The sequence below is a fragment of the Bifidobacterium sp. MSTE12 genome, assembly GCF_000513015.1.
Classification (GTDB): Bacteria; Actinomycetota; Actinomycetes; order Actinomycetales; family Bifidobacteriaceae; genus Bifidobacterium; species Bifidobacterium dentium.
In genome coordinates, this window is the sequence record NZ_AZYA01000007.1 from 170,974 (window position 1) to 401,659 (window position 230,686).

A 230,686-nucleotide genomic window follows, 5' to 3' on the forward strand; every position below is an offset into this window, starting at 1 on the left:
TCGCGCATGCATGGGAGAGCGGATACCATACCGTCACTTTGGAATATCGTGCCGCTCAGGGTGATGTGATGAGTCTTCGGATTAACGGGAACCTTGTGGGCGAGATCGTTGCCGAATCGAATGGATTGCAGAGTTCAAGCATCAACGTGGCAATGGCCGAGGGCATCAATGAAATCACTGTGTCCGGTGATTCGTCGATTCTGGTGTGCGATGTGATGGTCATCAGGGATCTGAGTGATGATGGCGCCGCGATATCCGTTGAGGCGGAGGATATGCAGCTTGGCGGTGGTGCGCAGATCGTGTCCGCTTCGGGAACCAATGCTTCTGGTGATGGATACGTTTCCGGACTTGGAAACCAATTTGTTACGCAGGAGAGTGGCGCCTCCGGCATGGGAGACCAGACTCGAGTCGTGACGGTGGACTCGAATAATACTCCTGACCTTATTGAGGGAAACAAGGGAACTCTTACGATTCCTGCAGGGACCGTTCCTGCAGGAAGATATTCGGCGGTGGTGAGTTTCTCCAACGACGCGTTCATCGGAAACCATGACTACAATCCTCAGATTGTGGATTTGGGATTGCAGATCCGCGCAGGTAACGACGAAGGCGAGGAGCTTTCGAGGGATGCATTCAGATACACGTATTCAGATACCAATTTTCTTGATAGAACTTTGAGTGTTACGACGGATGGCGGTGCTCTTGTGTTCGGCAATTGGGATTCCCCGGGATTGGGCCAGGGTGCGGTATCGTGGGGTGTCGCGCCAAATATCGACAAGATCGTGTTCTATCCCATTGTGGCTGGGGAGGTTGTCGGACGCTCTCTTGGATGATGGGCGATTTAAGAACGTCGTAGTTTTGTGAAAACGATACCAAGGCATTCCCGGTTCGGTCTAGAGGTCGGACTGGGAACGCCTTCTGTGGGAACTGCGTAAATCCAACGTTTGCGAAAGCGGGAAATATGTTGCTCTGATTTGATGTGAAAACGTTATCGAAGTACACTTAAGTCATCGAATAAAAAAGCTCGCATTTATTGCAAAGTTGTAGTGCGGGTGGGAATGTTGAATCAACTGTCTTGCTTGATAACGTTATCGGGTGAATATACAGAATGACCTTGCGAAGGAGCGGTCCCATGGAAAGGCAATATATGTGGGGAAACGATAGCGTGTCTCTTGCCTTCGAAGTGAATGCGGACGAGCATGTATCGCTTTCCCGCATCGTCTTTGGGATGGTGGAGAAGGTTTTTGCACAAAGGCTGCCGCTTGCGGAAATCATCCTCTCCGGTACGGGACATTGGATCGCATGTGATCGGCTGATACATACGACCATCGGCAGGGATTTGGTCCTTTTGTCGTTTGATGAGAGGACTAAGGGGGAGTCGCGATGTCTTGACGTCAAAATGAGGGATGAGCAACATGCTCTCGATGTGGTCGTGACATATGTGATTTCTCCGGGAACGTCCGTGGTCTGCACATATGCGACGGTTATCAACAGGGGGGCGGGGCATGTGTTTCTTGAGTCGGTGACCAGTGCCGTTCTTCCTATGGGGTCGATGTCTAATGATGAGACCTGGAAGAAGGAATGGATCCTGCTTGAAGGTCATTATGATTGGCTTGGCGAGGGGCGTTGGTCCTATACGAAATGCTCGGATCTGTTCCCAGTGCTTCGTCAGGAGCTTACGAATCATAATCCGCGCAGTGAGCATGCTGTCGTTTCCACGGGAACATGGTCTACGGGCGGATCGGTGCCGATGGCATTCTTGGAGAGCCGGGAGACGGGCAATGTGTGGGCTTTCCAGGTTGAGCATAATGGCGCATGGCGTTGGGAAATCGGCGACAACACAGTGGATGGATACTTCGCGTTGTCCGGCCCTACGAGCGTCAATCATTCATGGATGAAGGATTTGGGGGAAGGCGAGTCTTTCGCGACTGTGCCGGCGTCGTTCGTCATGGGTGGGGACATGCAGACCACCGTTGAGGAAATGACGAAATACCGGCGAATCGGAAGGTTGGTCGATGAGTCGTCCGCTGTTTCCCAAGTGATATTCAACGACTATATGAATACGATAAATGGCGACCCGACCACGGAAAAGCTGTTGCCGCTGATTTCAAGCGCGGCGCAGGTTGGTTGCGAGGTCTTCGTCATAGATTGCGGCTGGTATGACGATTCCGGCGATTGGTGGCCGAGCGTCGGAGAGTGGAAGCCGTCAAAAACCAGATTCCCGGGGCCTAGGGGAATCGGGGAAGTGATTGATGCGATTAAAGAGGCGGGAATGGTTCCCGGTCTCTGGCTGGAGCCCGAAGTCATTGGAATCAAATCACCTGTTGCGCAAGAGCTTCCTGACTCTGCGTTCTTCCAACGCAACGGGCAGCGTGTGGTTGAGCAGGAGCGGTATATCCTTGATCTGCGCGATGAGTCTGCCCGCCGATATTTGGATGGCGTTGTGGATCGACTGATCGGTGACTACGGCGTTCAGTACTTCAAAATGGATTACAACGTCTCTCCAGGGGCTGGAACCGACTACCACGCTGATTCGGTGGGGGATGGATTGCTTGGCCATAATCGAGCCTTCCTTGATTGGGTTGATGGTCTGCATCGTAGATATCCGAAATTGATTCTTGAAAATTGTTCTTCAGGTGGAATGCGTGAGGACTTTGCCCAGACGTCCAGATTCCAGGTGCAATCCACATCTGATCAGCAGGACTACCGCTTGTACCCGGTTATTGCGGCGACGGCTCCGTTGATGGTACTGCCGGAGCAGGCTGCCAGTTGGGCGTATCCGCAGGCCGAGATGGATGCGGAGCAGACGGCGTTCAATATCAATACCACGTTCTTGGGGCGTTTCTTCCTTTCCGGATACATCAATCAAATGGAAGAGTGGCAGAAGAACATTATCCAGCAAGGTATTCAGGCCTATCGAGAGCATGTGCAGCCGATGATTGGGGAGTCGGTGCCCCTCTGGCCGCTTGGGTTGCCATCGTGGGATTCTGCGGTGGTGGCGTTGGGTGTGAAGGCCTCTCAGCGGACGATAGTCACCGTGTGGGTGAGGAACGCTCCGGAAACGGTGAAGGAGGTTGCGCTCTTCTTGCCACACTTACACGGCGAGGGCGTTCAATGCCGAACGATTTTCCCGGTTGGTCCCGCTTTTGATGAATGGGATGCCAAATGGTCAGAAGCTGATTCGAGTCTTATCGTGTCCATTCCGCATGGAATGTATGCGTCAAGATCTTTCGAACTCGTTGAGAAAGGCGGTGAAACCCTTCTTTCGTAGTGAGTTCGTATGAGTGCGTTGCACGAACACAATGGATTGTAATAAAAGAGAAAAGAAAGGTGATATCAATGAAGATGTTCACAAAGGCCCACGTTGCGACGGCGGTCGCTATGGGAGCGGCCCTGTCGATGGTTCTTTCGGGATGTTCGAACCCTACGGCCGGAGATGGCAATGGTGATGTGGATACCTCCGCGAAGGATTACTGGCCGTCTGCCACACAAAAGCTTGACGGTGTGGAATTGACCATGTGGGTTGCACAGAATTCCAACAAGATTCCGGTCAAGGTCGTCAATGATTTCGAGAAGGCAACTGGGGCCAAAGTTAAGCTGGAAACGATTCCTGACCCATATGAGCAGAACATCCAGACCAAGATCACAACGGGTGACACTCCCGATCTTGCTTTCTGGCAACCCACTCAGTCCATGCTTGCTGGATTCATCGCCCAAGACAAACTACAGAAGCTGGATAACGCACCTTGGGTGGACGATTATACGGACGGCATAGCCGATGCCGGCGGCGTAGTCGATGGCACTCGTTATGCGGCACTGGTATCCACTCCGCCAGTGATGGGTGTTTTCTACAATAAGAAAGTCTTTGAGAAAGCCGGCATCACGGAGATTCCAAAAGGTTGGGATGAGTACGTGGCAGTAGCCAAAAAGATCAAGGACGCCAATATCGACGGAGTCGAATCTCCGCTGTTCGAGATGGGTGGATCTCAGTGGGGAACCCAGTACTCCGTTCAGATTCAGCTTGCCGAGGCTGCTCAGGACGGCTTGTGGGATCGTGTTAATTCCGGTAAGGAGAAGTTTACGGACAAGACGATTCAGACTGCCATCGACAACTACAAGCATCTCTTTGATGAGGGGTTGTATAACAAGAATGCCGGTTCGGCGAAGGACACCGATGAGGCTCAGGCCCTTTGGGAAGGCAAGGCAGGCATGATTGTCTGCGTGAACTCCTTGTTCAACCAGATTGCCGCGTTGGCGGACAATGACAAGGCGGCACTTGATGAGAACATAGGTTTCTTCCCGTTGTCTGCCAAGGGCAACATCGGAACGGTCATTCCGGAACAGAATAACTCGGTGGTCGCATTCAAGACGAGTGATTCCAAGAAGGAAGCCGCCGCACGACAGTTCATCAATTATTGGATGACTGAGGATTATGAAACGTTCGTCAAGGATCAGGGCATTGTCTCCGTTATTAAAAACGTGGACACGCCTGACAATGTGCCGCAGGCATTGCTTGACTCGGCAGATTCCATCAAGGATTCCGTCGGTTCCATGCAATCCTTGGCCGTGGCGAATCCGGATCTCTATATCAACTTGGCCGATATGATCAATGGCACCAAGTCCGCAACCGATGTAGCGAAAGCGACTCAGGATCAATTTGCTCAACTTGCAAAGGCGCAAGGGATCAAGGGGTTCTGAAAGAAATCCAAGTAATTACGGTGGGGCACCGCAAATCTGGTGCCCCACACCCATCAGCCACAATCGATAGGGGAAGAACAATGTCAGCACAAGCAGTGGCACGTGCGGTGCCCAGACCAGAGAAGAAGAAAAGAAACAAGAGTCAAAAGGTGCTTATGCGGCAGAACTATCCAGTTCGTTATCTCATTCCGGCTTATGTGATGCTACTCATCTTCTTCTTTGTTCCGACTATTCTCAACCTTATTTACGCCTTCACGAATTGGTCTGCTTATTCCAAGACGATATCGTTCGTAGGTCTTTCCAATTTCGTAGATCTCTTCAGGTCGGGAAATCTGCTGCGTGACCTCCGTATTACACTAATCTATGCTTTGCTGGTCGCGATCTTCCAAAACACATTCGGATTAATGCTTGCGGTTTTCCTTGAGGAGGACACTAGAATCAATCGCTTCGCTAGGACTATGTTCTTCATTCCCGTCATCATGTCCGCTTTGGCGGTTGGCTATATTTGGCAGGCGGTACTCAAGTCCGATGGGGCTTTGAACCAGATTCTATCCTTCCTGCTTGGTGCGAATATCGATGTGGCGTGGCTGGGATCTACGATATGGACGATTATCGTCGTAGCCGCAATCCATGGATGGAAGTGGATGGGACTGTCAATGCTCATCTTTCTGGCTGGGCTCAAAACCATCGATTCTGACGTAATAGAGGCGGCGGCCATTGATGGAGCGACCCGTAGGCAGACCTTCTGGCGTATCAAATTTCCGCTTCTTGCACCGGCTTTCACTTTTAATGTGGCGACGTCTTTACTTGGCTCCATGAACGGTTTCGACATCGTTCAGGCAACAACGCAGGGCGGTCCTGGAAGCACTACCGAAATCATCAATATCTTCATCTGGAGAACATTCGGTCAAGGACTGTATTCGCAGTCCACGACGATGAGTCTTGTTCTGTTCATTATGGTTATGATCATCGCAGTGCCGCTCATTTGGTATCTGCGCAGAAGGGAAGCGAAAATCCTATGACATCCGCAACGTATGGCGCAGCGCCCAAGACCAATGATTCCGTCACGGTCAATAGACCTTCCAAAGGGCATGCCATCTTCCACGCCATCATGGTTTTCGTGGTGATGATAGTACTTCTCGGCATTCCTTTCTGGCTGTTGGTGGTTACAGCAGGGAAAACTCAAGCGGAAGCTGTGGTCCCTAATATGAGTCTGCCAAGTCAGTGGCATCTTCTGGAGAACTTCAAAACGGTATTGGTGGACGGTAAAATGATTGCCGCGTTCTTCGGATCCATCGTTGTTACCGTTCCGTCGGTGTTCCTCGCACTGCTGTTCGGTTCGATGGCCTCGTGGATTCTCGCGAGACGGACGACCAAGCTGCTTGCCGTTGTGTATGCGTTGGGCATCTCCGGTCTGATTCTTCCTCCGGCCGTGGTCACTGTGATGATGCTGCTGAAGATCATCGGCCTGTCCGGCACCGCAGTGGGTATGGTCGGCGTATATGTGGGCATCTACATGTCGACGGTAATTTTCTTCGTCACTGGTTTCATCCGTACCATTCCGGTGTCGCTCGAGGAAGCGGCGCGTGTGGATGGTGCTAAGCCGATACGAATCTTTTTTACCATCATTCTGCCGTTGCTCGGTCCTACTCTCGCTACCGCGACGATTTTGGTAACCCTGTACATCTGGAATGATGTGTTTTATTCGCTGTTTATCCTGTCGGGCAAGATGGATCTCCTTCCTTTGAATCTGTATAACGTGGCTAGCGCCGGCTTGTATCTCAACAATTGGCATTTGATTTTCGCTTACATCATTTTGATGAGCCTCCCGCTCCTGATTATTTTCGCGCTGGCTCAGAAGAAGATCATTAGCGGCATTACAGGCGGAGCCGTGAAGTAGATTTGTGGGTGAGATATCGATACCCACCTACAAATCCGTCCAGTAGTATTTTCGGTGCTTTTCATCATTGAATTTGGAACTATATGATGAATAGGTACGGATTTTCTAGTGGGACGCGATGGCGAAAGGGGAAGTATGGCCCGGGGTGCAAGGCAGACGAAAGCAGCCTCAATCAAAGATGTTGCTGCCTTGGCGCAAGTATCGGTTCCTACGGTATCGCGCTACCTCAATGATCGGGAGCGCGTTAGCGACGAGAAATGTGAGAAAATCGCCAAAGCGATAGAAATGCTAGGGTATAGGCCGAATCCAATCGCTCGAGCCTTGGTGAAGGAGCGGACAAAATCGATTGCGGTTCTGTCTACGAATACGACGCTGTACGGCCAATCACACTGCATTGAAGGCATTGAAGAAAGTGCAAGAGCTGCCGGGTATTCGTTGGCCATCGAGATTTTGTCGGACACCAGCCGTAGCAAGCTTAGGGCAAGTGTGCAATCAAGCTTGGATCAAAATCCTGCGGGTGTGATCCTTCTCAACTTCGATCAGGTGGGCAACGATGCGTTCGCATATCTGCCATCCGACCTCCCCACGGTACTGATTGCCGGTGGGCGGGAGAAAGAGACGGCCCAGATTTCATTGTGTGAGAGGGAAAGCGGGTATGAGCTGACTAAGTATCTTCTTTCACTGGGCCACAGAACCGTATATCACGTGGCGATTCCCGGTGATGGCGGTGATTACACGCGTCTTAGCGGATGGCGCCGAGCGTGCGAGGAGGCCGGCGTGCCGACCACTGTTCCCATTGAAGCTGAATGGAATCCCGGGAGCGGTCGTGAGATCGGGCGAAAACTCGGTGCCGATCCGGAGGTAACCGCGATTTTTGCGGGCAATGATGAGTTGGCTATGGGCATTATCCGTGGTCTGAATGATGCCGGGCGCAAAGTGCCTGAAGATGTCAGCGTTGCTGGATTCGATGACCATCCGATTGGGAGTATCTGGAATCCGGAACTTACTACGATAAGGCAGGATTTCCGTTTGGTGGGCATGAAATCCTTTGAGCTTCTTGAAGCCAAGATCAATGACCTTGTGGAGGGGAACGGACATACGGAGAACTGGAATCGTTATGTGGAGATTCCAGGTGAGCTTATTGTTCGTGAATCCACGAGGAGTGTGCGTTAACGACAACGGTGACTGAGCATCTTGAGTGAGTTGAACTTTTCAGGGTGGCAAATGAGTGCCCCCTGTTTGTGCGTATTTGATGTTGTGAATCCTGGTTCGATTGGTGGGCGTCTTCTTGGTTTGCGGATGAAATTGTCGTCACATTGGAACCCCAACCGGAACGTACCGTAAATGAGACTGTGCTGCTGCGCCGCTGATGGAAGCGGTTATGGGGTAATGCGAACAACTCCTATACCGTCGGCGTGGCCAGCGTGGCGCTGTCGGTCACGCCGACGGGATTCATTACCCCTCCTTCTTTCGGTCTTCCGCCAAAGCTTGGGTATATCGGGTCCTGTTGTGGAATCGACGAGATTCCGGCGTTCGTCACAATCGCTGTATACAATGAATTCCGCAACTTTGCCTCCCCCTCGGAAGGATGACATGACAATGCTGAGTCTTGGCTACTGCATCTTGGGCGTCATGCTCTGCATTGCCACCTTTTTTCTGGCCAAAAAACACCCCAACCGCATTTCGAACGGATTTATTCTGGAGCTGGCCGTCATTCTTCTTCTCGAAAGCCTCCTTGGTCTGATGGCAGCTCACATGGGGGCATCTCCTTGGCTGATGGGCGTAGCTTACGTCCTCGCATACATTCGTCCGGTTCTCTTCGTAATTCTGGGATTCGCCCTGTTGGTCAACGGCATCATCGGGGTGCGGCGCGAAGGTTTCTCCCTTACCAGTGCGCTTCCCTTCGCTTGGGGTATCATGTTGCTCTTTTCCGGTTACTGGTTCCTTTGGGGGCCGGGGCAGGGCATGTCGGGCTCGGAGTTTTACGTCCGCGTTATGACCTTCGTGAGCATGATGGTGAACTACATTCCTATCGCGCTCTTTGGTGTCTGGTTCTCGAACGACATCTGCTATAAGTCCGGCAAGGCTCCTGAAACCGAATACATCATTGTGCTGGGTTGTAGCATTCTCGACGACGGCACGGTCACGCCGCTGCTGCGGGGGCGCCTGGATGCGGCGATCGCGGCTTGGGAGCAAGGCGGACGTCGCGCAACAATCATCACGTCCGGCGGTCAGGGCCATGACGAGGTGATTTCCGAAAGCCGTGCCATGGCCAACTACCTGCTTTCGCAGGGCGTACCGGAAAGCAGCATTCTCTTGGAAGACAAGTCCTCAACGACCGAAGAGAATCTGAAGTTCTCGCATGCCATCATGGATGCCCGCGGTGGAGCCGCACATTGCACCATTGCCACGAGCTCCTACCACTGCCTGCGCGCCGCGATGTTCGCACGACGTCTTGGCATCAACGCAAGCTGCGTAGGCGGACACACGGCGGCCTTTTTCTATCCGGCGGCGTTCTTCCGCGAATATATCGCCCTGATTATGCGTAACCGTCCTGCCGTCATCATCTTCTTCGGGCTCGTTGTCGTTCGCTTTGCGCTCATGCTGATGGATATCGTTCCGGAAGGCGTCTTCTTCTAACCGGAGGTGGACGCATACGGGAGGACCCGTATGGGTTGGTGAGCCTGCCAAGGCAAGTGTGTTTGGCCTGCAACGTCGTGGGGAAGAGCATTGGCCTGTCCATATGGAACATCAACGACGAATCCGACAAGACGATGCCAATGCATAAGTTTCATCATCCGGCGTAGGGGACGGAGCCTTCACCGGCAAGGCAAATAGTCAATCCACACCGTTAGTGACTCTCATCCATGTCGAGTCCCGTGGTAACGAGCCATTAATTTTCAGAGGGCTTTTCTTTACTGGCACGTAACAGTGCGGTGGTGAGTGTGACGGTCGATTCCGGCACAATCTTGGGTAATAACAACGTGAATCAAAGGTTTTTCGATAAGAGACCTTATCGTTGGTTGTTTTTCCGAAGCGTCATGAATCGAGGTCACTATGGCACAGCAGATTACCAGCCTGCTCGACGACCCGACACAGACCGTCAGCCTCGACACGTTCAGTGGGCTGACCAAAGGGTGTCCGGCACCATTCTGGTTGTTTCAGGGAGTATGCGGCGCATGGGGCATCGACCATTCCCGCGCCCAGCTCAATCTCATCACCGTCTCCGAAAACGCAACGTTCCTGCTGTTGCTTGACGGCGAGCCGCAAGGCGTGGTGCGCGTCTCACAGCCCGGCTACGTGGGCGGACCGGAGGCCGTCGCCTCGGAAATCAGTTGGCTCAACGCGTTGCATGACATCGATGGCATCAGCCTGATCAATCCGGTACCCACCGTACGCGGCACGTTCGTGACGAAAATCAACGACCTCAACGGAATCGGCTGGACGGTCATCTCGACCAAATACGTGGGAGGCACCGTGCTGGAGGATCTCGACAATCCCGCACCTTACTACGAGACCATCGGCCAGTGGGCGGCGAAGTTCCACGAACAATCCCGTAACTGGAATAAGCCATACGGCTTCACCCGTTTCAACTGGGACCTGTCGAACATGGTCGGTCCGGCCCCGCGTTGGGGACGCTGGGAAAGTGCGAATCTCACCGATGACGAGAGGGCATTGTGCGACACCGCCCTATGGAAGGCCATGGACGTGGTGATGAAAGTGCCGCGGACCAACGACACCTGGGGACTGATCCACGCCGACCTACGTCCCTCGAACGTAATCCGCGGCGACGATGGCAGACTGACGGTCATCGATTTCGACGACGCCGGCTACAGCTGGTACCTCTACGACTATGCATCCTCCTTGAGCTTCATCGAACATGAATCCTACGCGCCCGACCTCGCCAAGGCATGGGTGAAAGGCTATCAGGCGGTCGCCGGAACATTCACCGACGACGAACTGCACATCATGTCGGCACTGTCGATGATCCGCCGCCTGCAAATGCTCGGCTGGACCACCAACCATCGTGAGGACGCACTGCCTGACGGCCTGGCGGCTCAACAAGCCCCCGGCAGCGTGATGTGCGCCAAGCGGTACCTTGACGATCCGCTATGGCTGTTGCACTGAACGGCAACGCGTTCCAGGAATTTGATAACTGAATATCCAACCGAATCCAACAACCACAACTGAACGAGGAAATCAATGGCATAACTCGCCGAACAGTAAGAGAGGAAGGCGATTGCAATGACGGCATCAACCGTTTCGGGAAGCTCCATAGGCAGCGTGACCTATGTGGAAACCGACAAGGACTATTTCAAAAAACGTCAACTCAAGCGGACCGCGGGAGCATTCGGCCTATGGGCCATCGGCATCGCGGCAGTCGTTTCCGGCGACTTCTCCGGATGGAACGGCGGCATAGCGCAGGCCGGCTGGGGTGGCATGCTCGTGGCCGCCCTCGTGGTATACCTCATGTACGTACTCATGCTCAATTCCATCAGTGAAATGGCCTCCGCCATGCCACACACCGGCGGCGCATACTCATTCGCCCGAGCGGCCATGGGGCCATGGGGCGGCTTCTTCACCGGGCTTGCGGAAACCGTGGAATACGTGATGACCGCCGCCACCATCGTCTACTTCTCTTCGGCATACGCCGACGCGATCCTGTCCGACCTGACCGGCTACTCGCTTGACGACCACGGTTTGCGCTGGATCTGGTGGCTCGGCCTGTATGTCATCTTCGTGGTAGTCAACTGGCTCGGCGCCGAAACCTCATTCCGCTTCGCCGAAGTCGTGTCGATTGCGGCGCTCGCCATCGTAGCGCTGTTCGGCATCGGCGCGTTCGTAACGGGCAAGGCCGACTTCTCCACACTGCTCAACATCACGCCGACGGACGGCAACTCCGCATTCCTGCCGTTCGGACCGGGCGCCATCTTCTACGCCATGCCGTTCGCCATGTGGCTGTTCCTCGGCATCGAACAGCTCCCGTTGGCCGCCGAAGAGGTGCGCGAACCGGAAAGGAACATTCCGAAGTCCTCCCGCCTGTGCATCTTCACCCTAGGTCTGTCCGCACTGATCATCGTGTTCCTCAACCCGGCCGTGGTCGGATCCGAGGCGCTCGCCGGTTCCGATGAGCCGCTACTTGACGGGTATCGTGCGATTTTGCCCGGCAATCTTGCCGCGGTGCTCTCCGCCTTCGCGCTCATCGGCCTGCTCGCTTCCATCCAGGGCATCATGTTCGCTTACGGACGCAACCTGTATTCGCTGTCCCGCGCAGGCTACTATCCGGCGTTCCTGTCGCTGACCGGCAAGAAGAAAACGCCGTATTGGGGCCTGATCGTCGGCGCCATCATCGGCTTTGCCGCGCTGTTCATCATCGCCTACGGCGGTTCCGGCGCAGGTTCGGTGGTACTTAACATCGCCGTATGGGGTGCCGTGCTGGCTTACCTGCTGCAGATGGTCTCCTACGTGTTGCTCAAGAGGAACATGCCCGACATCAAGAGGCCGTTCACCAGCCGCTTCGGCGTACCGGGCGCGGTGATCGCGGGACTGCTGGCCTTCTGCATCTTCGTGGCGGTGCTGCTCAACCCTGACTACCGCCTAGCCGTCTACACCATGGTGGCCATCTACATTCTCGCCACCATCTTCTTCGCGGTCTACGGCCGCAAGCATCTGGTGCTCTCCCCGGAAGAGGAGTTCGCGGCATCCGGAGGCAAAGCCGAATACAAGACCGAGGACTGAACGGCAACACCTCATCGGATAACGGCATGCATCGCGTGGAATTCATCAATGCGGGCATGCCGTTTTCCATGGAGTCGAATCTCGGCAAAAGGTCAACCAAATACGCAAAAAATGGCGGAAATGGTTTGTTTCCGTACTGTATCAGTCCCTCAACAAAGCTGCGTTACCGTTTGGGTAATGCCAAGGAGAGCCAACGAAAGAAGGAATCATGGCCACTCGATCAACCATCATGGACACCAACAGCTTCCGTCCGGAGATGGCGGACGCACTCGATCCGGCAACGCGCAAGCTCACCGAGGAACGCGACGTACTCGGACCGGCTTACCGCCTGTTCTATCGCAATCCGGTGCATCTGGTGAAAGGCGTCGGGTCTCATCTGTGGGATGCCGACGGCGAGGAATACCTCGACGTGTACAACAATGTGGCATCCGTGGGCCACTGCCATCCGCGCGTGGTCGAGGCGCTGTCCAAGCAAGCCTCAATGCTCAACACCCACACCCGCTACCTGCACGAGAACATCCTGCATTATGCGGAAGATATCCTTTCCACCATGCCCGACGAGCTTGACCGCATCATGTTCCAGTGCACCGGCTCCGAAGCCAACGATCTGGCCATCCGAGTGGCCCAGACCTACACCGGCGGCGAAGGCGTGATCGTGACGCACGAGGCCTACCATGGCAACTCCGCCCTGACTTCCAAGCTGTCACCGGCACTCGGTACCGCACAGACCCTGGGCCTCACAATGCGCATGATTCCCACCCCCGACACCTACCGTCTCGAAATCGACGGGAAAGCGGCCTCCGAATGCACCGCCGAGGAATTCGGCAACTGGATGGCGGGTGAGGTACGCAAGGCCGTGGCCGATATGGAACGTCATGGCATCAAGTTCGCGGCACTGCTCGCGGACTCCATCTTCTCGTCCGACGGTGTGTATCCGGATCCGGTCGGTTACCTGAAGCCGGTCATCGATACCGTGCACGAGCTTGGCGGCGTGTGGATTGCCGACGAGGTGCAGCCCGGCTTCACCCGTACCGGCGACGCCTTCTGGGGCTTCGGGCGCCAGGGCATCGTGCCGGATCTGGTCACCTCCGGCAAGCCGATGGCCAACGGTCTGCCGACCTCGCTGATGGCGGCCCGGCACGAAGTGCTCGAACCGTTCGCCGGGTCCATCCCGTATTTCAACACCTTCGGTGGCAATCCGGTATGCATGGCCGCGGCCCAGGCCGTGCTTGACGTGATGCGTGACGAAGACACCATGGGCAATGCCAAGAAGGTGGGCAAGGTATTCAAGGATGCCGTCGCCTCGCTCATGCCGTCTCATCCGTGCATCGGCGACGTGCGCGGCGCCGGTCTGTACATCGGTTGCGAAATCGTCAAGCCGGGTACCAAGGAGCCAGATCAGAAAGCGGCGCTCGATATTCTTGAAACCCTACGTGACAATCACATCCTCACATCGGTGTGCGGCCGATATGGCAATATTCTCAAGCTGCGTCCGCCACTGGTGTTCAGCGAATCCGACGTGGACTGGTTCATGGATGGATTCACCAAGACACTCGAAACATTGAAACTGTAAAACGAAAGGAAATGCAGCAGGGAGGGCACGGATATGGAAGATCGCATCGACGCAGGCCAAGGAAGGCTGGCGACGAGTGAGCTGGTCTACCGTATCCGTGCCCTTATCCGTGACCGGGAACTGCAGCCGGGGGAGAGACTCGGTTCGGAACGGGCGCTCGCACAATCACTCGGCATCAGCCGTTCCGACCTGCGTATGGCTCTGGCGGTACTGGAAGCCTCCCATGAGGTCATCCGCAAGATCGGCCGTGCAGGTGGCATCGTCGTGTCCGACGGTCGGCTGGAACGTAACATCAATACCGTTGAATCGTTGCCGACCATTGCAAGACGGCAAGGCATGCGGGTCTCGTCGAAGGTGTTACAGGCCGTGATCGCCCCGGCTTCGCCTTCCGACATACGGTTGCTGAAACTGCCCGGCGAGCATCCGATGGTCTACGACATCACCCGTCTGCGCTATATCGAAGACCAGCCGCTGTCTTTGGAACGTTCGCACCTGCCCGCATATCTGTTTCCGATGTTCCTGACGCGCGATCTGACCACGCCGTTCTACACGATGTTCGAGCGTGACTACGACGTTCGCCCGTATAGCGTGGACGAGACGCTGGAATCGGTGGTCGGCGACGCTCAGGAGAACGAGTTGCTCGAAATCGAGCCGGAGACGCCGCTGATGCGCATCCATAGAATCGCGTTCACCGCCGAAGGAACGCCGTTCGAGCGGGCCATCGACGTATACGTCGCGGATCGTATGCGCTTTACCATGCATCATTCCGGTTACGTGCGGCTTTCCGCCACGCATGGGTCGGCAAAATGACTGAAATGGGTTGATTGCCCGGCTGGGTTCGATGCAATCCAACTGATTCCGGTTAAAATCAGCTGATTCCAACGGAAATGATCGATTCACAACGAATACTGCCGTATCTGCACCGGTAAGTGGTCCATTCCCGTAAAAACTGTCTTATCTATGATGTTTAGTGATGGATTTCGACCGGTTTCTGTGGGAATCAGGTGGTTTTTGCGGGAATGGACCACTCACCGGCGGGAATCAGGCGGGAATCAGGCAGGGCGTCGAAACGGGACGATCGGATCAGACGATGCGACGATCGGCGGCCCAACGGGTGAGCTCGGTACGATTCGACAGCTGCAGCTTGCGCAGCACGGAGCTGACATGCGTCTCCACGGTTTTGATGGAGATGAACAGCTCGGCCGCCACTTCCTTGTAGGTGTAGCCGCGTGCGATCAGGCGCATGACCTCCTGTTCGCGATTTGACAGACGGTCCAGCTCATCGTCGTGAATCGGGCCGTTCGCACCACCGGCCGCCATGCCGCCGGAAGGCGCACTCTGAAAGGCGGAAAGCACGAATCCCGCCAGCTTAGGCGAAAACACGGCATACCCTTCGTGCACCTGTTTGATGGATGAGATCAAGTCGTCGCCGGAAATCGTCTTGGTCACGTAACCTTGCGCTCCTGCGCGGATTACGGAACCGACGTCCTGCGGCGAATCCGATACCGACAGCGCCAGAAACACGGTATTGGGGGAGTAGGCCCGTGACCGGGTGAGAATTTCCGCGCCGCCACCGCCTTCGCCGCCCGGCACGTGCACGTCAAGCAGTACCACATCCGGCTTGGTCTGTGCGATCATCGCCACTGACCCCTCGACATCCGGCGCCTGCCCGACGATGTTGAAGTGCGGTTGTAATGTGGCGATCACGCCCGCGCGGAACATCTCATGATCGTCGACCACGGCGATGCGGATCGGATGCTCCTGCTGCTCGTTCATTGCTGCTCCTTGATTTGGCTTGCGTCGGGTTCACCGGCTTTGGATTGCCTGGCGACGATCGGCATATGCATGCGTACCTCCGTGCCCCATTTCGGTCGCGACACAATCTCCACTGTACCGCCACGCCGTTTGATACGTCCGATGATCGACTCGCGGATGCCCAGACGATTCGCGGGAATCGTAGCGATGTCAAAGCCTTCGCCGTGGTCACGTACGAACACTTCGACCATGTCATCACCCGCTTCGCAATACACGGAAATCGGTTCTCCGCCGTGGGTCACGGCGTTGATGAGCGCCTGCTGCGTGGCGTCGAGCAGCGCGTCGGTCTGCGCGCTCGGCTGTGCGTCGCCTACCGTCACCACCTCGATCGGCTTGCCATGCGTATCCTCCACTTGCGCCGCGATCTCCTTCAAGCCGGCGTTGACGGAACGATCTGACGTAGTGCGTTCCTGATACAGCCATTCACGCAGCTCACGCTCCTGCGAACGGGCCAACGAGAAGACGGTCTGCTGGTCGTCGGCATGCAGTTGGATCAACGCCAACGTCTGCAATACGCCATCATGCAGATGAGCCGTCATGTCGGCGCGTTCCTCCTCACGTTCCTTCAACGCGCGTTCGGTGCCGAGGTTGCGAATCAGCGCGACGATCCATGGTACGATCGCCAGCATCCCGCCGACCAGCAGTGCCAGACCCGCGATGATGAATGTCCATGTCGGATGGCTTGAACCGGGCAGGTAGCGCACCTGGCCGAAGATATAGACCACATAGCCGATGAAAATCAGTGCGATGCCGCCAAGCATCGTCCACAATTGACCTTCTTCCGCGTTGTAGCGCAGCCAGGATACGCCGATGCCGATGGCTCCGAACAGTAGCGGAAGAATGAGCATACGGTCGATGCCGCTGAGCAGCATTGCGCAACTGACGGCGAGCAGCATCAGGCCGGTCAATGCGATCAACGCGGGTTTCGGTGCGTTTTTCAGCAGATGTTCCAGGCTTTCCCCGGAGGATCGCGTGTGCTCGACATCGTCGACATCGTCGGTTTGCATGCCGTCGAATTGCGATTCGTCCGTCACCGTGCGCGTCGTATGCCGCGCGATGCCTGCGTATGGCGCGTTGCCATGGGAGAGGGGTGACCGGCTGATTGGCTGCTGTTCGGCCAGCCAGTATGCCTGCTGCACGGGGTCGCCCAATGGAACGGTCAGCCATAGGAAGACGTAGGCGATGACGCCTGAACCGAACGCAAACGTCGAGGCGATGGCGATCAGACGAATCAGCCCGACCGACACGCCGAGATGCATGCTGATGCCTTTGCAGACGCCCGCGAACCAGCGTCCATACTGCGGGCGCATCAATGGCATGCGGGCGGGTCTGATCGGCGCGGACTCGTGCGGATCGCGATTGGCTAGGCAGTAGCGGGCATACACCGAACTGGCGTAGTCATACTCATATTGCGTATATCGCGGTGCTCCATAGGACTTCATGGTTCCATTGTGCCGTGTGGGGGACGCCGAATCGGGGCTTTCATCTCGTGTTCAGGGCAGATTCAGGGTGTTCCCCGATAAGTATGGCAGTCGCGGGTTGGTGTAATGGAACCATGAGCAATGTACACCATGATCCGCGAAGCAACCAGTGGAACGCGCCGCAGCGGCCTGCAGGCCAGCCGCAACCCTCCTCGTCCAACCGGTTCTTCGCATGGATTCGAAAAAGTCAGCTGAAGCGAGGGCGCGACCGTTGGGTCGGCGGTGTCTGCGATGGGCTTGCCCGTCGTCTTGGTTGGAATGTGGCGTTGGTGCGTGCGCTGGTGATTCTCACCTCGCTGTTCTTCGGATGCGGCGCCGCCTTCTACGGCATGGCCTGGTTCCTGCTGCCGGACGAGACCGACGACCGTATCCTGTGCGAGGAACTGATCGCAGGCCACTGGGATTGGAGCTGTATCGGCGTGTTCGTGTGCATGGCGATCGCCATCTGCCTGCCCGGGGCGGGCTGGGTGGCCTTTGCGGTGGCGGCACTCATATTGTGGCTGATAGTAAATCGGCAGACCTATGCGCCGGCTTGGCAGCAGCAGGCGCAGTATGGTCCGGTACCGCACAATCCTTACGTTCTCGGCGCGCAGGGTGCCGCCGGGCCGATGCCACCGCAGGCCCCACCGTTCGTGGCGACAATGGACGGACCGAAGCCGGTTTCGCCGTGGTATCAACGTGGCATGCCGCAACAGCAGGGAGTCCCGCCGTACGATTCCGTCTATCGGCAGGGGCCTGCGGGCGGTACGGGTGACGTCCCGCCGCAAGCCCATGTGTCGCAGCAGCCGATGAACGGTCCGGCCGCGTTCGCCACGGCCAACGTGCCGCCGACTTTCACCGCGCCAGCCGCCCCGATCGAACCGCAGCCGCGATACGGGCGCAGGAAGCCGGCCGGGCCCTTCCTGGTGCTTATGACCTTCGGTCTCGCACTGCTCGCGGTCGCCGGACTGTACTGGTATGACACGTTCGACGGTTCCAAGACCAGTCAGAACATCATTGCGGACAAGCTGCAGGTGACGACGCTGGTTGCCGGTGGATTCTGCCTGCTGATGGGCGTGATCATCATCATCCTTGGAAGCATGGGCCGGCGTGCCGGCGGCCTGCATCCGCTGACGTGGCTCGCCGCGACCATGGCCGTCATCATGGTGATATGTACCGGAACCTATTCCATCTGCTGGTACAGGTTCAAGCAGAACGACACCTACCAGACCGTCGCGCTTGCAGGTACCAAGGTGATGGGCTCGTCCGCCGCGCAGATGAAGCGATACGGCAACGGCATCGCCGTCGTCGGCAACGACTATGACAGCGACATACTGCACATCGACCTGAGCCAGTATGGCAAGAACAATGGCTCGCACAAGGTCAGGCTCAACGACGGCACCATGGGCGACAGCACCTGCCCGACGGGAACGATCAATATGACCGTATCGAGCGCCCAAGTGGTGGTGACCATTCCCGATGGATGCTGGTGGACCCTCGGCGGGTACGAGGACGAGGATTACGACGAGTACTCCGTTCTGGATCACATCGGAGGACCGTCCGAAATCAACATGATGGATGCCGGCGGCGCCATCGACGGTACGCTCTCGTTCGGTTCGGACTATCGGTCCGACGCCATGGCGGGGCAGCGGGCCTTTGATACGACGGACCGCGACACAGGTTGCCGGTTCATGCATCCGGACGATTCCACGGATTCGGACGATTCGGATGATTCCGCCGATGCCACGAGCGGTCAACGGTTCGACTCCCCATTCAAGGACGCCGATACCGACAAAGCCCTGAACAAGGTCTACGCCCAGCATTGGTACTGGCCATGCCTGGCCGAGGAAAGCAAAGCCCCGAAACCGGATCTGACAATCAACCCGCATGTGACCATCGGCGGCAGCGTCACCGTACAGTACGCTTCGCAGAACACGCTGCCGACCTTCAATGGAAAAGAGACGAAATGACCGACGATGATACCCGTGTAATGCCGGTGAACGACACGGCACCGGAAGATGAGCCGACTACGGTATTGCCGACCGACGCGCAGACGACCACGATGCCGACCATGGAAGACACGCCGGATTCGGCGGCGACCGTGCCGACGTTCGAACAGCCGATGGAACCTGCCGGCCATCCCATGGGACAGACCGCAATGCCGGTGAGCATCACCAAATCGAACGGCGATCTGGTGATTCGCCCCTCAGGTCCGTCAGGCGCGACCATCGCCCTGGGCGTGTGCATCGCGCTGATCGGTGTGGTGACGGTGATATGGGGCTTGCAATCCCCGATGAATCTATGGGGAGTCGATCCGCAACTGTTCGTCGTCGGCACCATCGGCGGGCTGGGCCTGATACTGATCGCCGTCGCGTTCGCATGGGCGATCGTCAAACTGGTGCAGGAAGCCAAGGCCGAACGCAAGGCCTCCGAGTCCGCCGATGGCGCGGCCGACCCTCACGACAGTCGAGCATGATGCGGCAGTCAGCCGAATAATCCCCAGAATGCCAGCAGCGCCAACGACAGCGCGGCCGACAGCATCACACACGTGGCCACCGCGACATGGCCGAATCCGACACCTGCTTTTCCATGATCGTTTCGGATTCCCGCCATATTGCGGTGGCCATCATGCGTATCCTCATGCGTATCCGCGAGATGCGCGTGCAACGTCCAAGCCGATTCCTGACGGCGGCGCGCACGAACCGCGAACACGCATTCGACCAGCAGCCACGCGAAGGCAATCAGACTTACGATGGCGCCGATCACTATGTACTGCCAGTATCTGGCAAGCAACGTCGAATCATTGGTGAGCGTGATGGCATCCCGCACCACGGCAAACAGGTAGGCGAGGAATATGCCGGTCATGCCAGCGGCGAGTATGGTGTTGACGGCCAACGCCATGCGCAGCGGACCGGCGAAACGACGGGAATCCTGCGGGCTGCGGGACATGCCGACGATCAGCAGTATCAGCGCACCGACAATCGCAGCCAACGCGAGCAACAGGCATGATGCGATGCCGCCGACGAGCACGTCCAATGTCTTGATCAGTGCGGGCTTGGTGCTGAGCGGTGCGGCAATCCGCTGATTGGGCTGCGCGCCGGCGATCATCGGCGTGGCCCAGCCGTCGGCCGTCGTGCCGGCTGCGACGGCGTTGATCCAATCCTCCAGATCATGCGTGTAATGCTCCTCCAACGGCAGCCCCGGCACGGTTGCGTTCGAACCGGTGCGCATCTGATGATTCGCATCGAAATAACGCAGCGTCACGTTATCGTTGCCGGTTTCGTTCGCAGCCTGCATGAGCAATCTCGCACCTTGCTCGATTGGCATGGCACTGTCTCGCACGCCATAGTTGATGAGCAGTGGCATGGTCAGCGACGTGCGGTATTGAGCGGCATCGAAATCCGCGTATTCCAGGCCGATGGATTTGAGGCTCAGACTGGTGAGTCTTGGAATGATCCCCTTGACGGCATCCGGTGCGCCCGCGGTGGTCAGATAGCTGGTGGCGGCGAGCGTCATCTGCTGCCGGCCCGATACCACCGGGGAAGAGGTGAGAATCGCGAATGCGATGTCCTGATGTTCCTGGGTGAGCACGGTGGCGATCCATGTGCCTTCCGACTCCGCATACAGTCCGGTTTTCGCCGGATCGACGCCAGGCCATTGCCTGAGCGTCTCCAATGATCGCGCATAGTCGTGCGCACTGGACACATAGTCGCGATGCAACGCCGAATAGTTGTCAAGACGTTTGTCGGGCACCAGGGTGGTGATGCCGGCGGAAGCCATGGCGTTGGCGATATCGCCATATGCCTCGGCGGATTTGCCGGTGCCGGAACCATGCATGAGCAGGCATGCCGGATGGCCGTCGGGAGCGCCGATCGGCTCGCGGACGATGGCGTTTACCGTCACGTTGGCCGCAAGCGGCACCGTGATGTGCGTTTCCTTGGTCTGATAGGTGCCTTCCTGCGGGGTGTGCAGATCAGTCGCGCGTATCGCGGTATCGGCGGATTCGACCGCGATGTGGTCGGTGAACGGCCCGACCCGCCATTGCGGGGTCATATCCCTACCCAGAGCGCCCAACAGTACGAACAGTACGACGGATGCCATCGCGGTGGCCGCCACGGTAACGCCGATCCTTTTCAACAAAGCATGCACGTTAGGTCACTTTAGGTCATATTTCTTGATGAGGAAACCCTCGGTGCCGGGGCGGATGGGCCCGCCCTACAACGACCAGCTCTCGGCCCGGCGGCGAGCCTCGTAGAATTCGCGATACATGCCGGGCTCCGCAATCAGCTGGTCGTGGGTGCCACGCTGCAGCATGCCGCCGTCGCGTCCCATGACGATGATCGTGTCCGCATTGCGGATCGTCTCCAGCTTGTGCGCGATGACGATCACCGTCGACGTGGCACACAACTGCGCCATGCACTCGTTGATATGAGCCTCGTTTTCCACGTCCAACGCACTGGTCGCCTCGTCGAACAGTACGATCGGCGCCTGCTTGAGCACGGCGCGCGCAATGGATACGCGTTGGCGCTCGCCGCCGGACAAGGATTTGCCGCCTTCGCCGACGTTCGTCTGCCAGCCGTCGGGCAGACGTTGCGCGATTTCGCTGACGCCCGCCAACTCGGCCGCGCGCATGACCTCATCATCCGACGCTTCCGGCCTGCCAAAGCGGATATTGTCAATCAGCGTGCCATGGAACAGGTACACGTCCTGGAACACCATCGACAGCTGCGCCACGACATCCGACGCACGTTGATCGCGCACGTCGAGTCCGCCCACGCGCACCGTGCCGGCGTCCACGTCATAGAAACGGGCGATCAGCTTCGCCATGGTCGTCTTGCCGGAGCCGGACGGGCCGACGACGGCAAGCATGGAACCGGGCCGTGCGGTCCACGACACATCGTGCAGCACCGGTGCGGAAGCGGTGTAGCCGAAGCGAACACGATCGAACTCGACCGCGCCCGGTCTCGTCACCGGCTTGGGATCGGCAGGTTCGGGCAACGGTCGCTCACGCATGACGGACAGGTAGTAGTCCAAAGACTTGCGTGATTCCTCAATGCCGAGCAGCATGGCGAACATGTCGTTGACGGTGTTGGAGAACCGTAGCGAAACACCCATGCAGGCGATGCCGACGAGCGGGGAAAGCGTGCCCTGCAACGTCAATGCCGCGCATGCCATGATCATGGAGACCGGCAGCAACTGGCTGGCCATGCCGTTGAGCAGATTCGCGGCGACGCCCCAGCGCAGCGATCTGCGTTGACCCGCGGTGCGGGCATCCAACGCATCCGTCAACGGCTGGTATGGATGGCTTGCTCCGCATGAACGGAGCGCGCCTTGGCAGGTCGCGAATTCCACGAGTCTGCTTGAAGCTTCGAAATCCAGGGCAAGCATGGCGTCATCCCCGCGATGGAGCATCATCGAAGACAGTTTGCCGGCGCCCCACAGGAGCGGCAGCGGAATGATCAGCGTCAGTCCGATGCGCCAATCCCACAGCAGCATGGCCACGCACAGGGTAACGGTGCTTGCGGCGCCGGTTACCATCGGCGAGATCAGATGCGCGAATGATTGGCCGATGGACATCAGATCGTGTGTCGCGAAGCGGGAGAGTCGGCCGGCGGTGCCTTTGGCGAACCAGCCAAGCGGCAATGATGCGATTTTGTCGCCGATGCCATGCAGTGCGATGGCGAGGAAGTCAAGCGCGGAATTGTAGGAGATGACGGATTTGAAGTAGTCGATGACGCCGGACAGCACTGCGAGTATGGCCAGTACGGCCACCCACTGCCAGAAACCCAGTCCCATCACGGTGGATGCGCCGCCCAGCGTCTGCGCGGCGGGAATGATCGCGGCGAACGTCAGACCGGTGGCCACACCGGACATGACGGACAACAGCATCGCCTTGTCGAATCCGCCGACATGACCGGCCAAGGCCTCTCTCAGACATTGCAAAGTGCTGGTCTTACGCATGGTATGCGCCTTCCTGTGCTGCGATTCGATTGTGTCGTGCGACGGCATCCAACGCGCGTACGTGCGTTTCGTCGGCAAGTTGCTCGTGTGTGCCGCAGGCGACGATTTCGCCGCGATCCATGACGACCATCTGATCGGCGCCCACCACGGCGGATGGCTTATGTGCGATGACGATTACGGTCCGGCCCGCGACCAATGCGTTCAACGCCTGCTGAATCTGCGCTTCCGATTCCGGATCGACGCTGGCCGTGGCCTCGTCGAGAATCAGGATCGGCGTGTCCTTCAGCAGCGCACGGGCGATGGCGATACGTTGCTCCTGTCCACCGGACAGGCCGACCCGACCATCGATCACCGTGTCGTAACCGTGTTCGAGCGCCATGATCTCGTCGTCGATGAATGCGGCCTTGGCTGCGGTGCGGATTTGTTCCAGCGTTGCGTCGGGACGCCCCAATGCGATGTTGTCGCGAATCGATGCACGGATCAGCTGCGGATCCTGGAGTACGAAACCGACGGTGCGATACAGTTCCTCGGAGGTGATGTCGCGAAGATCGACGCCGCCGATGCTGATCGATCCTTCGGCGGGATCGTCAAAACGGGCAATCAGCGTGGCAAGCGTGGATTTGCCGGATCCGGATGGTCCGATGAGTGCGGTCATCGTGCCTGCGGCGACATTCAGACTGACGTTGTCAAGCGCCGTGGTGGGGCCGTAGGCGTAGGTCACATGGTCGATGGCCACGTCGTAGCCGTTCGGATGTTTCGGTTGCGTCGTCTCGGCGAGCGGCGTTACGCGCAGATTCCGTTCGATGCGCAATGCCGCAGCGCCGGCGAGTTGATAGCTCCACTGCATATTGCCGATCGTGGTGATGGTGGATGGCAGCATCATGGCGGTCAGCGTGGCGGCCAACACTTGCGGCGCGGTCACATAGCCGGCCTGTACCAGCAGCATGCCGACGGCGAGATTAATCGCGGTAAGCAGGGCGGGGGCGATGAATGCCTCGGCGATCGCACACCAACGAACGAGCGGCCCGCACCAATCGTTGTACTGTTTGATGAAGTCGTCGGCGGCGCGCTCGTATTGCCGCAGTGAATGACCGCTGCGGCCGAATGCCTTTACCACGGCGATGCCACTGGCGAATTCGACCATCGTACTCGACACGTTGCTGATCTTCGTGTCCATCAGCGCGGTCTTCTCGCTCATGCCGGCCATGCTGAACATCTGAATGCCAAAGTATAGGGGCAGCGTGGCGATGGAGAGCAGGGCCAGACGCCAGTCCAGCACTACGATGTAGGCGAACAATGCAAGCGGCGTCACCGTGGCCGCGGTGCCTTCCACCGGCCAGTGCGCGACCAGTGCATGCAGTGTCTCCACGTCGTCGTGAATTGATTTGCGGATCATGCCGGATGTCGATGCGTTGAATGTGGAAAGCGGTGCCCTTCCAAGGGAATCCGCCATGGCTCGGCGAATGCCGGCACCCAGCGTGCAGTCGGCGAAATGCGTGATGGACAATGCCGCGAAATAGAGGAAGCTGCGCAACATGTATGCGCCGACCAGGATGAACACATACCGCCATACGGTGTTCGCATCCGGCTGCGTATGCTGTTGCCAAGCGCGCAGCAGCACGTCTCCGATACTTACCAGCGCCGCGTAGGGCGCTACGCTCAGCAGACCTGAGATCGCGGCCAGCGCGCGCCCGCAATTCAACCTGCCTTGGATGGGCTTCATGGCTCTGTTCAAGGCGGCCTTGCCCTCCACTGCCTTTGCCTTGTCTCCGGTTTGCGCCGTGGACTCGTCGGCGACGTCATCTGCCACGGTTGGTTCCTTTCTATGCGCCCATCTCCTTGCGCGGGGATGTTCCGATGGTGATGTGCATCATAACGTAAAATGAGAATGATTCTCAATAATAATATAACATGATGCCTACCTCGAAACAATTTCAGGCAGTCTTGCAAAGCTGGATTTCAGGCATACTCCACCCTTGGAAAGACTGCCTGAAAATTGTCGTCACGGAAAAACCGTGACGATGTTCATCGTGGCAATGCTTGCGCAGAAAGTCAATACCTTGGTATTGAAAACCATGAAAAATTCCGAATGGTGATGTTCCGGCCCACGACTGCCGGAATCATCATCGGGGTCAGACGCGGACTTCGCGCATGCGCTCCATCGCCTGCGTATCCGTCTCATAGCGGCGCGTGTAGGTTATCAGGAACATGACCGCGATGATGGCGATCGGCATGCCGGAAAGTCCGGTGTAATGGTAATTCATGGCCGTGGCGGTCAGTGCGGCACCGCCGACGATCGAACCGACCGCGTTGCCGAAATTGAAGGCGATTTGCACGGCCGCGCCGGCGATGAGTTCGCCACCGCCTTGCCCGGCCTGCACCATCAGCAACTGTTGCGGAGCGGAATTGAAGAACAGGGCGAAGCCGAGCACGAACGTCAGCATCGCCGTGGACATCCGGTTTCCCGGAATCAGGAAGACCAGCAGCAGACCGACCACCGCAATCGACTGCGACAATGCCGCCGTCGCGGCCGGCTTCCACAGATCGGTCAGGCGTCCGCCGGCGATGCCGCCGAGCACCATGCCGAAACCGGCCAGCACCATAAGCAGGGGAACCGCGGAAGACGACCATCCACCGGTCTTCTGTAGCCAGGGGGAGATGTAGCTCCACCAGCAGAAGATGCCGGAATTGCCGCAGAACACGGCCAACAACACAAACCATGGGCCCGGGTGAGTGAGGAACCGGAACTGGCCCTTGATGCCGGCATCCTTGATCGGAGGCACGAACGGCACCCAGGCAAGCGTCAGCAGCATGGTCATCGCGGCCCAAGCGGCCAAAAGGCCGAATGCCACACGCCAAGACAGCATTTCGGCGAGCAGGGTGCCGGCCGGTACGCCCAACATGTTGGCTACCGTCTGACCGGTCACCATCATCGAGACGGACTGCGCCTCCTTGCCCTTATCGGCCAGGGTTTTGGCGATCAGCGTGGCCGTGCCGAAGAATGCGCCGTGCGGCAGTCCGGAAATGAAACGGGCTGTCAGCAGCATGGGGGAGTTCACGGCGACCGTGCTCAACGTGTTGCCGACCAGTGCGATGATCATGAACAGGATGATGAGGTTCTTCGGCGGCACCTTGCGTCCGAACACCAGGATCAGCGTGCCGAAGCATACGCCGATCGCATAGGCGGAAATATAGTGTCCGGCGGCTGGAATGCTCACATTCATAGCGGCGGCGGTCTGCGGCAGTATGCCCATCATCACGAATTCGGCGGCGCCCAGAATGAAGGCGCCCGAAGCCAGGGCCAGAATGCTTCTCTTCAAGGTCTCTCCTATAGGTACGGGCATACAGCGTGCGCGAGTATGTACAACGTTTGAACCAAATGTCATTTTAGGAATACCGTCGACCAGTGCGGCATGCGACGACACCGGTGTCGTGCGTATGATTTGACGATTTGTGCGCCTGTGGATTCGGGGGCCTCAGATTGCGTTTTTCCTATAATGGATCAGGTGATGCACATAGCCGTGGTCGAAGACGATGACGAATGCGCGCAGGCGGTGACGCAGTGCCTGGAGCGCTTCTCGAGCGAGCACGGCGAACCCATCGAAACCACGGTGTTCCGTGATGGCGCGGCAATCGTGGAAGACTATCGGCCGGTCTACGACATTGTGCTCATGGATATCGAAATGCCGGGCATGGATGGCATCTCGGCCGCGCGGGAAATCCGAAAAACCGACCGCGACGTGGTCATCATCTTCATCACCAACATGGCGCAGTATGCGCTCAAAGGCTACACGGTGCAGGCGCGCTCCTACATACTGAAGCCGGTCAACTACTACGGGCTTTCGATGGAACTGCAGGAGGCGATCGATTACATCAATCGCAACCGGCGCCAGAACGGACGCGCGTTGCTTCTGCCAAGTGGCGGAGGCATTGACAGGGTCAACCTGAGTGACATCACCTATATCGAAAGCCAACGGCACAACCTGTTCATACATACCACCGGCGGTGTGCTGCGCATACGTGAGTCGATGAACGCCATGGAGGCGAACATCGACGATCCGGCATTCGCCCGTTGCGGCGTGAGCTTTCTGATCAATCTGGCGTGGGTCAGCGGCATCACGGAAGGCAGGGAAGCACTGGTCGGCGGCGACCGGGTGCCGATCAGCCGGCAGAAATACAAGGATTTCATGGCGGCGCTGAGCGCATATCTGGGAGGCATCCATGATTGACGTGCTGAATCTGCCATCGTTGCTGCTGTGCGGCATCGCGGTGGAGATGGCGTTGACCCCCGCGGTGCTTCCAACGGTCGGGCCCCGCGACATGCGGCAGCGCAACGGCGTGCGCCCAGAACCGCCGGCCGGCTCGCGCATGGTCTGGTATATGGGCATCGTGATCGGATTGGCGTTGTCTATGGCAGTCGTGATCTGGGCCAAGGAGACGCTGGTCGACTTCGACACGAATTCCACCGCATTGGAGGCACCGATCTGCCTGGCCGTACTGGTGGCGTTCGCCGTGGTGCCGTTGCGCAGTGGCGTGGCGCAGGGCATCTATGAGGCGATATGGGCGCAGGTGATCGCCTCCTTGAGTTTCGAATGCATGGACTGCGCGACCATGTGGCTTCCCGATCCCATGCGCGTCATCGCACTCGGGCTGCTTACGCCGATCGTTGGCGTGGCGCTGTTCGCCGCGGTGCGGATGCGGCTGCTGCCGCAGTTAAGGGGCGGTCGCGGCGGTGTCGTAGGCAAACGCAAACTGCTGTTCGCGGTGACGCTGTGCATCATGTTCCTGCTGCTGTCGAACTATCAGATCATCTTCCTGTTGCTCGGTTCGCGTGAGCACACCTATATGATTCCCGCATTCCGCATCATGGTCGAACTGCTGAGCCTGATCACGCTGTACCTGCAGAACGACATCGAACAACGGCAGCATGCGCAGATGGAACTCAATCTGGTGCAACGATTATGGCAAAGCAAGCAACGGCAATATGAGATCTCCAAGGAGACGATCGACCTGATCAACCGCAAATGTCATGATCTCAAATACCAGCTGGCGGCATTCCGCACCATGCAGGACGACGCGGAGACCGACCGGCGGTTGGGCGAAGTGGAACGGTCGGTGATGATCTACGATTCCGCGATCCAGACCGGCAATCGTGTGCTCGACGTGGTGTTGACGGAAAAATCGCTGTACTGCGAAGCCGAGCACATCACCCTGACCTGCATGGTGGATGGCGCGAAACTCGGATTCATCGATCAGGCCGACCTGTATGCGCTGTTCGGCAATGCGCTCGACAACGCCATCGAAAGCGTGATGAAGCAACGGGATCCGGCCAAGCGTGTGATTCAGGTGTCGGTCTACCCCGACAACGGCTTTCTGATGATCCGCATACGCAACTACTGCGACGAGCCGATCACGCTGGTCGACGGCCTGCCGGCCACCAGCAAGAAAACCGACAAGGGCTATCATGGCTACGGATTGCGCGGCATCCGTTATACGGCGGAACAATATGGCGGCACGATGAGCGTGAAGATCGCTCCCGATTCCTTTACCCTGCAGGTGGTGTTGCCGCTGAATTGAAAAGGTGCGAACCCGGGGCAGCGGGCTCGCACCTGTGTTGGTTACGGGCTGTCGGAGGATTCCGTCAGCGCTTGATGGCCTTGAGCATCACGTTTTTCAGCATGCAGGCCACGAATATGACGAGGCAGACGATGAATGTCGTAAGGCATGGCCCCATGACCGTCTCGTTCGTTCCGGAGGTGAGAATGTATCCGATCGACCAGCTCAGAATCTGCACGTTCGCCACGGCGAGTACATAGACTACGCCGGCGAGAATGCCGATGGAACTGCTGGCCACGATCAGCAGCAGCCAGATGAGATTGAGGATCGGGGAATCTTTGAGATTATGCTGCGCATTCATTGCGGTTCCTTTCGAGGATGCATCCGTTACTTGCCGGAGGTGGTGACGATGGGCTGCCCGGGTGCGCACCAGGCGCGTACCGGCAGGCAGATGAACAGGGCGAGCGTCACTACCGCGAGCACCACGTCGCCGACAATCCACATCCATTCCCAGTTCACGTCATACTTGCCGGAGACCTCGGAGGCCTTGGAATTGGCGTATACGTAGAGGATGTTCTTGGCGGCGCGTTGCATGTTGCGGATGCCGGCGTCGCTTTTGAGAATGGCGTCGGTGTAGCCGCAGTCGCCGCTGGCGCGGGTGAGCATCATGTCGTTGCCGGCCATGATGGCATAGTCCGGAAGCATGTAGTAGCTGCCGCCGGGACCGACGCCGTCGGTGATGATCTTGCCTGTGAAGCCCCATTCGTCACGTGGCAGTTCGGTGCACAATGCCTTGGTGGCGGAGCTCCAGGAGGTGCCGATGCGGGAGAGTTCGGTCATCAGGCCCGTGCAGTCGGCGTTCTTGATGGCCAGTTCGAACGGACGGGCGTAGACCTCGCGCAGAGCCTGCTCGTTGCACCAGTTGGCGGCACCGTCTCGATTGGTGTCCTGCGTGTTGAGCATGTAGTGCTTGGCGTATACGTATGCGCCTTCGCCCTGCATGCCGCTGACTTCGGCCGCGCCCATCAGGCCGGAGAGGGTCGGATCTTCGGAGAAGTATTCGAAGTTGCGGCCGCCGAATGGGGAGCGGTGCGTGTTCATGGCCGGCGCGTACATGCCGACGATGCCCCAGGAGAGCGCCTCATCGGCGTAGGTGGAGCCCATCTGCTTGACCAGTTCCACGTTCCAGGTCATGCCCATGAGCACTTCGGAGGCATAGGCGTTCATCTTGGTGCCGGAGAAGTTGAAACCGTTGAGTCCTTGCGGGCCGTCGATGTCGGTGGTGGCTTTCTTGCCGACCGATTCGATGGCGGAGGTCTGCCAACCGGCGTTGCCGGTCAGTTCGACGAGTTCGTCGACGCTCATCTGCTGCACGAGCTTATCCCACTTCTCGTCGTTGTAATCCACGCCGGTCATGTCGTCGACCTTGAGGCCGTTGTCGGCACCGGTGGTCGGCGTCGCATTGTCGGAGGCATCGGCATTGTCGGAGGTCAGTACGGTGGAACCCGGCCCGTTGGCTTCGAGGCGTTCCTTGACCTTGGCCGGGATCGACGTCGGATTCAGGCGGCGTTCGACTTTCGGGAAGGTGCCCGCCAGATCCGCGCGCGACAGATAGGTCACGTTCGTTTCGAGCGAGCCGGCGTCCTGGAACTCCTGCTGGGAGGTGGCGGCCACCTTGTCGGTGGAACGCTTGCCATCATGGGCGTCGTCGTAGGTGATGGTGTTTTCCACCGTGTAGGTGAAGGTGGCGTCGTCGTTCTTCACGGTGTGACTGTCGGTGCGCAGGGTGAAGGTGTAGTCGCCTTTGTCCATCACGTAGGCTCCGGTACCCTTGTAGTCGAAGGAGGCCATGTCGTCGAAGGTCATGGTCAGTTTCACTTCGTCGGATTCGCCGGGCTTGAGTTCCTTGGTCTTGGCGAACGCGCCGAGGTCCACCGCGGACTTTTCGATGCCGCCCTTGGTGTATGGGGCGCTGTAATACAGCTGCACCACGTCCTTGCCGGCGACGTCGCCGGTGTTGGTCACCTTCACGGTGGCGGTCACTTCGCCGCCCTGACCGTCGACCTGGTAATCCTCGAGCTGCCAGTCGAAGGTGGTGTAGCTCAGGCCATAGCCGAACGGGTACTGCACGATGGAATCATAATCGCCGTAATCGTAGACGATGCCGTCCGAGGCGGTAATCACGGCCTTGTCGGCTGCGGCGGTCTCATACCAACGGTAGCCGGTGTAGATGTTCTCTTCGAAGTAGAAGTACTTGTCGCTCATCTGTTGCTGGTAATCGGTGTAATAGCAATCGCCCATGTTGTAGTAGGACGGGGCGCTCTTCACGTCGTAGGCGTAGGTGTCCACGAGATGACCGCTCGGATTGACCTTGCCGAGCAGCACGTCGGCCACGCCGCGCATGCCGGTGGCACCGGGGCCCGCGATCTGCAATGCGGCATCCACACCGGCATCTTCAAGGAAGCCGAGTTCCATGGCGTGCGACGAGTTCACGAGCACGATCACGTGTTCGAAATTCTTTTCCACGGCCTTGAGCAGGTCGGTTTCCGCGCTTTGCAGTTCCAGATAGCTTTTGCCGGCGTCCCCGCCGATCAGGCCTTCGCCGGATTCGCTGTCTGTGACGCCCATATCCATCGGCAGGTCGCCGCCTTCGCCACCCGCACGGGAGAACACGACTACGGCGGTGTCGCTGTACCGCTTGGCGCTGTCCATCATGTCGAGCACATCGGTGCATTTCGCGTCGTAGATGTTGTAGTCGCCGCCGTTGGGGGAGAACACGTTCCAGGAGCCTGCGCTCTGCGACTGCTTGGTGTAGTAGTTCCACAGATCCTCGTTGATGCTGAGGCCTTCGGCTTCGAACGACTGCTTCAACGTGTCGTTGTAGGAGGCGCCCGACGTGGAGCCGGAACCGGAGCCACCGTACACCAGGTTCACGCTACCGTAGCCGAACACGTTGATTTTCTTGGTGTCGAGCGGCAGTGCGCCGTTGGTGTTCTTGAGCAGGGTGGCGCCTTCTCCGGCGATTTCCTGTGTCAGATTGCGTGCCTTCTGATAGGTGGCCTCGTCGCCGCCTGCGCTGATCTGCTTGTTGAGATCCAGCGTGGACGAAATGGTGTTGGAATATCGGCCGAGCGCCACGTTGGCGACGATCATCACCATCGTGAGCAGTACCGTCAGTACCAGACCGAAGACACCGAATCGCTTCGATATGGGATGGAAGAACTTCCTCTTCATCATCACTCCCTCAATATGTCCGTTTGATTGGATTCAGCGGTCGGGCCGTTGCACTGCATCGTGCATGACGGTTGCCGCTGATGATTCCATTTCAGCTGAGAATGTGTGATTTCGTGTTCCGGCCGGCACCTTCGGTACGTTCCGCGGCACGTTTGGCAATCATGGGATGAGAGAAAAATGAAAAGGCGGAACCGAAGTTCCGCCTGTGTTGTGGTCGGGCTGGCGGGATTTGAACCCGCGGCCTCTTCGTCCCGAACGAAGCGCGCTACCAAGCTGCGCTACAGCCCGTTTTGCAACAGTTGGATATGTTACACGAATGAGCCATGCGCGCAAATCCGGCGTGTCGTGTGTTGTGTATTGCCATCTCGTTACACTGGGGGCTTATGACTGAGACCAACGAATCCCAAGAACATCAGAATGAAGAGGCCCCCGTTCCCGTTATGACCACGGTGGAACGCGCCGAAATGCTGCTGCGGCAGGATGCCGCGATTCGCGCCAAAATCAACGACGGCGCGACCTTGGATGAGGCTGTGGATCCGAGCAACAAGGAATTCGGCTCGCTGGCCCACCCGGAGCAGGTGCAGATGCGTGTGGCCAAGCGCGCCATGATGCTCAAGGAGGGTATCGCGCCGTATCCGGTGACCCTCGATGTGACCGACACCATCGAAGCGGTGCGTGCCAAGTACGATGGCAAGCTCGAAGCGGGCGACGAGACCGAAGACGTGGTCGGCATCGCCGGCCGCGTGCTGTTCCTGCGCAATGCGGGCGGCCTGTGCTTCGTGCAGCTGTCCGCCGGCGACGGTACCAAGATTCAGGGCATGATCTCCAAGAAGGAGATCGGCGCCGACTCCCTCAAGCAGTTCAAGCAGCTGGTCGACCTTGGTGACCATCTGTTCATCAAGGGCCGTGTGATCGCCTCCAAGACCGGTGAACTGTCCGTGTTCGCCACCGAATGGGCCATCGCAGCCAAGGCATTGCAACCGCTGCCGGCCCTGCACAAGGACCTGAACGAAGACACTCGCACCCGTAAGCCGTACATCGGCATGATCGCGGACGAGAAGATCCGCAACATGGTGCGCAACCGTTCCAAGGCCGTCGCCTCCCTGCGCAGGACCTTCGCCGACCATGACTTCATCGAGGTCGAGACTCCGATGTTGCAGACCGTGCACGGCGGTGCCGCCGCCCGTCCGTTCACCACGCACATGAACGCCTTCGACCTGGATCTTTACCTGCGCATCGCGCCGGAACTGTTCCTCAAGCGTTGCCTGGTAGGCGGCATTGACCGCGTGTTCGAAATCAACCGCGATTTCCGCAATGAAGGCGCCGACGCCACCCACGCCCCGGAATTCACCATGGTCGAGGCCTATCAGGCCTACGGCAATTACGACACCATCGGCGCACTCGTCAAGCAGCTCGTGCAGGACACTGCCATGGACGTGTTCGGCAGCCACAAAGTGACCTTGCTCGACGGCACCGAATACGATCTCGGCGGCGAATGGAAGACCATCAGCATGTACGATTCCCTATCCGAGGCGCTGGGCGAGGAAATCGTGCCGAACGGCGGCCCGGACAATCCGGGAACCTCCGTGGAACATTTGGGCGAGATCGCCGACAGGCTTGGCGTGGAACGCGACGACGTGGAAAACCACGGCAAGCTCGTCGAACACCTGTGGGAGCACTTCTACGAAGACAAGCTGTACGAGCCGACCTTCGTGCGCGACTTCCCGGTCGAAACCTCCCCGCTGGTCAAAGGCCACCGCTCCAAGGCAGGCGTAGTCGAGAAGTGGGATCTGTACGTGCGTGGCTTCGAGCTGGCCACCGGCTACTCCGAGCTCAACGATCCGGTCGTGCAGCGCGAACGCTTCGTGGCTCAGGCCAAGGCGGCGCTCGCCGGCGATGAAGAGGCCTGTGACATTGACGAGGACTTCCTCGAGGCCCTTGGCGTCGGCATGCCCCCGGCAGGCGGCATGGGTATGGGCATCGACCGACTGCTCATCGCACTGACCGGTGCCACCATCCGCGAGACCATCACCTTCCCGCTGGTGAAGCCGCTGAATTAATGCGAGGCATTAATAAGTAACGGGCTTCACGCGAGGCGAAACGGCTGACGGCCCACCGGGCCGTCAGCCCGCCAGAGCCATCCTTACAATCTGAAGCCGCTGAATTAATACGGAAATCGCGGTCGGCCTGTTCTCTCGCGACGGCAATTCCAAGGCATATCTTCGTCTCTGCGTTCTGCGAGGTGTAGCGGGCTCTTCGGGAGGGAACGGCTAAACTCCCGCATATGGGGATGTTCTTTCGCCGGGGGAGTGCGGTATGCTCAGCTTGGTACATCAGAGCCTGTGGGGGTAGACGGTATGTTTGGTTATAGAACAATAGAGGCTGCTGATGACGAAAGAATCGCTCAAATCATTCGTTCAAATTTGGAAAACCTCCATTTGAACATTCCGGGCACAGCATATTTCGATCCCGAATTAGATCATTTGAGTGATTACTATAATGGCCATTCGGATAAACGCATCTATTTTATCGCATTTGATTCTGAAGAGGATATTGAAAAACAGATTGTTGGCGGTGTTGGCGTAGCGGAATTCGATGGAATAGATGATTGCGCCGAGCTTCAAAAACTCTATTTGGATGATTCTGCCAAAGGAAAAGGCTATGGAAAAGAACTGATGCAGATAGCCGAAGATTGGGCAAGGTCTGCAGGTTACAGAAAACTGTATCTTGAAACCCATACGAATCTTTCGGTGGCTTTGAAATTGTATGAAAGAATGGGTTTTCATCGAGTTGAAAAGCCATGTTCGACACAGCACGGCGCAATGAATCGTTTCTATGTAAAAGAACTGTAAGATGTCGGCAAATTACGGCTTATCACGCTTGTGCATAGCAGGATCTGTATCTGGAAATTGGAATTATCGATAATAATCGGCATAACGCTTGATTGGCTTTTTTGTTCTGCTGCTGCCTATGCTCATCAAGCCGAAAATACTACGGAAGATAGAAAATATACTTTGGGTAAACAAAGATAAACCAAGCGACCCGTATCTTGCATGCATGTGAGGGCAGGGCATGTCCGGGAATGTGGTCAAGACCTACACCAAACATGCCGTGGCGAAATTCAACGCCAGAACGAGAGGTCGGGCGATTGACATGTGACTCACCGAAAAATGGGAATGCTTGAAAACTGAATCCCGCGCGTAACCCTAGAATGGCACTCATGAAAATGTCGACTTGGATTCGCGGCGCTCGTTTGAAGACCCTGCCATTGGCGATTGCCCCGGTGATCATCGGAACCGCGTTGTCATGGAAGGGCGTGTTCGTCTATTCGCAGGGTGGTGACATACTGCACGAGCCGTGTCCGTTCTTCGGAGGCCAACATGATCTGAGGGAGACGAAACTCGGTTCGATGGTCGGTACATGCCAGACTTCCCTGTCATGGTTCGTACTGGTGGCGGTGCTGTGTGGTTGCGTGGCGCTGTTCCTGCAAATCGCCGCGAACTTCGCGAATGACTACTCCGACGGTGTGCGCGGGATGGATGAAGGTCGAGGAGCCGATATGGAGCCGGGCCGCTCCTCCGCCGGAACACTGCCGACCCGTGACACGCCGCGTGGCCCGGCCCGATTGGTCGCTTCGGGCGTGAATCCCAGGGCGGTGTTGGCGGCGGCCGGAATCAATGCACTGATTGCCTGCCTGTGTGGCTTGGTGGTATGCGCGTTGACCGGATACTGGTGGTTCATCTTGGTCGGCTTCGCCTGTCTCGTGGCTGGCTGGTGCTATGTCGGTGGCAAACATCCTTATGGCTACCGTTGCCTGGGTGAGGTGTTCGTCTTCGTCTTCTTCGGCCTCGTCGCCACCTGCGGTACGATGTTCGCCCTGTCCGGAACGGTTTCGCTTTCCGGTGTCTGGGGTGGGTGCGCCGAGGGTTTCGTCGCGGTGACGGTCCTGTGCGTCAATAATCTGCGCGACATCGAATCAGACCACGACCATGGCAAGCATACCTGGATGACGGCTTTGGGGCGGTCGAAGGGAGCCGTCCTGACCATCTCATTGCTGACGATGGCCTCGGCCATGGCGATCCTGTTCCTTCTTGTGCTTTGGCGGTCCACGTTCGTCGCGAAAAGCGTTCCAGCAGTATCAATCGTGCCGATTGCGGCAACCCTCATCATGTGCGCGATCCATGCTGCGGCCATCGCGGCCATCGCGAAGGAGCGCTATAAGGCCGCGTTGCCGCTTTGCTCCCTGGGATCACTCGTGCTGGCCGTGACGTTCGCGGTGTCGTCGATGTTCATGTAGCCGGTCGATTTGCGGTGTATGGGCGGGTCTGCAAGTGACCATCGCGGTCAATCGGGCAGAGTGGAATCCTGCCAAAATCAGATTGTTGCACAAACGTAACCGGAATAATCGAGAAACCGTTCGTTTTTGGGCGGCAGGGGCGGTAGACTGGCAAGCATGACTTACAAACTAGTACTGCTCCGTCACGGACAGAGCGCATGGAATAAAACCAATCAGTTCACCGGCTGGGTCGACGTCCCGCTGACCGAGCAGGGTGTCGAGGAAGCCAAGAACGGCGGCCGTCTGCTTAAGGAGAAGAACGTCCTTCCGGATATCGTCTTCACCTCGATGTTGCGTCGCGCCATCAACACCGCCAACGTGGCTCTGGACGAGGCCGATCGCCTGTGGATCCCGGTTCAGCGCAGCTGGCGTCTGAACGAGCGCCACTACGGTGCTCTGCAGGGCAAGAACAAGACCCAGATTCGCGAAGAATACGGTGACGAGAAGTTCATGCTGTGGCGTCGTTCCTACGCCACCCCGCCGCCGGAGATCGATCCGAACGACGAGTACGCCCAGAACGGCGATCCGCGCTACACCGGCGATCCGGTTCCGGAAGCCGAGTGCCTGGCCGATGTGGTCAAGCGTGTCGAGCCGTACTTCAAGTCCGACATCGAGCCGCAGCTCAAGGCCGGCAAGACCGTCCTGATTGCCGCCCACGGCAACAGCCTGCGCGCCATCGTGAAGATGCTTGACAACCTCTCCGAAGAGGAGATCGCCAAGGTCAACATCCCGACCGCAATGCCGCTACTGTACGAGCTGGACGAGAACTTCAAGCCGATCAAGCCGCGTGGCGAGTATCTGGATCCGGAAGCTGCCGCTGCCGGTGCCGCTGCCGTCGCCGCCCAGGGCCAGAAGTGAGCCTGAGCCGCTAACCGCATTCGGCAAACGAAGGGCGGGAATCCACAGTGTGTGGGTTCCCGCCCTTCGCGTTCTCCTCAGCATTGGCGGAACACGAGCAAGTGAACGATTGCGGCTGCGCGGTCGTACAGGTGCGTATCGAAACCGCACAGCCCTATAATCGGCCTGCCTGCCTCCTGATCTGACCGGTTCGGATCAGACCACGCCATACTCTTTGAGTAGCATGGCGATGTCGGTATGCTCCAGTTTCTTCAGTATCTGCTTGAGCACGGTCTTCTCGATGACATTGAGATTCATGTCGGTGATCGGCTTGCCGTCGCGTAGCATCACCGTGGCGTTGAGCAGATTGCGCACGTCGTAGACCGAACCCCACACTTCCGGCACGCCTCGATCCACGTCGCACAGTGTGTACACCGCCTCCATGCCGGTGCGCATCGAATATTCCGTGGTGAAAATCGTGTCGCGTGGGGTCTCCGCGAACTGGCCGAGGAATGCGAAGTTCACCGCACCGTCCGGCACCACGTCGGGGCGGTCACCGGCGGAACGCGGCATGAAGAACGCGTCGATGTATGGCATCATCACCGGAACCGTGTTGGCATGGTTGTGCGCCAGGTCTTCGATCTTGTCGGTTGGCACGCCCATATGGTAGAGCCACTCCTCGCAGATCTCCTCGCCGGTGCAGTCCTGCATCGGCTTCTTCACATAATTGCCCGGCTTGTCGGGGAATAGTCCGTATACCCACACGCACAGCTGATCCTTCGGCTGGTCGCGGAACTGCTGCTGGCGGTTCAGGGTCCAGCTCATCAGCCAGTTGGAATCCTCCACGGTTACGATGCCGCCGGTCACCACATGGCCGGTGAACGGATCGCGCTTGCAGATCTTCTGGATGTATGGCGGGATCTCCATGTCGAGCGTGGTGACGGTGGCGCTCATCCACTTCGAATGCTCGGGATCGCCGCAGAATACGTCCGGATGGCCGAAGCTCGGATCCTGCTTGGCGATGCGGCGCCACATGTCCCAGCCACCACCGGGGCGGATCTGCGGATCCCACTTGGCCGGTTCGGTCTGTGAGCCCATTGAGGAGTTTTCCACGCAGCCGCCGTTGGTGATGAACACCAGATCGTTGTCGCTTAAAGCGATCGCGCGGGTCGCGCCGTCGGCTTCGGTCAGGTCGATGCGCGTGGCCATTTTTCTGGTCGGCGAGCTGTGCGGATTGCGTACGAACGTGCCGGATTCGGCCTGCTTCTTCAGAATCGTGTCCTGTCCGACGCCGGTGTGCGGGCGCGCAGGGCCCATGCCGCCGCCGATCTTGAACTCGACGTTGTCGACCTTGACGTTGTAGTGGAATTGCACGCCGAAGCCTTCAAGGTAGGTGATCATCGGGAGGATCATTGACTCGTACTGGTTGTAGCGGGTGAACCGCAGGGCGCTGAAGTCAGGCAGGCCGCCGATGTGGTGGATGTAACGCTTGATGTACAGCTTCATCTCCAGCGCACTGTGCCAGTTCTCGAAAGCGAACATGGTGCGCCAATACATCCAGAAGTTCGAGTCGAATACCTCGTCGTCGAAGAAGTCGGAGATCTTCTTGCCGTACAGTTCCTCGTTCGGGGTGAAGAACAGTTTCATGATCTCCATGGAGGCCTTATCGGTCAGGGCGAACTTGCCGTTCGTGCCGGCGTCGATGCCTCGAGCCCTGGTGGAACGGCATAGCGAATAGTTCGGATCCTCTTTGTTCAGCCAGTAGTACTCGTCCAGTACGGACACGCCTTCGGTTTCGATGGAGGGGATGGAGCGGAACAGGTCCCACATCACCTCGAAGTGGTTGTCCATCTCTCGGCCGCCGCGCATCACGTAGCCGACGCTTGGAATGTTTGCGCCGTCACAGGCACCGCCGGGCACCGCGTCTTTCTCGAACACATGAATATGATCGCCGGGCATCTGTGCGTCGCGCACCAGATAGCAGGCCGCACTCAGTGCCGCAAGCCCCGTGCCGATGATGTAGGCGTTCTTGGAGTCCACGCCCTCCGGCTTCTTCGGGCGGGCGAATGCTTCGTAATTGCCGTTGGAATAGTACATGACTGCCTCCTTTGGATGTCACTGCCTTTTATTGTGCCGCGGCATCGCGCAAAAGTATATAGGCAGAAAATAGACAGGATGTGTGGTTCTAGGCATGCATGTGCCATTTATAAGCGAAATAGGTGGCCTCCACGGGCGTGGAGGCCACCTATTTCGCTTATAAATGGCGGATCAGTCGATATCAGTACCTTCGTCGCGGCTCGGCTCCTTGGTCGGGTCGAAGCCGGAGACGATGAACACCACACGACGGGCCGCGGAGACGGCATGGTCGCCGAGACGCTCCATGAAGCGGCCGATGAGCACCACGTCGATGAGCTGCTGGTTGGTACCCTGCCAATCTTCGGACTGTGCCAGTTCGAAGGTCTTCTTGTGCAGGGCGTCGAGCTTGTCGTCGCTGAGGATGATCTGCTCGGCCACCTGGGTATCACGGTCGGAGAGCATGGAAACCACGCGATCGGCGGTCTCGTTCAGGAACGCCTGCATTTCGGCGAACAGCGGCTGAGCATTCTCCGGCAGCGGAGAAGCCGGATAGGTGCGGCGTGCGGCTTCGGCGATGTGGCGGGCCAGATCGCCCATGCGCTCAAAGGTGGCCGCCAGTCGCAGGGTGGAAACGACCACACGCAGATCGGTGGCGACCGGATTCTGCTTGGCCAGCAGCTTCACACACTGGTCGATGACGCTGGATTCCAAGGCGTCGATTTCGATGTCGCCGTCGATGACGGCCTGTGCGGCTTCAAGATTCTGATTCAGCAGCGCGTCGCCGGCACCGTTGATTGCCTTGCGAACGCTGTGTACCATGCGATCGAGGTCATCGGCAACAGCCTTGAGCTCTTCGTTGAAAATAACGCGCATATGACTTGCCTTTCATAACGATTTCACGAATATGGGTCTGATGCAACCTCTCCTAAGTCTATTAGCAAACCGTGGATTGCACAGGCGTTCCTCGTGTTGTTCCGACAAAGTTCACCGGCGCGTTCACCGTATGTTCACGCGGCAGGTCATGCACGGGCATGTCGGGTGACTTAAGGGGAGTGTGCGAGAATGAAAGCATGTTGGAATCCCTGAGCACGTGGTGGCGCTCACTGCCGCACCGCGATGATAATACGCGGAACACCGATGACGATACGTTGGATGACTCCACGAATGCATTGCTTTCCATGCTTCCGTTGGCTTCCATCGTGGTCGATGATGCCGACGAGGTGGTGCGTGCGCACCCTTCGGCCTACACGCTGGGCGTAGTGCGTGATGATGCCATCGTCGAGGAGTCCGTGCTCAGGGCTGTGCGCGAGGTGCGCAGGGAGGGTGGCAAGAAGCAGTTTGACCTGACCACCACCACTGCGCATGTGGCGCAATCGGCGCCGAGGGCCGGCAAGCCGACCACGCGCGAAGCCGCCAGGCAAGCGCTGATCGGGCAACGCAAGGATGAGCCGGCGGCCTCGGTGTCTCGTCCGAATTGGCTGAAGGTCATCGTCGGCAGACTCAATGAGAAGTTCGTGGTGGTGCTGATCTCCGATGTGAGCGAAACCATCCGCTTCTCCCAGGTGCGTGACTCCTTCATCACCAACGTATCCGAGCAGTTGCTGAAGCCAACGCAATCCCTGGAGCGGCTTGCCGACACGTTGGAACGTGACGGTGCCAGCCAAGACGGTGTTCGGGAGAATGCGGCGCAACTGCGCCGGTCATGCACGCATTTGGAGCACATGGTCTCCGATCTGCTGTTGCTCATCAAAGCGCAGGAGCCGATTCTGCCGACCTCTGATAATCGCATCAACGTCATGGCGCAGCTCGAAGCGGTGGCGGCCAGCCATAAGGAGGAGGCCGCACGGCGTGGCATCACCATCGATGTGAGCGGTGACGAATCGTTGGAGACCAATGGTGAGGCCGAGCAGATTCAGACCGCGCTCGCCAAGCTTGTGGAGAACGCCATCATATATTCGCCGGACGGTGCGAGCGTCAATATGACGGCCAAGCCCGACGAGGACGGCGAGCGGGTGGTGATCCGGGTGCTCGATCGAGGCATCGGCATCGCCGACAAGGAGCAGGAGCGCGTGTTCGAGCGCTTCTACCGTGGTGGCAATCAGAACGGGCACTCGCAAGACGGCATCGGTCTGGGCCTGGCCATCGTCAAACATATAGCGCTGACGCATCACGGTTCGGCGTCGGTGTGGAGCAGCCCGGGGCAGGGGAGTACGTTCACCTTGACGCTGCCATTGGCGCGGGCGGCGCGGAACGTGCGGAACTGACCGGCGCTACTCACCGAGCCTGCGGTAATCCCAGCGGTCGAAATGCTCCCATAGGAGCATGAGCACGCCGATGACCGTGCCCGCCGCACACATCGTCTGGCCGCGTTCGACATCGAAGCCGAGCGCCAGCAGAATCATGCAGATGACCAGTCCGACGGCCCACAGCGATGTGCCGACCATGAACACCTTGCGTAGGTCCACGCGTACCGGCTTCGGTGATGGCTTACGTACGCTGGGGTCGATGATCGGGGCTAATTTCATACGGTCACCATACAACGCGGGGTAACCTTGTAGGGTGGAATCGTGAAATAGGCGGAAGGAACGCGGTGTTTTCGATCAGCCCGGTACCGAAGCGCTATGCTTGGGGCTCGAAAACACGGTTGCAGGATCTGTTTTCGCTACCGGCGAACGGTGAGCCGCTGGCCGAGATGTGGTTCAGCGGTCATGAGGAATCCCCCTCCGAAGTGGCGTTGGGGCCGGGCGTGCATGTGCCGCTGCCGCAGGCGATCCGCAATGCGCCGGGCATGATGGTCGGCCCGACTTGTTCCGAGCGTTTCGGTCCGGTATTGCCGTACCTGTTCAAAGTGATTTCCGCGCGGATTCCGCTGTCGATGCAGGTGCATCCGGTCGGTTTCCAGGCTCGTGCCGGCTTCAATGCCGAGAACGTCGCGGGCATTCCGCTGAATTCGCTGTTGCGTTCGTTCAAGGACGTGAACGAGAAAAGCGAGATGGTCGTGGCGCTGACTTCGTTCCAGGCCTCGGTCGGGTTCGCGCCGCGTGCCTTTGCCCTGCGGAACCTGCATGCCGTCGATCATCCGCTGACCCGCCGCATGGAACATGCGTTGGGAGGCCACCCGCGGCATCATGAGCACTTGGAAGCGGCTGATTTTTCTGAGGCTGATTCCCGTATGCCGCTTGCGTCCGTGGTGTGGCCGACTTCCTATATGAGGACTTTTCGAGCCTTCCATGCCGCGATTACGGCGGATGGCGATCAGGCGGCGGGATTGTTGCAGGCGTTGGTGCATGCGCGAGGATCGGTGGCATCGACGAAGTCCAGGATGGCGTTCGATTATGCGATTGCTGCGGCGCGGGCTTTTCCCGATGACGCCAGTGTGCTGACGTTGCTGATGATGAACCCGATTTCGCTGGACGAGGGCGGTTCCGTGTTCATCCCGGCGGGTACTCCGCATGCATACATTCAGGGTACCGGCGCGGAGATCATGACGAATTCCGACAACGTGCTGCGCGCCGGCATGACGGTGAAGCACCGGGACATCGATAATCTGCTGCAGTGCTTGAACTGTGCGTCCGCCGGGCCGATCGACCCTTCCGACGCGCGGCTGGGTACGTTCGTCATGCGAGACATCGTGCTTTACCGTCCGCCGGTCGATGAGTTCATGCTCGCCTACGGTCATGTGGACGGTGCGAGACGGCCGTGGCCGATACTCGATCGTATGGTGCAGCGCTACGGCAGACTTGCCGATTACGTAAAGGCCACCCGCCAGCCATTGCCGCATCGTGGTCCGCGAGTGGTGCTGTGCACCGAGGGCAGGGTGCTGTGCGACAGTGAACGGGATTCGCGCGTGCTCGCCGCCGGTGAGGCGGTATTTGTGCCGGCGGGCGAAGGCAGGCTGTCCGTCGATGCGGTTCAGGCAACGAAAAAGCCGGAGGATTCCTCCGGCTCGTTCATCGTGGCTTCCACCCCGTTTTAGAGGTGTTCGACCACATAGTCGATGCAATGGATGAGTGCGGTCACGTCGGCCGGTTCCACAGAGGGGAATACGCCTACGCGCAGTTGGTTACGCCCCAGTTTGCGGTAGCCGTTCGTGTCGACGATGCCGTTTTCGCGCAATGCCGCCACCACTTGGGAGGCGTTGATGGACTCATCGAGGTCGATGGTGACCACGGCGTTCGAACGTGCGGCCTTGTCGGCAACGAATGGCGAGGCGTAATCGGAATGCTCCGCCCATGTGTACAGCAGCGAGGCGGACTTGGCGCAACGTGTCGAGGCCCATGCCAGGCCTCCGTTGTCGTTGAGCCAGCGTATCTGGTTCTCCATCATCACCAGCGTGGCCACGGCGGGAGTGTTCAGCGTCTGATCCTTGCGAGAGTTCTCGATGGCTGAAGTGAGCGACAGGAATGGTGGGATCCAACGGCGCACGCCCGGCAGGTCCACGCTTTTGGCGATGCCGTAGGCACGTTCGATCGCGGCGGGGGACAGCACGGCCACCCACAGCCCGCCATCCGACCCGAAGGCCTTCTGCGGGGAGAAGTAGTAGGCGTCGGTCTGCGAGATGTCGACCGGCAGGGCACCCGCGGCGCTGGTGGCGTCGATCAGCGTCAGTGCGCCCCGTTCCTTGGAGCCCGTGATGCGTCTGACCGGCGCGGACACGCCGGTGGAAGTCTCATTATGGGCCCAGCAGTAGGCGTCCACATATTCGGTGAGTTCCGGCAAACGATAGGTGCCCGGTTGCCCGGCGAAGATCTCCGGTTCTTCGAGGAACGGCGCCGACTGCGCGGATTTGGCGAACTTGGTGCTGAAGGAGCCGTAGGTGCCGAAGGCGGCCTTGCGGGTGATCAGCGAAGCGCAGGCGATGTCCCAGAAGGCGCTGGCCCCTCCATTGCCCAACACGATCTCATAGCCGTCGGGAACCTGAAAGAACTCCGACAGGCCTTCGCGTATGGAGGCCACGATCTGTTTGATGGGCGTCTGCCGGTGCGACGTGCCCAGCAAGTGGCGGGCGCCGTCGTCAAGGGCTTGGATCTGTTCGGGGCGGATCTTGCTCGGTCCCGAACCGAAACGTCCGTCTTCCGGCAGCAGTTTGGAAGGAATGGTCACGGTATTCGTCATGGTTCCTAGGGTAGCCAGATATAAGGATTGAGCGTTGCGATGACCGCTAGGCGGACTCAGGATGATCCGTTGGTAAGGGGGATTGATTCCGAGGTAAATCTTGGCCCCGGTGTAACGTGTCCTATCGTGACGGTTTTGTAGCTTCACGTGCTCGAGGGCGTGTGGGTTTAGGTACATCCGCGAGGAATCCGCAAGGAGTGATTGATTTATGAGGCATGCGGCGCATAAAGCTGCCCGGGTTTCGGATGAACGTTTCAGTGCTGCGAAGGCACTGTTCACGTCGAGCCGTGGTTCCCACACCGCCAAGGCCGTGCGTATGGTTCAGCTGGCTAATGGCGGGGGCGCCGTTGTCGGACTGGACCCGGCGGTTGCCGAAAAACTGAACGAAGTGGCTCCGATGACCCGTCGCGCCATGCGTGAGGCCGCTCGTGCGGCGGAACGCCGTTCCACGATTGTAACCTCCGCCTCGCTGGCCGCCTTAGTGGGCACCGCTGCCACGGCGGTGGCGCTTACCCAGCAGAATTCGATGAATCTGTTGGTGGCCGATGCGGCTACCACTACCACGCAGCTCAAGCGCGTATCCGACACTTCCGCAGCCTCCCGTTCCGAGGAACGTACCGCCCTTGACTCGCTGGTCGATTCCTCTGACGCCTCGCAGACTTCCAATAACGGTGAATGGCAGCTTGGTGACGCCAACACGATCGCCGACGTCAGCCAGCTTTCCAAGTCCAAGGCCAGCAATCCGAACGTTGCGGTGCTGATGGATCAGGATTCCGAGTCGTTGCCCGCCGGATTCGATTCCGAACACGCCACCGGCGATTCCGGCAATGCGTATGAATTCAGCCAGTGCACGTGGTGGGCGTATGTGCGTCGCCATCAGCTCGGCCTGCCTGCCGGTTCCCACTTCGGCAATGGATGCCAGTGGGCCGCTTCCGCGAAGGCCTTGGGCTATTGGGTCGACAATACCCCTCGCCATGTCGGTGACATCATCGTGTTCGCCGCAGGCCAGGAGGGTTCCGACTCCTATTACGGCCATGTCGCCATCGTCGAGAAGATCAATGACGACGGTTCCATCGTCACTTCTGAGTGCGGCTCCGTGATGAACGGTAAAACTTACTCCCGTACGCTCACAAATGTGAACGATTTCCAGTACATTCATTACTGATTCGGTTTTTGTAGTCAGCTTGTCGTACACTTGGTTGTTGATGAAGAATCTGACTAAACGTTGCTCAATGCTTACCGCTATCGTCGCCGCTACCGTGTTGTTCTCCGGTGTGGCGCCCGTGGCCCTTGCCGCTGATGATGCAGCAGGCCAAGGTTCTGTTGTCGCTACACGGTCGTTCCCCAAGGTGAGCGCCGTGAAGAAGAACATTCTGGCTGAATCCACCTCCACCGAAGTCGAACAGGATTCCGATTGGGGCGGCGTGGAAAGCCTGGACGTCCCGCAAACCAAGTCTCAGGCCGAAAAGGACGCCGAGGAGCGTGCCGCTGCCGAACAGCAGGCCCGCGAACAGGCTGCCGCGGCAGCCCAGCAGCAGGCTTCCCGTAGCTCGGACCGTAGTGATTTGACCACGGACAATTCCAGCAACAGCACTTCCACCGTCACCGTGACTCCACCGGACGGCACGAGCGTGTCCAGTCTGCTGTCGTTTGCCGGCCAATTCGTCGGCAAGGTGCCGTACGTGTCCGGCGGCAACACCCCGTCCGGCTGGGACTGCTCCGGTTTCGTGCAGTATGTGTATGGACAGATGGGCGTTTCCCTGCCGCATTACTCCGGTGCGCAGGCAACCGCGGGCCGCGCGGTCGGTAGCCTTGCCGAAGCGCAGCCGGGAGATATCATCGCCAACTCGCAGCATGCCGCCATCTATGTCGGCAATGGCATGGTCATCAACTCACAGCTGAACGGTACTCGCTACGATCCGATCGCTTGGGTCTTCCCGGGTAGCTACAGCATTCGTCGTATCTTCTGACGATTCTTGACTTTCGCTGAAGGCGTATCCCCATGACTGGGGATACGCCTTTGTGTTGCATGGACGGTTGCAATTCAGTCGCGTCGCTACTGTCGGACACGCATGTCGCGCGGTATTGTTGTGGCTAGAGGCAGTGCATAGCGGCGCTGTACTAGTTCAAGGAGGTCGTCCATGATTAACGACAAGGCAATTCTCGTTGGCGTTGATGGTTCCCACGCCAGCTACAAGGCCACATGGTGGGCAGCGAACTATGCGAAGCATGCTGGACTGACGCTGCAGATCGTTTGCGCGTACTCGCTGCCGAGCTACGCGGCGGTGTCGTTCGACGCCACGTATACGGCGATGGGCGATGACAACGCGGCACACAGCGATGCTCAGGAGATTCTGTCGAAGGCCAAGGCCATCGCCGATGAGCAGGGCGTCGAGGCCGCGACGTTGATCGTTACGGGAGATCCGGCATCGGTGTTCGTCGAACTGTCGCGCAACTACAATCTGATCGTCATCGGCAATCGTGGCAAGGGCGGCTTGGCGGAGCGTCTGCTGGGAACCACCAGCTCCAGCCTGCCGGCCTACGCCTATTGTCCGATCGTGGTCGTGCCGTACACCGACGACGATGGCAATCTGATGCATCTGAACAACACCATCACCAAAGTGGCCGTCGGCTCGGATGAATCCAAGTGGGGTCTGAAGGCGCTCGAGATCGCCGCCGACTTCGCCGATGCCTGGGGCGCCGAACTTGACGTGATCTCTGCGGTGCCGAATATGAAGGGCTCGGAGGATGAAGGCGTCATGGCTTCCTTCAAGGAGGATCTTGACGTGCGTATCAAGCCGCTGGAGGAGTCCCATCCGAATCTGACGATCAACAAGCAGATCGTGCCCGGTCCGGCGGTCGGCGCGCTGACCAAGGCCAGCTACGATCATGACGTTGTGGTGGTCGGTTCTCGTGGCCGCGGCGGTTTCACCGGCCTGCTGCTGGGCTCCACCAGCCAGGGCCTGCTGCAGCATGCCGTCGGACCGGTCTACGTGGTGCCGCGCAAGTATGTGGAGGCTGCGGAAAGCCGTCTTGACACGGTGCCGAGCTCCCCGGCCGATGTTGCACCGAAGTCGCTTGACGATATCAAGGGCGTCGAGGAGGTGCCGGTCACTAAGGCGGAGCCGGAGGTGGTCGAGGCCATTGAGACCAAGATCGACCCGGAGCGCCAGTAAGGCGCCGGTGAGGCGGTAGCGCCTCCGATCGGGGCACGACAAAGGGCTTGCGATTTCCGTTGTGATGGGAATCGCAAGCCCTTTGCTTTTGCCGTTGTATTGCGCTCTTGTCCGGAGACGTGGCTTAGTGCTTGACGGTCACGTTCATGCGCACCGGAGTCGGCTCGACGTACGTGTGCTTCACCGTGCATCCCTTGTCGATATGGCGGGTGACGCGCTCCTTGAGCTTGTCGGCGTCCTCGTCGCTCAGTCCCGCAGCGGTGGCGTCGATTTCGATCTGTTCGTCGAATCCGATGTAGGCGTCGTTGTCGGCGTCATAGGTGCCGTCGACAACGATTTTCGCGCCTTCGCCCTCGCCCAGCGTGTGTTCGATGGCGAACTGGCTTGACAGCGCCGCACAGCCGGCCAGAGCGATCTTCATCAGATCGCCGGGAGTGAACTGGCCACGGCCCTTGCCGAACTTGATATGGGCGCCGTCCTCGCTGAATGCATCCCAGGAACCGTCTTTGTTGCGCTCGACCCACAGTCGCTTGCCCATGGAAACTCCTCATCGTCTTACCGGGAGCGCCGTTCGCTCCTCACCTCTACTAATGTAATCCATATGGGTTCGTTTGCTGCGAAACGTTCCGAAAAGCATAAGGAATCGCCATGTGGACGGGCCTTGGACGAATAGACGGCATGCGAAGCTTCTGGCTGTTAAGCTGTGAGACATGGCTTTGACATCGGAACAACTTGCAGACATTCGCACTCGTATTCCCGCACGCCCCGATACCGACATTCCCATGCCGTATGAGGATCTCGTGCGCAGGATCATGACGGAGGGCACCTTGAAGTCCGATCGCACGGGCACCGGTACGATCAGCCTGTTCGGCCAGCAGATTCGTTTCGATCTGAAGGACGGTTTCCCGTTATTGACCACGAAGACCGTGTTCTTCAAGGGGTTGGCCTATGAGTTGCTGTGGTTCCTCAAGGGTTCCACCAACGTGCGCTGGTTGCAGGAGCATAACGTGCACATCTGGGATGAGTGGGCCGATGAGAACGGCGATCTTGGTCCGGTATATGGCGCGCAGTGGCGTAGCTGGCCCGCACCCACGCCGGACGATCCGAACCGTACCATCGACCAGATCACGAACGTGCTTGATTTGATCAAGCATCATCCGGATTCGCGCCGTATGGTGGTGTCCGCTTGGAATCCGGCCGAAGTGGAACATATGGCCCTGCCGCCATGCCACGCGCTGTTCCAGTTCTATGTGGCAGATGGCCGACTGAGCTGCCAGCTGTACCAGCGTTCCTGCGACATGTTCCTTGGCGTGCCGTTCAACATCGCCTCGTACTCGCTGCTCACCCTCATGATGGCGCAGCAGGCCGGTTTGGAGCCGGGGGAGTTCGTGTGGACCGGCGGTGATTGCCATGTGTACGACAATCATGTCGATCAGGTGCTTGAGCAGTTGGGCCGCGAACCGTATCCGTATCCGAAGATTCGCATTCACGAGGCCGAATCATTGTTCGATTACGATTACAGTGACTTCGAAATCGTCGATTACCGGCACCACCCCACCATCAAGGCGCCGGTGGCGGTCTGAGCGTCTGCGCCAGCCGCTAGACTACTGACCCTAGTCCAATCTCAAGGAGTGAATGAAATGGAGCATGATAGTAGCCGCAGTGGCTATCACGAACCCGAGCCCGGACATGCCGGGCTTGAGGACGAGGAGGATTGGGGTGACGATTTCCCCAAGACCTTCTCGGTGAATCTGATTTGGGCGCAGGCCCGCGACAAGGAAGGTCGCGACGGCGCCATCGGATTCGAGGGCGGCATGCCTTGGCGTCTGCCGGAGGATATGAAGCATTTCACGGAGCTTACCGTCTCGCATCCGGTCATCATGGGCAGGAGAACGTGGGAAGCGTTGAGCCCGAAGTTCCGCCCGTTGCCGAACCGCGACAATATCGTGATTTCGCATGATCCGGCATATTCCGCGCCGGGTGCGACCGTGGTCGACACGTTGGATGACGCGCTCGACCTGGCCCGTCAGGAAGCCATTCCGGATGACGGTCTCGACCGTAGCGAAATCTGGATCATCGGCGGAGCGCAGGTGTTCCGCGATGCGTTGCCGTTTGCCGACAAGGCGTATGTGACGCAGATCAGCATGCATGTCGACGCCGACACCTATGCGCCCGACATCGCTTCGCTGGCGGAATCCGGTGCGTGGCGTATGGCCGAGGAAGGCGTGTGGCAAGGCACGCAGAAGGGATCCGACGACATTGCCGGATTCCGCTTTGTGACGTACGAGAAGAACCGCGAGGAGTAAATCTATCCATGTATACCGTGATGACCGTGTGCACGGGCAACATCTGCCGCTCTCCCATGGCCGAAATCATTCTGCGCACCGAATTCGAACGTCGTGGTCTGGCCGACAAGGTCAACGTCGAATCCAGTGGCGTCAGCGATGAGGAGTACGGCAATCCGATCGACCGCCGTGCGGTGAAGGTGCTGAAGGAACGTGGCTACGAGCTGCCGGTGCATCATTTCGCGCATCGCATCACCCGTGACGAGATCGAACGCACCGACCTGTTCCTGCCGATGACCGCCTCGCATATGCGCGCGTTGCTCCGTCAGCTGCCGCAGGCCAAGCGCGACGAGGTGCATATGTATCGTAGCTTCGATCCGAATCTGCCGAAGCCGGCGGCCGGGTATGAGAGCGAAATCGACTTGGTGGACCCGTGGTATGGCGGGGCGCACGAGTTCGAAGTGGCCATCGACCAGATTGAAGAGGTCGCGCCATATATCGCCGATTGGGTCGAACGGCAACTGTAACGACAAAGAAAGCCTCGGAGAAATTCCGAGGCTTTCGTATTGGTGGTGGCTCCGAGCGGCATCGATCCGCTGACCTAACGATTTTCAGTCGTTCGCTCTACCAACTGAGCTACAGAGCCGTGAACATTAAAAAACCCGGCATGACCGGGCTATGTTCGCGACCCCGGCCGGACTTGAACCGGTGACCTCCGCCGTGACAGGGCGGCGCTCTAACCAACTGAGCTACGGGGCCGTTGCTGCTGATCGTTTCCGACTGGCAACAGATAGATATCTTACGGCAAAGTCGACATCGCGCAAATCACGGCGTGTCATCTTCGCCGCGGGCGTCAGGATTGCTGTTCCGATTCCAGCTGATTCAACAGATCCTCAAGTTCCTGACGATCCTGATTGTCGAACGGGGAATCGTAATTGTCGTCGCTGTAGCTGGAACTGTTGAAATCCACACTTCCGAACTCCCGCTGCATCAGATTGATGAAGGCGTTGACGAACAGCATGACTACGATGATGTTGATCAGCATGATGGCTGCGCTGACGATGATGCCGGCAACGGCCATGCCCTTGCTGCGTTCGCCGGATTTGTTGATCTGCACCATGGCGACGATGGAAATGATCAGGCCGGCCAGCGGTATGAAGAACGCCAGAACGAAGCCGACGATGCACAGATTGTTCCAACGCTGGTCCACGGGCTGTTCATACGGCTGATACACGCCCTGCGGAGGGTAGGACTGGCCTGGTTGCGGGGCCTGCTGATACGGATTCTGTGCGTATGCCGACTGGCCGAATGCTGGCTGGCCGTATTCCGCCTGCGGGGGCTGGGGAACGTCCGGCTGCGATGGCATGGTCTGGAAATTCTGCGGAATGGCTTCTGTGGGCTGATCCTGCGGCTGCTGCGGCGCAGGGCTGTTTTGATAATCACTCATAAGGCAAGTCTATCCGATGTCGGCGGCAATGGCACGATTATAAGGAAAGAGCGAAAAAAACGAACGGATGCCGCATGAGGGGAAAACTTCCCATGTGGCATCCGTTACAGATGTCGATGCCGTGCGTTGTTCACGGCATCATGCTTTCGGCGGCCTTGGATGGCCTCAGTCGGCTTGCTTCCAGGTCTCGACGTCGATGTGATGCTCAGGATTGGCCTGCCAGGCATCCCAGGCGGACTTCACGATGTCTTCGACGTCGTACTTGGCGTGCCAGCCCATTTCCTCGTTGATGCGCTTCGGGGAGCCGATCAGGTGCGGCGGATCGCCGGCACGGCGGCCCATGACGGCCTCCTTGAACGGCAGGCCGGTGACCTTCTTGACCTCGTCGACGATCTGACGCACGGAGGTGCCTTCGCCGGTGCCGACATTGAAGGCGTCGTACTTGCGCTCATCGCGGTCCAGATACTTCAGGGCGGCGATGTGGGCGTCGGCCAGATCGGACACGTGGATGTAATCGCGCACGCAGGTGCCATCCGGGGTCGGGTAGTCGTCGCCGAAGATCGCAGGGGCCTTGCCCTTCTTCAGACGGTCGAACAGCATCGGGATGAGGTTCAGGATCGCCGGATCCTCAAGCTCGACCGGGCCGCAACCGGCCACGTTGAAGTAGCGCAGGCCGCAGAAGCGGATGCCGTACGGCTCCTCGCAGGCGCGGGCCATCCACTCGCCGAACAGCTTGGTCTGGCCGTACGGGTTGATCGGCAGCATCGGCACCACGTCTTCCGGCACCACGTCGACCGGCGGCACGCCGTAGGTGGCTGCGGAGGAGGAGAACACAAGCTTCTTGGCGCCGGAATCACGCATGCCGATAAGCACGTTGAGCATGCCGTTGATGTTCTGCTGGTAGTACCACAGCGGCTTTTCGACGGATTCGCCGACTTGCTTGCGGGCCGCGAAGTGGATTACGGAATCCACGCCCTCGGCCTTCATGATCTCAGCGAGGCGCTCGCCGGCGCCCGGGGCGGCGATGTCCATGCCGTAGAGGCGGGAGCCTTCGATGCGGGTGGGCTTGCCGTAGCTCAGGTCGTCTACGACAACGACCTGTTCGCCTGCCTGATGAAGAGCGTGGACGACATGGGCGCCGATGTAGCCGCACCCACCGGTGACGAGAACTGTCATGTTCTGGCCTTTCCTATGTTGAGCTGTGAGTGTGCGGGCATGCGGTTGCGGCGAATACGTCGAAAGCATGACCGTTGTTCACTTTTGCTCAGGTTTGTTACCTTTTGAACAATTTGAGTATAACACGTGAACATGAACGCACATAATCGGTTCGTTCCTGCGTTTCCTCTATAAATTAGGGTATGCAAGAAGTGATGAACACGCCGACCGATGGTCGGGAATCCGACGCAAACGCGCACAATGAACACCGTCCGGCGCTGTACGGGCGCAAGGTGCTTTCGTTCGTACGCCGTTCCGCAAGGCTGGACGCGCGTCTGCAACGCGCATGGGATGCATATTCGGATGCGTATCTGCTGGATGTCAATGCGGGTGAGGGCTCGCTCGATGTGCGTAAGGGCTTTGTGCTGGATGAAGCCTATATCCGCGAAATCTGGGGCAACGGCAACCCGTTGGTCGTGGAAATCGGCTCCGGGCAGGGCGAGAACATCGTAGCTGCGGCGGCCGCCGATCCGCAGACCAACTTCCTGGCGTTGGAGGTCTATGACCCGGGTGTGGCGCATACGATGCTGTTGGCTGGTAAGCAGGGGCTCGGGAATCTGCGCATCGCACAGGTCAACGCGCCGGAACTGTTCAAGGTGGCTGCGGATGGCGCAATCGCCGAAGTATGGACTTTCTTCCCCGACCCGTGGCCGAAGATGCGCCATCACAAGCGGCGTATCGTGCAGCCCGAACTGGCGGGCGAGATCCATCGTACGCTGCAGGGCGGGGGAGTGTGGCGCATCGCCACCGATATCGAAGACTATGCGCTGCATGTGCACGAGGTGATGGACGGACTGGAATCGTTCCGTAACGACGGCGACGTGACCGTGAGTCTGCCGGTGGAGCACGTCGGCAAGGGCAATGCGGATGAGGCGGCCGGCCTGGAGCATGCCGATTTCACTGAGTCCGCACGTTTTGACGGGCGTGTGCTCACCAACTTCGAAAAGAAGGGTCTCGCCGCAGGTCGGGTGATTCATGATTTCACCTATCGCAAGGTCTGATGATTACGGGGTGAATGCCGCGATGACGTTCAACCTTGCCGTTGCAACGATTTTCGGGGCGACACGCCGGAGGTTGCATGTCGTTGAGATTCGCGTATAGTAGGGCGAGTTGTCACGCGGAAACGCTGAAAGCGCCCCCTTCGTCTAACGGTTAGGACACCAGACTTTCAATCTGACAACGAGAGTTCGACTCTCTCAGGGGGTACTTACCTTGGTAACAAGGTGGCAATGGCCCCGTAGCTCAGTTGGTTAGAGCGCCGCCCTGTCACGGCGGAGGTCACCGGTTCAAGTCCGGCCGGGGTCGCTGGAACAGAAGAACGATTTCGTCTGTTCATGGCTCTGTAGCTCAGTTGGTAGAGCGAACGACTGAAAATCGTTAGGTCAGCGGATCGATGCCGCTCGGAGCCACCACAGCAAGCCCGCAAGTGTGCGGGCTTTTTTGTTTTCCCCTATCGATATGCAGCCTAGCGGGCAAAAGCCCCCGATAATGTGAACACGCCGGAGTGGCAATCGTTCTTTGTGTGATAATCCGTGGTTTTGGGCATACCCCCTCATTATGGCAATGTCATTGCCCCTTTATTGGATGGGAGGCACAGAAAAACCTGATATAGGGAGTGAAGCATGGGTCATCAATACAAAATAACGGGGGGGGGTATAGGTTTGTCGCCTCCCTGTTGGCCGTAGTCGCTCTGATAGTGGCGAGCCTTATCCCGCCATCGGTGCACGTCGCCAAGGCCGACGACGATGCATCTGCCGCATCGGTGACTCCTACGGCGTATGCGGCTAACTATGGCCAACTGGTCAACGCCATCAACGGGAGCCAGAGTGCAGTGATCGCCATTACTGACAATATCGCCTTCACTGAGCAGATCACCTTGAAAGGTAAGAAGATCACACTGGTCTCCGATGCCAGCGCATGCAGCACAGCCTGCGAGCTGACCTACGCATCGGCCAGCGACTTCTCCTTGTTCGAGGTCATTGGTGATTCAAGCCTCACCTTCGGCGGTGGCACGGAGGATACCAACAAGCTCAGTTTCAGCAACCACAGCAATGGACGTCTGGTCCAGGTCGGTTCCGCTAATGACAGGGGAACTGTGACCATCAACGGTGGTACGTACAACAAGAACGGTGGTACGTACAACAAGAACGGAAGCACCAGCAACACGACCGGTGACGGCAATATCGCCTACGTATTCAAAAACGGCAATCTGACCATCAATGGCGGCGACTTCAAAAACAACTATGCAAGTGCCGCTTCAGGCAACACGACCATCGGTGTCACTAGGTCGGGCGGCTCGGTCGTGCGCTCGTCCGGAAGCGTAACCATCAACGGTGGAACGTTCGAAGAGAACCGTACCGGTGAAAATGGTCAAGACAACCTTGATTTCCACGGTGGTGGTGCGATTTGGAGTGAGGGCACCCTTATCGTCAATGGCGGTTCGTTCAGTGCTAACAAAAGTTACGCGGTGAATGTGAAATCCGAATACAAGTACAAGCGACCTGCCGGTGGCGGTGCGATCTGGGCTGCCGGACGCCTGGTAGTCAATGGTGGAACGTTCCAAGACAACTGGCAGATGGGCAACGAAGACCTGTATGGGACCGGCGGCGGTGCCATCTACTTCGGTGATGGTACGAAGGATACGTCATACAACGGTAGCATGGTCATCAACGGCGGTACGTTTGATTCCAACCGTTCCATGCAGGACGGTGGTGCCATCTTCGTGACATGGAACTGCACAGCCGTGTTCCAACAGGGTACGTTCGTGAACAATTGGTCCAATCGGTTGGGTGGTGCCGTGTACACCGAAGAAGATTCAGTCAGTTATGTGACCAATGCAGTTGCATATGAGAATTATGCCGGTCATTTCGGTGGTGGTTTGTGGCTGTGCCCATCCGGTAAGGGCGTTACCAGTGACCATGGTGGCATGGCGCTCTTCGACAATGAGGCGAACACCCGGTACGACCGGACCGAAACCGGTGCCGAGATCACCCAAGACATAAAAGATGGCAAGAAATACCGCCATTCGGGTTCCCAGAACAGGGGAGTATCCGGTGCCGGTGATGATTTCTCCATCATGTATCCGAGTAAGAGCGAGCAAACGAATTACTTCCAGCTGTCGGTTGAATGGTTCACCGGGGACCATGTCACTTGGCATGATGACGGGGAACCATCTCAGAGTGCTAACGGCTATCTGTACGGCGTCAATGATTTGAGTGTCAATTCAATGGAGCGACTAACTGAAGGAAACGAATACACGAGTGACGCTACTCTCGACCCAGGTCCTGCAAACAACATCTACCATGGATATGGTTTGAAGGTTACGAAATTCGGTAGTGATCAGGCGAAACAGAATGCTAAAGATGCTTTTATAACTTTCACCAAAAATACGGCCCGACTGTCTGGTGGCGCCTTTGGCTCCAACGGTACTGTGGACTTCGTCAAGGTGTATAACGTCAGCTGGAACAAGATCAGCAGCGAAAGCAGTAACATGCTGTCTGGCTCCGAGTGGCTGCTGGTCGCACAGAATGATGGGGCTGTCAAGTCCGGTCCGATTCATCTTGATTTCGGCAATGCGACAGACTGCACCACTACGGTTTCGGCTACTGGTTCGGTTTCAGCCGCTCCGGAGGAAGGTGTGTGGTGCAAGGTTCCGGATTCCGTTACCGACAGCTACTATTCCGAATTCAAGGGAAAGTATGTGACTGTGGTTGCTGACAATTCCGGAATCGACAAGGATTCCGAAAATGGTCAGTTCCTGGTCAAAGGTCTGCGCGATGGAACATATTATCTGAAGGAGTATCGGGCTCCTGACGGGTACGTGAAGTCCGAAAAGACCTATACGTTCGCCATCAAGGAGGATCATTCCCCGACCATTTCGGAGACCGATGGAACGCCGTTGAGCAATAACTTGATCACCAATACGCCGTACGGTGGGGTCAGCTGGAGCAAGGTCGATTCCACGGACGGGATGACGGTACTGTCGGGCAGTGAATGGAAACTGCAGTCCGTCGGAAGCGACGGCAACGCTCAAGACATCACGGGTGCCGATGGCAAGGCCATTACAATCACCGACTGCATCGAAGCCGACAAGTGCTCCGCCTCGCAGGATAACCCCTATCAGGATGTCGATTCGACCAAGGATTCGTTCAAGCTCACGTATCTGCCACTCGGCACGTACAGGCTTGTCGAGACCAAGGCTCCGGACGGCTACGACCTGCCCGATGACGCAACGGTGTACTACACCTTCACCATCAAAGAGAACGATGATCGCATGAATGCCAAGCTTTACAAGGCGGATGGCGTCACTGAGGTCACTGAGAACAAGGTGCCGAACGACCGTACGAAGGGCAGTGTCATCTGGTACAAGACCGACTCCACCAAGGAAGGGAAAGGGGATGACGCCCGACTGAAGGGCTCCGAATGGTCCCTTACCCAAACCAAGGAGAAGGACAACGATATCGCTATCGGCAAGCGTAAGGCCATCACCGTGACCGACTGCATCAGCGATGACGATACGAAGTGCCCGACGGATTCACAGAACCCACAGAACCCAACGGACCGTGACGGTAAGGCTGGCGAATTCCAGCTGAAGAATCTTGACTGGGGCACGTACGAGCTTGTCGAAACCAAGGCTCCGGCCGGATTCCATAAGTCTGAGACGACCTACACGTTCGTCATCGACAAGGACCATACCAGCCCTGCCGAGATTCAGATCAAGAACGGCACCGATCCGGTGACGGGCAACATCATCACGAATACGCCGATCACCGTCAACAGTCTGCCGTTCACCGGCACCGGTAGCCAGACGCCGCGCATGTTCCTGCCATACGTGCTGGGAACGGTCGGCGCCGGTCTGGCGGTCGGTCTTGGCCTACACGTGGCCCGTCGACGTATGGCACGGCAGGGCTGACCCCATTCATCCAAATCGTTTTCCCTTCGCTTCCGCCGCAGCCAGCGGCGGGGCGGGGCTGAACTTACCCAAAAACAACATAAATTGAAGAAAGAAGGAAGCGAAACCATGACATTCAGGAAACTTTTGGCAGGAGTGGCCGCAGCGGCCACGCTCCTGTCGGGTATGGCGTTCGGCGCCGGAAGCGCAGTGGCCGACGAAGTCGAACCTGCGACCATCACTCTCAACGGTGAGACCGGCGCGGTGAAGGGCCACACCTACAAGGCCGTGAGGATTGGCTCGTATGACCATGCATCCTTCGTCGAGAAGGATGACGTCACCTATGTCGAAAGCCTTACGGTGAACACCGAAGCCGCAGTCGCGACCGGTGCGACGACCGCTCTGAATGCGGCAGTGGCCGAGGGAACCACTTGGAATACCGGCGATTACCAAGGCAACCCGGTCGGCTATGTCGCGTCGGAAAGCGGCTACTTCACCAGCAGCCCCAACAAGCCGTGGAGCGGCAATCTGCGTAACTTCGTGAGTTCGCTGGTCAGGCAGACCGATTTCCAGGCCGCTCTGGCGACCGCCACGGCATACACCGCCGGCACCGACAGCGATACTCTCACCATCAGTGGACTTGAAGAAGGTCTGTACGTGGTGGTCGACACCACCATCAGCAACGCTGAAAACGTTGACCATAAGCAGACTGATTCCATCCCGATGCTTGTGGGCACCAAGGTGAACGGCAAGGACTTCGAAGGCCAGCCGCTGGGCGTGGTCAACGTCAAGAACCAGACCACTTACATCGACAAGGTCATCGTCAAGAACAAGAAAGAGTGGGTTGGCACGACCGAACGCGTCGGCGACACCGTGACCTTCAAGCTCACCAGCCAGGTTCCGCTGACCGTCGGCTACCTGAACACCGCTGAGAAGCCGTACTACTTCTCCATCGGCGATACCATGAGCAAGGGCCTGACCTTCCAGCAAGTCACCTCCGTAACCATCGGTAACAAGACGCTGACCAGGGCCGATGACGGTGCCACCGCCACCGCCGACCAGTACCAGCTGACCACCACCGCCAACCAGAAGTATGACGAGTCCGATAAGGACGGCAAGGCGACCGTTCTGAAGTTCGATCTGTCCAACGCCGTGTATGCGGCTGGCCAGAACGCCTCCAACAGCAAAGCCGATGCCAAGGCCGAAGACACCATCACCGTCGTATACACCGCCAAGCTGAACAAGGACGCGGTCCATGCCGTGAATGGTGCGAACCCGAACAAGGTCACCCTCGACTACACCCACAACCCGGACGACAACACCGTGTACCACGTGCCCGGCCCGGAAGTCAAGGTGTACACCTATGACTTCGGCTTCCTCAAGGTGAAGGCCGACGGCCAGACCAGCCTCGATGGCGCCAAGTTCGTCATCAAGCAGGGCGACCAGTACTTCAGGTTCAACACGACCACCGGTCTGTGGGAGAACGGCACCAAGGACGCTGATCCGGTGGATGCCGACAAGTTCACCGGAACCAACGGCGTCTTCGAGTTCAAGGGTCTCGCCGAAGGTACCTACGACGTTGTGGAAACCGACGCTCCGGCCGGCTACCTGTCCACCACCAAGGCCAAGTTCCAGGTGGTCATCACCTCCACCAACAAGGACAAGGACGGTAACGTTCTGGGCACCGAACACAAGATCGAGTTCGTGAACGGCAATACCGGCTTCAACCTGTTGACCAACCTCAATGCCGACGGTACTGCCGCCGAAGGTGGCGCGAAGGTGAAGAACCTGAAGTCCATCACCCAGCTGCCGCTCACCGGTGCCGCAGGCATCGCGATCTTCGGTGTGATGGCCGCCCTGGTCATCGGTGCCGGTCTCGCGGTCGGCATGAAGCGCCGTGGCATCGCCAGCCGTCTGGCATGATCGGGGCCTGAAACCCCCACGTCGATCATGACCGTAACGCCGCCCCATACGACCCATCCGGGCCGGTGGGACGGCGTTCCCGATTCCCAAGGGCCGCGTATGGCGGCATGCGTCGGAAAGGAAACCCATGGCACAGCAGGAGCCGGTGCGACGGTACGACACGTTGTCGTTCGACGAGGCGTTGGACGTGTCGGACGTGATGCGCGAACGACGCACATTACGACGCATATCGCAGGTACTTGCCGTGCTCACGGTATTGCTGATCGGCGGCGGTCTGCTGCTCGGCGCGTATCCGTTGGCCCTGCAGTGGAAGTCAAGCCGTGAACTGGCTTCGCAAAGCGAGCAGGTGAGCAAAAAGGTCGACGGATGGCCATTCCCCCAAGCGCGCGACCAACTGCGTGCCGCCACGGAATACAACGCCAAGCTGGCGGCCAGCGGTCAGCCGGTCCTGGGCGAGGCGGTCGATCCATTTGACATCGCCAACGGCAGCAGCCAGGCTTCCAGCCAATCCGACTCCAAGGCATCCAAGGACGCCGAATACCAAAGTCTTCTGGATACCGGCAACGGGGTCATGGGAGCAGTCGAGATCCCGAAGATAGACGTCGATCTGCCTATCTACCACGGTACGGGGGAAGACCAGCTCGCCATGGGTGTCGGGCATTTGTACGGCACCAGCCTTCCCGTGGGCGGGACGAGCACGCACACCGTCATCACCGGCCATCGCGGACTGGTCAGATCGCCCATGTTCACGCGGCTCGACGAGATGGTGAAGGGCGATTTCATCTACCTGAAGGTCATGGGCGAGACCTTGGCCTACCAGGTGGACGACATCAGCGTCATCAAACCGGATGACACGTCGAAGCTGCGCGTGGTCGACGGGCAGGATCGGATCACGCTGATGACGTGCACCCCGTATGGCGTGAACACGCACAGGCTGCTCGTGTCCGGACACAGGGTGGACATTCCCGAACCGGCACCCGACCCGACCGACCTGCATGATTGGCGGACCATCGGCATCTGGTCATGCGCAGGCATACTCACGGTCGGCTGGCTGCTGGTCTGGCTGGTCGGTCGGTTGCGTCACGGCGTATGGCGGCGCATGCGTCATGCAACCCGTATCTATGTCCGCATCCAACGTTCCGGCCGGCAGGCGAGTGCGAAACATCGTTAAGGAGGCACGATGAGCAAGGATTTCACCAGAAAAGAAGTCGAATATCTACGGTCCGTTCCCGCAGTCAAAAAGGTCGCGAAGAACCGGATCACCTATGCGCGTGCATTCCAGTTGTACTGCATGGCCAGATATCTGCGGGGCGACGGGCCGACCGCGATTTTTCGCAGCGTAGGTCTCGATCCGGATGTCGTCGGGCGGAAACGCATCGAACGTTGCATCGCACGGTGGAAGCAGGATGAGCAGTTGATGGCGGAAGCACAGCAGATGAATCCCGATGCGGCACCCGACGTGCGTGACAGGATCATTCTGGTGCAATGCAGTCAGATCAAGGAATTGACGCAGCAACTGTCGGAATTGCAGAAGCGTCTCGCCGACCTCATCTACGAGGTGAATGCGCAGGATGCGGGAGCCCTGCCTACCGACGATTCCGATTCGCTCTGATAGACAAGCGGAAGGTGAGACCGCATGCAACGATCATGCAGGTAACGTACCGAAACTTTTTTGGGAACGTTCACGGAAAATTTGGTGTCGTTGTTTCGGAAATCCCCTTAACGGGGTTTATGATGATTCTCGTCGGACTGCGGCGACGATGGCTGTAGCCCCCGAACACAGTACCTTTGCTTAAAGGAGAGCACCTATGGTCTATCGCATGATTTTCAACCAGACCGCATACTTCGGCCGTGGCGCCATCAAGGAGATCCCGGGCGTCGCCAAGTCCCATGGCTTCACCAAGGCATTCATCGTCACCGATCCGGTACTGCTTGAAACCGGTACCGCCAAGAAGGTCACGGACGTGCTCGACGAGGCAGGCATGCCGTATGAGGTGTTCAGCAACGTCAAGCCGAACCCGCCGGTCGAATGCATTCAGGACGGCGTGGCCAAGTTCGCCGCATCCGGCGCCGACTTTCTGATCGGCCTGGGCGGTGGCTCCCCGCAGGACACCTGCAAGGGCATCGGCATCATCACCGCCAATCCGGAGTTCTCCGACGTGCTCTCGCTTGAGGGCGTAGCAGACACCAAGAACCCGTCCGTACCGATCTTCGGCGTGCCGACCACCGCCGGCACCGCGTCCGAAACCACCATCAACTATGTGGTCACCGACACGGCCAACAAGCGCAAGTTCGTGGCCGTCGACCCGCATGACATTCCGATCGTCGCCTTCGTGGACCCGGATCTGACCGATTCCATGCCGCGCGGACTCAAGGTCGCTACCGGCCTCGACGCCCTGACCCACGCCATCGAGGGATACATCACCCCGGGTGCGTGGAGCCTGTCCGACTGCCTGTCGATGCAGACCATCCGCATGATCGCCAAGAACCTCGCCAAGAGCGCCGACGGCGACATTCCGGCTGGCGAGCAGATGGCCTACGCCTCCTATATCACCGGCATGGCCTATTCCAACGTCGGCCTTGGCCTGGTGCACGGCATGGCACACCCGCTGGGTGGCCGCCTCGGCGTGGCACACGGCGTGGCCAACGGCATTCTGTTGGCTCCGGTCATGGAATACAACAAGGACTTCACCGGAGAGAAGTACCGTGACATCGCCGATGCGTTCGGAGTCGAAGACGCCTACACCGGCGATCTCGACAAGGTGCGCGAAGAGGCCGTGCAGGCCGTACACCAGCTCACCGTCGACCTGAAGAACCCGACCACCATCTCCGAGGTCGGCGCCACCGAGGCCGATTTGGACGCGCTTGCCAACGACGCCTTCCACGACGTGTGCACGCCAGGCAATCCGCGTCAGGCCACGCAGGAAGACATCCTCGCCATCTACAAGAGCCTGATGTGAGCCCGATCCTCACGATATGAGCCGATCATGGCACGAATCGTGAGGATCCGACGTCGATAATCAATCGTGGCGCGTATCCCATGAATCCACCTCGAAAAAATTCGGGTGTGCCTTCACGGGATACGCGCCACGATTCCTTTGGACGGTCGGAATGCATGCATTCACGCCGGGATTGTGGGGCCGTAGGGGGATGGCGGCTTACTCGTGCTTTTCGCTCCACTCCTCATCGGTGGGAGTGTCATCATATAGCTCGCGGCCCTCCTGCTCGGCCAACTCCATCTGCTCGTTGATCCATGCGGCCTCGGCCGGATTGATATCCGCCGTGTCAAGCACCTTCTGCCACACCGGATACAGCATATGCATCACCGGATAGAGCGCAGTGATGAGAATCTCCGGCTTATGCTTGCGCGAATGCTGCGGATGCGCATTGAACGTGTTCTTGAACCGGCGCATATAGTTCAGGAACGACGTGGGGGAGGTGTCCATGCGGCGCGCGCTGATGCCGGCAATCATGCGCGGGCAATACACCGTCTTCATATCCTTGCCAAGCAGATGCAACGAAATATCGATATCCTCATGCATCACATCGGACTTGTCGCGGCACACCTCACCGGCAATCGCATGCCATGCGGACGCACGCAACGCCATATTCGAACCAAACAGCAACGGCTGACCATCATCGGCCTTGTAAATGCGCTTACGGGTGGAATTGTCACTGCGAAGCCCGAAATGACGACTCGGCATATCGTAGTACATCACTGGACCGGTGGCGCCCATGGCCTCCGGATCCTCGGTGAAGATGCCGGCGACCACCTCGACCCAATCCGGGCGGATCATGCAGTCGGCATCGAAACGGCCCAGCACATCACCCGTAGCATGGTTCAGGCCATAATCACGCGTGGGAATCAGCCCCTGCTCCTCATCCTGATGCAACAGGCGCACCGGAGCCTCGGGATGATCCTTCATGAACTGCTCGACCACGGCGACGGTCGAATCGGTGGAGCGGTTATCGACGACAATCACCTCATGCGGCATCACGGTCTGCCTAGTGGCGTTGAGCAGGCAATCGTTGATACGCTCCGCTTCATTCCATGCAGGGATGATAATTGAAACGTTCAGCATGCCTACAAGAATATGTGCCAGTCCGTACACGGTGCCTGTCGCTACAATAAGGAGCCATGAGCGAACGCGTACGGCACATGAATGAAACGACGGACGATACGATGGCTGCCGAAGACACCACGAATACGGCGAAAACCATGGCGGATGACGGGCAACGCTGGGATCTGGGCACCCTGTTCCCGGCGAAGGGCGATTCCAGAAGACCACCGGAATGGCTAGGACGCGCCCTGCTGTACATCGCCATCGCCATCGTAGTGTTCAGCTTCTGCTGGCGCTCCTGGGGGCAGATCGCGTATCTGGTCATGGACATCGTGGTATCCCTGTTCCTTGCGCTCGCAGTGGAACCGGTGGTGGTGCCGCTGGTCAAGCATGGCTGGAAACGCGCCTTCGCGTCGCTGTTCGCGCTGGTGCTGCTGGCGGTGATCCTATGTACGCTGTTCGGTCTGTTCGGCAACATGTTCGTGCAGCAGGTGATCGCCATGATCAACGGCCTGCCCGACCTGTACAAGCAGATCTGCGACTTCGTAAGTCAGTACACGAATTTCGAACTGCCGGAGATCAACAGCCTCGGCAGCGAAATCCTCAAGAACATACAGACCTCCTGGGTCACCGATTTCGCCGGCACGGCCCTGAGCACGGTATCCGGCCTGTTCTCCTTCCTGCTGAACCTCATGACCATCGTGATGACCACGTACTACATCTCCGCAGCAGGCCCGAAACTGCGTCGCGCCGCCTGCCAGTGGATGGCGCCGGCCGCACAGCGCCGCTTCCTGTTCGTCTGGACCGTCAGCCAGGGGCAGATCTCATCCTTCCTGTTTTCCCGCGCGATTCTCGCATTGCTCAACGCCACCTTCACCGCCATCTGCCTTGAGGTCCTGCATGTGCCGTATTGGCTGCCGTTGGCGCTGTTCTGCGGCGTCACCTCGCAGTTTATCCCGATGCTCGGCACCTATATCGGCGGTGCGCTGCCGGTGCTGTTCGCATGGGGCAACCGTGGCATCTGGTACGGCATCGCCGTACTCGCATTCATCTGCGTCTACCAGCAGATCGAAAACCTGATCTTCGCGCCGAAGATCTCGCAACGTACCATGAACATCAACGATGCCGTCGCCTTCCTCGCCGTGCTCGCCTTCGGTTCGCTGTTCGGCGCGCTCGGTGCATTCCTGGCGCTGCCGGTCACCGCTTCCATCCAGACCATCTTCCGCACCTACACCAAACGGTACGATCTGGTCGATTCCCCGCTGATGAACGATCCGGTTCCGGAAAAGAAGTCGAAGGTGGTGGAAGGCGCCGAGGCGATCAGCGAGCGTGTGCTGCATCACATACCGCGTGCCGTGCAGGGTTCCACCGCACATGTGCCGATTTCAGACGAGGTGCGTCAGCTGCAGGAGCAGGCGTACAATATCAGCCCGTCAGATGGTTCGGATGAGGCTGACGATTCACAGACGGTCGCCATCCCGAAGAACGCGCTTTCCGCCCAAGGCGGCAGGCCGTTGAAGGGAACGGCCGACGCGGACGACGCATCCGACGACAATCCGAGAAGTAGGTGGCGCTAAATGGTACTGCTGAGCGTACTGGACATAATCCTGATCGTCGTCGGCGGCGCGGGCATGGTCTATCAGGCGGTGTGCATTCTCATCTCCCTGTTCACCAAGCCGGTCAGGTTCCCCGAAGCTCCGATGGACAAGCGGTATGCCGTGCTGATCTCCGCACGCAATGAGGAGAACGTCATCGGCAATCTCATCACCTGCATCCAGACGCAGACCTATCCGAAGGAGCTCATCGATATTTGGCTGGTGGCCGACAACTGCACCGATGCCACCGCCGAAGTGGCGCGCGGCATGGGCTGCCATGTGATCGAACGGTTCGACCAGCGGCTCATCGGCAAAGGGTACGCGCTGACCTACCTGCTTGACCGGATGAACGAATCCGGTGCTTCCGACCCGTATGACGCCTTCTTCGTATTCGATGCCGACAACAAGCTTGACCGGAACTACTTCGAAGAGATGAACAAGGCGTTCCAGTCCGGCTTCAAGATCCTGACCAGCTACCGTAATTCCGTGAACCTGTCCGACAATTGGGTGTCTTCGGGTTCCGCATTGTGGTTCATCCGTGAATCACGATTCCTGAGCGCCTCGCGCATGTGGCTCGGCAACAGCTGCCACGTCGGCGGCACCGGCTTCATGTTCTCGCAGGAGATCATGCGCCGCAATAACGGGTGGAAGTTCCATCTGCTGACCGAAGACCTTGAATTCACCATGGACTCCGTGTTGCACGGCGATCGCATCGGCTATTGCGGCACCGCGATCCTGTACGACGAGCAGCCCGTCACCTTCTCGCAAAGCTGGCGTCAGCGCCTGCGGTGGAGCAAGGGATTCCTGCAGGTGTTCCGCTACTATGGCCCGGCCCTGATCAAGCGGGCGATTCGCGAACGTGATTTTTCCGCCGTTGATTTCACGCTGCTGCTGTGCCCGTTCACCGTGCTCGGCATAGCCCGTATTCTGCTCGGCCTGCTGTTCGCGCTATGCGGATTCGTGACCTGGCAGAGTCAGCTCAACTCGCTTACCGGATGGACTTCCGGCATTGTGATGTCGGTGGTCGGCATGATGGGATTGGCGGCGTTGACCATCATCGTGGAACGCGATCATGTGGGAGCCACCAACAAGGAACTGTTCGCCTATGTACTGAGCTTCCCGATCTACATGTTCAGCTATGTGCCGATCTCGTTCCAGGCGGTGTTCTCCAAGGCCGAGTGGAAGCCGATCGAGCACAAGGGCTGAAGTCCATCTGCCGAAGGGGCGCCTTCGCCATGCGTTGCGCTTTCCGCTATGCGCTGGACGACAACGTTTCGCTGATGGCATGATGTACGCCGTGCGTTCACCGTGGGCATAATGCGCACGCCGTTATGAGGCTGATAGGGTGGTGGCATGAGTTTAGACAATGTTTCCCCTTCTGTGGGATTTGCCCCGGCCGTTCCCCTGGATGGCTCCGCAGCGGTTTCGATTCGCGGTCTGTTCAAGCGTTTTGGGCAGAAGGTGGCCGTCAACGGATTGTCCCTCGACATTCCGGTGGGTTCCTTTTACGGATTGGTCGGACCGAACGGCGCCGGCAAGACGACCACGCTCAACATGGTGACCGGCTTGCTCGTGCCGGATGGCGGTGCGGCCATGATTCTCGGGCGTGACGTATGGCGCGATCTGAACGCAGTGAAGCGTTCCATCGGCGTGATGCCGCAACCGGACCAGATCTTCGACAGGCTGACGGGCCTGCAGCTGCTCGTCTATGCGGGCATGCTGCGCGGCATGAAACGCGACGAATCGGTCAAACGTGCCAACGATCTGCTGGGGGCGTTCGACCTGACGGGTGCCGCGAACGTGATGGTCGCCGACTATTCGGCCGGTATGACCAAGAAGATCTGCCTGGCCAGCGCCATGATCCATAGTCCGCGCGTCCTGGTGCTCGACGAGCCGTTCGAATCGGTCGATCCGGTCTCCAGCGCGAATCTCAGGGACATTCTCATCGAATACGCCTCCACCGGCGGAACCGTCATCATCTCATCGCACGTCATGGCGCTTGTCGAGAAGATGTGCACGCATGTGGCCGTCATCAACAAGGGTCAGGTCTGCGCGGCCGGCACCGTGGAGCAGGTCGCGGCCGGCGAAGATCTCGAGGACCGTTTCCTGCAGCTGGTCGGCGGCCGTCATGCGGCGGCGCGACTGTCGTGGCTGGACGGTGGTGCGCAGTGAACGCCGTCGGTACCATCATGAGATTGCGCTGGGCGCTGATGCGGGCGACCATGCGCAAATCGACCATGATGCTCGTCAGCTACATCATCAGCGCGATATTCGGCGCCGGCGCAATCGTCGGTTCCGTGGCGTTGGGGCTTATGCTCGGTCCGCTCATCGGCGGCACCGACGGCATGATCTGGCAGATCCTACGTATGGTGATGGTGCTGTGCGGCGCCTTCACGACAGCCATCGTGATCATCGTGCAGATCATGTATTTCGGTCAGGGCACGGCCATGAATCCGCAGAAATTCGAACTGTACGGCATCGATGACCACACCTTGGTCAGCGGCCTGTTCCTCTCCGGTCTGACCGGTCTGGCTACGATCTGGGGCGTACTCGTCATGCTCGGCCTGGTGCCGATCTACCAGTCCGCGGGTGCCATCGGCATCGTGGCGGGCATCGTCGCCGTCCCATTGGCGATCATCACCATGATGGTGCTGTCGAAACTCGTGATCTCGCTGCTGACCACGTTGACGAATTCCAGCAGCGGCAAAAGCACGATTTCCATCATCACCATCCTGCTGTTCGTGCTGCTGTGCCAGGTTCCGGGCATGGCGATGAACAGCCAGGATCTGGATCATTTCAGCCTCAAGCCGTTCATGATGGTTGCGGACGTGTTCTCGTGGACGCCGTTGGGTGCGGCGTTCCAGCTGCCGTTCGACGTGGTCGCCGGTTCCTGGGGCTTTGCGGCGCTTCGCCTGCTGATACTCGTCGCCACATGGATGGTGTGCTACCTCGGTTGCCTGTGGTGCCTGAAGAAGGACCGCACCATCGCCGGCTCCACCGCGCACGCCGTTTCCTCGAAGGGCATCGGCCTGTTCTCCATGATGCCGGATTCCCCGTCCGGCGCGATTTCGGCCCGTTTGCTCACCTACCTGCGCAGGGATCCGCGACAGGCGCCGATGATGTTCATGCCGTTGCTGTTCATCGTGGTGTTCACCATACAATCGCACGGCATAACCGCGATGGTATGGCAGTCGATCATCTGGGCGGGTCTCTTCCTGGTGCTGCTTGAAGGTAACGGCCTGTCCTATGACGGCCGGGGCTTCACCATGGAGGTGATCAGCGGCGTTCGCGGTGTGGATGACCGCCACGGCCGCGTGCGGGTCTATATGGTCATGCTGATCGCCTACATCGCGATACTGATGGTCATCGTCTATGCGATCACCGGCGACTGGCGCAGTACCGAAGGGCTGATCATGGGATTGGTCTTCGGCTGCATAAGCCTGTGTCTTGGATTCTGCGGACTGGGCTTGGCGGAAGTGGTCTCCTGCGTGTTCATGTACCCGGTACCGTCCATATCGCGCCCGTTCTCGTCGCCGCAGGGCAGGGTGGGAGCCCAGATGCTGTTCCCCTTCCTGCACATGTTCGGCATGATTCTGCTGTTGCTGCCCACCGGCATCGTTGCGTTGGCGCTGGGATTGACGGGCAATTGGGAGCTGTATTGGCTGTTGGCCCCTGTTTCGCTGGTCAACGGCATCGCCGCGCTTGCGATTGGTACATGGCTTGGCGGTAAGCTGTTGGAAGCTCGGATGCCGAGAATCCTCGCCACTTTGGACTCCTTCGCATCCCTGCAACAGTAAGGACGGATCTTTGTCGGATTGAGGGGGAGCGGTCGGTGACGCGCAGAGCAGGAGCATTCCAGCAGAGGACGATTCGCCGCCGCGTCACCGTATTGCTTTCCGTGGCCGTCACCGCGGCATTGTGCCTGGGATATGTGGCAGGCGACCTGTATGACGTGTTGCCGGGCGTCCTGACGCTCAACGAGGTGGAACGTGTCACAACCGCGGAGCCCCGTACCGTAATGTCCGCTTCGAAGGTCGTCGGGAATCTGGATTCGTCGATCGCCGTGGATGCCACCGCCGCACGGCGGCTTATCGACGAATTCGCCGCGACCGAGGGCATCGGCGGCGACTATTCCATCGCCATCGCCGACGCCAAGGGCGAGGTGGTGGCCGAAAGCGGCATCGACGAGACACGGGTGCCGGCTTCCACCATGAAAACGTTGACCGCATACGCCGCTGCGACCACACTCGACATGGGCAGCACCCTCGCCACGCAGACTTATGTGGAACAGAAACAGGACGGTACCGAGAATCTGGTACTCGTCGGCGGCGGTGACATGCTGCTTGGCGCGGGGAACAGCGATTCCGCGCACGTCAATGGGCGGGCGGGGCTCGGCACGCTGGCCAGCGACACCGCGCGGGCGCTGAAGCAGCGTGGCATCAGCGAGGTGACCCTGCGCTATGACGATTCGTTGTTCGGCGATGATCGTTGGCCGTCCGGCATCGCCGAACTCGACACCGAACACCTGTATTATGCGCCGGTCTCATCCATGGCCGTGGACGGCGCGCGGCAATGGGACGGCGCGAATCCGCAGAATCCCGATGTGTTCTCCACCTATCCCGCCTTGAGCATGCAGCCGGCGTTGGATGCCGTGCAGACGTTCCGGCAACGTTTGGAGGAGCAGGGCATCACCGTGCAGGGTGATGTCGAACAGGGCGTCGCACCGGCGGAAACCAGCCCGATCGCACAGGTGCAATCAGCCTCTCTGAGCGAGATCATGGCATTCATGCTGCGGCATTCCGACAACACCCTGGCCGAGGAATTCGGCCGTCTGCTGGCCATCGATAGAAAAACGGGCAATTCGCCGGCAGGCGCGGCCCGAGCGGTCAAGAGCGTTCTGGAACAGGCGGGAATCTCCACGAACGGATTGCGTATGATGAACTGCTCCGGCCTTGCGGAGGAATCCAAGGTCACCGTGCGCACGTTGCTTGAAGTGCAACAGCGTAATCTCACCGCCGGGACCGGTGCCGCGGCTGCGGAAGGATTGTCCATCGTAGGATTCGTCGGCACCGCGGCCGACCGGCTGAACGACGCCTCCGAAGCGGGTCTGCTGCGTGTGAAGACCGGCAGTCTCGACGGTGTCACCGCCATGACCGGCAACGTGTCACGCACCCGCGGGGGAGCGCTGACCTTCGCCGTCATCGTCAACGATCCCGACGATATGCAGGCCGCGCGCGACGCCATCGACACGTTCATCGCCGGTTTGCCGAAACTGTGATGCCCCATGGTGTACTCCCCACGACTGCGTAAGGCCATAGGGCATCTTAACGCCGCGCTGGCCGACGCCGGATTCGGACTGCAGGACGCGCGGTTCGCGCGGCACGGCGAGCATGAACCGAATGCGGACGCGCCATTGATCATGGTCGCATGTTCCGGCGGACGGGATTCCATGGCGCTGGCGGCGGTCTGCGCAACCGTATGCGCCAGTCTGGGATTGCGCTGCGGTGCCATCATCATCGACCATCAACTGCAAAACGGTTCCGCCGAGGTAGCCGCAAAGACCGCCCGTCGTTGTGAGGCGCTGGGCCTTGATCCGGTACGTGTGCGTGCCATCGAAGTGCACGGCAACGGGCAAGGCCTTGAAGCCGCAGCCAGGGAAGCCCGATATGCCGCCATCGTCGAGGAATGCTCCGATGCTGCGGCCGTGCTGTTGGCGCATACGAAGAACGATCAGGCCGAAACCGTGCTCATCGGACTGCTGCGTTCGGCCGGGCTTGATGCCATCGCCGGCATGGAAGGCTCGTTCAGTCGTGACGGTGTAACGTTCCTGCGCCCTTGGCTGGATGTGACAAGGGAGGAGACCACCGGCATCTGCGAGGATCTGGGGCTCGAATGGTGGGACGATCCGACCAACGGTCCCGACGCGATCCGGGAAGACGGTTTGCCGCCGAACGGCCCATTGCCGGCGAACTATCCGTTACGCTCACGCGTACGGCACGATCTGATGCCGTATCTGCAACGTTTCGCAGGGGGCGATGTCGTTTCGCGGCTTTCAATCGGCGCGGGACTTGCGCAGACCGACAGGGATTATCTCAACAAGCGGGCGCAGGAGATCGCCGAACGGGCGGTGACGTTCAGCGAAGACCAGGTGCGGTTCAGCGTCGGCGTACTGCAATCGCAGCATGAGGCGATTCGACTGCGCGTCATCGCCCACGCACTCGGCCAGGCCGGCATCGCATGCTCCGCACGGCATGTCAGGCAGATCGACCGGCTTATCACTGACTGGCATGGCCAGCACGGTGTGGCACTTCCCAGCGGATATTCAGCCAATCGCCAGAAACACGTCATTCGCGTGTGCCAAGATGGTGGGCATGCGAATCGCTGACGTGCAAGAAGACATTGATCATGAACTGATCACCAAGGAACAGATTGAAGATATCATCAACCGTGCTGCGGCCCAAGCCAGTGAAGACTATCGTGGCAGAAATCCGTTGCTGGTATGCGTGCTCAAAGGCGCGGTGAATACGATCGCCGCCTTCGCGCAGGCCATGAGCATTCCGGTGCAGATGGATTTCATGAGCCTGTCAAGCTACGGTTCAGGCACCGAATCAAGCGGTACGATCACCGTTCGTCAGGATCTGTCGACCGACGTGCGTGGCCGGCATGTGCTGATCGTCGAGGACATCATCGATTCCGGCATCACGCTGTCGTGGCTCGTCGACGAGCTGAAGCGCCGCGGCGCCGCTTCCGTGGAAATCTTTGCGCTGCTGGAAAAGCCCGCCCGCCGAAAGGTGGATGTGGATGTGAAATATAAGGGATATGAGATTCCCGATGAATTCGTGGTCGGCTTCGGTCTGGATTATGACGAGCGCTACCGCAATCTCGATTCGATTGCGGTGCTGAAGCCGGCAGTCTACCAAGGAGGTCAGGCATGAGTTTTCCTTCAGGCCAGCCACCGCAGAACAACGGCGGCAATTCGAATCGTCCGAACAACGGTAATCCGTTTACCAATCCGTTCGGCCACGGCAACAACGATGGCGGCAATGGTCCCCGTCCGTTCTGGCAGTCCCCGTGGCTGTGGGTGGTGGTCGTGGCGCTGCTCGCCGTGACGATGTTCCAGCTGTTCGCCGGCACCGGATCGCAAACCATCGACACCAAGGACGGTATGCAGATCCTCAACGGCGGCAACGTCGAATATGCGCAGATCGTCGACAATACGCAGCAGGTCAAACTCAAGCTGAAGTCCGACTATTCGGCCACCGATCCGACGACCGGCAAGGTCAAGAACTACGGCAAGAACGTGCAGTTCTACTACACGTACGCCCAGAGCGCCGCCGTGGTCAAGGCCGTGCAGAAGGCCGACCCGACCCAGGGGTGGACGGCGACCATGCAGCAGACCAGCGTCTGGACGTATCTGATCACTTCGATTCTGCCGTTCATCATCGTCCTCGCGCTGTTCTGGTTCCTGATGAGCCGCATGGGCGGTGCCGGCGGCATGTTCGGCATGGGCGGCAAGAAGAACAGCGGCAAGCTGCTCGAAGGTCAGACCCCGACCACCAAGTTCTCCGACGTGGCAGGCGAGGATGCCGCCGTGCAGGAAGTCGAGGAGATCAAGGACTTCCTCAAGGATCCGTCCCGTTACAAGGCCTTGGGTGCCCGCATTCCACGTGGCGTGCTGCTGTACGGCCCTCCGGGCACCGGTAAGACGTTGCTGGCGCGAGCCATCGCAGGCGAGGCCGGCGTACCGTTCTACTCCATGGCGGGCTCCGACTTCGTGGAGATGTTCGTCGGTCTCGGCGCATCCCGCGTGCGTGACCTGTTCGACGAAGCCAAGAAGAACGCTCCGGCCATCATCTTCATCGATGAGATCGATGCGGTCGGCCGCAAGCGTGGCGGTTCCGGTATGAGCGGCGGTCACGACGAACGCGAGCAGACCCTGAATCAGCTGCTTGTCGAAATGGACGGCTTCAACAACGACACCAACCTGATCATCATCGCCGCGACCAACCGTCCCGACGTGCTTGATCCGGCATTGTTGCGCCCGGGTCGTTTCGACCGCCAGGTGGCCGTGGAAGCGCCTGATCTGGAAGGCCGTGAGGCCATTCTGAAGGTGCACGCCAAGGGCAAGCCGTTCGTGCCGGATGTCGATCTGCACATGATCGCCGTGCGTACGCCGGGCTTCACCGGCGCCGATCTGGCCAACGTGCTCAACGAGGCCGCATTGCTGTGCGCCCGTGCCGGTGCCCAGCTGATCGACAACCGTGCCATCGACGAGGCCATCGACCGTGTCCAAGCCGGCCCGAAGCGCCGTTCCAAGGGCATGGCTCTCGAGGAATTGCGCAACACCGCCTACCATGAGGGTGGTCACGCCTTGGTTGCCGCCGCCATGAACGACACCGATCCGGTCACCAAGGTCACCATTCTGCCGCGTGGCCGTGCGCTCGGCTACACCGCCGTGATGCCGACCGAGGACCGCTACTCCATGTCGCGTAACCAGCTGCTCGACCAGATGGCCTACGCCATGGGTGGCCGCACCGCCGAAGAGGTCGTGTTCCACGATCCGACCACCGGCGCCTCCAACGACATCGAGAAGGCGACGAACATCGCCCGCCAGATGGTGCTCGACTACGGCTTCTCATCCAAGCTGGGTGCCATCAAGTGGTCCGACGACGAACAGGGCGATCTGGGATCCCTTAATCATAAGTATTCCGGCCGCACCGCCGAAATCATCGACGAGGAGGTGCTGAAGCTCGTCGAAACGGCGCATACCGAAGCGTGGAACGTCATCAACGAGAACCGTGACATCCTCGACGAGCTGGTACGTCAGCTGCTCGTCAAGGAGACGCTCAACGAAAAGGAACTGGCCGCGATCTTCGCCAACATCAAGAAGGCGCCGAAGCGTGACGTATGGCTGAGCGACAACCAGCGGCCCGATTCGGACAAACCTCCGGTCGAGATTCCCGAATCCCTGAAGAAAAGCGCAGGATTGACCAACTGATGAGTGATACCGAAGCATTCGATACCATGTTTGACGACAAGGCCCGCGCCGCTCATGCGGCCGGGCCTGTCGGCTATGACGAGGAAGGCGTACGCCAGGCGGTACGCCTGTTTTTGCGATCCATCGGCGAAGACCCGGATCGCGAAGGCCTGCTCGACACCCCCGATCGCATCGGCCGTGCATGCAGGGAATTGTTCGCCGGTCTGGGGCACGGTCCCGAAGAGGTACTGAAAACCAAGTTCAAGGTCGACACCGACGAAATGGTGTTGGTGCGTGACATCGAGCTGTTCTCCGTATGCGAGCATCATCTGCTGCCGTTCCACGGCGTAGCCCATGTCGGCTACATTCCGTCGAATGGGCAGGTGGCGGGCCTCAGCAAGCTGGCCCGACTGGTGGAGTTGTACGCCCGGCGTCCGCAGGTGCAGGAACGCCTCACCCAGCAGGTCGCCGATGCGCTGATGATCGGCATCGAGGCTCGCGGCGTGATCGTGGTCACCGAATGCGATCACATGTGCATGGCCATGCGAGGCGTCAAGAAGCCACAGTCGCGTACCGTGACCTCCGCCGTGCGAGGCTGCATGCGAGATGCCGCCACAAGATCCGAGGCGATGAGCCTGATTCTGTCACAGCATTCGTGAGATGCCGCACAGGCCATATAACGGAAGGGGAAACATGGTGGCACAGGATATGAAGGCGATTCACGATAGCGAACGCACCCTGGTGATGGGCGTGCTCAACATCACCGAAGACTCGTTCTCAGACGGTGGATTGTGGCTCGATCCGGCAAAGGCCAAGGCACACGGCGAGGCGATGATGAAGGATGGGGCCGACATCATCGACATCGGAGCCGAATCCACCCGGCCCGGCGCCAAGCGCGTCAGCGAGGAAGACGAGAAGTCCCGCGTGCTGGGAGCCGTGGATGCGTTGGTTCCCGAAGGTGCCATACTGTCCATCGACACCACACGCGCCTCGGTGGCGTCGGTGGCACTGGAGCATGGCGCGCAGATCATCAACGACGTGTCGGGCGGACGGTTGGATGCCGAACTGCCCCACGTGGTGGCCGATCACCCCGAAAGCCTGTACATCGTACAGCATTGGCGCGGTTGGCTGGCCGGAGCGGCCGGCAATGTGCCTGACGCCGACACCTCCGTGTATGCGAACGGGGTGCTGAACGACGTGTATGACGAACTGATGGCGCAGGTCGACGCAGTGCTGAGCGTCGGCGTCAAACCGGAACAGGTCATCATTGATCCGGGCCTGGGCTTTTCCAAACCGGGCATCGAACATAATCTGCCGTTGCTGGCCGGACTGGAACGGTTCAATGCCACGGGCCATCCGGTGCTGGTCGGTGCTTCGCGCAAGCGTTTCATCGGTGCGGTACTGGCCGCGGCGGGCGTCAGCGAACCGACCATGGCCGACAGGGACAACGCCACCGCCGCCATCAGCGCTTTGAGCGCCGAACATGGTGCCTGGGCGGTGCGTGTGCATGACGTGGCCCGTACCCGCGACGCCATAGCCATCGGCAGCGCTTGGCGCGCATACAGTAAGTAGTTCTTCCTCCCTCTGATGAGGCAATGACGGACGGAAAGGTTGGCATGGATCAGATTCGACTGACGGGAATTCGCGCGGCGGGTAAGCATGGCGTGCTTGATTTTGAGCATGAACGTGCGCAGACCTTCGTAGTGGACGCCACGCTGTCGCTCGACTTGGCGCCCGCAGGCCGTTCCGACGCCCTTGACGACACCGTGGATTACGGTGCCATAGCCAAAGGCATTGTGGCCATCATCGAAGGCGAGCATGCCGATCTGATCGAAAGACTCGCCGCTCGCATCGCCGACATGATTCTGCAATATCCCGCGGTGCAACGTGCGGAAGTGACCGTGCACAAGCCGAACGCACCGATCGTCGTGCCGTTCGACGATGTCAGCGTCACCGTGGAACGCTTCCGTGAAACGGGCCGGGCCGAATCCGCCGACACGCATCATGCCATCATCGCCATGGGAGGCAATCAGGGTGATGTGCTCTCCACGCTACGCGATGCGGTGCGTTGCATCGACGGACTCGACTCCACGCAGGTCACCGGCATTTCGCCGCTATATCGCACCGACGCATGGGGCATGCCAGCGGGAACACCCGACTTCCGCAATGCGGTCGTTTCCGTCAACACCAAGCTGACCGCACCCGAACTGTTGGCCGGATTGCAACGCATCGAAGCCTCTCATGGCCGCGTGCGCACCGACCATTGGACTTCGCGTACGCTCGACCTTGACATCATCGACTTCGACGGCATCGTCAGCGATGATCCGGATCTGACATTGCCGCATCCACGTGCGTGGCAGCGTGCCTTCGTGCTCGGCCCCTGGCTGGCATTGGATCCCGACGCCGAACTGGTCGGCGCGCATGCCGGATCCGTGGCACAACTGCTGTTCGAATCCTCCGATCGGGAGCACATCAACGAGCTCGCCGAAGACTGGATGGTCGCCGATGACGCCGCTGCGTCTCCCGTTACCGGTTCCTGCCACGAGGAGCCGGCCTCTTTACAAACCGGAAGCGGTCAACATCGGATCGAATCCCTAGCACGATCCCGTCGAGCCGTAATCTCCATGGACAGCCCCTCCACTGATGCGGAACGGCGGTTCCGCAAGGCGATCGTGTCGCTCGACGGCATCCCCGGCAATCAGGTGGAAGGCATTTCGCCGCTGTACCATGTCAGCCAACTTGACGGCAAACCCGACAACATGGCCGCCGTCATGCAGATTTCCACACGCATGGGTGCGGCCGAACTGATCACAGTGCTCGGATCCATCGAAACATCGGTCGGCGGTAGCCTCGATCTCGATCTGGTCGATATGGAAGGCGTCGTCAGCGACGAACCGAATTGCCAGGTGCCGTGGCCCACCGCCCGCAACTATGCGGCCGTACTCGCGCCGTGGCTCGACATGGATCCGGATGCCAGGCTTGGCGGAGATCCGGTGTCGTTCCTGCTGGCCATGGCTCCGGATACGTCGCAGGTCGGTCTGCTCACCGACAACTGGATTATTGGAGATACGCTATGAAGGCACGTCGCACCCCTTGGTGGCATTACGTTCTGGCCGCGATGCTCGGCCTGCTTGCCGGACTTGGTTTTGCGAAATACGGTGAGATCACCGGACTGCCGCTGGTCGGTGCGCCATGGGTGGTGCCGGTGGTGCTGATCGCATTGGGCATCATGGTGCTGGTTCTTGCGTTGCAGGTGCACAAATACACCACGAAGGATCCGCTCAAACGTGCGCAGCTGAAGCCGCTCGATCCGCAGAAAGCATTCGGCACGCTGGTGTCATGCAAGGCCATGGGATTGGCGGGAGCCGCATTGACCGGTTGGTATGGCGGGCAGATTCTGGCGAGCCTGCCTCATATGGAAGCGGAGTTCTACAGCCAGGCCGTCATCGAATGCACGGTGGCGGCGGTGGCCTGCCTGATCGACATGATCATCGGCATCGTAGGCGAATGGCTGTGCCAGCTGCCGCCTATCGACGGCCCCGAAAATCCCAAGATCAAGGAAGCCGCCCAACGTCAACGCTATGCGGCGGCGGCCACCAAATCCTCCCACGTCCAATCATCCTGCTGAAAGGCGGAACCGCTTTCCGTAATTTCCCGAAGCGGTCTACCGCAGATCCTCTTGCGGCACGCGAATCATGGCCTCTTGCGCCATGCACGCCACCAGCGTGCCGTCCTGCGTATACACCTTCGCTTGGCCCAAGCCTCGTCCGTGCGCTGCGGTCGGCGTATCCTGCACGTACAGATGCCACTGGTTGATGTCGATGTCGCGGTACCACCACATCGAATGATCAATCGACGCGAACGAGATGCCCGGAGTGGCGATGCTCAGACCGGCACGACGCAGCACCGGCTCCAGCATGACCTGATCGCAACCCATGGCCAGCATCGCACGATGCATGACTTGTGGCACATCCACCTCGCCATCCGCCCTCATCCAAACCATCTGCTTGCCGGAATCCCTGCGGGCACTCTTCGTATCGGCCCCCAGCATGATGGTCTGCGTAACGTGCCGGATGTCGAACGGCGACTTCTGCGCATAATACTTGGCATACGACGACTGCTCCGCGTACGGTTCCATGATTTCCTTCGCGCTTGTCAGCGTCTCCGGATCCGGCACATCCTCGGGCATCGGATCGGCGAACTCGACACCCTCCTGACCATGCTCCTGGAAGCTGGCGATGGCGGTCAGAATCGAACCCTGCGCCTGCGTGACATTCACTCGACGGGCCGAGAAGGAACGACCGTCGCGAAGGTTTTCCACGTCGAACAACAGATCCTGATGAATATCGCCGGCCGATATGAAATAGCCATGAATCGAATTGGGCAATCGTGACGGATCCACCGTTTTCGATGCGGCGATCAGCGACTGCGCGATCACCTGACCGCCATAGACGCGTCCGGTGGGGAAGTACAGGCTTTCGCCGTTCACATACGTATGATCGCGGTAAATGGAAGGCGTACCCAGCTTGAGCACTTTCGTCAGTCGCTGCAACGGTGTGACTTCTGGCTGTGGCATGAAGGGCCTCGATTCTTGTTCTGTTATGGTGCTACAAGTGCCGTAATGCCTTCGAGTCTATAGAGAAGCAGTAAATTTCATCGGATTGTTTTGTAACGACTGCGTGAGAAGAGTGAACGGCAGGTAATCGGCAAACGATTGAACAACGACAAAGGCACCACCCCCGTAACGAGGGATGGTGCCTTGTCGAAATCCGCGCGTAACGCCGAAGCTATGCCGGCGGTGCGATTAGCGGGTCAGCTTGCGGTGCAGGCGGTGCGGGCGGGCCGCGTCCTCGCCGAGGCGGGCCACACGGTTCTCCTGATAGGCCTGGAAGTTGCCTTCGAACCAGTACCATTTGGCCGGGTTCTCGTCATCGCCCTCCCATGCGAGGATATGCGTGGCGACTCGGTCAAGGAACCAACGGTCGTGGGAGATCACCACGGCGCAACCCGGGAATGCGAGCAACGCGTTTTCGAGCGACTCCAAGGTTTCGACGTCGAGGTCATTGGTCGGTTCGTCGAGCAGCAGCAGGTTGCCGCCCTGCTTCAGGGTCAGGGCCAGGTTCAGACGATTGCGTTCGCCGCCGGACAGCACGCCGGTGAGCTTCTGCTGATCGGAGCCCTTGAATCCGAATGAGGCCACGTAGGCGCGGGTCGGCACTTCCACGCCGGCCACCTCGATGAAGTCAAGGCCGTCGGACACGGCTTCCCACAGGTTCTTGTTCGGGTCAAGGCCGGCACGGTTCTGGTCGACATAGCTGATCTGCACGGTGTCGCCGACCTTGAGCGAGCCGGAAGTCAACGGCTCGAGGCCCACGATGGTCTTGAACAGGGTGGACTTGCCCACACCGTTCGGGCCGATCACGCCGACGATGCCGTTACGCGGCAGGGTGAAGCTCAGATCGTCGATGAGTACGCGGTCGCCGAACGCCTTATGGATATGCTCGGCTTCCAACACGGTGGAGCCCAGACGCGGGCCGGCCGGAATCTGGATTTCGGAGAAGTCGAGCTTCTTGTTGCTACGTGCCTCCTGCTCCATCTGGTCATAGCGTTCCAGACGGGCCTTGTTCTTGGCCTGACGGGCCTTCGGCGAGGAGCGCACCCAGTCGAGTTCGTTCTTCAGGCGCTTGGCGAGCTTGGCGTCCTTGGCGCCCTGAATCTCCATACGCTTGGCCTTGGTCTCCAAGTAAGTGGTGTAGTTGCCCTTATACGGGTACAGGTGACCGCGATCGACCTCGCAGATCCATTCGGCCACGTTGTCCATGAAGTAACGGTCGTGGGTGACGGCGATGACGGCACCCTTGTACTGGTGCAGGAACTGCTCCAGCCACAGGATCGACTCGGCATCGAGGTGGTTGGTGGGCTCGTCGAGCAGCAGCAGGTCCGGAGCTTCGAGCAACAGCTTGCACAGTGCCACACGGCGGCGTTCGCCACCGGAGCATACGGTCACCGGAGTGTCCGGGTCCGGGCACTGCAGGGCGTCCATGGCCTGCTCGAGCTGGGAGTCGAGATCCCAGCCGTTGGCGGCGTCGATGTCGTTCTGCAGCTTGCCCATCTCTTCCATCAGGGAGTCGAAGTCGGCATCAGGATTGGCCATTTCCTCACCGATCTGGTTGAAACGGGCCACCTTTTCGGCGATTTCGCCGAACGCCATCTTGATGTTCTCGCCGACGGTCTTGGTCTCGTCCAGCGGCGGCTCCTGCTGCAGGATGCCGACGGTGAATCCCGGGGTCAGATAGGCTTCGCCGTTGGAGACGGTGTCGATGCCGGCCATGATCTTGAGCAGCGTGGACTTGCCCATGCCGTTCGGGCCGACGACGCCGATCTTGGCGCCCGGCAGGAAGCTCAGGGTCACGTCATCGAGAATCACGCGGTCGCCGTAAGCCTTGCGGGCCTTGATCATCTGATAAATGAATTCAGCCAATGTTGTGTTCCATCCTTAAGAAACGTTGGAATTCCAGCGTGTTGCATGAGCAAGTCAACGGAAATCTCACGTTTGGAGGCCGGACCGTGCATCACGCAAAGTACCGTCCTTGATTATCCCATACCCCGTCTACACGCAGGAACCAATGTGTTGGATTGGTGGCCGGAGCTTCGGTCAGGCGGTCAGCGGGCCGAACAGGTGCTCATGCAGCGCAGGACGCATCACATTGTCGAAATCACCGGATTCCGGGCATTGCACGGCAACGACCAGTCCCTGCTTCGGCAGCACGGTGGTGATCTGGCCGTACGCACCGTCCGCACGATACGCGCCATCGTACGGTGACATCCAGAACTGATAGCCATAGCCGCATGTCCAGATATTGTCGTGCGGCGTTTCGATCTGCTGGCTTGATGCGGCGCTCACCCACGATTCACCTACGATGCGCGTGCCGTGCCATGTGCCGCCGTTCAGATAGACCTGTCCGAGTTTGAGCATGTCGGCCAGCGTCATGAACATGCCCGCGCCGGCGATGGGATGCCCTTGCGGATCGCACTCCCAGATCGGCCACCCCTGTTCGAGCCGCGAGAAGATCGTGCGATGCAGGTACTCGCCAAGGTGTTCGCCACAGGCCCGCTCAAGCATGCGGCCCGCCAGGTACGAATCGGCGGATGAATAGCAGAACGCACCGCCCGGCTCCACCTCGATTCGACGGGAGAACATGTATTTCAGATAATCCGGTGCTCCCACGCCGCCACGACGGTCGGGACTCATGAGATACGCATGGTTGAAGCCACTCGACATGGTCAGCAGGTGGCGCAGCGTGATGCGCCCCAACTCCGGCTGCGCGTCGGCCGGTACGTATTCGGGGAACGCGTCGACCAGTTTGCCATCGAGACTCAGTATTCCTTCTTCGACCGCGATGCCGATGGCCGTCGACACATAACTCTTCGTATGCGAATAGATGTTACGGCTCCGATCGGGCGTGAAATGCCTCTCGGCGACGATCCGCTCACCGTCAGCCAGCGCCACCGCCTCAATCGGCAGATCATCGCTGTCGACGAGATTCACGAAATCATTGAAGATGGTGACGGCGTCCATAAGAATCTCCTTTGATGCCACAGGGGAAGCACAGGAATGATTATAGTGACGTCAAACGATTTTCAGCGAGGATATCGTGTTGTCTGGGCGGGTCGCCGATGGTCGAGACCATGCGTGGACGTCGTCGTCAAACGTGCAGGCCGGACGCTTGACGGTCGTCGGTGCGATCTTGCCCGGTGCGGGCATGCACTTCAGATGATAATTCCGGCGCAGTGATCGACCTCATGCTGAATGATCTGCGCGGTGAAACCGGTGAACGCGGCATGGCGTTCGCGGAATTTGCGGTCGAAATACGTCACCTCGATGCGTTGGTGGCGCACGGTGTGGCGTTCTCCTTGAAGGGAAAGGCATCCTTCGGAGGTGTCGAACGCGCCGTCCCTCGCGGTGATTTCGGGATTGAACATGATGAAGATGCGGCCGCCGAAATCCTCATCCACGAAGGCGATGATGCGCTTGGAGACGCCGATCATGTTCGCGGCCATACCGACGCAACTATTGCGGTGCGCGTCAAGGGTGTCCTTGAGGTCCTGAGCCACGGCAAAGTCCTCGTCCGTGTTCTGCGCGTCCCGGGACGGTTGTTCCAAAAACGGGATGGATGTCATGATCTCTCGCTGCATGCCCTATTCCTTCCTTCCGCGTGACGGATTTCCTCATTGTACGTACGGTGTAGTTCCCTATATCGCTTATAGATGGCGGGTCCACGTTGCGTTTAGGGTTAAAAACACAGAAAACGTACCCCCTAACCATAGGGTCTCGTGGATTATCCGCCATCTATAAGCGAGATGCTGTCAACGCTGGTAGGTCCAGCGCCCGCTTAGCATGGTACCGACTATGTGTTCGGGCATGGCCTGCATGGATTCCGGTTCATCGATGATGCTTGGGTCGCGGTCGAGCAGCACCAGATCGGCGTTGTCTCCGACCCGCAGATCCGTGCGCCCCTGTGCGGTGGACGATGCGAGGGCGTGTTCGAAGTCAAGGCACTGTTCCGGCTGGAACGGTTCCCGGTCGGAGCTTTCCGTACCGAACACGGCGGCGGAAATAGCCAACCATGGGTCGAGAGGCGCGACCGGCGCGTCGGAACCCATAAGAAGTTTCGTTCCGGCTTCGTGCAATGCGTTGAATGCGTAAGGAACCCCGGCCGGATTGCCCCAGAATCGAGTGATGACGTCGCGGTCATCCATGGCATGCTGCGGCTGGATGCTCGCGGCGAGACCAAGTTGCGCCAACCTCGGGATATCGCTTTGCTTAAGCATCTGGGCGTGCTCGATGGAACCATGGGCATGAGTACGCTCCGCGCAGTCGAGTACGATGGTGTTCGCCTTATCCCCGATGGCATGGCAGGCGATGTCGAAGCCATGCTCGGTGGCCAATCGCATGTAGGATTCGATCTGTTCCGGCGTATAACTCAAGGTTCCGAATGTTTCCGGAGTGACGCCTGAGTATGGTGTGGAACAGTAGGCGGAACGAGTGTTCAAGGATCCGTCCGAGATCATCTTCATCGCGCCGACGTGCCCAAGGCCATGGCTTCCGGGAAGTTCGTCCCCGGTGTGCCATCCGTCATCGATGGCCTGCCGGAGGCGCTCCGGATACACGCCGGCCTGAACTCGAAGTCCATCAAGGCCCTGCGCGAATCGGTCGATCCAAGTGCCGATGTTTTCGGCCATTTCGTAGTCGCGGATACCGACCACACCTTTGCGTGCGGCGTCGAGCTCGGCGTTGCGTAGGAATCCCATCAGTTCACTGGCGGCGTTCGGCCCCTTGTCAAGCTTGCAGTAGGCGTCGAACCATTCCAGCTCCCCGACCAATCCAGATTCGTCGACGTGCACGCCAAGCTTTTCGGCGGCGGCGGAGTTCACCCAGCCGCAGTGCATGTCGGCGCTGGACAGGGCGACCGGCTGATTTCCCGTGACGGCGTCGATGGAAGCCAGCGTCGGCTGCGCGTCATCGGCCCACAGGGAGTGTCTGAACCGCATGCCGACCACGTATTGGTCCGGATTGAGCGTGCCCTTCGCGCGCCGTGCGTCCAAATGTTCGCGGAGCATGTCAAGGGCCTCTTCGGCGCTGCGGGCCTCAATCAGATCCAATCGTCCCAGGGTGTACGACCACTGGGTGAAGTGCGTGTGGCGGTCCCATAGTCCGGGAATGACCCATGTGTTTGAGAAATCATCGGATGGGTTGACCTTGGCGATCCGACCATCTTCGATTTCGAGATCGACTGACGTGTCCGTGCCTACGAATCGTAGGCCTTTCAGACTTGTCTTCTTGCTCATGCGTCCTCTTTTCCGTTGAGTGGGCCCGTTGTGCCCACGATACCGTTCAACGATTCCGTGCGCCGTTCGTTATCCACTTATCCACAAGTTTTTAGGGGTCTGTAGACAGTGCATTGTCGGCTCCTTTACCTTTTGTGTATGGGCAATGGGGCACAGTATTCGGAGGAACTTGCGATGGCAAGGGCCCGAACCGTCGAACGATGCCTGGCGGCGCAGCGAAGGACCGGCAGGCAGTTGGTCTTCGCCTTGGGCACCGCATTGGATTTGCAGGGTATCGAGCGGCCCAGATATCCACATGGCAGTGGTCTTGCCGATGGGCTGTATGCGGTGATCGGAAGTAATGGTTCTCGTACGGTGTTGCGGGATGTGCGTCTGGTGCTCTGGCCCGGGCCGCAGAATCATGTCTCGGCTTATCCTGGCCGCTTGCGCTGTACCGACCCCGTGACGACTTGGGCGATGCATGCCAATCGGCTGGAAGACGAGGAACTGGTCGTGTTGGGGGATTCAATGATGCGGCGCAATGGGCGTTTGAAAAGGGCCGGGCTTGAGGATTTCCAGTTGTATGTCGACCGGCTTGATGATCTTGAGCGGTATGCTGACCTGAAAAGAACCCGGGCCATACGGGGGATCACAAAGATGAGAAGGGCCATCCGCCTGATGAGGGAGGATACGGATTCCTCTCAGGAGACGAGAACGAGAATCGCTCTGATGCGCTACGGACTTCCCTGCCCGGAAGTGAACCACCCCATCAGAATCGGAAGGTCTTCGCAGATGTTCCTTGCTGACATGGCTTATCCCGATTTGAAGGTCATCGTTGAATACGATGGTCGTCATCATGCCTCCCAATGGTTGGCGGATATCAAAAGGCGCGAGGCATTGGAGGATGAAGGGTGGCTGTATGTTCAGGTGACCGCCGAGAATCTCGCGGATGAGTCATCCCAGGAGATGTTGGCCGAACGTGTGGCCCAGAGGATGTCGCGGCATTCGGCCAAGCCGGTGAAATTGCGCGATCGAATGATCGTGAGGGAGATCGTTGACGGGCGTAGGAAGCACGGATGAATGGTTATCTTGCTTATAGATGGCGGATACCAGCCGGCATAGCCGGCTTAGGGGGCATCTTTCCTCTGTTTTATGTTTGCCGGTCGGTTGGTATCCGCCATCTATAAGCGAAATAGCGCTACCTTGAATCCGTCTACTGTATGGAGGCTAGGGCCTGATCGAGATCGGCGATGATGTCGGCTGCGTTTTCGATGCCACAGCTCAGACGCACCAGATCGATGCCCACGCCGGCTTCCTCAAGCTGTTCGTCGGTAAGCTGACGATGCGTGGTGCCCGCCGGATACAGCGTGCAGCTGCGCGCATCGGCCACATGCGTGGCGATCGACACCATCTTCAGGTGGTCGAGGAATGCGGAGACCTTCTCGCGTCCGCCCGGCACGCCGAAGGAAATCACACCGCAAGTGCCGTTCGGCATGTACTTCTCGGCCAGCGCATGGTACTTGTCACCTTCGAGCCCCGGGTAGCTCACCCAGCTGATGCGCGAATCGGCATCCAGCCACCGGGCCACGGCCAGCGCGTTCGCGCAATGGCGTTCCATGCGTACGCCCAACGATTCCATGTGCATGCCCATGATCCACGAGCTGATCGGGGCCGGCGTGGAGCCGAAATCACGCATGAGCTGTGCGGTGGCCTTGGTGATGTAAGCCGCCTTGCCGAACTCCTTCGCGTAGGTCACGCCATGGTAGGACTCGTCCGGCGTGGTCAGGCCGGGGAACTTCTCCGCATGCGCCATCCAATCGAAGTTGCCGGAATCCACGATCGCGCCACCCACGCAGGAGCCATGGCCGTCCATGTATTTGGTGGTGGCGTGGGTCACGATGTCCACGCCGTATTCGAACGGTCGGCAGTTGATCGGCGTCGGGAAGGTGTTGTCGACGATCAGCGGCACGCCATGGCGGTGCGCGGCGCTCGCAAACTTCTCGAAATCCAATACGATAAGCGCCGGATTGGAAATGGATTCGCCGAACACTGCCTTGGTGTTCGGCCGGAACGCCTCCTCGAGTTCCTCCTCGGTGCATTCGGGACTCACGAACGTGCATTCGATGCCCATCTTGCGCATGGTCACGTTGATGAGATTGAAGGTTCCTCCGTAGATTGCGGAGGAGGCTACGATGTGGTCGCCGTTGTTGCAGATGTTGAACAAGGCGAAGAAGTTCGCCGCTTGGCCGGATGAGGTCAGCATCGCGGCGGCGCCGCCTTCCATCTCGCAGATTTTCGCGGCGATGGTGTCGTTGGTCGGATTCTGCAGGCGAGTATAGAAGTATCCGGCTTCGGATAGGTCGAACAGCCGGCTCATCTGTTCGCTGGATTGGTATTTGAAGGTCGTCGCCTGAATGATCGGTGGCGTGCGGGATTCGCCGTTGCCTGGCTGGTAGCCTCCCTGCACGCAGGTGGTGTCGACGTTTTCGTACATGGTATCAACTCCTTCGCGCATCTTCGCGGCATGTGTGATGCTGCAACAAACATGGCTACTTTAGCATTGCGCGGGCATTCGGCTGTTTTCCAACGGAAACGCCGAATAGTTCAGCGAATTGACAAACTTAGGTAGATGAATTTATTATGTACATCAAGACGGGCGGAAGTCCGCCGGGAAGAATGCTTTACCAAAGTAAAAACCAACAGCAAAGGAGCACCCCATGGGTCTGTGGGATATCGATAAGATTCCGTATGTCGGTCGCGAAAAGGGACCGCAGGAAGGTCTGGCTTTCCACTACTACGACGCCGATAAGGTCGTCGCCGGCAAGAAGATGAAGGATTGGCTGCGCTTCGGCGTCGCTTGGTGGCACACCTTCGATCAGGAGCTCGTCGATCCGTTCGGCACTGGCACCTCCCAGCGCCCGTGGTACGGCAAGTACTCCAATGCCATGGATCAGTCTCTGGCCAAGGTCGATTACGCCTTCGAGTTCTTCCAGAAGCTCGGCGTCGAATACTTCTGCTTCCATGATCGCGACATCGCTCCGGAAGGCGACACCCTGCGCGAGACCGACGCCAACCTCGACAAGATCGTCGACAAGATCGAGGAGAACATGAAGTCCACCGGCGTCAAGCTGCTGTGGAACACCTCCTCCCTGTTCACCAACCCGCGTTTCGTCTCCGGCGCCTCCACCTCTCCGTTCGCCGACATCTACGCATATTCCGGTGGCCAGCTGAAGCACTCCCTCGAGATCGCCAAGCGTCTGGGCGCCGAGAACTATGTGTTCTGGGGCGGCCGCGAAGGCTATGAGAACCTGTGGAACACCCAGATGAAGCGTGAGCAGGAGCACATGGCCAAGTTCTTCCACATGTGCCATGAGTATGCTCAGGAGATCGGCCTGGATGCCCAGTTCCTGATCGAACCGAAGGCCAAGGAGCCGACGATGCACCAGTACGACTTCGATGCATCCACCGCCATCGCCTTCCTGAAGACCTACGACATCGACTTCATGAAGCTGAATCTGGAAGGCAACCACGCCAACCTGGCCGGCCATACCTACCAGCACGAAATCCGTACCGCCCGTGAAGCCGGCGTGCTCGGCTCCCTCGACGCCAACCAGGGCGACAAGCTCATCGGCTGGGACATGGATGAGTTCCCGACCGACCTGTACGAGACCTCCACCGTCATGTGGGAAGTCTTCGCCGCTGGTCAGATCGGCCCTCACGGTGGCCTGAACTTCGACGCCAAGCCGCGCCGTACCTCCTTCTACGCCGAGGATCTGTTCCGCTCCCACATCGCTGGTATGGATTCCTTCGCCGCAGGCCTCCTGGTTGCCGCCAAGATGCACGAGGACAAGTTCATCGAGAACCTGCAGGCCGAGCGTTACAGCTCCTACGACTCCGGCATCGGCGCGACCATCGAAGACGGCACCGCGACCCTGGCTTCCCTCGAAGAGTACGCTCTGGACATCCCGCAGGCCAAGCTCATCGAGTCCACCAAGTCCGATCATCTTGAGTCCGTCAAGGCCACGATCAACAACTACATGGTCGAGGCTCTGGCCGAGGCCTGAGTTGAGGTCCGGGTTCGTCCGAACCCATGATTCATCACTGAATCGCACAGTCCGGCCCGACTGCAACGGGGCCGTGTAAGGCGAACCGGGGCATCGTGCCCCGGTTCCCTCCGATCTTTCTCTCCTGATACTCCTTCCAAGAAGGTCGCCTGCGGGGCAGCATAGCCCGCAGGCGATTTTCCGTTGTACGCATCACTTCGAGATGTTCGATTCTTTACCGCGAGATCCGTCCGCAAAGGCGCGAACCATGACGATTGCAGCAACAACCATCACCAATCCGATTCTCAGTGGCATGTATCCCGATCCAAGTTGGATCTGGGATGACCTTCGTGGGCAGGTCGTACTTGTCAATTCCTCATTCGAATGTGTTCCCGGTCTGCCGATCCATGTGTCCGAAGACCTTTCGCATTGGAGCCATGTGGCCGATGCCATCGATGCCGATATGGCCCGACGTCTGCTGATTCCGTTCGTTGAGGATTCGGGTGGCGTCTATGCTCCGACCTTGCGCAGCATCGCGGGCAAATATGTGATCGCCTCCACGGTGGCCCGCATCGACATGGATAAGGCGATTGCGGCGGGGTGTGCACGGTCGGAACTGGATGATGCGATACGGTCCGCAGGTAATTTCATCATCGAAGCCGACGCGATTGAGGGACCTTGGCGTGGCCCGTTCTGGATTTCCGGTGCGGAGGGCATTGATCCGGATGTGTTCGAGGACCGGGACGGCAATGTGTATTGGACGCAGACCAGACCCGCCATTCATCCGCAGTGGGAGGGACAGGCCGAAATCTGGACCCAACGCATTGATGCGGATTCCTGGTCATTACTCGAAGATGGGGCTCCGGCTGGCCGAGGGAAGACGATTATCTGGCGTGGATACGGTATGGAGGCGGTATGGGCCGAAGGGCCGCATTTGTACCGTATCGGTGATTACGTATATCTGCTGACGGCTGAGGGCGGTACGGGTTTCGAACACAGTGAGATGGCCATGCGGATGTATGCTCCGAATGGTTTGGCTGAAGCGTTCGCCAAGTATGAACGTATGGCCGTCGAAGTGGGGGAGCGGATACCGTCGGTGCGCGAAGGCGAACGGTGCTACTTGGGCAATGCGATTCGCGCGTTTCATGCCGATAGGAAGAATCCGATACTCACGCATCGTCATTGGGGCATGTCCGAACTGGTGCAATGCGTCGGTCATGCGGATTTGCTGCAGCATCCGCAATTCGGTTGGTGGATGGTGTGTCTGGGTGTGCGTGAGATTGCGGGCGAGACTCCGGGTGAGACTCCGGGTGAGCTGCTGAGCTACTTGGGCAGGGAGAGCTTCGTCACTCCCGTGCGATGGGAGCATGATTCCGCTGATTGGAAGTCGCGAGGGGATGAGACTTCAATTTTGGCGGAGAATGACCCGGGTTGGCCGGTGACCGGTGCGGGCATCGGGCGCCTTCCCGACTCGATTACGATGGAATTGAGCGAGGAAGGGCATGCGCATATGGTTGCGCATGTCGGGCAGGCCGCCGCCGAATCGAAGGCAATGCTGCTGGATATCCGGCAGCGCGTTTCGGATGAGGTTTTCATTCGCGGCGAGACGGCCGTGCGTTACCGAAGAATCGCGCAATTGCCGTGTCTGATGCCGTTGCCGGAGTTCGGCTCTCTGGTGATCCGTCAGGATTCCGCCAATTATGCGACATTCACGTTGGCGGATGACGCCGTGATGTCCTTGCTGCATGTCGGTGACGGGCGGATCGTTCGTTCTCGAGTCGAACTGTCGGGCGTCCCGTTATCTCGTGTTATGGTCCGTTTTGCGGACAGTCGTCTTATGGTCATTGTGGCGGAAGACGTGCGGCCGGTTGGTGCCGACTTGTCCCATGATGACGATTGTGCGGATGATGGCCGGGTTCTGGCCGAATTCGATGCGCGGTTCCTGAGTGCGGAATGGGCGGGTGGTTTTGTTGGCTGTATGGCGGGATTGTCCGATTAGGTCGAGGTATATGCGCGGGATGGCGCGGCTCGACCGTTCCGGCCTGACTATTGGTTCAACTGCTGCGTGCTATTACGCACCACCAGCGACGTGGGCATGATGACGTGCGGTTGCAGTACGTCATCGGTGGTCAGCGCTTCGACGAGCATGCGTACCGAGGCGCGAGCCATGTCCTGCAGAGGCTGTTTGACGGTGGTCAATGCCGGACCGAGGAAGGATGCCGTCTGCACGTCGTCGAAGCCGACGACCGACAAATCCTCCGGAATGCGTAGTCCGAGCTGTCTGGCAGCTTCGTACACGCCCATCGCTTGCAGGTCGCTGCCGGCGAAGATGGCGGTCGGCCTGTGTGGGTTTTCCAGTAGCGAGATGGCCTGCGCGTAACCTCCCGGGGTGGTGAAGTCGCCTTCGGTGATGAGTTCAGGGTCGGCGGAGATGCCGTGTTCCGCAAGGGCGGACGTGTATCCGTCGAGACGCGCTTTGGAGCACATCATTTCCTCCGGGCCGGTGATGATGCCGATACGTTGGTGTCCGAGGGCGAGCAGATGTCGGGTGGCGATCACGCCACCGGTCCAATTGTCCGCCTGTACGGACAATGTGGCCGGATCCGGGTCTCCGAATGGGTCGAACAGAACGAAGGGAATGCCGCGGGAATGCAGTTTGTTCCGTTCGATGCGGGTCAGGTTGGAGAAAACGAGGATGGCGCCGGCGATTTGCCTGCGCAACATGTTGTCGATCCAGGTCGAGTCGGGATGCCGACGGTCGCCGCCCTCCGTGGTGATGACGCTGAGGTCATGCAGTTTGGCTTCCCGAATGGCGCCGCGCATGACTTCCAGGGCCCAGACGTTATCGAAGTCCTGGAAGACGATTTCGATGAGTTTTTGTTTTTTGCCGGTTGTCGCCTTGCGTGAATAGCCGTATTTTTTGAGGACGGCGTTGATGGTCTGTCTGGTTGCTTCGGATACGTCCGCACGTCCGTTGAGCGCCTTGGATACCGTGGCGAGGGAGTAGCCGGTTTCCTTGGCGATGTCGGCCAGTCTGATTGACTGTTTGCCATGTTCTGTTGCTTTACGAACCATGAGTGGGTCTCCTTCTGACATCATTCTATACGCTTGGAGAGCGAAAGTTTCGAATTACGGATTTCGAAACTTTCGGATTATGTGGATGTATTGGATTCGTTGAAATATCAACGATTTTTGAAGTTAGTTTGGTGAGTATATTAATTTGACTCGCAATATATTATTCAATTATCCTAGTGATACAACGAAATTAAAACGAAAATTTCGAGGCAAGATGAATCAAAGGCCGATTCCATCTTCCCAAGCTGATATGCGTTGCGAACGTTTCATCAGCTGTTCGCCAATCCATCGTTGATATGCGCTTTCGAAGCTTTCGTTCTTTCGATGCCGTCAGTATCGATGGCGATTCATAACAAGGAGAAGACAATGAAGTTCAAAACCGCTGCCGCGGCCGCACTGGCCGTGGCCACCATACTGGGCATGGGAGCCTGCGGCTCCACTGATTCCAGCTCCGGAGGAAAGACCGAAATTGTGGTGTGGGAGAATTCCACCACCGGTGACGGCAAGAAGTTCTGGGAAGACGCCGCTGCCGCTTATGAGAAGAAGAATCCCAACGTTCATATCAAGATCGAAGCCATTCAGAATGAAGATATGGATGGCAAGCTCCAGACGGCCTTGCAGGATCCTGATTCGGCGCCGGACGTCTTTCTTGCACGCGGCGGTCAAAAGTTGCGTGATGTAGTTGAGGCAGGCCAGGCGATGGACCTGACCGATAAGATTTCCGATACCGTTAAGACCCAGATGAAGACGGCACTTGCCGCGGATACCATCGATGGAAAGATCTATGGTGTTCCGCAATCCGTGCTCCCCGGCGGAATCTGGTATTCCAAGGATTTGTTTGCCAAGGCCGGAATCACCGAGGTTCCGACGACTTGGAGCGAATTTGCGACGGCAGTGCAGAAACTCAAGGATGCAGGCATTACGCCGATTGCCGTAGGTGGCAAGGACGCCTGGCCCGCCGCGCATTGGTGGTACTGGTTCGCCCTTCGTGAGTGCTCGGCCGATACGTTTGAAAAGGCGCAGTCCACCAAGGATTTCAGTGATTCTTGCTGGACCAGAACGGGAGATGATGTTCAGAAGTTGCTTGATTTTGATGCATTCAATGATGGCTTTCTGACCACGTCGGCGCAACAGGGCGCAAGCTCATCCGCAGGTCTTCTTGCCAACCATATGGCTGCCATGGAGCTTATGGGAGGTTGGGAACCGGGTGTGGTCCGTGACCTCACTCCCGACAAGAAGGATATGGCGGATCTTGGGTATTTCGCTTTTCCCACCGTTGAAGGCGGACAGGGTGATCCCAGCGCGATTATGGGCGGTTCCGATGGCATGACCGTAGGCGCTTGGGCACCTGAAGAGGCTGTCGATTTCCTGAATTTCATTTCGGAGAAGGAATGGCAGGAGAAGTTCGCCAAGGCATTTGCTACGATTCCAGCTTCTAAGGAGGCGCAGGATGCGGTGACCAGTGACGCATTGAAGCAGGTTTTGTCGGTGTACGACAATGCGTCTTCGGTCTCCATGTGGTTGGACACGGTGTTCGGACAGAACATCGGCAACGCCCTTAATGAGGGTGTGGTCAACATGATGGCCGGCAAAGGCAGCGCCGAAGACATCGTCAAGGGTGTTGAGAAAGCGGCTGCCAAAGGCTGACGATATCGACCGGATGTGGGGGCTTGCCGGAAGTGGGCAGGTCCCCACAGCGCAAAGAGGAGATTTCACCCATGTCAAAGCGTTGCGATCAAAGCGGGATTCGACCGAATGGTCTGTCGGATACGGCTCGTAAGCATTTCGAGATTGGAGTGCTTTCGATTCCTGCCCTAGTGATGTTCCTCGGTTTTGTGATTCTTCCTGTGATTATGGCGGCATATTACGGCTTCTTTCGATGGAAGGGATATGGGAAGCCGCAGGTCAACGGCCAATTCGTCGGATTCGAGAATTACAAGATCATTCTCACGGATCCGAACTTTCAGGAGGCACTCGGCCATACGCTTTTCGTAGTCGTCGCTTCCTTGGTGATCCAAGGCCCCCTGGCCATTCTTTTCGCTCTCCTGCTGAACCAGAAATTTAAAGGCCGTGCTCTGATTCGGACCCTGATTTTCGTGCCATACGTCGTATCGGAAGTCATCGTTGGCACGGGTTGGAGCCTGATGCTGCAACCGACCGGCGCGGTGAATGCGGTATTGGCGAAATTCGGCATCAGCGGCGCTGATTGGATTGCCGATCCGAAGATAGCGATATGGACCCTTATGTTCATCATTTCGTGGAAATATATCGGCTTCGCCGTCATTCTCATGATTGCTGGCATGCAGTCGATCCCTGAAGACCTGTATGAGGCGGCAAAAGTCGATGGTGCCGGATTCTGGCGGCAGCAATGGAGCATTACGCTGCCTCTGCTGGGGCCGACGATTCGTATGTGGGCCTTTATGTCCATCATCGGCTCCTTGCAGTTGTTCGATCTGGTGTACATCATCTGGGGACAGTACGTGTCATCGACCGCAGGCACCTCCACAATGGCGACATACATGGTTCGAGAAGGGCGCTTGGCAAATAACTACGGATATGGTTCCGCGGTGGCTGTGGTGATTTTCGTCATTTCCTTGGTCATCGCGCTGACATATCAGCATATTGTCATGAACCGTGACCTGGATGGCGCTTTGACGGATGGCAAGCGCGGGAAACGTTCACGTGGAACAATCGTAACAAGCGAGGTGGCATGAGCATGACTACCGTATCTCAAACGAGCGGCCCGAACGCTCGAGGCAATACGCACGACCCGTATGCGTTGAGGAAATCGTCAAAGACTCCCTGGGGCCATCCCATTGTGTACGTTCTGTCCCTTGTATTGGTTCTGATTTGCGTGACGCCGGTAGTGTATATCATCATCGGCGGTTTCCGGACGAATTCGCAAATCACGCGCGACCCTGCAGGGATGCCGAACCCGTGGAATTTTGAAAACTATAAGACGGTGTTCGCTTCGAACACGTTCTGGAGCGAACTGGTCAACTCGCTCGTCGTCTCCTTGGGAACCATGGTGGGAGTCGTGGCCCTGGCGCTCATGGTAAGCTTTGTCATCGCACGGTACCGTTTCAGGCTCAATAAGGCCTTGTATTCACTGTTTGCTGCGGGAATGATGTTTCCGATCACGGTGGCCATCACGCCGTTGTACCTCTTGCTGCGCAATCTGCACCTGATCAATAGCCACCTCGGCATTGTTCTGCCTCAGATTGCCTTCGGGCTTCCCCAGGCGATCATCATCATGGTTCCTTTTTTGAAATCGATTCCCTTGGAACTTGAGGAGGCCGCCGAACTTGATGGTTGCTCACGACTGGGATTCTTCTTTAGGATGGTGCTGCCGCTAAGTGGCCCCGGCGTGGCTACCGTGGCCATTCTGACGTTCGTCAGTAGTTGGAATGCGTATATGTTGCCGTTGTTCCTGCTCAATGATTCGAGCAAGTATACGTTGCCGTTGGGCGTTCAGATGTTCAGTTCGCAACATTCCGTGGACACTGCTCAGGTGCTGGCGTTCACGTCGCTTTCCATGATTCCCGCCTTGATCTGCTTCACGATCTTCCAGAAGAAAATCGTCGGCGGCCTTGCCGGCGCGGTCAAGGGCTGAGAGCGAAAGGAACCCTACCATTATGCAGATTTCCAACCCCGTACTCACCGGCTTCCACGCCGATCCGTCGATGATCCGAGTCGGCGACACCTACTACATTGCCAATTCCACCTTTGAATGGTTTCCTGGCGTGCGCCTGCACGAATCCAAGGATCTGGTGCATTGGAACGCATTGCCCAGCCCGTTGAGTCGCGTCAGTCAGCTTGACATGAAGGGCAATCCATCATCCGGTGGGATCTGGGCTCCCGACCTGAGCTATGCGGATGGCAGATTCTGGCTCGTCTACACCGACGTGAAGGTGGTCAACGGCGCATTCAAGGACTGCGTCAACTACCTGGTCACCGCCGACGACATCCGTGGGCCGTGGAGCGATCCGATCCGCATCAACGGCGTCGGCTTCGATTCCAGCCTGTTCCACGACGATGACGGGCGCAAGTACCTTGTGCAGCAGACTTGGGATTTCCGCGAATATCATCATTCGTTCAACGGCATCACGCTTACCGAATTCGATGTGGATGCCATGCGGCTCAAGCCGGAAACGGCACGAACGATCTGGGACGGTACCGCGGTGAAGGTGGTGGAAGGCCCGCACCTGTACAGGAAGGACGGTTGGTATTACCTGTTTGCGGCCGAAGGCGGCACCCAATATGAGCATCAGGAATCCGTGGCCCGCTCGCGTACGCTCGACGACCATTCCTTCGAGGCCATGCCTGACGGTCCGTTCATCGGTAACTACGACACTCCTGACTTCTACCTGCAAAAGCAGGGACATGGTGCGCTCGTGGACACGCCATCAGGGGAGTGGTATTACGCGTCCCTATGTGGTCGCCCGTGGCGTCATGCCATCGAACCGTCGCATGGCGTGCGCGGCTGGTGCACGCTTGGGCGCGAAACCTCCATTCAAAAGGTGGAGTGGGATGAGGATGGCTGGCCTCGCGTGGTCGGAGGCCGTGCAGGTCAACGGTATGTGGACGCTCCAAAGGATGCCATTGAAACCGCGGCTCCACCAAGTCGCGACGAACATGACGAATTCGAATCCGACATGCTTGGCGTGAACTGGAACACCGTACGTGTGCCGTTCACCGAAGCCATGGGCAGGGTCGGCGGCGGCAAACTGACGTTGCGAGGACAGGGATCCCTGTGCAATGCATTCGAACAGTCGATGGTGGCCCGCCGCTGGCAGGCGTTCGACTTCGATGCCGAGACGAAGGTGCGTTTCGACCCGAACAACTACATGCAGATGGCCGGACTGACGAACTATTACGACGACCTGTGCTGGTCATGGGCGTTCGTGACCTGGGATGAGGGACGCGGAACGCGCGTCATCGAAGTGGCGCAGAACGACTTCAACCAGTACACCTCGTTCCTCAAAGACAACGCCATCGAAGTGCCTCGGGATGCCGAAGCCGTATGGCTGCGCACCAAGGTACGGACGGAATACTATTCCTACGAATACTCCTTCGACGGCGAGCATTTCACTGAGATTCCGGTGCGACTGGACGCTAAGATCCTCTCTGATGATTACGTCGTGCAGCGATATGGCGGCTTCTTTACCGGAGCATTCGTCGGCCTTGCCTGCGTGGACCTGTCCGGTTACGGCTTGACGGCCGAATTCGACTACTTCGACTACAAGGAACTTCCTGACTGCGAATAGCTGTGGCTCTTTGAGGCGGCAGGCGGGGAATCGATACCTCTGCCGCCGATTCGCCAATTTGTTAGATGGTCGAAATAATATGTTGCGTGAACGCTCACAACATACGCGGGAAACGGAAGACGGGAGAGGATATGGCACGGGATGCGGAAGCGCTGATCAACTCTGACGAGGAACTGTCCAGACTGTTCGGCGGCAGGCCGACGCAGTACCGCAAGTCGAAGTCCTTGCCGAAATACACCGGTGAGGCGGCGCGTGTCTGTGCAAGGATCAATCGGATCTTCTTCGATGATCCGGGTGAGGCATACCGCCTGTTCCACGAACTCATTCCGGAGGCGGGCGAAGGCGTGGAATTCACGCCGCCGTTCACGGTCGATTACGGCATCGGGCTCAGGATTGGCCGCGACACGTTTATCAACAAGGATTTCATGATTTGCGGCGGTGGCTATGTGACCATTGGCGAGAACTGCCTGATTGGTCCGCGCTGCACCATCGCCACCCCAAACCACGCCAAGGATGCCGCCACCCGCCTGGCCGGTTGGGAGTGCGCCTCGCCAGTCACCATCGGCAGCAACGTGTGGTTCGGCGCAAACGTGACCGTGACGCCGGGCGTGACCATCGGCTCGAACTCCATCATCGGCGCCGGTTCCGTGGTGACGCATGACATTCCCGAAAATTCCATAGCCGTGGGTAATCCGGCCCGCGTGATCCGTGAGATTCCCGATCATGATCCCGCCTTCCGTGAGGTCGAAGGCATCATCTGACGTAGGAGTGGGGCGGAGGCTTCATGGTCAAGAGGGGTGCAAGGGCGGTATGTTGTCATATCAGCTCCATGTCGGCGTGTTGCGATATTCGTACAGTTTGCGCACTGATAAATATTTGAAAGGCATGAAACAGAAGATCGATATCGCTACTTTTGCAATGAGATAGCTGTTACTGAATCGCCACTTAGTAAGTTAGATGAATGCACTAAATTGCGTTGGAATTTCGGCGTTTCCAATGGAAATGGCGAAACAATATGTTTAATCAATGAACTAAGTGCTAGAATTGTTGCTAGACCACATGAAAGAACATGTGGTTCTCAAGGAAGAGAAATCGCAAGATTCAGTTTCATCGGCGAAAGGAATCTCATGAACAAGTGGACCAAGGCCATCGCTGCCGTTGCCGCAACCGCAATGCTCATCCCTCTGGCTGCTTGTGGAAGCTCCCGCAGCAGCAACTCCGGCTCCAGCTCATCCAAAGACGCTTCCGATGTGAACATCGGCATTTCCATGCCGGAGCAGATGCTCGAGCGTTGGAAGATCGACGGTTCCAACCTGAAGAAGCAGCTTGAAGGCTACGGCTACAAGGTCACCCTGCAGTATGCGGATGGCAAGACCGATCTGCAGACCTCCCAGATTCAGAACATGGCCAACAACGGCATGGATTACGTGGTCGTCGCATCCATCGATGGCACCTCCACCGGCGCGGCCTGCGAGCAGGCCCAGTCCAACGGCGCGAAGATCATCGCCTACGATCGCCTGATCATGAATACCGACGCCGTCGACTACTACGCCACCTTCTCGCTTGAGGAAGTCGGCAAGATGCAGGGCGAGTACATCGAAAAGGCCCTCGGCCTCAAGGACGGCAAGAAGGGGCCGTTCAACGTCGAGCTCATGGCCGGTTCCCCGACCGACAACAACGCGGGTTACTACTTCAAGGGCGCATGGTCCGTGCTCGGCAAGTACTACAAGTCCGGCGTGCTGCAGGCCAAGTCCGGCAAGGTTCCGGCCGACGAGAGCGAATGGCAGTCCATCGGCATCGACAACTGGGATCGTCAGAAGGCCCAGAACGAAATGGAGAACCGCATCAACTCCTTCTACAACGACGGCACCAAGCTTGACGCGGTCCTCGCCCAGAACGACGCCGAAGCCCTCGGTACCGTGAACGCCGTCGAAGGCGCAGGCTGGGACTACTACCCGGTCATCACCGGTCAGGACGCCGAGAAGGCCAACGTTCAGGCCATCGTCAAGGGCAAGCAGTCCGAAACCGTGTACAAGGATACCCGCGAGCTGGCCAAGGCCACCGCGCAGATGATCAAGGACCTGGTCGACGGCAAGGAGCCGGAAGCCAAGGACACCTTCAACAACGGCACCAAGGATGTGCCGACCCAGCTGCTGACCCCGGTCTCCGTCGACAAGACCAACCTGAAGGAGGTTCTCGTGGACGGCGGTTACATCTCCGCCAAGGATGCGGGACTCGAGTAGCGGGTCCTTACGGAACAAGGCGAGCGCCGCGCCTGCACCGCGCCGGAGCGGCGCTCTCGTGTTCCCCGAAAGTCAGTAAGCAATCGTGAAGCAATGACGCAACGGAGGAGGTTGCTGTGGCTACCAATAATGACGTGATTCTGCAGATGAATCATATCGTCAAGCGTTTCGGCCCGGTCACTGCGCTCAAGGATGTGAATATCACCGTGAAACGTGGCCAGATATTCTCCATCTGCGGTGAAAACGGCGCCGGCAAATCGACGTTGATGAACGTGCTGTCGGGCGTGTATCCGTACGGCACCTATGAAGGCGATATCGTCTACGACGGCGAGACCTGCAAATTCAAGACCATTCGCGATTCCGAAAGCAAGGGTATCGTGATTATCCATCAGGAACTTGCCCTGGTGCCGTATATGTCGATCCAAGAGAACATCTTCCTGGGCAATCAGATCAAGAAGGGCATCGCCATCGACACCGACGCCCAGCGCAAGGAAGCCCTGCGCGTGATGAATCTGGTGGGGCTCAACGAAAACCCGGACACCCTGATCGCCAACATCGGCGTCGGCAAGCAGCAGCTCGTCGAAATCGCCAAGGCCTTGACCAAGGATGTGCGGCTGCTCATTCTCGACGAGCCGACCGCGGCCCTGAATGATGAGGATTCCTTCAAACTGCTCGACCTGATCGACCAGTTGCGCAAGGAACACGGCATCACCGCCATCATCATCTCGCACAAGCTCAATGAGATCGCGGCCTCCGCCGATGCGGTGCAGGTCATTCGAGATGGCCAGACCATCAGCCATATCGACATCGACGCCGCACATCCGCTCGACCAGGATGCGTTGATCCGCGACATGGTCGGCCGTCCGCTGACCAACCGCTACCCGGACCACCAGTCGCATATCGGCGCCGAGATGTTCCGCATCGAGAACTGGAAGTGTCACCATCCGCTCGACGAGAACCGTCTCGTGTCCAAGGACGTGTGCATGAACGTACGCAAGGGCGAGATCGTAGGCGTCGCGGGCCTTGTCGGTGCCGGGCGCACCGAAACCATGATGAGCATGTTCGGCCACCAGTACGGAACCCACGCCACCGGCACACTGTATCTGGAAGGCAAGGAAGTGCACTTCCCGTCCGTGCGCAGCGCCATCGACAACGGTGTGGCGTACGCCACCGAGGACCGCAAGGTCTACGGCCTGAACCTTATGGATACCATCCGCGGCAACACTTCGCTGGCCAGCCTCAAGGCACTGAGCAGGTTCGGGGTGATCGATGAGACCCAGGAGAAGAAGGTCGCCGAAAAGTACCGCACCGAATTCCGCACCAAGGCGCCGACCATAGAAATGCCCTCGGGCAACCTCTCCGGAGGCAACCAGCAGAAGGTCGTGCTTGCGAAGTGGGTGGCCACCAATCCCAAGGTGCTGATTCTCGACGAACCGACGCGAGGCATCGACGTCGGCGCGAAATACGACATCTACGAGATCATCGACCAGCTTGCCGACGCGGGTTCGGCCGTGATCGTGGTCAGTTCGGAACTGCCGGAACTGCTCGGCATCTGCGACCGCATCTACACGATGTGCAACGGTACGATCACCGCCAATGTGGATGCCAAGAGCACCAATCAGGAGGAGCTGATGCGCTACATGACCGCCGAGGTTCCGATCGATCCGAGCAAGGTATACGCCTGAAAGCCTGAAATCCTCAAGTCCAATGACGGGCTTGAACCGTGACTTGAACCGTGAAAGGAAACGCATTCAAATGTCAGCTGCAAATTCCGCCGCCGTCAAGAAGGGCGACGACAAGGTAGAAACCCAGTCCCTCAAGGAGCTGCTGCTCGGTAACGCTCGCTCCTACGGCATCTTCTTCGCGCTGGTTGTGGTGATCATCGTATTCCAGATCCTCACCGGCGGCCGCCTGCTCAATCCGAACAACGTGGTCGCGCTGTTCCAGCAGAACGCCTACGTGCTCATCGCCGCGATAGGTATGCTGATGGTCATCATCGCCACCCACATCGATCTGTCCGTCGGCTCGGTGGTCGCCTTCATCGGCGGCGTCGGCGCACTGGCCATGAAGAATTGGGGTCTGAACTGGTTCCTCGCCATCGTGCTGATGATCGTCATCGGTCTGGCCATCGGCGCATGGCACGGCTTCTGGGTCGCCTACGTCGGCGTTCCGGGCTTCGTCACCACCTTGGGCGGCATGCTGATCTTCCGTGGCCTCGCCACCGTCGTCGCCGGCGAATCCATTCCGGTCTCCGATCCGACCTTCCGCGCCATCTCCAAGGATTACCTGCCGAACGTCCTCGGATTCTGGGGAGACTTCTCCAGCAACGCAATCATCGTGGGAGTCGTCGCCATTGTGCTCGTCATCTGGATGCAGTTGCACAAGCGCAACAATGCCATCAAGAACGGCCTTCCGGTCCAGCCGATGAGCTTCGTGGTCCTCAAGCTGGTCATCGCCGTCGCGGCAATCGCCTACGTGACCTACCTGCTGGCCTGCTCCGGCAACGCCACCCAAGGCGGCATCCCGATCGTGATGCTCATCATCGGCGTGCTCATCGGCGTGTACTGGTTCGCACTGAACCGCACCGTCTACGGTCGTAACGTCTACGCCGTCGGCGGCAACCGCAAGGCGGCCATCCTTTCCGGCATCGACACCAAGGCGACCGATTTCAAGATCTTCCTGAACATGGGCTTCCTGACCTCCATCGCAGCCGTCATCACCCTGTCCCGACTGGCATCCGCAACCGCGCAGACCGGTATGGAGTTCGAGATGGACGCCATCGCGGCCTGCTTCATCGGCGGCACTGCGGTCACCGGCGGCATCGGCACCATCCCGGGCGCCATGGTCGGCGCTCTGATCATGGGCGTGCTGAACCAGGGCCTGTCCATCATGGGCGTTGACGCAGCCTGGGTCAAGACCATCAAGGGCCTGGTCGTGATCGCGGCTGTGGCCTACGATCTGGTCAGCAAGCGCAAGAAGGGCTGATTCCTCCTCCTCCGCAAGGCGTCGTCTCTCCTCTTGGAGGGGCGGCGCCTCTTTCGTTGCGCCCATAGGCAAATGAACAACCGCAACCCGTATGGATTGCGGTTTGCCGTTTTTTTTTACTTGCGCCTGCGTTGTTTGGATTTCTTCGGCTCATAAGGCTTGAGAAAATCCCATTTGGAAACAAGGAAATTATGTACCGGTGGGATCTTGCCGATGCCGAAGCCTGCGAAAATGCCGCCAAGCATCGTCCATGTGGCCAGATCCTGTCCGGAGAACAGCAGCACGATGTACACGATGGCGATGATGAAGCACAGCAGTGAAGAGACGCGGCGTTGCCGTTCGGTCATCTTGCTGTTCTGCATCGGCATTGCGCCCAACAGCAGGCCCGAGGCCAGGCAGATTATGCCAAGCACCACGGCCATGGCGATGGATAGCGGAGAAGTCATCAACATTCCTTTCGTTACCTGACATCACTCGGCATCGTCGGAGGATTCGTCGGATTCCTCGGATTTGCCCTCATCATGCTGACGGCCTTGCGCAATCCATAGTTGCGCCGCGTTGAAGCCGGTATACAGCACCGCCACGGCGATGCAGATGATCAGGATGATGCTGGGGGCGGTCGTCAGCGTGCCGTCCTTCAGCGCGGAGGTGACGGACTGCGCCAGCCAGGCGATGCATGCGATGCAGGTCAGTGCGTAAAGCCTCATACGGAAGCCGTCGTTCATATTCCACCCGTCTTTCGAGTATATGTGCCGATGATAGTCGAAACGGGACGGTACGTCAGGTACCGCCCCGTTTCGAATGTGCGTCGTGTGCGTTTCGGAGGATCAGCCGCGGGCCTTGGCGTAGGCCTCATAGACGGCTGGGGTCGGCTCGCCGGTTTCGACGCCGTCGATGGTGAGCTTCCATGCCGGTGGCTCGGTTTCGCCGGACAGCACCCAGGCGGCCTGGCGTGCGGCGCCGATGGCCACGTACTCGTCGGTGGCCGGACGGGTCACGTCCATGCCGAAGATACTTGGGGCGAGCGTGCGGATGGCCTCGGATTTCGCGCCGCCGCCGATAAGCAGGATGCGCTTGATCTCGGCGCCGAGGGAACGGATGAGCTCCAGGCAGTCACGCTGGGAGCACAGCAGGCCTTCGACGAAGGCGCGCGCCATGTTCTCCTTGGTGGTGTTGGCCAATGTCAGACCGGAAAGGGTGGCGGTCGCGTCCGGACGGTTCGGGGTGCGTTCGCCGTCGAAATACGGTACCAGGGTGATGCCGCCGGCCCCCGGTTCGGAGGCGAAGGCCAGCTTGGCCAGCTCGTCGTAGTCCACGCCGAGGGCTGCGCGGCCGGCATCGAGAATGCGGGAGCCGTTGATGGTGCAGGCGAGCGGCAGGTAATGGCCGGTGCAGTCGGCAAAGCCCGAGACGGCACCCGTCAGATCGTAGGTCGGGTTTTCGGAGATGGCTGCGGCCACGCCGGAGGTGCCGAGGGATACGGATACGTCACCGACCGCCATGCCCAGTCCCAGCGAAGCCATGGCGTTGTCGCCGCCGCCCGGTGCGATCAGGCATCCGCCGTCGACGTCTCCGCCTGCGATTGCGGGGGAGGCCTTGACTGCCGCCGCGTCGCGCGGTCCCAATACGGTCGGCAGGACGATGGCGTCGGCATGCGCCTTGGCGGATTGATCGCCTTCGGCCGGCTCGAGCACCATGGCGATCAGGTCGCGGCGGTATTCGCCGGAGGCGGCATCGTAATAGATGGTGCCGGAAGCGTCGGAACGATCGGTGAACAGGGCGTCGAGATGGGCGTCCTCACCCTCGGCGACCGGGCCGTAGCCGGCGATGCGCCAGCTCAGCCAGTCGTGAGGCAGACAGACGGCCGCGATCTTCTTGGCGTTCTCAGGTTCGTTTTCCGCAACCCAGGCCACCTTGGTCAGCGTGTAGGAGGCGACGGGGGAGGAGCCGACGGCCTTGACCCAGCGTTGCTTGCCTCGGGCGATTGGATCTTCCGGTTCGCCGTCGACGGCCGGGGCGGCGCCCATCTTTTCGATCAGGGCGGCGGCCTGCGGAGCGGAGCTTACGTCATTCCACAGCATGGCGTCACGGATCACGTTGCCCTGCCTGTCCAGAATCACCATGCCATGCTGCTGTCCGCCGACGGCCAAGGCTTCGACGTCATCCAGTCCGCCGGCCTGTTCCGCGGCCTGAAGGAACGCATCCCACCAATACGAAGGGTCGATGGATGTGCCGTTTGGATGCTTCGCCTGACCGAAACGCACCAGCTCTCCGGTTTCGGCGTCGGTCACGCGCACCTTGCAGGATTGGGTCGAGGTATCGACGCCGGCCACGAGTTTTCTGGTCATTATGCCTCCTTGCCGTGAGCCGTGCGTCATTGGACACGGACGTCGGCCACGCTCTATTAGTTAGATGAATGAACTATAATGTCCAGTGTACCATCATAAATTGGTTTGACTAACTGATTTGGTGTACTTTCCTTGCAAAGTCGCGTCGGGAAGGAGTGTCGATGACCTCGCTGAGAAGAATCAACCAAGATGATCTGCGCAATCACAATCTTTCCGTGGTGCTCGACTCGCTATTGCGGGCCACGGATCAGCTCAGTCGTGCCGACCTCGCCAAGGAGACGGGGCTGACCAAAGCCACCATGTCGGTGCTGGTGTCGTTGCTGATGGACAACGGCGTACTGGAAGAGGGCGTGCCCACCGGACAATCGCTATATGGCCGCCCCAGCATCCCGTTGCTGATCCGAGGCGGTCGGCTGTGCGGCATCGGCCTGCAGGTCAATACCGACGGCTACGGCATCGCCGTGCTCGACATCAACGGCACCACCGTGGACGAGCAGTGGGTGGATGCCGATATGACGAACGCCAATGCCGACGAGGTGTTCCGCAATCTTGATGAACTCGCAAAATCACAGGAGGCGTCACTTGACCGTATGGGGTATACGCTGGTCGGCTCGGGGCTCGCATTGCCGGGCCTGGTCACCGATGACCCTCGTCTGCTGGGAGCGCGCAACCTTGGTTGGGAGCATCTTGACCTGAAGACCTTCGACGTGGTGCGCCGGCTCAATCCGAAAGTCGACAACGAGGCGAATGCGGCCGCATTGGCGCAGATTCCCGGTTATGCCACGCAACGCAGGGGAATCGGACTGGTCGAACCGACCGACTCCTTCATCTACCTGTCCACCGATGTTGGCATCGGCGGCGCCGTGGTGCGTGACGGCCATGTGGTGCGGGGCGATCATGGGTTCGGCGGCGAACTCGGCCATGTGTCGGTGGATATGCGCGGACCGATCTGCCGTTGCGGTCGCCGCGGATGCCTGGAGGTGTACGCAGGCCGTCGGTCGATGGTCAGTGCGGCCGGCATCGCCAGCAGCGATGCCGCGGCCACGCGCGAATCGATCAACGAGCTGATCGACCATTGGCGCCAGCGCGACTCCAAAGCCGTGGCCGTGGTCGAGAAGGCCCTGGAGGCCATGGCCTCGGTGATTGCGTCGATCATCAACGTATGCGATATCGATACCGTGATGCTCGGTGGTCTATGGGCGCATTTCGAACCCGACCTGATCCGTCGGATCGGACGCATGGTGCGACCGCAGGCGCTGTCGTACCCTGAGGTGCAGGCCCGGGTGATGATGGCCGATGTCGTGGCGCGGCCGGCCCTGATCGGGGCCGCCGAAGTGGGTCTGCGCAACTTTGTGGACAATCCCCTGGAGTTTCTCGAACGGGAGTAGTCCACCCGTTTGCTAGACTGGGCAAGTTGGCATGTTCGCATGTTGCAACGTGGGGCGTTAGCTCAGTCGGTTAGAGCATCGGACTCATAATCCGCCGGTCCACGGTTCAAGCCCGTGACGCCCCACCATTCCCTCCGGGCATTGGCAGGCACGGTTTTACCGCCGGCCAAGAAGCGCTCAGCGAACAGATGAGACAAAGTCCGGCCTTCTGCTATAATCCCAAAGGTTATCCGGTTCACGCTCTGCCATAGGGGCATTGCGACCCGGGTCCCCCGAATCTCTAGGAGACAATTATGCAGCAGGGTATTCATCCTGATTATCACGCAGTGCAGGTTACCTGCTCTTGCGGCAACACCTTCGTGACCCGTTCCACCGCCAAGAGCGATCATATGACCGTCGACGTGTGCTCGAGCTGCCACCCGTTCTATACCGGCAAGCAGAAGATCCTCGACACCGGTGGTCGCGTGGCCCGCTTCGAGAAGCGCTACGGCAAGAAGGCCAAGTGATTCTTATTGCCTAGGCAATGAAAACGCCAGCCCGTTATGGACTGGCGTTTTTTCGTTTCCGGGGCACCTTATATGATGAACAGGTTGAGTAGGTTTCGGCGACGCTGAAAAACCGTGAACAAGTCGCTGAAAATCATGAAGTAAAGAAAAGGCGTACATTGGCAGACGAACAGTTCCCCGCAGCGGTCACCGCGCTTGAGGAATACCGCAATATCGAACAGCAGATGGCCGAGCCGGAAGTCGCATCGGATCCCGACAAGATGCGCAAGCTGGGTCGTCGCCATGCCGAGCTTGGCGCAATCGTCTCCGCCTACACCGCCTATAAGCAGACGAAGGATGATCTGGAAGCCGCCAAGGAAATGGCTTCCGAAGACCCGGACTTCGCCGAAGAGGCCAAGCGACTGGAAAGCGAATTGCCGGAGATCGAGGAGAAATTGCGCACCGCGTTGATTCCGCGCGATCCGGACGATGCCCGCGACACGATCATGGAAATCAAGGCCGGCACCGGCGGCGAGGAGGCCGCATTGTTCGCCGGCGACCTGCTGCGCATGTATATGAGGTATGCGGAAAAGCGTGGCTGGGCAGTGACCCTGCAAAGCGAGAACACCACCGAATTAGGCGGCGTCAAGGACGTTCAGCTGGCCATCCGCGCCAAGGGAACGCCTGCGCCGGAAGACGGCGTGTGGGCATCGCTCAAGTATGAGGGCGGCGTGCACCGTGTGCAGCGTATCCCCGTGACCGAATCGCAGGGCCGCATCCAGACTTCCGCGGCCGGCGTAATCGTGTTCCCGGAAGCTGATGAGGATGACGATGAGATCGATATCGATCCGAAGGATCTCAAGATCGATATCTTCATGAGCTCCGGTCCGGGCGGACAGTCCGTGAACACCACCTATTCCGCGGTGCGTATGACGCACATTCCGACCGGCATCGTGGTGAGCATGCAGGATGAGAAAAGCCAGATCCAGAATCGTGCGTCCGCATTGCGCGTGCTCAAGAGCCGTCTGCTTGCCATGAAGCATGAGGAGGAAGCGGCCCAGGCCGCCGACATGCGTCATTCGCAGGTGCGTTCGCTGGACCGTTCCGAGCGTATTCGTACGTACAATTTCCCGGAGAATCGCATTGTCGATCACCGCACCAATTACAAGGCCTACAATCTTGACGCCGTGCTTGACGGCGATTTGCAGGCCGTAATCGACAGTGACATTCAGGCGGATGAGGCCGACCGTCTTGCCAATCAGAAGTAAGGGTTCGAGTGACTGACGTGGCGAAGCCCCTCCCCGCATCGGCGCGGTCGACCGGAGACGAGACCGTGGCGACCATCGTCCGCGGTGCCGCGGCCATGCTGCGCGCCGCAGGCGTGGATACACCCGAACATGATGCGAAACTGCTGTGCGCGGAGGCGTTCGGCGTTGATCTGCAGAGCGTGAACAAAACCATGCTGCTGGGCGATGGGCTTCTCGGACTGGCCGAGGATCCCGTGAAACCGCTCGAAGCATTCCACGCGATGATCGACCGTCGTGCCCGGCGCGAACCGCTGCAGCACATCACCGGCCATGCGCCGTTCCGCTATCTCGACTTGAAGGTCGGTCCCGGTGTGTTCATCCCACGGCCGGAAACCGAGCTGATCGTGCAGGAAGGCATCGATTGGATCACCCGCAACGGCGGATACCATGCCCGTGTGGTCGACCTGTGCGCCGGAAGCGGCGCCATCGGTCTGGCCGTCGTCACGGAAGTGCCGGGCAGCGAGGTGTGGGCCGTGGAGAAAAGCGAGCGAACCGCCGAATGGACCCGGCGTAACCTCAATGAGACGGCCCAAGCGCATCCCAGCATCATCGGCAATTATCATCTGGAAATCGGCGATGCCACGCAGATGCCGACACTGCATCAACTGGACGGCACCATCGACATCGTGCTCACGAATCCTCCATATGTGCCGCTCAGCGAAATACCCGAACAGCCGGAAGTGCGCGACTATGATCCCGACATGGCGTTGTACGGCGGTTCCGCCGATGGCACGCTGATTCCCGAACGCATCATCCTACGCGCAGGCAAACTGCTGCGACCAGGCGGTCTGCTGGTCATGGAACACGACATTTCACAGGGCGAGCGTCTGGCCGCCTATGCGAACGCGCACGGCTTCGCCAACACCCGGGTACGCAACGACTACACCGGCAGACCCCGATATCTTATTTCGGGAAAATCGTGACAATTCCGCAGAACCGTACTATAACGGACTGCGCTTGGTAGACGAGAAGGGAACGAACGGCACATGAGATTCAAATATGCCGAAAGGCTGGCCGTGCTATGTCTCGCAGCGGCGACGACGCTGTCCGTATCCGCCTGTTCCGGCGGCAACATGTATGCGTCAAGCAACGACAGCAGCAGCATCGCGGACAACGATGTGATCACCATCGGATCGGTCACCACCAATTCCGGTGCAGCCGCCGCCTATGGCGAATCCGAAGTCAGCGGCTTCAAGCTTGCAATCAAGGAAATCAACGAGAACGGCGGCATTTTCGGCAAGCAGGTCAAGCTTGAATCCATGGACGACAAGGGCGACGTCATCGAAGCGTCCAATGCGTTCAACCGTCTGGCAGGCGAGAAGAACGTCATTGCGGTGCTGGGACCGACCATCTCGTCGACCTCCGGAGCCGTGGCGCCGCTGGCCGACCAGAATCAGATGCCATCCATCGCACCTGCCGCCACCGCCGACTCCGTGGAAACCGGCGGATACCTGTTCCGTACATGCTTCAAAGACTCCTATCAGGGCGAGATCGCGGCCAAGTACGCCGCCGAGACCCTGAAAGTCAAGAAGGTGGCCGTACTCTACGGCACCGGCGATCCCTATTCCTCCGGTGTGGGCAAAGCATTCGTGGCAGCCGCAAAGCAAGCCGGGCTTCAGGTCGTGGCCGAAGAGAACTCTTCCAGCACCGACGATACCGAATACTCGTCACAGCTGCAGAAAATCGAGGCGTCCGGAGCCGAATTCCTGTACGCGCCGTACTATTACTCCGCCGTTGGTCCGTATATCGTGCCGCAGGCGCGCTCCGTCGGCTACGACGGCTACATCATGGGACCCGATGGCTATGACGGCTTGAAGACCACCGGCAACAAGGCTCGTTACGATAAGGTGCTCTACACCACACACTATTCACCGGACGACAAGTCCAACAAGAAGGTGCAGCGGTTCATCACATCGTACAAGGCCGCCAACAACGGCGAGTCGCCGAACACCTTCACCGCGCTCGGATACGATTCCGTCTACATGTTCAAGCAGGCCATCGAGCAGGCAGGCGAACACGCCACCCGCACCGACATCCGCAACGCCATCGCCGGCATGAACTTCTCCGGCGTCACCGGCGCATTCACGCTTGACAAGCACGGCTCCCCGAAGAAATCGGTCATCGTGCTGGAAATGAAGAACGGCTCACCGACCTACAAAGACACTATTCAGCCGGCCGAATAAGCCGCATAACGCAACAAGAAAGGGGGAATGATGGGCGATCAGATCATCATGTTCATCAGTCAGATCTTCAACGGTCTGAAAATCGGCAGCGTGTATTCGCTGGTGGCATTAGGCTACACCATGGTCTACGGCATCATCCGACTGATCAACTTCGCGCACGGCGACTTCATCATGGTCGGCTCCTACGTGCTCATGCTTACCATTCCGTTCATCCTCGCCTGCGGTCTTCCCGCATGGCTTGCCGTCGTTCCTGCGATTCTCGTATGCGTGGCCGTCGGCGTGATCGTCGAAAAGGCCGCCTACAAGCCGGTGCGCGAAAAGGGCAACAACATGACCGCCCTGATTACCGCCATCGCCATGAGCCTATTGCTGGAAAACGGCTCCCAGGCGATTTTCGGCGCCGACTATCAGACCGTGCCCACCGTCATCCAGATTCCGACCTTGGCGCTCGGTGGGCTCAAGATCGACGGTGCCACCATCCTGACGGTGCTGTTGGGCCTGGTCATCATGGTCGCGCTGCAGCTGTTCGTGACATACACCAAGCAAGGCAAAGCCATGCGCGCGGTCTCCGAAGACAAGGAAGCCTCGATTCTGATGGGCATCAACGTGAACTCCACCATCACCCTCACCTTCGCCATCGGCTCCGGTCTGGCCGCGGTGGCCTCGCTGATGTACTGCGTTTCGTATCCGCAGGTTTCCCCGATGATGGGCGCCATGCTGGGCCTGAAAGCCTTCGTCGCCGCGGTGCTCGGCGGCATCGGTTCCATTCCGGGCGCCATGGTGGGCGGTCTGGTGATCGGCGTGGTCGAAAGCCTCACCAAGGCGTATATCGGCACCATCACCGCTGGCGTGATCACATCGGCGTTCTCCGATGCCATCGTGTTCGGCATCCTGATCATCGTGCTGCTGGTCAAGCCGTCCGGTCTGATGGGTGAGCCGGAAAGCGAGAAGGTGTGATCATGAAGAAATCGATGCTTTCCATCAAGCAGTCGTATCTGGTATGCGCCATCGGCGTGGCGGTGCTGTTCGGCCTGCTCATGGCCGTGTGCGAAACCGGCGTGGCCTCGCTGTATGTCAAGGGCATCATCATGACCTGCTGCATTGCGGTGATCATGACCACGTCGCTGAACCTCACCATCGGCGTGCTCGGCCAGCTTACGCTCGGCTGTTGCGGATTCGAGGCGATCGGCGCCTATTCGGCGGCTTTGCTCAGCAAGTTACTCGTCGCCAACGGCGTGCAGATGGATGCGACGCTACGATTCCTGCTCGTCACCTTCGCGGGCGGTGTGGTTGCCTGCATCTTCGGCATCCTGGTCGGCATTCCGGCATTGCGACTGCACGGCGATTATCTTGCGATTATCACGCTCGGCTTCGGTGAGATCATCCGTGTGATCATCCAGAATCTGAAAGTGGCCGGAGGCAAGGGCCTGTCGGAAGGCCAGCAGGGACAGGCACTGATCGGCATCGACCGTCTTGCCAATCTGTATGTGGTCTTCTGGATCACCGTCGTGACCGTGGTGCTGCTGTTCATGTTCGCCCGTTCACGGTACGGCCGTGCGGTCAAGGCGATTCGCGACGATGAGATCGCGGCCGGCGCGTCCGGCATCAACATCACCTACCTGAAGGTTATGGTGTTTGCGATTTCCGCGTTCTTCGCGGGCATCGCGGGAGGTATCTTCGCGCAGTACATCGGCGCGTTGACGCCAAGCATGGCTGGCTGGCTGCAGTCGATCAACTACGTGATCATGGTGGTATTCGGCGGCATGGGATCACTCACCGGCTCCATCGTGGCCGCCGTGGGCCTGACGATTCTGCCTGAACTGCTACGTGCCTTCTCCGAATACCGCATGCTGGTCTATTCGGTGGTGCTCGTGCTCATCATGGTGTTCCGTCCGCAGGGCATCTTCGGCAACTGGGAGTTCTCGTTGCCGAAACTCGTGAACAAGCTGTTCTATCCGTCGCGCATCAAGGCGCACGGCAGGTCCGCCACCGTGGCAAAGACCGCCGGGAAATCCTCCGATGACGCCGATGACAAGGAGGCGAAGGCATGAGCGAACCGATTCTGCGCGCCGAACACCTCGGCATCACCTTCGGAGGCCTCAAAGCCGTCTCCGACTTCAACATGACCATCAACGCGGGCGAACTCGTCGGACTGATCGGCCCGAACGGCGCCGGCAAAACCACCGTGTTCAACCTGCTGACCGGTGTGTATCAGCCGACCGAAGGCGAATTCTTCCTCGACGGCAGGCGTATGAACGGCAAGAAAACGTATCAGGTGGTGCGTGCCGGCATCGCAAGGACCTTCCAGAACATTCGTCTGTTCGACAAGATGACCGTGGAGGAGAACGTGCTTGTCGCGTTCGACCAGTCCTTCACGTATCGGTTGGGCGGTGCGATCTTCCGAACGCCGAAGTTCTGGAAGCAGGAGCGTGACATGCATGCCAAGGCCATCGACCTGCTGCGCATCTTCGGTCTGGAAGGTCTGGCCAACACCGAAGCGGCGAATCTGCCGTACGGTGCGCAACGCAAGCTGGAAATCGCGCGTGCGCTGGCGACCGGCATGAAACTGCTGCTGCTCGACGAGCCTGCGGCCGGCATGAATCCTACGGAAACCGAAGATCTGCTGCACTGCATCAACGTGATCCGGGATCGTTTCGGCATCGCCATCCTGCTCATCGAACATGACATGAGTCTCGTCATGAACGTGTGCCAGCGCATCCAGGTGCTCGACTACGGACGCACCATCGCATCGGGACTGCCCGAGGAAATCGCCAACGATCCGCAGGTGATTTCCGCGTATCTGGGTGCCGATGACACCGACGAAACCGCCGAGGGGAGGGAAGCCTGATGCTGGAAATCAAGAATCTGAGCGTCTCCTACGGGGCGATCGAAGCGGTCAAAGACATCAGCCTTACCGTGAACGACGGTGAGATCGTATCGCTGATCGGCGCGAACGGTGCCGGCAAAACGACCACGTTGCACACCATCACGGGCCTGACTCCGGCGCAATCCGGCTCCGTGATGTTCAATGGCGTTGACCTGCTCAAAACGCACAGCAACAAGATCGTGACCCTTGGCATGGCGCACATTCCTGAAGGCCGCCACGTGTTCACGCGCATGAGTGTGCAGGAGAATCTCGAGATGGGTGCCTTCAGCCTGAAGGACCGCTCCCACATGGCCGCCGACCTGAACATGGTGTTCGACTACTTCCCGCGACTGAAGGAACGCCGTAACCAGCTGGCCGGTACGCTGTCCGGCGGTGAGCAGCAGATGCTGGCCATGGGGCGTGCGTTGATGAGCCACCCGAATACGATTCTGATGGACGAGCCGTCGATGGGTCTGTCGCCGAAGCTGGTCAAGGAGATCTTCGCCATCATCCGCAAGCTTCATGACGAAGGAATCACCGTACTGTTGGTCGAGCAGAACGCGAAAATGGCGCTATCAATCGCCGATCGTGCATATGTGCTCGAAACCGGGCGCATCACCATGGAAGGCGATGCACAGGATCTGCTGCATGACGAGCAGGTACGCAAGGCCTATCTTGGTGCGTAATGTTCTGCCTTACAATAGTGAGGTCGACAAGGCTATGAGGGAGGTGTCATGAGCGAGGTTCGCACAATTACGGACGAATCCCTGGCCCAGGCCGTCGAAATCATACGTGACGGCGGATTGATTGTGATTCCTACGGATACGGTGTATGGCGTCGCCTGCGACCCACGCAACGTCGAGGCCATCAGGAAAATCTACATGGTCAAGCAGCGGCCGAAATACAAGCCGTTGCAGGTGCTGTTGGCTTCGATCGACGGTCTGGACGCGCTTCGGCTCGATCTTCCGGTGCCGTTGAACCGGCTGGCCGCCATGTTCATGCCGGGCGCGTTCTCGCCGATTGCCGAAGCGCGAGACAACTGTTCGCTGGCCACGATTCGCAGGGATCCGGCCACCGGCAAAACCACGCAGGGCGTACGCATTCCGAATTCCGCCGCCACATTGCGCATCCTGCGCGCCGTCGGCCCGCTGGCGGCAACCAGCGCAAACCGTTCCGGCGAGGAAAGCGCGCAGACCGTCGACGAGGCGGTCGAGGCCTTGGGCGATGCCGTCGACCTGTATCTCGATGGAGGGGCGACGCCAGGGCATGTGTCGTCCACGGTGGTCGCGGCCGATCCTCACGGACGCGACGGTATCTCGATCCTTCGAGAGGGAGTGATACGCGAAGCCGTGATCCGTAAGGCGCTGACCCTGAATGGCGGTGCATTGGGCATATGAGAATCTACCTGTTCATCGCGGCCATCGCCGGCGGAGTCACCTATCTGATCACACCGTTGATTCGCCACGTCGCCATCGAAATCGGCGCCGTCGGAGAGGTGCGCGCACGCGACGTACACACCATTCCGACGCCGCGGCTGGGCGGTCTCGGCATGCTCATGGGCTTTACGGTTTCCATGCTCTTCGCGTCGAAGATCCCGTTCATCGAAGTGCTGTTCGCGCAATCGAAGCAGGCGTGGGTGATTCTTGCCGGCGCGGTCATGATCAGCCTGCTCGGCATGGCCGACGACCTGTGGGATCTTGATTGGATGCTCAAACTTGCAGGGCAGCTGCTGATCTCCGTATTCGTGGCATGGGGCGGCCTGCAGATCATCTCGCTGCCATTGGGCTCGTTGGTGACGGCATCGCCGAGTCTCTCCATGGCCATCACCGCGTTCCTCATCGTCGCCTCCATCAATGCCGTGAATTTCGTAGATGGTCTTGACAGCCTCGCCTCCGGCATCGTCGCCATCGGTGGCATCGCATTCGCCATCTACTCGTATATCATCGCCCGGAATTCGCCGTCGTACGCGTCGATGGCGACGTTGATCGACATCGCCATGGTCGGCATGTGCGTCGGATTCATCCTGCATAACTGGCATCCTGCGAAACTGTTCATGGGCGATTCCGGTTCCATGCTGCTCGGCTATCTGATTACATGCGCATCCATCGTCATGACCGGCCGGCTCGATCCGGCCACCATCCATGCCAGCATCTATCTGCCGGTATTCATGCCGATTCTGCTGCCGATTCTGGTATTGTTCCTGCCGATTCTCGACATGTGCCTGGCGATCGTACGGCGTGTGAGCAAAGGGCAATCGCCGATGCATCCTGACCGAATGCATCTGCATCACCGCATGTTGCGCATCGGTCATTCCGTGCAGGGAGCCGTGCTGATTCTGTGGGGCTGGGCTGCGCTGATCGCATTCGGTTCGATTATGACGTTGTTCTTCAAGGCGCAGCATGTGCTGATCGGTTTCCTGATTGCGACCGTATTGCTGACGATCGCCACGATGTATCCCTATCTGAAACATAGGATTCCGGAATTGCGCGAAGAGAACGCCCGGGCCGACGCACAGCATGCCAGGCACGACTGAGCCGCATCCGCGAATCCTACGGAAACGATGCACCCCTATGAACGGCCACGGGGTTATGTGACGTACCGGCCTTACGACTGGTTTCCGTGTAGATTCCGTCGTGTCGCGCTAAGTCAGCACGCGTTCATATAGTGTGTCTATGGCTACAATTCCTGATATGAATGCAGATTCCACGTACGCTCCACTTCCACCGATTTTCGCTCAGCTTGGCCTCGCTTATGATGATGTGCTGTTGCTGCCGAACGAGACGGATGTCATTCCGTCCGAGGTGGACACCACCACTCATCTGACCCGTAACATCACGATGAAGGTTCCGGCCATTTCCGCCGCCATGGATACCGTCACCGAGTCCGACATGGCCATTGCCATGGCTCGTAACGGCGGCATCGGCGTGCTGCACCGCAACCTCTCCATCGACGATCAGGCCGCTCAGGTCGATGTCGTCAAGCGTTCCGAATCCGGTATGATCAACAATCCGCTCACCGTGAGCCCGGATGTGACGCTGGCCGATCTCGACAAGCTCTGCGGCCGTTTCCATATCTCCGGCCTGCCGGTCGTCGATAAGGACAACAAGCTCGTCGGCATCATCACCAACCGCGACATGCGCTTCATCGCTTCCGAGGATTACGATCACCTCAAGGTCTCCGACGTGATGACCCGCGAGCATCTGATCACCGGTCCGTCCAACATCTCCAAGGAAGACGCCCACGACCTGCTGGCCAAGTACAAGGTCGAAAAGCTGCCGCTGGTCGACGCCGAAGGCCATCTGACCGGTCTGATCACCGTGAAGGACTTCGTCAAGACCGAGCAGTACCCGGATGCCACCAAGGACGAGCAGGGCCGTTTGCGCGTTGCCGCCGGCATCGGTTTCCTGGGCGATGCCTACAACCGTGCCTCCGCCTTGATGGAGGCCGGCGTGGACGTGCTCGTGGTCGATACCGCTAACGGTGAGGCCAAGCTCGCCCTCGACATGATTAGCCGTCTCAAGTCCGATTCCGCTTTCAAGGGCGTCGATATCATCGGCGGCAACGTGGCGACGCGTCAGGGCGCACAGGCCATGATCGACGCCGGAGTCGACGCCGTCAAGATTGGCGTGGGTCCGGGCTCCATCTGCACCACCCGCGTGGTCGCCGGTGTCGGCGTTCCGCAGCTCACCGCCGTGTATGAGGCCGCTCAGGCCTGCCGTGCCGCCGGTGTTCCATGCATCGCCGACGGTGGCATCCACTACTCCGGCGACATTGCCAAGGCTCTTGTGGCCGGCGCATCCTCCGTGATGCTCGGCGGCACCCTCGCAGGCTGTGAAGAGGCTCCGGGCGAGAAGGTGCTCCTGCACGGCAAGCAGTACAAGCTGTACCGTGGCATGGGCTCCCTTGGCGCCATGGCTCCGCGCGGCAAGAAGTCCTACTCCAAGGACCGCTACTTCCAGGCCGATGTCACGTCCAACGACAAGGTCGTTCCGGAAGGCGTCGAAGGCGAAGTGCCGTACCGCGGACCTCTCAACGCCGTGCTGTACCAGATGATCGGCGGCCTGCACCAGTCCATGTTCTACATCGGCGCCCACAACATCGCCGAAATGCCGGAACGCGGACGTTTCATCCGCATCACCGACGCTGGTCTGCGCGAATCCCACCCGCACGACATCGTCATGACTGCCGAGGCGCCGAACTACTCCGGTCGTCAGTGAGCCTGACCGGCCGGTGGGCCGGGCGGCAGCTATGAGGTGGTATCGAACCTTTATGGTTTGATACCACCTTTTGTTTGTAGGTACTGAATGACTTGGAACGGGCCGCCATAATGGTCCGCCATGTGATTGAATGGGCTTTTGCCTGTGAGAACCGGTCCGTTACCCAACGGTTGCGCCCCCAACCCCTGCTGTTGCGGGCCGTGTCCTGCAAGAACCATCCCATTGCCCGACAGTCATGCCCCAGACCCCAACTCCGGAAGCCGTATCCTGCGAGAGCCGTTCCGTTGCCCGACGGCTACCTCCCCAACCCCCTGCTGTCATAGGCCATGTCCCGCGAGAGCCGACCCGTTGCCCGACGGTTGCGCCCCCCAACCCCGCCGTTGCGGGCCGTGCCCTGCGAGAACCGGCCCATTACCCAACAGCTACAACCCCGAACATGGTCATCAGGGGCCGCGCCCCGCGAGAACCGGTCCGTTACCCTGCAACCGTGCCCCAAGCACCACATCTGGAGCTGTGGCCGTAGAGAACCGGCTTATTGCCCCAAAAACCAGCCACTGAGAATGATTCCCGCACGAATCCGATGCATTTCGAGTGCAGATGAATCAATCCCCGGTCCGAAGACCGTCTATGACAAACTGGGTTGCATTCGTACGAACGGGCGAGGCACTCCGGCTTGGCAGAGCTTGCTTACCAGGCCAGTTCGATTCACTGCGTCTTCGTAATACAAACGTACTATTTTGGTCACGCCCCAACTGCAGAGCGACTGCTCGCGATCTCGTTGTTCATTGACGATTGTCTGGATGTTTTTCCTGTCGGTCATCATGGGATCGGTGTACTTCGCCATGCCATCATATTCGGCGACGATAATCCGTCCGTCAGGCAGGAACCAGATGAAATCGACCCGATACCATTTACCGCCACCGGATGGATCATGGATTACGTGCTGGATGAGCGGATTTTGGAATCCTTCCTCGATCATCGTTGCACGGGTGAACGATTCGCCTCCGTTGTCGGATAGTGGGTTGCAGTACGCAAGCAGTTTCTTCAAAACATCTGTGTTTCGCCGAATCCTTGGAATGAGGTCCATGATTTTCTCGCTAAGCTCTGAATCCTGTGCCATTGCGGAATCGAAGATGGGCAATACCTTGCGGAAAGGGAACATCAACGAGCAGTCAAGAAGCGTCCGTTCCGGTGTGGTGACGCGTATTCCGTTGATGATTCGTTCGGAAATCCTTGGCATGTAGATGCGCCCAAGAGCATGATTCGTAGGTTTTTGATTGCCGCGCGAGCAGTCCGCGCGGTATATTCCGCTTGCATGTATGCTCCATGGATGTTCATATCCATATACGGCCACTGCGCTCGGACCGGCAAAGATGATTCGTGGATTTTGGATCTGCAGGGCGCGAACCTGATGAATGGTTCTTTGTGCAGGGTCCAATGTGTTCCAGTATTCGTTCTCCATGAAGAGGCCACGGTGCGGCGAGCAAAGTTCCCCGTGCTCCACTCGCTTACGCAGCGCCTTCCCGTCGGCCTGCGTTGCGGGGATGGCGCATCGGCTCTCACGCTTTGCCTCTTGAAGAAGTTGGACACATCGCTTGTTCGTTCTCATGAGAGCGAAGATAAATCATTTGGTTTGTGCGGATGATGTTTTTTCGTCCTGTGGTCGGAGAATGGCCTATTGGCGTGTCGGAAGCTGAAGAACCTTGAAAATCCAACCTTTTCTGATGTGGATAACTTCTCCCATTGTCGCGGCATGGTATTGGTCCATGGGCCAACGTGGGCAGTTATGGGACGTGACTGTTGGGCAATGGGCCGGTTCTCGCAGGTGGCGGCCTGCAACGGCGGGTTCGGGGACGTAGCCGTCGGGCAGCGAGCCGGTTCTCGCAGGACATGGCCCGCAACGGCAGGGTTTGGGGGCGCAACCGTCGAGCAACGGGTCGGCTCTCGCGGGACATGGCCTATGACAGCAGGGGCTGGGGACGTAGCCGTCGGATAATGGGCCGGTTCTCGCGGGGTGATGCCTCTGATGGCCATGTTCGGGGCTGTGGCCGTCGGGCAATGGGGCAGTTCTCGCAGGTTGCACCCCCGGAGGTAGGGTGCCTGTTGGTCAGCGGGACGGTTCTTGCAGGACACGGCCCGCGACGGCAGGATTTGGGGAAGTTGGGGCAATCAATGCACGCGTTCCGTGGTGCTTCGTAGCACAAGGGAAGTGGGTATGACGGAGAACGGCTCCTCCAAGGTTTCGCCTGCCAGCAACGCGAGTGTCTTACGTGCCGCAATGCGTCCGATTTCCGTAGGATTCTGGTGCATGGTGGTCATGTCCACAATCGAGGCGCTTGGATCGTCATCGAATCCGACTACGGATACATCCTGAGGCACACGCCATCCCATGCGGCGCAGTTCCTTGAGAAGGGGAACGGCCGCCGCGTCGACGGATACGCAGATGCCGGTCGGCTGTTTTGGTGCGCTGAGCAGTTGTGCGACGATGCCGGAATAGATGTCCTGTTCGTTTTGCACGTCCATATGGGTCAACGATGGCACGATGATAATGTCATCATCGCCGTAGCCGCATTCCTTGGCGGCGTCCAGAAACCCTTTTTCGCGCACGATGTCCGAGCAGATGAACGGTGAGGCGTTGACAGGTTGCCCGATGTAGGCGAGCGTCTTGTGTCCCAGTGACTTGAGGAAGCGTACGATTGCGCTCATGGCCGCCGCGTCATCGATTGCGACTCCGGCGTCGAGTCCGTGCGTGCTGGGGGCGTTCATGCCGACCACAGGGATGGTCAGTTCGCCGAGTACCCGCTTCTTTGCCTCGTCGAAGTCGAAGGATGCTTCGATGATTGCGTCGACATTGCGATTGCCTGGCAGATTCTGGAAGAAACGATCCAGATCTTCCTGCGTCCACACGATGTAGGGAACGACGTCGTAGTCGGCCTTTGACATCACCTCGTAGATGCCTTCGAAGGCGTGGGAGTTGAACCAGCTGCTGATTTCGCTCGGCAACAGCACCGCGATACGCATGGTTTTGCCGGATGCCAGGGATGATGCGCTTTTCGAGAAGGAGAAGTGGAGACGGTTGGCCTCTTTTTCGACACGTTCTCTGGTTTCGGGGTTGACTCTGTCCAGTCCACGCAGTGCTCGGGATACGGTGGAGACGGATACTCCGGCCGCCTTGGCCACGTCTGCGATGGTGGTGCGAGTCACGTTCGGTTCTCCTTAAGTCGGGTTTTGCGATTCATATTTGCTTCGTTCGTCACCCTACCATATCACGACACGCCCATTTTGTAAAAACGCTTGCATGACTGCAAACACTGTAATTATTGCCTTTTCTGGCATACTTTGAAGATGGCTGGGGTTATGACTTGCAAAAATTTGCGCAAGCGCTATTATGAGATTAGTCAACCAATGCACAAACAACAATGTGGTTGCGAAGAATAGTCAAATAATTGCAAGGAAAATCAATGCTGCCTAGTAATGATGGGTGACATTGATTGCCGCTAAAAAGGTGTACAAACGCTTGCATGATAGGAGGAAAAAAATGACTGAAGTCACCGATCCCGCACTGTGGTGGAAGCAGGCCGTGGTCTATCAGGTCTACCCGCGTTCCTTCAAGGACTCCCGTGGCGAGGGACTCGGCCAGATCGCCGGTGTGACCGAAAAGATCGACTATCTGAAGGACCTTGGCGTCGACGCCATCTGGCTCAGTCCGTTCTATCCGTCCCAGCTGGCCGACGGTGGCTACGACGTGGACGATTACCGCAACGTCGACCCGAAGCTCGGAACCATGGATGATTTCGACGAACTCGCCAAGGCCGCACATGCACGAGACATCAAGGTCGTGGTCGACATCGTGCCGAATCACAGCTCCAATCTGCACGAATGGTTCAAGGCCGCCCTCGCAGCCGAACCGGGATCGCCGGAGCGTGACCGCTATATCTTCCGCGACGGCAAGGGGCCGAATGGCGATCAGCCACCGACCAACTGGGAGAACCATTTCGGCGGCCCGGCATGGACCCGCGTGCCCGACGGCCAGTGGTATCTGCATATGTTCACCAAGGAACAGCCTGACTGGAACTGGAACAATCGTGAGGTGCGCGACGATTTTCTCAGGACCTTGCGCTTCTGGCTCGATCACGGCGCCGATGGCTTCCGCGTGGACGTGGCGCACGGCTTGGCCAAGGATCTTGACCGCGATGACCTCGATGACTATGTGGTCTGGTGCACCAACGACCAGCCGGAGGACGGTTCCCATCCGGTAATCGATCGTGACGAAGTACATGACATCTATCACGAGTGGCGCAAGGTGTTCAACGAGTACAATCCTCCGGCGTTCGCCGTGGCCGAGGCCTGGGTGCGTCCGAGCCGACAGCATCTGTATGCCTCGCCGGACGATCTTGGCCAGATCTTCAACTTCGAATTCGCCAAGAAGGACTGGATCCGCGACGACATGCACCTGGCCATCGAGGAGGGGTTGGAGAGCGCGGAACGTTCCGGCTCCACCGCTACGTGGGTGATGAGCAACCATGATGTGATCCGTCATGCCACCCGTTACGCCCTGCCGCAGGTGCCGACCGGCGAATATCATCGTCTGGCGCTTGATTGGCTGCTGCGCGACGGCACCACGTTCGAAGAGAATCGCGAGCTCGGCACCAAACGCGCCCGCGCCGCGATCATGATGGAGATGGCGTTGCCCGGTTCCGCCTACGTGTATCAGGGCGAAGAGCTCGGCCTGTTCGAGGTGGCCGACATTCCGTGGGATGAACTGGAAGATCCGTCCGCATGGCGTACGTCCCGTTCCGCCAGCACCAAGGGCCGTGACGGCTGCCGTGTGCCGTTGCCGTGGGTCGCCGCGGACGCGCCGAAACTGGATGATCCAGACGATGAATTCGGTCACGACGGTTCCTTCGGATTCTCCCCGGCCGACGCCACTGCCGAACCGCATCTCCCGCAGCCGGCATGGTACAAGGATTTTGCGGTCGACGTGGAATCCGCCGATCCTGATTCCATGCTGAACCTGTACCGCCGCGTGCTGGCATTGCGCCATGACATGCAGACCACCGACCTGAGCGTCGAATGGCTGCCGGAAGACCGACCGGGCAAAGCGCATGACGGTGCCAATGGATTCCCCGGCGGCACCATCGCCTACAAGCGTGCCAATGGATGGGCCTCCATCACCAACTTCGGCGAAGAACCGGTCGCACTGCCGCAGGGCGATGTGCTGCTGGCCTCCGGACCGCTCACCGATGACGGCAGGCTGCCGCAAGATACCAGCGCCTGGCTGAAATTGGCCGACTAATCGCAAACATCGCGTAAAGGGGATAATCATGTCGAAAATCACTACGGTCGCATCCACCGTGCCGGTCGTAACGGAGGAAGGATCGGCGGATAATGCCAAGTGGCGTTTCACCGGAGGCTTTCTTGCCTTTTCGGTGCTGTCCGGCGCGGCCTTCTACATGACGATGTCGGTGCTGGTGCCGCAGCGCCTGCGTGACATCGGCATCGCCAACTCCACTGCGGTGCTTGGCACCATCAACGCGGTCGGCTCAATCGCTTCCATCTTCATTGCACTGTTCATCGGCGCGCTATCCGACCGCACCGCAACCCGTTGGGGCAGGCGTACGCCATGGATCTTCTGCGGCGCGTTCATCTACGGCGTCTGCTTCTGGGCGTTGAGCCGTCCGATCAGTGCCGTGATCATCGGCCTCGTCTACGTGCTGGCGTTGATCGGTCTGAACATGGTGCAAGCCCCGATTTACGCCCGTATCTCCGATCAGGTGGCTCCGATATCGCGTGCCACCGTGTCCGCCGCAATCGGCGCGGGCGGTGTGATCGGCCAGGGCATCGGTACGTTGGTCGGCTCCTCGCTGATCGAACATATGGAACTCGGCTTCATCTGCGCAGGCATGTGTGCGCTGGCCGCGGGCGTACTGTCCGTGGTGATCGCTCCACGCGAGCCTTCCAGTGAAAACATGCCGAAGAACACCGACGAGCCGCTGTGGAAGGTCGTGGCGGCGTCGCTCACCCCGCCGCTGAAGAATTGCGCCGACTTCTACCGTGCGTTCATTTGCCGCACCTGCCTGATCGTCGCCTACCAGATGGTGTTCAGCTATCAGCTGTACATCCTGCAGGATTACATCGGCCAAGACAAGCTGTCGGCGGCGGCTTCCATCCAGGTCATTTCCGTGATCACCATGATCGTGTCCATCATCGCGTCCCTGGTGGCAGGACCGATTGCAGACGCTCTGAACCGCCGCAAGGCGCCGATCATCGTGGCATGCACGTTCTTCGCCATCGGTTTGGCCATGCCGTGGATTTTCCCGACGCAACAGGGCATGTTCCTCTTCGGCGGCATCGCCAGCTTCGGCTATGGCATGTACCTGTCCGTCGACCAAGCGCTGAACGTCGATGTACTGCCGAACAAGGAAACCGCCGGCAAGGATCTCGGCTTCATGAACATCGCCACCTGTGCGGGGCAGGCCATCGGCGTGGCCATCACCTCCACGCTGGTGAGCGTGCTCGGCTCCTATACGGTGGTGTTCCCGGTGGCCATCGGCATGACCGCCATCGCCGCCATCAGCGTGCTGGGCATCAAACGCGTGCGCTGAACAACGAACCGGAGCGCACCGCATACCGCAGGGCGGGGAAGAATCTCCCTACCCTGCGGTATCTTCATATGTTCGGCTCCACGCAGCGGGCGCGGCCGCAAACATATGAAACGAGGCAACAATGGTAGATGCGCATGACGGCGAAACATACACCGCTGAAGGCTCGCGTCTGATCTGGATCGACTGCGAGATGACCGGCTTGGATATCTTCGGCGGCGACGAACTCGTCGAAGTGTCCGTAGTGCCGACCGACTTCGATCTGAACGTGCTTGACGAGGGCGTCGATTTCGTGATCAAGCCCAGCCAGAAGGCCGTGGATCATATGAACGACTTCGTGCGCAACATGCATACCCGCTCCGGCCTGATCAAGGAGTGGGAACACGGCCTTTCTCTCGACGAGGCGCAAGCCAAGGTCGTCGAATACGTCAAGCGATTCACGCCGGACGGCGTCAAGCCATTGCTGGCCGGCAACACCATCGGCTCCGACAAGAAGTTCCTCGACCATTACATGCCGGAACTCATGGAGCACCTACATTACCGCACCATCGACGTAAGCACGTTCAAGGAGCTTGCCCGTCGCTGGTATCCGGCCGTCTACCTCAACCGTCCTCCGAAGAACGGCGGTCACCGCGCGCTCGCCGACATCATTGAGTCCCTGGATGAACTGCGTTACTACCGCAAGGCGTTCATGGCGCCGACGCCGGGACCGGATGAGGCCGAGGCCAAGGCCATCGCCGACGATATCAAGGCCACCAGTCTGATCGGCGAGAACTGATCGATTCGGGCGCATGGAACGACGGCGGTCCATGCCGTCCGTGATGTTTTCCCGACAATCGAAGGCAATGCAGGAAAGGACCCTTATGAGCGCAGCCGACTGGACCACCATCGACCAGCCGCAGGATATCCGACTCGTGGTCGCCGATATGGACGGCACCTTGTTGGACGAACATGGCCGGATTCCCGAAGGCTTCTGGGACATGCTCGCCAGACTGCGTGCGCGCGGCGTCGAATTCGTGCCGGCTTCCGGCCGCCAGTACGCCACGCTGCGCAACATGTTCGCTTCGAAGGCGTCCGAAGTACTGGACGGGGGAGAGCTTTCCTATATCGCGGAGAACGGCAATGTCGTGGCGGTGGACGGCAAGGTCGTCGAAGTACATGGCGTCGATCTGGGCATCACGCGTCGCACCATCGACATGGTGAACGCCTCCGTGTCCGCCGGCGAATACGATATGGGTCTGGTGATCTGCGGTCTCAACACCGCATACGTGCAGCGTACCGATACGCCGTTCCTTGACGAGGTCGGCAAGTATTACGCGGCGTTGAAGATCGTCGATAACCTGCGCGAGGTGCTGGATTTCGCCGTCGAACCGGACGATTACGTTCCGGGCGAAGAAATCATCCTGAAGCTCGCGATTCTCGATTTCGGCAGTTCCGAGCAGATGACGAACAACAAGCTCGCTCATGTAAGGAACGATTACCAGGTGGTCGTCTCCGGGCAGCATTGGGTGGACATCATGAATCCGGCCACCGACAAGAAGCAGGGCGTCGAGGCGTTGCAGCGCGCGTTGGGCGTCACTCCCGCACAGACGGCGGTGTTCGGCGATTATCTTAACGACCTGCTGATGCTTGAGGCGGGTGACTGGTCGTTCGCCATGTCCAATGGCCATCCGGATCTGCGGGCGGCCGCACGTTATCTTGCGCCGTCGAACGCCAGTCGTGGTGTGCTCAAGGTTGTTGATAGGCTGATTGACTGACGGATGATTGCGCGCGGAGGCGCGATTGCCCGGTGACGGCCATGCGATTCGGTCGTAGCCGAGTGCGGGCGGTCACATGACGGAGGGGAAGGCGGTGCGATATGCGGCAGGAAGAGGCTCTTGCGATTCTGGGCACCGGCGCGAACGTCTTTCTGACCGGTGCGCCCGGTGCCGGTAAGACCTACGTGCTTAACGAATTCATACGTCAGGCGCGTGCGGATGGCGCCTCCGTGTCGGTCACCGCGTCGACCGGCATCGCGGCCACGCATATCAATGGAGTTACCATCCATTCATGGAGTGGCATAGGTCTTGCCAACGCGCTGTCCGATAAACTCGTCACCACCATTCGCATGCGACGCAAGCGCAAGCTGCAGGCGGCCGACATCCTCATCATCGACGAGGTTTCCATGTTGCATGCGTGGCTGTTCGACATGGTCGATCAGGTGTGCCGTATCATTCGCAAGGATTCGCGGCCGTTTGGCGGACTGCAGGTGGTGCTTTCCGGAGACTTCTTCCAGTTGCCGCCGGTGTCCGTTTCCGGGCGCGATCATGACCTGATCGTGCCCAGTCCGGAATTCGCGGCATCTCGTGAACGTTATGCGCGTGCCGGGCTCAATCCTGAGGGATTCGTCACCGAATCGTTGGTATGGCAGGAGTTGAGCCCTGTTGTCTGCTACCTGACCGAGCAGCATCGTCAAGATGACGGCAAACTGCTTGGCGTACTCACCGACATCCGGGAGGGTTGCGTCAGCGATGAGGATCGTGATCTTCTGTTGACCCGGCTGGGCCGTATGCCAGAGCCGAATCAACGGGCCGTGAATCTGTTTCCGGTCAACAGACAGGCCGATTCACTCAACGACATGCGTCTGTTCGCGATCAGGGAGGAACCGCACGAGTATGTCGCCGAATCCTCCGGCCCGGCAAATCTGGTGGAACGGCTCAAAAGGAACATGCTCGCGCCGGAACATCTGTTGCTCAAGACCGGAGCTGCCGTGATGGCGGTGCGTAACGATACCGACCGTCAGTTTGTGAACGGCTCCTTGGGCACGGTGCGTGGGTTTGCCTCTGATGCCAAAGGCGGCTGGCCGATCGTCGAGTTCGAGAACGGCAATATCGTGACCATGAAGCCGAACTGTTGGCAGATGCAGGACGGTGATACCGTGCTCGCCTGCGTGAATCAGGTGCCGTTGCGCTGCGCGTGGGCCATTACGATCCACAAGTCGCAGGGGATGACGCTCGACCGTGCGGTCATGGATCTGCGGCGCACTTTCGCGCCCGGCATGGGGTATGTGGCGTTGTCGCGGGTGGAGAATCTTGAGGGGTTATATCTGGCGGGCGTGAACGAGCGTATGTTCCTGGTCTCGCCGGATGCGGTGCGGCTTGACGGCGAGCTCAGGCTTGGTTCGGCGAATGCCAGCGATGCGCTTGCCAGATATGGCGCCTCTGCCTTCATGCCGTTGCCGTCGAGCGATGCGGACGACGAGTTCGCCCAGGATGCCCTGTTCTGATTCGCTTTGTGGCCCTTGGTCAGCCCATCGCCTGCAATGAGCGGGCGAGATCGGGGTCGAGCTCGACTTCCGTCTCGACGTCTTCCGGATCCGGATCCCAGCAGCTGACGATCACGCAGGCCAAGCCGATCAGCAGCCAGATGGGATTGTGCTGCAGGAACGTGAACCCGGGAATCGCACGTGTGACGACGAGCCATGCCATCATGCCGACCAGCGCAAGGACATTGAACAGTTTCTTCCATGGCAGTGAAATCAACACCACGCACAGCAGGGCCATGCTCAGGCCCACCCATGTATTGCCTTCCGACAGTACTTCCGGTGCGGCTGCGGCGAATACGAAATAGCAGATGATGCCGATCCAGCCGAGTTTGTTCCAAATCGAAATGTGCGCGGTAATGTGACGCATGACATGCCGTCCTCTCTCAACGTGCGCTGCTCAATCGTCAGTTTTCTGAGATTATATACAGGCCACATGACTTATTTATAATCCTATAAATAAGATGTTTTCCGAGTGTTCGTAGCGGTTACGTCGCCTTGCCTGAGTAACTTGGGGCGTATGACCAAAGCACTTCGTATGTCTACCATGTTCCTGCGTACCCTGCGCGAGGACCCTGCCGATGCCGACGTCGTGTCGGACAAGCTCCTGCAGCGCGCCTGCTACCTGCGCAAGGCCGCCCCGGGCATCTGGACCTGGCTGCCGCTGGGCCTGACCGTTCTGAACAAGATCGAGAACATCATCCGTGAGGAGATGGCCTCCATCGACGCCCAGGAGGTTCATTTCTCCGGCCTGCTGCCGCGCGAGCCGTATGAGGCCACCCACCGTTGGGAAGAATACGGCGACAACATCTTCCGATTGAAGGACCGTCATGAAGCCGACTATCTGCTGGCGCCGACCCATGAGGAAATGTTCACCCTGCTGGTCAAGGACCTGTATTCCTCGTACAAGGACCTGCCGGTGACCCTCTACCAGATCCAGACCAAGTACCGCGACGAATTCCGCCCGCGTGCCGGTCTGATCCGAGGCCGCGAATTCATCATGAAGGATGCCTATTCCTTCACCCTTGACAAGGAAGGCCTCGTCAAGGCCTATATGGACGAACGCGGTGCCTACGAACGCATCTTCGACCGCCTTGACCTGAAGTATGTGCCGGTGCATGCCATGGCCGGTCCGATGGGTGGCTTCGAATCAGAGGAATTCCTGGCTCCGATGGAGATCGGCGAGGACACTTTCGCGCAGTCTCCGTCCGGCAAGGCTTGGAACGTCGAGGCGTTGACCACTCCGGAGCCGGAAGCCATCGATTGCACCGACACCCCGGCCGCCGAGAAGCGTCCGACTCCGGATGCCGCCACCATCGACAAGATGGTCGAATTCGCCAATGCCAACCATCCGCGTTCCGATGGTCGTGCGTGGCAGGCCTCCGACATTCTGAAGAACGTGGTAATCGCCGTCATGCATCCGCAGGACGACAACCATGACGAACCGTGGCGCGAACTCGTGGTCGTAGGCGTGCCCGGCGATCGTTCGGTCGATATGAAGCGTCTCGAGGCTCAGTTCACCCCGGCCGAAATCGAAGAGGCCACCGAAGAGGATCTGAAGAAGCATCCGGAACTTGTCAAGGGCTATATCGGCCCGATGGCGCTCGGTCCGCAGGCCCGTGATGGCAAGAAGGCCGAAGCCGCCGAAGAGACCGGCGAAGCGCTGCGATACTTCGTGGATGCGCATATCGCCCGCGGTTCCGCGTGGTTCACCGGCGCCGACGAACATGAGGTTGACTATTATGACCTTGTCTACGGGCGTGACTTTGAGGCCGATGGCACCGTCGAGGCCGTTGAGGTGCGTCACGGCGATATGAGCCCGGACGGTTCCGGCCCGTTGAGCTTCGAGCGTGGCGTGGAAATCGGACAGGTGTTCCAGCTGGGCCTGAAATACTCCAACGCCCTTGGCTTGAAGGTGCTCGACCAGAACGGCAAGACCGTTCCGGTGTGGATGGGTTCCTATGGCATCGGTGTGTCCCGTGTGATGGCCTGCATCGCCGAAACCCACCATGACGACAAGGGTCTGGCTTGGCCGGCCGTCATCGCCCCGGCCCAGGTGCATGTGGTCGCTACCGGCAAGGATGCGGCAGCGTTCGAAGCCGCGGAACAGCTGATCGCCGAACTCGAGGCCAAGGGCATCGAGGTCATTTTCGATGACCGTAAGAAGGTCTCACCGGGTGTGAAGTTCAAGGATGCCGAGCTGATCGGCGTACCGCTGATCGCCGTCGCCGGCCGCGACACCGTGAACAATGGCACCATTGAAGTGCGCGATCGCAATGGCGAGAACGCCGAGGCGGTGCCGGTCGCCGATGCGGCGCAGGTGATTGCCGACCGCGTCGCAGCTCTGCTCCAATAGCGGCAAGCGCCACCCGTTGTTTTCCGAACGGGCGCAGCGAAGCCGAGGATTCTACGATATTGGGGATCCGAGGCCTTGTTGCGTCCGTTCATCATGACGGGCATTGTTTGTGTGGGGAGATCGAAGCACAGTCCATACACAACCGATTGTGGATGAGTGTGGATAGTGGGTGTCTTGTCCACCCATTGTCCACGACTCGCCCGGAGGTCTTTCAGTTATCCACATTCCCCATTCGACGTTGCGTCGGCCCGTCATCATCGGCAATAGTGGAATCACCGCGGAAACGCAAGGATGCGGGAAGTCGTACGGCGCTCCTCTCTCTCATACCCCTTTACCTGACCGTATGTGCTTCCGTACCGATTCGGTACTTTCCGCGGCCCACATCCGTTGGCAGAAAGGGCCGATTATGGCACAGCAACAAGGCTTACTCACCATCACCGGATATGTCGGCGCAAATCCGGTGCCATTCAACAGGGAGGGCATGCCTCATGCAAGCTCGTTCCGTCTGGCCAGCACCCGCCACTATTTCGACAATCGTGCGCAGCAATGGCGTAACCTGCCGACCACATGGATCACGGTGAAAGCGTATCGGACGTTGTCGGAAAACATCTGTCAATCATTCAAAAAGGGCGAGCCGGTCATAGTGACCGGTGTGCTTGCCACGGAGACGTGGAATGGCGAAAACGGGGAATCGCGGTCCCGCACGGTGCTTGAAGCCAGCAATGCGGGGCATGATCTCAATTATGGGGTCACCGCATTGCGTCGATTCGCCAAACCCAATGCGGCCAATGCCGAGTCGGCGACGCAGACGCCGGCGGCCCGATCCAATGCCGGAGTGCAGATCGGCGTCGATCCGTACACGAATCCGCAGGGTGCGACCGGTACGGCGGTTTCGCAACCGGTGGAGGTATTGCCTCACGATGAACCTGAACTACAATCGGCGGAGGTCGGCGCTGACGCACCGGGCGATTCTTCGGGATGGCCGGCGACTGACGTGCAGCCGGATGAATATGCGAAGGCCGCCGAATCCGTCAAGGAAGAAGGGGAATTCGGCGGCCAGGAGTTTTAGCGGCCTGTTCGTCTACCAGATGCGCACGCGCTGTTCGGGGGCAAGCCACATGCCGTTGTCCGCAGTCACGTCGAAAGCCTTGTAGAACAGGTCCACGTTGCGTGCGATGCCGTTCGTGCGACACTCGGCGGGGGAGTGCGGGTCGATCTGCAGATACTGCTCGGCCAGTTCGTCGCGGTTCTTGGTGCGCCAGATGGAGGCATAGCTCAGGAAGAAACGCTGCAAGCCGGTGAAGCCGTCGATTTCAGGCGCTCCGGCCAGAGAGGACTCAATGGCCTCCTCGGAACCGTCCTTTTCGCGGCCGGCAGCGTCATCAAGAGCGAATGCGTAGGCTTTCAGTGCGATGTTCACGCCGCTCAGATCGCCGATATTCTCACCGATGGTCAGTGCGCCGTTGACATGCGGGGCTTTGGACGGGTCATCGGAGTACTTCTCGGCGAGCTGTGTCGGCACGAACTCGTTGTACTGGCCGATGAGTTTGCGCGTCAATGCCTCGAAGTTGGCCTTGTCCTCTTCGGTCCACCAGTCGTTGAGCTTGCCGTCGCCGTCATACTGCGAACCCTGATCGTCGAAGCCATGGCCGATCTCGTGACCGATCACCGCGCCGATGCCGCCGTAATTCGCGGCGTCCTCGGCATCCGGGTTGAAGAACGGCGGCTGCAGAATGGCGGCGGGGAATACGATCACGTTCATGGTTGGCTCGTAGTAGGCGTTCACCGTCTGCGGGTTCATCAGCCATTCGTCCTTATCGACCGCCTTGCCGACCTTGGCCAGTTGGTAGCCCGTCTCATACAGGTTGGCCGCGTGCATGTTCTCGGCGAATCCGGCTTCCTCGCGAACGTCCAGTGCGGTGTAGTCGCGCCAATGGTTCGTGTAGCCGATCTTCGGCACGAACTTGGAAAGCTTCTCCAACGCCTTGGCCTTGGTCTGCTCGCCCAGCCAGGCGGAGTTGGAGATGGAGACGCGGTAGGCGTCGATGAGGTTGGCGACCAGCTGTTCCATGCGCCGCTTGGAGGATTCGGGGAAGTGACGTTTCACATACTCACGGCCGATGTCTTCGCCGCAGACGCTGTTGACGAGCGAAACACCGCGTTTCCAACGGTCGCGCTGCTGCTTCTGGCCGGAAAGCACCTTGCCGTAGAAGTCGAAGTTGGTGTCGTCGAACTCATGTGGCAGTTCCAACGTGGATCCGATGATCACATGGACGCGGGCCCACAGTTTGAGGTCATCCAGATCGGCGGCGGCCCAGAAGGCGTTGAGGCCTTTGACGAAGCTCGGTTCATGCACGATTGTGCGGGAGAAGCATCCTGCGAAATCAATCGGCTGCGTCGCGGCCGCGGTGGTGGTGTTGTACGCCTCCTGCCAGGACTCGATCCAGGCATCCAGGCCATAGTCGGCAAGCATGGTGCTCAGCTCGGCATGACCGGTGGGGTTATAGGTCTTCTGCGAATCACGGGTGGCGACATTGTCCCAGTGGTACGAGGCGATTGTCGTCTCGACTTCAAGGAGGCGTCTGGCTTGGGATTCGGCCTCATCGTCGGCTTCGACGAGTTTGGCGTTGGTGAGCTGCTTGGCCACCATCTTGACGTAGGCTTCGCGGATCGGTGCGTAATGATCCTCGCGATAGTAGGCCTCATCCGGCAATCCGAGACCGGCCTGTTCGATGTGGATGATGTTGGTCTCCGGGGCGCCGGGATCGCCATAGACGGCGATGCCGAATAGGTCCGGTCCGCCAATCGGGTTCATTGCGCCCAATGCGCGCACCAGCCCGGCCTTGTCGGTGGCTTCGTCGATGGCGTTGAGTTGGTCGGCGATGGCGGTGAGTCCGGAGGCATCGATGGCGTTCACGTCGAGGAAGCTCCTGAACAGCGTGCGTGACTTGACGGCCGGACAGTCATCGTCTTCGAGGATGTCGTGAATCTGGTTTTCGGCGTCCTCGGCAAGCTTGTCGAAGGAGCCGTAACGGGAGCGGTCGTCGGGGAGGCGGTACATGTCGATCCACGGGCCGTTGACATAGCGGAACAGATCTTGTGCCGGAGCGGTCACGGCGGAGAACGATGCCGGATCGATGCCGGAAGTCAAAGTGGTACTCATGGCTTCACACTATCCATATTTGGTGACAAAACGTTGTTATGCATGCCGGTGTTCCGGCTTGGCCGAACCCCCGATATCAGCCGACGGCAAAATAGACAGCTTGTCGAATAGTGTTGATGGTTAGAATTAGACAAGCTGTCTAAGATAGTGGCGGAACGTAAAGGAAGGAACGACCATGACCGATCCGAATATGCATGATCCGCAGGAACAGCCGGAATATGGCGCCTACGACCGGAGCCACTACGACCGGAATCGCGACGAGGCGCAGACGCCGCGCTATTTCGACAATCCTTATGGAAATCCTTATATGGCCGGCGGCAATCAGGGGCAGGATGGCTCCTGGCAGCCGGTGAGCCCGTTCAAGCTGGTGGAGGAATGGCTGCCGCAGCAGGCGAAGAACGCCATTCGCGGCGTCTACGGCGTACTCGGCGTCGTCGCCCTCATCCTTGGCCTGGCCCTGCTGATCTGGCCCGGTGCCACCTTGAAGGTGGCAGCCATCGCGTTGGGTGCCTATTTCGTGGTCTCCGGCGTGATTCGTATCGTCACCGCGGTCGTGGAACTCGGCCTGCCGGGAGGGTGGCGCGTGCTGGACATCCTCATCGGCGTGCTGCTGACCGTTGGTGGCGTGATCGTACTGAAGAACGCCGCGCTGTCTGGTGCCACGCTCGCCGTGCTCATCACCATGGTGGTCGGTCTCGGCTGGATGATGGAAGGCGTGATGGCGCTCGTCGAATCCTGGCGTATGCCAAGCTCCGGATGGGCCGTGGTCTATGCGCTGTTGTCGATCGTGGCCGGTTTCATCGTGCTGTTCTCCCCGGTGAGTTCCACCGCATGGCTCATCCTCTTCGGCGGTTGCGCCCTGATCGTGCTTGGCGTCGTCGCCATCGTCCGTGCCTTCACCTTCGGCAAGCCCCGTCGCAGGTAACGTCGCCGCTGTAGGGCGTGCGAAGTAGGGTTGGAAGCATGATTGAACTGAAAACTCCAAAAGAGATCGAAGCGATGAAGCCGGCCGGTCGTTTTGTCGGCGGAATCCTGCGCGACCTGAAGGAATTCACCAAAGTCGGCACCAACCTGCTTGAAATCGACGAATTCGTGCATAAGCGCATCGTCAACCGCAAGGGCGCCACGTCCTGCTACGTGGACTATGCCCCGGATTTCGGCACCGGTCCGTTCGCCCACTACATCTGCACTTCCGTGAACGACGCCGTGCTGCATGGCGTGCCGTTCGACTACAACCTGAAGGATGGCGACCTCATCAGCCTGGATCTCGCCATCAACGTGGACGGCTGGGTGGGTGATTCCGCCATCAGCTTCGTGGTCGGCGACCACAAGGATCCGGAGGACCTGCGCCTGATCAAGTGCACCGAAGAGGCGCTTGAGGCCGGTATCGCCGCCGCGCAGCCGGGCAACCGTCTTGGCGACATCTCCAGCACCGTCGGCGACGTGGCCCGTGAGTATGGCTATCCGATCAATCTGGAGTTCGGCGGTCATGGCGTGGGGCACATCATGCATGGCGACCCCCATGTGCCGAACGACGGTCGTGCGCATCACGGCTACAAGCTGCGTCCGGGTCTGGTCATCGCCATCGAGCCATGGTTCCTCAAGACCACCGATGAAATCTATCAGGATCCGAAGGACGGTTGGACCTTGAGGAGCGAGGATGGCTCACGTGGCGCGCACAGCGAGCACACCATCGCCATCACCGAAAATGGTCCGGTGATCCTCACCGTTCGCGACTAGTCGATTCGCAATGCAAAACCTCCCTCTGGCGAAGAGGGAGGTTTTGCATATGCGGCGGCTATTTTTGAGACGTAGGTTTGTCGCGAAACAAGCATGCCATATAGTGAACACTACTTTGAACGGTTAAGGAGCGTGCGAGTATGGCCACAGCCCATCTGAGTGTGGAATCAAAGGACTTCACCCTGCCGGTGGTCGAGGCCACGGCAGGCGCGGACGGCATCGTGGTATCCACGTTGCGCAACGATGGCTGGGTCACGCTCGATCCGGGCTTCCTGACCACTGCGCAGTGCGAATCGAAAATCACCTACATCGACGGCAAGAACTCGATTCTGCGATATCGAGGCTATCCCATCGAGCAGCTGTGCGAAAAATCCGATTTCCTTGAAGTCGCCTGGCTGCTGCGCCACGGTGAGTTACCCAACCAGGAACAGTACGACCGATTCATCTCCGACATCAACCACCGTACGATGGTAGGGGAGGACTTCCGCACGTTCATGGGCTCCTTCCCGCGCACCGCGCATCCTATGAGCGTAATGGCATCCGCCATCAATGCGCTTGCCACCTTCTATCCGGACACCACCGACATCACCGACTCCGACCAGCTCGACGAGGCGGCGACCATCATCATGGCGAAGGCCCGTACCATCGTGAGCTACATCTTCCGCCGTCGCCGTGACGAGCCGATGCTATACCCGGATTATTCACGCGGCTATGTCGATGACTTCCTGCGCATGTGCTTCGCCGTTCCGTACGAGCCGTTCGACTCCGATCCGCTGTATGTGCACGCGCTTGGCCGACTGCTCATCATCCATGCCGACCATGAGCAGAACTGCTCCACCTCGGTGGTACGCATCGCCGGTTCCGCACACGCCAATCTGTATTCCGCCGTCGCGGCCGGCATCAATGCGCTGTCGGGCCCATTGCACGGCGGTGCGAACGAGGCCGTGCTTCGCCAGCTCAAGGCCATCCGCGATTCCGGCAAGTCCGTCAAGGAATTCGTGGAGGATGCCAAGGCCAATGGTCAGCGCATCTCCGGCCTCGGCCATCGTGTGTACAAGTCGTACGATCCGCGCGCGGCCATCGCCAAGACGTATCTGCAGAAGATCATGGAGCGTGCCGATACCCTGAAGCTGCCGGCCGATGAACGCGCACTGTTCGACGTGGCCACCGAGCTGGAAGAGATCGCGCTGAACGACGAATACTTCATCACCCGTCACCTGTACCCGAACGTCGACTTCTACACCGGTCTGATCTACCGTGCGATCGGCTTCGATCCATCCATATTCACCACGCTGTTCGCGTTGGGCCGCATTCCGGGCTGGATCGCGCAATATCGCGAGATGCTTGCCGATCCGAACACCAAGATCGGCCGTCCTCGTCAGGTCTACACCGGCTACACCAAGCGCGACTACACCCCGATGGACAAGCGCTGACCGCCGGAATCGCGCCAAGACTACTTGTGGTAGGGCTCGCCGGCGTTGATTTTGTAGGCGCGGTAAATCTGTTCCAACAGGATGACGCGCATTAGCTGGTGCGGGAAGGTCATTCTGGAAAAGCTCAGCAGATAGTCGGCACGTTGGAGAATCGACGGGTCGAGGCCAAGCGAGCCGCCGATGATGAGCTGGATGTGACTGGTGCCATGCAATCCGAGGCCGTCGATTTTGGCGGCCAGCTCCTCACTGGTGAGCTGCTTGCCTTCGATGGCCAAGGCGATGACGAACGCATCGTCACGGATATACCTGGCGATGCGTTCGCCTTCCTTCGCCTTGATCTGGCGTTCCAAGCCCTCGCCCGCGTGCTCCGGCGTCTTCTCATCCGCCACCTCCACGATGTCGAGCTTGCAATACCGGCCCAGCCGTTTCGAATATTCCGCGATGGCGTCTCGAAGATACTTCTCCTTGACCTTGCCGACGGTGATAAGCGTTATTTTCAATTGTTGTGAAGCTTCTCGTTGAGTTCGATGCCGGTCTTGCGATACCGGGCCTCAATGCGGCCGGACACCGAGTTGCGGATGAACAGGATGTTGTCCTTGCCGGACAGATCCGCGCCCTTGACGGTCTCGAGCGGCTCTCCTGCGGCGACCTTGGCCTTGTCGTAGATGGTGACCTTCGTGCCGGCGGTCACGTACAAACCGGCTTCGACCACGCAGTTGTCGCCCAGGGAGATGCCGATGCCGGCGTTCGCGCCGAGCAGGGAGTGCTCGCCGATGGAATTCTTCAGCTTGCCGCCGCCCGACAGGGTGCCCATGATGGAGGCGCCGCCGCCGATATCGGAACCATTGCCGACCACAACACCCTGAGACACGCGGCCTTCGACCATGGAGACGCCGAGGGTGCCTGCGTTGAAGTTCACGAAACCGGCATGCATGACGGTGGTGCCCTCGGACAGGTGAGCGCCCAGACGCACGCGGTCGGCATCTCCGATGCGTACGCCGGTCGGCACGACATAGTCGACCATGCGGGGGAACTTGTCGATGGACAGTACGTTCACATCGGCCTTCGGCAGGCCCGGGGCGGCCTGGTTGGCAACATTCATCACGTCGAGTCTGCGCAAGGCGAAATCCTCGACCGCAAACGGACCGTAGTTGGTCCACACCACGTTGTTAAGCGCGCCGAAGATGCCATCGAGGTTCAGGCTGTTCGGCTGGGCCAGACGCATGCTCAGCAGATGCAGGCGCAGATAGGCGTCGGCGGCGTTCTCGATCGGCTCGTCGAGTTTGGAGATGGTGAACACCGGAATGCGACGCACCCCGCGGGCATCGGTGCCCTCATGGGCCAGATTGCCGAAGCCGTGGTTCGGGCGGGAGACTTCTTCGGGAGCTTCGCCGAGCTTGAGCTCCGGATACCATACGTCCAAGGTGTTGCCGGCGGCGTCCACGCTGGCCAGGCCCCAACCCCACGCAGTGCGCTGATTGGTCATTTGACTCTCCTTCAATGCGAATATTGCTTGTTCCGTTAGCAACATTAGCGTCAGGGGATGGCGTTGGGCGCCAAGATTCCATGTGTCGGGTGTCACCGGGCATGGCCCCTGCCCGGGGCGGTGCGCGCGGGCCCTCATCGGAAGAGGCGGGGCGTGACATCGGAAGAGGGGAGCAAAGTACGACGTGTTGCGTATACTTTGGCAACGTGAGTGACTATCAGAACAATCGTGAGCAGCGTGAACGCCGCCGTCGCACCGTAGTGCGTGCGGTGGGCATCATCATTGCCGCCGCGATGTTGCTGAGTGTGGTTATTCCTGCTATCTACGCAGGTCTTTGACGTCGTTAGGCCCGCATGGTCCGGAGCGGGTCTGCATTCCCCCAAGCGAGAACAGGTTCGCGGTTTCGCTGCAAGGGAAGTGCGTGCGGGCTCGCGGAAACACCGAAGGATTGTGCGAGAGCTGTAAGCGGCTCCCCGACAGATCAAGATAATCAACGTAAAGAAATGTATGGTGTACACGATGGCAGAATTTGATTATTCCCAGGCTATTGGCGAGGCACGCGCCAAGTATGAGTCCATTTCCAAGGCGCTTGACGTCGATCGCCTTACCGCCCAAGCCAAGGAGCTTGAGGTGCAGGCGGCCGAGCCGGGTCTGTGGGACGACCCTGAGAACGCCCAGAAGATTACCAGCAAGCTCTCCGCGGTGCAGTCGCAACTCAAGCGTCTCGCCTCCGCGAGCCAGCGCATCGACGATGTGGAGACTCTCGTCGAGCTCGGCCGCGAGGAGGAAGACGCCGACACCCTCGAAGAGGCGAAAAACGAGATCGAAGGCATTCGGCACGATCTGGACGATATGGAGATCCAGACCCTGCTCGACGGCGAATACGACGAACGTTCCGCCGTGGTGACGATTCGATCCGGCGCCGGCGGCGTCGACGCGGCCGACTTCGCGCAGATGCTGCTGCGCATGTATCTGCGTTGGGCCGAACGCAACGGATACAAGGCCAAGGTCATGGACACCTCCTATGCGGAAGAGGCGGGCATCAAGTCCGCCACCTTCCAGGTGGATGCTCCGTATGCCTACGGTCGTATGAGTGTGGAGGGCGGCACCCACCGTCTTGTGCGCATCTCCCCGTTCGACAACCAGGGCCGCCGACAGACCAGCTTCGCCGCCGTGGAAGTGGTGCCTCTGGTCGAGGCCACCGATCATATCGACGTGCCGGATTCCGAAATCCGCGTCGACACGTATTGCTCTTCCGGCCCGGGCGGCCAGGGCGTGAACACCACGTATTCCGCGGTGCGCATCACCCACATTCCGACCGGCATCGTCGTGACCATGCAGGACGAGCGTTCGCAGATTCAGAACCGCGCCGCCGCCATGGCCGTGCTGCAGTCCCGACTGCTGGTGCTGCGTCACGAAGAGGAAGCCAAGAAGAAGAAGGAACTCGCCGGCGACATCAAGGCCAGCTGGGGTGATCAGATGCGTTCCTACGTGCTGCACCCATACCAGATGGTCAAGGATCTGCGCACCGGCTACGAAACCTCCCAGACCCAGGCCGTGTTCGACGGCGACATCGACGCATTCATCGAGGCCGGCATCCGTTGGCGTCATGAACAGCGCCGTGCCGCGGCCGAAGAGGCAGAAGCGTAACGCAAAGGGGAACCACGATGGCGCTGATCTCGCTCGATCACGTAAGCAAAGTCTATCCGAAGGGCACGCGTCCGGCATTGGATGATATCAACCTCTCCATCAATCGAGGCGATTTCGTCTTTTTGGTGGGCGCATCCGGCTCCGGCAAAACCACGCTGCTGAGCCTGCTGCTTCGTGAAGAGGAAGCCACGGATGGCGAGATCCGCGTCGCCGGCAACGATCTGAGACGGCTGGCCCCACGTCAGGTCCCGTTCTACCGTCGTACCATCGGCTTCATCTTCCAGGATTACAAACTGCTGAACAACAAGACGGTGTGGGAGAACGTCGCCTTCGCGTTGGAGGTGATCGGCACAAGCCGGTCCACCATCAAGTCGCTGGTGCCGAAAGTGCTGGAGACGGTCGGTCTGACCGGTAAAGAGAACAGCTATCCGCATGAGCTTTCCGGCGGTGAGGCCCAGCGTGTAGCCATCGCACGCGCCTATGTGAACCATCCGCAGATCCTGCTTGCCGACGAGCCTACCGGCAATCTCGACCCGACTACGTCGCTGGGCATCATGGAGGTGCTGGACGCCATCAACCGTACCGGCACCACCATCGTGATGGCCACGCACAACGAAGAGATCGTCAACTCCATGCGCAAACGCGTGGTCGAACTGCATACCGGGAAAATCGTGCGCGATGAACAGCAGGGATCGTACGATTCCGCGCTGTACTTCCCGGACGCCGAAGTCGAATCCAAATCGCATCAGGCGTTGGGCACGTCCGATAAGGACCAGCGGTATCGCGCCCCCAATGCCATCGAAACCGGTTCGCAGGTGGATGTGGAAGGCGAGACCCGCGTCGAGACCGCGGCGAATGCCGTCGACGCCATCACACAGACGCTGAGTTCCGGGGCAGGGGACGAAGGCATCGCCCGACTGGCCAACTCCGTGCATTCCGGACGTACCGGACGATATGGCGATGCCTTCGCCTCTCCGGAAGACACCATGACCTGGGGCAAGGGTCTCAAGCTTGACGATATCGACGGGTCTGAAGGGCAGGCCGAAGCCGTGAGCGAGCCTCCCGCACCGCCGACGTCGGTAAAATCCGAGACGTCTGCGGAATCCGAGGTGACCGCAACGACCGAGACTGCCACGGCAGCCGAAACACCGGGAGAGAACGAGACCCTGAATCCTCCGGCACCGCCCGCTCCATCCAGCGATGCCGCCCAAGAGGCGGAAGAAGTACACAAGGAGGACGACTGATGCGCCTGCGCTTCATTCTTTCCGAAACCTGGACCAGCCTGACCCGCAACGTGTCGATGATCATCTCCGTGATGCTGGTCACCTTCATCTCCTTCCTGTTCATCGGTGCTTCGGCCCTCATGCAGGTGCAGGTCACCGAGGCGAAGGGCGAGTGGTACGACAAGGTGGAGGTCGTGGTGTGGCTCTGCCCGGATGGCACCAGCCAGGCCGCATCCTGTGCCGCCGGCACGGCACCGACCGATCAGGAGATCGTCGATCTCGAGAACCTGATCCATCAGGAAGCAGGCAAGGTCGTTTCCAAGATCACCTATGTGAGTCGTGAGGACTTCTACAAGAACACCTTCCTCAAGCAATACCCCACAGGTACCTATCAGGGCCGTACGTTGACCGCCTCCGATATGCAAGCCTCCCTACGGCTGAAACTGAGCGATCCGACCAAGTATCAGGTCGTTTCCGAAATCCTCAACGGGCGAACCGGCGTGGAGGAAGTGCAGGATCAGCGCAAGATCTTCGATCCGGTGTTCTCCGTACTGAACCGCGCCACCGCGGTGACCATGGTGCTTGCGGCCGTGATGATAGTGGTGGCCATCATGCTGACCGGCACCACGATTCGTATGAGCGCCGCCTCGCGTAAGAACGAGACCGAGATCATGCGATTGGTCGGCGCTTCCAATTGGACGATTCGATTGCCGTTCGTGCTGGAAGGCGTATTCGCCTCATTCCTCGGATCGTTGCTTGCGGCCGGTGCGTTGAGCGGCATCGTGAAGGTGTTCATTACCGATTGGCTGTCGCAGACCGTGCAGTGGATGCCGTTGATTACGCAGAAAACGGTGTGGTTGGTCGCGCCCGCTTTGATTCTCGGTGCGGTCGCGTTGTCGGTCGTCGCCTCCAGCATTTCGCTGAGAAGGTACCTCAAGGCGTAGCGGCTCCCAAGGTTTTTCCGGCATGGTCCCAGGAAGTTTCATTACTTGGACTTCCAGCTTTCTTCTGTACAATGCCGAAAGAACGGTTGGTATCGGAAAGGCTTCAATGTCAAGGAAAATGGTTCAACGGGCACACGCCGTCACCGGCATGCTGCTGGCCTCGGCGATGCTGTGCGCTACGGGGATGGCGGTCATGGTGGCGCCCGCACCGCAGGCCCGTGCGGTGAGCGTCTCCGAATATCAGAACAAGGTTGCGGATCATGCGAAGCTGAAAGCCCAGCTTTCCGGCGTAAGCAGCGATCTTGCCGATACGATTCTGCAGCTTGCGGATCTCAACGACAATCAGATTCCGGCCGCCGTCGAGGCCGCCGACGCCGCTCAGCAGGCGGCTCAGCAGGCGCAGAGCCTGGCCGATGCCACTGCGGAGCGACTTGAGGCGGCCAAGCAGGATAAGGCGACTTTGGAGGAGCAGATCGCGCAGACCGGCAGCGATTACGATGATGCCAAGGCCGCGGTGGCCCAGTTGGCACGTCAAAGCTTCCATGGTTCCGACGTGTCCGATGTGTTGGACGTGGTGACCAACTCGACCACGACGGACGAATTCGTGAACAAGATGCAGTCCGAAGCGGCGGTGACCCGTAGCGAAACGAACGCGGCGAGCGATGCCGCGAACGATCTGAACACATCGATGAATCGTGAGGAACGTCTGAGCGCCATCGAAGACAAGATCACCCAGCTCAAGACCCAGGCCGATGAACAGGCCGCCAGCGCCCAGCAGGCCGCCAGCGACGCCAATGCCAAGAAGGAGGCCCTGCAGCAGCTGCGCGATGAGGGTGCGGCGAAGCGTGAACAGCTGGAGGCGCAGAAAAGCCAATTGACCACGCAGAGCGCACGTGAGGCCGCGGACATCGTGGCCATGAAATCACAGATCGATTCGTGGAACAACCAGTACAACAGCGGCAATAGCGCCACGCCGAATCCAGGAAACAACCAGCAGCAGTCCGGCGGCAATTCCAGCGGCAACACATCGTCGAACAATTCCGGCACCAACACCGGTGGCAACGGTCAATCCACCAATACCAATACCGGTGGCAACACCAATTCGGGCAGTGCCAGCGGCATGGACTACTCCGTTCCCGGCAGCTGCCCATCCGGTTCCGGATACTGCTACGGGCATAACACCGGCAATACGGTCGGCGGCTCCGCCTATCCGGCACGGCAGTGCACGTTGTGGGCATACCTGCGGCGCTCCCAACTCGGGCTTCCCGTCGGGTCCTATATGGGCAACGGTGCCGAGTGGGCCAATACCGCGCGCAGCCTTGGCTATCTGGTGAACAATACCCCGCATTATGGCGCGGTCATGGTGTTCGCCCGTGGGCAGAGCGTCGGAGGTCACTGGACCGCCGATTGGCAATATGGGCATGTGGCCGTGGTGGAACGCGTCAATGCGGATGGTTCGGTACTGATCTCCGAAGGCGGCACCGGATTCTCCACGTTCCCCGCATGGGAGACGATCTCCAATGCGGGAGCCTATCAGTACATCCATTACTGACATATCGGTGAATGTCCTGTGGCCAAGCGTGCCGTTCGAATCGTCGGGCGGCACGCTTTCGTGATATTGTCTGTTGTTGCATCGCATCGCACCATGGGAAACCGGAAAGGAGGTCCGGATGGTCAAGGAACAGGGAACGAAACCGATCGCGCAGAACAAGAAAGCGCGGCACGATTACGCCATCGAGGACAAGTACGAGGCCGGTCTGGTGTTGACCGGCACCGAAGTGAAGTCGCTTCGTGAGGGGCGCGCATCGTTGGCGGAATCCTTCATCACCATCGATCGCCGCGGCGAGATATGGCTTGAAGGAGCGAATATTCCCGAATATCTGAACGGTACGTGGAACAACCATGCGCCCAAGCGCAAGAGGAAGCTTCTGCTGCATGCCGAACAGATCGCCAAGCTCGCACGGCAATCGGAAGCCAAGGGGTACACCATCGTGCCGTTGAGCCTGTACTTCAAAGACGGACGGGTCAAGGCGGAAATCGCGCTCGCCCGAGGCAAGAAGGAATTCGACAAGCGGCAGGCCCTGCGTGAGGAGCAGGACAAACGTGAGGCACTGCGTGCCATGCGCTACGCCAACAGGCAGGTCCGCTGACCACATTTCGAACATTTTGCGCAGGATTTACGTAGCTGTAGCAATGGCCTCTTATCGTGCCTGACATGACCCGGTTTGGCTGGGTCGGCTTGGCTGGGTCTTTAGAGAGAGGACTTGATATGGCATTCAGGAACATGAAGGCGTGCGCGGCGATTGCATTGAGTGCCGCAATGGTGCTGTCGATGGCCGCCTGCGGTACTTCAGACAAGGCGGATTCTTCCGCTTCCGGCGGCTCAAGCTCGTCTTCGAGCACCACCGGTTACGATGTCTCCGGCGTGAAGAAGGACGACGACATCGCCGCAATGCTGCCGGATTCGGTGACGAAGGACGGCAAGTTGTCCATCGGCATGGACACTTCTTACGCTCCGGCGGAATTCCTTGCCGAAGACGGCAAGACCCCCGTCGGCTTCGATGTGGACATCGCCAAGGCGTTGGCCAACATCTTCGGCCTGGAAGCGGATCCGGAGACCTCCAACTTCGATTCGATCATTCCATCCGTCGGGTCCAAGTATGACATCGGCATCTCCTCCTTCACCATCACCAAGGAGCGTATGGAGGCCGTCGACTTCGTGAGCATGTTCAAGGCCGGCTCCACGTGGGTCGTCAAGAAGGACAATCCGAATAAGGTGGATACCTCCAGCCTGTGCGGACTCAAGATCGCGGTGCAGACCGGCACCACCCAGGAAGAGGAAGTCAACGAGGCCCAAGAGCAGTGCAAGGCCGACGGCAAGCAGGACATCCAGATCCTGTCCAACAAGCTGCAGACCGATGTGACCACCAACGTGGCCACCGGCAAGGCCGACGTGTTCTATGCGGACTCGCCGGTCGCCGGCTACGCCATCGCGCAGACCGAGGATACGCTGGAGGCCCTTGGCGAGGATGTCGGCGTGACCAAGGAGGCCGTGGCCATCAAGAAGGGCGATTCCGACACTGCCAAGGCCGTGCAGGCCGCCCTGCAGAAGCTCATGGATGACGGCACCTACATGAAGATCCTCAAGCATTGGGGCGTCGAATCCGGCGCCATCGACAAGGCCGAGATCAATCCGACCGATCTAAGCTGATTCCTCCGATTCCCGCCTCTGGCGGGGGAGGAAATACTCACGTAGCATTACTGCCTTATCGTACCCATTTGGGATACTGGGGATTCGTTGCTTCGGGAAGCGATGAATGTTCGGTAGAAGAAGAGAAGACAGAAGAAAGAAGAATACGATAATGGCAGTGAAATTCAAGTCCATGGCGGCCCTCGCGCTGAGCGCCGCCATGTTGCTCTCCATGGCCGCCTGCGGCACCACCGACAGCGCCGATTCCAGCGCCTCGGCGAGTTCATCAAACACCACCACCGGCTATGACGTCTCCGGCGTCCAGAAGGATGACGAGCTGGCCAAGCTGGTCACCGAAGGCACCACCGTCAAGGACGGTGAGCTGTCCTCCGGTATGGAACTTTCCTACGCTCCGGCTGAATTCTATGCCGAAGATGGCAAGACCCCGGTCGGCTACGACGTGGACATGACCAAGGCCATCGCCCAGGTGCTGGGCCTGAAACCGAAGATCGTCTCTTCCATGTTCGACACCATCATCCCGTCCATCGGAACCAAGTACGATCTGGGCATTACCTCCATGACCATCACCAAGGAACGTATGGAGTCCGTGGACTTCGTCAGTTATTACCGTGCCGGCTCCACCTGGGCCGTGCAGAAGGGCAATCCGAAGAAGCTCGATGCCTCCGACATGTGCGGCGCGAAGATCGCCGTGCAGACCGGCACCACCCAGGAGGATGACGCCAACGACATCGCCAAGGGATGCAAGGCCGACAACAAGGCCGAGGTGCTCTCCTATAAGCGTCAGGCCGAAGCCGCCACCGCCGTGGCCACGGGCAAGGCCGATGCCTTCTACGCGGATTCGCCGGTTGCGGGCTATGCCATTTCGCAGACCGACGGCCTTGAAGCTCTCGGTGACGTGGAAGGCGTCGCCAAGCAGGGCATCGCCATCGAAAAAGGCAACGAAAAGCTGGATGAAGCCGTGCAGAAAGCCCTGCAGAAGCTTATGGATGATGGCACGTACATGAAGATCCTCAAGCATTGGGGCGTCGAATCCGGCGCTCTTGACAAGGCCGAGATCAATCCGACCAATCTCGACTGATTCCGGCGCAAGCGGAGACAAAAGGAAGTCAGCATCATGGCGAAGAAACAAGTCGACGGCGACGGCCTCGATATTCCGAATCGCATCAAGGCGTTGCCGGTCAGGCGCACCGGTCCGATCGTTGCGGCCGTCATCGTCGCGCTGTTCGCCGCGATGCTGGCGCAAGGCCTGATTACCAACCCGCGTTTCGAGTGGAACGTGGTCTGGAAGTATCTGTTCAACGAGAATGTGCTGGAAGGCATCAAGTACACGCTGTTGCTGACGGTCATCTCAATGGTCATCGCCATTGTCCTTGCTGTGGTTCTGGCCGTGATGCGCAAATCCATCAACCCAGTGCTTCGTGGCGTGAGCTGGTTCTATATCTGGTTCTTCCGTGGCACCCCTGTGTACACACAGTTGGTGTTCTGGGGCCTGTTCGCCGTGCTGATTCCGCGTATCGGCATCGGTATTCCATTTACCTCCATCGAATTCTGGAGCGTCGACTCGCAGTCCGTCATCACCGCATTCAACGCGGCGTGGCTCGGTTTGGCGCTGAATGAGGCCGCCTATCTGGCCGAAATCGTGCGCGCGGGTCTGGAAGCCGTCGATCCGGGCCAGACGGAAGCCGCCAAGGCTTTGGGCATGAAGCGTTCTCTGATCATGCGCCGCATCGTGCTACCGCAGGCCATGCGCATCATCATCCCGCCGACGGGCAACGAATTCATCGGCATGCTCAAGACCACGTCGCTGGTCAATGCCGTGCCGTTCACGTTGGAATTGCAGTTCGCCACCACCGCCATCGCGACCCGCCTGTACAAGCCGATCCCGTTGCTGATCGTGGCCTGCATCTGGTATCTGGTGATCACCTCCATCCTGATGATCATCCAGTCCCGCCTTGAAAAGCACTTCGGCAAGGGCTTCGACGCACGCCCCGCCGGTGCCCGTGGCAAGCAGACCCCGCTTCCGGGCAAGACCGAAGGTGAGCCGCAGGATGACATCAACAAGCAGAACGAAGCCACGTTCGCTGGCATGAACGCGTGAGGGAGTGGCAATGACTGAAACAACGATTGATGGTGTCGTTCCTGCAGTGAAGGCCACGCAGGTACATAAGGCCTTCGGCAGCCTGCACGTGCTCAAAGGCGTTGACATGACCGTAATGCCGGGAACCGTGACCGTGATTCTGGGTCCTTCCGGTTCCGGCAAATCCACTTTCCTGCGCCTGATCAATCAGCTTGAGACGCTGACCGGCGGCGAAATCGACGTCGACGGCGAGATGATCGGCTACAAGTATGTCGACAAGGGCGGTCGGCAGGTGCTACAGACCTTGAATGACAAGGAAGTGTCCGTGCAGCGTTCCAAGCTGGGCATGGTGTTCCAGCGGTTCAATCTGTTTCCGCATATGACCGCGCTCGAAAACGTGATGGAGGCGCCGGTCCGCGTCAAGCACATGGGCAAGAAGGAGGCCCGCAAGCTGGCCATTCAGGAACTGGAACGCGTCGGCATGGGGGAGCGTCTTGACCACTATCCGGCACAGCTTTCCGGCGGTCAGCAGCAGCGTGTGGCCATCGCCCGTGCCCTTGCCATGAAGCCGGAGATCATGCTGTTCGATGAGCCTACCTCCGCACTTGATCCGGAATTGGTGGGTGAAGTGCTCAACGTCATGCGGTCGTTGGCCAAAGCGGGTATGACGATGGTGGTCGTGACCCACGAAATCGGCTTCGCTCGCGAAGTCGCCGATCAGGTCGTATTCATGGACGGCGGCGTGGTCGTGGAGCAGGGCGGCCCTGAAATCATCGACAACCCGCGGGAGCCGCGTTTCAAGGACTTCCTGCAGCACGTGCTGTAAGACGGTTCGAAGGCTCAATCGCAACCTCCCAAACTGCCGACGCTGACAGGCTGATAAGCGTCGGCAGTTTGGAAGGTTTCGCATTCTGCCGACGCTGACGGGCTGTCAGTGTCGGTGGTTTGGGTGATTCTCCAATCTGCCGATGCTGACGGGGCGGTCAGCGTCGGCAGATTGGATTTTTGCGTTCATATGGCAAAGGTTCGTGAGAACGAGGCGGTTCGTTTCGTGCTTGACACCATCAACCGATAGGCTAGGTATCTATGTGTGGAATCGTAGGATATGCAGGAAACGTCAAGACCGCGTGCGGCAAGCCCTTGGAAGTATGCCTTCAAGGACTGCAACGTTTGGAATACCGCGGTTATGATTCGGCCGGTGTGGCGCTGACCGCGCCCGACATGGGCCACGTGGAAGTACGTAAGAAGGCCGGTCGTCTCGCCAATCTGGTGGAAGACGTCGAACGCAATCCGATGCCGCTGGCCACCGTAGGCATCGGCCACACCCGTTGGGCCACCAACGGCGTGCCGAATGACGTCAATGCGCACCCGCATACCTCCCGTGACGGTAAGGTCGCCATCATCCATAACGGCATCATCGAAAACGCCTCCCAATTGCGTCTCGACCTGCAGACCGAAGGCTACCATTTCGCCTCTGAGACCGATACCGAAGTCGCAGCCAAGCTGCTTGGCAAGATCACCGACAAAATCATCGAGGAGGAAGGCGGGCCCGACCTGTTCAAGGCCGTGCGCCGTCTCGCACGGATGCTTGAAGGTGCGTTCACCATTCTGGCCACCGACTGCCGACAGCCGGATATCGTGGTCGGCGCACGCCATGATTCGCCACTTGTGGTGGGGCTCGGTGAAGGAGAGAACTTCCTGGGTTCCGATGTGGCCGCATTCGTGGCCTACACCAAGCGAGCCATGGAAATCGATCAGGATCAGGCCGTCATGGTCTCCGCCGACAAGGTGGTCGTCTCCGATTTCATGGGCAATATCGTGCCCGATCCGAAGATCTACACCGTGGATTGGGATGCTTCCGCCGCCGAGAAGGGCGGATGGGACTCCTTCATGGACAAGGAGATCCATGAGGACCCGGCCGCAGTGCAGCGCACGTTGCTAGGTCGTCTCGACAAGGATGGCAACCTGAACCTCGATGAGGTGCGCATTGACGAACATGACTTCAAGGCCATCGACAAAATCATCGTCATCGCCTGCGGTACGGCGGCTTATGCCGGCATGGTGGCCAAGTACGCCATCGAACATTGGGTGCGCATCCCGGTCGAAGTGGAGCTCGCCCACGAATTCCGCTATCGTGACCCGATTCTTACCCCGCGCACGCTTGTGGTGGCCATCTCGCAGTCCGGTGAGACCATGGATACGCTGATGGCGTTGCGTCACGCCCGAGAACAAGGTTCCAAAGTGCTGGCCATCTGCAATACGCAGGGGGCATCCATCCCGCGTGAATCCGATGCGGTGCTCTATACGCACGCCGGTCCGGAAGTGGCCGTGGCCTCCACCAAGGCGTTCGTGGCGCAAATCACCGCAGCGTACGTGCTTGGCCTGTATCTGGCGCAGATCAAGGGTGCGATGTTCCGCGACGAAATTCAGCAGACGCTTGACTCCCTCAAGGACATGCCGCGTAAGATTCAGTGGGTCCTCGATACGCAGACCAAGGCCGTACATGATGCGGCCGCACAAATGGTCGATGCGAAGTCCTTCCTGTTCCTCGGCCGTCACGTCGGCTATCCGGTAGCCATGGAAGGCGCGTTGAAGCTCAAGGAGATCGCCTACACCTTCACCGAAGGCTTTGCGGCAGGTGAATTGAAGCATGGACCGATCGCGCTGGTCGACGAGGGCGAGCCGGTCGTGTTCATCGTGCCGCCGGCACGCGGACGCAACGTGCTGCACGCCAAGGTCATTTCCGGCATCGAAGAGGTCAAGGCGCGTGGCGCGTATATCATCGCCGTGGCCGAAGAGAACGATCCCGATGTGGAGCGATACGCCGACGTGGTGTTCTGGCGTCCGGCATGCCCGACGCTGATGAGCCCGCTTGTGGATGTGGTGCCATTGCAGCTGTTTGCCATGGATATGGCCAAACTCAAGAACTATGACGTGGACAAGCCGCGCAATCTCGCCAAGTCCGTCACCGTCGAGTAGTGGCGACGTATGGTTCCGTCGGAACCCGGCAGGGCCTCGCAGGAAGAGGTCGTGTTGCGTCAGGAGCGCAGACATAGATATGTGATTGCGGAACCTCATATTCCTTTCGAATATGAGGTTCTGTATGAGGATGACGGCATCATCGTCATCGACAAGCCGCATTTCCTCGCGACCACGCCGCGCGGCATGTGGTATCGCGAAACGGCGCTGATACGGTTGCGCGAGAGGTACGGCGAACCGGATATCGTCCCGGCACATCGGCTGGATCGGTTGACCGCCGGTGTCGTCGTATTCGTACGCAAACCGGAATTACGCGGTGCCTATCAGATGCTGTTTCAGGAACATAGGACCGTCAAGACCTACGAATGTTTGGCGCCGCTCGCCCCTGTCGTACGACCGCGGTACGGCACCGTCACGAGAATCGATCGGAATCAGCCGTTCCCGCTGGTACGCAGATCGCATATCGCGAAAGACCGAGGTAGGTTGCAGGCATACGAAATACCGGCGGCCGTCAACGCGGAAAGCCTGATTGAGCGCGGCGACAATCCGCGCATCATCGATGGCAACGTGGCGATCAACTACGTCTTGCATCCCAAAACCGGCAAAACGCACCAGTTGCGCGTACATATGAATTCGCTGGGGCTGCCGATTCTCGGCGATGATTTCTATCCAGATGTCATCCAGCGACCGTATGACGATTTTTCACGGCCATTGGAGCTGGTGGCGCGCAGGCTGGAATTCGACGATCCGGTAACGGGAGAATCCCGCGCGTTCGTATCCAACGCATTGCTCGGCGACGCGTGAATCTCATGGTGGGCGTGTCTTCCGTTGTGGACATGGCCTTTTCCCGACGCAAACGTGACGGTAGGATGATTTTCTGCTTGACGGTCGGGTGGAACACCGGCCGAGAACACGAGAGAGAAGACTATGAAGCATATTTCAGGAGCGGCCAAAGCCGTCATCGACAAATATAATGGCACGGAGCTGATCATCCGCATCATTGTCGGCCTGATTGCCGGCACCATCCTTGCCCTGATCATGCCGCACATGACATGGATCGGCGAATTCGGCACCTTGTTCGTCAATGCCCTGAAAGCCATCGCCCCGATTCTGGTGTTTGTGCTCGTGGCCAGCGCACTCGCCCAAGGCGCATCCAAGCTTGATCGCCGTTTCGGCACGGTGATTTTCCTGTACCTGTTCACCACCTTTCTGTCCGCGGTCGTAGCCGTGCTTACTTCCCGTGCCTTTCCGCAGACCCTGTCGTTAGGCAAGGCGGCCAAGGCCGATGTGGTGCCGCAGGGCCTTGCCGAAGTGGTGCAGACGCTGTTGACCAACATCGTGTCCAATCCGATTCAGGCCATGATCGATGGCAACTACATCTGCATTCTCATGTGGGCCTGCCTGTTCGGCCTGGCCATGAAGGCCATCGCCACCGAAAGCTCCAAGGCGTTCATGGCCAACGTGGCTGACGGCGTATCCCAGGTGATTCGTTGGGTCATCAACCTCGCTCCGTTCGGCATCATGGGCCTTGTGTTCACCAATGTGGCCGATAACGGTCTCGCAGCCTTCACCAAGTACGGCTCGCTGCTTCTTCTGCTTGTCGGCACCATGCTGCTCATGGTGCTTGTATTCGGACCGCTGGTCATCTTCATCTACCTGCGCCGCAATCCGTACCCACTGGTCTACCGTTGCTTCAAGGAATCCGGCGTGACCGCGTTCTTCACCCGTTCCTCCGCTGCGAACATTCCGGTCAATATGCAGCTGTGCGAAAAACTCGGCCTCGATAAGGACATATATTCCGTATCCATTCCGCTGGGCGCCACCATCAACATGAATGGTGCCGCCGTGACCATCACCGTCATGGCCATGGCCGCTGCGAACACGCTCGGCATCCAAATCTCTCTGCCGGCCGCCATCCTGCTGTCCGTGGTCTCCGCGCTTGGCGCATGCGGCGCTTCCGGTGTGGCCGGCGGTTCCTTGCTGCTCATTCCGATGGCTTGCTCGCTGTTCGGCATCAACAACGACATCGCCATGCAGGTGGTGGGCGTCGGCTTTATCATCGGCGTCATTCAGGATTCCGTGGAAACCTGCCTGAACTCCGCCTCCGACGTGGAATTCGCGGCTACCGCCGAATACCACTCCTGGCTCAGGCAGGGCCGCCAGTTGCCGGCCTTCATGTATTCCAAGAAGGAGCGTCAGCGGCTCGGCATCGAAGCGTAAGCGAATATATGCCGATCTCCCATCCGGTTGTCAGGCATGTTGCGTTGTGGTCTTACCTTACCTGACCGAAGCGCGTTCTATGAGGGTGGTTGCGACGGTCCGCCTGGTGTTGGCGGGCACGAGGCCACCCTCGCATTGTCTGATAATCATGTCGAAGGCCTGACGTCCGATTTCGGTGAACGGCATGCGCATGGTGGTTAATCCCAGCCTCGGTACCATGCCGACCAGTGAATCGTCCACGCCCATCACGCTCACGTCTTCCGGAACTCGTTTACCCGCGGCCTGTAGCCCAAGAATCGCACCGTAGGCCATCTGGTCGTTTGCGGCATAGACCGCCGTGCAGTCGGGCTCGTTCGCCAGTGCGAGGCCGGCCTGATAGCCGCTGTCGGCGTTCCAGTCGCCCCTATATAGCGGTGGAATGGCGATTCCCGCCTTCCGTAACGCATCCTGCCAGCCCTGCTGACGGATGCGCGCCGCGCGAGAGACGACCGGTCCGGCAATATGGTAGACCGTGCGATGACCGTGCTCAAGCAGATATTCGACTGCGGTTTTGGCGCAGCCGTAGTTGTCGGCGTCGATGGTGGGGCAGTGGGCGGCGGGCTCCTCTGCGATGATTACCACAGGCAGTTCCTTGTCCGGCTCGTAGGTGTTGAAGTCATCGATGTATTCCTGCAGTACGACGATCACGCCGTCAACGGGCAGCTGTCGCATCCGCTCGACGGCTGACTGCAGCGTATGGCCGTTGCCTTTGACGATGCGCTGCACGGTCACCGCATATTCCTGTGATTGGGCAGCCTCGGCAATGGCATTGAGGATTCGCGAGTCGCCATAGGATGTCATGTCGAACAGAACGACGCCGATGTTCTGAAAACGGCCGTGTTTAAGCGCACGTGCGGCGGCGTTCGGCCTGTAGCCGAGTTTTGCCATGGCCTCTTCGACGCGTTGGCGTGTTTCCGGTTTGACGGCTTTGCCGCCGTTGGCCACGCGGGATACGGTCTGTGCGGACACGCCGGCTTCCGCGGCGATGTCCTGCATGGATACGGATCGTGAGCGTTCCATTATTGCGTTCCATTGTTGGTTTAGATATGTTTTCGTAATCATTATAAAGGACTACAGTGCAAATGTGTCATGCGCTGATTTGCCGAGTATCTCTTTGATGCTAGAATGATAACGCAAACATTTTGGCTGTCGACGCTGGTTCAAGCGGTGCGGACGGCCTTGCATATCGTTACGAAGGAGTGATTCATGGCTCAGCGCAGAGCACATCGTTGGCCCAAGCCGTTGTCGGGTCGGTCGGAACGCATCTGGTACGGAGGCGATTACAATCCGGATCAGTGGCCCGAGGACGTATGGGATGAGGATATCCGCCTGATGAGGCAGGCGGGCGTGAACCTGGTGTCCGTGGGCATCTTCTCCTGGGCGCGGATCGAGCCGGAGGAAGGCGTGTATGACTTCGGCTGGCTTGACCGCATCATCGACAAGCTCGGCAAAGCGGGCATCGCCGTGAATCTGGCGTCCGCTACCGCTTCGCCGCCGATGTGGCTCACCCAAGCGCATCCCGAGGTGCTGTGGAAGGACGAGCGCGGCGATGTGTGCCAGCCGGGCGCCCGCCAGCACTGGAGACCTACCAGCCCCGTGTTCCGTGAATACGCGCTGAGACTGTGCCGTGCAATGGCCGAACATTACAGGGGCAACCCGTATGTGGTGGCTTGGCATGTGAGCAACGAATACGGCTGCCACAACCGGTTCGACTATTCCGAGGACGCCGAGCGCGCGTTCCGACAGTGGTGCGAGGAACGCTATGGCACGATCGAGAAAGTGAACGACGCGTGGGGCACCGCGTTCTGGGCGCAGCGGATGAACGACTTCTCCGAGATCATCCCGCCGCGTTTCATCGGCGAGGGCAACTTCATGAACCCGGGCAAGCTGTTGGACTTCAAGCGGTTCAGCTCCGACGCGCTCAAGGCGTTCTACATGGCGGAACGCGATACGCTGGCCGAAATCACGCCGGATCTGCCGCTGACCACCAATTTCATGGTCTCCGCGAGCGGCACCGGATTGGACTATGACGATTGGGGTGGCGAGGTCGACTTCGTATCCAACGACCACTACTTCACTCCGGGAGAGGCGCATCTGGACGAGCTGGCGTTCTCCGCGTCCCTAGTGGACGGTATCTCGCGCAAGAACCCGTGGTTCCTGATGGAGCATTCCACCTCGGCGGTCAACTGGCGTCCGATCAACTACCGCAAGGAACCCGGGCAGTTGGTGCGTGACTCCCTGGCGCATGTGGCGATGGGTTCGGATGCGGTGTGCTATTTCCAGTGGCGGCAGTCGAAGGCGGGCGCGGAGAAGTTCCATTCCGCGATGCTTCCCCACGCTGGTGAGGACTCGCAGGTGTTCCGTGACGTGTGCGAATTGGGTTCCGACCTGAACGCGCTGGCGGACAACGGACTGCTTGGCACCAGGCTGGCGAAATCCCGTGTGGCCGTGGTGTACGACTATGAGTCCGAATGGGCAAGCGAACACACCGCCACCCCAACCCAGAAGGTCCGTCATGTCGACGAGCCTCTCGCATGGTTCCGTGCGCTGGCGGACAATGGTGTGACCGCCGACGTCGTGCCGGTACGTTCGAATTGGGACGAGTACGAGGTGGCCGTGCTGCCGAGTGTGTACATCCTTTCGGAGGAGACCACGCGCCGTGTACGCGAGTACGTGGCGGGCGGCGGCAGGCTGATTGTCACGTATTACACGGGCCTGTCCGACGAGAAGGATCATATCTGGCTTGGCGGCTATCCGGGGTCGATTCGTGATGTGGTCGGCGTGAGGGTCGAGGAATTCGCTCCATTGGGGGACGATTGGCCGGGGACTCCCGAGTACCTCGATCTTGACAACGGCACGACGGCGCATGATTTCGCCGACGTCATCACGTCCGTGGGCGAGCATGCCACCGTGATCGCCTCGTTCAAGGATGATCCGTGGACGGGAATGGACGGACGTCCCGCAATCGTCGGCAACGCATATGGCGAGGGATGTACGGTGTATGTCGGGGCCCGTCTGGGCCGTGATGGCATTGCCAGGAGCCTGCCCATGATGTTCTCCTCGTTGGGCGTGGAGGTTCCCGAAGCGAGCGAGCCGGGGCTGTTACGTGTCGAACGCGTCGACGAGGCGAGCGGGGCGCGCTTCGTATTCCTGTTCAATCGCACACATGCCGTGATTGAAGCCATGCAGGATGGCCGGCCGGTCATCGCATCTCTTGCCGATGTTGGCGATGGCAAGGTGACGGTGCGGCCCAACGGCGTAATCGTGCTCAGGAAGTAACACAGGCCAATCACATATAGCCGTCGGCAGGTTTGGGTTTCCTTAAACTTTCGACGGCTACGTGCATCTGAGCGTCGGCAGTTTGGACAACCATCCAATCTACCGACGCTCAAGTGGCCTAGGCGTCGGCAGTTTGGATGACTGCCCAATCCGCCGACGCCTAGGTGGTTCTGAGCGTCGGTAGATTGGATGGTTGCCCAAACTGCCGACGGGGAGCGGTCCTATGTGTGGAATTCCACGGCGGCACAGCTGATTGCCGGCAAGGTGGACGAGATGGCGCCGTCCATGCGACTTCGCAGATGCGGCGTGACTTACCGGAGTCATATCATGTTATCGTGAACAATGTTGAGATTGCAACATTTTGCAACAATCTTACGTTCATGGAAAGATGTCATAATCTTTGGCAAATCTCTACCGTAACGCGATTGAGTACCCATCATCCTGACGTACACTCGAAACGTATTGCGAATGAGGACATCACAACACAGGATGAGGGGAGCGGGCGTGAGGCTGAAGCTGGTGAAACGACTGGTCGCTGTCTGCTGCGCCGGCATTATGGCGGCGAGCGCCGCGGCCTGCGGAGCCAGCCAGGATACCCGTACCGAAATCACCGTATGGTCGTGGGAGCCCAGCATGAAGTCGGTGATCGCAGGTTTTGAAAGGGAGAACCCCGACATCCATGTGATTTGGAAGAACACCAGCGGGTATGACAAGCTCAACAATGCCATTCAGGATGGTTACGGCACTCCCGATGTGGTGCAGCTCGAGTACTATGCGCTACGGCAGTATGCGGTGAGCAGCCAGTTGGTCGACATTACCGATCGGGCCGATAACTATCAGGATTTCTTCACGCCTGGCACTTGGTCATCGGTGCAGCTCAACGGCCGCATCTACGGACTGCCGATGGATTCCGGCCCGATGGCGTTCTTCTACAATGAGGATGTGTTCGAGCAGGCCGGAGTAGACGCTTCCAAGATTCGTACGTGGGACGATTATTATGAGGCGGCCAAGAAGCTCAAGGAAATCGGCGTATACATCACGGCGGATTCCGGTGACGCCAGTTTCTATGATGCGATGATCTGGCTGGCTGGTGGCCGTCCGTTTTCCGCGTCCAACGATGGCAAGAACGTGAGTATCAACCTGACCGATGATTCGGGCACGAGAAGATTCACCGAATTCTGGCAGAAAATGATCGATGAGGGGCTGGTCAACACCAGTCTGAGCACTTGGTCCGACGGATGGAAGGAAGCCGTGGGCAACGGCACCGTTGCATCCATGTTCTCCGGAGCGTGGATGCCGTCATTGCTGATGTCGGATCTGCCCGGTACCGCGGGCCTATGGCGTGTATCCCAGATGCCGACCCCGGATGGCAAGGCCGCCACGGCGGAAAACGGCGGATCGGCGCTCGCCGTGCTGCAGCGTTCTCGTAAGCCCGAAGCGTCCTATCGGTTCATCGAATACGCATGTCATGAAGCCGATGGCATCAAGACGCGCGTGGATGGTGGAGCGTTTCCGGCCGACAACGATACCCTGTCCGATGCGGAATTCCTCAGCAAGACCACGGTGACCGATGACCGGGGCATCGAAGTGCCGTATTTCGGCGGGCAGGAATATAACAGGGTGCTTTCCCAAGCCGCCGAGAATGTGACGACGGGCTACCAGTATCTGCCTTTTGAAGTGTATGCGCGAAGCGACTTCCGCTCCACCGTGGGCAAGGCCTACAAGTGGGCCACGTTGCTGCGTCGCGAACAGGATAGGCTGAACATCATTGCCGCCGGTGGTGAAACCGACGCGTCCGGCATCGGCGACGCCTTGAAGAACACCGATTCCTCCGACCGGCTTAAGCTGAAAAGCGGCATTGCGCTGTGGCAGAAGGATCTGAAGGAGTACGGCAACAATCAGGGCTTTACCATTCAGTAGGCTCAGTAGGCCGAGCATGCGGCCGCATGTATGGGAGGCGGCGGATCGGTCGCTCCGGTCAGGGCCGATCCGTGCTTATCGTACGTTGCGTTCGTAGATGTGCAGCATGCCTTTGAAGATGAGTTCCGGATCGTAGATGTCGATCATATCGGTGTCATCGGCGAACACGCGGCTTAATCCGCCGGTCGCCACCACGCGGAAGTCCTCGTCGATCTCACGATGGAACTGCATGATGGTGCGTTCGATACCGCCCAGGAAGTTATAGTACAGGCCCGCCTGCATGGCGGGTTTCGTGCTTGTGGCGAGAATCGACTTCGGGCGCGTGATCTCCACCTCGGGCAGCTGTGCGGTCGCATCCCATAGCGCCGCCGCGCCGGTTCGGATGCCCGTGGTGATGAGCCCGCAGATCACCGACGCGTCGGCCGTCACATAGTTGAACGTGGTGGCCGTGCCGAAATCCGCCACCAGAATCGGTCCGCCATACTCGTAATATGCTCCCGCGCAGTCGGCGATGCAGTCGGCACCCATGCTTTTCGGATTGTCTATGCGGATATTGATGCCGGTTTTGACGCCCGGACCCACGATCATCGGATCGATGTCAAGGAACTTCACGATGCTCGCGCGGAACGAATGCATGACCTTCGGCACCACGGAGGAGATGATCACGTCATCCACATCCCCCGGCGCGAAACCGCTCAGTTTAAGGAATTGCGTGATCATCAGACCATACTCGTCGGAGGTATGGTTCGCCTTCGTGGTGATGCGGTACGTGCCTGCGATCCTGCCATCGTGGATGAATCCGAGCACGACGTTGGTGTTGCCGATGTCCACTGCGATCAAAAGCATGCCAAACTCCTTTACGATTCCTGGGGACCCTGTTCGCCGGCCACGTCGACATGCAGTCCGGCAAGTTCCGTGAGCATACGTTCGGCCAGGTTCCGTTTGCTCATCTTCTGCCAATGTTCGATATGAGGCCGCTCCGGAATCGATCCCGGCCGAAGCACGGTCACCACATTCGTGTCGGCGGCAAAACCGGCGCCCGGCGTGCGCAGATCGTTCGCGACCAGCATGTCGCAATGCTTGGAAGCGAGCTTTTTCGCCGCGTTGCCTTCAAGATCCTGCGTTTCCATGGCGAAGCCGCACAACGTCTGCCCGTCGCGTTTGTTGGCGCCCGCCCAAGCGAGAATGTCGGGATTCGACACCAGTTCAAGCGTAATGCGCTCGCGTCCGTTTTTCTTGATTTTCTCGGCGGACCGCTCGGCCGGACGGAAGTCGCCGACGGCCGCGGCCATGATGGTGATGTCGGCATTCGCAAACGCATCCTGCACGGCCCGGAACATCTCCTGGGCGCTCCGCACGTTGACGACATCGACGCCATGCGGCGCCTGAAGCGAAACCGGTCCGGACACCAGCGTCACCTTCGCGCCCATGTCCCGCGCCCGTTCGGCGATGGCATAGCCCATCTTGCCCGTCGAATGATTCGTCAGATAGCGTACCGGATCGAGCGGTTCCTGCGTAGGACCAGCGGTGACCAGTACGTTGCGTCCCTTCAACGGCAGCGAATTGTCCGGAAGATCGCCGTGCAACAGATCCGCCACGGCCGCTTCGATGCCGGCCGGCTCCTCCATACGTCCCTTGCCGATGTCGCGACAGGCAAGCATGCCGGATTCCGGCTCCACGATCGTCCAGCCAAGTTCCCGGCACGTCTGCAGATTGCGTTGCGTCACGGCATTGGCATACATGTGCACGTTCATGGCGGGGCATAGCACCTTCGGGCCCTCGTCATAGGCGAGAATCGTGCTCGTCAGCTGATCGTCGGCGATGCCGCATGCGATTTTCGCAATCGAATCGGCGCTCGCCGGCGCCACCACCAAAATGTCGGCCCACTTCGCGTCATCCACATGATTGATCTGCGTGGAGTGCATAGCCGTTGCGGAAACATCGCCGTCAGTACGCTGGGCGGCGAACATCGCCGTGCGTGTCGGCGTATGCGTCAGTGACGTGAACGTCAATGGGGTGACGAACTCCTGCGCGGCCGCGGTCATCACCACACGCACCTCATGGCCCTGCTTGCTCCAGTCGGAGGCGAGATGGCAGGCCTTGAAGGCGGCGATGCTACCGGTGACCCCAAGAAGAATACGCGCAGTGGTCATGGCTTCACAGGTCCTTCCATAGAGCGAGCCGACGACGAGGTCAAGTATATATCGAAGCGGATGCGGCCGCGGGTACGCCGAGCGGTAGAATCAGACAGTGGTGATCGACCCGGTATGGGCGGTCAACCGTGCATCGCAATCACATAGGAGCAGACATGTCGCAACCTTCAGGTGCGCACGGCGAAACCGGCGCAACCGAAACGAAGACCAATGCGGCGAGCACCGACGCGACGCTCAATGCGCGCGTCAAATCGCCGAAACCCAGCGGATTCAACAAGTGGATCCCCATCATCATCGCAGCCGTCGTCACACTCGCCGTCATCATCGGCATCGCGGTGGTGCGCAACGGCGGCAAAACCGACGGATCCGCCAACACTGCGAATACCGCCGATACCGTGACCATCGGGCTCAAACTCGCGCCCGTCAGCCTCGACATCCGCCACCAATCCGGTTCCGCCATCGAGCAGGTGCTCATCGGCAACGTCTACGAGGCGCTGCTGTCGCGCGATTCCGACAATCAGGTGCAGCCGGGGCTCGCCAAAAGCTGGGACATTTCCGAAGACGGCAAGACTTATACCTTCCATCTCAACAAGAACATGAGCTTCTCCAACGGCGACAAGCTCGACGCCGAAGACGTGGCATGGTCCATCAATCAGCTCAAGGAGCAGCAGTACTACAACGCCAATCAGGTGGCGAGCCTCGAAAAAGCCATAGCCGTCGACGCCGACACCGTGCAACTCACGCTGTCGAGTCCCGACTCCAACCTGCTATGGTACCTGACCGGCCGCCCGGGTCTCGTATTCGACAAGCAGGCCAAGTATGACGCGAAAACCGAGGCCATCGGCTCCGGGCCGTATACGGTCGAATCCTTCGACTCCAGCAGCAAGATGGTGCTCAAGGCCAATCCGAAGTATTGGGGCACCGCACACAAGGCCGTCACGCAGAACGTGATCCTGCGGTTCCTGACCGATGACAATGCGGCGGTCAACGCCCTGAAAAGCGGTGACGTGGACGTGCTCTCTCCGGTCAACGCCACGCTTGCGAAATCGCTGGACGCCAAAACCTACAAGGTTTCCGCGGCCGACGGCAGCGACAAATACGTGCTCGCCTTCAATTGCACCAACGCCAAGCTTTCCGACAAGCGCGTACGGCAGGCCATCCGCTACGCCATCAACCATAAGGAAATCATCGCCTCCAGAGGAGACGTCGACTATGCGCTCGGCGGTCCGATCCCATCCGTCGACCCCGGCTACGAGGACCTGACCGACCTGTACCCGTACGACCTCGACAAGGCCAAGTCCCTTATGGCCGAAGCCGGCTACTCCACCGACAAGCCGCTTACGCTCACCCTTACCTACGCCAATACGTACGGCACCGAACTCGGCGACCAGCTACGCAGCCAACTTGCCGACATCGGCATCGAACTGAACATCAACTATGTGGAATTCTCCACATGGCTGCAGGATGTGCACGCCAACGGCGACTACGAACTGTCGCTGGTGGACCATGCCGAAAGCCATGATTTCTACAAGTGGACCACGCCGGACTACTACTACCATTACGACAACAAGGAAGTGCAATCGCTGTATGCCAAGGCGTTGGCCGCGACCGACGATGCCTCCCGCGACGACTACCTCAGACAGGCGGCGAAGATCGTCAGCGAGGATGCGCCGGCGGACTGGCTGTTCGGATACCGCGTGAGCGTGGCCTATAGCAGGAACATCTCCGGATTTCCGGAGAAACTCAGCCAGACGGTACTGCCGCTGTGGCGGATATCCAAGGCGCAATAGCCTCTCGGCCACGAGTGGCGCATGCTGGCCTTCCGTTCGTGACGCTGACACGTTGCGATTTGAAATGGTGAAAGAGACATATCATGAGATTCCTCGGTAAGCGGCTTCTGCTGTTTGTGGGGGCGTTGGTAGGGTTATCGCTGCTGGTGTTTGCGCTGCTGCGAATCCTGCCGGGCGATGTGGCGGCCGTGGTGGCCGGCACCAATGCGACGGCGGAACGGTTGACGTCGCTGCGCGCACAGATGGGGCTGGATAAGTCGTATGCGGCGCAGTATGGCGATTGGGTGCTCGGCTTGCTGCACGGTGATCTCGGCACTTCCGTGGTCAGCGGCAAGGCGGTGTCCGCACAGGTGTCCTCGCGTGCTTCCGTCACCTTCCCGCTGATCGTGCTGAGCCTGTTGATTGCGCTGGCGATCGGACTGCCACTCGGCTGCGCGGCGGCGTTGACCCGCAATGTGCGGCTGCGCGGGGTGTTCCATGCGGCTGCGATCGTAGCCGGTGCGATTCCGGCGCTGTGGGGCGTCTTGCTGTTGATTCTGCTGTTCTCGAAGGGCATTGGACTGATGGGATTGCTGCCTTCGCAGGGATTCCCGGACGCGGGATGGGCCGCTCCGCTGAGCGCGATGGCCGCGCTGGTTTTGCCGGCTTTGGCCACAGGCATTACCGCCGGTGCTTCGATTATGCGTTACACGCGTGCCGCGGTGGGGGACATGGCTTCCTCCCAGGCGGTCGCCATGGCCATGGCGTGCGGCATGACACGCAGGCAGGCCGTGTTGCGTGTGGCTTTGCGTCTGGCGATTCCGCAGCTGGTGTCGGTGATTGGCCTGACCTTCGCGCAGATGGTCACCGGGGTGATGGTGGTGGAGAACCTGTTCGCGCTTCCTGGTCTCGGTTCGATGCTGGTCACCGACGTCGGCAATCGGGATCTGACCGCGGTGCAGAGCGAACTGTTCCTGCTGGCGGCGTTTTTCCTGTTTCTGGGACTGCTGGTCGACCTGCTGCATCGCATGCTCGATCCGCGACTGAAGAATGCGACCATTGGTTCGGGTGAGGTGCTTTCATGAACGATCGTATGCATGCCCTGCGAGTCGTGCTGCAATCCATGTGGAACCGTGCGGGCGGCCGCTATGCGCTTATCGTGATGGGTCTGTGGCTGCTGGTGTCGGCGATTTCATTGGCATGGACGCCGTATTCGCTGTTGGCCACCGACGGTTTCAACACATGGGGCTCGCCGTCCTCTGCGCACCTGTTGGGTACCGATGGTGTGGGTGCGGACGTACTGAGCTGGCTGATGGCCGGTTCTCGTACGAATCTCATGATCGCCGTGCTTACGGTGGCGGTCTCGGCCGCGTTCGGCCTGCTGCTCGTCGCCGCCATGGTGTCGCGTCATGGCGCGTTCTCATCGGTTTCCGTGGTCGTCGTGGATGCGTTGATTTCGATTCCGACGGTACTCGTCGCACTGATTCTGTCCGTACCGTTCGGCGCGTCCGCGGTGGTGATTGTCGTTGCCTGCGGATTCGCGTACGGGCTGAATCTGGCGCGAATCCTAAGACCTTCCGCTCTGCTGGCCGCACGTTCGGCATACGTGGAATCGGCCATATGGTCGGGAGCCGGCCCGATTCGCGTGTTCTTCACGCATATTGTGCCGAACACGTTGCCGGTACTGTCGGTGCAACTGTCGATGAGCGCCGGAACCTCGCTGCTTGCGGAGGCCGGCCTGACCTATCTCGGCGTCGGCGTCGGCGCGGGCGTCCCCAGCTGGGGACATTCCCTTGCCACATCCGTGCGGTTCATCAGCATCCACCCGTTGGCCGTGGTATGGCCGGGCCTGGTCGTGACGCTTGTGGTCATAGCGTTGAATCTGTTCGGCGATGCCCTGCGTGACGCCATCGATCCGCTGGTCAATCCGGCATTGAGGGAGGTCGCATGAGCGTAACCATCCGCAATCTCACCATCGTCATCGGCGGCAAAGCGATCGTCAGCCATGTCGATCTGGATATCGCCGACGGCGAGCGCGTCGGACTGATCGGCTCGTCGGGTTCCGGCAAATCCATGATTGCCAAGGCCATGATGGGGCTGCTGCCAGCCACTGCGCAGGTGAGTGGCTCCATCGAAATGGGTGGCAGGCGGATCGTCGGCGCCACCGACGCCGATATCGCCGATTTGCGTGGACGTTATGTGGGCATGGTGTTCCAGAATCCGGCTGCGGCGCTGAATCCGGTGATGACCGTGGCACAGCAGATCGGCCTTCCCCTGTATCTGCATTACGATCTGACGGCGGCGGAACGTGCGGAGCGCATCAGGGTCATGCTTGCCAAGGTGGGGCTTGACGAGGATGTGTTGCGCAAATATCCGCATGAACTGTCCGGCGGCCAGCAGCAACGCGTCGGCATCGCGACCGCGCTGGTCACCTCCCCTCATCTGATCATTGCGGACGAGCCGACCACGGCGCTGGATTCCATCACCCAGCGGCAGATCGTCGGCTTGTTGACTTCGCTGGTGGACGATGCCGGAGCCTCCATGCTGTTCATCACGCATGATTTTGCGGTATTGCATCATGCGACCACACGATGCTATGTGCTTGAGCGCGGCGGCATCATCGAATCGGGGGCAACGGCGGATCTACTGGCTTCGCCGCATACCGGGCAGGCCATACGGCTGGTTGAGGCGGCTCGGGAACTGTCGCTTACGATGAAGGAGTCCGATCGTGTCTGACATCGTGTTGCAGGGGCGTGGCATCGACAGGTATTTCGGTTCGGGAAAGCACCGCAGGCAGGTGTTGTTCGGTGTCGATATCGATGTCTATGCGGGTGAGTGCCTGGCGGTGATCGGCGGTTCCGGTTCCGGTAAAACCACGCTTACGCGGGTGTTGCTCGGACTGGAATCCTCGGATGGCGGCGACATCACCTATCAGGGGGTTGGCATCGTTGGTGGCGCGGAACGATTGCGCCGGCAGTCTGGTCTGGTGTTCCAGGACCCGTTCGGCTCCCTTGACCCACGTTGGCGTATTGAACGTTCCATCGCCGAGCCGTTGCGTCTGCATCATCCCGACTGGTCGGACGAGCGCGTGGGCGCCCGCGTGGCCGAGTCGTTGCGTATGGTCGATTTGGATCCGAAGGATTTCCTCAACCGTTTTCCCATGGATCTTTCCGGCGGGCAGGCGCAACGTGCGGCGATAGCGCGCGCCATCGTGGATCATCCGCGGATTCTGCTTGCCGACGAGCCGATGAGCGCCATTGACGTGGCCGCAAGAATCCGAATTCTTGATTCCTTCCGGCGAATTCGACAGGCGGAGCCGGACATGGCGTTGATTATGGTCTCGCATGATCTTGGTGTGGTACGGCATATCGCCGACCGCATCATGGTACTGCATGACGGACGGGTGGAGGAGAGCGGCCTGACCGGTGAGGTGCTGGACGCTCCGCGGCGCGACTACACCCGTGAGCTGATTCGGGCGGCCTCGCTGTAACCGGTGCGATTTGGCTGGCCCGTCCGTTGCGCGATGGTCAACATGAGCATTGCGTGATCGGCATCCCGTTGTACGACCAGATCGCCGCCGCATAGCATCCGCATCCGTTCGCGGACGTTGCTGAGATCGATGATCGCCTGCCGGTCGTCCTTCAGACGGGTGCATGGCGCGTCGGACATGACCTGTACGTACCAGTATTGCCGTTCCTTCCATGAGCTGACCGTCAGATGAAGGCCGCTTTTGGAAGTTCTGCCATAGAGCAGCATGTATTCGATGACTGTCTGCAAGGACATGGGAGGAATCCGGAACGCTTGCTCCTCGAGTCGCCAATCGACGTGGATGGTTTCCGTCGGATCGAGTTGCTCCAACTTGATGTATGACTTGCAGAAAGCGACCTCGTCGATGAGCGGTACGGTCTGGTCGTTGCCGAATACCGACAGATTGCCACGCAGATATGCGGAGAAGTCGGCGATGATGCGGCGGGCCTTGGAGGGATCCTCATCGCATAGCTCCTCAATGGCGGTCAGTGAGTTGAAGATGACATGCGGCTGCCCGGCGAGTGTGATGGTTTTGCTGATGGCCAGATCGATTTCGTGCTGCAGTGCGCGTTGCGCGTTGCGACGTTCATGCAGCACGTACAGGAGTACCAGCGCCATCAATGTCCCGATGATGAGGGTGATGACGGCCAGATGCCGCAATTCGATGACGTACGTTGAATCCGCGGACGCGAATGCCCATGCGAATGGGTTTCGTACGTGTGTCGGATTCATGTTCCCCCCTGATGCCCGAGTACGCGGGTTCCTTCTCTTGTGCACCATAGCGGATGAACCGTATCGGAAGCGTATCTGACGACCCTGTAAGGCGGCGTCAAGTCCAAGATGCCGTTTGTGCGGAAACGATGGGGAGAGGTCAGTAGGTTCATCGGTAAGGTCATTCATGCCGGTCTTTGCGAAATCGGTTAAGCGTCGAGCGTTCACGTGTCGCAGCTGTTGCCGGTGTGGTGGTGACCGTGTTGCGCAGGGGGTGACACGCCGATGTCCGAGGGTGTGGTATTGTTTGAGCCATGTTCAATTTCTCATGTTGTTGCTGTCGCTGACCAACCGCCCGAGGGGCGCGCGGTTCATCGACGCATAACTTGAGATAGGACATTCTTCATCGTCTGCATGCTGCAGACGGTTGTGAATCGTCAGCCTTCCGTTCTTCCACCGGCATGAGTGCCGCGGTTGGAAAACATGCGCAACGCAACGAATCCCATAACCATGTACGGTGCGGACGAGCGAAGAACATACGACATCACAACGGGTCCCGTTTCAACACTGCACGTGACATCGCGAGCTTCTCGAACACAACGAACACGACGCTTGAATATCGAAAGCCCCCGAAACCACACTGCACAAAGGAAACGCCATGACCATCCACGATTCCCTGGCCGAACTCATCGGCAACACCCCGCTCGTCAAACTCAACCATGTGACCGACGGCATCAAGGCCACCATCGCGGTCAAGGTCGAATACTTCAATCCGGGCGGTTCGTCCAAGGACCGCATCGCCGAACGCATCATCGATGCGGCCGAGCGAAGCGGCGAACTAAAGCCCGGCGGGGTGATCGTGGAACCGACCTCCGGCAACACCGGCGTAGGTCTGGCTCTGGTGGCGCAGCAGCGCGGTTACCGTACCATCTTCACCCTACCCGACAAGGTCTCCGAAGCCAAGCGCGCCGTACTGCGCGCCTATGGGGCCGAAGTGGTCGTGACCCCCACCGACGCCGGTCCGGACGACCCGCGTTCCTATTATCAGGTGGCCGAACGCCTCGCCAAGGCGATTCCCGGCGGCTATCGCCCGAACCAGTACGACAATCCGAACGGCCCGGAAAGCCACTACCACACCACCGGCCCGGAAATCTGGCAGGCCACCGACCATAAGATCACGCATTTCGTGGCCGGCATCGGCACCGGCGGCACCATCTCCGGCACCGGCCGATACCTGAAGGACGTTTCCGACGGAGCCGTGCAGGTCATCGGAGCCGATCCGGAAGGCTCCATCTATTCCAATCCCGACGACGTGCACCAGTACAAGATCGAAGGCGTCGGCGAGGACTTCTATCCCAAGGCCTTCGACCGTGGGCTGCCTGACGAGATCGTGCAGGTGAACGATGCCGAAGCCTTCGAAATGACCCGTCGACTTGCAGGCGAGGAAGGCCTGCTGGTCGGCGGCTCGTCCGGCATGGCCGTCGTGGCAGCCATCAAGTACGCCCGCGAGCACGATTTGGATGAGCGCCAGACCGTCGTAGTGCTATTGCCGGATTCCGGTCGTGGATACATGGAGAAGATCTTCGACGACGACTGGATGCGCGCCAACGGCTTCGCCGACATCGTGGAACGCACCACCAAACCAAGCTTGGCCGAGCAGTACCTGTAATACCGGCCATCCATCATCATGTCAATCATCCGTTCAACCCAGACCATCCGCTACTTCCAAGGAGTTCCCATCATGACCATCTCGACCAACACCGCAGCCCTGAACGCCACCGCACTCGCCACCCGTGCCATCCACGCCGGACAGGAACCCGACCCGACCACCGGAGCCGTGGTCACGCCGATCTACATGACCTCCACGTTCAAGCAGGACGGCGTCGGCGGGCTACGCGGAGGCTACGATTACAGCCGTTCCGTCAACCCGACCCGCAACTCCTTCGACGAGCAGCTCGCCGCAGTGGAAGGTGCCAGGTATGCGCTGAGCTTCTCCTCGGGCCTGGCCGCCATCGATGTACTGCTGCGTTCCACCATCAGGCCGGGCGACAACATTCTGCTCGGCAACGACGTGTACGGCGGCACCTATCGATTGCTGTCCAAGGTGTTCGTGCCGTGGGGCATCGGCCTCGATGTGGTCGACATCACCGACACTGCGGCCGTCTCCGCCGCGCTGGGCAAGAAGCAGTACAAGTACATCTGGGTCGAAACCCCCTCCAACCCGTTGCTGAACATCACCGACATCGCCGCCACCTCCGCAGTGGCGCATGCGCACGGCACCAAGGTGGTCGTGGACAACACGTTCGCCTCGCCGGTATTGCAGCATCCATTGGCCGACGGTGCCGACGTGGTCGTCTACTCCACCACCAAGTACATCGGCGGCCACTCCGACGTGGTCGGCGGCGCCGTGGTCCTCAACGACAAGGAGACCCGAGACGAGGTGGCCTTCCTGCAGAACGCAGCCGGTGCCGTGCCGTCCCCGTTCGACTCCTGGCTCGACATCCGAGGCCTGAAGACCCTTGACTTGCGTGTCAAACAGCACAGCCGCAATGCGCTCAAGGTGGCGCAGTGGCTCGAAACCCGTCCGGAAGTGGAACGTGTATGGTATCCGGGTCTTGAATCCCATCCGGGACACGAGATCGCCGCACGTCAGATGCACGGCGGCTTCGGCGGCATGATCTCCGTGCAGATCGCGGCCGGTTTCGAAGCGGCCAAGAAGTTCGCTGGCGCCACCGAAGTGTTCACGTTGGCCGAATCCCTGGGCGGTGTGGAATCGCTGATCGAACATCCGGGTGCCATGACCCACGCCTCCGTGGCCGGTACCACCCTTGAAGTGCCTGCCAATCTGGTTCGCCTGTCCGTCGGGCTCGAAGACGCCGACGACCTGATCGCCGACCTCGAGCAGGCGTTCCGCCAAATCTGATTGCTACACTAAGGGGCATGACGGCAATAACGGATTCCCGGGCACTGGACGCACTGAAACAATACTTCGGCTATGAAGCGTTCCGTCCCGGGCAATCCGGCATCGTCGGCTCCATCATCGCCGGACGCGACGTGCTCGGCGTCATGCCGACCGGTGCGGGCAAGTCCGTCTGCTACCAGATTCCAGCCACAATCCTGCCGGGCGTCGCCATCGTCATCTCACCGCTGATCTCGCTGATGCGCGATCAGGTCGATGCCTTGAACGACGCCGGCATTCCGGCCGCGTTCATCAACACCACGCAAACGCCGGACGAACAGTCGTCCGTATTCGCGCAGGCCTCGGCAGGCTTCATCAAACTGCTGTACGTCGCTCCGGAACGTTTGGAAACCGAACGTTTCCGCAACTTCGCAAGCCGTACGCCAATCTCATTGGTCGCCGTCGATGAGGCACACTGCGTATCCCAGTGGGGACAGGATTTCCGCTCGTCCTACCTCGGCATCGGCGAATTCATCGCAAACCTGCCGGCACGTCCGACCGTAGCCGCATTCACCGCGACCGCAACGGAACGTGTACGTCACGACATCGTCTCCATGCTGGGATTGCGCGACCCGGATGTGACCGTCACCGGCTTCGACCGACCGAACCTGTATTTCGACGTCATCAAGCTGGAAACCAGGCATAAAGCCTTCTGGGTGGCAAAATACGTTGCCGAACATGCCGACGAATCCGGCATCGTCTACTGCGCGACACGCAAGGAAACGGAGGCGCTCGCGGCCTCGCTCAACCATGCCGTGGCGGAATTGCGCGCGGCGGACGGTGCCGATCCGGGGCAGGCGGGTCCCATCGCGGTCGCCTATCATGGCGGCATGTCCCCGGACGTGCGTGAGCGGGCGCAACGTGACTTCGTGACCGACCGTGTGCCTGTGGTCGTGGCCACCAACGCATTCGGCATGGGCATCGACAAATCGAATGTGCGCTACGTGATCCACCACAACATGCCTGAATCCATTGAAGCCTACTATCAGGAGGCGGGCCGTGCCGGCCGTGACGGCGAACCCAGCCGCTGCACGCTACTGTGGAACGAATCCGACATCGTTACGCGTCGTCGACTGCTTGACTCTGACTATGAGAACGAACGACTGACGCCCGACGAGCAAGAAGTCGTACGTAGGGCCAAGCGCCGTCTGCTCGACGCCATGGTCGGATACTGCCGTACCACCGACTGCCTGCATATCTATATGACCCGTTATTTCGGCGAGAACGATACGGTCGGCGGCACGTCTGACGGCAAGTGCGCAGGTGGCTGCACCAACTGCGAGCACACCTTCGAAACCGTGGACGTCACCGAAACGGCACGAGCCATCAGCCGATGCGTGCACGATGTGAATCAGAACGTCGGTATGGGCAAGATCGTCAAGATTCTGCGTGGTTCGAAAGCGCAGGATCTGAGCTATCTCAATCCGGAGAGCATGCCTACGTTCGGTATGCTCGAAGGTGTGTCGGAGGCGCGCATACGTGATGTGCTCAGTCAGATGGCAACCGACGGATTTCTGTTCATCTCAGAAGGACGTCTGCCGATCGTGAAATTCGGAACGCGCGCGGCGGAGACGGTCGCACCGGGATTCCATTACGAAATCAAGAAAATCGAGCGCACAAGCCCCACGAAACGTGGAGGAGCGGCACGTGGAACGTCTTATGAGGCAGGCGATGAGATAAGCTCCACTGCGGTTGGCTCCTATATTCCCGATGATGATGCCGAGGCGTTGTTCCAAAGGCTACGCGAACTGCGCCTCGACATCGCACGCGAAATCGGCAAACCGCCGTACATCGTGTTTTCCGACAGGACGTTGCGCGACATGGCACGGATGCGCCCGGTCACCAATGCGCAATTCCTGGCCGTCAATGGCGTGGGCGACAACAAGCTCAGACTGTATGGCGAGCGGTTCATGAATCTGATCCGTTCGATCAATGCCGGCTGAGCGTGGCCTTTCCGCCGGATTGCAGCGCGTTATCGGCAAAACGCATGACGCTTCGGTTGACTGCGCCCCATGAAACGACAACAGTAGGAACGAACATCGCTTATGCGGGACAGTTCGCAGGAAAGGACAACAGCAATGGCAGACGACAAGCCGGTCGTGGAAAGCTTCCAATTGGACCACACCAAGGTGAAGGCGCCGTATGTGCGTTACATCGATACCGAAAAAGGACCGAACGGCGACGTGGTGTCCAACTATGACCTGCGTTTGGTGCAGCCGAACGAGAACGCCATCCCCACCGGCGGATTGCACACCATCGAACACACCATCGCGGTACTGCTGCGCGAACGTATTCCGGGCTACATCGACTGCTCGCCCTTCGGATGCCGTACTGGCTTCCATCTGCTGACCTGGGGTGAACACTCCACCGAGGATGTGGCCAAGGCTCTGAAGGAGGCGCTGGAATTCATCGCTTTCGAAGCCACTTGGGATGATGTGCCGGCCACCACCATCGAAAGTTGTGGCAATTATCGCGATCACAGCCTGTTCACGGCGAAGGAATGGTGCAGAGACATTCTCTCCAAGGGCATCAGCTCTGATCCGTTTGAGCGCAAGCTGGTATGAGAAGGCTATCTGCCTTATAGATGGCACGTATTCGTCGTATATCAGGCGAAAAGCCCGGGAAAGATACCCCCTAAGTGGCAATTTGCCCTAGGTATCTGCCATCTATAAGGCAGATAGCTGGATGTGTGCGGCCTGTGCAGTGAGCATGGTATTTTTGACGCTCGGAATACGAGAGAACGAATCAGAGGTGAACAGGTGAGCGAGACCATTCCTGAACGGCGCTTCCGCCGCGCCACGATGGCTGATCTTCCGATCATGTTGGAGATTTACCGGCATGCGCGTGAACTCATGGCCGCCAACGGTAATCCCACGCAATGGGGCAGCACATTCCCGCGCGAGGAAGTGGTTCGTGAGGACATCGAGATGCAGCGTACCATACTGCTGGTCGACACCGTTGACGGCAAGGAGCGTGTGCTCGCCCAATTCGCCCTGTGCCTAGGCATTGATCCGACCTATGTGAACATTGACGGTGCCTGGTTGGATGACGACCCATATGTGACCATCCACCGCATCGCCTCGTCCGGGCTCGGTAAAGGTGCCGCCAAGGACTGCATCAATTGGGCCCTTGAACATTACGGCAACGTGCGTGCGGATACGCACCCGAACAACAAGGCCATGCAGCACATCTTCGAATCCAATGGATTCGCGCGCTGTGGTCTGATCCAGCTGCTGGATCGATCCACCGATACCACACGTATCGCCTATCAGCGCCACGAGTGGTGATAAAAAAATGCTCCCCATCGGGGAGCATTTTTTTATTTAGAACAGGCCCGGTTCGTTCAGCTTGGAACGCTTGCGGCTATACGCGAAGTACACAATCAGACCGAGTCCGAACCACACGGCGAAACGCACCCAGGTTTCCCAGTTGAGGCCGAGAATCAGCACGAAGCAGAACACGATGGCCAGAATCGGCGTGAACGGTACGCCGGGAGCCCTGAATCCACGGTGCGCATCCGGCTGGGTCTTGCGCATCCACAGAATGCCCGCCGATACGATGATGAACGCGGACAGCGTGCCGATGTTCACCAGTTCGAACAGTACGTTGATGTTGATGAAACCGCCGGCGACAGCCGTCAGAATGCCGAAGAACCAAGTACCCTTGAACGGGGTGCGATACTTCGGGTGCACTTCGCCGAAGAACTTCGGGAACAGGCCGTCACGGCTCATGGCGTAGCAGATACGGGACTGGCCGTACAACTGGACCAGCATCACGGTGGTCATGCCGAGCAACGCGCCCAGGTTCACGATGAATGCCAGCCAGTTGAGACCCGTTTCGAGAATCACGCCTGCGACCGGTGCGTCGATGAACTTCGCGAATTCCTTGTACGGTACCACGCCGGTCATGATGAGCGTCATGATGATGTACAGCACGGTCGACAGCGCCAACGAGATGAGAATGCCGCGCGGCAGCGTCTTGTTCGGATTGATGGTCTCCTCGGCGGAGGATGACACCGCGTCGAAGCCGATGAAGCTGAAGAACACAATCGATGCGGCCGGCACGATGCCGTATGGCTGCGTCGAACCCGGCTGGAACGTGTAGATGCCGTAAGGGGAGAACGGCTTCCAGTTGGCGGGGTTCACATACCAGACGGTGCACACGATGAACAGTACGATGATGGCCAGTTTGATCAACACCATGATGTCATTGGCCTTCTTCGTCTGGTTGATGCCGATCGACAGCAGCCATGTGATGACGAGCACGATCACGAAGCCCGGCAGATTGAAGTAGGTGGTGACTCCCGGCGTGGTACCGTAGGCGGCGGTCAGCTCGACCGGCAGATGCAGTCCGAAGCCTTCCAGCAGCTTGTTGAAATAACCGGACCAGCCGGCGGAGACGGTGGCTGCCTGCAACGCATATTCCAGAATCAGATCCCAGCCGATCACGAAGGCGATCAGTTCGCCGAACGCGAGATACGCATACGAGTAGGCGGAACCGGAGACCGGTGCCATCGCGGCGAATTCCGCATAGCACAGGCCGGCAAAACCACAGCAGATGGCCGCCAACAGAAAGGAGATGCACAGTGCCGGGCCTGCGGTGAGAGCGCCCTTACCGGTGAGCACGAAGATGCCGGTGCCGATGATGGCGCCGATGCCCAACATGGTAAGGTCAAAAGTTTTCATTGTTCGCTTGAGCGGGGTCGACTCGGAGACGAGTTGATCCACAGATTTCTTGCGAAATAGATCCATGGTCTTCTTTTCCCTTTAAATGGATTCCTTATGGGCTGAACCGGACGGATTTCCGGGACTCTGGCACGCCTCAACGCCAGAAATCAAATGGGTCTTCCTAACAGCATCGAAAGACCTCGTGTATGGAGAGTGTAAAGACCGGCCGCGGACAAAATCGTGGAAACCGCGTGAAATGTCTCATAATCCGCGTGTGCGCAACATGGCACGTCACACAACGGCGTAACAATAGGAGCCATGACTTTGAGCGCTACACGTGAATGGCAATTCTCATCCGACCAGGGCAAGGCGAATTATGAGGCGGCCCGTCGGCGGTATCCGGCGCAGGCGATCGTCGATCTAGCCGCGTTGCGTGACAACATGCGCCACTTGGTGAGCGTGGTCGGCGGACCGAATTCGGGTACGGCCGTGATGGGCGTGGTCAAAGCCGACGCCTATGGCCATGGCCTGATTCCTGCAGCCTTGGCTGCCTTGGCGGGCGGCGCGACTTGGCTCGGCACCGCACAATCGCATGAGGCGCTCTTGCTGCGCAAGGCAGGTATCGGCTTGGACCGCTGCCATATTCTGACATGGGTCTACAACGGCACCGCGGTGCCGTTCGATGAGCTGGTTGCCAACGATATCGACGTTTCCGTCGGTTCGCTTGGTGGTATCGACGGCGTGGCCGAGGCCGCGCGTCGTCTCGGCAAAACCGCCCGTGTGCATGTGAAGGTCGATTCCGGTTTCGGACGTAACGGCTTCACTCCGGCCGGTTTCGACGCGGCACTCGCCAAGTTGGTGCCGCTCGTCAAGGAGGGCGTGTTGCATGTCGTCGGCCAGTGGAGCCATCTGGCTGTCGCGGATGCGCCGGACGTGCCGGAATTCGTAGCCTCCACCGACCGTCAGATTGAGAATTTCAAGGATTTCACCCGCCGTATGGAAGCGGCCGGCATCGCCCCGGAGATTCGTCATCTTGCCAATACCGCCGCCACGTTGAGCCGTCCGGAAATCCATTTCGAGCTGACCCGTCCGGGCATCGGCCTGTACGGTTACGAGGCGGATCCGGCCATGGGCACGCCCGGTACGTATGGTCTGAAGCCGGCCATGACTTTGCAGGCGCAGCTCGGCACCGTCAAGGATGTCGAGGCGGGACATGGCATCTCCTATGGCCGCACCTATCTGACCCCGACCGACACTTCCACGGCGATCGTACCAATCGGGTATGCGGACGGCATTCACCGTTCCGCTTCCGGCTTCGATATGGAAGGTGCCAAGCATGTGGTCAAGGCTGGCGGCCCGGTGCGTGTGATGACCGCTGAAGGCCCGCGTCTGTACCGTGTGTCCGGCCGGGTATGCATGGACCAGTTCATTCTTGACCTGCATGGCTCCGCGGATGCGCTCGGCATCCACGAGGGAGATACGGTGGAACTGTTCGGTCCGGGTCGCGGCGAGGATTACGCCGAGCCCACCGCCGACGATTGGGGCCGTGCCGCCGACACCATCAGCTATGAGATCTTCACCTGCCTGCGCAATCGCATCCCGCGCCTGTACGAGCATGCCACGGAGGTGCTGTCCGCCGAAGATCTCGCCAAACTCGATTCGAACAGTATTCTGTAAAGTACCTGATTCGTCGGAACGATGGGTGCCAGTCGAGCGCCTGCCGGCGGGAGCGGTTGGCCTTCAGGCCGACCGGGGTGTGCTGAGCGGAGGTGCCCATGACGGTTGGTTACACGTCTTTCGATGAAGAACGGTGGGCCCCGGAACCGCCGAAATCCAGTACGCGCACCGCCTTCCAGCGCGATCGGGCCCGGCTGATTCACTCGTCGGCGCTCCGTAGGCTCGGCGCGAAAAGTCAGGTGTTGGTGGCCGGTACCGACGATTTCGTACGAACCCGACTCACGCACACGTTGGAGGTTGCGCAGATTGGCCGTCAGATTGGCGCCTCCCTCGGCTGTGATCCGGATGTGGTCGACTGCGCCTGTCTCGCGCACGATCTCGGCCACCCGCCGTTCGGACACAACGGAGAGCGTGTGCTTGCTGAAATCGCGGAACATATCGGCGGTTTCGAAGGCAATGCGCAAACCTTGAGATTGCTCACCCGGCTCGAACCGAAAATACTGTTTCCCGATGGGCGCCCCGCCGGAGTGAATCTGACACGTGCGGCGCTTGACGCCACCGTCAAATACCCGTGGACCTACGCCGAGGCCGCCGAGCATCCCAAAGGGGAACGCAGCGCGAAATTCTGCGTCTACCCGGATGACGGGGGAGTGTTCGAATGGCTCAAGCAAGGCGCTCCCAAGGCTGCGAGGCCGGTCGAGTGCCAGGTCATGGACCTGTCTGACGACATCGCCTACAGCGTGCATGACGTGGAGGACGCCATCGCCACCGGATCGTTCAATCCGGACGTACTGCACGAAAGCAGTGTGATCGACGCCGTCATTGAGGATTCGCGTAGCTGGTACGGCCGGCAGTGGGATCCCGACCAGCTTGTGGCGGCATTTCATCGTATGCATCATCGTGGCACTTTTCCCGGCTACTTTGACGGATCGCGCCATTCGCTGGCAGCCCTGAAGAATATGACCAGCGACCTGATCGGACGGTTCGCGAACTCCGTCGAAGCCGCGACGCGGGACGTGTACGGCAGTGATCCGCTCACCCGCTACCATGGCAATCTCATCATCCCTGAGGAAACCAGCTACGAAATCGTGGCGTTGAAAGGCATCGCCGTGCATTTCGTGATGGCCCCGGGCGAACGTGAACCGATGCATGATGCGGAACGACGGATTGTCGCCGATCTGGTCGAAGTGTTCATGGCTGACGATCCGCGCCCCTCCAGCGCGCTCGAAAGCGTGTTTCTCGACGATTGGAATGAGGCCGCCGACGACAACGCCCGCCTGCGCGTCGCAATCGACCAGGTCGCCAGCCTCACCGACACCTCCGCACTGGCCCTTCACTCCTTGCTTTGCTGACGGGCGGACAAACGACAACCCCAAGCAATCCCAGTTCTTTCCCGCTTCCTGGCGCAGCGGCGGATGCGATGCGCGATCGCGGTCTTGGCCGAACGGCCTTGATCGTGCCGTGCGTTGCATGCGCCGCGTAGTCATAACCTGTGGGCACGCTGGTACTCTGGAACGTATGCCGGGAATGATTCTGAAGGAAGATGTCGAAAAAGTACGTGCCGCAGCCGATCTGTATGACATCGTGTCCGCAACGGTCACGCTCAAACCTTCCGGAACCGGCACTTACGTAGGCCTATGTCCCTTCCATGACGAGAAGACCCCGAGTTTTTCGGTGCGTCCCGCGCTCGGCGTGTGGCATTGTTTCGGCTGTGGCCTCGGCGGCGACGTGTTCGGCTATGTGGAGCAGCAGGAAAACATCGACTTCCGTGATGCGGTGGAATTGCTGGCCGACAGGTACCATATCGAGTTGCGTTACGATCAGGCGAACGCCAAGCCCGAGCATGCCGGTTCGAAGCGTGCCCGTCTGCTTGAAGCGAACGAAGCGGCGCAGGAGTTCTTCGTATCGCAGTTGATGACCAGAGAGGCGCTTGCCGCCCGCAAACTGCTCGATGGCCGTAATTTCAGCCAGGCTGACTGCCAGCGATTCGGCTGCGGATACGCGCCGCAGGGTTGGGACAATCTCGTACGCCATCTGGCGGGCAAGGGCTTCACGCAGAAGGAGATGCTCGATGCGGGACTTGCACGTCAGGGTCAGCACGGCGTCTACGATTATTTTCGCGGGCGTGTGACCTGGCCGATTCGCGATTCGACAGGCCGTACGCTTGGTTTCGGCGCGCGCAAGCTGTATGAGGATGACGCGATCAACGCGAAGTACATCAATACCCCCGATACGCAGTTGTATCGCAAGAACCAGGTGCTGTACGGCATCGATATGGCAAAATCCGCGATCGTGAAGAAGCGTCAGGTGGTGATCGTCGAAGGCTACACCGATGTGATGGCCATGCATCTGGCCGGCATCGATACCGCCATAGCCACTTGCGGTACTGCGTTCGGTGCCGAACATGCCAAGATCGTGCGGCGTCTGATTGCCGATGATTCGCTGGGAGCCGTACAGTTGGTCGGACCTTTGAAGGTCGAAGGTCAGGCATTGAGCTCGCGCATCGTATTCACTTTCGATGGCGATGCGGCCGGGCAGAAGGCCGCCATCCACGCGTTTGGCTTGGACTCGGCGTTTCTGTCGCAGACCTTCGTGGCCGTGGCCGATGACAACCTCGATCCATGCGACCTGCGCATCAAACGGGGCAATGAGGCGGTGCGTTCTCTGATTGAGCAGGCGAAACCGCTGTATGACTTTGTGATCGAGGCGGCGATCGGCCGGTTCGACACCACCTATACGACCGGTCAGATGGGGGCGGTCAAGGCGGTCGCGCCGCTGATCGCGCAGATTCGGGATCGTTCGCTGTTGGACCTGTACACCCGCAAGGCGGTTCGTCGTATCGGCATCGATCTGGACATCATGCAACGTGAAGTGCGCGATGCCCGTCGTAAGCTCAACGTACGCGATGACGATGCCTACGCGCCGAAACGACGCTACGTCGGTGGCAACGCCGTGGAACAGCGCGTGGAACAAGGTGCCAACCCGTATGCGAATCGCTCCGTGCGGAAGGCCTTGGAGCATCGTGACGCCACCGAGCAGACCTACTACCGTATCGATGATGCCGTGTTCATCTGCGAACAGCAGTTCATGGCCACGCTGATTCAGGTGCCGCGTGCCGTGGAGCCGAGCATGTTCGCAGGGCTCACATTGTCGAACTTCATTACGCCGGTGTTCCGTTCGTTGTTCCAGGCCGTGGCCGCGGCAGGTGGCTTGCCGAGCGAGGATACGCCGCAAGGTCTGTGGATGCATAATCTGACCAAGGCCGGCGGGCCGATGCTCGAATCGGTAATCAACGAGCTGGCGGTCATGCCATTGCCGCTGCCGCCGAGCGAAGACGACATGAACATGGGCCGGGCGTCGCGGGAGCAGGAAGGTGCCGTGCAGCTGCGCAAACCGACGGATGCCGAACGGCGTTATGCCTCCGAGCTGCTGGCCCGCCTGCTAGACATGGGTCTTATGCGTAAGATCGGTGCGGCCAAGCGTCGTATGGCGCAGTTGCCGGATGGCGGTGAGAAGATCGAGTTGCTCGGTCAGGTCACGAACATGGAGGCCCTGCGCAAGGATCTGCAGGCGAAGGTGTACGGCAACAACATCGCCTGACGAAGGTTTGCCGAATGATCCACCCACTTAGGTAGGAGCCCGTCATGGGCGTCTTCGTGCATGTCGGCGTGTCGTTTGGTGAACGGAAGGTGACGAAAGCGAACCGGTGCTGAACGCTATCCGAACAATAGACGAAATCCTTGTTGAAGACTTTATCAATAACAGGTCCATGGCAATGCTTTTGGGTGTTTTGCCGGTTTGCAATGGCATAAGGCAGTAAGGCGGAGTGGTCGAAAAACGTTGGAATGGTCGGAATTTCAGCACGCCGAGGCCTTATGATAGGCGGAGTTTCGGGTAAAGTGGGTACGGCATTTGATGAACATAGCTCACTGTTGCAGACGATGTTGCAGGTGAGGATTCCTGGAGGAATGGATGCGACGTTTGGTGGTCAAGGTCCTGAAGAACGAGACCATTCTCGTAGTGGCTTCCATACTCGCCGTGATCTCGTGCTTCATCGTTCCGCCGGATAAGGAGTATGCCGGCTATATTCATGCCAGCACCATCTCGCAGCTCATCTGCCTGATGTTGGTGGTGTGCGGGTTCCAACGCATCGGTGTGTTCCGTATCATCGGCTCGCGTCTGCTGCATCATGTCAGCACCGCACGCGGTCTGGTGATCACGCTGATTTCGCTCACCTATTTCTCCGGCATGCTGATCACCAACGACGTGGCATTGGTCACGTTCATCCCGTTCGCGTTGGCCGTGCTCACCATGGCTCATATGGAGGAGCATGCGGTGCTCGTCGGCACGCTGATGACGGTCGGTGCGAACGTCGGCAGCATGCTCACCCCGATCGGCAATGCGCACAACCTGTATCTGAAGGCGCTTACCGGCATGCCATCATCTGAAATGATCGGCATCATGGCACCATATTCGGCGACCGCGGCGGTGCTACTGGTACTCATCACTTGCGTGGTATTCGGCAAGAAGCCGGTTTCCGAATTCTCTTCGATCGACGGTGTCGGCATCGAACAGAACGTGCTCGCTCCTCGCGCCGACCAGCCGCAGCCGGATGAGATCCGCGTGACCGGCTATGGTGCCGGTTATGGCGGCTGGCGCACGCTGGTATATTGTGCGCTGTTCGTGGTCTGCCTGCTCGCGGTGAGTGATTTCATTCCGCTGTGGGTCATGTGCGTGATCGTGGTGGCGGCCTTTCTGCTGTGCGATCGCCGCGTATTCCGCAATGTCGATTGGGGACTGCCGCTTACGTTCTGCATGTTCTTCATCTTCATCGGCAACATGAAGCGTGTGCCGGAATTCTATGAGCTGGCGGCCTCGCTGGTGGGCGCGCACCCGCTGGAGGTGTCCGTAGTCTCCAGCCAGTTCATCTCCAACGTGCCGACCACGCTGTTGCTCTCCGGCTTCTGCGACCAGTGGCGTGAGCTGATCATCGGCACCAATCTGGGTGGCATGGGTACGCTGATCGCATCCATGGCCTCGCTGATTGGCTACAAGAATGTGGTGCGCAAGTATCCGAACAAGAAGGGCCGCTATCTGGCCGTCTACTCCGCGGTGAACGTGCTGTTTCTCATCGTGCTCGTAGGATTGAGCTGGATTATCGAGCCGTGAGCCGGTTGTGACTGGGCGATTCGATGGATTGTCCGCGGTGTCGGACATATCGTCGAATTCAAGGGCGTCATCGTTTGCTGATGGTGACGAAGTTCCCTTGTCTCTGCATGCTCCATCCGCGGGAATCGGCATGGTTTTGCGCAAGAAAGCCAAGGGCGAAGCCAAAGGTGTTGAGCAGGATGTCATCAACGTCGAAAATACCCAGATGCAAGATGCTTTGGATGAGTTCGCAAATCGTAATGAATGCGAGGAAAAGCAGGATCGTGACTTTGGGGGACTGACACTTCCATGCCAGCATAAAGCCTATTGGCATGAATGCAAGCATGTTGAACAGAACTGTGAGAGGTGCTTGAAGGAGTTCTTGGACAATCAATAATGGGTTAACATTAAAGCCGGATATTCCTCTACTTTTAAGCATTATTATTGCAAAAAATAATAAAAGATATAGTGCAGTGATGAAATATAGCAATAGAACATGAATTTTACCTATGCAGATTTGATATGTAAGCAGTGCCGTGATTAATGAGCAACAGGTAAGCAAGGCGATGATGCATACGTGGGATTGCATGAAAGGATGGAGCGATCCCAGTATGGATTCAATGGTTTGCCATATTTCGATGCAATCCACAAGCGCAAAACGAAATAGAAAAAAAGGATAGCACGCCAATGCAGACGGCGACAAGCAAAGATTCTCTGCGTTTCATTCGTTGACTCTTTCGCCGCTGTGAATGATAAGGCATTATCTGTCGCGCGGCCGGTATGCGGTACTTTCAAATCCTTATGCGGGTAATTCTACTTCGGTCGCCAATGGTGTGACAATTACCGTGAATTACGGGCAGACTCGTAATTATAGGGCGAACTGCGGCATAGCGGTCTGTGCGGTAAAGAGGGGCGTAGGGATGTGGTCCCATTGTCTTGCGGGGCGTTCGAGTAAGATGCATCTGGGTTTTCACTGTAAAAACACCGGGTGAGGGAGCGTATAAACTTCGTTGCATCTCCTCTGCTGCCCTAATGGTATGGGTTCGCAACGAGCGACATGTTATCGATGATTAAGCTCAGGGATGCCGGATTGCGCTTGTTGATGAGGGGAATGTGACGGGGTGGGGCAGAATTGTTGATGTGTCAAGTTGGCAACCGCGTGTGAACTGACTATACTGAATCAGGTTTGGCCCTGTAGCTCAGCTGGATAGAGCATGTGACTTCTAATCTCAAGGTCGGGAGTTCGAGTCTCCCCGGGGTCACGATCAAGTCCTCGCCCCCATACGGAGCGGGGACTTTTCCATAGTTCCCCCAATCTACCGACGCTAAGATACGCCTCACCATCGGTAGATTGGGAGAACATTCAATCCACCGACGCTGACATGCCATCTACCGTCGGTGGATTAGGATCTTTCCCAATCCACCGACGCTGACGGGTTCTTAGCGTCGGTAGTTTGGAAATTGCATCCTACTATAGTGACGTGCTGGAGGAAGAAGGAGTCAAGGCATGCTGCAGTTGCTGTTGGGTGTTTTTTCGGGTTCCATTACGCCGGTGCAAACAGCGGTGAACGCGCGTCTGGGCCGTTCTGTCGGTTCACCCTTGCGTGCCTCAATGGTGTCGTTCAGTGTGGGGCTGCTGTCGATGCTGGCCATTGTGTTGGCGACGGGGCCTTATCCGTTGTTGTCGGCTACGGCGGCGGACGGCCCATGGTGGATGTGGCTCGCCGGTGTGTTCGGCGTGACGTTCCTGACCGGCAACGTGCTGCTATTGCCGAAATTAAGTAGTTTGAGGACCGTGATCATGCCGGTCACGGGGCAGATCGTCATGGGATTGCTGATCGACGCTTTTGGCTGGTTCGGCGCACAACAGCGGGCGATTTCACCGTTGCGTGTATGCGGCACGGTTCTTGCAATGGCGGGTTTCCTGCTTGCCGTCATGGGGGTCGGTCTGCAGCTGGGTCATCGAGATGCGGCGGATGATGCAGGAGTGAGACGACATGTCGATCCGCGAGCTTCGCACGATGTGCTTGCGATGGCGCTATGGAGTTTGGCAGGGGTATCCTTCGGCATGTGTTCGGCTGTTCAAACGGCCTTGCTCGGCAGACTTGGCGTCTCGTTGGGATCTCCCGCCAAAGCTTCGTTGGCCTCCTTTGTCGTCGGGCTGGCTGCTCTGACGATTGTGGTGGGTCTGGTCGACCATACCTACAGCCTCGGCGATGCGCTGGAAAAAGGCAACCCATGGTGGATGTGGGTCGGCGGATTGCTGGGGGCGACTCTGGTGATGTGCAATGCATATCTGTCCTCGGAAATCGGCACCGGTATGACGGTCATGCTCATATTGCTCGGGCAGGTTGGCGGAGGGCTTGTGGTCGACCGATTCGGCCTGTTGGGAGTACCTCGCAAACATGTACGAGCCGCCCAATACATCGGGGTGATTCTCGCCGCAATGGGTATTGTTCTCAAAGCCTTGTGAACACCGTGGCTATGAGTTTGCGTGGTGCAAACCCTTTCGCGTGTGTTCGGTCGATGCGACGATGAGGGGTTCCCGTAATGATGCCAACATCCTGTTTGATTGGTTGAGGGGATAAATAATCCAGTGGGTGGATGATGTATCCCATTCACAAACCCTGCAGCGGGATGATTGCGCCAGTCACTGGAGAAATCGGGACGTTGAGAAGCCATTTGCAGGGGTGATTGTTCCAGTGACTGGATGATTTGGTGCATTGCGGGGGCGTCCAGCGGGATGATTCATCCACAGGCCGGATGATTTGGGACGCTGAGAAGTCTGTGAACGGGGTGATTGTTCCAGTGTCTGGATGTTTCGGGACTCTGAGTGGCTTGCGAGCGAGGTGATTCACCCACAAGCTGGAATAATTTGGACGCTGAGCCATCCGAGATCGTTGGCACATGGCCAAGGATGGCGGCATTGCACGTGCCCTTCGCGACGGCGATTGCGATTGTTGAGACAGGGGCGGTGTGTATGTTGTTGATAGGTTAGTCGGCCTGTGGGAGGGATTATGAAACGAATCGTCACCGGCATTCTGGCACATGTGGATGCGGGTAAGACCACATTGTCGGAGGCGTTGCTCTATGCCACCGGTCAGGTGCGCAGGCTTGGCCGTGTGGATCATGGCGATGCGTTTCTCGACACGAATGCAATGGAGCGTCAGCGCGGCATCACCATCTTCACCGAACCGGCCATCATCAAAGCGGACGGTCTGACGCTGACCCTGCTTGACACTCCAGGCCACGTCGATTTCTCCGCCGAAACGGAACGCACCCTGCGTGTACTCGATTATGCGATTCTGGTGATCTCCGGCACCGACGGCATTCAGGGTCATACCGAGACGCTGTGGCGATTGCTGGCACGTTACCAAGTGCCCACTTTCGTCTTCATCAATAAGATGGATGCGCCCGGTGCCGATAAGGCGACATTGTTGAACCAACTCAAGCAACGTTTTTCCGATGGCTGCATCGACTTTACGGGTTTCACCGGTGCAGGGGAGCGGGGCGCAGACAATCCCGCGTTTGCGGATGCCATGGAAGCAATCGCCATGCAGGACGAATCCGCCATGAACGCCTACCTCGAAGCCGGAACCGTTTCGGATGAAACCATCCGTACCATGATCGTGCATCGCGAGATCTTCCCTTGCTTCTTCGGTTCGGCTCTGAAAATGGAAGGCGTCGAAGCATTCATGTCAGGCTTCGAACGATACGTTGAAGAGCCTTGCTACGGCAACGAATTCGGAGCGCGTATATATAAGGTGTCACATGATGCGCAAGGCAATCGCCTGACTTGGTTGAAAGTGACGGGCGGCGACTTCGCGGCGAAGGCATTGCTGACCGGCACGGTGCGGGTCGGTTCCGCCACGGCAGGTGACGGTTCGTGCGGTGAAAACGGTACATGGCATGAAAAGGCCGATCAGGTGCGTGTCTACTCCGGTGCGAAATTCACCACGGTTGACACGGTTCCGGCCGGTACGGTGTGTGCGGTGACGGGCTTGACACGGACATTCCCCGGCGCAGGCCTGGGCTTTGAACGCAACGGTGAGAGTCCGATACTGCAGCCGGTGCTCACCTACACGCTGCTGCCAGGAGAGTGTGACATCCACAAATGCCTCGTGGCGTTGCGCGAGTTGGAGGATGAGGATCCGCTACTGCATGTCGTGTGGCAGACGCGTCTCGAAGAAGTGCACTTGCAGTTGATGGGTGCCGTACAGCTGGAGATTATCCAGCAGATGATGCACGACCGTTTCGGATTGGACGTTTCGTTCGGTCCGGGCAGCATTCTCTACAAGGAGACGATTGCCAAACCGATTGAAGGCGTGGGCCATTTCGAACCGTTACGTCACTATGCGGAGACCCATGTGCTGCTTGAGCCGTTGCCGGCCGGAAGCGGCATGCGGTATGCGACCGTGTGCAGCGAGGACGTGCTTGACCGTAACTGGCAGAGACTGATTTTGCAACATTGTCAGGAACGTGAACATCTGGGTGTGCTTACCGGCTCGCCTATCACCGATATGAGGATTACGTTGTTGGTCGGCCGTGCGCATCTGAAACATACGGAGGGCGGTGATTTCCGCCAGGCTACATATCGTGCGATCAGGCAGGGCCTGATGGAAGCGAAGAAGCAGGGCGATTGCCGTCTGTTGGAACCGTGGTATGGCTTCCGTCTGGAAGTACCGCAGGACATGGTCGGTCATGCCATGGCTGACGTGCAGCGGATGGGTGGCACATTCGAGACTCCGAGTCCCGATGGTGAGTACATGGTATTGGATGGCACCGCTCCGGTGGCCGAAATGCAGGACTACGCGATGGATGTGAACGCCTACACGCATGGCCGCGGACATTTAAGTTGCGTCTTCGCCGGATACCGTCCCTGTCATAATGCCGATGAGGTGATTGAGAATGCGGCATACGATCCTGAAGCCGATCTGGAAAACACGCCGGATTCGGTGTTTTGCGCGCATGGTGCGGGCTATCCGGTCAAATGGTACAAGGTGCCGGAATTCATGCATCTCGGCTATGCGTGGAGTGGCATGGGGGAGTAGGAAGCATCGTCGGGTTGTCCCGATTATCGTCGGCGCATGATGGGGACAACCCGACGGTAGTCTGATGCGGTGAAAAGAAAAACCCCAGTATCGAATGATGCTGAGGTCTTGTCGAATGAGGTTTACTGGAGCGGACAACGGGACTCGAACCCGCGGTCTCAACCTTGGCAAGGTTGCGCTTTACCAACTAAGCTATGTCCGCAAAGAATTTCTGCCGTGAGAAGCAGAAATTCAGTGGGTGATATAGGAATCGAACCTATGACCCCTTCCGTGTGAAGGAAGTGCGCTAGCCGCTGCGCCAATCACCCGTGGATGTCTCCACCGGCTTGCCGGCTTCGTCATCCGCTTCGCGTGGGCGATACAAGATTCGAACTTGTGACCCCTTCCGTGTCAGGGAAGTGCGCTACCTCTGCGCCAACCGCCCGAAGCGAATGCTAACTTACGTGGATAATCCACGAAATGCAAATCATCGGCGTGTCGTAGGGTGTGCGGCGAAACGTCAGCTCTGTGCGGTCACCGCTGGAAACTCCGTGGTCTCGGGAACCTCGCGATCCATGGTGGCGGTGGCCTCGCTCATGGCCACACGAATGCTTTTCGCGGTCGCCATCGCGGCAATTTTGGAGGGAAGCGTGGCATGGCTGCTGGTATTCAGCGTGTCGGCTGAGGCAGGGGCGTACTGCGGGAGGGTGGCGGATTCGGTCGCAGCACCGATCGCATCGCCCATGCCGGGCTCGGCGGCCTCCACTGGCCTGGTCGGCGAGCCGGAAGGCATGCCCGCCTTGACCACGGCGATGGCCGCGGTAACCTCGCCAGGTCCTTCGGCGGCGCGATCGGCCTGCTCGGTGGTGGCATGCGTGAGTTTTAATCGCATCTGATGCCAGACCACATTGCCATGGGTGGATGAGGAAACGCCCTCATCCACGAATCCCAAGCGGGCGTAGAATCCAATCAGACGTTCCTTGCAGGTGAGCACGATGCCGTTACGTCCGGCGAGCACCGAATCCAATATCACGCGACGCAACAGATAGCTGGCGCAACCACGATGCTGATACACGGGAGCCGTATCCACGCCGAAGATCATCTGCCATGCCCCGTTCTCGTCATGCATGGAGGCGTCATCATACATGGCGTCGCTGAGATCCGGTTCGTCGGTGGTCATGCCGTTGACGAAGCCTACGAGCGTGCCATCCTGAACGGAAGCGGGGAAGCAGGCGTCATCGTCGCTTTCGGTGTTGACCAACAGCCAGAAATGGTCGGGGTACGCGGCGACGCGAGCGGTGAGGCTTTCGTTGCTCGCCGCCTCCGCAGGAGGGAAGCACGCAGCTTCGACCGCCACAATCGCGTCAAGGTCATCCATGGTTGCATGTCGAATGAGCATGTGCCTACTCTCTCGCGAGGTGTACCCAATCTTCACATTCGGTCATCGGCTTACAGCAGAAACGCATGCTGTGCGATACTGTGAAAGGATTGCCGGGAGGCCGGTTCGCGGGTTCCTGATAAGTCCCTATATGAAAATCCGATAACGCCATGGCCTGTTGCCGGTCCGTTCCGCGCTACGATGGGCCGCGCCTGTCAAACAGGTCGTACGACAGTGCGCATCGGATATGGACACGCGAATAGCGATGAGAGGCGAGGAGGTGACACGTGCTCGACTGGACGTTTATCACACATTATGCGCCGTTTTTTGTCACAGGCTCTGAAATGACGCTGTTCATCTCGGTGTTCGGCATCGCCCTCGCGATTGCCGTCGGTCTGGTCTGCGCGGGCGTTGAAATCGCACGTATCCCCGTCCTGCGGCAGATCGTGCGCGTTTACATCGAACTGAGCCGCAACACCCCGTTGCTGGTGCAGCTGTACTTTCTGTACTTCGGTCTGCCGAAGCTCGGCGTGGTTTGGTCGGCCGAACAATGCGCCATCGTGGGACTCGGTTTTCTCGGCGGCTCCTACATGGCCGAGGCGATGCGCGGCGGACTTGAGACCATACCCAACGTACAACGCGAATCCGCCTACGTACTGGGATTCAATACATGGCAGACCCTGAGCCGTGTGGTTATTCCGCAGGCCGTCAGCACGTCCATTCCCGGCGTGGTGGCCAATGTGATCTTTCTGATCAAGGAGTCTTCCGTGGTTTCCGCCATCGCGCTCGCCGACGTGATGTATATGGCCAAGGATCTGATCGGCATGTATTACAGCACGTATGAGTCGCTGTTCATGTTGGTGGTCGCATACTTGATTATTCTGCTGCCGATTTCGCTGTTCGGCACATGGCTGGAGCGGAGGTTCGACTATGAACGGCGCTGAGATTCTGCTCCAGCCGGGCGTCTTTCCACGCTTGCTGCAGGGACTGTGGGTCACGGTGTGGATTGCCGGCGTGTCCGTCGCGCTTTCCGTTCCGGTCGGACTGATCGTCGGTTGGCTGATGACGATGAACAATCCCGTCATCCGATTGCTGACCCGCATCTATCTTGATTTCATTCGCATCATGCCGCAGCTGGCATTGCTGTTCATTGCGTTCTACGGTTTTGCCCGCGCCTGGAACTGGAACCTGGATGCGACCGGTGCCTGCGTGTTCGTATTCGTGCTGTGGGGCGGCGCCGAGCTGGGCGATCTTGTGCGTGGTGCGCTCGAATCGATTCCCGACGCGCAATATGAGTCCGCTTACGTACTGGGACTTGGTCCCTGGCAGACCTTCACCCGGGTGATTCTGCCGCAGGCGTTGCGCAGGCTTCTTCCGGCTTCGGTGAATCTCGCCACCAGAATCGTCAAGACCACTTCGCTGGCAGTACTGCTCGGTGTGGTCGAGGTGATCAAGGTGGGCCAGCAGATCATCGATGCGAACCGTTTTCAATACCCGACCGGAACCTTGTGGATTTACGGGGTGATCTTCTTCATGTACTTCATCGTGTGCTGGCCGCTGTCCATCGTGGCCCGCCGACTGGAAAAGAGGTGGTCGCATGACTGACATGCAGCAGCCAAGCCTTCAGGTCGCGCATCTGGTCAAGCAGTACGCCAACGCCGACAGGCCGGTGCTGAACGATATTTCCTTCGAGGTACCGCACGGCAAGGTGTTCGTGATCGTCGGACCTTCCGGTTCCGGCAAATCGACGCTGTTGCGCACCATCGCGGGACTCGAGCCGATCCAGGGCGGTACCATATCGCTCAATGGCGAGGTCATCGAAACCGGCAGGCCGGGCACCGAATCCGCAGGTCGCAGCAAGCGCAGCAGCGAGTTGCGCACGCGTGTCGGCATGGTGTTTCAAAGCTATGACCTGTTTCCGAACAAAACCGTACTCGGCAACATCACGCTTGCGCCGACCCTCGTGCAGAAGCGTGACAAGGCCGAGGTCGAAGAGGAGGCCGTCGCGCTGCTGGAACGTGTCGGACTGGCTGATCGCAAGGATGCCTGGCCACATGAGCTTTCCGGCGGTCAGCGTCAGCGTGTGGCCATCTGCCGAGCGTTGATTCTGCATCCGGAAGTGCTGCTGTTCGACGAGGTCACCGCCGCGCTTGACCCGGAAATGGTGCGTGAGGTGCTCGACGTGATGCTCGAACTCGCCGATCGCGGCCAGACCATGCTCATCGTCACGCATGAGATGCAGTTCGCGCGGGCTATCGCCGACCAGGTCATCCTGCTTGAAGACGGTGGCATCGTGGAGCAGTCCGATGATGCCGAGAGATTCTTCACCCACCCGCAGACCGAACGTGCGCAGCAGTTCCTGCACACCTTCGAATTCGACAGGCATCGCACATCAGGCGATGCCGTCGACCAATAGATTGTGATGGCAGTCATCTTGAAGAGAGGAGAAACCATGACCGCATCAATCATCAGCAAAACCGTAAAGAACATCGTGGCCGCATCGGCCGCGTTGATCATGGCGGCCTCCGTGGCTGCATGCGGCCCGTCCGCAGCGACCCCGAGTGACGAGGGTTCCACTGCGAGCGGCTCCAGCTCGAGCAAGACCACCGCCCGTACCCTGGACGAAATCAAAAAGTCCGGTGAGCTCAAGGTGGCCGTGTTCTCCGACAAGGCCCCGTTCGGCTATGTCGACAAGGACGGCAACTACGCCGGCTACGACGTGTACTTCGCCGAGCGTCTCGCCAAGGATCTGGGCGTGAAGGCGGCCTACACCTCCGTCGATCCCGCCGCCCGTGTGGACGTGCTCACCTCCAACAAGGTCGACGTCACCCTCGCCAACTTCACTGTGACCGACGAACGCAAGGAGAAGGTCGACTTCGCCAAGCCGTACATGAAGGTCGCGCTCGGCGTCGTTTCCCCGGAAGGCGCCGAAATCACCGATGTAAGCCAGCTCAAGGGCAAGACCCTGATCGTGGCCAAGGGCACCACCGCGGAAACCTACTTCGAGAAGAACGAGCCCGACATCAAGCTGCAGAAGTACGACCAGTACGCCGATGCCTATAATGCGCTGCTCGATGGTCGTGGCGACGCATTCTCCACCGATAACACCGAGGTGCTTGCCTGGGCCAAGTCCAACAAGGGCTTCAAGGTCGGCATCACCAAGCTCGGCGACGAAGATACCATCGCTCCGGCCGTGCAGAAGGGCAACAAGGAGTTGCTCGACTGGATCAACGAGGAGATCGACAAGCTCGGTGACGAGAACTTCTTCCACAAGGATTACGAGGAGACTCTGAAGCCGGTGTACGGTTCCGACGTCGACCCGGACGACATCGTCGTGGAAAAGGGCGTCGTCGACTGACGATAGCCGTCGACCTGCGATTTGCAGGACGACACCCATGGGAAAGGCCTTTCGCTTTCGCGGAAGGTCTTTTTTGTTGGGATCCCGGTCGCGTCCCTGTTGACACCGACATCCTGATAACGCTCCATAAATATTGATTATGACGATTTGCGCCTTTCATAAGAAGCGCATATAGCCACGCCGGTATCCGGCTTGATTATTTCCGATATCTTGTGATTGTCCGCTTGGAAAGACGGTGAAAAGCACTTATAAGAGAGGAGATCGGGGCATGAAGTACGCAGTGATCGGTGCCGGCGGAATGGGCATTCAGTATGGTGTTCTGTTGCAGGAGTTCGCCCATAAGGATGTTGATTTCATCGATACGTGGAAGCCGAACGTCGAGAAGATTCGCGAACAGGGCGGCGCCTATGTGTCGCAGGATGGCGAAGACCGCCATCTGGTGCCGATCGACGTCTACTATCCGGAAGAATACACCGGCGAGCCGGACGTGTGGATCGTATTCGTCAAGCAGATGCAGCTCGACGCCGTGCTCAAGCGCTGCGCCCACCTGTTCAACGACCGCCAGATCGTGTTCTCCGCGATGAATGGGTACGGCCATTTCGAAAAACTCAACGAATACTTCTCCAAAGACCGTATCTACGGCGGTACGGCACTGATCGGCGCCTACGTATATGGTCCGGGCGACTTCAACTTCACCGGTGGCGCCCATGCCAAGGCCATGAACCTATGCTCTTACGCCGACGATCCGAGCGAGGGGGTGAAGGCGGCCGAACAGGTGTTGTTTGAAGACTTCAAGGCAGCCACGCTGAACCCGACCATCGTGGAGAACTTCATCGGCATGTGCATGGCCAAGATCGTGTTCAATGCCGTGCTCAACACGCTGTGCACCATGTATCAGATTCGCTTCGGCGAATTTCACGCGCATCCCGACGCGCGCTGGCTCACCGAACAGCTCGTGGACGAGGCCTACGGCGCGGCCGAGGCGGCGGGATACGAACTGCTCGGCACACGTGAGACGGAGGTCGAGACCATTCTGCACACCGCCGGAGTGGCGCATCCGCTGCACTACCCGTCCATGTATCAGGACCTGACCAAGGGACGTCCCACGGAAGTCGACTACATCAACGGATACATCGCCAAGGTGGGCCGCGAAAACGGCTACGTATGCAAGTTGCACGAATTCCTCACCCGAGAGGTGCATCTTGCGGAACGTGCCTTCGCCATCCACAATCCGGATATCGTAGCCCAGGCCGAAGCCGACGCCGAGGCAAGCAAGTGACCGTATAAGTAACCATATATCTTCGTTTTTTCTGACACACATACGAGAGAGGAAACCCATGACCATCAACATCCTGAAGAAAGCGAACGACGTCAAGCGCGTGTTCGCAGCCGTACTCGCCGTCACGACGCTCGTCTCCGTCGCCGCCTGCGGCTCCGACAGCACCTCGGCCAGCCTCGACTCCAATAGCGGCAAGACCACCGAGATCACCGTGGGCGTGTGCCCCGGACCATATGGTGACATGGTCGAAAAGGTCATCGGCCCGCTCCTCAAAGACGACGGCTTCGAACTCAAGACCAAGCTGTTCAACGATTACGTGCAGCCCGACAAGGCGCTCGCCTCCGGCTCCATTCAGGCCAACCTGATGCAGCACATCAACTATCTGAACAAATTCACGAAGGACAACAACCTCGATCTGACCTCGCTGGGCCAGGTACCGACGCTGGGCCTGGGCATCTACTCCAAGAAGTACCAGTCCATCGACGATATCGAAGACGGCTCCACCGTGTCCATTGCGGCCGATGGCTCCAATCTGGCACGCTCGCTTGGAGTGCTTGAACAGCAGGGCCTCGTGACCCTCAAGGGAGACATCGACTCCACCAAGGCTTCCGTCAACGACATCGCTTCGAATCCGAAGAACCTCAAGATCAAGACCCTTGACGCGGCCCAGCTGGCCCGTTCCGTCGATACGGTCGATGTGGCGCTCGTTCCGGGCAATTTCGCCTGGGCTGCGGGACTCAAGCCAGCCGAGGCGCTTGCCACGGAACAGCAGGACGAAGGCGTGATCAATGTGTTCGTGGTCAACACCAAGGACGTCGACTCCGACTTCGGTAAGGCCGTCAAGAAGTTGCTGACCAGCCAGGAATTCAAGGACGCCATCGCCAAGAGCGATTTCAAGGATTTCGGCAAGCCGACCACTTGGTGAACCGTCGACTGGCCTGATCGGTGGGTTTCCCGTGTGAGATGCGTTGAGCGGGAAAGCCCACCGATTCGTCAATCGAGTTACCGAGCCAATCGAAACAACGAGGGAACAATGAGCGTCATCGAACTGAAGGATGTATCCGTCACCTTCCATGAAGGCGGCCGAACCGTCGAAGCCGTCAAACATGTGACTTTGAACGTCGACAAAGGCGAGATCTTCGGCATCGTCGGTTTTTCCGGTGCCGGCAAATCCACGCTGGTACGTACCATCAACCTGCTGGAACGCCCCACCGGCGGACAAGTCGTCATTGACGGCAATGACGTCACCGGGCTGAGAGGTGCGGATCTGCGCGGGCTGCGCAAGAAAATAGGCTTCATCTTCCAGGGCTTCAACCTGATCGGCAACGTCACGGTCGGCAAGAACATCGAATTCGCGCTTAAAGCGGGCGGATATCCGAAGCCGCAATGGCAGGAGCGCATCCGCGAACTGCTTACGCTCGTCGGACTGGAAAACAAGATCGACAGCTATCCGTCCAGCCTTTCAGGTGGGCAGAAGCAACGTGTATCGATTGCCCGTGCGCTTGCCAACGAGCCGGAGATCCTCCTGTGCGACGAGGCCACCAGCGCGCTGGATCTTGAAACCACGGAAGGCATTCTGGCGCTATTGCAACGCATCAATCGCGAGCTTGGCATCACCATCGTATTCATCACGCATCAATTGGATGTGGCCAAGCAGATCTTCGACCGCGTGGCCGTGATGGAAAACGGTGTGGTAGTGGAACAGGGCAACACCTTCGACGTGTTCAGTGCGCCGAATCATCCGACCACCAAGGCGTTGGTGGAACGCTACCTTGGCATCGCCGTACCGCCGCAGTTGGTGCCGTCGCTACCGGTCGGCACCATCGTGGAGCTGCGATACAAGGGCGATGCGGCGCTTGAGCCGCTCATCAGCCAAGTGGCACAGGATTACGGCGTAAGCATCAACGTGTTGCATGCCAACGTGGAATACTTCGGTTCGCAGGCCATCGGCATTCTCATCGTGTTGGTGGGCGGAGCGGGCGAGCCGCTGGTACAGGCGCTGAATCAGTTGAAAACGCACGTGTTCAGCTACCGGGAACTTGATCGCGGACAGCTGGCGATCGCTCCTGAAACCGCCGATTCCGTTGCATCCGCTCAAGCTCAGGAGGTGTGAGAGATATGGAAGAAACCCTTGAGATCCTTCAGGAAAATCTTGCTCAGGCGCTATTGGATACGGCGTATATGGTTGTCATTTCCGCCATCATCGGCGTGGTGCTCGGCACTCTGATCGCGCTGTTGCTGTATTTGACCGAAAACCGCCTGTTCAAGCCGAATCGTGTGGTCAACACCATCGTCGGATTCATCGTCAACGCCATTCGATCGCTACCGTTCCTGATTCTCATGGTCGTGCTCATCCCGGTTGCGCAGCTCTTGCTCGGCGACCCGTACACGCCGACCGGCGGCGCGATCTCCCTGTCGATCGCCGCGGTGCCGTTCTTCGCCCGAATCGCGGAAAGCGCGTTTTCCGAAGTCGATCCGGGCCTTTTGGAGGCGGCCATCTCCACCGGTGCCACCACCAGGCAGATCATCTGCGAAGCGGTGTTCCCGCAGGCGTTGCCGTCGTTCATCCGCGGCGTGGTGCTCACCATCATCTCGCTGATCGGCTACTCCGCGATGGTCGGCACCATCGGCGCGGGCGGCATCGGCGACATGGCCATCCAGTACGGCTATAACCGGTACGAAACCGGCGTGCTCGTGGCGATCGTGATCATTCTGATCGTCATCGTGCAGATCATCCAATGGATCGGCGATGCCATCGCACGCAAGGTGACTCACTGAGCTTGACGGTGTCGTAACAAAGGTTGACGGCGTACGTGGCAAGCTGAGGCTGTTTTCGGTCCCGGCTCCACGTACGCGGTTGCTTTCAGCAAGGCAGGTGTTTTCATGACTTCATACGTTTCCCCGGTCGCGTTCACTACGGTCGCGCAGTCGATTCCGCCGAATGTCTTCGCCGACATGGACCGCAAGGTCGCTGCCGCCGTCGCGGGCGGCGCCGACGTGATCGATCTGGCGAAAGGCAATCCGGACGCCTTTCCGGCGGATTTCATCCGTGACGTCGCCAAGCAGGCCGTCGATGACCCCGCGAACGCGCGGTATTCGCCGTTCGACGGCAAACCGAGTTTTCTGCAGGCGGCCGAGCATTGGTATCGCAATACGTACGACGTCGACTTGGATTGGAGGACGCAGTTGTTTGCGGTGGAGGGCGCAGTCGATGGATTGGCGGCGCTGTTTGCGGTGCTGGTGTCTGAGGGAGACGCCGTTGCATACGCGGATCCGTATTATCCGTCGTACCATTGCATGACACTGATGAGCCGCGCTGAGGAGATTCTGCTGCCATCGCTTGCCGAGCGCGGATTCCTTCCCGATCTGGATGCGGTGCCGGGGGAGACCTGGGATCGCGTCAAGGTGCTGATTCTGAACTATCCCAACAATCCGACCGGCGCGCAGGCGCCGCGTGAGTTCCTGGAACGCGCCATCGAGCTGGCTCATGAGCACCGCTTCGTGATCGTACAGGATTTCGCCTATGCCGGTTTGGGTGTGCGCAATCAGCAGATCAGCATCCTATCGTTGCCGGATGCGTTCGATGTGACCGTCGAGGTATGCTCACTCTCGAAGATGTACGCGATGGCCGGTTGGAGGGCCGGATTCATCGCCGGTAACGACGACATCGTCAGCCACGTCAAACAGTATCACTATCAGATGGGTTCCATGGTGACCGGCAACGTGCAGGATGCCGGTACCGTGGCCTTGCAGTCCGATCAGGAATGCGTGGCCGAGTTGGCTTCACGCTATGCGTTGCGTCGGCAGATCGTCGCCGACGGTCTGCGCGATGCCGGCTTGGACGTGTTCGATTCGGACGGTGGCATATACGCTTGGGTGCATGCTCCGGAAGGGCTGACCGGCGAGCGGTTCGCCGATCTGCTGCTGGAACGTGCCGCCGTAGCCGCGCTGCCGGGCACCTGTTTCGGCAAAGTCGGCGTCGACTATGTGCGATTCAGCCTATTGAAGTCAGAGGATCAACTGCGGGAGGCGGTGCGCCGCATAGCCGCCGTGCTGTAGTTGCTAATGGTCGGGCGGTCGTTCTCTGGATGAGAATCGGCCGCCCGGCCATTGTTTTGTCGGTATGTGCCGGTATATGAAAAATCGATAGTGCCTTCAAGAACCCCGAGGTCGCGCGGGAGCGTCAAAAGACCATAAGCAGAGACTATAAGAAGAGCCGTGTTTCACGGTTTTCGATGGTGTTCAATGACGAATGTCGCCGCATGAAAGATATGCGGCCTGATTGAACCCGAGGGGGTGCGCATCATGGCCAGATTCAATACTCAGCTTGTCCACGGACTACCGGTCAACGACAACAACACCGGAGCCGTGAACCCGCCGATCTACAACTCGTCCACCTATGCTTTCGAATCGGTCGAGTCCATGCCCCGTTGGGATTATGCGCGCAGTGGCAATCCAACCCGCGAGTTCCTAGAAAAGCAGATCGCGCAACTTGAGCATGGCACACGTGGTTTCGCTTTTGGTTCCGGCCTTGCCGCCATCCATGCGGTGTTGTCGATCTTCCAGCCCGGCGACCGTATCATCGCTGGAGATAATGTATATGGCGGGTCATATTCGCAGTTGAACGAACACTTCAACCGCTGGGGTCTTCTCGTTGATTCCGTCGACACCTGCAATCTGACAGATGTCGAGCGGGCCGTCGCAGGACATGATGCAAATGGTAGATTTCCGGCAAAGGCAATCTACTTTGAAACCATCACCAATCCCTTGCTGAAGGTGAACGATGTGTATGCGATTGCTGAAATCGCACATCGTTACGGGGCGATAGTAATCGTCGATAATACGTTCGTTACGCCGTATCTGCAGAATCCGCTTGATCTCGGGGCGGACATCGTACTGCATTCGGCTACGAAGTACTTGGCCGGACATTCCGATGTGATTGCGGGTTTGGTCGTGACGAAGGATGATCGGCTTGGACAGCGTGTATACTTTGCACAAAATCGTCTTGGTGGAGTGCTCGCTCCGACGGAGTGTGATTCGGTGCGTCGGGGCATTCAGACGTTAGCGTTGCGATTGGAACGGCAGCAGGAGAACGCGATTTCGGTGGCGAAGTACTTGTTGAACCATCCGCTAGTGAGGAACGTCTATTATCCAGGACTCACTGATGGTGAGAATCTGGTTGCTAAGGGGCTTCGTGGCGCCGGTGGCGTCCTGAGCTTTGAGGTTGTCAAGGGAATCGACCCATCTGACGTGTTGAACAACCTGAGGCTATTCCGTTTGGCGGTTTCCTTGGGCGCTGTTGAGAGTCTCGCCGAACTACCGTGCCGTATGACGCATTTCGAACTTCCGCGTGACGAGCGTTTAAAAGTCGGCATCACTGATGAGCTGATTCGCCTATCCATCGGCATTGAAGATGCTCGTGATTTGACGGAAGATCTGGCTCAGGCATTTGAGAAGGCTGCAGAAGCTTGTTTGATTGCGAGGGAGAAACCGCTTGACGAGAGTGCGCTGGTCTGAGAGTCAGCTATCACGTGACGATTGAGGTGTAAGCATGATAAAGATTCGAGGCGTACGAAAATCGTTCGGGACGCAAGCGGTACTTAATGGCATCGATTTGGATATTCCGCAGGGCAACGTCGTTTCAATCATCGGGCCGAGCGGGTCTGGAAAATCGACGCTATTGCGTGTGATTGACTATCTGGAGTCTGCCGATGATGGGACGATTGACTTCGGTCAAGGCATTGTTTCTTTGGCCAGTGCCAGGCCTAAGGATATCTTTTCGGTTCGTTCGAAGATTGGATTCGTGTTCCAGAATTACAACCTTTTTCTGAATAGAACCGCTTTAGATAATGTTGCGCTTGGCTTGATGCATGTCAAGGGACAGAGCCGCAAGGAGGCTGAACGTACTGCGCTTGATGAGCTTGAACGGGTGGGAATGGCTGATTTTGCCGACAGATATCCGAGCAGGTTGTCCGGAGGCCAGCAGCAGCGTATCGCCATAGCTAGGGCGATCGCCTTGGAGCCGGAGCTGTTGGTGTTGGATGAACCTACGTCTGCTTTGGATCCGGAAATGGTGGGCGGAGTGCTTGCCGTTATCAGGTCTTTGGTTGATTCCGGAATGACCATGCTTATGGTTACGCATGAGATGCGTTTCGCTCGTAATGCATCTGATCATGTCGTGTTCTTCGAAAGCGGCAAAATCGTGGAGCAGGGTAGTCCGGAACGAATCTTCAATCACCCGACTGAAGTGCGTACTGCGCGGTTTCTGGCTTCGATACACGATTCTAGTTTAATTTATAGCTAGAAATCTGGAGACATTATCTTAGTGGAATCCGGGGAATCGCAAACATCATCTGCTTGTAATTTTTAGTGAAATTGACTGAATGGTAATCATTGGAAGTAGGAAATAATGTCTAGGAATAGTTCAGTGTGGAAGAAATTTGTGACTGTGACAATTGCAGCAATCTCGATTATCGGTTTTGGTGCATGTGGTTCATCTAATAATTCCTCATCAGTCGGTGAGCTTGATCAAATTAAGGAGAATGGAGAAATTGTTTTCGGAACAGAAGGCACATATGCTCCATTTTCCTATCATGATGCTGATGATAAGCTGACTGGTTACGACGTTGAAGTTGCAACGGCCGTTGCCAAGGAACTTGGCGTTAAGGCCAAGTTCGTAGAAGCCAATTGGGACTCTCTTCTTGCTGGAGTGGATGCAAAGAAGTTTGATACCGTAGCGGATCAGGTGGCGCCGAGTGATGAGCGCAAACAGAAATATGATTTCACTGATCTCTACACCTATTCGCAGGGTGTTGCGGTGACGAAAAAGGGAAATGATGACATCAAGACCTTCGCTGATATCAAAGGTAAGAACGCAGCCGAAACCAAAACCAGCAACTGGAACCAGACCGCCCAGGAAAATGGCGCCAATATCGTGTCCGTCAATGATTTCGCCCAAGCCGTTGATGCCATCACATCTGGTCGTGCAGAGGTGACGCTCAATGACAAGTTGGCGGTTCTTGACTATCTTAAGCAAAAGCCGGATGCGGAAGTTCAGATTTCCGCAAAGTCCGAAGTCAGTCCTGCTGCGGCCTTCCCCATTCGTAAGGGTGAGGACGATCTGGTGAAAGCCGTCAATGATGCTCTTGCCAAGCTACGGAAGAAGGGTGTCTTGGAGAAGCTTTCCGTTAAGTACTTCGGTGAGGATGTCTCTGTCAAGTAAATCCGTATTCGTGATTTCACGGTGGTTGCGGGACCATGATTCGTGGCCGCCGTGGAATGTGATGTAGAGACAGGAGGAATCATGGACGGCAGGCTTTGGGGAGTCGTTGTTGACTCCTTTGACAAATTGTTGATTCCGGGGTTGACGGTGACCATCCCGTTGACTCTCATATCTTTTGTCGTCGGATTGGCGTTGGCCATTGCGGTTGCGCTTGTCCGTGTGGCGAAAGTGCCGGTAATTCAACGGATTGCCCAATTCTATGTGTGGGTGTTCCGAGGAACTCCCCTGTTGGTTCAATTGTTCGTGATTTTCTTTGGTTTGCCATCGGTGGGCATTGTCGTTCCTGCTTTCCCGTCTGCGATCATCGCGTTCTCTCTCAACGTTGGCGCTTATGCTTCGGAGACGTTGCGCGGGGCTATCCTTGCAGTGCCTAAGGGTCAGATTGAAGCCGGCCTGACCACTAACTTGAATTATCTGACCATCATGCGGCTTATCGTGTTGCCTCAGGCGTTCAAATCTGCATTCCCCGCATTGTTCAACACTTTCATCTCGTTGGTGAAGGACACCTCGCTTGCTGCAAACATCACAGTGGCCGAGATGTTCATGGCCGCGCAGCGTATCGTCGCGACTACGTATGAGCCTTTGGTGCTGTATTGCGAAGTCGGTCTTATCTATCTGGCGTTTTGTACGGTATTGACTTGGCTGCAGGGGATATGCGAAAGGCAGCTTGCCAAACGTTTCTGATTTTGCCGTATTGGCGGATCATCGATTGACGGCAATGACATCGAAGTTGCGAATCGGCTCATCTCATGCTTCCGGGTCGGTCGAGTCGATACCCTGATGGGACGGGTTTTGGATTTGTTGGTTGTCTCTTTGCCCATATGCCTGTAAATAGTTAACATCGGCGTGGCTGTATTGCTGGCATTTACAAGATAGTGCTTGGTGTATTTTGCTGATAAGTAAGGAAGCGAATACCGTTAAAGCATTAATCTAGTGTGATGTTATTAATAATATTGATGATTCTTTATTAAGATAATATTATTCTTTGCGTAGTCGGAAAGCTATAGATTATACATATATCGCAAGTCGCGTGGAGCACGCTTTTATGTGCTTTACTGTGGTTTAGTGCAAACAATAATTAATTTTTTTGAGAATATAAAAGGAAATGTATTATGTCTTTTATCTACTATACGCAAAGCAAATTGGTTTTTGGCGTTGGTTCCCAAAATCAATTGGAGGCATTATTGCGAGAGAATGCGGCAACCTCCATTTTGCTGATATACAGCGGTGATTATGTATTCGACCTCGGCATCCATGATGTCATCAATCAGGCTGCACGCAACATAGGGGCGAATCTGATTGAGAATGGCGACGTTGTGCCAAACCCGCATATCGACCTGGTTCGGAATCTGATTGATCAGGCTCGGGCGGCAGATGTCGACTTCATCTTGGCGGTAGGCGGCGCAAGTTCGTTCGATACGGCCAAGGCGGTGGGTGTTGGTCTTGAGTACGATGGGGACGTCTGGGATTTATTCACTGGAGTTGCCGAACCACAGAGCAGTGTTTCGGTCGGCGTGATTTCCACGATTCCCGGGAGCGGTTCCGAGGTATCGGATTGCGCGGTGCTTCAACAAGGACATGACAAACGCGCCTTAGAGAACCGTATTGTGATTCCGAAATTCGCCATAGTCAATCCGGAGTATTCCCGTACCGCCCCTTATCGATATCAGGCGGCTGCGGTAGCGGATCTCGCAGTTGGCTTCCTAGAACCGTATTTCACAGCGAAAGATCATTTGGAATCCGAGGACAGATTACTCGAAGGGGGCCTGAAGGCGGCACTGGTGGCAGGCAGGCGATTCGTGGAGGATCCTCAGGATTTGAAGAATCGCACCGAACTGCATTGGCTGTCAGCAACCATGTTCAATCATTGCTTTCTGGCCACAGGTTCGGAGAATGACTGGACCACTCACCGGATCGAACATGAGCTGGGTGGTGAGTTTGATGTTATTCATGGCGAGGGAATTTCGGCAATTCTGCCATCGATCATCCGCTATGTGGCTCGACGCCAACCGAAGAGGTATGCCCAGCTCGCCGTTCGGGTATTCGATGCCGATCCCTACGACAATGACGAGGAACAGCTTGCCAACTACTTCGCCAATCGAATCGAAGAGCATTTCAAGGCTTTTGGACTTGCCACGAGCCTGCATGAACTGGGGATTGCGGAGAGCTCCATTGAACATGTGGCCGATCGATTGACTCTTAATGGAAGCAAAACAGTCGGCAATTATTCACCGCTCGACCGGAATGATGTCATAGCGGTACTTCGCCTCGCTTACTGAACATGGCTGTGAATTGTCACGAAACCGTAAGGAATGGATATGACGGATGAAACGACAATATCGTATCAGCGAAATCTGGTGACGATAAGGAATCTCAAAAAAATATACCGCACCGAAGATGGTGAGAAGGTGGCTTTGCATGATGTGAACCTGAATATCACCAAGAGAGACATTTACGGCATCATAGGATTGAGTGGTGCCGGAAAATCCACACTGGTACGGTGCATTAATGGCCTGGAACGATATGATGGCGGCTCCATGGTCGTTGATGGACACGAAATCACAGATCTGTCCAAAAAAGACCTCAGGGCGGTACGCCGCTCCATCGGCATGATTTTCCAATCATTCAATCTCATGCCTTCCAGAACGGTGGCGGGTAACGTTGAGCTGGCATTGCTCGATTCAGGTCTTGGTAAGGGTGAGCGGGAATCCCGTGTCAAGGAACTGCTTGAACTAGTGGATTTGTCCGAAAAGGCCGATAATTATCCGAACGAACTATCTGGTGGTCAGAAGCAACGCGTTGCCATCGCACGGGCATTGGCCAACAATCCTAGCATCTTGCTCAGTGATGAGGCCACCAGTGCACTTGATCCCAACACTACGAAGTCCATTCTGAGACTGCTCAAGCATCTACATGACACTTTGGGGCTGACGATTGTCATCATCACGCATCAGATGTCGGTGATCAAGCAGATTTGCAATCGCGTCGCGGTGATGGATCGCGGCACCGTTGTGGAGGAAGGCAAGGTATTCGATATCTTTGCCAATCCGAGGGCTCCTCTGACGCAGGCTTTCGTAGCGACGACTTCGAACCTTGGAAAAATCAGTGATCTGCTTGAGGACGGCTCGAACTTGGTTGATCTCAATCCGGGTCAGGTGCTGCTACGTATGAAATACATATCGAAGGAAGTGTCCGAAGCACTCGTCTCGCATATCTCTCGCTCATTTAATATCGACGTCAACATCATTTTCGGTGACATCGACATTATCGACGATGCGCCGTTGGGCGGTCTGGTGGTGATTTTGGATGGTCCCGCCGACCATATTGAGGCTGCAATCGACTATCTGAAGAGTCGCAATATCGGAATCGAGGTACTGGCGCAATGAACATCCTTGCTCAGTGGTTTCCCAATGTGGTCCATCGACTGCCTGAATTCATCGACAGTTTCGTTCAGACGCTTATCATGGTTGCGGTCACTGGAGTGCTTTCCTTCATGTTGTCCACTGTTTTTGCCGTGGGCCTGACACTGACCCAGCGGGACGGTCTTGCTCAGCAGGCCGTGGTTTTCAATGTTCTGGATAAACTGATCAATCTGTTCCGATCTATTCCGTTCATCATTCTTGCGGCGGCTTTGGTGCCGTTCACTAGGGCGTTGGTCGGTACGGCAATCGGAACGAAAGGAGCGATTTTCCCACTGGTCGTCGGTATTACGCCGTTTTTCACCAGACAGATCCAATCCGCTCTTGCGGGAGTTGATCCAGGTCTCATCGAGGCGGCGGAATCCATGGGCATGAGTACGTCGAAGATCGTATATCGCATCTATCTCAGAGAGTCCGTTCCATCCATTATTCGTGTGAGCGTCATCGCGATTGTGAGCCTGATCGGTCTCACCGCAATCGTCGGCATTGTCGGAGGCGGCGGTTTGGGCGATTTCGCCATCCGTTATGGCTATCAACGGTACATGCTTGACGCCACCTATGCGACCATCATCGTCTTGGTCATGCTCATCGGCGTGATCGAATTCGTCGGCAGACAGTTGGTTGCATTGACCGAACACTGATTTCACAACATTGCACAACAAAGGCAAAAAAAGGAAGGGAAACATGGCAACTTCAAATAAAACAAAAGCCAAAAGGAATCTGATCACCGTGCTGGTCGCATTGGCATTCGTGATTGTAGGAATCGTTGGATATTCGATATATCGCAACGCACAGAGCAGTGGCGGCACCGTTGTGACGGTTGGCGTGGTCGGCAATTCCGATGATGCCATCTGGGAGGCTGTGCAGAAGGAGCTTGACAACGAGAACTCCGGTATCACAATCCAGACCAAGGCTTTTCAGGATGGCATCTACGCCAATCAGGCTCAAGCGAATGGCGAGCTTGATTTGACGGCATTCCAGCACTATGCATTCCTTAATCAGGAGAAAGAACAGAAGGGGTATAAGCTCACGGCAATTGGCGAGACCTACATTTCACCGTTGAATCTTTATTCCCAAAAATACAAGAGCGTGAAGGATTTCAAAACCGGAGACAAAATCGCCATCCCCAACAATGCGACGAATACCGGCCGCGCATTGAAAGTTTTGGATTCCGCAGGCTTGATTAAACTGAAGGACAACACCAAGGCGAATCCGACCGTTGACGACATCGCGGAGAATCCCAGCGGCATCGATATCGAACTCAATGATGCCGCTGCCATCATCAACCTGCTTCCGGACTACGCAGGTGGCATCACCAACACCAACTTCATCATCGATGCCGGCATGAGCGTGGATGACGCCCTCTATCAGGCGCCGATTGATTCCGGCAACAAGAGTTTCAAGCCATACATCAATATCATCGTGGCTCGCGATGATCAGAAAGACAACGCCACCTATAAAAAAATCGTGGATGCCTACCATACCAAGGCCGTGGCGAATGCCATCACCAAGAACTACAAGGGTGCCGTGGTACCGGTGTTCAAGTACTGAGCGGTCGGTCGAGCGATTAGAAAGGAAAACCGGTATGACGAATCACAACGTTCCCCAAGACGCACATAAAGCGGATCCATATATCCAACAGTGGCATATCTGGCATGCGCAGCGTGTCGAGGAGTTGTCCTCGCCACATGGATATCTCTCCCCGACGTCCATCAATTGGATCAATGATGGTCAGAGCAAAACCATAGAGGGCATCCCAGGAACCTGGTCGTCTAAAAATGATGTGTTGGTCTACATTCCCGAAGAACGTGCACAGGTATATAACGCGGAGACGCTCGTTGAACAGCCACTCGTCTTTGTGCCGACAGCCTTTGGAGAGGAGGCGTTGGGCTATCTCGATTATGGTGATATTCGAATCGAAGTCAATGCGCAAACCAATCTTAACGATCAGAACAATCATCTGTTCTGGCTCCGTGTGAAAGATCCCGATGCAGAACGTCGTAAAGCCTTCAAAGGCATCGAACATTTTCCGATTGACCGCAGATGGCGATTCCCCGCGACGTTCCGCCGGGCAGATGATGACGAATTGGATATTCATGATTCCGTCGTCAAGACGGTTCTGCAATCCTATCCGGTATTGGGCTTCGTGGAATTCGATTATGGCGGTGGACATCATTCGCTGGTGGTCTCGAACGTATTCGGTCATGTTACGGTGTTTTTCTCAGATGAAACGACCGGCAAGGAAACCTATGGTATCGGGCGGGTGCTGCATCTTGATCCATTGAAACTCGATGCGCTTGATGTCATCGATTTCAACTACGCCTTTAACTATCCGTGTGCGTTCTCGCCATATTGCACGTGTCCGATTCCTTCTCGAAGGAATCATCTGCCGTTCGCGGTGACGGCAGGGGAGAAGACTCCTGAAGACAGTGCGCAGTACTGATATCGTCGAAACGGGATGACGCATAGGGGTTATGATGAGCTCAAATGTTCATGATGATGATGTACGAAGCGGACCGGATCGCTACATCAGCGAGTTGGGCGTCGCCAAGGACATTGGTCGGTACCTGTCTGATTACCGGCATCCCGTAATTGTAAGCGGAGAACATTCATGGAATGCCTTTGCCGAGTATGCGGATGAAGTCCCCGAATATCCGGTGTTCAGATATGATGGCAGTGCCACGCTACGTAACGCACAGGAGTTGGCGCAAATCATCGGGACGTCGCAGGCGGATGCCATCGTGGCCATCGGAGCCGGGAAACTTTCCGATACGGCGAAGAATGTCGCTGAAATTCTCGGCATTGATTTGATAATGGTGCCGACGTTGGCAGCCACTTGCGCGGCCTACTCGGCACTGTCCGTCAATTATGATGACCGGCATCGCTATGTCGATGCACCGTTGCATTCCCGCAATAGCAACTTAGTTCTAGTCGATGCAACTTTGATCGCAACCGGGCCATATGAATATCTGGTCGGAGGCATAGGCGATACTTTGGCCAAATGGTACGAGTCTAGGCCCGTGTTCGAAAGTGGCGCTTCGCTCGCCATCTTTGACAGGCTTTCACGACAATCCGCACTGCTGATTCGTGAGACATTGCTCAAAGAGAGTGAACTTGCTCTGAAAGCTCTGCGGAGAGGAGAAGCCAATGAGCATCTTCGGCTGGTCGTGGATACGAACATCGGTCTGGCTGGGACGGTTGGTGGTTTTGGAGGGTGCAAGGCACGGGCCTCTGGTGCCCACTCCATGCATGATGCGCTCACTTTGTTGCCGCAGACGGCTTCCGTCGTGCATGGGATGAAAGTCGCATATGGCATCATGGTTCAGCTTGTCGCGGAGGGGCGAAGCAGCGAGGCTCGTGCCTTGATTCCGTTCTATGATGCGGTGGGGTTGCCCCATTCGTTAGCTCAGATTGGTGTCGATTCGTGGAATAATGCAGTTCTGCGTAAGGTTGCTGAATTAGCATCCAGCGAACAGGCGGCTTTTGCGCGGGCGGTTCCTGGAATCACCGCGGATGATGTGATGCAGGCAATGGAACAAGTTGAGCGGTTGCAGTAGCGGGGTGCACCGACTGGCCGGCTTGCGCATCGCGGTTCCGCTTCCGGACAAACCATGCAAACGAATGCAATCTGCTGATATGGTTGACGGTTAGGCGTCACAATGGTTGCGACGCTTGGATCTATCAAGAGAAGCCAGAGGAGGAAGTGACGATATGAGCTTTCTATATGCTCTCCTTGTCATTGCGGTGATCATCGCCATCCTGTTCCTGTCCACGCTATTCATCGTGCCGCAGCAGCAGGCCTACATCATCGAACGGTTCGGCAAGTTCAACAAGGTGCAGTTCGCCGGCATCCATATTCGTATTCCGTTCGTCGACCGCATCGCCATGAAAACCAACATGCGTGTCAACCAACTCAACGTGCAACTGGAAACCAAGACGCTCGACAACGTGTTCGTCACCGTCGTGGCCTCCACCCAGTTCCGTGTGAACCCGGAGAACGTGGCCACTGCTTACTACGAGCTGCGCGATCCGGCGGGCCAGCTCCGCTCCTACATGGAGGATGCCTTGCGCTCCGCCATTCCGGCGCTGACCCTTGACGATGCGTTCGCCCGTAAGGATGACGTGGCCTTTGACGTGCAGAAGACCGTCGGCAATGAAATGGCCCGTTTTGGCTTCACCGTGGTCAAGACGCTGATTACGGCCATCGATCCGAGCCCACAGGTCAAGAACGCCATGGATTCCATCAACGCGGCCCAGCGCGAGAAGGAAGCCACCCGTCAGCGTGCCGAAGCCCAGCGCATCCAGATCGAGACCCAAGCCGCCGCAGAAGCCGAGAAGACTCGACTGCAGGGCGAAGGCCAGGCCAACTACCGTCGTGAGATAGCCAACGGCATCGTCGATCAGATCAAGAGCCTGCAGGCCGTCGGCATGAACATCAACGACGTGAACAACGTGGTGCTGTTCAACCAGTATCTTGATGTGATGCGTTCGCTCAGCGAGTCCGACAACACCAAGACCGTGGTCTTGCCGGCATCGACGCCAGGCGGCTATCAGGATCTGTATGAGCAGGTCACCAAGGCCATGCTCACCGCCGGCGAAGCGAAGTGATGTGAAGGCTTTCGCCTGCCACTTTCTGTATTGTCACGGTAGGTGAAACCCCTCCTTTCGGTGGAAACCGCATGAATGGTGACGGAGAGTGCGGAAAACCCGAAAGGAGGGGCTTGTCATATTCGGGTGCACCGCATATCAGCGGTGCACGTTTGATTGGTGGGCGGAAGGATGCGTGTCAGGCGGCGCTTCCGACCAGTTGTCGTACCGGCATCATCGTCACGGTGTCGGTGTTGCCGACGGTTTCGATGGCATTGATGCGGGTTTGCAGATCGATGACCTTCTTCTCCAGCCATTTAATGGTCATGGATTGGGTGAGTACCAGCAGATCGTGCTGATCGGAGCCGGATGCATTGGCGAAATCCCGTGCTTCGAGCATGATTTGCGGATCGGCCTTCCAGCGGGCGATGGCACGTTCGATGCGTTTGCCGCCGACGATCTTCGGATCGAGGCCGGCGCTGGCGAAGATGCTGGTCGGGCCATTGCCCCGCAGATACTGCGCCATGCAACGTACCTGGAAGTCGTGCGAATAGGTGATGCGGTCGGCGGAGGCCCGCTCGACCGCGGGCAGGGTATTCAGATAATACACTTCGGCCTGAGTGAAACGACGACGCATGATGATCCCCTTTCTAATGATCAGCTTCGGCTTTCGGCGGCTTCTTTTGAATGCCAAAGCTGATGATTGCATTCTATTTTCGTGATTTGCGGGGTGAATGGCTTCTGGCACGAAACGGTGTGTTCTTGGCACGAAACGAGGGGGCCGTCATATCGACGAGAGGTGACGAATTTGGCGATAAGCCGGTGAAATCAGGTGGGTCATGGTGTTCCCCTAGGGGATGCAAGGATGATGAAAAAGGTATAGACTCAACCCCAGAACCTCAAGGGGAAGGCGAAGAAGGCTTGTGGAAGGGACCGTACCATTGCATCCGATATCGGTTGAACGAACAGGTGCAACGGCATCTGCCGGCACCGTTGTCAGACCAATCATCGAGGTGAGGAACCTGCGCAAGGAATATCCGGTGCTTGACGAAACCGTCGTGGCGCTGGAGCGCATCAATCTCAATATTCCACGTGGTCAGATTTGTTGCATCTACGGCGAATCGGGTTCCGGCAAGTCAACATTGCTCAATCAGCTGGCGGGCATGGAAAAACCGACGAAAGGCGGCGTGCGCATCGGTGGCGTGCCGATCTCCCGCCTCGATGAACGGCAATTGGCGGAATTCAGGCAGAAACACCTCGGTTTCGTGTTCCAGTCCTACAATCTGCTGCCGAATCTCAATGCCATCGAAAACGTGGCGATGCCGTTGATGTTCCGGGGCGTGCCCAAACAGAAGCGCGAAGCGGTCGCCAGAACCATGCTCAGGCGTGTGGGCCTTGGCAAACGCATGAGGCATTATCCGACGCAGATGTCGGGCGGTCAGCAGCAGCGCGTCGGCATAGCGAGAGCCTTCGTGGCGCGACCGGAGGTCGTATTCGCCGACGAGCCGACCGGCAATCTCGACTCCAAGACCAAAACCGACGTGATGGATATGATCTGCGCGTTCGCACACGATTTCAATCAGACCATCGTGCTCGTCACGCATGACGACAACATGGCGCAATACGCCGACCGCATCGTCACGTTACTTGACGGGCGCATCATCGACGACCGACCCGTGCATCACGGCCGAAACAGGGCATGACGCAGACAGATACAGAGAAGAAGGACCGTTTTTCATGACCAACACCAATCGCAAGACTCGATTCGTCAACCTGCTGATCGCCACGGTGGCGGCAGTGGTCATCATGCTGACCTGCATGGTGCCTCATGCGTTCGCCATGGCCGGAGGTGCGGAATATGAGGCGGCACGGGCCGCGGCCGGCCAACTGGCCGACACCAATGCCGACGCGGGCACGGGATCGGACGGCACCGTCAATCCGGCGAATGGAGGCTCTGACGGCAGCGATGGCGGAAGCGAACAGATTGCCGGCCCCGTGCCGAACATCATCATCACCAACTTCACCTATGGCGATGGCTCCGTATCGGTAGGCAGCAGCTTCAATCTCGGTTTCACCTTCCAAAACATGGGCAAGGTGGCCGTGCAGAACATGGTCGTGACCGTTGACGGCGGCGAAAGCTTCGCCATCAACGGCGGCACGAACACCTTCTACTTCGATTCGCTGTGGGCAGGCTATTCGCTCACGCAGAGCGTGCCGATGCAGGCATTGTCCAGCGCGAAGAGCGGCGCCCAGGGCATTACCGTAAGCTTCAAATACGAATACGTCGATAATAATGTGCGCAGCTCCAACAGTTCCGACATCAAGATTTCGGTACCGGTCTCGCAGCCCGACCGTTTCCAACTGAGCGATCCGGTGCTCCCCGACATCATCAACGCCGGTGAGGAAGCCACCATCACCATGGCATACGTGAACAAGGGCAAGGGCGACATTTCCAATGTCGAGGCGTCCATCGAAGGCGACGGCATCACCAGCACCCAGGCCACGCAGTACATCGGCAACGTGGCGTCCGGAGCGTCCGGATCCATAGGCTTCGCATTCACGCCGAACGAGGCGACGGAGACCGAGGCCAAACTGCGCGTGACCTACGAGGACTCCGACGGACAGTCGCAGACCAAGGAATTCCCGGTAAAGTTCACTGCGCAGGAAGCTGCCAAGCCTGACATCAACGACGGGATGACGCCTGATGATGGGCAGAACCAGCAGGGTGTTCCGGCATGGGTGTGGGCGCTCGTCGCCCTTGCCGTCATCGTGGCGATCGTGTTGACCGTCGTGTTGGTCCGCCGTCACAGGAAGAAGGCCAAGAAGCACGATATCGACGAGGATTGGGACGATTGGGCGTCCGGTGATTCCGCCGGTTCCGCCGCGGCCGACGAGGCGCCGACGCAGACGATTGCACCTGCCGATCCCGCATCCGCCGATTCCGCCAAGGGGCAGGCATGAGATTTTCCGATATCCTGCACACCTGCAGTCAGAATCTGTTCCGACGAAAGTCGCGCACGATTCTGACGGTGCTCGGCGTGGTCGTCGGCTGCTGTTCGATCGTGCTCATGATCTCGATCGGACAGGGCATCAACGAACGGAACGAGCAGATGCTCAAAAGCATGGGCAGCCTCAACGTCATCACCGTATACGCCGGCAGCGGCTCCCAAGGAGGGGGCGGATATGACGATGCCGTGAACTCCGCCGGTTCTTCGACGGAGGCGAAGCTGAACGACGATGCCGTGCAGAGCTTTCGCAATATTGCGGGCGTGAGCGGCGTGCTATCGGAAAAGACCCTGCAATATACCACTGATGCCACTGCAGGCGTCGGCAACCGGTATGCGGCGCAGTATCTGTCGGTCATGGGTGTCAACACGTCGCAATTGGAGGCATCCGGCTACACGCTCAAAAGCGGCCGATTGCCGTCAAGAAGCGGCGAAGTGCTCGTCGGCGAAGGCACCGCCTACAATTTTCTCGACAAATACCGGTCCGGCGCGAACATACAGCGGACCGCACCGGGCGGCTACGTCTGCGATGCGAGCGGCGAATGTCAGGAAAGCGAAGGTGAGGAGCCGTTCTTCGATGTGCTCACCACGAAAATAACGCTGATCACGGGGGCGAACTATCAAAGTCCGGACGATTACCGTAAGGTCGGCAGTGGGACTTCGGGCGGATCCGACACGGACGGCAATGCCGGCCAGCAGACTCCGACCATCTCCAACGAATACACGCCGGTAGGCGTAATCAAGTCGAGCGATAACGGTTACGATGCGTTGAGCAACGGTGTGATCATGACCATGGACGATATGAAGGCCTTGATGGCCAAGGCGGCCAATACCAGCGTCACGGACGTATCCCGCAACTTCACTTACGATCAGATTCTGGTACGGGCGGAAAACATCAAAGATGTGCCGAGTATCGAAGCCCAGATCAAGTCAATGGGGTACCAGACCTCGTCCTTCGAGCAGACGCGCAGGGAGATCGAGAAGCAGACGCAGGGCATTCAGTTGGCGCTGGGCGGTATCGGCGGCGTTTCGTTCCTGGTGGCCGCCATCGGCATCGCCAATACGATGATCATGTCGGTATCGGAACGAACGCGTGAAATCGGCATCATGAAGGCGCTTGGCTGTTATGTGCGTGACATTCGCGTGACCTTTTTGTGCGAGGCCGGTGCAATCGGTCTGATCGGTGGCGTGATTGGCTGCCTGATTTCCGCTTTTGGTTCGCTCGGCATCAATCTGGTGGCATTGCACGGATTCAGTTGGGAGAACGTCATCAAGGCCATCATGGGCGGTGACGACGTCAGCAGAATCTCCGTGATTCCGTGGTGGCTGTTTGCGGCCGCAACCGTGTTTTCGATCGCAGTCGGCGTGCTTGCGGGTTTCGGACCGGCCAATAAGGCCGTGAAGATTCCGGCGCTCGACGCCATCAAAAACGAGCAGTAGGCACTAGGGACGCGCCTGACGAATACGGTTGACGATACACTCGGACGTCAGGCCGTAACGCCGGTTGAGATCGGCAAGCGGCACACGGTCGGTGAACTCCTTGACCGCACCGAAATTGAGGACATGCACGGCGTTCGCCCGCGAATCGGTCGAATTGGCGTAGAAGGCGGTGATCTTCTCGCCCCATCCGCCCTCCAGTTGTCCATCCTCAAGGGTCACTACGATCCGGTGGCCATCCGCCAACATGGACAACAGTTCCTCATCCAACGAGGAATACTGCGGCACCGCAATCAGCGTGGCGGTCACCGGGAGAGCCGGCAGACCGTTCGAATCGCCATCGGCGCCGCCTTCCGACAGGCGGTCGACCACTTGGGAAGCCAACGCGACGGTGTTGCCAAGTCCCAGAACCGCGATATCCCGCCCCGCCTGAAGAATCTGATACCTGTTGAACGGACAATCGCCGGCATTGTCGACAGCCGGAATGACCGGTTCGTGGCCTGCGGCACGTGCTATCGGATCGAACGCCATATCCGCGGCGCGTTCCAACTCGAGAATCTGCTCGCCGGGCATGCGGATCGCCACCACGCCATGTTCGGACGGGCCGGTGGCCCACGCCAGCATGTCGAGCATCTGCTCGCCGCTGGTCGGCGCAAGGCAGGTCAGATCCGGGATATTCGCGAACATCGTGATATCAAAGGCGCCGGAATGCGTGTTGTCCGTACCGGAAAGGCCGGCGCCGAAGATCAGCAGCGTCACCGGAACATGGTTCAGCGACAACTCCTGCTGCAGCTGATCGAACGTGCGCTGGAAAAACGTGGCGGAAGTCGCCAACACCGGTCTTCCGCCGGCTTTGGCGATACCTGCCGCGAACGCCGCGGCATGTTCCTCGGTGATGCCGGTATCGATATAGTGCGCACCCGCGCGTTCACGGAAATCACGGGTTATGCCGTTCGACCCGGGTGTCGCGGGGGAGATGACCACCAATCCCGGTTCGTTCGCAAACCGCGATTCGAGCGAGTTCATCGCCATGGCGCCATAGTATTTACGCGCGTCGAGTGCCGCGTTGAGCGCAGAATCGGGATTCTGCCAGTGATTCGCCTCGCATTGGCCGGCATGCGGTTCGGTACCTGTCTGGTTGCAGCCATCCGAACCATTGTTGCCATCGCCGGCCGCTTCGTCGAATCCGAGTCCCTTGATGGTATGCACATGCACCACGATCGGATGGTCGATGTCCTTGACTGCGCGCAGCGCCTCCACCAGCGCGTGCACATCGTTGCCCCGCTCCACATATCGGTAGTCCAGACCGAACGCTTTGAACAGGTTCAATGCGGCCGTGCCGTCCGACTTGCGCAGCGCCGCCAGCGAGCCGTACATGCCGCCGAAATCCTCGGCTATCGACATCTCGTTGTCATTGACGATGATGATGAGATTGCCGCCCTGTTCAGCCGCGTTGTTCAGTCCCTCGAAGGCGATCGCCGAGCTCAACGCGCCGTCGCCGATCACGGCGATCACATTGCCGATCGCGCTGGAACCGGAGGCACTGACCTGCATATCGCGGGTCTTCGCAAGACCGCAGGCCAATGAGATGGATGTGCCGGTATGCCCCAGCACGAAGGAATCGTGCTCGCTTTCGAGCGGATTCGTGAAGCCGGTCACCGACCCGAACTGTTTCGGATCGGTATAGGCCGTGGCACGCCCGGTCAGCATCTTATGCACGTAGCTTTGGTGGGAGACGTCGAAGACAAGACGGTCACGCGGTGAATCGAATACGCGGTGCAGGGCCACCGTCAATTCCACGATACCCAGATTCGAGCCGATATGGCCACCATGGCGCCTGCCGTATTCCAACAGGGTGCCACGGATTTCAGCGCACAGATCGGCAAGCTGCGAAGAGGAAAGAGCATGCACGTCGGCCGGAGAGTGTATCGAATTCAACATGCCAACGGTCATCTTGTCCAACGATCCTTTCCCTTGCCTTCCAAAGGCGAAATCCTATCGCACCATATGCCCCCGCGGTGAGATTTGCGGGCAAATGACTGCAAAGTCTTCTCAACTGCGGCACAATGGAGTCTACGAAACGTTGCACACAGTATTCGCAAAGGAGGGCCAATGAGGGCCGTATACGCTGCAGGGGTGGATTACGACGATCCGCTGTCCGTGCTGGAGGTGGGCGAGCGGCCGGAACCACAAGGCAAGCCGTTCTGGTCGACCATCAGCGTGCATGCCTCCACCGTGAACCACCATGATGTCTGGAGTCTGCAAGGCGTGGGCCTGAGCGCCGATGCCACGCCGATGATCCTCGGCACCGACGCGGCCGGCGTGCTCGAAGAGGACATTCCCGTACGCAAAGGGCTCAAAGCCGGAAGCGAAGTGGTGCTCTACACGTTCATCGGCACCGACGGCGCAGGGGTCATGCCAGGGGAGCGACGCACCATCCTGTCCGAAAAATACGCGGGAACCATGGCCGAGCTGACGCAGGTACCCAGCGCGAACGTGTTCGCCAAACCGTCCAACCTGAACCTTGACGAAGCCGCTGCACTCGGCACCAGCTGGTTGACCGCGTATTCGCTATTGTTCACCTCGGCGAACGTAAAACCCGGGGATACGATTCTGATTCAAGGTGCGGGCGGCGGCGTGTCCACCGCGGCCATACAGCTCGCGCATGCGGCCGGTCTGGAGGTGTTCGTCACCTCCCGCAGCGAAGCCAAGCGCGCCAAGGCCGTGGAACTCGGTGCCGACGCGGCCTTCGAACCCGCCGCACGACTGCCACGCAAGGTTGATGCGGTCATCGAATCGGTGGGCGCGGCCACATGGAGCCATTCGGTCAGATCGGTACGACCCGGCGGCACCATCGCCATCTGCGGCGCCACCACCGGCGACCAGCCCGGAGCCGAACTGACTCGCGTGTTCTTCCAAGACATCCGCGTGCAAGGCAACACCATGGGATCGCGAGAGGACTTCGCAAGACTGCTCCGCTTCGTGGAACACGCGGACCTGCATCCGGTGATCGACTCCACGTTCGCGCTCGCCGATGCGCGTCGCGCCTTCGCCAAAGTGATCGACGGCGATGTTTTCGGAAAGATAGTGCTGCACATCTAGCCGATTGCGTAAAGTAGCAAAGGTATTCTTGGCTATTCTCTACGGAGGTTTTCATGGCAGACAATAAGCCCGAAGTGGCGGTGATCATGGGCTCGGCGAGCGACTGGGAAACCATGAGGCATGCATGCGAGATACTCGACGAGTTCGAAGTGCCGTACATGAAGCAGGTGATTTCCGCACACCGCACTCCGGAACTCATGGGTGAGTTCGCCCATGACGCCCGTGCCAATGGCCTGAAGGTCATCATCGCCGGCGCGGGTGGGGCGGCCCACCTGCCGGGCATGGTCGCAGCCCAGACCACGTTGCCGGTCATCGGCGTTCCGGTGCGTTCCCACGCCCTGTCCGGCTGGGATTCGCTGTTGTCCATCGTGCAGATGCCTGGCGGCATCCCGGTGGCCACCACCGCCGTGGGCAACTCCGGTGCCACCAATGCGGGCCTGTTGGCCGTGAGCATGCTGAGCACCACCGACGAGCGCTTGGCCGAGGCTCTGCAGGAATACCGTGATTCATTGAAGGAAAAGGTGGCTGAATCCAATGCCCAGCTTGTCTGAGGAAACCGACGGCCGTGTCGAGCGTCTGATGCCGGGGGCTACCATCGGCATCATCGGCGGTGGACAGCTTGGCCGTATGATGGCACTGTCCGCACGATATATGGGCTTCAGGATCGGGGTGCTCGACCCCACCCCCGATTGTCCGACCGCGCAGGTGGCTGATTTCCAGATCGCCGCCGAATACGACGACATCAACGCCATCCGCGAACTGGCAGAGCGATCCGACGTACTCACCTACGAATTCGAGAACGTGGATGCCGATGCCATCGATCAGGTGCGCGCCCTTGCTGCGGCACCGCAGGGTACCGATTTGCTGCGCGTTACGCAGGATCGTGTCAATGAAAAGCGTTTCATCAACGATCATGGCACCGAAACCGCTCCGTGGAAGGCCGTGAACAGTTTTGAGGAACTCGACGCGGCATTGGATGAGATTCATTATCCGGCCGTGCTGAAGACCCGTTCCGGTGGTTATGACGGTCACGGTCAGACCGTACTGCGTTCCGAAGCGGATTTGGAGAAGGTGCGCGCCCGTGGCGATCGCGGCGGTGGCTTCCCTCCCAGCATTCTTGAGGGATTCGTCGATTTTGCCTTCGAGGCGAGCATCCTTGTGGCTGGCAACGGCAAGGACTACGTGACCTTCCCGATCGTACGCAACGAGCATCGCAACAACATCCTGCATATGACCATCGCACCGGCCGAAGTGAGCGATGAGGTGGCGTGTGAGGCGCACGAACTCGCCCTGCGTTTGGCTGAGGGCTTTACGCTGGCTGGTATTCTGGCCATCGAGCTGTTCGTCACCAAGGATGGCAGGGTAGTGGTCAATGAATTGGCTCCGCGCCCGCACAATTCCGGACACTACACCATTGAGGCATGCTCTTTCGACCAGTTCGACGCACACATCCGTGGCATCGCCGGATGGCCGCTCGAACAGCCTCGGCTGTTGAAACCGGCCGTGATGGTGAATGTGCTCGGCCAGCATGTGGCGCCGACCCGTGCCTTGATCGCCGATCATCCCGAATGGAACGTGCATGACTATTGCAAGGCCGAGGTGCGCCACGATCGTAAGATGGGACACATCACCGTGCTGACCGACGACACCGCCGAAACCGTGGCCGATCTGGAATCGACCGGCTGCTGGAACGACTTGAAGAAAGCCTGAAATTCGAACCAATGAGTGAACACATCGTACGTCAGACCCGTCAGAAGGATGCGATCCGGGAGGCGCTGAGCGGCAATGACGAATTCATCTCCGCCCAGGACCTGCACCGCAAGCTGGAGGACGAGGGTGTGCATATCGGTCTGGCGACGGTGTACCGCCAACTCAACGCGCTGGTCGAGTCGGGCCGTGCCGATACGGTACGGCTCGACGGCCAGCAATTGTACCGTTTATGCGGTGACGACGGGCATCACCATCATCTGGTATGTACGTCATGCGGTAAAACCGTGGAAATCGACCCTCCGAGTGAAGACTGGCTGCGCGGCATCGCGGAAAAGCACGGCTTCACCATCGAATCGCACACCGTCGAGGTGTTCGGCCTGTGCCCCGACTGTCGGCACCGTCGATAGCCGCACGGGAAGACGTAGCATTATCGCCCGCGAGTAGCGAAAATCGTAAAGAAATATGCTCGCATACCGCTCTTTTCAGGAACATATATCACAATGAGCATGGCAAAACGTGAACAAAGTGGGGAAACGCGTGACCAGAACATCCGTGAACAAACCAATTGAAGAACTGAGCATCGCAACGGTCGGCCCGTCCGCTCGCGGCAAGGAACGCAAGGCGTTCCCGGGTTGGCTCTACGCCGTGCTGTTCCTGGTATTCGATTTTCTTGCGATTGCGATTCTGCAGTGGGGCGTGACGCTGTCCAGCACCAGGGTGACGCTGTCCAGCCCGCTCAACGGTCTGGGTGACCTCGTCTCGAAAATGTGGCTGAAGCTGAATTTCGTGCTTCTGCTGAACATGATTATGGTCGGCATCGTCTATCTGGTGCTGCTCATGCTGTGCAATCGTTTCTGGATAGCCACGCCGGTACTGATCGCAATCGCCACGGTCATTGCGGTAATCGAACGATTTAAGGTTGAGATTCGTTATGAGGCGATTCTGCCGTCCGATCTGAACTTCCTCGGTTCGAATACCGGCAATCTCATGAGTTTCATGCCATCGAACGCGCCGCTGGTGATTGGCGTTGCCGCGGCCGCGTTCGTCGTGTTCGTGGCATTGATCGTGTTCCTCAACCATATTGACGGGCGTCATGGTCGCATGATCCGCAGTGCCAACCCCGGGCTTGCCGCAGTCACCCGACTGCTGCTGATCGCGGTGCCCGGTCTCGGATTCGGTCTGTATGTCGCGCAGGTCGGCACCGTGGATTCATGGGCATACGGCCTGTCCCGGGGCATGGGAGACACGCCTTCCATGTGGGATTCCGTCTACGATGCGCAACGCAACGGCCCGGTCGTCTCCTTCGTGCGTCAGCTCAATCCGAAAGTCATGGACAAGCCTTCCGATTACAGCGAAGAGACCATGAAGGCCGTGGCCGCACGCTATGCAAAGGCCGCGAAGAAGATCAACGCGAATCGTTCCGCGAACATGACCGACAGCACCGTGATCTATGTGCTGTCCGAATCCTTCTCCGACCCCTCGCGTGTGCCGGGGCTGAAGGTTAACAAGGACGCGATGCCGAATATCCGTTCCATCAAGGAGCACACCACTTCCGGCCTGATGCTCTCTTCCGGATACGGTGGCGGCACCGCCAATCTCGAATATATGGGTCTGACCGGCCTGAGCATGGCGAATTTCGATTCGTCGCTGACCAGTCCCTACCAGCAGCTGGTGCCGACCGAGCATTGGACGCCGACCATCAACCAGATGTGGGGCGCTGCCAAGAACTCCATCGGCCTGCACCCGTACGAGCCGTCCATGTATTCGCGCGCCACGAATTATAAGAAGTTCGGTTTCTCGCACTTCTACACGCTTGAAGGCGATGACATCATCTCGCATCAGGACAAGATCGATGATTCCCCGTACGTCAGCGACGAGGCCGCCTATACGAGCACCATCGAAGAGGTGAAAAAGAGCAAGAGCGGTCAGTTCCTGCAGCTCATCACCATGCAGAATCACATGCCGTATAAGAATTGGTACAAGAACAATGAGTTCAAGGCCGAATCGACCACCGGCACACCGCTGGGGGAAGGCGAAACCGAGTCTATCGAAACCTATGCCAAGGGCGTGGAACTGACCGACACCGCCACCAAGGACTTCCTTGAGCAGCTTGACGAAATCGACAAGCCGATCACCGTAGTCTTCTATGGCGATCATCTGCCGGGCATCTACTCATCCGCCAGCGAGGATGAGGATAATTCGCTCGACCTGCACCTGACCGACTATTTCATCTGGTCCAATAAGGCCTCGTCCTCGGCCAATACCAAGATTTCCGACGACAATTACTCTTCGCCGAACTTCTTCGTGGCCGAGGCGGCCGAACATATGGACGCCAAGGTATCGCCGTATCTGGCGTTCCTTACGCAGATGCATTCCAAGATCGCCGCCATGGAACCACCGGTCGTCAACAACATCCAAGGCTGGGATCGCATTCCCGAAGGTCAGAACATCTATCTTGACCAAGACGGCAAGCCGATGGCCGAAAAGGATCTCGATGCCGAAACCAAGCAGTTGCTGGCCGACTACAGGCTGATCCAATATGACATCACGGCAGGTAAGAACTATCTGAAATCCACTGGTTTCATGAATCTGCCGAAGTGATGGCGGCGGCATGCCGCGAACGGTGCGGTTGACGGGATCGAGGGCGACCATTAATCCCGTCCGCTCACGAATGCGGTCGAAATTCACGGCGAGCCCGCCAATCGAATGGTTTCCTGACTGTGCAGGCATTCGATCGGCGGGCTCGCCTCGTATGTTCGTATGTCGTTTATGCGTTCAACGCCTTGGAACCGATGTCGTGGCGGTAGAACATGCCTGTGGTGTCAAGCTGGTCGATGATTGCGTAGACCTTGTCCTGGGCGGCCTTGATGTCGGCGGCGGAGGTTTCGACGAGCAGCACGCGGCCGGAGCTGGCCACCAGACCGTTGTCGCCATTGGCCACGCCGGCGTAGTAGACATGGGAATCCTGATCAACCGGAATCTCAGGGATTGCGGCACCCTTGACCACGTTGACCGGATAGCCTTCGGCGGCGAGCACCACGCCAAGGGTGGCGTTCTCGCCATCCCAAGTGAACTCCGGGGCTTCGCCATTAAGAATGGCATTGATGCCGGCACCGAGGTCGGAAGTGAGTTTCGGCAGCACCACTTCGGTTTCCGGATCGCCGAAGCGGGCGTTGAACTCGATGACCTTCGGACCGTCGGCGGTGTCGATCAGACCCGCATACAGAATGCCGGTGAACGGTGTGCCTTCGTCGGCCATGGCTTCGACGGTCGGTTTGACGATGGTCTCAATGGCGGTGTCGATCACATCCTGGCCGATTTGCGGCACCGGGCTGTAGGCGCCCATGCCGCCGGTGTTCGGGCCCTTGTCCTCATCGTAGGCGCGCTTGTGATCCTGCGAAATCGGCATCGGCCAGAAGTCGGTGCCGTTCACGAAGCTCATCAGCGAGAATTCCTGGCCTTCGAGGAAGTCTTCGATAACCACTTTGGCACCGGCGTTACCGAAACGGTGATCGACGAAAATATCTTCCAAAGCGGCAATGGCGGTTTCCTCATCCATCGCAACGGTCACGCCTTTGCCCGCAGCCAAACCGTCAGCCTTGATCACGATCGGGGCACCATGTTCGCGCACGTAGGCTGCGGAACGGTCCAGGTCGTCGAAGGTCTGATACTTTGCGGTCGGAATGTCGTGACGTTCCATAAGCTGCTTGGCGAAATCCTTGGAGCCCTCGATCTGGGCGGCGGCCTTATTCGGGCCGAACGCCTTGATGCCGGCTGCGGCGAAATCGTCGACAATGCCTTCGATCAACGGCACTTCCGGACCGACGAATACCCAGTCGTAGTCGTTGTTCTTCACGAATTCGACCAGCGCGGCATGGTTGGAAGGATTGAGCTGCGTAGTGCGGATGCCGTCCAGTTCCATGCCCGGATTGCCCGGGGCCACGGTGACCTCGCTGACACTGCCGCCACGCATCAACGCGTGCGCGATGGCGTGCTCGCGCGCGCCGGAACCGATAACCAGAACCTTCATATTTCCTCCTATCACTGTCCCCGCCGAGGGGTTGCTACGAAATGATCGGGGTGAACCGATCCGGTTCACCCCTTATTGCCATTACTGAAGTTCGACGTCGTCGTTGGTCTTCTTCACAATGCTGCCCAGCACATAGCCGGTCTCGCCGTTGCTCTTCAGCAACTCCATGGTTTCATCCGCACGGTCGGCGCTCACGGCCAGCACCATGCCGATACCCATGTTGAAGATGTTGAACATTTCCATATGATCGATTTCGCCGGCCTTCTCGAGTACGTCGAAAATTGGCAGGATCGGCCAGGAGCCGAGGTTGATGCGGGCGGCAAGGCCGTCCGGAATCATGCGCGGGACGTTCTCGATGAAACCGCCGCCGGTGATGTGGGCCACGCCCTTGACCACGCCCGCCTTGAACAGTGGGGAAAGAGCCTTCACATAGATTTTGGTTGGGGTGAGCAGCACGTCGCCGAGCTTTTCACCGTTCAGTTCGTCCAGCACGGTGTCCACGGTGTAGCCGGCCTGTTCGAACAAGGCTTTGCGTACCAAGGAGAAGCCGTTGGAATGCACGCCTGTGGATGGCAGGCCGATGAGCACGTCACCTTCGCAGATGGTGGAGCCGTCGACGATTGCGGACTTTTCAGCCACGCCGACTGCGAAACCGGCCAGATCGTACTCATCTGCGTCGTACATGCCCGGCATTTCGGCGGTCTCGCCGCCGATCAGACCGGAACCGGCCTGCACACAACCGTCGGCGACTCCTGAAACGACCTGCTCAAGCAGGGCCGGGTCGTTCTTGCCGCAGGCGATGTAGTCCAGGAAAAAGAGCGGTTCGGCACCTTGGGCGGCGATGTCGTTGACGCACATGGCCACGCAATCGATGCCGATGGTATTGTGCTTGTTCGCCATCTTGGCCACGACCAACTTGGTGCCGACGCCATCGGTACCGGAAATCAGCACAGGCTCCTTATAGCCGAGAGAAGCGAGGTCGAACAGGCCGCCGAAGCCGCCGATGCCGCCGACCACGCCAGGACGGTTGGTGCGTGCCACATGGGACTTGATGCGCTTGACGACTTCGTAACCGGCTTCGACGCTTACGCCGGCCTCTTCATATGCTTTTGGCATATCAAACCTTTCTAGGGTTCCAGTGTTCTTCTTTGTGGTTGCGGACGTGTAATGAGTCGGGTTCCGGATGGTCGAATCGCCATGCGGAACCCGAAACGGTTATTCTTGTGCCTCCGTCGGCTGCACCTTGTACTCGTTGCCCTCGTACTTGCTCTTGTACAGGGCGAACTCAGGCAGACGCACGCGATCCTCAGGGGTGAGGGATTTGAGGAAGTCGGCTTCGTAGTCGGCAAGGGCGGTGGGGTAGTCGCCGTTGAAGTAAGCGACGCACAGGCCTCCGTAGGGCGCATCCGCACCCAGACCGATGGATTCGACCAAGCCGTCGAGCGACAGGAACGCCAAGGAGTCGGCACCGATGAAATCGCGAATCTCCTCGACCGATTTCTTAGCGGCGATGAGCTCCTTGGTGGTGGAGATGTCGATGCCATAGAAACACGGATATTTCAGCGGTGGTGAGCTGATGCGCATGTGCACCTCTGCCGCGCCGGCCTCCTTGAGCAGCTGCACGATGCGCTTGGAGGTGGTGCCACGCACGATGGAATCGTCGATGACGACCACCCGCTTGCCTTTGACCACGCCGCGCACAGCGGACAGCTTCATACGCACGCCCTGTTCGCGCAGTTCCTGCGTTGGCTGGATGAAGGTGCGGGCTACGTACTGGTTTTTGATCAGGCCCATTTCGTTCGGCAATCCGGCGGTTTCCGCATAGCCGGAAGCGGCGGAGAGCGAGGAGTTCGGTACGCCGATGACCATGTCGGCCTCGACCGGGGATTCCTGCGCCAGTCGTGCGCCCATGCGCTTGCGGGCGGAGTGCACGTTCACACCGTAGATGTCGGAATCAGGGCGGGCGAAGTAGATGAATTCCATCGAGCAGATGGCCAACTGCGTCTGGTTGGTGTATTGCACGATCTTGTAGCCGTGGTCATTGATCACTACGATCTCGCCCGGACGGATATTGCGCACGAGTTCGGCGCCGACGATATCGAGCGCGCAAGTCTCGGAGGCGAGCACATAGGCGCCGTTCTTCATCTTGCCGAGGGAGAGCGGTCGGAAGCCATTCGGATCGAGCGCGCCGATCATGGCGTCTTCGGTCATGATCAGATAGGCAAAACCGCCGTGCACGGTGTTGAGCGCTTCCTTGAGTTTGTCCATGAACGTACGTTGCATGGAACGACGCAGCAGGTGCATGAGCACTTCGGTATCGGAGTTGGAATGGAAGATCGCGCCTTCATCTTCCAGCTTGCGACGCAGGGACGGGCAATTCGTCAGATTGCCATTGTGGCATAGGGCCATATCGCCGTCATGGAAACGGAAAATGAACGGTTGGATGTTGTCGGTGCCGCCCGAACCGGCAGTGGCGTAACGCACATGGCCGATCGCCCTGTCTCCCTTCAGACGTTCGATTTCACGTTCGTCGCTGAACACCTGGGTCAGCAGACCCGTTCCGCGATGACCGATGAGATGACCATTATCATTCGAGACAATGCCGGCGCCTTCCTGACCGCGATGTTGCAACGCATGCAGACCGAAGTAGGTGAGTCGGGCGGCGTCCGGGTGGCCCCAAACGCCGAAAATACCGCATTCCTCGTGGATGTCTTCGAGTTCAGCTGACAAGCCAAAGCTCCTTCCAAAACCATGGAGACAAGGGGTTCGCTACCGTTCAACCCTACCAACCGCCGGCTACAACCGGCGGGTTTGGAAGGAATGATGAAACACGCGGCATGTCGAACGGATGTTCGAAAACCTTGCTATGATGAGGGGGTAAATCGTCCATTGTCGGAAGGGTGGAAGGAAGGACCATGGCCGAACGTACCTATATCGCCATCGATCTGAAGTCCTTCTACGCCTCGTCCGAATGCGCGGAACTTGGTTTCGATGCGCTACGCACGCATCTGGTGGTGGCGGATCAGTCGAGGACCGACAAGACCATTTGCCTGGCGGTATCTCCGTCACTGAAGGAGTACGGGCTTCCCGGGCGTGCGCGGCTGTTCGAAATCAAGGCAAAACTCAAGGAGGTCAACGCGACTCGGCGTAAGGCGGCGCCAGGAGGCGTGCTCATCGGCGAATCGTACAAGGCGGATGAGCTGGAGGCCAATCCGAATCTCGCCGCAGGCGTGTACATCGCCAAACCCCGCATGTCGCACTATCTCGCCGTCAGTGCGAAAATCTACGGCATCTATCTGCAGTATGTGGCTGCGCAAGACATTCACGTCTATTCCATTGACGAGGTATTCATGGATGTCACCGGGTACCTGCGTGCCTACGGCAAAGGCGCGCACAATCTGGCGAAGGAAATCATCCAACGGATCTTCGACGAAACCACCATCACCGCGACGGCCGGCATCGGCACGAATATGTATCTTGCAAAAGTGGCCATGGACATTGTGGCGAAGCATATTCCGGCGGATGCGGACGGCGTGCGCATCGCGCAACTGGATGAGATGTCATACCGGCGTCTGCTGTGGAACCATCGGCCGTTGACGGATTTCTGGCGCGTGGGCCGCGGATATGCGAGAAAACTTGAGGCGCAAGGGTTGATGACCATGGGCGATATCGCCCGATGCTCGCTGGGCAAGGCCTCCGAATACTACAACGAGGATCTGTTGTACAAGCTGTTCGGCGTGAACGCGGAGCTGCTCATCGACCACGCGTGGGGTTGGGAACCGTGCACCATCGCCGATATCAAGGCGTATAAGCCGGCCGGGCACAGCATGAGTTCCGGGCAAGTGCTCACGGGTGCCGTTGGTTTTGAGACCGCACGACTGATCGCCAAGGAGATGGCGGACACACTGTCGTTGGATCTGGTGGCCAAAGGCGTGAAGGCCGGCCGTATGGGACTGATGGTCGGATATGACACCGCCAGTTTGGACCCGAAACGGTTGGGGGAATGCGGTACGCCGGAATTGAAGATGATTGCCGAGCGGGCGGCGGCTGAGTACGACGGTCCGATTGCGGTTGACCGATATGGCCGCCGTGTGCCCAAACCTGCGAACGGATCGATTGATCTGAGGGAGTGCAGTTCCTCATCAGCCCGTATCCGTGACGCCGTGGATGAGCTGTTTTGCGCGATTGCGGACAGGCGGTTGCTGGTGCGGCGGTTGAATGTGGTCGCAGCGGAATTGGTTGCTGAAGAGGAATTGGCCGCACGACGAACGGTTCCTGACTATACCCAACCAGACTTGTTCGATATTGTCGAGGGAGATGTGGAAGCGCAGGACGTTGCGGCTCGCGGTGCTCGGCCGGAACCGGAAATGACCGAACGCCATGTACAACGAACCATCCTTGACATCAAGCGCAAGTTCGGCAACAACGCAGTCATCAAGGGCATGGACCTCTTTGATGACGCTACCGGTCAGCAGCGCAACAATCAGATCGGGGGCCATGCCGCATGAGCCTGCAGGAGACCCATCGCTACGACGACATCATCGATCTACCGCATTGCCAGTCGCGCACGCATGCGCACATGAGCACGCATAATCGTGCCGCCCAATTCATGCCGTTCGCCGCACTGACTGGCTATGGGGATATCATCAGACAGACCGCTGAATCCAGCAATGCGGCCGTCGAACGAGCCAACGCGCCCGTGAACCTCGAAGACGGTTACTTTTCCGCCTGAGTCTACGGGTTTGTCAGTGCTCGCCAACGTGTTTCTTGGCATGTTTCCGGCGTCGACTGAATGCGTGTGAATCTTGCTGGGTCATAATCATGAGCGAACTGTCCGTATATGTGAAAGAGAGGGGCGGTCATTCCGTCTGCCCAAGTGTCGAATATGCGTCGTGCAACAGCGGGAAGATTGTTGACCGTGCTGTAGCAGACGCAGACTTGGTTGCTTAGTATAAATGGTTTCTCGTTGGTTTCGCTAGCCAAGTAATCGACATTCATGCCGATGAAATCAGCGATAATGGCGTATGGTAAGGCCAATGATATGACATACGACGTCGTAGTCACTACGGGCCTCTCAAGAGAAAGAGAAGATTATGACGGCAAAATCCGTTATGAGGAACATGAATAGCAAGAAGGCGAAAACGATCATCATCGTTGTAGGCATCGTGGTCTGCGTTCTGCTGGGAATGTTGATCTACCGCAAGGCTGAGGATTTTTTTAATCCTCAGAAGGAGGGGTCTACAATCACTACGACGATCGTTTCTCGTCAGCTTGAAAAGATGCAGGATCTGACCACCGCGAAGGAGAACGACTACGGGTTTGAGGAGTTCTCCGAGGGCAAGGTCTCCTATGTGAACAAGAAGAAGTTCACCATGTTCTACAGTTACGAGATTCGTGCCGGTGTCGACTTGTCTAAGGCGAAGATTGCGGTTGATAACGAAGCCCACACGATTTCCATCACATTGCCGAAAGCGGAGTTGCAATCGGTGTCAGTCGATCCTGATTCTCTGAAATTCTTTGATGTGGAAAACTCATTGTTTAATGGCAATGATGTAACCGACACCGCTGACGCGTTGAAGGAGGCGAAGAAGGCGGCATCGAACAAAGCCAACAAAAGCGAGCTTCTTCAGGAAGCCAACGATCAAGCTGTGGAAATCGTTGAAAAGGCGTATGCGCCGATTGCAAAGGCAGATGGATATAAGGTCAACGTTCAATTCGCCGACAAGCAGTAAGCGGTTCCGTCAATGGAGGTGTAATTGATGCAAGGCCTGATTCATATCAGATGAACATCATTTGAGTACAGAGTCGGTGAATTTGATGTCTGGTCTCGGCTTATTTCGCTTATAGATGGCGGTTCCATAGCAGAATGACAGTTAAATTCGTAATGGATATACCCCCTAAGCTGGATTTCCATTTCTTCATCTGCCATCTATAAGCGAGATAGCGTAAAGAAGCGGTTGTACTGGCGTGGCTCCATGACATGAAACATGTAAGGCTTGGAAGAAGATTACGGTCGGTGTCACTGGATTGAAGACTGACTGTATATGGATAAGGTTCGGCGGCGGAAAGATAAGGGAGGGTTGGAATCCACGCAGGATTCCAACCCTCCCCTTTGGCCTATGCAATTACTGCCGAGGTGCTCAGGCGGTGAAATACTCCACGCCGGCTGCGAACAGCGGCTGGTCTTTCTCGCCCGGCACGTTCTTGAACGTGCCGTTACTGTAGCGCTCGGAGTGGCCCATCTTGCCGAACACGCGGCCGTCCGGGCTGGTGATGCCTTCGATGGCCAGCAGTGAGCCGTTCGGGTTCACGTCGAGGTCCATACCCGGCACGCCGGCCTCGTCCACGTATTGCGTGGCGATCTGGCCATTGGCCTTGAGCTGGGCGAGCACGTCGTCGGAAGCCACGAAGCGGCCCTCGCCGTGGGAGATGGCGATGGTGTGCATGTCGCCCACCTCGGTTTTGGCGAGCCACGGGGAGAGGCTCGATGCCACGCGGGTGCGCACCAAGCGGCTTTGGTGGCGGCCGATGGTGTTGAACGTCAACGTCGGGCATTCGGCGGTCATCGGCACGATATCGCCGTACGGCACCAATCCGAGCTTGATGAGCGCCTGGAAGCCGTTGCAGATGCCGAGCATCAGACCGTCGCGATTGTTCAACAGGTCGCGCACGGCCTCGGTCACGGCCGGGGCGCGGAAGAATGCGGTGATGAACTTGGCGGAGCCGTCCGGCTCGTCGCCACCGGAGAAGCCGCCAGGAATCATGATGATCTGGCTCTTCTTGATCTCCTCGACCAGCGCGGCGGTGGATTCGGCTACGGCAGCCGGGGTGAGATTGTTCACGATGAGCGTGCTCACGTCGGCACCGGCACGTTCAAAGGCGGCGGCGGAATCATATTCGCAGTTGTTGCCGGGGAACACCGGAATCACCACATGCGGCTTGGCGATGCCGGCGCCGGTATACAGGGTCTTCTTCGGCGCGTTGAAAGACACGGTTTCGACGGTCTTGCCCTTGTCTTCACCCTTGGAACGGTACGGGAATACGGATTCGATGCCGCCCTCCCAAGCATCCTGAAGTTCGGCCAGTTCCAGCGTCTCGCCGGCGGCTGAGAAGGAATACTCCTCGGTGGTCTTGCCGATCTCGCCAACCTCCACCAGATTGGACATGGCCGGAATCTTGGCACCGTCGGCCAGCTCCACAATGAAGGAACCGTATGCCGGAGCGAACAGGTCGTCCACGGAGATGCCGTCAGCTAGCTTCACGCCAATCTGGTTGCCGACGGTCATCTTGAAGATGGCCTCGGCGGTGGCGCCGTAACCCGGTGTGGATACAGCCAACGCATCGCCGAATTCAGTGAATGATTCGATGGCGGAGAACACTTCGAGCAGCGCATCTTTGTCCGGCATCAGACCATCAGCCTGGTAACGCGGGGCGATGCGGACCACGCGGTGGCCGGCGCCCTTGAACTCGGGGGAGGTAGCGCGCTTCATATTGCCCACCGCCACGGCGAAGGAAATCAGGGTCGGCGGAACGTCAAGCTGCTCGAAGGTGCCGGACATGGAGTCCTTGCCACCGATCGCACCCGCACCCAGATCGATCTGGGCCATCAGGGCGCCCAGTACGGCGGCCATCGGCTTGCCCCAGCGTTCCGGTTCATCGCGCAGCTTCTCGAAATACTCCTGGAAGCTCAGGTAGGCCTCCTCGTGCTCGAAACCGGCGGCGACCAGCTTTGACAGGGATTCGACCACGGACAGGTATGCGCCCGTGAACTGGTTCTTCTCCATGATGTACGGGTTGAACCCCCAGGCCATCGCGGAGGCGGTGGTGGTTTCGCCGAACACCGGCAACTTGGCGACCATGGCCATGTTCGGAGTCAGCTGCCTCCTGCCGCCGAACGGCATGAGCACGGTGCCTGCGCCGATCGTGGAATCGAAACGTTCGCTCAAGCCCTTGTTGGAAGCCACGTTCAGGTCGGTGAGCATGGTGCGCATACGCTCGGACAGCGAGCCGGAAGCCCACGGCGTGGCGTAATCATGCTGCGCTTCGACATGCACCACCTGATGCTTCGGAGCGCCATTGGAGGCGAGGAATTCGCGGGACAGGTCCACGATCGTGTCGCCATTCCAGACCATCGTCATACGCGGATTTTCGGTCACGGTTGCGATGACCTCGGCTTCGAGGTTCTCTTCCTTGGCGTAGCTAAGGAACTCGTCCACATCCTCCGCAGCCACATCCACGGCCATACGTTCCTGCGATTCGGAAATCGCAAGCTCGGTGCCGTCCAGACCTTCGTACTTCTTGGATACCTTGTTGAGATCCACATACAGGCCGTCAGCCAGCTCGCCGACCGCCACGGATACGCCGCCCGCGCCGAAATCGTTGCAGCGCTTGATCAGACGGCATGCGTCGCCACGGCGGAACAGACGCTGCAGCTTGCGTTCGACCGGTGCGTTGCCCTTCTGCACCTCGGCACCGTCGAGTTCCAGCGATTCGACGTTGTGGGCTTTGGAAGCGCCGGTCGCGCCACCGATGCCGTCACGTCCGGTACGTCCGCCGAGCAGGATGATCTTGTCGCCCGGGGCCGGGGTCTCACGGCGCACATGATCGGCCGGAGTCGCGGCCACGACCGCACCGACCTCCATGCGCTTGGCCACATAGCCCGGGTGGTAGATCTCGTCGACCTGGCCGGTGGCCAGACCAATCTGGTTGCCGTAGGAGGAATAGCCTGCAGCCGCCGTGGTGACGAGTTTGCGCTGGGGGAGCTTGCCCTCAAGCGTTTCGGAAACCGGAACGGTCGGATCGGCGGCGCCGGTCACGCGCATGGCTTGGTATACGTAGGAACGGCCGGACAGCGGATCGCGGATGCAGCCGCCGATGCAGGTGGCCGCGCCACCGAACGGCTCGATTTCGGTCGGGTGATTGTGGGTCTCGTTCTTGAACAGGAACAGCCAGTCCTCATCCTGACCGTTCACATCCACCTTCACCTTGACAGTGCAGGCGTTGATCTCCTCGGATTCGTCAAGGTTCTTCAGGATGCCGTTCTTCTTGAGCCACTTCGCACCGATCGTGCCCATATCCATCAGGCACACAGGCTTGGCGTCGCGGCCCAGTTCGTGACGCATCTCAAGATACTTGTCGAATGCGGCCTTGACGGTGGCATCATCGATGGTGACCTCGTCAAGCTGCGTGCCGAATGTGGTATGTCGGCAATGATCGGACCAGTAGGTGTCGATTACCTTGATTTCGGTGATGGTCGGATCGCGTTGCTCCTCGGTGAAGTGCGCACGGCAGAACTGCAGGTCGGCCAGATCCATGGCGAGACCACGGTCGGCGATGAACCGCTCAAGCTCGGCGTCGCTCATGGTGCGGAATCCGTCGATGACCTCCACCTTGCCCGGGACCGGCACCTGGGTCCTGAGTGTGGTCTTGGTGTCCAGCGAAGCCTCACGCGCTTCGACCGGGTTGATTACGTAATGCTTGATGGCGTCGACGTCTTCGGCGGAAAGATCGCCTTCCAACGCATACACCTTGGCGGAGCGCACGGTCGGGCGCTCACCCTGCGAAATCAGCTGGATGCATTCGCTGGCGGAATCGGCACGCTGTTCGAACTGTCCAGGCAGATATTCCACTGCGAACACGGTGTCCGTGCCAAAATCCGGCAAATCGGCGGATACGTTGTCCACCTGCGGCTCGCTGAACACGGTCGGTGTGGCCTGGGCGAACAGTTCTTCGCTGATGCCTTCCACGTCGTAACGGTTGACGAGACGCACGTTCTTCAATGCCTTGATGTCGAGAATGGTCCTGAGCTCGTTGGCGAGTTGTCGTGCCTCGACGTCAAAGCCGTGCTTCTTTTCCACGTATACGCGAAAAACCATGTGTCATCTCCTTCTCACAAAAGTTTCGGGATTCCAAAGAATGATGAAAACAAATTGAGCCCGCATCCGGCTTGTGCTTCAGATGCGGGCTGCACACGTATTATTCGGCTACTTCGATGCCTTCGGACTTGGCGAGCTCGACCAGACGGCTCTCAATCTCCTCATATGCGGGGATGATGTCGCCCAAGTCGCGGCGGAATAGATCCTTGTCGAGATGTTCGACCTTGCCGGACTTGTCGCGCTGATCCCACAGGCGGCAGGAGTCAGGAGTGATCTCATCGGCCAGCAGCAGCGTGCCATCGGAGGTACGGCCCATTTCGATCTTGAAGTCCACGAGCTTGACGTCGATCTTAGCGAAGATCTCGATCAGGGCCTCGTTGATGCGGCGGGCGAGTGGTGCGATTTCGGCGAGATCCTCGCGGGTGCAGGTGCCGAGAGCCACCAGATCGTCGTCGTTCACGAACGGATCGTGCAGGTCGTCGTTCTTCAGGAAGTATTCGAGCACCGGCTCCTTCAAAGCCATGCCCTCTTCAACGCCTAGGCGAGAACAGAAATGGCCGGCGGCGGTGTTGCGCAGCACGATCTCCAGCGGGAACATGGTGACCTTCCTGACCAGCTGGGAGGTGTCACCGACGCGGGCCACAAGGTGGCTTTCGATGCCGCGTTTCTTCAGAAGATCGAAGATGAGGGTGGTAATGAGATTGTTCAACCTACCCTTGCCGGCGAAGTCTTCCTTCTTCTCGCCGTCACCTGCGGTAGCGGAGTTCTTGTATTCGACCCAAAGCACTTCCGGATCGTCAGTTGCGTACAGTTGCTTGGCCTTGCCCTCGTAGAGCTTTTCCAGCTTCTCCATTACTCGCCTTTCCTGGGGTTGGTAGGTAGATAGTTTGGTGAACTTGACGGTTAACAAGATACCAACGGGAGGCTACAATCGGGGCGTTTTCGGTGCGTTCCGAAAACGCCCTCGAAGGGTGGTCAGGCTACGCTGACCGTAAGCGTTTCGGCTACATGTGCGGCTTTGGCCCGAGCGTCGGATTCGCTGGCTCCGATGGCCAGCGCCACCGCCATGCGACGATGGCCATGCACCTCAGGCTTGGCGAAGATGCGTAGGTCGGTTTCCGGCTCGGCCAACGCATCGGCGACGTTCGTGAATTCAGCCTCGCCGTCACCCGCCACCACGATGGCATGGCTGGCGGCGACGGATCCTGCCGGAATGGAAAGCGCCACGTGACCTTCCGTAATCGGCAGGCCGAGAACCGCGCGGGCGTGCAGGGCGAACTCGCTCAGGCGTTGCGAGGCCATGGTCACCATGCCGGTGTCGTGCGGTCGGGGCGAAACCTCATTGAACAGTACGGAACCGTCGGTCAGCACGAACAATTCCACGCCGAACACGCCCCAACCTTGTTCTCCGGAGGCCTTCGCCTTCGCCACAAGGCCTTCCACCGCAGTTCGTGCGATACGTTGCGCCTGTTCGAGCACGTTTGTGGTAAAGGCGGCCGGTTGCCAGGATTCGCGGTAATCGCCGCTTTCCTGACGTTGCCCGATCGGAGCGCAGGTCACGATACCTGCCGAGGAGCTTACGGTCAGTACGGTCAGCTCGTAGTCGAGCGGGGCCAACGCCTCCACGATCACGCGGGACACATCTCCCTCATCATGCGCACGCCGACCCTCCTGAGCTTCCGTCCAAGCGGCGTCAATCGCATCTGCGGAACGTACCACGGACTGTCCGTGACCGGAAGAGCTCATGATCGGCTTGACTACGCAGGGATATCCGACGACTTCGGCACCGGCGCGAAGTTCCTCGAGCGAACCGGCGAAACGGTACGGCGTGGTCGGCAGTCCCAAATCCTCATGCGCAAGTACACGCAGTCGTTCACGATCCATGCAGATCGCCGCGATTTCGGCACTCGGCACCACCTGCGCACCATGAGCGGCGGCTGCGGCCAGTTCGGCGGTGGCGATCGCTTCGACTTCCGGCACGATGATATCCGGCTTGACTTCATCGAATAGTGCACGCAGTCGTTCGGCGTCCGCCATGTCAAGCACACGGTATTCGTGAGCGACTTGTTGGGCGGGGGCGCCGGCGTAGGAATCGGCCGCGCACACCCAGGCGCCGAGCCTCATCATTTCGAGGGCAACCTCCTTGCCCAGCTCACCGGCGCCAAGAAACAGAACGCGGGTCGGATGGTTGCCAAGCGGAGTGCCTAAGGTACGATTCTCTTCAGTCATGATTCTTATTGTGCCATCGGCGTAGGATGGGGCGCATGCTTGAGAACGAAAAGAAGGAAGCCGACCGACCGTTGACCATCGCCATGGTGGTCGACACATCGGGCAACCGGGGCAACGGCACTTCGAATTCCGCCCTGCAATGGGCGCAGGAGCTGGAACGTCAAGGGCATCATGTGCGTCTGGTCGGCATCGGGGCGCCTGATTTCCCGGCTCGTGTAAACCATGTGCCACTGGTGAGCTGGGTGGCGAAGCAGCAGCAGATGCAATTCGCCGAACCGAGCGATACGCTGTTCCGCGCGGCGTTCCTGGGCGTGGATGCGGTGCATATCTACACGCCGTTCCGTTTCGGACAGCATGCCTGCAAGGTGGCCAGGCAGATGGGCATCGCGGTCACTGCCGGATACCATGTGCAACCGGAGAACATCACCTACTCCGCGGGGCCCCTTAAATACGTGCCTGGCATTGACTCATTTATATATTGGCTGTTCAATATGTGGTTGTATCGCAGGATCGGCCATGTGCACGTACCTACCGAGCTTGGCGCCAGTCTGTTGCGTTCGCATGGGTATAAGGCGAAACTGCACGTGATTTCCAACGGATATGAGACTCGTTTCACGCCGAGACGACA

188 protein-coding genes and 11 tRNA genes (2 of these 199 running past the window's edge) are annotated in these 230,686 nt (G+C 58.6%); 146 read left to right on the top strand and 53 right to left on the bottom strand.

What is annotated here, in order from left to right:
• The 11 genes from HMPREF1494_RS11635 to HMPREF1494_RS01635 all read left to right on the top strand — a co-directional run.
• On the top strand, positions 1–830 hold the 3' end of the coding sequence (locus tag HMPREF1494_RS11635) for a hypothetical protein (protein WP_051404693.1). The gene continues 2,101 nt to the left of window position 1, outside the view; only the last 830 of its 2,931 coding nucleotides appear in the window; the start codon falls outside the window, past its left edge; the stop codon is at positions 828–830.
• Positions 831–1,129: 299 nt separating this feature from the next.
• Positions 1,130–3,268, top strand: a complete 2,139-nt coding sequence (locus tag HMPREF1494_RS01590; RefSeq protein ID WP_034518768.1) for an alpha-galactosidase — start codon at positions 1,130–1,132, stop codon at positions 3,266–3,268.
• A gap of 68 nt (positions 3,269–3,336) precedes the next feature.
• Positions 3,337–4,695, top strand: a complete 1,359-nt coding sequence (locus tag HMPREF1494_RS01595) for an ABC transporter substrate-binding protein (RefSeq protein ID WP_003837278.1) — start codon at positions 3,337–3,339, stop codon at positions 4,693–4,695.
• 80 nt (positions 4,696–4,775) lie between these two features.
• Entirely contained in the window at positions 4,776–5,717 is a 942-nt protein-coding gene (locus HMPREF1494_RS01600; RefSeq protein ID WP_003837276.1) for a carbohydrate ABC transporter permease, read from the top strand.
• Entirely contained in the window at positions 5,681–6,595 is a 915-nt protein-coding gene (locus tag HMPREF1494_RS01605; protein ID WP_229059126.1) for a carbohydrate ABC transporter permease, read from the top strand. Before HMPREF1494_RS01600 ends, HMPREF1494_RS01605 begins: the two co-directional genes overlap by 37 nt.
• Before the next feature lie 135 nt (positions 6,596–6,730).
• Positions 6,731–7,768, top strand: coding sequence for a LacI family DNA-binding transcriptional regulator (locus HMPREF1494_RS01610; RefSeq protein ID WP_034518771.1), 1,038 nt, complete (start codon positions 6,731–6,733; stop codon positions 7,766–7,768).
• A 420-nt stretch (positions 7,769–8,188) separates the two neighbouring features.
• The gene (locus tag HMPREF1494_RS01615; RefSeq protein WP_003837272.1) at positions 8,189–9,235 is read left to right on the top strand and encodes a YdcF family protein; all 1,047 of its coding nucleotides are present in this window, start codon (positions 8,189–8,191) and stop codon (positions 9,233–9,235) included.
• 417 nt (positions 9,236–9,652) lie between these two features.
• A complete protein-coding gene (locus tag HMPREF1494_RS01620; protein WP_034518774.1) occupies positions 9,653–10,723 on the top strand; it encodes a phosphotransferase enzyme family protein in 1,071 nt (356 codons plus the stop codon).
• A 117-nt stretch (positions 10,724–10,840) separates the two neighbouring features.
• Complete coding sequence (locus HMPREF1494_RS01625) at positions 10,841–12,334, top strand: amino acid permease (protein ID WP_034518778.1); 1,494 nt, start codon at positions 10,841–10,843, stop codon at positions 12,332–12,334.
• A 208-nt stretch (positions 12,335–12,542) separates the two neighbouring features.
• A complete protein-coding gene (locus HMPREF1494_RS01630) occupies positions 12,543–13,907 on the top strand; it encodes an aspartate aminotransferase family protein (RefSeq protein ID WP_012901893.1) in 1,365 nt (454 codons plus the stop codon).
• A gap of 33 nt (positions 13,908–13,940) precedes the next feature.
• The gene (locus HMPREF1494_RS01635) at positions 13,941–14,717 is read left to right on the top strand and encodes a GntR family transcriptional regulator (protein ID WP_012901894.1); all 777 of its coding nucleotides are present in this window, start codon (positions 13,941–13,943) and stop codon (positions 14,715–14,717) included.
• Positions 14,718–14,990: 273 nt separating this feature from the next.
• Here the strand turns inward: HMPREF1494_RS01635 and HMPREF1494_RS01640 are convergent, their stop codons facing one another.
• Together HMPREF1494_RS01640 and HMPREF1494_RS01645 are read right to left on the bottom strand one after the other, a co-directional pair.
• A complete protein-coding gene (locus tag HMPREF1494_RS01640; protein ID WP_034518781.1) occupies positions 14,991–15,683 on the bottom strand; it encodes a LuxR C-terminal-related transcriptional regulator in 693 nt (230 codons plus the stop codon).
• Positions 15,680–17,164 carry an ATP-binding protein gene (locus tag HMPREF1494_RS01645; RefSeq protein WP_034518783.1) on the bottom strand — a complete coding sequence of 495 codons (1,485 nt, stop codon included), beginning with the start codon at positions 17,162–17,164 and terminating at the stop codon, positions 15,680–15,682. The genes HMPREF1494_RS01640 and HMPREF1494_RS01645 overlap by 4 nt, the downstream gene beginning before the upstream one ends.
• Before the next feature lie 113 nt (positions 17,165–17,277).
• Here HMPREF1494_RS01645 and HMPREF1494_RS01650 point away from each other — a divergent pair, with 113 nt between their 5' ends.
• Complete coding sequence (locus HMPREF1494_RS01650; protein WP_034518785.1) at positions 17,278–19,152, top strand: PspC domain-containing protein; 1,875 nt, start codon at positions 17,278–17,280, stop codon at positions 19,150–19,152.
• Positions 19,149–19,658, top strand: coding sequence for a hypothetical protein (locus HMPREF1494_RS01655; protein ID WP_003837264.1), 510 nt, complete (start codon positions 19,149–19,151; stop codon positions 19,656–19,658). The genes HMPREF1494_RS01650 and HMPREF1494_RS01655 overlap by 4 nt, the downstream gene beginning before the upstream one ends.
• 8 nt (positions 19,659–19,666) lie before the next feature.
• Here the strand turns inward: HMPREF1494_RS01655 and HMPREF1494_RS01660 are convergent, their stop codons facing one another.
• From HMPREF1494_RS01660 to HMPREF1494_RS01675, 4 genes are all read right to left on the bottom strand, one after another.
• A complete protein-coding gene (locus HMPREF1494_RS01660; RefSeq protein WP_034519199.1) occupies positions 19,667–21,322 on the bottom strand; it encodes an alpha/beta hydrolase family protein in 1,656 nt (551 codons plus the stop codon).
• A gap of 75 nt (positions 21,323–21,397) precedes the next feature.
• Positions 21,398–23,143, bottom strand: a complete 1,746-nt coding sequence (locus HMPREF1494_RS01665) for an ABC transporter ATP-binding protein (protein WP_034518789.1) — start codon at positions 23,141–23,143, stop codon at positions 21,398–21,400.
• Positions 23,136–24,953, bottom strand: a complete 1,818-nt coding sequence (locus HMPREF1494_RS01670; RefSeq protein ID WP_003837261.1) for an ABC transporter ATP-binding protein — start codon at positions 24,951–24,953, stop codon at positions 23,136–23,138. Before HMPREF1494_RS01670 ends, HMPREF1494_RS01665 begins: the two co-directional genes overlap by 8 nt.
• A gap of 322 nt (positions 24,954–25,275) precedes the next feature.
• Complete coding sequence (locus HMPREF1494_RS01675; protein ID WP_034518792.1) at positions 25,276–26,463, bottom strand: MFS transporter; 1,188 nt, start codon at positions 26,461–26,463, stop codon at positions 25,276–25,278.
• A 189-nt stretch (positions 26,464–26,652) separates the two neighbouring features.
• Here HMPREF1494_RS01675 and HMPREF1494_RS01680 point away from each other — a divergent pair, with 189 nt between their 5' ends.
• Positions 26,653–27,372: a LytR/AlgR family response regulator transcription factor gene (locus HMPREF1494_RS01680; protein WP_231495290.1), complete on the top strand. Its 720-nt coding sequence runs from the start codon at positions 26,653–26,655 to the stop codon at positions 27,370–27,372.
• Positions 27,365–28,720, top strand: coding sequence for a sensor histidine kinase (locus tag HMPREF1494_RS01685; protein ID WP_034518798.1), 1,356 nt, complete (start codon positions 27,365–27,367; stop codon positions 28,718–28,720). Before HMPREF1494_RS01680 ends, HMPREF1494_RS01685 begins: the two co-directional genes overlap by 8 nt.
• 64 nt (positions 28,721–28,784) lie before the next feature.
• On the opposite strand, the gene HMPREF1494_RS01690 is transcribed toward HMPREF1494_RS01685, so the two are convergent.
• From HMPREF1494_RS01690 to HMPREF1494_RS01700, 3 genes are all read right to left on the bottom strand, one after another.
• Positions 28,785–29,060 (bottom strand): hypothetical protein, encoded by a 276-nt coding sequence (locus HMPREF1494_RS01690; RefSeq protein ID WP_034518800.1) that lies wholly within the window; start codon positions 29,058–29,060, stop codon positions 28,785–28,787.
• Positions 29,061–29,086: 26 nt separating this feature from the next.
• Positions 29,087–31,936 carry a glycoside hydrolase family 3 C-terminal domain-containing protein gene (locus HMPREF1494_RS01695; RefSeq protein WP_034518803.1) on the bottom strand — a complete coding sequence of 950 codons (2,850 nt, stop codon included), beginning with the start codon at positions 31,934–31,936 and terminating at the stop codon, positions 29,087–29,089.
• A gap of 208 nt (positions 31,937–32,144) precedes the next feature.
• A tRNA-Pro gene (locus HMPREF1494_RS01700) sits at positions 32,145–32,221 on the bottom strand.
• 95 nt (positions 32,222–32,316) lie between these two features.
• On the opposite strand from HMPREF1494_RS01700, the gene lysS reads away from it, so the two are divergent.
• The 4 genes from lysS to HMPREF1494_RS01720 all read left to right on the top strand — a co-directional run bounded on the left by lysS (position 32,317) and on the right by HMPREF1494_RS01720 (position 37,127).
• Positions 32,317–33,993: a lysine--tRNA ligase gene (lysS, locus tag HMPREF1494_RS01705; RefSeq protein WP_034518805.1), complete on the top strand. Its 1,677-nt coding sequence runs from the start codon at positions 32,317–32,319 to the stop codon at positions 33,991–33,993.
• A 297-nt stretch (positions 33,994–34,290) separates the two neighbouring features.
• Positions 34,291–34,785 (top strand): GNAT family N-acetyltransferase, encoded by a 495-nt coding sequence (locus HMPREF1494_RS11085; RefSeq protein ID WP_081724083.1) that lies wholly within the window; start codon positions 34,291–34,293, stop codon positions 34,783–34,785.
• Positions 34,786–35,153: 368 nt separating this feature from the next.
• Entirely contained in the window at positions 35,154–36,230 is a 1,077-nt protein-coding gene (gene menA / locus HMPREF1494_RS01715; protein ID WP_396334913.1) for a 1,4-dihydroxy-2-naphthoate octaprenyltransferase, read from the top strand.
• 156 nt (positions 36,231–36,386) lie between these two features.
• Positions 36,387–37,127, top strand: a complete 741-nt coding sequence (locus HMPREF1494_RS01720) for a phosphoglyceromutase (protein WP_003837243.1) — start codon at positions 36,387–36,389, stop codon at positions 37,125–37,127.
• Between the two features lie 195 nt (positions 37,128–37,322).
• Here the strand turns inward: HMPREF1494_RS01720 and HMPREF1494_RS01725 are convergent, their stop codons facing one another.
• Both HMPREF1494_RS01725 and phoU read right to left on the bottom strand, forming a co-directional pair.
• A complete protein-coding gene (locus HMPREF1494_RS01725; RefSeq protein WP_034518823.1) occupies positions 37,323–39,203 on the bottom strand; it encodes an oleate hydratase in 1,881 nt (626 codons plus the stop codon).
• A 171-nt stretch (positions 39,204–39,374) separates the two neighbouring features.
• On the bottom strand, positions 39,375–40,055 hold the full coding sequence (gene phoU / locus HMPREF1494_RS01730) for a phosphate signaling complex protein PhoU (RefSeq protein WP_034518826.1): 681 nt from the start codon (positions 40,053–40,055) through the stop codon (positions 39,375–39,377).
• A gap of 158 nt (positions 40,056–40,213) precedes the next feature.
• Here phoU and HMPREF1494_RS01735 point away from each other — a divergent pair, with 158 nt between their 5' ends.
• Positions 40,214–41,446 (top strand): sensor histidine kinase, encoded by a 1,233-nt coding sequence (locus HMPREF1494_RS01735; protein ID WP_034518829.1) that lies wholly within the window; start codon positions 40,214–40,216, stop codon positions 41,444–41,446.
• A 6-nt stretch (positions 41,447–41,452) separates the two neighbouring features.
• Here HMPREF1494_RS01735 and HMPREF1494_RS01740 read toward each other — a convergent pair whose 3' ends face one another.
• Positions 41,453–41,707 carry a DUF2530 domain-containing protein gene (locus tag HMPREF1494_RS01740; RefSeq protein ID WP_003837236.1) on the bottom strand — a complete coding sequence of 85 codons (255 nt, stop codon included), beginning with the start codon at positions 41,705–41,707 and terminating at the stop codon, positions 41,453–41,455.
• Positions 41,708–41,772: 65 nt separating this feature from the next.
• On the opposite strand from HMPREF1494_RS01740, the gene manA reads away from it, so the two are divergent.
• A complete protein-coding gene (gene manA, locus HMPREF1494_RS01745) occupies positions 41,773–43,158 on the top strand; it encodes a mannose-6-phosphate isomerase, class I (protein ID WP_034518833.1) in 1,386 nt (461 codons plus the stop codon).
• On the opposite strand, the gene serC is transcribed toward manA, so the two are convergent.
• Positions 43,155–44,297, bottom strand: coding sequence for a phosphoserine transaminase (gene serC, locus HMPREF1494_RS01750; protein ID WP_034518836.1), 1,143 nt, complete (start codon positions 44,295–44,297; stop codon positions 43,155–43,157). The two genes, manA and serC, sit on opposite strands and share 4 nt — an antisense overlap.
• 208 nt (positions 44,298–44,505) lie before the next feature.
• On the opposite strand from serC, the gene HMPREF1494_RS01755 reads away from it, so the two are divergent.
• The 3 genes from HMPREF1494_RS01755 to HMPREF1494_RS01765 all read left to right on the top strand — a co-directional run bounded on the left by HMPREF1494_RS01755 (position 44,506) and on the right by HMPREF1494_RS01765 (position 47,473).
• Positions 44,506–45,462, top strand: a complete 957-nt coding sequence (locus tag HMPREF1494_RS01755; RefSeq protein ID WP_003837232.1) for a CHAP domain-containing protein — start codon at positions 44,506–44,508, stop codon at positions 45,460–45,462.
• A 40-nt stretch (positions 45,463–45,502) separates the two neighbouring features.
• Entirely contained in the window at positions 45,503–46,267 is a 765-nt protein-coding gene (locus HMPREF1494_RS01760; RefSeq protein ID WP_012901900.1) for a C40 family peptidase, read from the top strand.
• Positions 46,268–46,438: 171 nt separating this feature from the next.
• Positions 46,439–47,473 carry a universal stress protein gene (locus HMPREF1494_RS01765; RefSeq protein ID WP_003837228.1) on the top strand — a complete coding sequence of 345 codons (1,035 nt, stop codon included), beginning with the start codon at positions 46,439–46,441 and terminating at the stop codon, positions 47,471–47,473.
• 124 nt (positions 47,474–47,597) lie between these two features.
• On the opposite strand, the gene HMPREF1494_RS01770 is transcribed toward HMPREF1494_RS01765, so the two are convergent.
• Positions 47,598–48,011: an OsmC family protein gene (locus tag HMPREF1494_RS01770; RefSeq protein ID WP_034518857.1), complete on the bottom strand. Its 414-nt coding sequence runs from the start codon at positions 48,009–48,011 to the stop codon at positions 47,598–47,600.
• A gap of 172 nt (positions 48,012–48,183) precedes the next feature.
• On the opposite strand from HMPREF1494_RS01770, the gene HMPREF1494_RS01775 reads away from it, so the two are divergent.
• Genes HMPREF1494_RS01775 through HMPREF1494_RS01785 form a run of 3 tightly spaced genes read left to right on the top strand, consistent with a single transcriptional unit; the run spans position 48,184 to position 50,285 of the window.
• Positions 48,184–49,056, top strand: a complete 873-nt coding sequence (locus tag HMPREF1494_RS01775) for a thymidylate synthase (protein WP_003837224.1) — start codon at positions 48,184–48,186, stop codon at positions 49,054–49,056.
• Between the two features lie 57 nt (positions 49,057–49,113).
• Positions 49,114–49,779 (top strand): dihydrofolate reductase, encoded by a 666-nt coding sequence (locus tag HMPREF1494_RS01780; RefSeq protein WP_003837222.1) that lies wholly within the window; start codon positions 49,114–49,116, stop codon positions 49,777–49,779.
• Positions 49,780–49,787: 8 nt separating this feature from the next.
• Positions 49,788–50,285: a low molecular weight protein-tyrosine-phosphatase gene (locus HMPREF1494_RS01785; protein ID WP_003837220.1), complete on the top strand. Its 498-nt coding sequence runs from the start codon at positions 49,788–49,790 to the stop codon at positions 50,283–50,285.
• A 43-nt stretch (positions 50,286–50,328) separates the two neighbouring features.
• Here the strand turns inward: HMPREF1494_RS01785 and HMPREF1494_RS01790 are convergent.
• The 4 genes from HMPREF1494_RS01790 to galE all read right to left on the bottom strand — a co-directional run bounded on the left by HMPREF1494_RS01790 (position 50,329) and on the right by galE (position 52,381).
• Positions 50,329–50,404, bottom strand: a tRNA-Phe gene (locus tag HMPREF1494_RS01790).
• A gap of 39 nt (positions 50,405–50,443) precedes the next feature.
• Positions 50,444–50,517, bottom strand: a tRNA-Asp gene (locus HMPREF1494_RS01795).
• A gap of 94 nt (positions 50,518–50,611) precedes the next feature.
• Entirely contained in the window at positions 50,612–51,205 is a 594-nt protein-coding gene (locus HMPREF1494_RS01800) for a DUF4190 domain-containing protein (RefSeq protein WP_034518862.1), read from the bottom strand.
• A gap of 165 nt (positions 51,206–51,370) precedes the next feature.
• Positions 51,371–52,381 carry a UDP-glucose 4-epimerase GalE gene (galE, locus tag HMPREF1494_RS01805; protein ID WP_003837216.1) on the bottom strand — a complete coding sequence of 337 codons (1,011 nt, stop codon included), beginning with the start codon at positions 52,379–52,381 and terminating at the stop codon, positions 51,371–51,373.
• 182 nt (positions 52,382–52,563) lie between these two features.
• Here galE and trmB point away from each other — a divergent pair, with 182 nt between their 5' ends.
• The 9 genes from trmB (at position 52,564) to fucO (ending at position 62,194) form a co-directional block, all read left to right on the top strand.
• The gene (gene trmB, locus HMPREF1494_RS01810; RefSeq protein ID WP_034518886.1) at positions 52,564–53,421 is read left to right on the top strand and encodes a tRNA (guanosine(46)-N7)-methyltransferase TrmB; all 858 of its coding nucleotides are present in this window, start codon (positions 52,564–52,566) and stop codon (positions 53,419–53,421) included.
• Between the two features lie 133 nt (positions 53,422–53,554).
• Positions 53,555–53,626 (top strand) — tRNA-Glu (locus tag HMPREF1494_RS01815).
• A gap of 25 nt (positions 53,627–53,651) precedes the next feature.
• Positions 53,652–53,725, top strand: a tRNA-Asp gene (locus HMPREF1494_RS01820).
• A 31-nt stretch (positions 53,726–53,756) separates the two neighbouring features.
• A tRNA-Phe gene (locus tag HMPREF1494_RS01825) sits at positions 53,757–53,832 on the top strand.
• Positions 53,833–54,095: 263 nt separating this feature from the next.
• The gene (locus tag HMPREF1494_RS01830) at positions 54,096–57,332 is read left to right on the top strand and encodes a SpaA isopeptide-forming pilin-related protein (RefSeq protein ID WP_231495291.1); all 3,237 of its coding nucleotides are present in this window, start codon (positions 54,096–54,098) and stop codon (positions 57,330–57,332) included.
• A 108-nt stretch (positions 57,333–57,440) separates the two neighbouring features.
• On the top strand, positions 57,441–59,234 hold the full coding sequence (locus HMPREF1494_RS01835; protein ID WP_034518895.1) for an isopeptide-forming domain-containing fimbrial protein: 1,794 nt from the start codon (positions 57,441–57,443) through the stop codon (positions 59,232–59,234).
• A 127-nt stretch (positions 59,235–59,361) separates the two neighbouring features.
• Positions 59,362–60,405 carry a class C sortase gene (locus tag HMPREF1494_RS01840; protein WP_003842563.1) on the top strand — a complete coding sequence of 348 codons (1,044 nt, stop codon included), beginning with the start codon at positions 59,362–59,364 and terminating at the stop codon, positions 60,403–60,405.
• Positions 60,406–60,414: 9 nt separating this feature from the next.
• Complete coding sequence (locus HMPREF1494_RS01845) at positions 60,415–60,846, top strand: HTH domain-containing protein (protein WP_003837202.1); 432 nt, start codon at positions 60,415–60,417, stop codon at positions 60,844–60,846.
• Between the two features lie 196 nt (positions 60,847–61,042).
• The gene (gene fucO, locus HMPREF1494_RS01850; protein WP_003837200.1) at positions 61,043–62,194 is read left to right on the top strand and encodes a lactaldehyde reductase; all 1,152 of its coding nucleotides are present in this window, start codon (positions 61,043–61,045) and stop codon (positions 62,192–62,194) included.
• Between the two features lie 198 nt (positions 62,195–62,392).
• Here fucO and HMPREF1494_RS01855 read toward each other — a convergent pair whose 3' ends face one another.
• Complete coding sequence (locus tag HMPREF1494_RS01855; protein ID WP_003837196.1) at positions 62,393–63,316, bottom strand: glycosyltransferase; 924 nt, start codon at positions 63,314–63,316, stop codon at positions 62,393–62,395.
• Between the two features lie 56 nt (positions 63,317–63,372).
• Between HMPREF1494_RS01855 and HMPREF1494_RS01860 the strand changes: the two genes are divergently transcribed.
• From HMPREF1494_RS01860 to HMPREF1494_RS01915, 12 genes are all read left to right on the top strand, one after another.
• The gene (locus HMPREF1494_RS01860) at positions 63,373–64,872 is read left to right on the top strand and encodes an AI-2E family transporter (protein WP_034518903.1); all 1,500 of its coding nucleotides are present in this window, start codon (positions 63,373–63,375) and stop codon (positions 64,870–64,872) included.
• Positions 64,873–66,096, top strand: a complete 1,224-nt coding sequence (locus HMPREF1494_RS01865) for a glycosyltransferase family 2 protein (protein ID WP_003837192.1) — start codon at positions 64,873–64,875, stop codon at positions 66,094–66,096. It abuts the gene before it with no gap.
• Between the two features lie 147 nt (positions 66,097–66,243).
• Entirely contained in the window at positions 66,244–67,062 is an 819-nt protein-coding gene (locus HMPREF1494_RS01870) for an ABC transporter ATP-binding protein (RefSeq protein ID WP_003837190.1), read from the top strand.
• Positions 67,059–68,687, top strand: coding sequence for a hypothetical protein (locus HMPREF1494_RS01875; RefSeq protein ID WP_034518918.1), 1,629 nt, complete (start codon positions 67,059–67,061; stop codon positions 68,685–68,687). The genes HMPREF1494_RS01870 and HMPREF1494_RS01875 overlap by 4 nt, the downstream gene beginning before the upstream one ends.
• 35 nt (positions 68,688–68,722) lie before the next feature.
• Positions 68,723–70,168 (top strand): D-alanyl-D-alanine carboxypeptidase/D-alanyl-D-alanine endopeptidase, encoded by a 1,446-nt coding sequence (dacB, locus tag HMPREF1494_RS01880; protein WP_034518922.1) that lies wholly within the window; start codon positions 68,723–68,725, stop codon positions 70,166–70,168.
• Positions 70,169–70,174: 6 nt separating this feature from the next.
• Complete coding sequence (tilS, locus tag HMPREF1494_RS01885; RefSeq protein WP_034518925.1) at positions 70,175–71,275, top strand: tRNA lysidine(34) synthetase TilS; 1,101 nt, start codon at positions 70,175–70,177, stop codon at positions 71,273–71,275.
• Complete coding sequence (gene hpt / locus HMPREF1494_RS01890; protein WP_003837186.1) at positions 71,253–71,825, top strand: hypoxanthine phosphoribosyltransferase; 573 nt, start codon at positions 71,253–71,255, stop codon at positions 71,823–71,825. Before tilS ends, hpt begins: the two co-directional genes overlap by 23 nt.
• On the top strand, positions 71,822–73,888 hold the full coding sequence (ftsH, locus tag HMPREF1494_RS01895; protein WP_034518929.1) for an ATP-dependent zinc metalloprotease FtsH: 2,067 nt from the start codon (positions 71,822–71,824) through the stop codon (positions 73,886–73,888). Before hpt ends, ftsH begins: the two co-directional genes overlap by 4 nt.
• Positions 73,888–74,526 (top strand): GTP cyclohydrolase I FolE, encoded by a 639-nt coding sequence (gene folE, locus HMPREF1494_RS01900; protein WP_034518933.1) that lies wholly within the window; start codon positions 73,888–73,890, stop codon positions 74,524–74,526. The genes ftsH and folE overlap by 1 nt, the downstream gene beginning before the upstream one ends.
• 34 nt (positions 74,527–74,560) lie before the next feature.
• Positions 74,561–75,439 (top strand): dihydropteroate synthase, encoded by an 879-nt coding sequence (gene folP / locus HMPREF1494_RS01905; RefSeq protein WP_034518937.1) that lies wholly within the window; start codon positions 74,561–74,563, stop codon positions 75,437–75,439.
• Positions 75,440–75,483: 44 nt separating this feature from the next.
• Entirely contained in the window at positions 75,484–76,944 is a 1,461-nt protein-coding gene (gene folK, locus HMPREF1494_RS01910) for a 2-amino-4-hydroxy-6-hydroxymethyldihydropteridine diphosphokinase (protein ID WP_034518941.1), read from the top strand.
• On the top strand, positions 76,941–77,495 hold the full coding sequence (locus HMPREF1494_RS01915; RefSeq protein WP_034518945.1) for a DUF3180 domain-containing protein: 555 nt from the start codon (positions 76,941–76,943) through the stop codon (positions 77,493–77,495). Before folK ends, HMPREF1494_RS01915 begins: the two co-directional genes overlap by 4 nt.
• A 36-nt stretch (positions 77,496–77,531) precedes the next feature.
• On the opposite strand, the gene HMPREF1494_RS01920 is transcribed toward HMPREF1494_RS01915, so the two are convergent.
• From HMPREF1494_RS01920 to HMPREF1494_RS01940, 5 genes are all read right to left on the bottom strand, one after another.
• Entirely contained in the window at positions 77,532–78,443 is a 912-nt protein-coding gene (locus HMPREF1494_RS01920) for an acyl-CoA thioesterase (protein ID WP_034518948.1), read from the bottom strand.
• A gap of 228 nt (positions 78,444–78,671) precedes the next feature.
• Positions 78,672–80,348, bottom strand: coding sequence for an energy-dependent translational throttle protein EttA (gene ettA, locus HMPREF1494_RS01925; RefSeq protein WP_003842552.1), 1,677 nt, complete (start codon positions 80,346–80,348; stop codon positions 78,672–78,674).
• A gap of 174 nt (positions 80,349–80,522) precedes the next feature.
• Positions 80,523–81,446: a serine hydrolase domain-containing protein gene (locus HMPREF1494_RS01930; protein WP_034518953.1), complete on the bottom strand. Its 924-nt coding sequence runs from the start codon at positions 81,444–81,446 to the stop codon at positions 80,523–80,525.
• Positions 81,447–81,637: 191 nt separating this feature from the next.
• Positions 81,638–82,063, bottom strand: a complete 426-nt coding sequence (locus tag HMPREF1494_RS01935; protein ID WP_003837168.1) for a peptide deformylase — start codon at positions 82,061–82,063, stop codon at positions 81,638–81,640.
• A gap of 171 nt (positions 82,064–82,234) precedes the next feature.
• Positions 82,235–83,716 (bottom strand): amidohydrolase, encoded by a 1,482-nt coding sequence (locus HMPREF1494_RS01940; protein ID WP_034518958.1) that lies wholly within the window; start codon positions 83,714–83,716, stop codon positions 82,235–82,237.
• 174 nt (positions 83,717–83,890) lie between these two features.
• On the opposite strand from HMPREF1494_RS01940, the gene HMPREF1494_RS01945 reads away from it, so the two are divergent.
• Entirely contained in the window at positions 83,891–84,775 is an 885-nt protein-coding gene (locus HMPREF1494_RS01945) for a DUF559 domain-containing protein (protein ID WP_003844958.1), read from the top strand.
• Positions 84,776–84,908: 133 nt separating this feature from the next.
• Here HMPREF1494_RS01945 and HMPREF1494_RS01950 read toward each other — a convergent pair whose 3' ends face one another.
• Positions 84,909–86,189, bottom strand: a complete 1,281-nt coding sequence (locus HMPREF1494_RS01950; RefSeq protein ID WP_034518964.1) for an O-acetylhomoserine aminocarboxypropyltransferase/cysteine synthase family protein — start codon at positions 86,187–86,189, stop codon at positions 84,909–84,911.
• 223 nt (positions 86,190–86,412) lie between these two features.
• On the opposite strand from HMPREF1494_RS01950, the gene xylA reads away from it, so the two are divergent.
• Entirely contained in the window at positions 86,413–87,759 is a 1,347-nt protein-coding gene (xylA, locus tag HMPREF1494_RS01955) for a xylose isomerase (protein ID WP_034518967.1), read from the top strand.
• A gap of 247 nt (positions 87,760–88,006) precedes the next feature.
• Positions 88,007–89,737, top strand: coding sequence for a glycoside hydrolase family 43 protein (locus tag HMPREF1494_RS01960; protein WP_034518981.1), 1,731 nt, complete (start codon positions 88,007–88,009; stop codon positions 89,735–89,737).
• 47 nt (positions 89,738–89,784) lie between these two features.
• Here the strand turns inward: HMPREF1494_RS01960 and HMPREF1494_RS01965 are convergent, their stop codons facing one another.
• The gene (locus HMPREF1494_RS01965) at positions 89,785–90,813 is read right to left on the bottom strand and encodes a LacI family DNA-binding transcriptional regulator (RefSeq protein WP_003844891.1); all 1,029 of its coding nucleotides are present in this window, start codon (positions 90,811–90,813) and stop codon (positions 89,785–89,787) included.
• A gap of 366 nt (positions 90,814–91,179) precedes the next feature.
• On the opposite strand from HMPREF1494_RS01965, the gene HMPREF1494_RS01970 reads away from it, so the two are divergent.
• The 8 genes from HMPREF1494_RS01970 to mmsB all read left to right on the top strand — a co-directional run bounded on the left by HMPREF1494_RS01970 (position 91,180) and on the right by mmsB (position 101,308).
• Entirely contained in the window at positions 91,180–92,460 is a 1,281-nt protein-coding gene (locus HMPREF1494_RS01970; protein WP_081724084.1) for an ABC transporter substrate-binding protein, read from the top strand.
• Positions 92,461–92,531: 71 nt separating this feature from the next.
• The gene (locus HMPREF1494_RS01975) at positions 92,532–93,527 is read left to right on the top strand and encodes a carbohydrate ABC transporter permease (RefSeq protein WP_034518988.1); all 996 of its coding nucleotides are present in this window, start codon (positions 92,532–92,534) and stop codon (positions 93,525–93,527) included.
• Entirely contained in the window at positions 93,524–94,426 is a 903-nt protein-coding gene (locus HMPREF1494_RS01980; protein WP_081724085.1) for a carbohydrate ABC transporter permease, read from the top strand. Before HMPREF1494_RS01975 ends, HMPREF1494_RS01980 begins: the two co-directional genes overlap by 4 nt.
• A gap of 22 nt (positions 94,427–94,448) precedes the next feature.
• A complete protein-coding gene (locus HMPREF1494_RS01985; protein WP_034518990.1) occupies positions 94,449–96,080 on the top strand; it encodes a glycoside hydrolase family 43 protein in 1,632 nt (543 codons plus the stop codon).
• A 131-nt stretch (positions 96,081–96,211) separates the two neighbouring features.
• Positions 96,212–96,841, top strand: a complete 630-nt coding sequence (locus HMPREF1494_RS01990; RefSeq protein ID WP_012901918.1) for a sugar O-acetyltransferase — start codon at positions 96,212–96,214, stop codon at positions 96,839–96,841.
• Between the two features lie 366 nt (positions 96,842–97,207).
• Entirely contained in the window at positions 97,208–98,323 is a 1,116-nt protein-coding gene (locus HMPREF1494_RS01995; protein WP_034518993.1) for a substrate-binding domain-containing protein, read from the top strand.
• A gap of 146 nt (positions 98,324–98,469) precedes the next feature.
• Entirely contained in the window at positions 98,470–100,008 is a 1,539-nt protein-coding gene (locus tag HMPREF1494_RS02000) for a sugar ABC transporter ATP-binding protein (protein ID WP_206690093.1), read from the top strand.
• A 70-nt stretch (positions 100,009–100,078) separates the two neighbouring features.
• Positions 100,079–101,308 carry a multiple monosaccharide ABC transporter permease gene (gene mmsB / locus HMPREF1494_RS02005; protein ID WP_003844893.1) on the top strand — a complete coding sequence of 410 codons (1,230 nt, stop codon included), beginning with the start codon at positions 100,079–100,081 and terminating at the stop codon, positions 101,306–101,308.
• Positions 101,309–101,424: 116 nt separating this feature from the next.
• Here mmsB and HMPREF1494_RS02010 read toward each other — a convergent pair whose 3' ends face one another.
• The 3 genes from HMPREF1494_RS02010 to HMPREF1494_RS02020 form a co-directional block, all read right to left on the bottom strand.
• Positions 101,425–101,754 carry a hypothetical protein gene (locus HMPREF1494_RS02010; protein WP_012901920.1) on the bottom strand — a complete coding sequence of 110 codons (330 nt, stop codon included), beginning with the start codon at positions 101,752–101,754 and terminating at the stop codon, positions 101,425–101,427.
• 24 nt (positions 101,755–101,778) lie between these two features.
• Positions 101,779–102,033, bottom strand: a complete 255-nt coding sequence (locus HMPREF1494_RS02015; RefSeq protein WP_034519009.1) for a hypothetical protein — start codon at positions 102,031–102,033, stop codon at positions 101,779–101,781.
• 102 nt (positions 102,034–102,135) lie between these two features.
• Positions 102,136–103,656, bottom strand: coding sequence for a xylulokinase (locus tag HMPREF1494_RS02020; RefSeq protein WP_012901922.1), 1,521 nt, complete (start codon positions 103,654–103,656; stop codon positions 102,136–102,138).
• A 161-nt stretch (positions 103,657–103,817) separates the two neighbouring features.
• Here HMPREF1494_RS02020 and HMPREF1494_RS02025 point away from each other — a divergent pair, with 161 nt between their 5' ends.
• From HMPREF1494_RS02025 to guaB, 13 genes are all read left to right on the top strand, one after another.
• Positions 103,818–105,044, top strand: coding sequence for an ROK family protein (locus HMPREF1494_RS02025; protein ID WP_034519012.1), 1,227 nt, complete (start codon positions 103,818–103,820; stop codon positions 105,042–105,044).
• 51 nt (positions 105,045–105,095) lie between these two features.
• A tRNA-Ile gene (locus HMPREF1494_RS02030) sits at positions 105,096–105,172 on the top strand.
• A 165-nt stretch (positions 105,173–105,337) separates the two neighbouring features.
• Entirely contained in the window at positions 105,338–105,550 is a 213-nt protein-coding gene (gene rpmE / locus HMPREF1494_RS02035) for a 50S ribosomal protein L31 (protein ID WP_003837091.1), read from the top strand.
• 158 nt (positions 105,551–105,708) lie between these two features.
• Positions 105,709–106,797 carry a peptide chain release factor 1 gene (gene prfA, locus HMPREF1494_RS02040; protein WP_034519020.1) on the top strand — a complete coding sequence of 363 codons (1,089 nt, stop codon included), beginning with the start codon at positions 105,709–105,711 and terminating at the stop codon, positions 106,795–106,797.
• Between the two features lie 95 nt (positions 106,798–106,892).
• A complete protein-coding gene (gene prmC / locus HMPREF1494_RS02045) occupies positions 106,893–107,759 on the top strand; it encodes a peptide chain release factor N(5)-glutamine methyltransferase (protein WP_192917632.1) in 867 nt (288 codons plus the stop codon).
• Between the two features lie 63 nt (positions 107,760–107,822).
• The gene (locus HMPREF1494_RS02050) at positions 107,823–109,019 is read left to right on the top strand and encodes an ABC transporter substrate-binding protein (protein ID WP_003837087.1); all 1,197 of its coding nucleotides are present in this window, start codon (positions 107,823–107,825) and stop codon (positions 109,017–109,019) included.
• 30 nt (positions 109,020–109,049) lie between these two features.
• Positions 109,050–109,976 carry a branched-chain amino acid ABC transporter permease gene (locus HMPREF1494_RS02055; protein WP_003844912.1) on the top strand — a complete coding sequence of 309 codons (927 nt, stop codon included), beginning with the start codon at positions 109,050–109,052 and terminating at the stop codon, positions 109,974–109,976.
• Between the two features lie 2 nt (positions 109,977–109,978).
• Positions 109,979–111,070 (top strand): branched-chain amino acid ABC transporter permease, encoded by a 1,092-nt coding sequence (locus HMPREF1494_RS02060; protein ID WP_003844886.1) that lies wholly within the window; start codon positions 109,979–109,981, stop codon positions 111,068–111,070.
• A complete protein-coding gene (locus HMPREF1494_RS02065) occupies positions 111,067–111,867 on the top strand; it encodes an ABC transporter ATP-binding protein (RefSeq protein WP_003837083.1) in 801 nt (266 codons plus the stop codon). The genes HMPREF1494_RS02060 and HMPREF1494_RS02065 overlap by 4 nt, the downstream gene beginning before the upstream one ends.
• The gene (locus HMPREF1494_RS02070; protein ID WP_003837080.1) at positions 111,867–112,571 is read left to right on the top strand and encodes an ABC transporter ATP-binding protein; all 705 of its coding nucleotides are present in this window, start codon (positions 111,867–111,869) and stop codon (positions 112,569–112,571) included. Before HMPREF1494_RS02065 ends, HMPREF1494_RS02070 begins: the two co-directional genes overlap by 1 nt.
• A 48-nt stretch (positions 112,572–112,619) precedes the next feature.
• A complete protein-coding gene (locus tag HMPREF1494_RS02075) occupies positions 112,620–113,282 on the top strand; it encodes an L-threonylcarbamoyladenylate synthase (RefSeq protein ID WP_034519022.1) in 663 nt (220 codons plus the stop codon).
• Entirely contained in the window at positions 113,279–114,418 is a 1,140-nt protein-coding gene (locus HMPREF1494_RS02080) for an MraY family glycosyltransferase (RefSeq protein ID WP_034519034.1), read from the top strand. The genes HMPREF1494_RS02075 and HMPREF1494_RS02080 overlap by 4 nt, the downstream gene beginning before the upstream one ends.
• A gap of 139 nt (positions 114,419–114,557) precedes the next feature.
• Positions 114,558–116,102, top strand: a complete 1,545-nt coding sequence (gene guaB, locus HMPREF1494_RS02085; RefSeq protein ID WP_003837053.1) for an IMP dehydrogenase — start codon at positions 114,558–114,560, stop codon at positions 116,100–116,102.
• A gap of 625 nt (positions 116,103–116,727) precedes the next feature.
• On the opposite strand, the gene HMPREF1494_RS02090 is transcribed toward guaB, so the two are convergent.
• Together HMPREF1494_RS02090 and HMPREF1494_RS02095 are read right to left on the bottom strand one after the other, a co-directional pair.
• Positions 116,728–117,711, bottom strand: a complete 984-nt coding sequence (locus tag HMPREF1494_RS02090; protein WP_034519038.1) for a CTP synthase — start codon at positions 117,709–117,711, stop codon at positions 116,728–116,730.
• A gap of 560 nt (positions 117,712–118,271) precedes the next feature.
• Positions 118,272–119,306 (bottom strand): LacI family DNA-binding transcriptional regulator, encoded by a 1,035-nt coding sequence (locus tag HMPREF1494_RS02095; protein ID WP_034519043.1) that lies wholly within the window; start codon positions 119,304–119,306, stop codon positions 118,272–118,274.
• Positions 119,307–119,640: 334 nt separating this feature from the next.
• On the opposite strand from HMPREF1494_RS02095, the gene HMPREF1494_RS02100 reads away from it, so the two are divergent.
• The 5 genes from HMPREF1494_RS02100 (at position 119,641) to HMPREF1494_RS02120 (ending at position 125,969) form a co-directional block, all read left to right on the top strand.
• Positions 119,641–121,398 (top strand): glycoside hydrolase family 13 protein, encoded by a 1,758-nt coding sequence (locus HMPREF1494_RS02100; protein ID WP_034519046.1) that lies wholly within the window; start codon positions 119,641–119,643, stop codon positions 121,396–121,398.
• Positions 121,399–121,426: 28 nt separating this feature from the next.
• Positions 121,427–122,707: an MFS transporter gene (locus HMPREF1494_RS02105; protein ID WP_034519050.1), complete on the top strand. Its 1,281-nt coding sequence runs from the start codon at positions 121,427–121,429 to the stop codon at positions 122,705–122,707.
• Positions 122,708–122,828: 121 nt separating this feature from the next.
• On the top strand, positions 122,829–123,482 hold the full coding sequence (gene orn, locus HMPREF1494_RS02110) for an oligoribonuclease (protein ID WP_003837043.1): 654 nt from the start codon (positions 122,829–122,831) through the stop codon (positions 123,480–123,482).
• 85 nt (positions 123,483–123,567) lie between these two features.
• The gene (locus tag HMPREF1494_RS02115) at positions 123,568–124,461 is read left to right on the top strand and encodes a Cof-type HAD-IIB family hydrolase (protein ID WP_034519209.1); all 894 of its coding nucleotides are present in this window, start codon (positions 123,568–123,570) and stop codon (positions 124,459–124,461) included.
• Between the two features lie 101 nt (positions 124,462–124,562).
• Positions 124,563–125,969, top strand: coding sequence for a PIF1 family DEAD/DEAH box helicase (locus tag HMPREF1494_RS02120; RefSeq protein WP_003837039.1), 1,407 nt, complete (start codon positions 124,563–124,565; stop codon positions 125,967–125,969).
• A 19-nt stretch (positions 125,970–125,988) separates the two neighbouring features.
• Here HMPREF1494_RS02120 and HMPREF1494_RS02125 read toward each other — a convergent pair whose 3' ends face one another.
• On the bottom strand, positions 125,989–126,375 hold the full coding sequence (locus HMPREF1494_RS02125) for a hypothetical protein (RefSeq protein ID WP_003837038.1): 387 nt from the start codon (positions 126,373–126,375) through the stop codon (positions 125,989–125,991).
• A gap of 150 nt (positions 126,376–126,525) precedes the next feature.
• On the opposite strand from HMPREF1494_RS02125, the gene HMPREF1494_RS02130 reads away from it, so the two are divergent.
• The gene (locus tag HMPREF1494_RS02130; protein ID WP_003837037.1) at positions 126,526–128,361 is read left to right on the top strand and encodes a proline--tRNA ligase; all 1,836 of its coding nucleotides are present in this window, start codon (positions 126,526–126,528) and stop codon (positions 128,359–128,361) included.
• A gap of 406 nt (positions 128,362–128,767) precedes the next feature.
• A complete protein-coding gene (locus HMPREF1494_RS02135) occupies positions 128,768–129,430 on the top strand; it encodes a single-stranded DNA-binding protein (RefSeq protein WP_231495292.1) in 663 nt (220 codons plus the stop codon).
• Between the two features lie 12 nt (positions 129,431–129,442).
• On the opposite strand, the gene HMPREF1494_RS02140 is transcribed toward HMPREF1494_RS02135, so the two are convergent.
• Positions 129,443–131,524 carry a M13 family metallopeptidase gene (locus HMPREF1494_RS02140; protein ID WP_034519060.1) on the bottom strand — a complete coding sequence of 694 codons (2,082 nt, stop codon included), beginning with the start codon at positions 131,522–131,524 and terminating at the stop codon, positions 129,443–129,445.
• Positions 131,525–131,699: 175 nt separating this feature from the next.
• On the opposite strand from HMPREF1494_RS02140, the gene HMPREF1494_RS02145 reads away from it, so the two are divergent.
• The 3 genes from HMPREF1494_RS02145 (at position 131,700) to HMPREF1494_RS02155 (ending at position 134,697) form a co-directional block, all read left to right on the top strand.
• Complete coding sequence (locus HMPREF1494_RS02145; RefSeq protein ID WP_034519064.1) at positions 131,700–132,449, top strand: HdeD family acid-resistance protein; 750 nt, start codon at positions 131,700–131,702, stop codon at positions 132,447–132,449.
• Between the two features lie 38 nt (positions 132,450–132,487).
• Entirely contained in the window at positions 132,488–133,264 is a 777-nt protein-coding gene (gene map, locus HMPREF1494_RS02150; protein WP_034519069.1) for a type I methionyl aminopeptidase, read from the top strand.
• 140 nt (positions 133,265–133,404) lie between these two features.
• Entirely contained in the window at positions 133,405–134,697 is a 1,293-nt protein-coding gene (locus HMPREF1494_RS02155) for a citrate synthase (RefSeq protein WP_034519071.1), read from the top strand.
• A 20-nt stretch (positions 134,698–134,717) separates the two neighbouring features.
• Here the strand turns inward: HMPREF1494_RS02155 and rlmH are convergent, their stop codons facing one another.
• Entirely contained in the window at positions 134,718–135,197 is a 480-nt protein-coding gene (rlmH, locus tag HMPREF1494_RS02160; protein ID WP_003837023.1) for a 23S rRNA (pseudouridine(1915)-N(3))-methyltransferase RlmH, read from the bottom strand.
• Entirely contained in the window at positions 135,194–136,183 is a 990-nt protein-coding gene (dapD, locus tag HMPREF1494_RS02165; RefSeq protein ID WP_034519076.1) for a 2,3,4,5-tetrahydropyridine-2,6-dicarboxylate N-succinyltransferase, read from the bottom strand. Before dapD ends, rlmH begins: the two co-directional genes overlap by 4 nt.
• 206 nt (positions 136,184–136,389) lie before the next feature.
• Here dapD and HMPREF1494_RS11855 point away from each other — a divergent pair, with 206 nt between their 5' ends.
• The 13 genes from HMPREF1494_RS11855 (at position 136,390) to sstT (ending at position 150,487) form a co-directional block, all read left to right on the top strand.
• The gene (locus tag HMPREF1494_RS11855) at positions 136,390–136,521 is read left to right on the top strand and encodes a hypothetical protein (RefSeq protein WP_003837018.1); all 132 of its coding nucleotides are present in this window, start codon (positions 136,390–136,392) and stop codon (positions 136,519–136,521) included.
• Positions 136,522–136,702: 181 nt separating this feature from the next.
• A complete protein-coding gene (gene prfB, locus HMPREF1494_RS02170; RefSeq protein WP_034519213.1) occupies positions 136,703–137,833 on the top strand; it encodes a peptide chain release factor 2 in 1,131 nt (376 codons plus the stop codon).
• A 17-nt stretch (positions 137,834–137,850) separates the two neighbouring features.
• Complete coding sequence (gene ftsE / locus HMPREF1494_RS02175; protein ID WP_034519079.1) at positions 137,851–139,077, top strand: cell division ATP-binding protein FtsE; 1,227 nt, start codon at positions 137,851–137,853, stop codon at positions 139,075–139,077.
• A complete protein-coding gene (gene ftsX / locus HMPREF1494_RS02180; protein ID WP_003837012.1) occupies positions 139,077–140,000 on the top strand; it encodes a permease-like cell division protein FtsX in 924 nt (307 codons plus the stop codon). The genes ftsE and ftsX overlap by 1 nt, the downstream gene beginning before the upstream one ends.
• Positions 140,001–140,118: 118 nt before the next feature.
• Complete coding sequence (locus tag HMPREF1494_RS02185; RefSeq protein WP_003837010.1) at positions 140,119–141,552, top strand: CHAP domain-containing protein; 1,434 nt, start codon at positions 140,119–140,121, stop codon at positions 141,550–141,552.
• 118 nt (positions 141,553–141,670) lie between these two features.
• Positions 141,671–142,150 carry an SsrA-binding protein SmpB gene (gene smpB / locus HMPREF1494_RS02190; RefSeq protein ID WP_003837008.1) on the top strand — a complete coding sequence of 160 codons (480 nt, stop codon included), beginning with the start codon at positions 141,671–141,673 and terminating at the stop codon, positions 142,148–142,150.
• A gap of 119 nt (positions 142,151–142,269) precedes the next feature.
• Positions 142,270–143,211 (top strand): ABC transporter substrate-binding protein, encoded by a 942-nt coding sequence (locus tag HMPREF1494_RS02195; RefSeq protein ID WP_033489564.1) that lies wholly within the window; start codon positions 142,270–142,272, stop codon positions 143,209–143,211.
• 151 nt (positions 143,212–143,362) lie between these two features.
• Positions 143,363–144,289, top strand: a complete 927-nt coding sequence (locus HMPREF1494_RS02200; RefSeq protein WP_012901961.1) for an ABC transporter substrate-binding protein — start codon at positions 143,363–143,365, stop codon at positions 144,287–144,289.
• Positions 144,290–144,325: 36 nt separating this feature from the next.
• Positions 144,326–145,309 carry an amino acid ABC transporter permease gene (locus HMPREF1494_RS02205; RefSeq protein WP_003842506.1) on the top strand — a complete coding sequence of 328 codons (984 nt, stop codon included), beginning with the start codon at positions 144,326–144,328 and terminating at the stop codon, positions 145,307–145,309.
• Positions 145,310–145,319: 10 nt separating this feature from the next.
• Entirely contained in the window at positions 145,320–146,114 is a 795-nt protein-coding gene (locus HMPREF1494_RS02210) for an amino acid ABC transporter ATP-binding protein (RefSeq protein WP_003837000.1), read from the top strand.
• A 260-nt stretch (positions 146,115–146,374) separates the two neighbouring features.
• The gene (gene glmS, locus HMPREF1494_RS02215) at positions 146,375–148,267 is read left to right on the top strand and encodes a glutamine--fructose-6-phosphate transaminase (isomerizing) (protein WP_003842500.1); all 1,893 of its coding nucleotides are present in this window, start codon (positions 146,375–146,377) and stop codon (positions 148,265–148,267) included.
• A 9-nt stretch (positions 148,268–148,276) separates the two neighbouring features.
• Entirely contained in the window at positions 148,277–149,071 is a 795-nt protein-coding gene (locus HMPREF1494_RS02220; RefSeq protein ID WP_034519089.1) for a pseudouridine synthase, read from the top strand.
• 123 nt (positions 149,072–149,194) lie between these two features.
• Positions 149,195–150,487 carry a serine/threonine transporter SstT gene (gene sstT, locus HMPREF1494_RS02225; protein ID WP_003836992.1) on the top strand — a complete coding sequence of 431 codons (1,293 nt, stop codon included), beginning with the start codon at positions 149,195–149,197 and terminating at the stop codon, positions 150,485–150,487.
• 57 nt (positions 150,488–150,544) lie between these two features.
• Here the strand turns inward: sstT and HMPREF1494_RS02230 are convergent, their stop codons facing one another.
• Positions 150,545–151,546: a LacI family DNA-binding transcriptional regulator gene (locus HMPREF1494_RS02230; protein WP_034519092.1), complete on the bottom strand. Its 1,002-nt coding sequence runs from the start codon at positions 151,544–151,546 to the stop codon at positions 150,545–150,547.
• A gap of 186 nt (positions 151,547–151,732) precedes the next feature.
• Here HMPREF1494_RS02230 and HMPREF1494_RS02235 point away from each other — a divergent pair, with 186 nt between their 5' ends.
• Together HMPREF1494_RS02235 and HMPREF1494_RS02240 are read left to right on the top strand one after the other, a co-directional pair.
• A complete protein-coding gene (locus HMPREF1494_RS02235; RefSeq protein WP_034519096.1) occupies positions 151,733–153,805 on the top strand; it encodes a beta-galactosidase in 2,073 nt (690 codons plus the stop codon).
• 489 nt (positions 153,806–154,294) lie between these two features.
• Complete coding sequence (locus HMPREF1494_RS02240; protein WP_003836975.1) at positions 154,295–155,725, top strand: ABC transporter substrate-binding protein; 1,431 nt, start codon at positions 154,295–154,297, stop codon at positions 155,723–155,725.
• Positions 155,726–155,800: 75 nt separating this feature from the next.
• Here the strand turns inward: HMPREF1494_RS02240 and HMPREF1494_RS02245 are convergent, their stop codons facing one another.
• Both HMPREF1494_RS02245 and coaBC read right to left on the bottom strand, forming a co-directional pair.
• A complete protein-coding gene (locus HMPREF1494_RS02245) occupies positions 155,801–156,571 on the bottom strand; it encodes a type III pantothenate kinase (protein ID WP_003836973.1) in 771 nt (256 codons plus the stop codon).
• 11 nt (positions 156,572–156,582) lie between these two features.
• Positions 156,583–157,878 (bottom strand): bifunctional phosphopantothenoylcysteine decarboxylase/phosphopantothenate--cysteine ligase CoaBC, encoded by a 1,296-nt coding sequence (coaBC, locus tag HMPREF1494_RS02250; protein WP_034519100.1) that lies wholly within the window; start codon positions 157,876–157,878, stop codon positions 156,583–156,585.
• 155 nt (positions 157,879–158,033) lie between these two features.
• On the opposite strand from coaBC, the gene HMPREF1494_RS02255 reads away from it, so the two are divergent.
• From HMPREF1494_RS02255 to HMPREF1494_RS02275, 5 genes are all read left to right on the top strand, one after another.
• Positions 158,034–159,668 (top strand): ABC transporter substrate-binding protein, encoded by a 1,635-nt coding sequence (locus HMPREF1494_RS02255; RefSeq protein WP_034519103.1) that lies wholly within the window; start codon positions 158,034–158,036, stop codon positions 159,666–159,668.
• 83 nt (positions 159,669–159,751) lie between these two features.
• Complete coding sequence (locus HMPREF1494_RS02260) at positions 159,752–160,732, top strand: ABC transporter permease (RefSeq protein WP_034519105.1); 981 nt, start codon at positions 159,752–159,754, stop codon at positions 160,730–160,732.
• Positions 160,729–161,598, top strand: coding sequence for an ABC transporter permease (locus tag HMPREF1494_RS02265; protein ID WP_034519106.1), 870 nt, complete (start codon positions 160,729–160,731; stop codon positions 161,596–161,598). Before HMPREF1494_RS02260 ends, HMPREF1494_RS02265 begins: the two co-directional genes overlap by 4 nt.
• On the top strand, positions 161,595–162,383 hold the full coding sequence (locus HMPREF1494_RS02270) for an ABC transporter ATP-binding protein (protein WP_034519107.1): 789 nt from the start codon (positions 161,595–161,597) through the stop codon (positions 162,381–162,383). Before HMPREF1494_RS02265 ends, HMPREF1494_RS02270 begins: the two co-directional genes overlap by 4 nt.
• A complete protein-coding gene (locus tag HMPREF1494_RS02275) occupies positions 162,376–163,137 on the top strand; it encodes an ATP-binding cassette domain-containing protein (protein ID WP_003836962.1) in 762 nt (253 codons plus the stop codon). The genes HMPREF1494_RS02270 and HMPREF1494_RS02275 overlap by 8 nt, the downstream gene beginning before the upstream one ends.
• Here the strand turns inward: HMPREF1494_RS02275 and HMPREF1494_RS02280 are convergent.
• Complete coding sequence (locus tag HMPREF1494_RS02280) at positions 163,101–163,907, bottom strand: histidine kinase (RefSeq protein WP_003836959.1); 807 nt, start codon at positions 163,905–163,907, stop codon at positions 163,101–163,103. The two genes, HMPREF1494_RS02275 and HMPREF1494_RS02280, sit on opposite strands and share 37 nt — an antisense overlap.
• Positions 163,908–164,544: 637 nt before the next feature.
• Between HMPREF1494_RS02280 and HMPREF1494_RS02285 the strand changes: the two genes are divergently transcribed.
• The 5 genes from HMPREF1494_RS02285 to HMPREF1494_RS02305 all read left to right on the top strand — a co-directional run bounded on the left by HMPREF1494_RS02285 (position 164,545) and on the right by HMPREF1494_RS02305 (position 170,132).
• Positions 164,545–165,555 carry a cystathionine beta-synthase gene (locus HMPREF1494_RS02285; RefSeq protein WP_003836955.1) on the top strand — a complete coding sequence of 337 codons (1,011 nt, stop codon included), beginning with the start codon at positions 164,545–164,547 and terminating at the stop codon, positions 165,553–165,555.
• A 72-nt stretch (positions 165,556–165,627) separates the two neighbouring features.
• Entirely contained in the window at positions 165,628–166,809 is a 1,182-nt protein-coding gene (locus HMPREF1494_RS02290; RefSeq protein WP_171843626.1) for a cystathionine gamma-synthase, read from the top strand.
• Positions 166,810–166,826: 17 nt separating this feature from the next.
• Positions 166,827–168,788: a DNA helicase RecQ gene (gene recQ, locus HMPREF1494_RS02295; protein ID WP_034519108.1), complete on the top strand. Its 1,962-nt coding sequence runs from the start codon at positions 166,827–166,829 to the stop codon at positions 168,786–168,788.
• Between the two features lie 135 nt (positions 168,789–168,923).
• The gene (locus HMPREF1494_RS02300) at positions 168,924–169,409 is read left to right on the top strand and encodes an S-ribosylhomocysteine lyase (RefSeq protein WP_003836951.1); all 486 of its coding nucleotides are present in this window, start codon (positions 168,924–168,926) and stop codon (positions 169,407–169,409) included.
• 237 nt (positions 169,410–169,646) lie between these two features.
• Entirely contained in the window at positions 169,647–170,132 is a 486-nt protein-coding gene (locus tag HMPREF1494_RS02305; protein ID WP_003836948.1) for a GNAT family N-acetyltransferase, read from the top strand.
• Positions 170,133–170,168: 36 nt separating this feature from the next.
• Here the strand turns inward: HMPREF1494_RS02305 and HMPREF1494_RS02310 are convergent, their stop codons facing one another.
• Positions 170,169–171,596, bottom strand: coding sequence for an amino acid permease (locus tag HMPREF1494_RS02310; protein ID WP_003836946.1), 1,428 nt, complete (start codon positions 171,594–171,596; stop codon positions 170,169–170,171).
• Between the two features lie 234 nt (positions 171,597–171,830).
• On the opposite strand from HMPREF1494_RS02310, the gene alr reads away from it, so the two are divergent.
• From alr to HMPREF1494_RS02330, 4 genes are all read left to right on the top strand, one after another.
• Positions 171,831–173,189 carry an alanine racemase gene (alr, locus tag HMPREF1494_RS02315; protein WP_034519109.1) on the top strand — a complete coding sequence of 453 codons (1,359 nt, stop codon included), beginning with the start codon at positions 171,831–171,833 and terminating at the stop codon, positions 173,187–173,189.
• 98 nt (positions 173,190–173,287) lie between these two features.
• Positions 173,288–174,541, top strand: a complete 1,254-nt coding sequence (locus HMPREF1494_RS02320) for a deoxyguanosinetriphosphate triphosphohydrolase (protein WP_034519110.1) — start codon at positions 173,288–173,290, stop codon at positions 174,539–174,541.
• A 166-nt stretch (positions 174,542–174,707) separates the two neighbouring features.
• The gene (gene dnaG / locus HMPREF1494_RS02325; RefSeq protein WP_034519111.1) at positions 174,708–176,789 is read left to right on the top strand and encodes a DNA primase; all 2,082 of its coding nucleotides are present in this window, start codon (positions 174,708–174,710) and stop codon (positions 176,787–176,789) included.
• Between the two features lie 372 nt (positions 176,790–177,161).
• Positions 177,162–178,358 (top strand): anion transporter, encoded by a 1,197-nt coding sequence (locus tag HMPREF1494_RS02330; RefSeq protein WP_003836938.1) that lies wholly within the window; start codon positions 177,162–177,164, stop codon positions 178,356–178,358.
• A 67-nt stretch (positions 178,359–178,425) separates the two neighbouring features.
• Here the strand turns inward: HMPREF1494_RS02330 and HMPREF1494_RS11640 are convergent, their stop codons facing one another.
• Positions 178,426–178,926, bottom strand: a complete 501-nt coding sequence (locus HMPREF1494_RS11640) for a VanZ family protein (protein ID WP_331279564.1) — start codon at positions 178,924–178,926, stop codon at positions 178,426–178,428.
• 599 nt (positions 178,927–179,525) lie between these two features.
• Between HMPREF1494_RS11640 and HMPREF1494_RS02340 the strand changes: the two genes are divergently transcribed.
• The 3 genes from HMPREF1494_RS02340 to HMPREF1494_RS02350 all read left to right on the top strand — a co-directional run bounded on the left by HMPREF1494_RS02340 (position 179,526) and on the right by HMPREF1494_RS02350 (position 183,388).
• A tRNA-Arg gene (locus tag HMPREF1494_RS02340) sits at positions 179,526–179,599 on the top strand.
• Positions 179,600–179,844: 245 nt separating this feature from the next.
• Positions 179,845–180,810, top strand: a complete 966-nt coding sequence (locus tag HMPREF1494_RS02345) for a DMT family transporter (protein WP_034519114.1) — start codon at positions 179,845–179,847, stop codon at positions 180,808–180,810.
• Between the two features lie 544 nt (positions 180,811–181,354).
• Positions 181,355–183,388, top strand: coding sequence for an elongation factor G (locus tag HMPREF1494_RS02350; protein WP_034519115.1), 2,034 nt, complete (start codon positions 181,355–181,357; stop codon positions 183,386–183,388).
• 126 nt (positions 183,389–183,514) lie between these two features.
• Here the strand turns inward: HMPREF1494_RS02350 and HMPREF1494_RS02355 are convergent.
• The 4 genes from HMPREF1494_RS02355 to HMPREF1494_RS02370 form a co-directional block, all read right to left on the bottom strand.
• Positions 183,515–183,590: transfer RNA gene (locus HMPREF1494_RS02355), tRNA-Gly, on the bottom strand.
• A gap of 33 nt (positions 183,591–183,623) precedes the next feature.
• Positions 183,624–183,696 (bottom strand) — tRNA-Val (locus HMPREF1494_RS02360).
• A gap of 44 nt (positions 183,697–183,740) precedes the next feature.
• Positions 183,741–183,812 (bottom strand) — tRNA-Val (locus HMPREF1494_RS02365).
• A gap of 75 nt (positions 183,813–183,887) precedes the next feature.
• A complete protein-coding gene (locus tag HMPREF1494_RS02370) occupies positions 183,888–184,766 on the bottom strand; it encodes a GNAT family N-acetyltransferase (protein ID WP_034519117.1) in 879 nt (292 codons plus the stop codon).
• A 266-nt stretch (positions 184,767–185,032) separates the two neighbouring features.
• Between HMPREF1494_RS02370 and HMPREF1494_RS02375 the strand changes: the two genes are divergently transcribed.
• From HMPREF1494_RS02375 to HMPREF1494_RS02470, 20 genes are all read left to right on the top strand, one after another.
• Complete coding sequence (locus tag HMPREF1494_RS02375; RefSeq protein WP_003836928.1) at positions 185,033–185,689, top strand: amino acid ABC transporter permease; 657 nt, start codon at positions 185,033–185,035, stop codon at positions 185,687–185,689.
• Positions 185,676–186,350: an amino acid ABC transporter permease gene (locus HMPREF1494_RS02380; RefSeq protein WP_034519119.1), complete on the top strand. Its 675-nt coding sequence runs from the start codon at positions 185,676–185,678 to the stop codon at positions 186,348–186,350. Before HMPREF1494_RS02375 ends, HMPREF1494_RS02380 begins: the two co-directional genes overlap by 14 nt.
• On the top strand, positions 186,343–187,161 hold the full coding sequence (locus tag HMPREF1494_RS02385) for an amino acid ABC transporter ATP-binding protein (RefSeq protein ID WP_003836925.1): 819 nt from the start codon (positions 186,343–186,345) through the stop codon (positions 187,159–187,161). Before HMPREF1494_RS02380 ends, HMPREF1494_RS02385 begins: the two co-directional genes overlap by 8 nt.
• 36 nt (positions 187,162–187,197) lie before the next feature.
• Positions 187,198–188,103: a cysteine ABC transporter substrate-binding protein gene (locus HMPREF1494_RS02390; RefSeq protein WP_033489701.1), complete on the top strand. Its 906-nt coding sequence runs from the start codon at positions 187,198–187,200 to the stop codon at positions 188,101–188,103.
• Between the two features lie 268 nt (positions 188,104–188,371).
• Entirely contained in the window at positions 188,372–189,382 is a 1,011-nt protein-coding gene (locus HMPREF1494_RS02395; RefSeq protein WP_034519122.1) for a ketopantoate reductase family protein, read from the top strand.
• Positions 189,383–189,440: 58 nt separating this feature from the next.
• Entirely contained in the window at positions 189,441–190,307 is an 867-nt protein-coding gene (locus tag HMPREF1494_RS02400; protein WP_034519125.1) for a MetQ/NlpA family ABC transporter substrate-binding protein, read from the top strand.
• Positions 190,308–190,415: 108 nt separating this feature from the next.
• Positions 190,416–191,495, top strand: coding sequence for a methionine ABC transporter ATP-binding protein (locus HMPREF1494_RS02405; RefSeq protein WP_034519127.1), 1,080 nt, complete (start codon positions 190,416–190,418; stop codon positions 191,493–191,495).
• A 5-nt stretch (positions 191,496–191,500) separates the two neighbouring features.
• Positions 191,501–192,160 carry a methionine ABC transporter permease gene (locus tag HMPREF1494_RS02410; RefSeq protein ID WP_003842464.1) on the top strand — a complete coding sequence of 220 codons (660 nt, stop codon included), beginning with the start codon at positions 191,501–191,503 and terminating at the stop codon, positions 192,158–192,160.
• Between the two features lie 105 nt (positions 192,161–192,265).
• Positions 192,266–193,441, top strand: a complete 1,176-nt coding sequence (locus tag HMPREF1494_RS02415) for a pyridoxal phosphate-dependent aminotransferase (protein WP_003836913.1) — start codon at positions 192,266–192,268, stop codon at positions 193,439–193,441.
• A gap of 246 nt (positions 193,442–193,687) precedes the next feature.
• Positions 193,688–194,899 (top strand): trans-sulfuration enzyme family protein, encoded by a 1,212-nt coding sequence (locus HMPREF1494_RS02420; RefSeq protein ID WP_003836911.1) that lies wholly within the window; start codon positions 193,688–193,690, stop codon positions 194,897–194,899.
• A gap of 34 nt (positions 194,900–194,933) precedes the next feature.
• Complete coding sequence (locus HMPREF1494_RS02425; protein WP_034519131.1) at positions 194,934–195,686, top strand: amino acid ABC transporter ATP-binding protein; 753 nt, start codon at positions 194,934–194,936, stop codon at positions 195,684–195,686.
• A 123-nt stretch (positions 195,687–195,809) separates the two neighbouring features.
• Positions 195,810–196,604, top strand: coding sequence for a transporter substrate-binding domain-containing protein (locus HMPREF1494_RS02430; RefSeq protein WP_231495294.1), 795 nt, complete (start codon positions 195,810–195,812; stop codon positions 196,602–196,604).
• An 81-nt stretch (positions 196,605–196,685) separates the two neighbouring features.
• Positions 196,686–197,348, top strand: coding sequence for an amino acid ABC transporter permease (locus tag HMPREF1494_RS02435; protein WP_034519133.1), 663 nt, complete (start codon positions 196,686–196,688; stop codon positions 197,346–197,348).
• Between the two features lie 428 nt (positions 197,349–197,776).
• Positions 197,777–198,943, top strand: a complete 1,167-nt coding sequence (locus HMPREF1494_RS02440; RefSeq protein WP_051404695.1) for an iron-containing alcohol dehydrogenase — start codon at positions 197,777–197,779, stop codon at positions 198,941–198,943.
• 39 nt (positions 198,944–198,982) lie between these two features.
• A complete protein-coding gene (locus HMPREF1494_RS02445) occupies positions 198,983–200,050 on the top strand; it encodes a methionine ABC transporter ATP-binding protein (RefSeq protein WP_126622061.1) in 1,068 nt (355 codons plus the stop codon).
• Entirely contained in the window at positions 200,047–200,724 is a 678-nt protein-coding gene (locus HMPREF1494_RS02450) for a methionine ABC transporter permease (protein ID WP_003836900.1), read from the top strand. The genes HMPREF1494_RS02445 and HMPREF1494_RS02450 overlap by 4 nt, the downstream gene beginning before the upstream one ends.
• A 43-nt stretch (positions 200,725–200,767) precedes the next feature.
• Positions 200,768–201,634: a MetQ/NlpA family ABC transporter substrate-binding protein gene (locus tag HMPREF1494_RS02455; RefSeq protein ID WP_034519138.1), complete on the top strand. Its 867-nt coding sequence runs from the start codon at positions 200,768–200,770 to the stop codon at positions 201,632–201,634.
• Between the two features lie 34 nt (positions 201,635–201,668).
• Positions 201,669–202,526 carry a DUF1684 domain-containing protein gene (locus HMPREF1494_RS02460; protein ID WP_034519140.1) on the top strand — a complete coding sequence of 286 codons (858 nt, stop codon included), beginning with the start codon at positions 201,669–201,671 and terminating at the stop codon, positions 202,524–202,526.
• A 31-nt stretch (positions 202,527–202,557) separates the two neighbouring features.
• Positions 202,558–203,640 carry an iron-containing alcohol dehydrogenase family protein gene (locus HMPREF1494_RS02465; RefSeq protein ID WP_012901992.1) on the top strand — a complete coding sequence of 361 codons (1,083 nt, stop codon included), beginning with the start codon at positions 202,558–202,560 and terminating at the stop codon, positions 203,638–203,640.
• A 154-nt stretch (positions 203,641–203,794) separates the two neighbouring features.
• Positions 203,795–204,691, top strand: a complete 897-nt coding sequence (locus HMPREF1494_RS02470) for an SPFH domain-containing protein (RefSeq protein ID WP_034519143.1) — start codon at positions 203,795–203,797, stop codon at positions 204,689–204,691.
• Between the two features lie 178 nt (positions 204,692–204,869).
• Here HMPREF1494_RS02470 and HMPREF1494_RS02475 read toward each other — a convergent pair whose 3' ends face one another.
• Positions 204,870–205,307: a hypothetical protein gene (locus HMPREF1494_RS02475; protein WP_034519145.1), complete on the bottom strand. Its 438-nt coding sequence runs from the start codon at positions 205,305–205,307 to the stop codon at positions 204,870–204,872.
• Positions 205,308–205,683: 376 nt separating this feature from the next.
• On the opposite strand from HMPREF1494_RS02475, the gene HMPREF1494_RS02480 reads away from it, so the two are divergent.
• Genes HMPREF1494_RS02480 through HMPREF1494_RS02490 form a run of 3 tightly spaced genes read left to right on the top strand, consistent with a single transcriptional unit; the run spans position 205,684 to position 209,115 of the window.
• Entirely contained in the window at positions 205,684–206,373 is a 690-nt protein-coding gene (locus tag HMPREF1494_RS02480) for an ABC transporter ATP-binding protein (protein ID WP_003836887.1), read from the top strand.
• A gap of 34 nt (positions 206,374–206,407) precedes the next feature.
• On the top strand, positions 206,408–207,631 hold the full coding sequence (locus HMPREF1494_RS02485) for a COG1361 S-layer family protein (protein ID WP_003836885.1): 1,224 nt from the start codon (positions 206,408–206,410) through the stop codon (positions 207,629–207,631).
• Positions 207,628–209,115, top strand: a complete 1,488-nt coding sequence (locus HMPREF1494_RS02490) for an ABC transporter permease (protein ID WP_034519147.1) — start codon at positions 207,628–207,630, stop codon at positions 209,113–209,115. Before HMPREF1494_RS02485 ends, HMPREF1494_RS02490 begins: the two co-directional genes overlap by 4 nt.
• Before the next feature lie 3 nt (positions 209,116–209,118).
• On the opposite strand, the gene HMPREF1494_RS02495 is transcribed toward HMPREF1494_RS02490, so the two are convergent.
• Positions 209,119–211,065 carry a 1-deoxy-D-xylulose-5-phosphate synthase gene (locus HMPREF1494_RS02495; RefSeq protein ID WP_034519149.1) on the bottom strand — a complete coding sequence of 649 codons (1,947 nt, stop codon included), beginning with the start codon at positions 211,063–211,065 and terminating at the stop codon, positions 209,119–209,121.
• A 159-nt stretch (positions 211,066–211,224) separates the two neighbouring features.
• On the opposite strand from HMPREF1494_RS02495, the gene HMPREF1494_RS02500 reads away from it, so the two are divergent.
• The 5 genes from HMPREF1494_RS02500 (at position 211,225) to HMPREF1494_RS02520 (ending at position 216,525) form a co-directional block, all read left to right on the top strand.
• Positions 211,225–212,214, top strand: coding sequence for a zinc-binding dehydrogenase (locus HMPREF1494_RS02500; protein WP_003836879.1), 990 nt, complete (start codon positions 211,225–211,227; stop codon positions 212,212–212,214).
• A 53-nt stretch (positions 212,215–212,267) separates the two neighbouring features.
• On the top strand, positions 212,268–212,765 hold the full coding sequence (gene purE, locus HMPREF1494_RS02505; protein WP_003836878.1) for a 5-(carboxyamino)imidazole ribonucleotide mutase: 498 nt from the start codon (positions 212,268–212,270) through the stop codon (positions 212,763–212,765).
• A complete protein-coding gene (gene purK, locus HMPREF1494_RS02510) occupies positions 212,749–213,924 on the top strand; it encodes a 5-(carboxyamino)imidazole ribonucleotide synthase (protein ID WP_003842454.1) in 1,176 nt (391 codons plus the stop codon). Before purE ends, purK begins: the two co-directional genes overlap by 17 nt.
• A gap of 11 nt (positions 213,925–213,935) precedes the next feature.
• Entirely contained in the window at positions 213,936–214,331 is a 396-nt protein-coding gene (locus tag HMPREF1494_RS02515; protein ID WP_003836874.1) for a Fur family transcriptional regulator, read from the top strand.
• A gap of 145 nt (positions 214,332–214,476) precedes the next feature.
• Positions 214,477–216,525 carry an LTA synthase family protein gene (locus HMPREF1494_RS02520; RefSeq protein ID WP_231495296.1) on the top strand — a complete coding sequence of 683 codons (2,049 nt, stop codon included), beginning with the start codon at positions 214,477–214,479 and terminating at the stop codon, positions 216,523–216,525.
• A 166-nt stretch (positions 216,526–216,691) separates the two neighbouring features.
• Here the strand turns inward: HMPREF1494_RS02520 and purD are convergent, their stop codons facing one another.
• The 3 genes from purD to purF all read right to left on the bottom strand — a co-directional run bounded on the left by purD (position 216,692) and on the right by purF (position 220,684).
• Positions 216,692–217,954 (bottom strand): phosphoribosylamine--glycine ligase, encoded by a 1,263-nt coding sequence (purD, locus tag HMPREF1494_RS02525; RefSeq protein WP_034519153.1) that lies wholly within the window; start codon positions 217,952–217,954, stop codon positions 216,692–216,694.
• Between the two features lie 81 nt (positions 217,955–218,035).
• Complete coding sequence (purM, locus tag HMPREF1494_RS02530) at positions 218,036–219,070, bottom strand: phosphoribosylformylglycinamidine cyclo-ligase (protein WP_003842452.1); 1,035 nt, start codon at positions 219,068–219,070, stop codon at positions 218,036–218,038.
• A 99-nt stretch (positions 219,071–219,169) separates the two neighbouring features.
• A complete protein-coding gene (gene purF, locus HMPREF1494_RS02535; protein WP_034519156.1) occupies positions 219,170–220,684 on the bottom strand; it encodes an amidophosphoribosyltransferase in 1,515 nt (504 codons plus the stop codon).
• 185 nt (positions 220,685–220,869) lie between these two features.
• Here purF and HMPREF1494_RS02540 point away from each other — a divergent pair, with 185 nt between their 5' ends.
• From HMPREF1494_RS02540 to HMPREF1494_RS02550, 3 genes are all read left to right on the top strand, one after another.
• Positions 220,870–222,462, top strand: coding sequence for a Y-family DNA polymerase (locus tag HMPREF1494_RS02540; protein ID WP_034519159.1), 1,593 nt, complete (start codon positions 220,870–220,872; stop codon positions 222,460–222,462).
• The gene (locus tag HMPREF1494_RS02545; RefSeq protein ID WP_003836862.1) at positions 222,459–222,686 is read left to right on the top strand and encodes a hypothetical protein; all 228 of its coding nucleotides are present in this window, start codon (positions 222,459–222,461) and stop codon (positions 222,684–222,686) included. Before HMPREF1494_RS02540 ends, HMPREF1494_RS02545 begins: the two co-directional genes overlap by 4 nt.
• A 388-nt stretch (positions 222,687–223,074) precedes the next feature.
• Complete coding sequence (locus HMPREF1494_RS02550; protein WP_012901997.1) at positions 223,075–223,686, top strand: DUF4230 domain-containing protein; 612 nt, start codon at positions 223,075–223,077, stop codon at positions 223,684–223,686.
• Positions 223,687–224,094: 408 nt separating this feature from the next.
• Here the strand turns inward: HMPREF1494_RS02550 and HMPREF1494_RS02555 are convergent, their stop codons facing one another.
• The 3 genes from HMPREF1494_RS02555 to purT all read right to left on the bottom strand — a co-directional run bounded on the left by HMPREF1494_RS02555 (position 224,095) and on the right by purT (position 230,058).
• Positions 224,095–227,829, bottom strand: a complete 3,735-nt coding sequence (locus HMPREF1494_RS02555; RefSeq protein ID WP_034519162.1) for a phosphoribosylformylglycinamidine synthase — start codon at positions 227,827–227,829, stop codon at positions 224,095–224,097.
• A 100-nt stretch (positions 227,830–227,929) separates the two neighbouring features.
• The gene (purC, locus tag HMPREF1494_RS02560) at positions 227,930–228,682 is read right to left on the bottom strand and encodes a phosphoribosylaminoimidazolesuccinocarboxamide synthase (RefSeq protein ID WP_034519165.1); all 753 of its coding nucleotides are present in this window, start codon (positions 228,680–228,682) and stop codon (positions 227,930–227,932) included.
• Between the two features lie 122 nt (positions 228,683–228,804).
• The gene (purT, locus tag HMPREF1494_RS02565) at positions 228,805–230,058 is read right to left on the bottom strand and encodes a formate-dependent phosphoribosylglycinamide formyltransferase (RefSeq protein ID WP_034519168.1); all 1,254 of its coding nucleotides are present in this window, start codon (positions 230,056–230,058) and stop codon (positions 228,805–228,807) included.
• 26 nt (positions 230,059–230,084) lie between these two features.
• Here purT and HMPREF1494_RS02570 point away from each other — a divergent pair, with 26 nt between their 5' ends.
• A protein-coding gene (locus HMPREF1494_RS02570) for a glycosyltransferase (RefSeq protein ID WP_396334912.1) crosses the window boundary here: on the top strand, positions 230,085–230,686 show its 5' portion. Its footprint extends 574 nt past the window's final position; the window shows 602 of its 1,176 coding nt (coding positions 1–602); it begins with the start codon at positions 230,085–230,087; its stop codon lies off the right edge, out of view.

Excerpts from the sequence above, each read along its gene's own strand:
- purT (WP_034519168.1), bottom strand. The coding sequence starts at position 230,058 with ATGACTGAAGAGAATCGTACCTTAGGCACTCCGCTTGGCAACCATCCG.
- HMPREF1494_RS01995 (WP_034518993.1), top strand. The coding sequence starts at position 97,208 with ATGAACAAGTGGACCAAGGCCATCGCTGCCGTTGCCGCAACCGCAATG.
- HMPREF1494_RS02195 (WP_033489564.1), top strand. The coding sequence starts at position 142,270 with ATGGCATTCAGGAACATGAAGGCGTGCGCGGCGATTGCATTGAGTGCC.
- HMPREF1494_RS01650 (WP_034518785.1), top strand. The coding sequence starts at position 17,278 with ATGAGCAATGTACACCATGATCCGCGAAGCAACCAGTGGAACGCGCCG.
- ftsH (WP_034518929.1), top strand. The coding sequence starts at position 71,822 with ATGAGTTTTCCTTCAGGCCAGCCACCGCAGAACAACGGCGGCAATTCG.
- HMPREF1494_RS01695 (WP_034518803.1), bottom strand. The coding sequence starts at position 31,936 with ATGATGAAGAGGAAGTTCTTCCATCCCATATCGAAGCGATTCGGTGTC.
- HMPREF1494_RS01635 (WP_012901894.1), top strand. The coding sequence starts at position 13,941 with ATGGAAGATCGCATCGACGCAGGCCAAGGAAGGCTGGCGACGAGTGAG.
- HMPREF1494_RS02555 (WP_034519162.1), bottom strand. The coding sequence starts at position 227,829 with ATGGTTTTTCGCGTATACGTGGAAAAGAAGCACGGCTTTGACGTCGAG.
- HMPREF1494_RS02540 (WP_034519159.1), top strand. The coding sequence starts at position 220,870 with ATGGCCGAACGTACCTATATCGCCATCGATCTGAAGTCCTTCTACGCC.
- HMPREF1494_RS01625 (WP_034518778.1), top strand. The coding sequence starts at position 10,841 with ATGACGGCATCAACCGTTTCGGGAAGCTCCATAGGCAGCGTGACCTAT.
- HMPREF1494_RS02330 (WP_003836938.1), top strand. The coding sequence starts at position 177,162 with ATGCGACGTTTGGTGGTCAAGGTCCTGAAGAACGAGACCATTCTCGTA.
- HMPREF1494_RS01720 (WP_003837243.1), top strand. The coding sequence starts at position 36,387 with ATGACTTACAAACTAGTACTGCTCCGTCACGGACAGAGCGCATGGAAT.
- HMPREF1494_RS02460 (WP_034519140.1), top strand. The coding sequence starts at position 201,669 with ATGACGAATCACAACGTTCCCCAAGACGCACATAAAGCGGATCCATAT.
- HMPREF1494_RS01950 (WP_034518964.1), bottom strand. The coding sequence starts at position 86,189 with ATGTACGAAAACGTCGACACCACCTGCGTGCAGGGAGGCTACCAGCCA.
- HMPREF1494_RS01640 (WP_034518781.1), bottom strand. The coding sequence starts at position 15,683 with ATGAACGAGCAGCAGGAGCATCCGATCCGCATCGCCGTGGTCGACGAT.
- HMPREF1494_RS01775 (WP_003837224.1), top strand. The coding sequence starts at position 48,184 with ATGGCTTTGACATCGGAACAACTTGCAGACATTCGCACTCGTATTCCC.
- coaBC (WP_034519100.1), bottom strand. The coding sequence starts at position 157,878 with ATGACCACTGCGCGTATTCTTCTTGGGGTCACCGGTAGCATCGCCGCC.
- dapD (WP_034519076.1), bottom strand. The coding sequence starts at position 136,183 with ATGACCAATCAGCGCACTGCGTGGGGTTGGGGCCTGGCCAGCGTGGAC.
- HMPREF1494_RS02445 (WP_126622061.1), top strand. The coding sequence starts at position 198,983 with ATGACGGATGAAACGACAATATCGTATCAGCGAAATCTGGTGACGATA.
- HMPREF1494_RS01690 (WP_034518800.1), bottom strand. The coding sequence starts at position 29,060 with ATGAATGCGCAGCATAATCTCAAAGATTCCCCGATCCTCAATCTCATC.
- HMPREF1494_RS02255 (WP_034519103.1), top strand. The coding sequence starts at position 158,034 with ATGTCGCAACCTTCAGGTGCGCACGGCGAAACCGGCGCAACCGAAACG.
- HMPREF1494_RS02125 (WP_003837038.1), bottom strand. The coding sequence starts at position 126,375 with ATGCGTCACATTACCGCGCACATTTCGATTTGGAACAAACTCGGCTGG.
- HMPREF1494_RS02000 (WP_206690093.1), top strand. The coding sequence starts at position 98,470 with ATGAATCATATCGTCAAGCGTTTCGGCCCGGTCACTGCGCTCAAGGAT.
- glmS (WP_003842500.1), top strand. The coding sequence starts at position 146,375 with ATGTGTGGAATCGTAGGATATGCAGGAAACGTCAAGACCGCGTGCGGC.
- menA (WP_396334913.1), top strand. The coding sequence starts at position 35,154 with ATGAAAATGTCGACTTGGATTCGCGGCGCTCGTTTGAAGACCCTGCCA.
- HMPREF1494_RS01780 (WP_003837222.1), top strand. The coding sequence starts at position 49,114 with ATGGAGCATGATAGTAGCCGCAGTGGCTATCACGAACCCGAGCCCGGA.
- fucO (WP_003837200.1), top strand. The coding sequence starts at position 61,043 with ATGGTCTATCGCATGATTTTCAACCAGACCGCATACTTCGGCCGTGGC.
- HMPREF1494_RS01590 (WP_034518768.1), top strand. The coding sequence starts at position 1,130 with ATGGAAAGGCAATATATGTGGGGAAACGATAGCGTGTCTCTTGCCTTC.
- HMPREF1494_RS01610 (WP_034518771.1), top strand. The coding sequence starts at position 6,731 with ATGGCCCGGGGTGCAAGGCAGACGAAAGCAGCCTCAATCAAAGATGTT.
- HMPREF1494_RS02385 (WP_003836925.1), top strand. The coding sequence starts at position 186,343 with ATGACTGACATGCAGCAGCCAAGCCTTCAGGTCGCGCATCTGGTCAAG.
- tilS (WP_034518925.1), top strand. The coding sequence starts at position 70,175 with ATGGTGTACTCCCCACGACTGCGTAAGGCCATAGGGCATCTTAACGCC.
- HMPREF1494_RS02265 (WP_034519106.1), top strand. The coding sequence starts at position 160,729 with ATGAACGATCGTATGCATGCCCTGCGAGTCGTGCTGCAATCCATGTGG.
- HMPREF1494_RS01985 (WP_034518990.1), top strand. The coding sequence starts at position 94,449 with ATGCAGATTTCCAACCCCGTACTCACCGGCTTCCACGCCGATCCGTCG.
- galE (WP_003837216.1), bottom strand. The coding sequence starts at position 52,381 with ATGACAGTTCTCGTCACCGGTGGGTGCGGCTACATCGGCGCCCATGTC.
- HMPREF1494_RS02240 (WP_003836975.1), top strand. The coding sequence starts at position 154,295 with ATGAGGGGAGCGGGCGTGAGGCTGAAGCTGGTGAAACGACTGGTCGCT.
- HMPREF1494_RS01920 (WP_034518948.1), bottom strand. The coding sequence starts at position 78,443 with ATGCCACAGCCAGAAGTCACACCGTTGCAGCGACTGACGAAAGTGCTC.
- HMPREF1494_RS02065 (WP_003837083.1), top strand. The coding sequence starts at position 111,067 with ATGAGCGAACCGATTCTGCGCGCCGAACACCTCGGCATCACCTTCGGA.
- HMPREF1494_RS02495 (WP_034519149.1), bottom strand. The coding sequence starts at position 211,065 with ATGACCGTTGGCATGTTGAATTCGATACACTCTCCGGCCGACGTGCAT.
- HMPREF1494_RS01935 (WP_003837168.1), bottom strand. The coding sequence starts at position 82,063 with ATGCAGCGAGAGATCATGACATCCATCCCGTTTTTGGAACAACCGTCC.
- phoU (WP_034518826.1), bottom strand. The coding sequence starts at position 40,055 with ATGCGCGTTATTTTCAACGAAGAGCTCAAGGCTGTTGCCGATGACCTC.
- prmC (WP_192917632.1), top strand. The coding sequence starts at position 106,893 with ATGCTGCGCGCCGCAGGCGTGGATACACCCGAACATGATGCGAAACTG.
- alr (WP_034519109.1), top strand. The coding sequence starts at position 171,831 with ATGACTTTGAGCGCTACACGTGAATGGCAATTCTCATCCGACCAGGGC.
- HMPREF1494_RS01840 (WP_003842563.1), top strand. The coding sequence starts at position 59,362 with ATGGCACAGCAGGAGCCGGTGCGACGGTACGACACGTTGTCGTTCGAC.
- HMPREF1494_RS02130 (WP_003837037.1), top strand. The coding sequence starts at position 126,526 with ATGACCAAAGCACTTCGTATGTCTACCATGTTCCTGCGTACCCTGCGC.
- HMPREF1494_RS02025 (WP_034519012.1), top strand. The coding sequence starts at position 103,818 with ATGACCTCGCTGAGAAGAATCAACCAAGATGATCTGCGCAATCACAAT.
- HMPREF1494_RS02270 (WP_034519107.1), top strand. The coding sequence starts at position 161,595 with ATGAGCGTAACCATCCGCAATCTCACCATCGTCATCGGCGGCAAAGCG.
- HMPREF1494_RS02550 (WP_012901997.1), top strand. The coding sequence starts at position 223,075 with ATGAATAGCAAGAAGGCGAAAACGATCATCATCGTTGTAGGCATCGTG.
- HMPREF1494_RS02020 (WP_012901922.1), bottom strand. The coding sequence starts at position 103,656 with ATGACCAGAAAACTCGTGGCCGGCGTCGATACCTCGACCCAATCCTGC.
- HMPREF1494_RS01970 (WP_081724084.1), top strand. The coding sequence starts at position 91,180 with ATGAAGTTCAAAACCGCTGCCGCGGCCGCACTGGCCGTGGCCACCATA.
- HMPREF1494_RS01655 (WP_003837264.1), top strand. The coding sequence starts at position 19,149 with ATGACCGACGATGATACCCGTGTAATGCCGGTGAACGACACGGCACCG.
- folP (WP_034518937.1), top strand. The coding sequence starts at position 74,561 with ATGGTGGCACAGGATATGAAGGCGATTCACGATAGCGAACGCACCCTG.
- HMPREF1494_RS01990 (WP_012901918.1), top strand. The coding sequence starts at position 96,212 with ATGGCACGGGATGCGGAAGCGCTGATCAACTCTGACGAGGAACTGTCC.
- HMPREF1494_RS02470 (WP_034519143.1), top strand. The coding sequence starts at position 203,795 with ATGAGCTTTCTATATGCTCTCCTTGTCATTGCGGTGATCATCGCCATC.
- HMPREF1494_RS02245 (WP_003836973.1), bottom strand. The coding sequence starts at position 156,571 with ATGCTTTTGATCGCAGTGGACATCGGCAACACCAACGTCGTGCTCGGA.
- HMPREF1494_RS01785 (WP_003837220.1), top strand. The coding sequence starts at position 49,788 with ATGTATACCGTGATGACCGTGTGCACGGGCAACATCTGCCGCTCTCCC.
- HMPREF1494_RS02185 (WP_003837010.1), top strand. The coding sequence starts at position 140,119 with ATGGTTCAACGGGCACACGCCGTCACCGGCATGCTGCTGGCCTCGGCG.
- HMPREF1494_RS02485 (WP_003836885.1), top strand. The coding sequence starts at position 206,408 with ATGACCAACACCAATCGCAAGACTCGATTCGTCAACCTGCTGATCGCC.
- HMPREF1494_RS01740 (WP_003837236.1), bottom strand. The coding sequence starts at position 41,707 with ATGAAATTAGCCCCGATCATCGACCCCAGCGTACGTAAGCCATCACCG.
- HMPREF1494_RS02420 (WP_003836911.1), top strand. The coding sequence starts at position 193,688 with ATGGCCAGATTCAATACTCAGCTTGTCCACGGACTACCGGTCAACGAC.
- HMPREF1494_RS01945 (WP_003844958.1), top strand. The coding sequence starts at position 83,891 with ATGGCAAGGGCCCGAACCGTCGAACGATGCCTGGCGGCGCAGCGAAGG.
- HMPREF1494_RS02345 (WP_034519114.1), top strand. The coding sequence starts at position 179,845 with ATGCTGCAGTTGCTGTTGGGTGTTTTTTCGGGTTCCATTACGCCGGTG.
- HMPREF1494_RS11640 (WP_331279564.1), bottom strand. The coding sequence starts at position 178,926 with ATGCAATCCCACGTATGCATCATCGCCTTGCTTACCTGTTGCTCATTA.
- HMPREF1494_RS02280 (WP_003836959.1), bottom strand. The coding sequence starts at position 163,907 with ATGAATCCGACACACGTACGAAACCCATTCGCATGGGCATTCGCGTCC.
- HMPREF1494_RS02310 (WP_003836946.1), bottom strand. The coding sequence starts at position 171,596 with ATGGATCTATTTCGCAAGAAATCTGTGGATCAACTCGTCTCCGAGTCG.
- HMPREF1494_RS02425 (WP_034519131.1), top strand. The coding sequence starts at position 194,934 with ATGATAAAGATTCGAGGCGTACGAAAATCGTTCGGGACGCAAGCGGTA.
- HMPREF1494_RS01645 (WP_034518783.1), bottom strand. The coding sequence starts at position 17,164 with ATGAAGTCCTATGGAGCACCGCGATATACGCAATATGAGTATGACTAC.
- HMPREF1494_RS01835 (WP_034518895.1), top strand. The coding sequence starts at position 57,441 with ATGACATTCAGGAAACTTTTGGCAGGAGTGGCCGCAGCGGCCACGCTC.
- HMPREF1494_RS02210 (WP_003837000.1), top strand. The coding sequence starts at position 145,320 with ATGACTGAAACAACGATTGATGGTGTCGTTCCTGCAGTGAAGGCCACG.
- purM (WP_003842452.1), bottom strand. The coding sequence starts at position 219,070 with ATGCCAAAAGCATATGAAGAGGCCGGCGTAAGCGTCGAAGCCGGTTAC.
- HMPREF1494_RS01595 (WP_003837278.1), top strand. The coding sequence starts at position 3,337 with ATGAAGATGTTCACAAAGGCCCACGTTGCGACGGCGGTCGCTATGGGA.
- HMPREF1494_RS02075 (WP_034519022.1), top strand. The coding sequence starts at position 112,620 with ATGAGCGAGGTTCGCACAATTACGGACGAATCCCTGGCCCAGGCCGTC.
- HMPREF1494_RS02055 (WP_003844912.1), top strand. The coding sequence starts at position 109,050 with ATGGGCGATCAGATCATCATGTTCATCAGTCAGATCTTCAACGGTCTG.
- HMPREF1494_RS01725 (WP_034518823.1), bottom strand. The coding sequence starts at position 39,203 with ATGTACTATTCCAACGGCAATTACGAAGCATTCGCCCGCCCGAAGAAG.
- HMPREF1494_RS02220 (WP_034519089.1), top strand. The coding sequence starts at position 148,277 with ATGGTTCCGTCGGAACCCGGCAGGGCCTCGCAGGAAGAGGTCGTGTTG.
- HMPREF1494_RS01600 (WP_003837276.1), top strand. The coding sequence starts at position 4,776 with ATGTCAGCACAAGCAGTGGCACGTGCGGTGCCCAGACCAGAGAAGAAG.
- sstT (WP_003836992.1), top strand. The coding sequence starts at position 149,195 with ATGAAGCATATTTCAGGAGCGGCCAAAGCCGTCATCGACAAATATAAT.
- ftsE (WP_034519079.1), top strand. The coding sequence starts at position 137,851 with ATGGCGCTGATCTCGCTCGATCACGTAAGCAAAGTCTATCCGAAGGGC.
- HMPREF1494_RS02395 (WP_034519122.1), top strand. The coding sequence starts at position 188,372 with ATGAAGTACGCAGTGATCGGTGCCGGCGGAATGGGCATTCAGTATGGT.
- HMPREF1494_RS02455 (WP_034519138.1), top strand. The coding sequence starts at position 200,768 with ATGGCAACTTCAAATAAAACAAAAGCCAAAAGGAATCTGATCACCGTG.
- HMPREF1494_RS02440 (WP_051404695.1), top strand. The coding sequence starts at position 197,777 with ATGTCTTTTATCTACTATACGCAAAGCAAATTGGTTTTTGGCGTTGGT.
- HMPREF1494_RS02155 (WP_034519071.1), top strand. The coding sequence starts at position 133,405 with ATGGCCACAGCCCATCTGAGTGTGGAATCAAAGGACTTCACCCTGCCG.
- HMPREF1494_RS11085 (WP_081724083.1), top strand. The coding sequence starts at position 34,291 with ATGTTTGGTTATAGAACAATAGAGGCTGCTGATGACGAAAGAATCGCT.
- HMPREF1494_RS01680 (WP_231495290.1), top strand. The coding sequence starts at position 26,653 with ATGCACATAGCCGTGGTCGAAGACGATGACGAATGCGCGCAGGCGGTG.
- HMPREF1494_RS02380 (WP_034519119.1), top strand. The coding sequence starts at position 185,676 with ATGAACGGCGCTGAGATTCTGCTCCAGCCGGGCGTCTTTCCACGCTTG.
- HMPREF1494_RS01620 (WP_034518774.1), top strand. The coding sequence starts at position 9,653 with ATGGCACAGCAGATTACCAGCCTGCTCGACGACCCGACACAGACCGTC.
- guaB (WP_003837053.1), top strand. The coding sequence starts at position 114,558 with ATGGCTACAATTCCTGATATGAATGCAGATTCCACGTACGCTCCACTT.
- HMPREF1494_RS02140 (WP_034519060.1), bottom strand. The coding sequence starts at position 131,524 with ATGAGTACCACTTTGACTTCCGGCATCGATCCGGCATCGTTCTCCGCC.
- purE (WP_003836878.1), top strand. The coding sequence starts at position 212,268 with ATGGCAGACAATAAGCCCGAAGTGGCGGTGATCATGGGCTCGGCGAGC.
- hpt (WP_003837186.1), top strand. The coding sequence starts at position 71,253 with ATGGTGGGCATGCGAATCGCTGACGTGCAAGAAGACATTGATCATGAA.
- HMPREF1494_RS02080 (WP_034519034.1), top strand. The coding sequence starts at position 113,279 with ATGAGAATCTACCTGTTCATCGCGGCCATCGCCGGCGGAGTCACCTAT.
- HMPREF1494_RS01770 (WP_034518857.1), bottom strand. The coding sequence starts at position 48,011 with ATGGGCAAGCGACTGTGGGTCGAGCGCAACAAAGACGGTTCCTGGGAT.
- HMPREF1494_RS02060 (WP_003844886.1), top strand. The coding sequence starts at position 109,979 with ATGAAGAAATCGATGCTTTCCATCAAGCAGTCGTATCTGGTATGCGCC.
- prfB (WP_034519213.1), top strand. The coding sequence starts at position 136,703 with ATGGCAGAATTTGATTATTCCCAGGCTATTGGCGAGGCACGCGCCAAG.
- HMPREF1494_RS02100 (WP_034519046.1), top strand. The coding sequence starts at position 119,641 with ATGACTGAAGTCACCGATCCCGCACTGTGGTGGAAGCAGGCCGTGGTC.
- HMPREF1494_RS02350 (WP_034519115.1), top strand. The coding sequence starts at position 181,355 with ATGAAACGAATCGTCACCGGCATTCTGGCACATGTGGATGCGGGTAAG.
- HMPREF1494_RS02545 (WP_003836862.1), top strand. The coding sequence starts at position 222,459 with ATGAGCCTGCAGGAGACCCATCGCTACGACGACATCATCGATCTACCG.
- HMPREF1494_RS01860 (WP_034518903.1), top strand. The coding sequence starts at position 63,373 with ATGAGCGAACGCGTACGGCACATGAATGAAACGACGGACGATACGATG.
- lysS (WP_034518805.1), top strand. The coding sequence starts at position 32,317 with ATGACTGAGACCAACGAATCCCAAGAACATCAGAATGAAGAGGCCCCC.
- HMPREF1494_RS02390 (WP_033489701.1), top strand. The coding sequence starts at position 187,198 with ATGACCGCATCAATCATCAGCAAAACCGTAAAGAACATCGTGGCCGCA.
- HMPREF1494_RS02490 (WP_034519147.1), top strand. The coding sequence starts at position 207,628 with ATGAGATTTTCCGATATCCTGCACACCTGCAGTCAGAATCTGTTCCGA.
- HMPREF1494_RS02235 (WP_034519096.1), top strand. The coding sequence starts at position 151,733 with ATGGCTCAGCGCAGAGCACATCGTTGGCCCAAGCCGTTGTCGGGTCGG.
- mmsB (WP_003844893.1), top strand. The coding sequence starts at position 100,079 with ATGTCAGCTGCAAATTCCGCCGCCGTCAAGAAGGGCGACGACAAGGTA.
- HMPREF1494_RS01940 (WP_034518958.1), bottom strand. The coding sequence starts at position 83,716 with ATGAGCAAGAAGACAAGTCTGAAAGGCCTACGATTCGTAGGCACGGAC.
- recQ (WP_034519108.1), top strand. The coding sequence starts at position 166,827 with ATGACGGCAATAACGGATTCCCGGGCACTGGACGCACTGAAACAATAC.
- HMPREF1494_RS01965 (WP_003844891.1), bottom strand. The coding sequence starts at position 90,813 with ATGGTTCGTAAAGCAACAGAACATGGCAAACAGTCAATCAGACTGGCC.
- folK (WP_034518941.1), top strand. The coding sequence starts at position 75,484 with ATGGATCAGATTCGACTGACGGGAATTCGCGCGGCGGGTAAGCATGGC.
- HMPREF1494_RS02435 (WP_034519133.1), top strand. The coding sequence starts at position 196,686 with ATGGACGGCAGGCTTTGGGGAGTCGTTGTTGACTCCTTTGACAAATTG.
- purK (WP_003842454.1), top strand. The coding sequence starts at position 212,749 with ATGCCCAGCTTGTCTGAGGAAACCGACGGCCGTGTCGAGCGTCTGATG.
- HMPREF1494_RS01855 (WP_003837196.1), bottom strand. The coding sequence starts at position 63,316 with ATGCTGAACGTTTCAATTATCATCCCTGCATGGAATGAAGCGGAGCGT.
- HMPREF1494_RS01755 (WP_003837232.1), top strand. The coding sequence starts at position 44,506 with ATGAGGCATGCGGCGCATAAAGCTGCCCGGGTTTCGGATGAACGTTTC.
- HMPREF1494_RS01800 (WP_034518862.1), bottom strand. The coding sequence starts at position 51,205 with ATGAGTGATTATCAAAACAGCCCTGCGCCGCAGCAGCCGCAGGATCAG.
- purC (WP_034519165.1), bottom strand. The coding sequence starts at position 228,682 with ATGGAGAAGCTGGAAAAGCTCTACGAGGGCAAGGCCAAGCAACTGTAC.
- HMPREF1494_RS02515 (WP_003836874.1), top strand. The coding sequence starts at position 213,936 with ATGAGTGAACACATCGTACGTCAGACCCGTCAGAAGGATGCGATCCGG.
- HMPREF1494_RS01915 (WP_034518945.1), top strand. The coding sequence starts at position 76,941 with ATGAAGGCACGTCGCACCCCTTGGTGGCATTACGTTCTGGCCGCGATG.
- HMPREF1494_RS02305 (WP_003836948.1), top strand. The coding sequence starts at position 169,647 with ATGGCTGATCTTCCGATCATGTTGGAGATTTACCGGCATGCGCGTGAA.
- HMPREF1494_RS02205 (WP_003842506.1), top strand. The coding sequence starts at position 144,326 with ATGGCGAAGAAACAAGTCGACGGCGACGGCCTCGATATTCCGAATCGC.
- serC (WP_034518836.1), bottom strand. The coding sequence starts at position 44,297 with ATGACGAATACCGTGACCATTCCTTCCAAACTGCTGCCGGAAGACGGA.
- HMPREF1494_RS02050 (WP_003837087.1), top strand. The coding sequence starts at position 107,823 with ATGAGATTCAAATATGCCGAAAGGCTGGCCGTGCTATGTCTCGCAGCG.
- HMPREF1494_RS01665 (WP_034518789.1), bottom strand. The coding sequence starts at position 23,143 with ATGCGTAAGACCAGCACTTTGCAATGTCTGAGAGAGGCCTTGGCCGGT.
- purD (WP_034519153.1), bottom strand. The coding sequence starts at position 217,954 with ATGAAGGTTCTGGTTATCGGTTCCGGCGCGCGCGAGCACGCCATCGCG.
- folE (WP_034518933.1), top strand. The coding sequence starts at position 73,888 with ATGAGTGATACCGAAGCATTCGATACCATGTTTGACGACAAGGCCCGC.
- HMPREF1494_RS02200 (WP_012901961.1), top strand. The coding sequence starts at position 143,363 with ATGGCAGTGAAATTCAAGTCCATGGCGGCCCTCGCGCTGAGCGCCGCC.
- HMPREF1494_RS02410 (WP_003842464.1), top strand. The coding sequence starts at position 191,501 with ATGGAAGAAACCCTTGAGATCCTTCAGGAAAATCTTGCTCAGGCGCTA.
- HMPREF1494_RS01960 (WP_034518981.1), top strand. The coding sequence starts at position 88,007 with ATGACGATTGCAGCAACAACCATCACCAATCCGATTCTCAGTGGCATG.
- HMPREF1494_RS02300 (WP_003836951.1), top strand. The coding sequence starts at position 168,924 with ATGGCAGACGACAAGCCGGTCGTGGAAAGCTTCCAATTGGACCACACC.
- HMPREF1494_RS01865 (WP_003837192.1), top strand. The coding sequence starts at position 64,873 with ATGGTACTGCTGAGCGTACTGGACATAATCCTGATCGTCGTCGGCGGC.
- ftsX (WP_003837012.1), top strand. The coding sequence starts at position 139,077 with ATGCGCCTGCGCTTCATTCTTTCCGAAACCTGGACCAGCCTGACCCGC.
- HMPREF1494_RS01870 (WP_003837190.1), top strand. The coding sequence starts at position 66,244 with ATGAGTTTAGACAATGTTTCCCCTTCTGTGGGATTTGCCCCGGCCGTT.
- HMPREF1494_RS02400 (WP_034519125.1), top strand. The coding sequence starts at position 189,441 with ATGACCATCAACATCCTGAAGAAAGCGAACGACGTCAAGCGCGTGTTC.
- smpB (WP_003837008.1), top strand. The coding sequence starts at position 141,671 with ATGGTCAAGGAACAGGGAACGAAACCGATCGCGCAGAACAAGAAAGCG.
- HMPREF1494_RS02370 (WP_034519117.1), bottom strand. The coding sequence starts at position 184,766 with ATGCTCATTCGACATGCAACCATGGATGACCTTGACGCGATTGTGGCG.
- HMPREF1494_RS02260 (WP_034519105.1), top strand. The coding sequence starts at position 159,752 with ATGAGATTCCTCGGTAAGCGGCTTCTGCTGTTTGTGGGGGCGTTGGTA.
- HMPREF1494_RS02285 (WP_003836955.1), top strand. The coding sequence starts at position 164,545 with ATGACCATCCACGATTCCCTGGCCGAACTCATCGGCAACACCCCGCTC.
- dnaG (WP_034519111.1), top strand. The coding sequence starts at position 174,708 with ATGCCGGGAATGATTCTGAAGGAAGATGTCGAAAAAGTACGTGCCGCA.
- HMPREF1494_RS02290 (WP_171843626.1), top strand. The coding sequence starts at position 165,628 with ATGACCATCTCGACCAACACCGCAGCCCTGAACGCCACCGCACTCGCC.
- xylA (WP_034518967.1), top strand. The coding sequence starts at position 86,413 with ATGGGTCTGTGGGATATCGATAAGATTCCGTATGTCGGTCGCGAAAAG.
- HMPREF1494_RS02230 (WP_034519092.1), bottom strand. The coding sequence starts at position 151,546 with ATGGAACGCTCACGATCCGTATCCATGCAGGACATCGCCGCGGAAGCC.
- HMPREF1494_RS01685 (WP_034518798.1), top strand. The coding sequence starts at position 27,365 with ATGATTGACGTGCTGAATCTGCCATCGTTGCTGCTGTGCGGCATCGCG.
- HMPREF1494_RS01615 (WP_003837272.1), top strand. The coding sequence starts at position 8,189 with ATGACAATGCTGAGTCTTGGCTACTGCATCTTGGGCGTCATGCTCTGC.
- HMPREF1494_RS02465 (WP_012901992.1), top strand. The coding sequence starts at position 202,558 with ATGATGAGCTCAAATGTTCATGATGATGATGTACGAAGCGGACCGGAT.
- rpmE (WP_003837091.1), top strand. The coding sequence starts at position 105,338 with ATGCAGCAGGGTATTCATCCTGATTATCACGCAGTGCAGGTTACCTGC.
- HMPREF1494_RS02145 (WP_034519064.1), top strand. The coding sequence starts at position 131,700 with ATGACCGATCCGAATATGCATGATCCGCAGGAACAGCCGGAATATGGC.
- HMPREF1494_RS02010 (WP_012901920.1), bottom strand. The coding sequence starts at position 101,754 with ATGACTTCTCCGCTATCCATCGCCATGGCCGTGGTGCTTGGCATAATC.
- HMPREF1494_RS02120 (WP_003837039.1), top strand. The coding sequence starts at position 124,563 with ATGCGGCAGGAAGAGGCTCTTGCGATTCTGGGCACCGGCGCGAACGTC.
- HMPREF1494_RS01765 (WP_003837228.1), top strand. The coding sequence starts at position 46,439 with ATGATTAACGACAAGGCAATTCTCGTTGGCGTTGATGGTTCCCACGCC.
- HMPREF1494_RS01975 (WP_034518988.1), top strand. The coding sequence starts at position 92,532 with ATGTCAAAGCGTTGCGATCAAAGCGGGATTCGACCGAATGGTCTGTCG.
- HMPREF1494_RS01980 (WP_081724085.1), top strand. The coding sequence starts at position 93,524 with ATGAGCATGACTACCGTATCTCAAACGAGCGGCCCGAACGCTCGAGGC.
- HMPREF1494_RS02500 (WP_003836879.1), top strand. The coding sequence starts at position 211,225 with ATGAGGGCCGTATACGCTGCAGGGGTGGATTACGACGATCCGCTGTCC.
- HMPREF1494_RS02115 (WP_034519209.1), top strand. The coding sequence starts at position 123,568 with ATGAGCGCAGCCGACTGGACCACCATCGACCAGCCGCAGGATATCCGA.
- HMPREF1494_RS01930 (WP_034518953.1), bottom strand. The coding sequence starts at position 81,446 with ATGGACGCCGTCACCATCTTCAATGATTTCGTGAATCTCGTCGACAGC.
- HMPREF1494_RS02135 (WP_231495292.1), top strand. The coding sequence starts at position 128,768 with ATGGCACAGCAACAAGGCTTACTCACCATCACCGGATATGTCGGCGCA.
- HMPREF1494_RS02105 (WP_034519050.1), top strand. The coding sequence starts at position 121,427 with ATGTCGAAAATCACTACGGTCGCATCCACCGTGCCGGTCGTAACGGAG.
- HMPREF1494_RS02070 (WP_003837080.1), top strand. The coding sequence starts at position 111,867 with ATGCTGGAAATCAAGAATCTGAGCGTCTCCTACGGGGCGATCGAAGCG.
- HMPREF1494_RS02405 (WP_034519127.1), top strand. The coding sequence starts at position 190,416 with ATGAGCGTCATCGAACTGAAGGATGTATCCGTCACCTTCCATGAAGGC.
- HMPREF1494_RS02475 (WP_034519145.1), bottom strand. The coding sequence starts at position 205,307 with ATGCGTCGTCGTTTCACTCAGGCCGAAGTGTATTATCTGAATACCCTG.
- trmB (WP_034518886.1), top strand. The coding sequence starts at position 52,564 with ATGCAAGAAGTGATGAACACGCCGACCGATGGTCGGGAATCCGACGCA.
- HMPREF1494_RS01735 (WP_034518829.1), top strand. The coding sequence starts at position 40,214 with ATGTCGGGTGACTTAAGGGGAGTGTGCGAGAATGAAAGCATGTTGGAA.
- HMPREF1494_RS01845 (WP_003837202.1), top strand. The coding sequence starts at position 60,415 with ATGAGCAAGGATTTCACCAGAAAAGAAGTCGAATATCTACGGTCCGTT.
- map (WP_034519069.1), top strand. The coding sequence starts at position 132,488 with ATGATTGAACTGAAAACTCCAAAAGAGATCGAAGCGATGAAGCCGGCC.
- HMPREF1494_RS02090 (WP_034519038.1), bottom strand. The coding sequence starts at position 117,711 with ATGAGAACGAACAAGCGATGTGTCCAACTTCTTCAAGAGGCAAAGCGT.
- HMPREF1494_RS01630 (WP_012901893.1), top strand. The coding sequence starts at position 12,543 with ATGGCCACTCGATCAACCATCATGGACACCAACAGCTTCCGTCCGGAG.
- HMPREF1494_RS01760 (WP_012901900.1), top strand. The coding sequence starts at position 45,503 with ATGAAGAATCTGACTAAACGTTGCTCAATGCTTACCGCTATCGTCGCC.
- HMPREF1494_RS02450 (WP_003836900.1), top strand. The coding sequence starts at position 200,047 with ATGAACATCCTTGCTCAGTGGTTTCCCAATGTGGTCCATCGACTGCCT.
- HMPREF1494_RS02015 (WP_034519009.1), bottom strand. The coding sequence starts at position 102,033 with ATGAACGACGGCTTCCGTATGAGGCTTTACGCACTGACCTGCATCGCA.
- HMPREF1494_RS02415 (WP_003836913.1), top strand. The coding sequence starts at position 192,266 with ATGACTTCATACGTTTCCCCGGTCGCGTTCACTACGGTCGCGCAGTCG.
- HMPREF1494_RS02320 (WP_034519110.1), top strand. The coding sequence starts at position 173,288 with ATGACGGTTGGTTACACGTCTTTCGATGAAGAACGGTGGGCCCCGGAA.
- orn (WP_003837043.1), top strand. The coding sequence starts at position 122,829 with ATGGTAGATGCGCATGACGGCGAAACATACACCGCTGAAGGCTCGCGT.